At 54.6% G+C, this 230,686-nt stretch carries 206 protein-coding genes, 2 pseudogenes and 3 riboswitches (2 of these 211 running past the window's edge); of the genes and pseudogenes, 120 read left to right on the top strand and 88 right to left on the bottom strand.

Annotated elements, in window-relative coordinates; genetic code table 11:
• Nucleotides 1-1,256 carry the 3' portion of a 4-aminobutyrate--2-oxoglutarate transaminase gene (gene gabT / locus Q4501_RS06425; protein ID WP_303595187.1) on the top strand. 22 nt of this gene lie to the left of the window's left edge, so the window shows 1,256 of its 1,278 coding nt (coding positions 23-1,278); its start codon lies off the left edge, out of view; it ends in the stop codon at nucleotides 1,254-1,256.
• Between the two features lie 99 nt (nucleotides 1,257-1,355).
• Complete coding sequence (locus Q4501_RS06420; RefSeq protein WP_303595185.1) at nucleotides 1,356-2,093, top strand: VC0807 family protein; 738 nt, start codon at nucleotides 1,356-1,358, stop codon at nucleotides 2,091-2,093.
• Nucleotides 2,094-2,213: 120 nt separating this feature from the next.
• Here Q4501_RS06420 and gyrB read toward each other — a convergent pair whose 3' ends face one another.
• The 5 genes from gyrB to dnaA all read right to left on the bottom strand — a co-directional run bounded on the left by gyrB (nucleotide 2,214) and on the right by dnaA (nucleotide 9,824).
• Nucleotides 2,214-4,628: a DNA topoisomerase (ATP-hydrolyzing) subunit B gene (gene gyrB / locus Q4501_RS06415; protein WP_303595183.1), complete on the bottom strand. Its 2,415-nt coding sequence runs from the start codon at nucleotides 4,626-4,628 to the stop codon at nucleotides 2,214-2,216.
• Nucleotides 4,629-4,676: 48 nt separating this feature from the next.
• The gene (recF, locus tag Q4501_RS06410) at nucleotides 4,677-5,810 is read right to left on the bottom strand and encodes a DNA replication/repair protein RecF (protein WP_303595181.1); all 1,134 of its coding nucleotides are present in this window, start codon (nucleotides 5,808-5,810) and stop codon (nucleotides 4,677-4,679) included.
• Nucleotides 5,811-5,931: 121 nt separating this feature from the next.
• Entirely contained in the window at nucleotides 5,932-7,203 is a 1,272-nt protein-coding gene (locus Q4501_RS06405; protein ID WP_303595179.1) for an AarF/ABC1/UbiB kinase family protein, read from the bottom strand.
• Between the two features lie 10 nt (nucleotides 7,204-7,213).
• The gene (gene dnaN, locus Q4501_RS06400) at nucleotides 7,214-8,317 is read right to left on the bottom strand and encodes a DNA polymerase III subunit beta (protein ID WP_303595177.1); all 1,104 of its coding nucleotides are present in this window, start codon (nucleotides 8,315-8,317) and stop codon (nucleotides 7,214-7,216) included.
• Nucleotides 8,318-8,357: 40 nt separating this feature from the next.
• Nucleotides 8,358-9,824 carry a chromosomal replication initiator protein DnaA gene (dnaA, locus tag Q4501_RS06395; RefSeq protein ID WP_303595176.1) on the bottom strand — a complete coding sequence of 489 codons (1,467 nt, stop codon included), beginning with the start codon at nucleotides 9,822-9,824 and terminating at the stop codon, nucleotides 8,358-8,360.
• Nucleotides 9,825-10,501: 677 nt separating this feature from the next.
• On the opposite strand from dnaA, the gene rpmH reads away from it, so the two are divergent.
• From rpmH to Q4501_RS06345, 10 genes are all read left to right on the top strand, one after another.
• Nucleotides 10,502-10,636 carry a 50S ribosomal protein L34 gene (rpmH, locus tag Q4501_RS06390; protein ID WP_008172542.1) on the top strand — a complete coding sequence of 45 codons (135 nt, stop codon included), beginning with the start codon at nucleotides 10,502-10,504 and terminating at the stop codon, nucleotides 10,634-10,636.
• Nucleotides 10,637-10,651: 15 nt separating this feature from the next.
• Entirely contained in the window at nucleotides 10,652-11,059 is a 408-nt protein-coding gene (gene rnpA, locus Q4501_RS06385; protein WP_303595174.1) for a ribonuclease P protein component, read from the top strand.
• Entirely contained in the window at nucleotides 11,059-11,352 is a 294-nt protein-coding gene (gene yidD, locus Q4501_RS06380; RefSeq protein WP_303595173.1) for a membrane protein insertion efficiency factor YidD, read from the top strand. The genes rnpA and yidD overlap by 1 nt, the downstream gene beginning before the upstream one ends.
• A 4-nt stretch (nucleotides 11,353-11,356) precedes the next feature.
• Nucleotides 11,357-13,084, top strand: coding sequence for a membrane protein insertase YidC (yidC, locus tag Q4501_RS06375; protein ID WP_303595171.1), 1,728 nt, complete (start codon nucleotides 11,357-11,359; stop codon nucleotides 13,082-13,084).
• Between the two features lie 119 nt (nucleotides 13,085-13,203).
• Nucleotides 13,204-14,574: a tRNA uridine-5-carboxymethylaminomethyl(34) synthesis GTPase MnmE gene (gene mnmE, locus Q4501_RS06370; protein ID WP_303595486.1), complete on the top strand. Its 1,371-nt coding sequence runs from the start codon at nucleotides 13,204-13,206 to the stop codon at nucleotides 14,572-14,574.
• Between the two features lie 272 nt (nucleotides 14,575-14,846).
• Nucleotides 14,847-15,389, top strand: a complete 543-nt coding sequence (locus Q4501_RS06365; protein ID WP_303595169.1) for a type 1 glutamine amidotransferase domain-containing protein — start codon at nucleotides 14,847-14,849, stop codon at nucleotides 15,387-15,389.
• Between the two features lie 121 nt (nucleotides 15,390-15,510).
• A complete protein-coding gene (locus Q4501_RS06360; protein ID WP_303595168.1) occupies nucleotides 15,511-16,389 on the top strand; it encodes an SDR family oxidoreductase in 879 nt (292 codons plus the stop codon).
• Between the two features lie 68 nt (nucleotides 16,390-16,457).
• Nucleotides 16,458-16,883, top strand: coding sequence for an EF-hand domain-containing protein (locus Q4501_RS06355; RefSeq protein WP_303595167.1), 426 nt, complete (start codon nucleotides 16,458-16,460; stop codon nucleotides 16,881-16,883).
• 150 nt (nucleotides 16,884-17,033) lie between these two features.
• Nucleotides 17,034-17,534 carry a superoxide dismutase [Cu-Zn] SodC gene (sodC, locus tag Q4501_RS06350; RefSeq protein ID WP_303595485.1) on the top strand — a complete coding sequence of 167 codons (501 nt, stop codon included), beginning with the start codon at nucleotides 17,034-17,036 and terminating at the stop codon, nucleotides 17,532-17,534.
• Nucleotides 17,535-17,558: 24 nt separating this feature from the next.
• Nucleotides 17,559-18,137 carry a superoxide dismutase family protein gene (locus tag Q4501_RS06345; protein WP_303595165.1) on the top strand — a complete coding sequence of 193 codons (579 nt, stop codon included), beginning with the start codon at nucleotides 17,559-17,561 and terminating at the stop codon, nucleotides 18,135-18,137.
• A 13-nt stretch (nucleotides 18,138-18,150) separates the two neighbouring features.
• On the opposite strand, the pseudogene Q4501_RS06340 reads toward Q4501_RS06345, so the two are convergent.
• Nucleotides 18,151-18,216: pseudogene (locus Q4501_RS06340) on the bottom strand (SEC-C metal-binding domain-containing protein); the annotation flags it as partial.
• Between the two features lie 33 nt (nucleotides 18,217-18,249).
• A pseudogene (locus tag Q4501_RS06335) lies at nucleotides 18,250-18,609 on the bottom strand (YchJ family protein); the annotation flags it as partial.
• Between the two features lie 79 nt (nucleotides 18,610-18,688).
• Here Q4501_RS06335 and Q4501_RS06330 point away from each other — a divergent pair.
• The 5 genes from Q4501_RS06330 (at nucleotide 18,689) to Q4501_RS06310 (ending at nucleotide 24,784) form a co-directional block, all read left to right on the top strand.
• The gene (locus Q4501_RS06330; protein WP_303595164.1) at nucleotides 18,689-19,366 is read left to right on the top strand and encodes a DUF2959 domain-containing protein; all 678 of its coding nucleotides are present in this window, start codon (nucleotides 18,689-18,691) and stop codon (nucleotides 19,364-19,366) included.
• Nucleotides 19,367-19,507: 141 nt separating this feature from the next.
• On the top strand, nucleotides 19,508-21,616 hold the full coding sequence (locus tag Q4501_RS06325; protein ID WP_303595162.1) for a TonB-dependent receptor: 2,109 nt from the start codon (nucleotides 19,508-19,510) through the stop codon (nucleotides 21,614-21,616).
• 210 nt (nucleotides 21,617-21,826) lie between these two features.
• Nucleotides 21,827-22,819: a cytochrome-c peroxidase gene (locus Q4501_RS06320; RefSeq protein WP_303595483.1), complete on the top strand. Its 993-nt coding sequence runs from the start codon at nucleotides 21,827-21,829 to the stop codon at nucleotides 22,817-22,819.
• 245 nt (nucleotides 22,820-23,064) lie between these two features.
• On the top strand, nucleotides 23,065-23,811 hold the full coding sequence (locus Q4501_RS06315) for an ABC transporter substrate-binding protein (RefSeq protein ID WP_303595161.1): 747 nt from the start codon (nucleotides 23,065-23,067) through the stop codon (nucleotides 23,809-23,811).
• A 220-nt stretch (nucleotides 23,812-24,031) separates the two neighbouring features.
• On the top strand, nucleotides 24,032-24,784 hold the full coding sequence (locus tag Q4501_RS06310) for an ABC transporter substrate-binding protein (protein ID WP_303595160.1): 753 nt from the start codon (nucleotides 24,032-24,034) through the stop codon (nucleotides 24,782-24,784).
• A 53-nt stretch (nucleotides 24,785-24,837) separates the two neighbouring features.
• Here the strand turns inward: Q4501_RS06310 and Q4501_RS06305 are convergent, their stop codons facing one another.
• Nucleotides 24,838-26,655: an acyl-CoA dehydrogenase C-terminal domain-containing protein gene (locus tag Q4501_RS06305; protein WP_303595159.1), complete on the bottom strand. Its 1,818-nt coding sequence runs from the start codon at nucleotides 26,653-26,655 to the stop codon at nucleotides 24,838-24,840.
• 289 nt (nucleotides 26,656-26,944) lie between these two features.
• On the opposite strand from Q4501_RS06305, the gene Q4501_RS06300 reads away from it, so the two are divergent.
• From Q4501_RS06300 to Q4501_RS06290, 3 genes are read left to right on the top strand one after another with little or no spacing between them, the layout of a single operon-like run.
• The gene (locus Q4501_RS06300) at nucleotides 26,945-27,493 is read left to right on the top strand and encodes a DUF3833 domain-containing protein (protein ID WP_303595481.1); all 549 of its coding nucleotides are present in this window, start codon (nucleotides 26,945-26,947) and stop codon (nucleotides 27,491-27,493) included.
• Nucleotides 27,494-27,529: 36 nt separating this feature from the next.
• Nucleotides 27,530-28,624, top strand: a complete 1,095-nt coding sequence (locus tag Q4501_RS06295; RefSeq protein ID WP_303595158.1) for an efflux RND transporter periplasmic adaptor subunit — start codon at nucleotides 27,530-27,532, stop codon at nucleotides 28,622-28,624.
• A gap of 2 nt (nucleotides 28,625-28,626) precedes the next feature.
• On the top strand, nucleotides 28,627-31,773 hold the full coding sequence (locus tag Q4501_RS06290; protein WP_303595157.1) for an efflux RND transporter permease subunit: 3,147 nt from the start codon (nucleotides 28,627-28,629) through the stop codon (nucleotides 31,771-31,773).
• A 14-nt stretch (nucleotides 31,774-31,787) separates the two neighbouring features.
• Here Q4501_RS06290 and Q4501_RS06285 read toward each other — a convergent pair whose 3' ends face one another.
• Nucleotides 31,788-33,062, bottom strand: a complete 1,275-nt coding sequence (locus Q4501_RS06285; RefSeq protein ID WP_303595155.1) for an EAL domain-containing protein — start codon at nucleotides 33,060-33,062, stop codon at nucleotides 31,788-31,790.
• A gap of 212 nt (nucleotides 33,063-33,274) precedes the next feature.
• On the opposite strand from Q4501_RS06285, the gene Q4501_RS06280 reads away from it, so the two are divergent.
• The 16 genes from Q4501_RS06280 to glmS all read left to right on the top strand — a co-directional run bounded on the left by Q4501_RS06280 (nucleotide 33,275) and on the right by glmS (nucleotide 49,909).
• Nucleotides 33,275-34,573 (top strand): MFS transporter, encoded by a 1,299-nt coding sequence (locus Q4501_RS06280; RefSeq protein ID WP_303595153.1) that lies wholly within the window; start codon nucleotides 33,275-33,277, stop codon nucleotides 34,571-34,573.
• 341 nt (nucleotides 34,574-34,914) lie between these two features.
• A complete protein-coding gene (mnmG, locus tag Q4501_RS06275; protein WP_303595151.1) occupies nucleotides 34,915-36,801 on the top strand; it encodes a tRNA uridine-5-carboxymethylaminomethyl(34) synthesis enzyme MnmG in 1,887 nt (628 codons plus the stop codon).
• Between the two features lie 8 nt (nucleotides 36,802-36,809).
• On the top strand, nucleotides 36,810-37,448 hold the full coding sequence (gene rsmG / locus Q4501_RS06270) for a 16S rRNA (guanine(527)-N(7))-methyltransferase RsmG (RefSeq protein ID WP_303595149.1): 639 nt from the start codon (nucleotides 36,810-36,812) through the stop codon (nucleotides 37,446-37,448).
• A 27-nt stretch (nucleotides 37,449-37,475) separates the two neighbouring features.
• Nucleotides 37,476-38,270 (top strand): ParA family protein, encoded by a 795-nt coding sequence (locus Q4501_RS06265; RefSeq protein ID WP_303595147.1) that lies wholly within the window; start codon nucleotides 37,476-37,478, stop codon nucleotides 38,268-38,270.
• A 63-nt stretch (nucleotides 38,271-38,333) separates the two neighbouring features.
• Nucleotides 38,334-39,212: a ParB/RepB/Spo0J family partition protein gene (locus tag Q4501_RS06260; RefSeq protein ID WP_303595479.1), complete on the top strand. Its 879-nt coding sequence runs from the start codon at nucleotides 38,334-38,336 to the stop codon at nucleotides 39,210-39,212.
• Nucleotides 39,213-39,418: 206 nt separating this feature from the next.
• Nucleotides 39,419-39,811 carry an ATP synthase subunit I gene (locus tag Q4501_RS06255; RefSeq protein WP_303595146.1) on the top strand — a complete coding sequence of 131 codons (393 nt, stop codon included), beginning with the start codon at nucleotides 39,419-39,421 and terminating at the stop codon, nucleotides 39,809-39,811.
• Between the two features lie 15 nt (nucleotides 39,812-39,826).
• Complete coding sequence (gene atpB / locus Q4501_RS06250) at nucleotides 39,827-40,678, top strand: F0F1 ATP synthase subunit A (RefSeq protein WP_303595145.1); 852 nt, start codon at nucleotides 39,827-39,829, stop codon at nucleotides 40,676-40,678.
• 53 nt (nucleotides 40,679-40,731) lie between these two features.
• Nucleotides 40,732-40,959: a F0F1 ATP synthase subunit C gene (gene atpE, locus Q4501_RS06245; protein ID WP_014873137.1), complete on the top strand. Its 228-nt coding sequence runs from the start codon at nucleotides 40,732-40,734 to the stop codon at nucleotides 40,957-40,959.
• 97 nt (nucleotides 40,960-41,056) lie between these two features.
• Nucleotides 41,057-41,527: a F0F1 ATP synthase subunit B gene (locus Q4501_RS06240; RefSeq protein WP_303595142.1), complete on the top strand. Its 471-nt coding sequence runs from the start codon at nucleotides 41,057-41,059 to the stop codon at nucleotides 41,525-41,527.
• A gap of 11 nt (nucleotides 41,528-41,538) precedes the next feature.
• A complete protein-coding gene (locus Q4501_RS06235; RefSeq protein ID WP_303595140.1) occupies nucleotides 41,539-42,075 on the top strand; it encodes a F0F1 ATP synthase subunit delta in 537 nt (178 codons plus the stop codon).
• 28 nt (nucleotides 42,076-42,103) lie between these two features.
• Nucleotides 42,104-43,648 carry a F0F1 ATP synthase subunit alpha gene (atpA, locus tag Q4501_RS06230; RefSeq protein ID WP_303595138.1) on the top strand — a complete coding sequence of 515 codons (1,545 nt, stop codon included), beginning with the start codon at nucleotides 42,104-42,106 and terminating at the stop codon, nucleotides 43,646-43,648.
• Nucleotides 43,649-43,715: 67 nt separating this feature from the next.
• Entirely contained in the window at nucleotides 43,716-44,576 is an 861-nt protein-coding gene (gene atpG / locus Q4501_RS06225) for a F0F1 ATP synthase subunit gamma (RefSeq protein WP_303595136.1), read from the top strand.
• Between the two features lie 54 nt (nucleotides 44,577-44,630).
• On the top strand, nucleotides 44,631-46,025 hold the full coding sequence (atpD, locus tag Q4501_RS06220) for a F0F1 ATP synthase subunit beta (protein WP_303595134.1): 1,395 nt from the start codon (nucleotides 44,631-44,633) through the stop codon (nucleotides 46,023-46,025).
• Nucleotides 46,026-46,061: 36 nt separating this feature from the next.
• Nucleotides 46,062-46,484 (top strand): F0F1 ATP synthase subunit epsilon, encoded by a 423-nt coding sequence (locus Q4501_RS06215; protein ID WP_303595132.1) that lies wholly within the window; start codon nucleotides 46,062-46,064, stop codon nucleotides 46,482-46,484.
• A gap of 171 nt (nucleotides 46,485-46,655) precedes the next feature.
• A complete protein-coding gene (glmU, locus tag Q4501_RS06210) occupies nucleotides 46,656-48,020 on the top strand; it encodes a bifunctional UDP-N-acetylglucosamine diphosphorylase/glucosamine-1-phosphate N-acetyltransferase GlmU (protein WP_303595130.1) in 1,365 nt (454 codons plus the stop codon).
• 56 nt (nucleotides 48,021-48,076) lie between these two features.
• Nucleotides 48,077-49,909, top strand: a complete 1,833-nt coding sequence (gene glmS, locus Q4501_RS06205) for a glutamine--fructose-6-phosphate transaminase (isomerizing) (protein ID WP_303595128.1) — start codon at nucleotides 48,077-48,079, stop codon at nucleotides 49,907-49,909.
• A gap of 267 nt (nucleotides 49,910-50,176) precedes the next feature.
• Here glmS and cynS read toward each other — a convergent pair whose 3' ends face one another.
• From cynS to Q4501_RS06155, 10 genes are all read right to left on the bottom strand, one after another.
• The gene (gene cynS, locus Q4501_RS06200; RefSeq protein WP_303595127.1) at nucleotides 50,177-50,626 is read right to left on the bottom strand and encodes a cyanase; all 450 of its coding nucleotides are present in this window, start codon (nucleotides 50,624-50,626) and stop codon (nucleotides 50,177-50,179) included.
• A gap of 61 nt (nucleotides 50,627-50,687) precedes the next feature.
• Nucleotides 50,688-52,043, bottom strand: a complete 1,356-nt coding sequence (locus Q4501_RS06195; protein ID WP_303595126.1) for an FAD-dependent oxidoreductase — start codon at nucleotides 52,041-52,043, stop codon at nucleotides 50,688-50,690.
• A complete protein-coding gene (locus Q4501_RS06190; RefSeq protein ID WP_303595124.1) occupies nucleotides 52,040-53,176 on the bottom strand; it encodes an acyl-CoA dehydrogenase family protein in 1,137 nt (378 codons plus the stop codon). Before Q4501_RS06190 ends, Q4501_RS06195 begins: the two co-directional genes overlap by 4 nt.
• A gap of 30 nt (nucleotides 53,177-53,206) precedes the next feature.
• Nucleotides 53,207-53,755 (bottom strand): OsmC family protein, encoded by a 549-nt coding sequence (locus tag Q4501_RS06185; protein ID WP_303595123.1) that lies wholly within the window; start codon nucleotides 53,753-53,755, stop codon nucleotides 53,207-53,209.
• Nucleotides 53,756-53,942: 187 nt separating this feature from the next.
• Nucleotides 53,943-55,616, bottom strand: a complete 1,674-nt coding sequence (locus Q4501_RS06180) for a sigma 54-interacting transcriptional regulator (RefSeq protein ID WP_303595122.1) — start codon at nucleotides 55,614-55,616, stop codon at nucleotides 53,943-53,945.
• A 95-nt stretch (nucleotides 55,617-55,711) separates the two neighbouring features.
• Nucleotides 55,712-56,539 carry an ABC transporter permease gene (locus Q4501_RS06175; RefSeq protein ID WP_303595120.1) on the bottom strand — a complete coding sequence of 276 codons (828 nt, stop codon included), beginning with the start codon at nucleotides 56,537-56,539 and terminating at the stop codon, nucleotides 55,712-55,714.
• Nucleotides 56,536-57,798 (bottom strand): ABC transporter substrate-binding protein, encoded by a 1,263-nt coding sequence (locus Q4501_RS06170; RefSeq protein WP_303595118.1) that lies wholly within the window; start codon nucleotides 57,796-57,798, stop codon nucleotides 56,536-56,538. Before Q4501_RS06170 ends, Q4501_RS06175 begins: the two co-directional genes overlap by 4 nt.
• A gap of 33 nt (nucleotides 57,799-57,831) precedes the next feature.
• Nucleotides 57,832-58,635: an ABC transporter ATP-binding protein gene (locus Q4501_RS06165; protein ID WP_303595117.1), complete on the bottom strand. Its 804-nt coding sequence runs from the start codon at nucleotides 58,633-58,635 to the stop codon at nucleotides 57,832-57,834.
• A 198-nt stretch (nucleotides 58,636-58,833) separates the two neighbouring features.
• Nucleotides 58,834-60,045: an alginate export family protein gene (locus tag Q4501_RS06160; RefSeq protein ID WP_303595115.1), complete on the bottom strand. Its 1,212-nt coding sequence runs from the start codon at nucleotides 60,043-60,045 to the stop codon at nucleotides 58,834-58,836.
• A gap of 250 nt (nucleotides 60,046-60,295) precedes the next feature.
• Nucleotides 60,296-60,931, bottom strand: coding sequence for a DUF1826 domain-containing protein (locus Q4501_RS06155; RefSeq protein ID WP_303595113.1), 636 nt, complete (start codon nucleotides 60,929-60,931; stop codon nucleotides 60,296-60,298).
• A 137-nt stretch (nucleotides 60,932-61,068) separates the two neighbouring features.
• On the opposite strand from Q4501_RS06155, the gene zigA reads away from it, so the two are divergent.
• Nucleotides 61,069-62,271: a zinc metallochaperone GTPase ZigA gene (zigA, locus tag Q4501_RS06150; RefSeq protein ID WP_303595477.1), complete on the top strand. Its 1,203-nt coding sequence runs from the start codon at nucleotides 61,069-61,071 to the stop codon at nucleotides 62,269-62,271.
• A gap of 61 nt (nucleotides 62,272-62,332) precedes the next feature.
• Here zigA and nrtS read toward each other — a convergent pair whose 3' ends face one another.
• Nucleotides 62,333-62,638, bottom strand: coding sequence for a nitrate/nitrite transporter NrtS (gene nrtS / locus Q4501_RS06145; RefSeq protein ID WP_303595111.1), 306 nt, complete (start codon nucleotides 62,636-62,638; stop codon nucleotides 62,333-62,335).
• A 155-nt stretch (nucleotides 62,639-62,793) separates the two neighbouring features.
• On the opposite strand from nrtS, the gene Q4501_RS06140 reads away from it, so the two are divergent.
• From Q4501_RS06140 to Q4501_RS06095, 10 genes are all read left to right on the top strand, one after another.
• Nucleotides 62,794-63,192: a hypothetical protein gene (locus Q4501_RS06140; protein ID WP_303595109.1), complete on the top strand. Its 399-nt coding sequence runs from the start codon at nucleotides 62,794-62,796 to the stop codon at nucleotides 63,190-63,192.
• A 278-nt stretch (nucleotides 63,193-63,470) separates the two neighbouring features.
• On the top strand, nucleotides 63,471-64,787 hold the full coding sequence (locus tag Q4501_RS06135; protein ID WP_303595107.1) for a hypothetical protein: 1,317 nt from the start codon (nucleotides 63,471-63,473) through the stop codon (nucleotides 64,785-64,787).
• 68 nt (nucleotides 64,788-64,855) lie between these two features.
• The gene (locus Q4501_RS06130) at nucleotides 64,856-65,968 is read left to right on the top strand and encodes a hypothetical protein (RefSeq protein ID WP_303595105.1); all 1,113 of its coding nucleotides are present in this window, start codon (nucleotides 64,856-64,858) and stop codon (nucleotides 65,966-65,968) included.
• Between the two features lies 1 nt (nucleotide 65,969).
• On the top strand, nucleotides 65,970-66,893 hold the full coding sequence (locus Q4501_RS06125) for a metal ABC transporter solute-binding protein, Zn/Mn family (protein WP_303595103.1): 924 nt from the start codon (nucleotides 65,970-65,972) through the stop codon (nucleotides 66,891-66,893).
• Nucleotides 66,880-67,641, top strand: a complete 762-nt coding sequence (locus Q4501_RS06120) for a metal ABC transporter permease (protein WP_303595101.1) — start codon at nucleotides 66,880-66,882, stop codon at nucleotides 67,639-67,641. Before Q4501_RS06125 ends, Q4501_RS06120 begins: the two co-directional genes overlap by 14 nt.
• Nucleotides 67,642-67,723: 82 nt before the next feature.
• Nucleotides 67,724-69,091, top strand: a complete 1,368-nt coding sequence (locus Q4501_RS06115; protein WP_303595099.1) for an amidase — start codon at nucleotides 67,724-67,726, stop codon at nucleotides 69,089-69,091.
• Nucleotides 69,088-69,801 carry an allophanate hydrolase subunit 1 gene (locus Q4501_RS06110; protein ID WP_303595097.1) on the top strand — a complete coding sequence of 238 codons (714 nt, stop codon included), beginning with the start codon at nucleotides 69,088-69,090 and terminating at the stop codon, nucleotides 69,799-69,801. The genes Q4501_RS06115 and Q4501_RS06110 overlap by 4 nt, the downstream gene beginning before the upstream one ends.
• A complete protein-coding gene (locus Q4501_RS06105; protein WP_303595095.1) occupies nucleotides 69,798-70,760 on the top strand; it encodes a biotin-dependent carboxyltransferase family protein in 963 nt (320 codons plus the stop codon). The genes Q4501_RS06110 and Q4501_RS06105 overlap by 4 nt, the downstream gene beginning before the upstream one ends.
• Before the next feature lie 149 nt (nucleotides 70,761-70,909).
• On the top strand, nucleotides 70,910-72,415 hold the full coding sequence (nhaB, locus tag Q4501_RS06100) for a sodium/proton antiporter NhaB (protein ID WP_303595093.1): 1,506 nt from the start codon (nucleotides 70,910-70,912) through the stop codon (nucleotides 72,413-72,415).
• A gap of 102 nt (nucleotides 72,416-72,517) precedes the next feature.
• Nucleotides 72,518-73,345, top strand: a complete 828-nt coding sequence (locus Q4501_RS06095; protein ID WP_303595092.1) for an ABC transporter substrate-binding protein — start codon at nucleotides 72,518-72,520, stop codon at nucleotides 73,343-73,345.
• A 15-nt stretch (nucleotides 73,346-73,360) separates the two neighbouring features.
• Here the strand turns inward: Q4501_RS06095 and Q4501_RS06090 are convergent, their stop codons facing one another.
• Entirely contained in the window at nucleotides 73,361-74,098 is a 738-nt protein-coding gene (locus tag Q4501_RS06090) for a DUF3047 domain-containing protein (RefSeq protein WP_303595090.1), read from the bottom strand.
• Between the two features lie 81 nt (nucleotides 74,099-74,179).
• Nucleotides 74,180-74,376: riboswitch (cobalamin riboswitch) on the top strand.
• Between the two features lie 138 nt (nucleotides 74,377-74,514).
• Between Q4501_RS06090 and Q4501_RS06085 the strand changes: the two genes are divergently transcribed.
• Both Q4501_RS06085 and Q4501_RS06080 read left to right on the top strand, forming a co-directional pair.
• Complete coding sequence (locus Q4501_RS06085) at nucleotides 74,515-77,283, top strand: ribonucleoside-diphosphate reductase subunit alpha (protein ID WP_303595088.1); 2,769 nt, start codon at nucleotides 74,515-74,517, stop codon at nucleotides 77,281-77,283.
• Nucleotides 77,284-77,311: 28 nt separating this feature from the next.
• Nucleotides 77,312-78,370: a ribonucleotide-diphosphate reductase subunit beta gene (locus Q4501_RS06080; RefSeq protein WP_303595086.1), complete on the top strand. Its 1,059-nt coding sequence runs from the start codon at nucleotides 77,312-77,314 to the stop codon at nucleotides 78,368-78,370.
• A gap of 40 nt (nucleotides 78,371-78,410) precedes the next feature.
• Here Q4501_RS06080 and Q4501_RS06075 read toward each other — a convergent pair whose 3' ends face one another.
• Complete coding sequence (locus tag Q4501_RS06075) at nucleotides 78,411-79,013, bottom strand: cysteine hydrolase family protein (RefSeq protein WP_303595084.1); 603 nt, start codon at nucleotides 79,011-79,013, stop codon at nucleotides 78,411-78,413.
• Between the two features lie 205 nt (nucleotides 79,014-79,218).
• Nucleotides 79,219-79,410, bottom strand: a complete 192-nt coding sequence (locus tag Q4501_RS06070; protein WP_303595082.1) for a phage integrase N-terminal SAM-like domain-containing protein — start codon at nucleotides 79,408-79,410, stop codon at nucleotides 79,219-79,221.
• Between the two features lie 589 nt (nucleotides 79,411-79,999).
• Between Q4501_RS06070 and Q4501_RS06065 the strand changes: the two genes are divergently transcribed.
• From Q4501_RS06065 to Q4501_RS06015, 11 genes are all read left to right on the top strand, one after another.
• Nucleotides 80,000-80,665, top strand: coding sequence for an FMN-binding negative transcriptional regulator (locus tag Q4501_RS06065; protein ID WP_303595080.1), 666 nt, complete (start codon nucleotides 80,000-80,002; stop codon nucleotides 80,663-80,665).
• Nucleotides 80,666-80,758: 93 nt separating this feature from the next.
• Entirely contained in the window at nucleotides 80,759-81,625 is an 867-nt protein-coding gene (locus Q4501_RS06060) for a hypothetical protein (protein WP_303595078.1), read from the top strand.
• A 30-nt stretch (nucleotides 81,626-81,655) separates the two neighbouring features.
• Nucleotides 81,656-82,108, top strand: a complete 453-nt coding sequence (locus tag Q4501_RS06055) for a hypothetical protein (protein WP_303595076.1) — start codon at nucleotides 81,656-81,658, stop codon at nucleotides 82,106-82,108.
• A 108-nt stretch (nucleotides 82,109-82,216) separates the two neighbouring features.
• Complete coding sequence (locus tag Q4501_RS06050; RefSeq protein WP_303595075.1) at nucleotides 82,217-82,639, top strand: hypothetical protein; 423 nt, start codon at nucleotides 82,217-82,219, stop codon at nucleotides 82,637-82,639.
• A 41-nt stretch (nucleotides 82,640-82,680) separates the two neighbouring features.
• Complete coding sequence (locus Q4501_RS06045) at nucleotides 82,681-83,304, top strand: hypothetical protein (RefSeq protein ID WP_303595073.1); 624 nt, start codon at nucleotides 82,681-82,683, stop codon at nucleotides 83,302-83,304.
• A 90-nt stretch (nucleotides 83,305-83,394) separates the two neighbouring features.
• On the top strand, nucleotides 83,395-83,859 hold the full coding sequence (locus tag Q4501_RS06040; RefSeq protein WP_303595071.1) for an Imm26 family immunity protein: 465 nt from the start codon (nucleotides 83,395-83,397) through the stop codon (nucleotides 83,857-83,859).
• A gap of 3 nt (nucleotides 83,860-83,862) precedes the next feature.
• Entirely contained in the window at nucleotides 83,863-84,348 is a 486-nt protein-coding gene (locus tag Q4501_RS06035) for a nuclear transport factor 2 family protein (protein WP_303595069.1), read from the top strand.
• A 98-nt stretch (nucleotides 84,349-84,446) separates the two neighbouring features.
• Complete coding sequence (locus tag Q4501_RS06030; protein WP_303595067.1) at nucleotides 84,447-84,923, top strand: DUF6882 domain-containing protein; 477 nt, start codon at nucleotides 84,447-84,449, stop codon at nucleotides 84,921-84,923.
• Nucleotides 84,924-85,117: 194 nt separating this feature from the next.
• Entirely contained in the window at nucleotides 85,118-85,531 is a 414-nt protein-coding gene (locus tag Q4501_RS06025) for an SRPBCC family protein (protein ID WP_303595066.1), read from the top strand.
• Between the two features lie 72 nt (nucleotides 85,532-85,603).
• Nucleotides 85,604-86,020 carry a GFA family protein gene (locus Q4501_RS06020; protein WP_368497304.1) on the top strand — a complete coding sequence of 139 codons (417 nt, stop codon included), beginning with the start codon at nucleotides 85,604-85,606 and terminating at the stop codon, nucleotides 86,018-86,020.
• A 565-nt stretch (nucleotides 86,021-86,585) separates the two neighbouring features.
• Complete coding sequence (locus tag Q4501_RS06015; protein WP_303595064.1) at nucleotides 86,586-86,810, top strand: DUF6434 domain-containing protein; 225 nt, start codon at nucleotides 86,586-86,588, stop codon at nucleotides 86,808-86,810.
• 295 nt (nucleotides 86,811-87,105) lie between these two features.
• Here the strand turns inward: Q4501_RS06015 and Q4501_RS06010 are convergent, their stop codons facing one another.
• On the bottom strand, nucleotides 87,106-87,963 hold the full coding sequence (locus Q4501_RS06010; protein ID WP_303595062.1) for an alpha/beta fold hydrolase: 858 nt from the start codon (nucleotides 87,961-87,963) through the stop codon (nucleotides 87,106-87,108).
• A gap of 314 nt (nucleotides 87,964-88,277) precedes the next feature.
• Here Q4501_RS06010 and Q4501_RS06005 point away from each other — a divergent pair, with 314 nt between their 5' ends.
• Nucleotides 88,278-88,892 (top strand): TetR/AcrR family transcriptional regulator, encoded by a 615-nt coding sequence (locus Q4501_RS06005; RefSeq protein WP_303595060.1) that lies wholly within the window; start codon nucleotides 88,278-88,280, stop codon nucleotides 88,890-88,892.
• Nucleotides 88,893-89,147: 255 nt separating this feature from the next.
• The gene (locus Q4501_RS06000; protein ID WP_303595475.1) at nucleotides 89,148-89,384 is read left to right on the top strand and encodes a hypothetical protein; all 237 of its coding nucleotides are present in this window, start codon (nucleotides 89,148-89,150) and stop codon (nucleotides 89,382-89,384) included.
• A 7-nt stretch (nucleotides 89,385-89,391) separates the two neighbouring features.
• Here Q4501_RS06000 and Q4501_RS05995 read toward each other — a convergent pair whose 3' ends face one another.
• Nucleotides 89,392-90,432 (bottom strand): AraC family transcriptional regulator, encoded by a 1,041-nt coding sequence (locus tag Q4501_RS05995; RefSeq protein WP_303595058.1) that lies wholly within the window; start codon nucleotides 90,430-90,432, stop codon nucleotides 89,392-89,394.
• Nucleotides 90,433-90,520: 88 nt separating this feature from the next.
• Here Q4501_RS05995 and Q4501_RS05990 point away from each other — a divergent pair, with 88 nt between their 5' ends.
• A complete protein-coding gene (locus Q4501_RS05990) occupies nucleotides 90,521-92,134 on the top strand; it encodes an FAD-dependent oxidoreductase (protein WP_303595056.1) in 1,614 nt (537 codons plus the stop codon).
• Nucleotides 92,135-92,192: 58 nt separating this feature from the next.
• Nucleotides 92,193-93,851, top strand: a complete 1,659-nt coding sequence (locus Q4501_RS05985) for an acetolactate synthase large subunit (RefSeq protein ID WP_303595054.1) — start codon at nucleotides 92,193-92,195, stop codon at nucleotides 93,849-93,851.
• Between the two features lie 60 nt (nucleotides 93,852-93,911).
• Here the strand turns inward: Q4501_RS05985 and Q4501_RS05980 are convergent, their stop codons facing one another.
• From Q4501_RS05980 to rlmF, 3 genes are all read right to left on the bottom strand, one after another.
• Nucleotides 93,912-94,454: a hypothetical protein gene (locus Q4501_RS05980; RefSeq protein WP_303595052.1), complete on the bottom strand. Its 543-nt coding sequence runs from the start codon at nucleotides 94,452-94,454 to the stop codon at nucleotides 93,912-93,914.
• A gap of 13 nt (nucleotides 94,455-94,467) precedes the next feature.
• Nucleotides 94,468-95,619, bottom strand: a complete 1,152-nt coding sequence (locus tag Q4501_RS05975) for a hypothetical protein (protein ID WP_303595050.1) — start codon at nucleotides 95,617-95,619, stop codon at nucleotides 94,468-94,470.
• A gap of 124 nt (nucleotides 95,620-95,743) precedes the next feature.
• Nucleotides 95,744-96,718, bottom strand: a complete 975-nt coding sequence (gene rlmF, locus Q4501_RS05970; protein ID WP_303595048.1) for a 23S rRNA (adenine(1618)-N(6))-methyltransferase RlmF — start codon at nucleotides 96,716-96,718, stop codon at nucleotides 95,744-95,746.
• A gap of 93 nt (nucleotides 96,719-96,811) precedes the next feature.
• On the opposite strand from rlmF, the gene Q4501_RS05965 reads away from it, so the two are divergent.
• The 3 genes from Q4501_RS05965 to Q4501_RS05955 all read left to right on the top strand — a co-directional run bounded on the left by Q4501_RS05965 (nucleotide 96,812) and on the right by Q4501_RS05955 (nucleotide 98,814).
• Complete coding sequence (locus Q4501_RS05965) at nucleotides 96,812-97,522, top strand: pseudouridine synthase (protein WP_303595047.1); 711 nt, start codon at nucleotides 96,812-96,814, stop codon at nucleotides 97,520-97,522.
• Nucleotides 97,509-97,865 (top strand): YkgJ family cysteine cluster protein, encoded by a 357-nt coding sequence (locus Q4501_RS05960; RefSeq protein WP_303595046.1) that lies wholly within the window; start codon nucleotides 97,509-97,511, stop codon nucleotides 97,863-97,865. The genes Q4501_RS05965 and Q4501_RS05960 overlap by 14 nt, the downstream gene beginning before the upstream one ends.
• An 82-nt stretch (nucleotides 97,866-97,947) precedes the next feature.
• Entirely contained in the window at nucleotides 97,948-98,814 is an 867-nt protein-coding gene (locus Q4501_RS05955; RefSeq protein WP_303595045.1) for a phytanoyl-CoA dioxygenase family protein, read from the top strand.
• A gap of 297 nt (nucleotides 98,815-99,111) precedes the next feature.
• Here the strand turns inward: Q4501_RS05955 and Q4501_RS05950 are convergent, their stop codons facing one another.
• The gene (locus Q4501_RS05950; protein WP_303595043.1) at nucleotides 99,112-100,551 is read right to left on the bottom strand and encodes a sodium:solute symporter; all 1,440 of its coding nucleotides are present in this window, start codon (nucleotides 100,549-100,551) and stop codon (nucleotides 99,112-99,114) included.
• A gap of 98 nt (nucleotides 100,552-100,649) precedes the next feature.
• Nucleotides 100,650-100,757: riboswitch (TPP riboswitch) on the bottom strand.
• Between the two features lie 80 nt (nucleotides 100,758-100,837).
• Nucleotides 100,838-100,933: riboswitch (TPP riboswitch) on the top strand.
• Between the two features lie 58 nt (nucleotides 100,934-100,991).
• Here Q4501_RS05950 and Q4501_RS05945 point away from each other — a divergent pair.
• The 3 genes from Q4501_RS05945 (at nucleotide 100,992) to Q4501_RS05935 (ending at nucleotide 104,068) form a co-directional block, all read left to right on the top strand.
• Entirely contained in the window at nucleotides 100,992-101,765 is a 774-nt protein-coding gene (locus Q4501_RS05945) for a 3-oxoacyl-ACP reductase (RefSeq protein WP_303595042.1), read from the top strand.
• Entirely contained in the window at nucleotides 101,765-103,078 is a 1,314-nt protein-coding gene (locus Q4501_RS05940; protein ID WP_303595041.1) for an LLM class flavin-dependent oxidoreductase, read from the top strand. The genes Q4501_RS05945 and Q4501_RS05940 overlap by 1 nt, the downstream gene beginning before the upstream one ends.
• Before the next feature lie 69 nt (nucleotides 103,079-103,147).
• Complete coding sequence (locus Q4501_RS05935; protein ID WP_303595040.1) at nucleotides 103,148-104,068, top strand: lysophospholipid acyltransferase family protein; 921 nt, start codon at nucleotides 103,148-103,150, stop codon at nucleotides 104,066-104,068.
• A gap of 4 nt (nucleotides 104,069-104,072) precedes the next feature.
• Here Q4501_RS05935 and mltF read toward each other — a convergent pair whose 3' ends face one another.
• Nucleotides 104,073-105,461 (bottom strand): membrane-bound lytic murein transglycosylase MltF, encoded by a 1,389-nt coding sequence (gene mltF, locus Q4501_RS05930; RefSeq protein ID WP_303595038.1) that lies wholly within the window; start codon nucleotides 105,459-105,461, stop codon nucleotides 104,073-104,075.
• 189 nt (nucleotides 105,462-105,650) lie between these two features.
• On the opposite strand from mltF, the gene Q4501_RS05925 reads away from it, so the two are divergent.
• Entirely contained in the window at nucleotides 105,651-107,525 is a 1,875-nt protein-coding gene (locus Q4501_RS05925) for a hypothetical protein (RefSeq protein WP_303595036.1), read from the top strand.
• A gap of 6 nt (nucleotides 107,526-107,531) precedes the next feature.
• Here Q4501_RS05925 and Q4501_RS05920 read toward each other — a convergent pair whose 3' ends face one another.
• Together Q4501_RS05920 and Q4501_RS05915 are read right to left on the bottom strand one after the other, a co-directional pair.
• Nucleotides 107,532-107,987, bottom strand: a complete 456-nt coding sequence (locus Q4501_RS05920) for an MgtC/SapB family protein (RefSeq protein ID WP_303595035.1) — start codon at nucleotides 107,985-107,987, stop codon at nucleotides 107,532-107,534.
• A 40-nt stretch (nucleotides 107,988-108,027) separates the two neighbouring features.
• Entirely contained in the window at nucleotides 108,028-109,194 is a 1,167-nt protein-coding gene (locus Q4501_RS05915; protein ID WP_303595033.1) for an AI-2E family transporter, read from the bottom strand.
• A 238-nt stretch (nucleotides 109,195-109,432) separates the two neighbouring features.
• Here Q4501_RS05915 and Q4501_RS05910 point away from each other — a divergent pair, with 238 nt between their 5' ends.
• The 4 genes from Q4501_RS05910 (at nucleotide 109,433) to ahpC (ending at nucleotide 113,058) form a co-directional block, all read left to right on the top strand.
• Entirely contained in the window at nucleotides 109,433-110,443 is a 1,011-nt protein-coding gene (locus Q4501_RS05910; RefSeq protein WP_303595032.1) for a DctP family TRAP transporter solute-binding subunit, read from the top strand.
• Nucleotides 110,444-110,503: 60 nt separating this feature from the next.
• Entirely contained in the window at nucleotides 110,504-110,998 is a 495-nt protein-coding gene (locus Q4501_RS05905) for a TRAP transporter small permease (protein ID WP_303595031.1), read from the top strand.
• The gene (locus Q4501_RS05900; protein WP_303595029.1) at nucleotides 110,988-112,292 is read left to right on the top strand and encodes a TRAP transporter large permease; all 1,305 of its coding nucleotides are present in this window, start codon (nucleotides 110,988-110,990) and stop codon (nucleotides 112,290-112,292) included. The genes Q4501_RS05905 and Q4501_RS05900 overlap by 11 nt, the downstream gene beginning before the upstream one ends.
• 202 nt (nucleotides 112,293-112,494) lie before the next feature.
• Complete coding sequence (gene ahpC / locus Q4501_RS05895) at nucleotides 112,495-113,058, top strand: alkyl hydroperoxide reductase subunit C (RefSeq protein ID WP_303595028.1); 564 nt, start codon at nucleotides 112,495-112,497, stop codon at nucleotides 113,056-113,058.
• Nucleotides 113,059-113,164: 106 nt separating this feature from the next.
• On the opposite strand, the gene Q4501_RS05890 is transcribed toward ahpC, so the two are convergent.
• Both Q4501_RS05890 and Q4501_RS05885 read right to left on the bottom strand, forming a co-directional pair.
• Nucleotides 113,165-116,008 (bottom strand): cation-translocating P-type ATPase, encoded by a 2,844-nt coding sequence (locus Q4501_RS05890; protein ID WP_303595026.1) that lies wholly within the window; start codon nucleotides 116,006-116,008, stop codon nucleotides 113,165-113,167.
• Between the two features lie 76 nt (nucleotides 116,009-116,084).
• Nucleotides 116,085-116,816: a DUF3581 domain-containing protein gene (locus Q4501_RS05885; protein ID WP_303595025.1), complete on the bottom strand. Its 732-nt coding sequence runs from the start codon at nucleotides 116,814-116,816 to the stop codon at nucleotides 116,085-116,087.
• A gap of 255 nt (nucleotides 116,817-117,071) precedes the next feature.
• On the opposite strand from Q4501_RS05885, the gene ahpF reads away from it, so the two are divergent.
• Nucleotides 117,072-118,637 (top strand): alkyl hydroperoxide reductase subunit F, encoded by a 1,566-nt coding sequence (gene ahpF, locus Q4501_RS05880; protein WP_303595024.1) that lies wholly within the window; start codon nucleotides 117,072-117,074, stop codon nucleotides 118,635-118,637.
• Between the two features lie 91 nt (nucleotides 118,638-118,728).
• Here the strand turns inward: ahpF and Q4501_RS05875 are convergent, their stop codons facing one another.
• The 3 genes from Q4501_RS05875 to Q4501_RS05865 form a co-directional block, all read right to left on the bottom strand.
• Nucleotides 118,729-119,397: a transglutaminase family protein gene (locus Q4501_RS05875; protein ID WP_303595023.1), complete on the bottom strand. Its 669-nt coding sequence runs from the start codon at nucleotides 119,395-119,397 to the stop codon at nucleotides 118,729-118,731.
• Between the two features lie 109 nt (nucleotides 119,398-119,506).
• Nucleotides 119,507-120,241 (bottom strand): RNA methyltransferase, encoded by a 735-nt coding sequence (locus tag Q4501_RS05870; RefSeq protein ID WP_303595022.1) that lies wholly within the window; start codon nucleotides 120,239-120,241, stop codon nucleotides 119,507-119,509.
• Nucleotides 120,238-121,875, bottom strand: a complete 1,638-nt coding sequence (locus Q4501_RS05865) for an NAD(P)/FAD-dependent oxidoreductase (RefSeq protein ID WP_303595020.1) — start codon at nucleotides 121,873-121,875, stop codon at nucleotides 120,238-120,240. Before Q4501_RS05865 ends, Q4501_RS05870 begins: the two co-directional genes overlap by 4 nt.
• Nucleotides 121,876-122,046: 171 nt before the next feature.
• Here Q4501_RS05865 and rlmE point away from each other — a divergent pair, with 171 nt between their 5' ends.
• Nucleotides 122,047-122,667, top strand: a complete 621-nt coding sequence (gene rlmE, locus Q4501_RS05860; RefSeq protein ID WP_303595019.1) for a 23S rRNA (uridine(2552)-2'-O)-methyltransferase RlmE — start codon at nucleotides 122,047-122,049, stop codon at nucleotides 122,665-122,667.
• Nucleotides 122,668-122,744: 77 nt separating this feature from the next.
• On the opposite strand, the gene Q4501_RS05855 is transcribed toward rlmE, so the two are convergent.
• The 3 genes from Q4501_RS05855 to Q4501_RS05845 form a co-directional block, all read right to left on the bottom strand.
• Entirely contained in the window at nucleotides 122,745-123,902 is a 1,158-nt protein-coding gene (locus Q4501_RS05855) for an iron-containing alcohol dehydrogenase (RefSeq protein WP_303595018.1), read from the bottom strand.
• Between the two features lie 104 nt (nucleotides 123,903-124,006).
• A complete protein-coding gene (locus tag Q4501_RS05850; RefSeq protein WP_303595016.1) occupies nucleotides 124,007-124,588 on the bottom strand; it encodes a TetR/AcrR family transcriptional regulator in 582 nt (193 codons plus the stop codon).
• Nucleotides 124,589-124,643: 55 nt separating this feature from the next.
• Entirely contained in the window at nucleotides 124,644-125,675 is a 1,032-nt protein-coding gene (locus Q4501_RS05845) for a histone deacetylase family protein (protein ID WP_303595014.1), read from the bottom strand.
• A 170-nt stretch (nucleotides 125,676-125,845) separates the two neighbouring features.
• On the opposite strand from Q4501_RS05845, the gene Q4501_RS05840 reads away from it, so the two are divergent.
• From Q4501_RS05840 to mrtJ, 7 genes are all read left to right on the top strand, one after another.
• Nucleotides 125,846-126,136 carry a ferritin-like domain-containing protein gene (locus Q4501_RS05840; protein WP_303595012.1) on the top strand — a complete coding sequence of 97 codons (291 nt, stop codon included), beginning with the start codon at nucleotides 125,846-125,848 and terminating at the stop codon, nucleotides 126,134-126,136.
• 15 nt (nucleotides 126,137-126,151) lie between these two features.
• Nucleotides 126,152-126,853, top strand: a complete 702-nt coding sequence (locus Q4501_RS05835) for an SGNH/GDSL hydrolase family protein (RefSeq protein WP_303595011.1) — start codon at nucleotides 126,152-126,154, stop codon at nucleotides 126,851-126,853.
• 109 nt (nucleotides 126,854-126,962) lie between these two features.
• Nucleotides 126,963-128,489 (top strand): NAD(P)/FAD-dependent oxidoreductase, encoded by a 1,527-nt coding sequence (locus tag Q4501_RS05830; protein WP_303595009.1) that lies wholly within the window; start codon nucleotides 126,963-126,965, stop codon nucleotides 128,487-128,489.
• 80 nt (nucleotides 128,490-128,569) lie between these two features.
• Nucleotides 128,570-129,025: a DUF302 domain-containing protein gene (locus Q4501_RS05825; RefSeq protein WP_303595007.1), complete on the top strand. Its 456-nt coding sequence runs from the start codon at nucleotides 128,570-128,572 to the stop codon at nucleotides 129,023-129,025.
• A 104-nt stretch (nucleotides 129,026-129,129) separates the two neighbouring features.
• The gene (locus Q4501_RS05820) at nucleotides 129,130-130,434 is read left to right on the top strand and encodes a hypothetical protein (RefSeq protein WP_303595005.1); all 1,305 of its coding nucleotides are present in this window, start codon (nucleotides 129,130-129,132) and stop codon (nucleotides 130,432-130,434) included.
• A 248-nt stretch (nucleotides 130,435-130,682) separates the two neighbouring features.
• On the top strand, nucleotides 130,683-132,014 hold the full coding sequence (locus Q4501_RS05815; RefSeq protein WP_303595003.1) for a DEAD/DEAH box helicase: 1,332 nt from the start codon (nucleotides 130,683-130,685) through the stop codon (nucleotides 132,012-132,014).
• A 217-nt stretch (nucleotides 132,015-132,231) separates the two neighbouring features.
• Nucleotides 132,232-132,630 (top strand): JDVT-CTERM system glutamic-type intramembrane protease, encoded by a 399-nt coding sequence (gene mrtJ / locus Q4501_RS05810; RefSeq protein WP_303595001.1) that lies wholly within the window; start codon nucleotides 132,232-132,234, stop codon nucleotides 132,628-132,630.
• A gap of 60 nt (nucleotides 132,631-132,690) precedes the next feature.
• Here mrtJ and Q4501_RS05805 read toward each other — a convergent pair whose 3' ends face one another.
• Complete coding sequence (locus tag Q4501_RS05805) at nucleotides 132,691-134,889, bottom strand: choice-of-anchor O protein (RefSeq protein ID WP_303594999.1); 2,199 nt, start codon at nucleotides 134,887-134,889, stop codon at nucleotides 132,691-132,693.
• A 195-nt stretch (nucleotides 134,890-135,084) separates the two neighbouring features.
• Here Q4501_RS05805 and Q4501_RS05800 point away from each other — a divergent pair, with 195 nt between their 5' ends.
• A complete protein-coding gene (locus Q4501_RS05800) occupies nucleotides 135,085-137,013 on the top strand; it encodes a hypothetical protein (RefSeq protein WP_303594997.1) in 1,929 nt (642 codons plus the stop codon).
• Nucleotides 137,014-137,168: 155 nt separating this feature from the next.
• On the opposite strand, the gene Q4501_RS05795 is transcribed toward Q4501_RS05800, so the two are convergent.
• Nucleotides 137,169-137,894 (bottom strand): OmpW family protein, encoded by a 726-nt coding sequence (locus Q4501_RS05795; RefSeq protein WP_303594995.1) that lies wholly within the window; start codon nucleotides 137,892-137,894, stop codon nucleotides 137,169-137,171.
• 157 nt (nucleotides 137,895-138,051) lie between these two features.
• Entirely contained in the window at nucleotides 138,052-138,522 is a 471-nt protein-coding gene (locus Q4501_RS05790) for a helix-turn-helix domain-containing protein (RefSeq protein WP_303594993.1), read from the bottom strand.
• A 132-nt stretch (nucleotides 138,523-138,654) separates the two neighbouring features.
• Here Q4501_RS05790 and Q4501_RS05785 point away from each other — a divergent pair, with 132 nt between their 5' ends.
• Entirely contained in the window at nucleotides 138,655-139,767 is a 1,113-nt protein-coding gene (locus Q4501_RS05785; RefSeq protein ID WP_303594991.1) for an NADH:flavin oxidoreductase, read from the top strand.
• Nucleotides 139,768-139,882: 115 nt separating this feature from the next.
• On the opposite strand, the gene pntB is transcribed toward Q4501_RS05785, so the two are convergent.
• Both pntB and Q4501_RS05775 read right to left on the bottom strand, forming a co-directional pair.
• Nucleotides 139,883-141,280, bottom strand: a complete 1,398-nt coding sequence (gene pntB / locus Q4501_RS05780; protein ID WP_303594990.1) for a Re/Si-specific NAD(P)(+) transhydrogenase subunit beta — start codon at nucleotides 141,278-141,280, stop codon at nucleotides 139,883-139,885.
• Nucleotides 141,281-141,292: 12 nt separating this feature from the next.
• The gene (locus Q4501_RS05775; protein WP_303594988.1) at nucleotides 141,293-142,870 is read right to left on the bottom strand and encodes a Re/Si-specific NAD(P)(+) transhydrogenase subunit alpha; all 1,578 of its coding nucleotides are present in this window, start codon (nucleotides 142,868-142,870) and stop codon (nucleotides 141,293-141,295) included.
• A gap of 229 nt (nucleotides 142,871-143,099) precedes the next feature.
• On the opposite strand from Q4501_RS05775, the gene Q4501_RS05770 reads away from it, so the two are divergent.
• The 7 genes from Q4501_RS05770 (at nucleotide 143,100) to Q4501_RS05740 (ending at nucleotide 154,269) form a co-directional block, all read left to right on the top strand.
• On the top strand, nucleotides 143,100-144,161 hold the full coding sequence (locus Q4501_RS05770) for a putative zinc-binding metallopeptidase (protein ID WP_303594986.1): 1,062 nt from the start codon (nucleotides 143,100-143,102) through the stop codon (nucleotides 144,159-144,161).
• 56 nt (nucleotides 144,162-144,217) lie between these two features.
• Nucleotides 144,218-145,678 carry a circularly permuted type 2 ATP-grasp protein gene (locus tag Q4501_RS05765; protein WP_303594984.1) on the top strand — a complete coding sequence of 487 codons (1,461 nt, stop codon included), beginning with the start codon at nucleotides 144,218-144,220 and terminating at the stop codon, nucleotides 145,676-145,678.
• 1 nt (nucleotide 145,679) lies between these two features.
• Nucleotides 145,680-146,618 carry an alpha-E domain-containing protein gene (locus tag Q4501_RS05760; protein ID WP_303594982.1) on the top strand — a complete coding sequence of 313 codons (939 nt, stop codon included), beginning with the start codon at nucleotides 145,680-145,682 and terminating at the stop codon, nucleotides 146,616-146,618.
• 35 nt (nucleotides 146,619-146,653) lie between these two features.
• A complete protein-coding gene (locus Q4501_RS05755) occupies nucleotides 146,654-149,983 on the top strand; it encodes a DUF2126 domain-containing protein (RefSeq protein ID WP_303594980.1) in 3,330 nt (1,109 codons plus the stop codon).
• Between the two features lie 74 nt (nucleotides 149,984-150,057).
• A complete protein-coding gene (locus tag Q4501_RS05750; protein WP_303594978.1) occupies nucleotides 150,058-152,562 on the top strand; it encodes a circularly permuted type 2 ATP-grasp protein in 2,505 nt (834 codons plus the stop codon).
• 10 nt (nucleotides 152,563-152,572) lie between these two features.
• Nucleotides 152,573-153,526, top strand: coding sequence for a transglutaminase family protein (locus tag Q4501_RS05745; RefSeq protein WP_303594977.1), 954 nt, complete (start codon nucleotides 152,573-152,575; stop codon nucleotides 153,524-153,526).
• A 119-nt stretch (nucleotides 153,527-153,645) separates the two neighbouring features.
• A complete protein-coding gene (locus tag Q4501_RS05740) occupies nucleotides 153,646-154,269 on the top strand; it encodes a MarC family protein (protein ID WP_303594976.1) in 624 nt (207 codons plus the stop codon).
• 21 nt (nucleotides 154,270-154,290) lie between these two features.
• On the opposite strand, the gene Q4501_RS05735 is transcribed toward Q4501_RS05740, so the two are convergent.
• Nucleotides 154,291-155,802, bottom strand: coding sequence for an acetyl-CoA hydrolase/transferase family protein (locus Q4501_RS05735; protein ID WP_303594975.1), 1,512 nt, complete (start codon nucleotides 155,800-155,802; stop codon nucleotides 154,291-154,293).
• Nucleotides 155,803-155,977: 175 nt separating this feature from the next.
• On the opposite strand from Q4501_RS05735, the gene Q4501_RS05730 reads away from it, so the two are divergent.
• From Q4501_RS05730 to Q4501_RS05705, 6 genes are all read left to right on the top strand, one after another.
• The gene (locus tag Q4501_RS05730; protein WP_303594973.1) at nucleotides 155,978-156,541 is read left to right on the top strand and encodes a gamma-glutamylcyclotransferase; all 564 of its coding nucleotides are present in this window, start codon (nucleotides 155,978-155,980) and stop codon (nucleotides 156,539-156,541) included.
• A 713-nt stretch (nucleotides 156,542-157,254) separates the two neighbouring features.
• Entirely contained in the window at nucleotides 157,255-158,127 is an 873-nt protein-coding gene (locus tag Q4501_RS05725) for an ankyrin repeat domain-containing protein (protein WP_303594972.1), read from the top strand.
• Nucleotides 158,128-158,480: 353 nt separating this feature from the next.
• Complete coding sequence (locus tag Q4501_RS05720; protein WP_303594970.1) at nucleotides 158,481-158,615, top strand: hypothetical protein; 135 nt, start codon at nucleotides 158,481-158,483, stop codon at nucleotides 158,613-158,615.
• Between the two features lie 234 nt (nucleotides 158,616-158,849).
• Entirely contained in the window at nucleotides 158,850-159,107 is a 258-nt protein-coding gene (locus Q4501_RS05715; RefSeq protein WP_303594968.1) for a type II toxin-antitoxin system Phd/YefM family antitoxin, read from the top strand.
• Entirely contained in the window at nucleotides 159,095-159,397 is a 303-nt protein-coding gene (locus Q4501_RS05710) for a type II toxin-antitoxin system RelE/ParE family toxin (protein WP_303594966.1), read from the top strand. Before Q4501_RS05715 ends, Q4501_RS05710 begins: the two co-directional genes overlap by 13 nt.
• A 99-nt stretch (nucleotides 159,398-159,496) precedes the next feature.
• Entirely contained in the window at nucleotides 159,497-160,201 is a 705-nt protein-coding gene (locus tag Q4501_RS05705; protein ID WP_303594964.1) for a hypothetical protein, read from the top strand.
• Between the two features lie 55 nt (nucleotides 160,202-160,256).
• Here Q4501_RS05705 and Q4501_RS05700 read toward each other — a convergent pair whose 3' ends face one another.
• Nucleotides 160,257-161,147, bottom strand: a complete 891-nt coding sequence (locus Q4501_RS05700) for a DMT family transporter (protein WP_303594962.1) — start codon at nucleotides 161,145-161,147, stop codon at nucleotides 160,257-160,259.
• A gap of 124 nt (nucleotides 161,148-161,271) precedes the next feature.
• On the opposite strand from Q4501_RS05700, the gene Q4501_RS05695 reads away from it, so the two are divergent.
• Nucleotides 161,272-162,219, top strand: coding sequence for a LysR family transcriptional regulator (locus tag Q4501_RS05695; RefSeq protein WP_303594959.1), 948 nt, complete (start codon nucleotides 161,272-161,274; stop codon nucleotides 162,217-162,219).
• Nucleotides 162,220-162,241: 22 nt separating this feature from the next.
• Here the strand turns inward: Q4501_RS05695 and Q4501_RS05690 are convergent, their stop codons facing one another.
• Both Q4501_RS05690 and Q4501_RS05685 read right to left on the bottom strand, forming a co-directional pair.
• Nucleotides 162,242-164,743, bottom strand: a complete 2,502-nt coding sequence (locus Q4501_RS05690; RefSeq protein ID WP_303594957.1) for an acyl-CoA dehydrogenase — start codon at nucleotides 164,741-164,743, stop codon at nucleotides 162,242-162,244.
• Between the two features lie 127 nt (nucleotides 164,744-164,870).
• Complete coding sequence (locus Q4501_RS05685; protein ID WP_303594955.1) at nucleotides 164,871-165,761, bottom strand: prenyltransferase; 891 nt, start codon at nucleotides 165,759-165,761, stop codon at nucleotides 164,871-164,873.
• Between the two features lie 181 nt (nucleotides 165,762-165,942).
• On the opposite strand from Q4501_RS05685, the gene ppk2 reads away from it, so the two are divergent.
• Complete coding sequence (ppk2, locus tag Q4501_RS05680; protein ID WP_303594954.1) at nucleotides 165,943-166,974, top strand: polyphosphate kinase 2; 1,032 nt, start codon at nucleotides 165,943-165,945, stop codon at nucleotides 166,972-166,974.
• 4 nt (nucleotides 166,975-166,978) lie between these two features.
• Here the strand turns inward: ppk2 and Q4501_RS05675 are convergent, their stop codons facing one another.
• Nucleotides 166,979-167,866 carry an AEC family transporter gene (locus tag Q4501_RS05675; RefSeq protein WP_303594952.1) on the bottom strand — a complete coding sequence of 296 codons (888 nt, stop codon included), beginning with the start codon at nucleotides 167,864-167,866 and terminating at the stop codon, nucleotides 166,979-166,981.
• Between the two features lie 209 nt (nucleotides 167,867-168,075).
• Here Q4501_RS05675 and Q4501_RS05670 point away from each other — a divergent pair, with 209 nt between their 5' ends.
• Nucleotides 168,076-169,278, top strand: a complete 1,203-nt coding sequence (locus Q4501_RS05670) for a MalY/PatB family protein (protein ID WP_303594950.1) — start codon at nucleotides 168,076-168,078, stop codon at nucleotides 169,276-169,278.
• Here Q4501_RS05670 and Q4501_RS05665 read toward each other — a convergent pair.
• Genes Q4501_RS05665 through Q4501_RS05655 form a run of 3 tightly spaced genes read right to left on the bottom strand, consistent with a single transcriptional unit; the run spans nucleotide 169,262 to nucleotide 172,061 of the window.
• Entirely contained in the window at nucleotides 169,262-169,612 is a 351-nt protein-coding gene (locus Q4501_RS05665; protein WP_303594949.1) for a hypothetical protein, read from the bottom strand. The two genes, Q4501_RS05670 and Q4501_RS05665, sit on opposite strands and share 17 nt — an antisense overlap.
• A 28-nt stretch (nucleotides 169,613-169,640) precedes the next feature.
• Nucleotides 169,641-170,579 carry a DMT family transporter gene (locus Q4501_RS05660; protein WP_303594948.1) on the bottom strand — a complete coding sequence of 313 codons (939 nt, stop codon included), beginning with the start codon at nucleotides 170,577-170,579 and terminating at the stop codon, nucleotides 169,641-169,643.
• 45 nt (nucleotides 170,580-170,624) lie between these two features.
• Complete coding sequence (locus Q4501_RS05655; RefSeq protein WP_303594946.1) at nucleotides 170,625-172,061, bottom strand: succinylglutamate desuccinylase/aspartoacylase family protein; 1,437 nt, start codon at nucleotides 172,059-172,061, stop codon at nucleotides 170,625-170,627.
• A 202-nt stretch (nucleotides 172,062-172,263) separates the two neighbouring features.
• Here Q4501_RS05655 and Q4501_RS05650 point away from each other — a divergent pair, with 202 nt between their 5' ends.
• Nucleotides 172,264-172,422 (top strand): YqaE/Pmp3 family membrane protein, encoded by a 159-nt coding sequence (locus Q4501_RS05650; protein ID WP_303594944.1) that lies wholly within the window; start codon nucleotides 172,264-172,266, stop codon nucleotides 172,420-172,422.
• A gap of 36 nt (nucleotides 172,423-172,458) precedes the next feature.
• On the opposite strand, the gene Q4501_RS05645 is transcribed toward Q4501_RS05650, so the two are convergent.
• Nucleotides 172,459-174,096, bottom strand: coding sequence for an MBL fold metallo-hydrolase (locus Q4501_RS05645; RefSeq protein ID WP_303595473.1), 1,638 nt, complete (start codon nucleotides 174,094-174,096; stop codon nucleotides 172,459-172,461).
• Between the two features lie 210 nt (nucleotides 174,097-174,306).
• Here Q4501_RS05645 and Q4501_RS05640 point away from each other — a divergent pair, with 210 nt between their 5' ends.
• Entirely contained in the window at nucleotides 174,307-174,732 is a 426-nt protein-coding gene (locus Q4501_RS05640) for a thioesterase family protein (RefSeq protein ID WP_303594942.1), read from the top strand.
• A 5-nt stretch (nucleotides 174,733-174,737) separates the two neighbouring features.
• On the opposite strand, the gene Q4501_RS05635 is transcribed toward Q4501_RS05640, so the two are convergent.
• From Q4501_RS05635 to Q4501_RS05620, 4 genes are all read right to left on the bottom strand, one after another.
• Nucleotides 174,738-176,009 carry an MATE family efflux transporter gene (locus tag Q4501_RS05635; protein ID WP_303595471.1) on the bottom strand — a complete coding sequence of 424 codons (1,272 nt, stop codon included), beginning with the start codon at nucleotides 176,007-176,009 and terminating at the stop codon, nucleotides 174,738-174,740.
• 311 nt (nucleotides 176,010-176,320) lie between these two features.
• Entirely contained in the window at nucleotides 176,321-176,818 is a 498-nt protein-coding gene (gene tpx, locus Q4501_RS05630) for a thiol peroxidase (protein WP_303594940.1), read from the bottom strand.
• An 85-nt stretch (nucleotides 176,819-176,903) separates the two neighbouring features.
• Entirely contained in the window at nucleotides 176,904-178,115 is a 1,212-nt protein-coding gene (locus tag Q4501_RS05625) for a Bcr/CflA family multidrug efflux MFS transporter (RefSeq protein ID WP_303594938.1), read from the bottom strand.
• 227 nt (nucleotides 178,116-178,342) lie between these two features.
• Nucleotides 178,343-179,254 (bottom strand): LysR family transcriptional regulator, encoded by a 912-nt coding sequence (locus Q4501_RS05620; protein WP_303594936.1) that lies wholly within the window; start codon nucleotides 179,252-179,254, stop codon nucleotides 178,343-178,345.
• Nucleotides 179,255-179,380: 126 nt separating this feature from the next.
• On the opposite strand from Q4501_RS05620, the gene Q4501_RS05615 reads away from it, so the two are divergent.
• On the top strand, nucleotides 179,381-180,274 hold the full coding sequence (locus Q4501_RS05615) for an acyltransferase (protein ID WP_303594935.1): 894 nt from the start codon (nucleotides 179,381-179,383) through the stop codon (nucleotides 180,272-180,274).
• A 30-nt stretch (nucleotides 180,275-180,304) separates the two neighbouring features.
• On the opposite strand, the gene Q4501_RS05610 is transcribed toward Q4501_RS05615, so the two are convergent.
• From Q4501_RS05610 to folE, 11 genes are all read right to left on the bottom strand, one after another.
• A complete protein-coding gene (locus Q4501_RS05610) occupies nucleotides 180,305-180,526 on the bottom strand; it encodes a hypothetical protein (RefSeq protein WP_303594934.1) in 222 nt (73 codons plus the stop codon).
• Between the two features lie 72 nt (nucleotides 180,527-180,598).
• A complete protein-coding gene (locus tag Q4501_RS05605) occupies nucleotides 180,599-182,575 on the bottom strand; it encodes a ribonuclease R family protein (RefSeq protein ID WP_303594933.1) in 1,977 nt (658 codons plus the stop codon).
• A gap of 70 nt (nucleotides 182,576-182,645) precedes the next feature.
• A complete protein-coding gene (locus tag Q4501_RS05600; protein WP_303594931.1) occupies nucleotides 182,646-184,364 on the bottom strand; it encodes a diguanylate cyclase in 1,719 nt (572 codons plus the stop codon).
• 177 nt (nucleotides 184,365-184,541) lie between these two features.
• The gene (locus Q4501_RS05595; protein WP_303594929.1) at nucleotides 184,542-184,991 is read right to left on the bottom strand and encodes a DUF411 domain-containing protein; all 450 of its coding nucleotides are present in this window, start codon (nucleotides 184,989-184,991) and stop codon (nucleotides 184,542-184,544) included.
• Between the two features lie 140 nt (nucleotides 184,992-185,131).
• The gene (locus Q4501_RS05590; protein ID WP_303594927.1) at nucleotides 185,132-187,747 is read right to left on the bottom strand and encodes a heavy metal translocating P-type ATPase; all 2,616 of its coding nucleotides are present in this window, start codon (nucleotides 187,745-187,747) and stop codon (nucleotides 185,132-185,134) included.
• A gap of 6 nt (nucleotides 187,748-187,753) precedes the next feature.
• A complete protein-coding gene (locus tag Q4501_RS05585) occupies nucleotides 187,754-188,185 on the bottom strand; it encodes a MerR family transcriptional regulator (protein WP_303594925.1) in 432 nt (143 codons plus the stop codon).
• A gap of 224 nt (nucleotides 188,186-188,409) precedes the next feature.
• The gene (locus Q4501_RS05580; protein WP_303594923.1) at nucleotides 188,410-188,730 is read right to left on the bottom strand and encodes a hypothetical protein; all 321 of its coding nucleotides are present in this window, start codon (nucleotides 188,728-188,730) and stop codon (nucleotides 188,410-188,412) included.
• Between the two features lie 71 nt (nucleotides 188,731-188,801).
• Entirely contained in the window at nucleotides 188,802-191,048 is a 2,247-nt protein-coding gene (locus Q4501_RS05575; RefSeq protein WP_303594921.1) for an EAL domain-containing protein, read from the bottom strand.
• 102 nt (nucleotides 191,049-191,150) lie between these two features.
• Entirely contained in the window at nucleotides 191,151-191,588 is a 438-nt protein-coding gene (locus Q4501_RS05570; protein ID WP_303594919.1) for a CoA-binding protein, read from the bottom strand.
• Nucleotides 191,589-191,612: 24 nt separating this feature from the next.
• A complete protein-coding gene (folX, locus tag Q4501_RS05565; RefSeq protein WP_303594917.1) occupies nucleotides 191,613-191,987 on the bottom strand; it encodes a dihydroneopterin triphosphate 2'-epimerase in 375 nt (124 codons plus the stop codon).
• A gap of 25 nt (nucleotides 191,988-192,012) precedes the next feature.
• Nucleotides 192,013-192,582 (bottom strand): GTP cyclohydrolase I FolE, encoded by a 570-nt coding sequence (folE, locus tag Q4501_RS05560; protein WP_303594915.1) that lies wholly within the window; start codon nucleotides 192,580-192,582, stop codon nucleotides 192,013-192,015.
• Nucleotides 192,583-192,816: 234 nt separating this feature from the next.
• On the opposite strand from folE, the gene Q4501_RS05555 reads away from it, so the two are divergent.
• Nucleotides 192,817-193,731, top strand: a complete 915-nt coding sequence (locus Q4501_RS05555; protein ID WP_303594914.1) for an alpha/beta fold hydrolase — start codon at nucleotides 192,817-192,819, stop codon at nucleotides 193,729-193,731.
• 119 nt (nucleotides 193,732-193,850) lie between these two features.
• Nucleotides 193,851-194,933 carry a patatin-like phospholipase family protein gene (locus Q4501_RS05550; RefSeq protein ID WP_303594913.1) on the top strand — a complete coding sequence of 361 codons (1,083 nt, stop codon included), beginning with the start codon at nucleotides 193,851-193,853 and terminating at the stop codon, nucleotides 194,931-194,933.
• Nucleotides 194,934-194,988: 55 nt separating this feature from the next.
• Here Q4501_RS05550 and Q4501_RS05545 read toward each other — a convergent pair whose 3' ends face one another.
• The 11 genes from Q4501_RS05545 to pilG all read right to left on the bottom strand — a co-directional run bounded on the left by Q4501_RS05545 (nucleotide 194,989) and on the right by pilG (nucleotide 210,667).
• A complete protein-coding gene (locus Q4501_RS05545) occupies nucleotides 194,989-195,813 on the bottom strand; it encodes a metal ABC transporter permease (protein ID WP_303594912.1) in 825 nt (274 codons plus the stop codon).
• Entirely contained in the window at nucleotides 195,800-196,600 is an 801-nt protein-coding gene (gene znuC, locus Q4501_RS05540; RefSeq protein WP_303594911.1) for a zinc ABC transporter ATP-binding protein ZnuC, read from the bottom strand. Before znuC ends, Q4501_RS05545 begins: the two co-directional genes overlap by 14 nt.
• The gene (locus tag Q4501_RS05535; protein WP_303594909.1) at nucleotides 196,597-197,085 is read right to left on the bottom strand and encodes a Fur family transcriptional regulator; all 489 of its coding nucleotides are present in this window, start codon (nucleotides 197,083-197,085) and stop codon (nucleotides 196,597-196,599) included. The genes znuC and Q4501_RS05535 overlap by 4 nt, the downstream gene beginning before the upstream one ends.
• 116 nt (nucleotides 197,086-197,201) lie before the next feature.
• On the bottom strand, nucleotides 197,202-197,660 hold the full coding sequence (locus Q4501_RS05530) for a chemotaxis protein CheW (protein WP_303594907.1): 459 nt from the start codon (nucleotides 197,658-197,660) through the stop codon (nucleotides 197,202-197,204).
• An 11-nt stretch (nucleotides 197,661-197,671) separates the two neighbouring features.
• A complete protein-coding gene (locus Q4501_RS05525; RefSeq protein ID WP_303594905.1) occupies nucleotides 197,672-198,724 on the bottom strand; it encodes a chemotaxis protein CheB in 1,053 nt (350 codons plus the stop codon).
• Nucleotides 198,724-206,208 carry an Hpt domain-containing protein gene (locus Q4501_RS05520; protein ID WP_303594903.1) on the bottom strand — a complete coding sequence of 2,495 codons (7,485 nt, stop codon included), beginning with the start codon at nucleotides 206,206-206,208 and terminating at the stop codon, nucleotides 198,724-198,726. The genes Q4501_RS05525 and Q4501_RS05520 overlap by 1 nt, the downstream gene beginning before the upstream one ends.
• 11 nt (nucleotides 206,209-206,219) lie before the next feature.
• Nucleotides 206,220-207,119 carry a protein-glutamate O-methyltransferase CheR gene (locus tag Q4501_RS05515; RefSeq protein ID WP_303594901.1) on the bottom strand — a complete coding sequence of 300 codons (900 nt, stop codon included), beginning with the start codon at nucleotides 207,117-207,119 and terminating at the stop codon, nucleotides 206,220-206,222.
• Nucleotides 207,120-207,146: 27 nt separating this feature from the next.
• Complete coding sequence (locus tag Q4501_RS05510; protein ID WP_303594899.1) at nucleotides 207,147-209,222, bottom strand: methyl-accepting chemotaxis protein; 2,076 nt, start codon at nucleotides 209,220-209,222, stop codon at nucleotides 207,147-207,149.
• A gap of 91 nt (nucleotides 209,223-209,313) precedes the next feature.
• A complete protein-coding gene (locus Q4501_RS05505) occupies nucleotides 209,314-209,859 on the bottom strand; it encodes a chemotaxis protein CheW (protein WP_303594898.1) in 546 nt (181 codons plus the stop codon).
• Between the two features lie 20 nt (nucleotides 209,860-209,879).
• Complete coding sequence (gene pilH, locus Q4501_RS05500) at nucleotides 209,880-210,242, bottom strand: twitching motility response regulator PilH (RefSeq protein ID WP_072795640.1); 363 nt, start codon at nucleotides 210,240-210,242, stop codon at nucleotides 209,880-209,882.
• A gap of 38 nt (nucleotides 210,243-210,280) precedes the next feature.
• Complete coding sequence (gene pilG, locus Q4501_RS05495) at nucleotides 210,281-210,667, bottom strand: twitching motility response regulator PilG (RefSeq protein WP_303594897.1); 387 nt, start codon at nucleotides 210,665-210,667, stop codon at nucleotides 210,281-210,283.
• Nucleotides 210,668-210,968: 301 nt separating this feature from the next.
• On the opposite strand from pilG, the gene gshB reads away from it, so the two are divergent.
• The 8 genes from gshB (at nucleotide 210,969) to Q4501_RS05455 (ending at nucleotide 217,963) form a co-directional block, all read left to right on the top strand.
• Nucleotides 210,969-211,928 (top strand): glutathione synthase, encoded by a 960-nt coding sequence (gshB, locus tag Q4501_RS05490; protein ID WP_303594896.1) that lies wholly within the window; start codon nucleotides 210,969-210,971, stop codon nucleotides 211,926-211,928.
• A gap of 45 nt (nucleotides 211,929-211,973) precedes the next feature.
• Entirely contained in the window at nucleotides 211,974-212,840 is an 867-nt protein-coding gene (locus Q4501_RS05485) for an energy transducer TonB (protein WP_303594893.1), read from the top strand.
• Nucleotides 212,837-213,403: a YqgE/AlgH family protein gene (locus tag Q4501_RS05480; protein ID WP_303594891.1), complete on the top strand. Its 567-nt coding sequence runs from the start codon at nucleotides 212,837-212,839 to the stop codon at nucleotides 213,401-213,403. The genes Q4501_RS05485 and Q4501_RS05480 overlap by 4 nt, the downstream gene beginning before the upstream one ends.
• Nucleotides 213,396-213,827 (top strand): Holliday junction resolvase RuvX, encoded by a 432-nt coding sequence (gene ruvX, locus Q4501_RS05475; RefSeq protein WP_303594889.1) that lies wholly within the window; start codon nucleotides 213,396-213,398, stop codon nucleotides 213,825-213,827. The genes Q4501_RS05480 and ruvX overlap by 8 nt, the downstream gene beginning before the upstream one ends.
• A gap of 15 nt (nucleotides 213,828-213,842) precedes the next feature.
• On the top strand, nucleotides 213,843-214,352 hold the full coding sequence (gene pyrR, locus Q4501_RS05470; RefSeq protein WP_303594887.1) for a bifunctional pyr operon transcriptional regulator/uracil phosphoribosyltransferase PyrR: 510 nt from the start codon (nucleotides 213,843-213,845) through the stop codon (nucleotides 214,350-214,352).
• 27 nt (nucleotides 214,353-214,379) lie between these two features.
• Complete coding sequence (locus tag Q4501_RS05465; protein WP_303594885.1) at nucleotides 214,380-215,402, top strand: aspartate carbamoyltransferase catalytic subunit; 1,023 nt, start codon at nucleotides 214,380-214,382, stop codon at nucleotides 215,400-215,402.
• Nucleotides 215,399-216,700, top strand: coding sequence for a dihydroorotase family protein (locus Q4501_RS05460; RefSeq protein WP_303594884.1), 1,302 nt, complete (start codon nucleotides 215,399-215,401; stop codon nucleotides 216,698-216,700). Before Q4501_RS05465 ends, Q4501_RS05460 begins: the two co-directional genes overlap by 4 nt.
• A gap of 213 nt (nucleotides 216,701-216,913) precedes the next feature.
• Nucleotides 216,914-217,963: a putative solute-binding protein gene (locus tag Q4501_RS05455; RefSeq protein ID WP_303594883.1), complete on the top strand. Its 1,050-nt coding sequence runs from the start codon at nucleotides 216,914-216,916 to the stop codon at nucleotides 217,961-217,963.
• A gap of 51 nt (nucleotides 217,964-218,014) precedes the next feature.
• Here the strand turns inward: Q4501_RS05455 and Q4501_RS05450 are convergent, their stop codons facing one another.
• Nucleotides 218,015-218,287 carry an HU family DNA-binding protein gene (locus Q4501_RS05450; protein ID WP_303594881.1) on the bottom strand — a complete coding sequence of 91 codons (273 nt, stop codon included), beginning with the start codon at nucleotides 218,285-218,287 and terminating at the stop codon, nucleotides 218,015-218,017.
• 308 nt (nucleotides 218,288-218,595) lie between these two features.
• On the opposite strand from Q4501_RS05450, the gene Q4501_RS05445 reads away from it, so the two are divergent.
• Together Q4501_RS05445 and Q4501_RS05440 are read left to right on the top strand one after the other, a co-directional pair.
• Nucleotides 218,596-219,705, top strand: a complete 1,110-nt coding sequence (locus Q4501_RS05445) for a hypothetical protein (protein WP_368497197.1) — start codon at nucleotides 218,596-218,598, stop codon at nucleotides 219,703-219,705.
• A gap of 39 nt (nucleotides 219,706-219,744) precedes the next feature.
• Nucleotides 219,745-221,808, top strand: a complete 2,064-nt coding sequence (locus Q4501_RS05440) for a TRAP transporter large permease subunit (RefSeq protein ID WP_303594880.1) — start codon at nucleotides 219,745-219,747, stop codon at nucleotides 221,806-221,808.
• Nucleotides 221,809-221,890: 82 nt separating this feature from the next.
• Here the strand turns inward: Q4501_RS05440 and Q4501_RS05435 are convergent, their stop codons facing one another.
• From Q4501_RS05435 to mutM, 6 genes are all read right to left on the bottom strand, one after another.
• On the bottom strand, nucleotides 221,891-223,423 hold the full coding sequence (locus Q4501_RS05435) for a phosphoenolpyruvate carboxykinase (protein ID WP_303594879.1): 1,533 nt from the start codon (nucleotides 223,421-223,423) through the stop codon (nucleotides 221,891-221,893).
• A gap of 173 nt (nucleotides 223,424-223,596) precedes the next feature.
• The gene (gene hslO, locus Q4501_RS05430; RefSeq protein WP_303594878.1) at nucleotides 223,597-224,451 is read right to left on the bottom strand and encodes an Hsp33 family molecular chaperone HslO; all 855 of its coding nucleotides are present in this window, start codon (nucleotides 224,449-224,451) and stop codon (nucleotides 223,597-223,599) included.
• Nucleotides 224,452-224,508: 57 nt separating this feature from the next.
• A complete protein-coding gene (gene hslR / locus Q4501_RS05425; protein WP_303594876.1) occupies nucleotides 224,509-224,916 on the bottom strand; it encodes a ribosome-associated heat shock protein Hsp15 in 408 nt (135 codons plus the stop codon).
• A gap of 41 nt (nucleotides 224,917-224,957) precedes the next feature.
• Entirely contained in the window at nucleotides 224,958-225,647 is a 690-nt protein-coding gene (gene yrfG / locus Q4501_RS05420) for a GMP/IMP nucleotidase (protein WP_303594875.1), read from the bottom strand.
• 105 nt (nucleotides 225,648-225,752) lie between these two features.
• Complete coding sequence (locus Q4501_RS05415) at nucleotides 225,753-226,085, bottom strand: hypothetical protein (RefSeq protein ID WP_303594874.1); 333 nt, start codon at nucleotides 226,083-226,085, stop codon at nucleotides 225,753-225,755.
• Nucleotides 226,086-226,288: 203 nt separating this feature from the next.
• Nucleotides 226,289-227,101 (bottom strand): bifunctional DNA-formamidopyrimidine glycosylase/DNA-(apurinic or apyrimidinic site) lyase, encoded by an 813-nt coding sequence (mutM, locus tag Q4501_RS05410; RefSeq protein WP_303594872.1) that lies wholly within the window; start codon nucleotides 227,099-227,101, stop codon nucleotides 226,289-226,291.
• Between the two features lie 158 nt (nucleotides 227,102-227,259).
• Here mutM and Q4501_RS05405 point away from each other — a divergent pair, with 158 nt between their 5' ends.
• The gene (locus Q4501_RS05405; protein WP_303594871.1) at nucleotides 227,260-228,438 is read left to right on the top strand and encodes a fatty acid desaturase; all 1,179 of its coding nucleotides are present in this window, start codon (nucleotides 227,260-227,262) and stop codon (nucleotides 228,436-228,438) included.
• Here Q4501_RS05405 and rsmD read toward each other — a convergent pair.
• Nucleotides 228,414-229,073 carry a 16S rRNA (guanine(966)-N(2))-methyltransferase RsmD gene (gene rsmD / locus Q4501_RS05400; protein WP_303594869.1) on the bottom strand — a complete coding sequence of 220 codons (660 nt, stop codon included), beginning with the start codon at nucleotides 229,071-229,073 and terminating at the stop codon, nucleotides 228,414-228,416. The two genes, Q4501_RS05405 and rsmD, sit on opposite strands and share 25 nt — an antisense overlap.
• A 181-nt stretch (nucleotides 229,074-229,254) precedes the next feature.
• Here rsmD and ftsY point away from each other — a divergent pair, with 181 nt between their 5' ends.
• The gene (ftsY, locus tag Q4501_RS05395) at nucleotides 229,255-230,466 is read left to right on the top strand and encodes a signal recognition particle-docking protein FtsY (protein ID WP_303594868.1); all 1,212 of its coding nucleotides are present in this window, start codon (nucleotides 229,255-229,257) and stop codon (nucleotides 230,464-230,466) included.
• A gap of 51 nt (nucleotides 230,467-230,517) precedes the next feature.
• On the top strand, nucleotides 230,518-230,686 hold the 5' end (the start) of the coding sequence (gene ftsE / locus Q4501_RS05390) for a cell division ATP-binding protein FtsE (protein WP_303594867.1). 521 nt of this gene lie beyond the right edge of the window; the window shows 169 of its 690 coding nt (coding positions 1-169); its start codon is at nucleotides 230,518-230,520; its stop codon lies off the right edge, out of view.

Raw genomic sequence — 230,686 nt, 5'->3', positions numbered from 1 at the left:
CACTGAAAGAACGCTATGTTGCAGCCGGTGTGGCAAGCCCAAATGAGCAATTTGCCGACCACGCAACCAACGCAGAACTGTGGGACGCAGACGGCAAGCGCATGATCGACTTCGCTGGCGGTATCGGTGTGCTCAACATCGGCCACAGGCATCCGAAAGTCGTTGAGGCGGTAAAAGCCCAGCTGGATAAGTTGATGCATACCTGTCAGACGGTTATGCCCTATGAGGGCTATGTGCGGCTGGCTCAAAAATTGAGTGAGGTTGCCCCGGTAAAAGGCCATGCCAAGGTTATGCTGGCTAACTCCGGTGCCGAAGCTCTTGAAAATGCGATCAAAATCGCCCGCGCCGCGACTGGCCGTAACAACATTATCTGCTTCGACGGTGGGTATCATGGTCGTACGTTTATGACCATGGCGATGAATGGTAAGGCGGCACCCTATCAGACAGATTTTGGCGTAATGCCGGGCACTGTTTACCGTGCACCCTATCCTGTGCCTTATCACGGCGTCAGCGAGGAAGAGGCCCTGCGTGGTCTGCGCATGACCATGAAAGCCGATTCTCCGGCTAACCAGACGGCTGCTATTGTGCTGGAGCCGGTACTGGGTGAGGGCGGCTTCTATGCGGCGCCGACCAGCTTCCTGGAGGAGATCCGCAAGATCTGTGACGAAAACGGCATCATGATGATTGTCGACGAAGTCCAGAGTGGTTTTGGTCGTACTGGCAAAATGTTCGCCATTGAACACAGCGGTGTTAAGCCGGACATTATGACCATGGCCAAGAGTATGGCGGATGGCATGCCGATTTCAGCTATTGTTGGTACAGATAAGTACATGGACTCGTCAGGCCCCAACTCTCTGGGCGGCACCTACACCGGTAGCCCGACAGCCTGCGCAGCCGCACTGGCGGTGTTCGATGTATTTGAAGAGGAAGACATTCTGGCCAAAAGCCAGCGCCTGGGTGAGAAGTTGAACAAACGCTTTACCCAGTGGCAGGAACAGTTCACCCATGTGGACAACGTTCGAGGCCTTGGCCCCATGGCCGCGTTTGAACTGGTTGAGAGCGCTGACAACCGCAAGCCCATGCCGGAACTGGCCGCAGCCATTACCCAAAAGGCCAAAGAAAAAGGCCTGATTCTGCTGAGCTGTGGATTGTACGGAAACACGCTTCGTTTCCTGATGCCGGTCACCATCGAGGACAATATCCTTGAGGAAGGCTTGGCAATTGTTGAAGAAAGCCTTAAAGAAGCAGGCGCATGATATAAGTGTTGTCCGTCGAAAAACCGAGCCTCCGGGTTCGGTTTTTTTATAGCGTTCGTCGTATACTGCCCCTAGCCGTTTCACCAACCAGGCAGAACTATGAACTCATCGAATACCCACTCTGCACCTGACCACAAACCCAGACCCTGGGTCGATCTTCTGGTCAGTATCATTATTCCATCCGTTATTCTGATGAAATTCAGCGGCGACGAGTATCTTGGCAGTGTTAACGCCTTGATACTGGGCTTGGCCTTCCCCTTGGGCTGGGGGCTGTTCGAGTTGGTCCGTTACCATAAGAAGAACTTTATCGCGCTACTGGGCCTCATCAGTGTCGGGCTAACGGGCGGTATTGGTTTACTTGAACTGGATGCCGGTTGGCTGGCCGTAAAAGAGGCAGCCATTCCCGCAATTATCGGTCTGGCGGTACTGGTGTCTACCCGCACCAAATATCCTCTGGTCCGTACGCTTCTCTATAACCCGAATGTACTCGATGTGGAAAAAATCCACCGCTCTCTGGAAGAGAAAAACTGTGTCGGGCAGTTTGAAGCACGTTTACTGAAAGCCAGCTACTTTTTTGCCGGTACCTTTCTGTTCTCCTCCATCATGAACTACGTTCTCGCACGTTGGATCGTGGTCAGCCCTTCCGGCACCCAAGCGTTTAATGAAGAACTCGGCAGAATGACGCTCGTGAGTTATCCCATGATTGCGATCCCCTCCATGGTGATGATGATGCTTATCTTCTATTACCTGTGGAGAACCATACGCCGTCTGACGGGGTACACTCTGGAGGAAGTAATGGCACCGCATCTTGCGGAGAAAGAGAAGGCAAGATCTTAAATAACACGCCTTGATTCAAATAACGTACATACAGAAACGCTAACCTACTGATTTTCTGATGCAAAAAAGGCGGCCAAAGTAATTTGGCCGCCTTTTTTAATCGTCAAATACCAAGACTTATCAGATATCCAGGTTGTGCACTTCCAGTGCGTTGGTCTGGATAAAGTCACGACGAGGTTCAACGTCGTCACCCATCAGTGTCGTAAAGATCTGGTCAGCCGCTATAGCGTCATCAATCTTCACTTTCATCATCCGACGGGTTTCAGGGTCCATGGTGGTTTCCCACAACTGGTCCGGATTCATTTCACCAAGACCTTTGTAACGCTGAATATTCAAACCCCGCTGGGCTTCCTTCATCAACCAACTCAGTGCCCCTTCAAACGACAATACGGCCTGCTTGCGTTCACCGCGTTGTACGTAGGCTCCTTCCTCAATAAGCCCGTTCAGCGTCTCACCCAGGCGAGCAATGGCGCCGTAAGATGGCGACTCGAAAAAGTCATGGCTGAAAACGTGTTCATGGGGAATACCGTGTACGTAGATGGTGACCTTGGGCAGGTACAGGCCACGCTCGGAATCTTTTGAAACCGAGAAGGTATACTTGGTGCCGGTACGTGTATCCACGTTCAAGCCTTCGCCGAGGCGGGATGACCATGCAGAAACTGTTTGCTCGTCCTTCAGAGACTCAGGCTTCAGAGTTTCGTTTTGAAGCATCCGTTCGAGCACTTTAGCAGGGTAAGCACGGGACAGCCGGTCAATCATTGCCATTACGGCCTGATAATCCTTCACCATCGTCTCAAGGGCAGAGTCCTTGAGCGGAGGAGCTTCCGGATTAACGTATAGCTGCGCGCCTTCCAGTGAAGTCTGGGTCAGGAAGGCTTCCTTTGCCTTCTCATCCTTCAGGTACTGCTCCTGCTTGCCACGCTTGACCTTATAGAGGGGTGGCATGGCGATAAATACGTGGCCGCGCTCAATAATTTCCCGCATCTGGCGGAACAGGAACGTCAGCAGCAAGGTGCGGATGTGAGAACCATCCACGTCAGCATCCGTCATGATAATGATGGAGTGATACCTGAGCTTATCCGGATTGAATTCTTCCCGGCCAATACCACAGCCCAGAGCTGTAATCAGAGTGCCAACTTCGGCAGAGGAAAGCATTTTGTCAAAGCGTGCCTTCTCTACGTTCAGGATCTTACCTTTCAGCGGCAGAATAGCCTGAGTCTTGCGATCCCGGCCTTGTTTTGCGCTACCACCGGCCGAATCACCCTCCACTATGAACAGTTCGGAAAGCGCGGGATCTTTTTCCTGACAGTCCGCGAGCTTGCCTGGCAAGCCTGCAATGTCCAGTGCGCCTTTACGACGGGTCATATCCCGCGCTTTACGGGCAGCTTCACGAGCTCGCGCTGCTTCAATCATTTTATTGACGATCAGTTTGGCTTCGTTTGGCTGCTCTTGAAGATACTCAGCAAAGCTCTGATAAAGCTCCTGCTCGACCGCTGTTTTCACTTCCGAAGACACCAGTTTGTCTTTGGTCTGTGAAGAAAACTTGGGGTCTGGCACTTTAACGCTGATGATCGCTGTCAGTCCCTCACGAGCGTCGTCACCCGAGGTGCTTACTTTGGACTTTTTCCCCAGCCCCTCAAGCTCAATGTAATTGTTCAGGGAGCGGGTGAGGGCGGCTCGGAAGCCTGCCAGATGAGTACCGCCATCGCGCTGCGGTATGTTGTTGGTGAAGCAGTAGATATTTTCCTGGAAGGCATCGTTCCACTGCATGGAAACTTCTACAGAAATCCCGTCTTCACGCTCGCGAACGAAGTGGAAAACACGATTTATTGGTGTTTTATTGGCATTGAGATGCTCAACAAACGCCTTCAAGCCTCCTTCGTACTGGAAGACTTCCTCTTTACCACTACGCTCGTCCGTCAGTCGAATACGGACACCACTGTTCAGGAACGCAAGTTCCCTTATACGTTTGGCGAGGATATCGTAATGGAATTCGATGTGGCTGAAGGTTTCTGGAGACGGGATAAAGTGAACCCTGGTTCCCGAAGCGTCTGTATCACCTACCGGGCTCAAAGGCGCATTGGGTACACCATGGGTGTAAACCTGCTCATACACCTTGCCATCACGGCGGATGGTCAAGGTGAGCGTTGAGGAGAGGGCGTTTACAACGGAAACCCCCACACCGTGGAGACCACCGGAAACCTTATAGGAGTTGTCATCAAACTTACCCCCGGCGTGAAGTACTGTCATGATGACTTCAGCCGCAGAGACGCCTTCTTCTTCATGGATATCGACAGGAATTCCACGGCCATTATCCTGAACACTCACCGACTCATCCGGGTGTATGATAATGCCGATTTCGGAACAGTGCCCTGCGAGAGCTTCATCGATGGAGTTATCCACCAACTCAAAGACCATGTGGTGCAGACCTGTGCCGTCGTCTGTATCACCAATGTACATCCCAGGCCGTTTGCGCACCGCGTCCAGACCTTTCAGGACTTTGATACTGGCGGAATTGTAGCTCGATTCACTCATTAAAAAACTCCTGAAGCGTAAGGGCCGGCACTGTCTTTCTAGCCGGTTTTATTCTTCCTTCAATTTGCCATGTTCCACGTGGAACATTCGATAATCAGGTATCTGGCTACCCTGCCACAGCACCTCCGGATCCGGACGTTCAATGGCTGTAATGAATACCTGGCAACGTAAATCCTGTAACTTTCGAGCCAACATTATTCTATGGCCCTCATCCAGCTCGGCATTAATATCATCTAACAGGAAACTGACCTGTTTCCCGAGATCGTTCAACACCATGCACTGGGCAATCTTCATCAGGATAACGAGGGTTTTCTGTTGGCCGCGTGAAAACGTTTCGGCAACAGGTCGACCCTGAAATCTTATCCGGATATCCGCACGGTTGGGCCCATAAAGAGTGTGCCCCATACGAATTTCCTGTTCCCTGTGGGATACAAGCACATCTACCAAAGATTGACTCGTATCCCACCCGGGATAAAACTCGAGTTTCAGACCCTTTGTCCAACTCACATCCACTTCGTGAACCAGATCATCGAACGCACTTTTAAATTGATCAAAAGTAGCTTTTCGGACCTCACTTATTCTTTCACTCAGCGCCGCGTACTGGGCATCCCAGACACGCAACATGGCTTCGTCCAGTCTACCATTTCTCAGCGTTTTATTCCGCTGTGATGTGACTCTCTGGCACTGCTGCCAGCTGGATGCGAAAGAAGGTTCCACGTGGAACACCGCCCAATCAAGAAACTGCCGACGCTTTCCCGGACCACCGGCAACGATATCAAAAACACCCGGATCGATGACGGAAACCGGTAAATGCTTTGCTAGCGAAGACAGACTGCGCACGCCTTCGCCATCTACGCGGAGCGTTGTTTCCTTTTGGGCAACATCACGAGATATGCCTAAACGATGAGCCAGCACACCCGACGATTCTTCATTCCGCTTATCGTCAAATCCATAGTCCAGACCACCAAAGACTGTGAACCTGCTTTGACCGTGTTGAACAACAGCCTGATGGCGATTTACACGAAAGGAGCGCCCAAGGCCAAGGTACCCGATAGCCTCAAGTACACTGGTCTTCCCGCTGCCGTTGGCTCCATAAAGCAGATTGAACGAAGGTGAGAACGAAACAGGTTCAGCCGGAGAAAGGTTGCGAAAAAACTCGGTATGAAGCTTTACCAGCGCCATAGAAAGGACAGCTCATCACGGCAACAAGGGGAATGGACGTATCCACGAAAAAAGCAGCATATCACCGTCTCGTGAAATGCTGCGCCAGTGTACAAAACACAGCTAATGAAGGCGACCCGCCTCAGTGAAGCATGTTAAGACGCTCGTCCATGAACACATCCATCTCCGGCGCAAGGATGTGTACGTAGCGATCGAAATACAGAAACTGTTTCAGCAACAAGGCAAACTCCCGGGGAAAGTGCAGACCGTGACTTTCGCCAACTTTCACCATGTCCATTAAAATGCTGTTTACATCGTCTTCCGCCTGGTCCGCCTGATAGGGTACGTGATCAGGAACCATTTTATCCATCTGCTGATATAGCTTGCGCAGATCCGCTGCAAGATCCGATGCCTTAACAGTCTGATTGGTAATCCCGATACGGATCATGGCCTCTGCCATACCATCGAAGTTACCTACCATCACCGACGAAATGAAATCACTGACTGCCTGCCAGGTGTCTGGCCGAATCCGTCCGACGATCCCGAAGTCAATAAAGCCTACACGGCCATCCTCTAATACCATCAGGTTGCCCGCATGCACATCCGCATGGAAAAACTCGCACTGCGTAAGACTAGCGAACCAGGTATTCATAGCAGTAATCAATGTCCGCTCTGGATCCTTTGCATAACCCCGGATACTTTCGAGATCTGTCAAAGGCACGCCGTGGAAACGTTCCATGGCGAGAATCCTACGGGTACTGCAGTGTTCGTAGACCAAGGGAACCGTTGCATCTTCATTGTGCGTATCTTGGAGAAATTTGCGAAACACCTTGAGGTTATTGGCCTCCTTGATGAAATCGCATTCCTCCATCATGGTGCGCTGAATTTCTTCAACGATACCGGAGAGTGATGTCCAGGAGAGTTTCGGCGCCAGGGTTTCCAGGATCCGTGCTGAGAGGTACAGAAAGTTAAGATCCGTCAGCAGGATATTTTCTACACCGGGCTTTTGAACTTTGATCACAACATCTTCACCGGTTACCAGCCGGGCTGCGTGCACCTGCGCGATTGAGGCAGAAGCCAGAGCCACCGGGTCGATTTCCGCGAACACCTGATCAATTGGCAGATCGAGTTCATCGCGGATGATGCGTTTGATTACACCAAAAGGGAGATTGGGCGTTCGGTCCAGACAATACTGAAACTCTTCAACGTATTCTTTCGGGAAGAAAGTTGGTGAGCTTGCGATGAACTGTCCCAACTTGATATAGGTTGCACCCAGGGACTCAAATGTCTGGCGCAGCAATCGTGGAGCAGGGGGACGCTCGCCCCCGACCCATTTGACACCTGTCCGGCCCAATACAGAAAGGGTTTGCCCGATCCTGAAGGCGCCTTTGATTCCGTTGACTAGGGTGCCCATCAATCTTCTCCTAAAGCCTCATTGGCATAACAACATACAGGCAGCGATTATCGTTCTGGGATTCGATCAGTGCGCTACTATTCGGATTAGAAAGCGTCAACTTCACCTGGTCTTCATCCAACGCATTCATGACATCCACCAGATAGCCGACGTTAAAACCGATCTGCAAGGATTCACCCTGATAGTCGACCGACAGTGCATCTTCGGCCTGTTCCTGATCGGGGTTGTTGGCAAACACCTGGAGTTCGTTCGTCGCGAGATTCAGGCGAACACCGCGGATGTTTTCATGGGAGAGGATGCCGGCGCGCTGAAGCGTATTCTTCAGAGTGGCGCGGTCCGCCAGAACTATCTTGTCGCCGCCCCGGGGAATGACCCGGTTGTAGTCCGGAAACTTACCTTCAATCAGCTTGGACGTGAAGGTGTAGGAACCAACGGTTGCGCGCAGATGGTTATCACCGATTACCAATGTTACCGGTGTTTCCACATCATCAAGCAGCCGTGAAAGTTCCAGTACGCCTTTACGGGGAACAATCACCTGGCGGGGTTCAGCACAACCCGTGTCCAGCTCAACATGCGCCATTGCAAGGCGGTGACCATCGGTTGCCACTGTACGTATGTGGCTACTATCCACCTCCAGCAGCAACCCGTTAAGATAATAACGGACATCCTGCTGTGCCATGGCGAAGGCTGTGGCATCGAACATGCGCCTGAGTTCTTTTTGGGGCAGTTCAAGCCGGAAGCTTTCGGGTTCATCTTCTACGTTCGGAAAATGCTCCGCAGGTAGAGTGGAAAGCGTGAAATGGCTTGCGCCACACCGCACATGCAGCCGATCACCTTCAAGCACCAGTTCTATCGGTGCTTCGTCACCCAGGGCCCGGCAAATGTCTGAAAGTTTACGGGCCGGGACAGTAATTCGCCCGGGCTGGTCAACATGAACGGGTGTAACCCGCCCCACCAGCTCCACTTCCATGTTCGTCCCGGTCAGGATCAGTGAATTGTCTTCGGCTACCAGCAGCACATTGGACAGCACCGGCATGGTCTGCTTTTTTTCAACGACACCGGCAATGCTTTGCAACGGTGTGAGCAGGGATTCACGGCTGATCGTCAGTTTCATGTCACTCAGCTTTCTGTTGTTGGAAGGATGAATGTGGTCTTCATGTGGTCAGCAATCTCATAAAGTTCTGATAGTCTTCGCGGATGCCCGGGTCTGTTTCCTGCAATTCCACAATCTTTTTGCAGGCGTGCAAAACCGTTGTGTGGTCGCGCCCACCGAACGCATCTCCGATTTCCGGCAAGCTGTGATTGGTCAGCTCTTTGGAAAGCGCCATGGCCACTTGTCGGGGCCTGGTCACTACGCGGGTCCGTCTCTTCGAATGAAGATCCGCAACCTTTATTTTATAGTACTCAGCTACCGTTCGCTGGATGTTATCAATACTCACCTGCTTTTCGTGCAAGGCAAGCAAATCCTTCAGACTCTCCCGGATAAACGGCGGCGTAATTTCAGACCCTGTGAAGTGAGCATTCGCTATCACCAAACGAAGCGCACCTTCTAGCTCCCTTACGTTCGAGCGAATCTTTTGGGCAATAAAAAATGCAGCCTCGCTACTGAGTTTTACGTTAACCTGGTCTGCCTTTTTCATCAGGATCGCAACGCGTGTTTCCAGCTCAGGCGGCTCTACCATAACGGTCAGCCCCCAACCAAAACGCGATTTAAGGCGCTCCTCCATATCCACAATTTCTTTGGGGAACCTGTCACAGGTTACAATCACCTGTTGCCCGCCTTCCAACAACGCATTGAAGGTGTGAAAAAACTCTTCCTGCGAACGCTCTTTACGAGCGAAAAACTGAATATCATCGATCAGCAACGCATCGACAGATCGATAGTAGCGTTTGAATTCATTGATCGCATTCAGTTGCAGCGCCTTGACCATATCAGCAACAAACCGCTCCGAACGCAGATAAGCTACCTTGGCGTTGGGATTACGACGGACAATATCATTCCCGATAGCATGCATCAGGTGGGTTTTACCCAGACCAACCCCTCCATATAAAAACAACGGGTTGTAGGCTCCGCCCGGGTTTTCCGCGACCTGCATCGATGCTGCCCGGGCCAATTGGTTGGACTTGCCCTCGACAAAGGTATCGAACGTAAAGCCTTCATTCAGAAAGCTCTGATGTTTGATATCACCCTCTACCTGGACAGGCCGACGCCCGCCATTTGATCTGTATTCATTAAGATGTGCCTGGGGCTGGCCGCCTGAGGTTGCCGCGACACCTTTTTCTTCCTCGGTAACCCTGCCACCTGCCTCATCCTGTGCTTTGGCAGGTGAGGTTTTTTTAGCCAGTTCCGAGCGCATAACCGGTTCGCTTTCCCGGGGAGCCGATCCGACTTTCATACCGACTCTCGGGGCCTGACCATTATTCAATTCTTTGAGCACTTCCTCTATACGCCGGAGATACTTCTCATTCACCCAGTCCATAACAAAACGATTAGGTGCAAACAGCATCAGCTGCCCCTCTCGATGATCGGACTGGAGGGGCCTGAGCCAGGTATTGAACTGTTGTGCGGGAAACTCATCCCGGAGTACTTCAAGACATTGATGCCACATGCTGTTAGGCACGACCGTCTGCTCCCGAAAACGCATAGATTTCTGAAACCGGACAAGGGTCGTCCGATTCCGAAAGATGACCAAGGATTCTAACCTGCCGGCTCCCTCAGTGAAAGAGTAAACACCTCGCTATAAACAGCCTGTGGAAATATATATTCTTTGTTATCAATTTGTTAAGAGTTTACACACAACCTTGTGTACAGAAAATTCTTTAATACGGAGTTACCCACACACCTTTGTGCACAACAGGCCGCCAACTCTGTGAACAATCATGGAGGTTCCGGTGGATAACTGGAGAAATTCGTGCAGGCGCTACTTGTCCACAATCCGTTATGCTCTTATGCACAAGGCTCAAGCGCACTTCTACTCAGCTTTGTCAATGATCCAAGGTATTGATCTTTCTTTAATAAATACGCTTTTCCACAGAAATGGAGCTGCGTAATAACAGTAATAATAGAATCTTTAAAAGAATTATAAAAAAGCCTATAACTACTGTTATTCATGGAACCAGCGGATATTCCTCTGCCATTTTGGAACCCTCTGGATGAGCCCCTCGCACATCGGCACAAGCGCGTACCAATAAACATTGAACCCAGGATAAAATTTGCATAGAATGCCGCTCCTGTTTTGGTTATTAATTTTTCAACCAACTCTTCAATGTTCAACACACGAATTGTGAGATAGTCACCATGAAAAGAACGTTTCAACCAAGCGTCCTGAAGCGTAAGCGCGTTCACGGTTTCCGTGCCCGTATGGCAACTGCCAACGGCCGCAAGGTAATTTCCCGTCGTCGTGCCAAAGGCCGTGCCCGTCTGTCTGCGTAACCTGTCGCTCGCCTTATGAAGGCTTTGAATTTCCCGAAATCGCATCGTCTTTTACGACCCGCCGATTACGGCAAAGTCTTCAACGACGTGCAGTTGAAGGTTCCGCATAGGAATTTTCTGATCCTGGCAACTCCGAATAACCTCGGACATGCCAGGGTCGGTCTTGTTTTTGCAAAAAAGAATCTGAAGTTATCGGTACAGCGAAACCGGATTAAACGCCAGGTGCGGGAAACCTTTCGTCACCAGCCTGAACTCCCCGGAATGGATATTATTGTACTTGGTCGTCAGGGGCTTGCGTCTCTCGATAACCAGACAGTTAGCAAATCCCTTAACGGTCTCTGGCAACGGTTAACGAAAAAGTATCATCAGCTCCCCACATCACAGCCTGCAGGATCTTCATCCTCCGGTGAGGGAAAGGATTAATGCGTAACTTGCTGCTTCTTCCTATCCGTTTCTATCAGTACGCTGTCAGCCCTTTGATGGCAAGCCACTGCCGCCATTACCCCACTTGCTCGCAATACGCTGTAGAAGCTATTTCTCATCACGGTTCACTAAAAGGTTTATATCTTTCCGTAAAACGCCTTTTGAGATGCCATCCATGGGCCGAAGGTGGATATGATCCGGTTCCTGGAACTTTACAATCCGGGCCAGAAGACGTGATCAAGTGCTGCTCGCAGGCTGACCATTCCTCAATAACAACCCAGACCAGACAGTAACTCTATGGATATTCAACGCATCGTATTATTCGCCGGCCTGGCAGTTGTCAGTTATCTGATGGTGCTGGCATGGAATGAGGATTATCACCAGCCAGTGCCCACTGAGCAGGTGGCAGAATCATCGCGTATACAGACAGATAACAGTTCTGTTGGGTCTGATTCCATGGTGCTTCCAGGCGAGACAGCCCAGCAAACAACGGCTACGAATCGCGCAGATGAAGAGTTCGCAACTCCTGAGGGTCAACAATCGGTTGCCAGTATGGCAAGCAACAAAGCCAATGTGACCGACCAGTACATCACCATCAAAACCGATGTATTTGATCTCGTTATCGATCGTGTAAGCGGTAATCTTGTCAAAAGCTCTTTGCTTGACTACGACAAGACACTAAATGGTGATGAGTCACTAACTCTCTTGAACAACACAGAAAACCGCTTTTACGTGTTGGAAAGTGGCCTTATCGGCCAAAATGGCCCAGACAGTGCAAAAAATGGTCAAGCGCCTGTCTACGATACCGATGCGACCAACTATGAACTTGCCGAAGGCGAAAATGAGCTAACCGTTAATCTTGTTCACACCATGGACAACGGCGTTAGCATCACTAAACGTTATAAGTTCGAACGTGACAGCTATGAAATTGATGTTCGTTATCTGATTGACAACGGTTCCAGCGAGAACTGGCAGGCTAACTTTACCGGTAAGATTGTTCGCGATCAGGCGCCTGATCCCACATCTGGGCCAAGCATGGGAATCAAGGCTTTTCTTGGCCTGGTAACCAGTTCTCCGGAAGATCCTTATGAAAAGTATGATTTTGACGATCTGGAAGAGAACCGTATCAATCAAACCGTCACTAACGGCTGGATGGCGTTCTTACAACATTATTTTCTTGCTGCCTGGGTACCGGAAAGAGATCAGCCGGCTCAGTTTCAGACGACTCGTCGCGGTCCTTTGCATGTAATGGGCTTTGTTTACCCCGCTACAACCGTTGCGCCGGGTGAAACAACAGAAATCGGTGCCCGTGCCTATGTCGGCCCTAAAATTATCGATCGTCTGGAGGCCGTTGCACCAAGTCTCGATCGTACGGTGGATTTCGGTTGGCTGTTCTTCATATCGCTTCCTCTGTTTATCATCATGGAATGGTTTCACAGCATTGTCGGCAACTGGGGCGTAGCGATTATCCTTCTGACAGTGTTGGTTAAAGGCGTGTTCTTCAAATTGTCCGCCACCAGCTATCGTTCCATGGGTCGTATGCGTGCAGTTGCCCCGCAACTCACCCGTCTGAAAGAACTGTATGGCGATGATCGCCAGCGCATGTCCCAGGAAATGATGGCGCTGTACAAGAAGGAGAAAATCAATCCTCTGGGTGGCTGTCTTCCGATTCTGGTGCAGATGCCTGTGTTCATTTCCCTGTACTGGGTGCTGTTCGAAAGTGTGCAGTTACGCCATGCACCATTCATGCTCTGGATTCACGATCTTTCAGTGATGGACCCTTACTTCATCCTGCCAATCCTTATGGGTGCCAGCATGATGTTGCAAATGAGTCTGAACCCGACTCCGCCAGACCCGATGCAGGCCAAGATCATGAAGCTGATGCCAGTGGTCTTTACCGTCTTCTTCCTCTGGTTCCCGGCTGGTCTGGTACTTTACTGGTTGGTGAACAACATTCTGTCGATCAGTCAGCAGTGGTACATTACTCGCAAGATCGAAGCAGAAATGGCCGAGAAGAAACACTGATCAATTGGCTTATTGATCGCTCAGTAAAGGCTCCGTAAGGGGCCTTTACTGTTTCAGGAACGGGTAAAACTCTTGTGTAAGAGGCAGGTATCATGAACGTCAGCTCAACAACACCGGATATTTCCTATGGCAGCGACACCATTGTTGCCATAGCTACAGCTCCTGGTCAGGCCGGGGTTGGTATAGTTCGCGTGTCCGGGCCGCAGGCAAAGACTATCGCTGCCACTATGTTGGGCTACACACCTAAACCAAGATACGCTCATTATGGGCCTTTTTTTGATCAAAACCGTGAACTGATTGATGAAGGAATCGGCCTGTTTTTCCCTAACCCGAACTCGTTCACCGGTGAAGATGTTTTCGAGTTACAGGGCCATGGTGGCACCGTTATTCTGGACTTGTTGCTGCGCGAGGTGCGTAGTCTTGGCGCACGTCTGGCGCGCCCTGGAGAGTTTTCTGAGCGGGCTTTTCTTAATGACAAGCTGGATCTGGCCCAGGCTGAAGCCATTGCAGATCTGATCGAGAGCAGCTCAGAACAGGCAGCTCGCTGCGCTGTGCGCTCCATGCAAGGTGTGTTTTCACGGCGTATTGAAACTCTGGTGGAGTCGGTAACTCATCTGCGTATCTATGTGGAAGCAGCTATCGACTTTCCGGAAGAGGAAATCGACTTCCTGGCGGACGGTAAGGTTGCTTTGGACCTGCAAGCCTTGTTGGAACAGCTTCAGGGCATTATGAGCGAAGCCGAGCAGGGAACAATCCTGCGCGATGGTATGAAAGTGGTGATAGCCGGCAGACCCAATGCAGGCAAGTCCAGTCTGCTTAATGCCCTCGCAGGCAGAGAAGCGGCGATCGTGACGGCTATAGAAGGTACAACACGGGATGTTTTGCGGGAACATATCCATATCGATGGCATGCCACTGCATATTATTGATACCGCAGGTTTGCGAGACAGCCCGGATGAAGTGGAACAGATCGGCATTGCCCGGGCCTGGGACGAAATTCGCCAGGCCGACCGCATTCTGCTCATGGTGGATGCCACCACTACGGATAAAACCACTCCCCACGAAATATGGCCGGATTTTATTGATCAGTTACCTGCTTCAGCTCCGGTCACGGTGATCCGCAACAAGGTGGATTTGAGTGGAGAGAGCGTGGGTATCTCAGAGTTACCTGGAGACCACGCACCGGTAATTCGTCTTGCGGCGAAATCCACCGATGGCCTGGAAGTACTGCGTGATCACCTCAAACAATGCATGGGCTTTGCCAGTACTACGGAAGGCGGCTTTCTGGCCAGGCGCAGACATCTGGATGCTTTGCAGCGGGCGTTGGATGCTCTGGTCCAGGGTCAGGCGCAGCTGGAAGGCTATGGCGCTGGCGAGTTGCTCGCTGAGGATCTGCGAGCTGCTCAGGATGCCTTGGGAGAAATCACCGGTCAGATTACGCCCGATGAGCTTTTGGGGAAGATTTTCGGTTCCTTCTGCATCGGGAAGTAAAACAGCCATGGTCCTTTCGCTTTGCAACAAGCCGGTTAAAACCCGGTAACCTCTCCCGACAATTACAGAATTATATCTTCTTGGAATTCAATGAATTTCGGATTCTTCACGCGCCGGGCACTACAGCTGTCTGTATGAAAACTCTGTAGGGTAGCGCGCCAGAGTTCGAATAGTAGCCGGCTTTTGGATAGGCTGGCCAGGGCAGATATCCGAAATCCAATACAATTGGGAATTCAGAATCCTGGTATTTCAAAGTCAGAGGAGCAATTGTTATGAACGCACCACTGAACGAAAAAACCATCGCATTTCTGGCCACAGACGGTGTCGAACAAATCGAACTTACCCGTCCCTGGAAAGATCTTCAGGGAGCAGGAGCAAACCTTCACCTTGTTACTCTGGAAAAGGGTGAAATTACTGCCTATCACCATCTCGATGAAGCACACAGTTTCGAATCAGACAAGGTTGTTAACGAGGTAACCGCAAATGACTATGACGCCCTCGTTTTACCAGGCGGTGTTGCCAACCCAGATGCCTTGAGGATGAATGAAGATGCCGTTTCGTTTGTGAAGCACTTTTTCAACAGCCAAAAACCGGTGGCCGCTATCTGCCACGCGCCCTGGTTGCTTATAGAAGCAGGTGTATTGAAAGGTAAAACGCTCACTTCGTTTCCCAGCTTGCAAACCGATATACGTAATGCAGGAGGTACCTGGGTAGATAAGGCAGTTTCCGACGATGATGGTTTGATTACCAGCCGCAGCCCCGATGATCTGGATGCATTTTGCGCGCGCATTATTGAGGTGTTGTCGCCGGTTTAGTGCTGGACGTTCGCTGCAGGCACAAGCAACTGCGTGATTACCCGGTACTTGGAAACTATAGAGGTCCGATCGCCCCAAGACAGTTTTTGCTGTCTGGAGCAATTTATATAGGAGACCTACGATGAGCCAGTTACAGGATCCGCGATACAGATACCCGACCCCGGATTTTCCGGAACAGCAACAAAGCATTCCCGGTCGCGAAGGGCAAATGCGCCCCCGCGCCGATCATGGCGAAACCACCTATCAGGGTAGCGATAAACTTAAGGGGCGTGTCGCACTTATTACAGGTGCAGATAGTGGCATCGGCCGCGCCGTAGCGCTCGCCTACGCGAGAGAGGGCGCCGATGTTGCGTTTAGCTACCTTGAAGAAGAGGCTGATGCCGAAGAAACCGCCGAGCTGATTCGTAAGGCGGGCAGGAAAGTACTGGCAGTAAAAATGGATCAGACCCGGAGTTCGGAATGTGACGAACTGGTAGAACGAGTGCTCCGTGATTTCGGCCAACTCGATATTCTGATCAACAACGCCGGGTTCCAGCAAACGTACAGCAGCCTGGAGGAAGTACCTGACTCCGAACTCCGCCATACCATCAGCACCAATATTGAAGGCATGATCTATCTATGCCGGGCGGCGCTCCGGAAGCTCCCGCCGGGTGGATGCATTATTAATACAACGTCAATTCAGGCATTCAAGCCGAGCAACAATCTTGCTCCCTATGCGGCCACCAAAGCAGCGATTGTCAACTTCACACTGTCCCTTGCAGCGGAAGCCATCAATCACGGTGTAAGAGTGAACGGCGTGGCGCCTGGCCCTGTATGGACACCCTTGATACCCACCACTTTCCCGCCTGATAAAGTCCCCGAGTTCGGCGCCAACAGCTTACTTGGCCGGCCGGCGCAACCCGCTGAACTTGCGCCTGTGTATGTGTTTCTGGCCTCCCCGGAATCCAGTTATATAACTGGAGAAATATACGGCGTAACCGGTGGCAGCAAGCAGCTTTAGTCAGTCGAGAAGAGAGAAGGCAGCCTGCGAAAAACACAGTAACCACGAACATGAAATGGAGAATAGCCATGTTTGGAAAATTGATACTTTCGATTATATCCCTGACCCTTTTGGTTCCGGGTCTTGCTTTTGCCCAGGAGACACGTACCACCAGCCCTGATACTCCGAATGCGACCGCCCAACAGATGGGCGGGCCCAATGATGCAGGCGGGCATGCCAGTTCGCATGAAGCTGGCGACGATTCTGAAAAACCGGGAAAAGACCAGGACGGTAACAGCTCAACAAGCCTGAGGTTTGATGAGCTGGATGCTAATAAGGATGGCAAGCTGGAGGCGAAAGAACTGAATAAGTATCGGAAAGCATCCCAGGCAGGGGAGAGCGAAAACCCAAAGAAGCAAGGTGAGCGATTGATTGAGCTTTACGATCATGACGGCGATGGCACTATCTCTCGCAAGGAACTGAACGGAGGCATGATTGAATCCGAACGGAACTAAGCTTTATCGCAATCCTGCGGACCCTCTGTTTCCCATTAGCGATTGACTTAATTTTATACACCCGGTTTTCCAGAGACCGGGTGTAGTGACGCGGAGTTGGAGGAAATCATGATCAAACGGACGCTCTTGATATTAGGGCTTGCGAGCTTAATGAGCGTGCCTGCCTGGGCGGTAACCGCCAAAGCAAACCAGATTGAGGCAAAGGTACACCGGGTTACCACGGACGGCATCGGTGAACCGATCGGAACCATTCAGATCCGGAGCAATGAACATGGTGTTCTTTTCGAGCCCGATCTGAGCGGGCTGGAGCCGGGTCGCCACGGTTTTCATTTACATGAAAATGGCTCCTGCGAGCTCGCTGAAAAAAAGGGTGAAAAAATTCCGGCCGGGGCAGCAGGCGGCCATTATAACCCTGGCTCGGGGGAGCACCGAGGCCCATTTGAAGAGGGGCATAAAGGCGATCTTCCAGCTTTGTATGTTAATGACGACGGTAAAGCGACCGTGCCTGTGCTTGCCCCAGCGTTAAAGTTCGCGGATCTGCTTGATCGCTCCTTGGTTATCCACTCAGGTGGAGATAACTATGACAACTCCCCGGATCCACTGGGAGGTGGCGGCGATCGGGTAGCCTGCGTGGTGGTAACGGGTGAATAGAGAATGTTCCACTAGGAGACTGTTATGAAGTTCATTCTTTGCAGCGTTGCATTGGCCGGTTTTTGCTTGTCAGTAGAAGTTCATTCTGGCGAAAAAACCGAATCAGCCATAGGTGACGCAGGAAACAGATCTAAAACCGTAACCATGAAACACGCAACGGCCAGCGGGCCCTCTGAGGTTAGCGGTACCATACGTATTGTTGAGAACGACAAAGGCATTGTTCTCACTCCAAATTTAAAGGGCCTCAGCCCTGGTTTGCATGGATTTCACTTGCACGAAAACGGTAATTGCGGACCAACCGAGGAAGAAGCAGAAATTGGGACGTCTCTGGATGCGGTAGCGGGCGGCAAAGCCGGTGAACACTACGACCCGGGACTGACAGAGACACATTCAGGCCCATATGGCGACGGGCATCTTGGAGATCTGCCAAACCTCTACTTTAACGACAAGGAGCTTGCTACTCATCCGGTTTACGCCCCTCGTCTAACGCTGAGAGATCTTCCGAACCGAGCTCTGGTTATTCATGCGAATCCTGATAATTATTCTGATGACCCCAAGAACGGAGGGAGTGGCCGCATTGTCGCGTGTGGAGTTGTGGACTGATGCGCGGCGCCTCTCAAAGGCAACAGGCCTTGAACTTCTTGCCGCTACCACATGGGCATGGGTCATTTCGCCCCGGCTTTAAAACGCCTTCTTGGGGCTCGCCGCTCAAGTAATACCAGCGACCTTTTTCCCGCACAAACTGTGAGTGTTCTTCCAGGTAACCCCAGCCAGGATTCAGCCGGTAGATCGCCTGGAAGTGAACATCACCGCTGTCTCCATTTTTCTCGCTTTTCAGGATATGCAGCGACGCCCAGTCCGGAGAATTATCCAGAACAAGCTCTGCAGGTCGTGTGCTGGGGTGCCAGCTGGCGCGCAGATAATCTTCAAGCTTCAGCACAAACGCCGTAAAGCGCGAGCGCATCAATGCCTCGGGCGTGTCGGCGATGGCCCCTTGGTGATAGCGCTGGCAGCAGTCTGCATAGCTGCTCTGGCTGCCGCAGGGGCAGTATGGGATAGTAGATTTCTCAGACATTGACGTGTGGCGTTTGCTTCAGGGGTTGAAGCCTGCAGTATAACAACCGCTTTCAAACACAAAAGGATTGATTCAAACCATGTCCACACCACCCAGCACAGTTTCTGTTGTCACCCGGCTAACCGGTTTGCTATGCCTACTGCTCGTATTAAGCGGTTGCAGTTCTATGTATTACAGCACCATGGAAAAATTGGGTATCGAAAAGCGCGATATTCTGGTGGATCGGGTGGGTGAAGCCCGTGATGCTCAGGACGATGCCCGTGAAACATTCCGGTCATCGCTAGAGCGGTTTCAGAGTGTGGTGGATACTCCGGAAACCGGGTTGCAGGAAAAATACGACCTGATCAGCAAGGCATATGACGACAGTCTTGAATCGGCGGATGCGGTTCGGGATCGTATTGAGGCCGTTGAGGACGTATCCGGTGCCTTGTTTGATGAATGGGAAGACGAACTGGATCTCTACGAAAGTGCGTCATTGCGGAAGACCAGCAAACTCAGGCTTGATGAAACCCGAGAGCTATACGCCAGTCTGATAGCGCGTATGCACCAGGTTGAGAAGCGTATGGATCCAGTCCTGGAAGCATTTGAAGATCAGGTTCTGTTTCTGAAACACAATCTCAATGCTCAGGCGATCGGTTCTCTGCAAGACGAGCTAGGGCAGATTCGCCAGGATGTGGACAGCCTGATAAATGAGATGGAAGCTTCCATTGCAGAATCCGAGGCATTTATACAGCAGTTCCGTGAGGGGTCTGTTTAACCGAAGAAATGGTCAAGCTTTCGGTTGGTTTAAAACCTGAAGCTGTCTTTTCTCAAATGACATAAATTCTTATTTGCGCATTAAATAGATAATCATTATCATTCACACCTTTATAACGTCGGTCTATAAGGGAAGGATGATATGTTGTTTAACCGGATTGCTATTGGCGCGGCTTGTAGTGCCCTTGTTTTTAACTCGTCGGTACAGGCCCAACCCGCGGAGCTTGGGGAGCTGGTCGTAACAGCCTCGGGTTTTGAGCAGAGCCAGACAGCCGCGCCTGCCAGTATTACGGTTATTACCGGCGAAGAGATCCGCAATAAACAAGCGTTCAGTCTGACGGAAATACTGGATGATGTAGAAGGTGTAGATGTCGGAGGTTCTGCGGGCAAAACCGGCGGCTTTGATATACGCATGCGCGGTATGCCTGCTGAATACACATTGATTCTTATTGACGGTCGCCGGCAGAACACCGCTGGCAGCGTAACCCCCAATGGTTTCGGTGAGACTGCCACCAGTTTCATGCCACCGCCATCTGCTATTGAACGCATTGAAGTTGTACGCGGCCCCATGTCGACCCTTTACGGATCCGATGCCATGGGTGGTGTTATTAACATTATCACCCGCAAAGTCAGCCCTGAATGGGCATCTTCACTCACCGCAGAAACCACTCTCAATCAGGATAGTGATTTTGGTGACAGTCGGGCCTATAGCGCCTATACCAGCGGCCCCCTGGTGGATAACCTGATCGGCCTGCAGCTACGTGGACGCTGGTTTGAACGGGATGAATCCGAACTGGAATTTCTCGACCTGAATGGCGATCCGATCGAAGTGAGCACCCGCGGTCCCAGCCCGGTGGAGTCTGAACAGTACACGGTTGGTGGGCGCGTTACCGTCACGCCTAGTGAGTCAAACGATTTATGGCTGGATATTGAAAGCAGCAGGCAGGACTACGATAACTCTGAGGGTCAATTGGGTACTTTGGGGGTGCGTGGTTACGGGCCGGAGCAGGAATTTGATCGTGACCAGTTCGCTGTTGGCCACACTGGCCGGTTTTCAATTGGTAACCTCGAAACCAGTATCATGAGGAACGTTACCGAAACCACTGGCCGGGTTATTCCTGAAGGTGTTCCCGGGAAAACGCCAGGATCTGACCGGGAGTTGAAAACTGAGAACCGTGTTATCGACAGTAAACTGGTTATGCCCCTCGCCAATCATGTGGTCACTGTAGGTGGTCAGTGGTTTGATGCGCGTATGATCGATGGCGTTGCCGTTGAAGAATTCAAGCAAAAAACCCAGGCACTGTTTGTTGAAGACGAGTGGTTCCTGGCCGACGACCTGGCGCTTACTCTTGGCGGGCGATATGACCACCACGACGCCTTCGGTGGGCAGTTCAGCCCGCGGGCCTATCTGGTTTGGAGTACCACGCCGGAGCTGACCATCAAGGGTGGCGTAAGCCGCGGCTATAAAACACCTGGGCTTGAGCAACTCGCATCTGGCGTTATTGGTTTCACCGGGCAGGGCACGATTCCCTTGTTTGGTAATCCGGATCTGGAACCTGAGAAATCAACCTCTACCGAACTGGCAGTGATCTACGAAAAGCCGGCTGGCTATAGCGTAGGCGCAACGGTCTTTTACAACGAATTCACCGACAAGATAGCTGAAGGGCCAGACCTGTTGAACTGCAGTTATGCACAGGACCCTAATCGCCCGGGTTGTGTTGACCGGGGCGACTGGCCCTTGGCAGATGTATTTGGCCAGGATGTGAATATTGATGAAGCTGTCACCCAAGGGGTGGAGTTGCATGGTTCCGTACCTTTCGCTCAGGACTGGCGCCTGGCGGCGAACTACACCTATACCGACAGCGAGCAGAAAACCGGGCCTAACAAAGGTGAGCCTCTCACTGATACGCCCGAACACATGGCCAACGTTTCACTGCGCTGGGTTCCTTCTGCACGTTGGTCAGCCTTTGTAAAAGCGCAATATGAAAGCGAGCGCTATCGTGCGCGGGAACGTAGTCGCGGCGCGCCTTCCTATGCGGACCTTGGTGATTTCAAGGCAGTCACTCTGGTTAGCCTTGGTGGCCAGTACCAGGTTTCAGAGAACCTGGGGTTCAGTGCCACTATCTACAATCTGATGGATGAAGACTTCATTGAATACCGTTCGTACGACAATGGCGCAGAGTATGGAAACCTGTACGCAAACTCGGAAGAAGGTCGACGTTTATGGCTTGCAGCGACCTATTCTTTTTAACCCTGCTTTGCGTGTGACAGGATATATTTGACTGTCGTCAATTTTGCTACCGGTAATTGCGCCGGTAGCTCTTTGTTCATTTAAAAACATGAACGTTCTGTTAGCTTTATATCAGAGCGTCATTTTAAATGAACAGGGAGACGAAAAATGAAACGGCAAGCATTGAATTTGGCTGTCGCTGTTAGCTTGGGTTTGTCCGCAGGGGCGGTAATGGCTACGGATTTGCAGGACAGAGCCGGAACCATGTTTTCGGCGGTTCCGCAATATCCACCCGTCATTGATGGAAACGAGCTCACAGAAGCCAAACTGGATCTTGGCAAGATGTTGTTTTTTGAGCCGCGTTTGTCATCAAGCCATCTGATCAGCTGTAACACCTGCCACAACGTAGGTATGGGCGGGCATGACTACCTTCCCGTCTCAATTGGTCACGGCTGGCAAAAAGGGCCGCGCAACTCGCCAACGGTTTTCAATGCGGTGTTTAACGCCGCTCAGTTCTGGGATGGCCGGGCTGCTGACCTGGCTGAACAGGCTAAGGGACCCGTTCAGGCGGGCGTTGAAATGAGCAGCACTCCTGAGCGTGTGGTTGAGACTCTGAAGAGTATGCCGCTTTATGTTGAAAAGTTTGGCAAAGCATTCCCGGGCCAGGAAGACCCTGTGACTTTCGACAACATGGCCGTTGCGATTGAAGCGTTTGAAGCAACATTGATTACACCGGATGCCGATTTTGACAGGTTCCTGCGTGGTGATGCTGCGGCTCTGAACGAGCAGGAAAAAGAAGGCCTGGCGTTGTTCATGGACAAAGGCTGTGTAGCCTGCCATTCCGGCACCAACCTGGGTGGTCAAGGTTACTACCCGTTTGGTCTGGTGATGAAGCCTGGCGCCGAGGTTCTGCCGGTGGGCGACAAGGGTCGTTTCGAGGTGACTTCTACCGCCTCCGATGAGTACGTATTCCGGGCTGCGCCTTTGCGTAACATTGAGCTGACTGCCCCTTATTTCCACTCTGGTGTAGTCTGGAGTCTGGAAGAAGCTGTAGCGGTTATGAGTACATCACAGCTGGGTGCTGATCTGAAAGATGACGAAGTGAAGTCAATTACCGCGTTTCTGAAAACGCTGACAGGCAAAATTCCGGAAATCCGGTACCCGGAATTACCACCCAGCACTGACGATACCCCAAGGCCGGTATCGATGGTTCTGCCTGAATAATACGCACAGGCCGTATATAAAGGTAATTTCAAACCTGTAGTTTGAATATCCCGGGTAGATATTACCCGGGATATGATGACTCAAATATCGTGTTTGCTCATCCTTTCAAGTTTCTGAACTCAAGCAACACCCTTCTCAGGGTAAGTCTTCATTTACCTCCCTCCGCTAAGCGGCACAAAAATTTGGCCTGATTTATGCTGGCTTAAAGTTCTCTATTCGGGTTGTCTTATCAAGGAGACCTTTCCATGCGTTTAATATCGTTGTCTGTTCTGGCATTGCTGCTGCCTCTCGGTGCATCACAGGCTGGTGCGGCGGAAACACTGTATATGTATACCGAAAATTTTCCGCCCTATAACATGAGTATTAACGGGCGCGCGTTTGAACATAGTGCTGACAAGATTGATGGTATTTGCATGGAAAGAGTGCAGGCTGCACTGAATCAGTCAGGGTATGACTACCGAATAAAGCTGCGCAACTGGAACTACGGTTATAACCGAGCTCTGAGTAAAGCCAATCACGGTATATTCTGTACCACCTATACAGAAGATAGGGCCCCCATGTTCAAGTGGGTGGGGCCGCTGGCACAGAACCTGTGGACTATTTTTGCGCCGGCGGGGAGTACCTTCAAAATGAACCGACTGGAAGATGCCAAGGGCAAAACCATAGGAGGTTATCGCAACGATGTCAGAAGCGAATACCTCTTGAAGCGCGGTTACAAGGTGTCCGTGATCGATAGTGATGACCTCAACCCGAAGCGTTTGGCCCTGGGCCAGATTGATCTGTGGATTGCAGAGCGGCTTGGAGGACCATACATGGCTTCCCAGCAGGAGATTGAAGGACTGGTACCTGTGTATTCGTTCAACGACGTTGATCTGTACTTGGCGATGAGTCCGGATACCCCCGACCAGGTTGTTGAAGATCTGAATAATGCCCTGGAAACGATCAGGGAAAACGGTACTTATGATGCGATTGGGACCAAGTACGGTCTTTGATCATCCGCGCCATCTTTAGATAATTCCAATGACCGGCTGGGCTTACCTGGCCGGTAAACTCTATGTTCGCCCCTACCCCCTACCCAGCCTTACGAAAACAAACAGTTTTTTTGTAATACAAAGGCATGCAATTCGGTAAGCTCCCGTCGCTTAAAATCCTAAATTCGTTCGATATTTTGATAGAACGATGAACGTTTATCCGTGATAAAGGAGACTATCTGTGTTCAAGCTTGGTCGTTTGCTAGGGCTTATGGTTGCGCTTTCGTTTGGGGGGATCGCATCTGTATCCGCCTCTGAAAAGTTGTATTTCTATACCGAGAACTTCCCACCCTACAACATGAGCGCGTCTGGTCGAGCGTTTGAGCATCAAGGGGAAGATATTGATGGCATTTGCACTGAAATGGTAAAAGCCATTCTGCAAGCGACGGACCTGGATTATGTGATCAAATTGCGTAACTGGGACTATGGCTATAGTCGAGCCTTGAATAAGGCCAATCACGGTGTTTTTTGCACGACTTATACCGAAGCTCGTGCACCAAACTTTAAATGGGTTGGGCCTTTAACCAAGAACCTGTGGACCATTTTTGCTGCCAGTGGATCCAACCTGAACATTGAAAAGTTGGAAGATATGAAAGGCATGACGTTTGGAGGTTACCGTAACGATGTCATGACCGAGTATTTGCTTGAGCGTGGCTATAAGGTATCCGCTATCGAAAGTGACGACCTGAACCCCAAACGTCTCGAGCTTGGCCAGGTTGATGTGTGGATTGCTGACCGTCTGGCAGGGCCTTATTTCGCTTCTCAGCAGGACGTAGAAGGGCTGGAGCCGGTTTATTCGTTCAACGATACTGAGCTTTATCTTGCGATGAATCCTGATACTTCTGAAGACATCATACAGAAACTCAACGAAGGTCTTCAGAAGATCAAGAGCAGCGGAATGTATGAAGCTATAGAGACAAAATACGGTCTCTAAATTCCAGAGAATTACCAAAACTATCCCGGGGAGTTCCCGGGATAGTTCCGCAATTAGATGAAAATCATAGCGTCTGCTCTCAGCTGCATCAGGTTTTTGCTGGGGCTCAGCATACTGCTGGCGTGAGCCTGAGCTCTTGGCAACAGGCGCTCGTAATAAAATTCCGCAGTGGCCAGCTTGGCTTCATAGAACTCCTCGGATTCATCGCCGCCTTTGTCCAGACGATCTGCCGCGACCGCCGCTTGCCTTGCCCAGATATATGCCATGGTCACGTAGCCGCTGTACATCAGGAAATCGTAAGACGCAGAGCTGACAATATCGCGATCCTTGCGGGCTGCAAGCATGATTCGCACCGTAAGCAGGTTCCATTGTGCTGTGAGCTTGAGCAGATCCAGGGCAAGCGGGCGCAAACGGCTGTCTGTCAGTTTTTTGCGGGCAAAGTTGGCGATTCGGGCGGTGAAGTCACGAACAGCTCCACCTTTGGTACTCAAAAGAACCTTACGGCCAAGTAAATCCAGCGCCTGAATACCGGTGGTGCCTTCATAAAGTGTGGCAATTCGGGTATCGCGCGCGATCTGTTCCATGCCGTGTTCGCGGATATAACCGTGGCCACCAAAGACCTGCATTCCAAGGTTGGCAGCTTCATTCCCCAACTCAGTGAGGAAGCCTTTCAGAATTGGTGTCAGGAAACCCAGCTTGTCATTGTATCTGGCTGCTTTTTTTGCATCTCCGGCGGCGTGGCCTTCAACCATATGGTCAGCCAGACGGGCGGCGTCATAGAGCATGGCTCGGCCACCTTCCGCGATGGCTTTCTGGGTCAGCAGCATGCGGCGTACATCGGCGTGGTGAAGCAGGCTATCCGCCACCTGCTCAGGTTCCTTCTTGCCGGAGAGGGCGCGCATGGAACGGCGCTCCCTGGCGTATTCCAGGGCCCATTGGTAGGAAAGCTCCGCGGGCCCGACCCCCTGAATGGCGGTACCGATACGCGCTGTGTTCATAAAGGTGAACATGCATTCCAGGCCTTCATTTTCAGGACCGATCAGGAAGCCGACTGCTTCGTCAAAGTTCAAAACGCAGGTCGCGGAAGCCTTGATCCCCATTTTCTTTTCCAGGCTGCCACACACCACCGTGTTGCGCTTCCCTGAATCGCCGTCTGCACCTGGCAGGAACTTTGGTACGATGAACAGACTTATGCCCCGGGTGCCTTTGGGCGCATCCGGCAGGCGCGCCAGAACAATATGGACAATATTCTCGGTAAGATCGTGGTCACCGGAGGATATAAAGATTTTGGTGCCGGTCACCTTATAGCTGCCATCAGCCTGGGGTTCGGCTCTGGTTTTTATTTGCCCCAGGTCGGTGCCGCATTGGGGTTCGGTCAGGCACATGGTGCCGGCCCAGCGGCCTTCTGTCATGGGTAGCAGATAGGTGTCTTTCTGATCGTCGGAACCGTGGAGGTAGATGGTATTCATTGCACCCATGGACAAGCCTGGGTACATGGAAAACGACCAGTTTGCCGTGCCCATCATTTCCTGTTTCAGAAGTCCCATGGAAGTGGGCAGACCTTGTCCACCATATTCTTCCGGTGCTGAAAGGCCCTGCCAGCCACCTATCACGTACTGGTTGTAAGCTTCTTTGTAGCCCTTCGGGGTGGTTACCACACCGTCTGTCAATGAGCAGCCTTCCTCATCGCCAGACTGGTAGAGTGGGCTTAGCTGCTCTTCGCAGAAGCGGCCGCATTCGGTAAGAATGGCGTCAACGATATCCGGCGTTGCGTTTTCACCGCTGGCCAGCGAGGCATAATGCTTCGGGTAATCAAACACATCGTTGAGCAAAAATTTCATGTCCCGCAGGGGTGCCTTGTATGCCGGCATAGGTGTTCCTCTGTACCTGCCTGGAAATCTGTTTCCGGGCATTGTCTATCGTAAAGTTGCCTGGAGTTTTACGGCATTTCACGTCCGGTTCCATTGACGAAAAGCGCTAAAGGCCCTGTCAGTAAAGACAGTCTTCGGGATACACCGGAGGTGGGCGTTGATCGAAGATCACGTTTCTGGCGTATTGAAGTCGTCAGATTTTTTTGTGAACAGTGGTCGCCCGCCTCTTTCGAGAAGGGCTGTGGAGAAGCCGATGAACAGTGTAAAAAATATGCAAAACCTGCGCTCTATGATTTCCAAAGCCAACCGGCGCTCTATACTCTTGCTGATAGCAACCTTTGCTTTGTTGGGTGGCTGTTCGTCGCCAGCCCTGACAGACTACGCAGAGCGCGGCCCCAAGCTGGTTCCGGAGCAGTTCTTTAACGGTGAACTTTCCGCCCGCGGTGTGGTCAAGGATATTTCCGGGAAAGTAATCCGTACCTTTGATGCGGATATTACTGCGTCCTGGGACAGCGCGGGTGTGGGCACTCTGGACGAGGTATTCCGTTTTGATGATGGCGAAGTGCAGACCCGCGTCTGGACACTGACGCCATCGGAATCCGCTGACAGTTATCATGCCGGTGCTGGCGATGTGGTTGAACCGGGAACCATGCGCTGGAGTGGTAATGCTATTCATATGAATTATGTGCTCCAGGTGGCTTATGGTGACGGAACCCTGGATGTACGGATGGATGATTGGATGTATCTGGTGACACCTGACACCCTGATCAATCAGACCACCATGAGTAAATGGGGGGTTGATGTCGGTGAAATTGTTCTGGTGATTCAGAAAAACTAACGCCGGCGCTAGCTGGTTTGTCTGTTGGAAAATTCTATGTGGAAACAATGGCTGATCGGTGTCGTACTGGTCATATTCGCAGTTGGCGGCGCTGTGGCTTATCGTACTCTCAGCGCTCCATCTCAGGTGGACTCATCTGACGAGCGGCCAGCCAGCGTGGTTAACACTGCGCTCCCCGTAACTGAAACGGTTCGCGATCAGGTTGGAGCAGTTGGGAGCCTGAAAGCCGCGAACGCCGTTGAACTGACCACAGAAACCAGCGGCCGCGTGGTGATGATAGAGCTGCGTTCTGGCCGTCACGTAAAGCAGGGTGACTTACTGCTGCAACTTGATGACCGGCAGGCGAGAGCAGATCTGGGCGTTGTTGAAGCACAGTTGGCCGATGCCCGGCGAAAGTATGAACGGGCCCGTAGTCTGAGGGACAAGAACAGTATCTCCCAGTCGCTTGTTGATGAACTTCGAACCGCTGTTGAAGTGTCTGAGGCGCAGCGAACTGCTGCGCAGGTCCGGCTTGAAAACCATCGTATCAAGGCGCCTTTCTCTGGGGTGATTGGCCTCAGTGACATTGATATCGGTGCCTATATTACCGCAGGAACCACCGTAACAACGCTGGATGTGGTTTCCCGCATGGAACTGAACTTCTCCATTCCGGAGCGGTTTCTTGGCGAGATCAGTCCGGGCCAGAGGGTGCAGGGAAAATCTCCTGCCTATCCCGAACAGGTTTTTGGTGGCGAACTGGTGGAGCTGGGCTCGCGCATTGATCAGCTCAGTCGCTCATTACCCGTTCGTGCACTGATTGATAACGCCGAGGGCAGGTTACGTCCTGGGCAGTTCATGTCAGTCAGCCTGACATTACGTGAACGACAAGCGTTGGTGATTCCAGAGCAGGCTGTCATGCTGCGCGGTGCTGAACAGTACGTTTTTGTGGCAGAAGATGGTGTGGCCCGGAGAGTGTCTGTCACTCTGGGAACGCGTATGCCCGGTCACGTAGAAGTTACGCAAGGCCTGACCAAAGATGACCCTGTCGTGGTGACCGGTCAGGACCGGCTCAGCAGTGGCGATCCAATCCGGGTGATTGATGATGAGAACGCCATTCCGGATAATCGCTTTGCCCAGTCAGTGGGTTCCTGACTGTGATCCTTTCAGATATCTCCATAAAGCGCCCCGTTTTCGCAACGGTACTCAGCCTGCTGATTGTTGTGTTTGGCCTGGCGGCTCTGATGGGGCTGCCGGTGCGGGAATACCCTGATATTGATCCACCTGTGGTGTCGATTTCTACCGATTACACAGGCGCCGCTGCGGAAGTGGTGGACACCCAGATCACCCAGGTGGTTGAGGGTGCTATCAGCGGAATCGAAGGTATCCGTTCTATTGAGTCGTCGACCGAGCAGGGCGAATCACGAACCAGTATCGAGTTCTCCACGTCCCGGGATGTGGATATTGCAGCCAACGATGTTCGCGATGCTGTGTCCCGGGTTGCAAACCAGTTGCCTGATGAAGCGGATCCACCTGTTGTTCGCAAGGCGGACTCTGACGCCCGTCCAATGATGTGGGTGACGCTGCGCAGCGATGTATGGGACAGCGCTGAGCTTAGCGATTTCGCAGACCGTGTTCTTGCTGACCGCTTGTCTGTGCTGGATGGTGTCGCCGATGTACGTATTGGCGGTGAACGCCGTTATGCGATCCGGGTCTGGCTCGACAGGGAGAGACTGGCGGCGAGAAATATCACGGTGGCGGAGGTGGAAAGTGCTCTGCGCGCCAACAACGTGGAACTGCCTGCCGGCTCGGTGGATTCGTCCACCCGGACATTTACCATCCGGACCGAAGGTCGGTTATCCACAGTAGAACAGTTTCGCGAGCTGGTTATCCGCAGAAACGACAACGAATTGCTGCGCCTTGGAAGTGTTGCCAATGTGCAAATGGGTGTCGAATCGGACATCAGCCGTCTTCGGGCCAATGGCCAGACCGCCATTGGCATGGGGATAATCCGGCAGTCCAAAGCCAATACCGTTGCAGTATCCGACGCCGTTCAGGCAGAACTGGAAAAAATCCGGGAAACCCTGCCGCCGGAAGTCAGCATTGCTGAAAGCTACGACGAATCCATCTTTATACGTGCCTCGATCAAGGAAGTGATGACCACGCTTGCGATAGCCGTAAGCCTGGTAATCCTGGTGATCTTTCTCTTCCTTCGTTCCTGGCGAGCAACCCTGATTCCTGCGATAACCATTCCGGTTGCGGTAATTGGCGCATTTATCGGTCTGGGCTTTCTCGGTTTTTCTATCAACGTATTGACGTTATTGGCAGTGATTCTTGCCATCGGCCTGGTTGTGGACGACGCAATTGTCATGCTGGAAAACATCCAGCGCCGGATTGATGAAGGGGAACCACCTTTGCTGGCGGCATACCGTGGCGCTAAACAGGTCGCTTTCGCAGTAATAGCCACCACACTGACCCTGGTGGCCGTGTTCGTACCCATTTCGTTTATGGGTGGCAATATTGGTCGACTGTTTGCCGAATTCGGTTTCACGCTTGCGGCTGCCGTGGTGGTGTCCAGCCTGGTGGCGCTGACGCTGGCGCCCATGCTGTGTTCGAAATGGCTCAGGCACAGCCCGGAATCGGTTGAGGGGCACGGATTCTGGTCAGCCAGTGAAAAAGTTCTGAACGGTCTGACCCGTGGCTACGAACGGCTGTTGGGCTTTTCTCTCCGGCAGCCCGGGTTGTTGCTTGGCCTGGGGGTGGTTTCTCTGATCATTACCGCCGTCATTTACCCGAAACTGCCGCAGGAACTGGCACCGACAGAAGATCGCGGTGTGATCATCATGCCGGTCAGCGCTCCCCGGGGCTCAACGGTTGAGTTTACCGATCACTACGTACGTAAAGCAGAAGAGCAGCTTATACCTTACCTGGAATCCGGCGAAGCCAGCCGCCTGCTTTCAATCGTCGGTTTTCGTGAGGAAGAAGATAGCGCGTTCATGATCATGGGACTGGCACCCTGGGACGAGCGGGAGACCAAACAGCAGCAGATTACCAGTGAGCTCCGGGAAAAATTAAGCCAGGTTACCGGCACCCGAATTGTAGCGGTAAACCCGCCGGGATTGGGCCAGCGGGGATTTAACCAGCCTGTGGAGTTTGTTGTTGCCGGCCCGGATTATGAATCTGTGCAGGAATGGAGTGATGAAATTGTTGCCCGGGCAAAAGAGAACCCGAATCTGCTGAACCTGGAAACGGACTTTGAACTGACCCGACCGGAACTTCGCCTGACGATTGATCGTGAGCGCGCTGCCGATCTGGATATCACCGTTGCTGATGTGGGCCTCACCCTACAAACCATGCTGGCATCCCGGCAGGTGACCACGTATCTGGATCGCGGCCGTGAGTATGATGTCATAGTGCAGGCGGGTGATGCAGATAGAGCAACGCCGGATGATCTGGGGCAGATTTTTCTGCGACCGAGAGAAGGCGGCACACTAATACCGCTCCAGGCGCTGGTGTCGGTTGAAGAACTTGGTGCCAACCCGGATTTGCGGCGAATCGACCGACTGCCAGCGGTGGTTATCAGTGCCTCACTGGCGGATGGTTATGACCTGGGCTCGGCGCTGACCTACCTGAACAACCTGGCTATGGATAACCTGCCGCCGGAAGCGAGGCTAAGCTACAAGGGTTTGTCCCGGGAATTCGAGGAATCCTCAGCTGCAATCTACGTGACCTTCGCCCTGGCATTCGTGATTGTTTTTCTGGTTCTGGCAGCCCAGTTTGAAAGCTGGATTCACCCCTTGATCATCATGCTACCGGTACCTCTGGCTGTAACCGGCGCATTGCTGTCTCTCTGGTGGAGCGGCATCAGTCTTAACATATACAGCCAGATAGGCATCATCATGCTGCTGGGCCTGATGGCAAAGAACGGTATATTGATTGTTGAGTTTGCCAATCAGCTCAGGGATAAGGGATACGAAGTAAAGGATGCCATTCTGCAAGGCGCCAGTCTGCGATTCCGGCCGGTATTGATGACCACGATTTCCACAGTTTTCGGGGCCGTGCCGCTGGTCATCGCAACGGGAGCTGGCGCAGAAAGCCGTGCAGCTATCGGTATGGTGATCCTTGGTGGACTGATTTTCGCCACCACCCTGACGCTGTTTATTATTCCCGTGCTTTACAATCTCCTGGCACGATTTGCCAAATCGGCTAACAGCGTAGAGCTGGAGCTGGAACGCCAGGCAACAGGAACAGCCGGGGGGGCAGGGAGGGCCGCCGCGCCAAGCAAACGGGCCGACGATTTCTGATTGGCGCGCTTGGGTCAGATTGTGGCGGGGAAGTAGAGTTGCCCGTTAAACACTTCGTCCGGGTGCACATCCACACAGAAAACCTGTTGACCGGATTCCGTCGGCAGAGCTGTGGACAAAGTAACGGTGCGCCGGGCGTCAGGCAGAGCGACATAGGGTCGCGAGCTGTTGATATGTTGTGGCCGTTCCTGTGCGTTACGGAAATATTCCCGGTGGCCCCAGCTGGCACCTGCAGAACGGTATAGAGGGTTGAACCCACCAGGTGTGGTGTCCTGGCCGGCATGTGCGAGATTGCCTTGCTGGATGCCGTTGCTGTCGAGCAAAAAGCAGCGTTTGACACCGTCCATTTCCAGAAGGATTCTACAGGTTTCGTTGAACGGCTGGTTGCGCACGATCCGGTGACATGCGTCCATGATTTCGAAGTGCAGTAACCTCAGGTAACTCTCTTGATCCTTACTATCCTGTATCCACCATTCTCGTGAGTCAGTCACTACAGAGGCTAGCCTTGATTCCGATCGCTCCACGGTTTTTTTGGTGATGGCTCCGGGCCGGGCAAACAGAAACCCTTGCAGCAGATCCGCTTCGGTATCCAAAGCGATTCTGGCCTGAGCGCCATTTTCAATGCCTTCCAACAACACCAGACTGCCGCTTTCGCGGATCATCCGAACAAGGCTTTCCAGGAGCAGGCGGGCCCTATTATTGTGTTCCGCATTCACCAACAAACTGCGATCCAGTTTTACGATCAGAGGATTGATCCGCCACAGGCGTTCGAAGTTGGAGTCGCCCATACCGAAGTCATCAATGGCAATCTGGAAGCCAAGCCCTTTGGCTTTGTGAATAAACTCCATCAAGGCCCCCGGGTTATCCGAGGCCGTTTCAACCAGTTCCAGAACGACTTTTTCAGGACGTGTACCCATGCGCTCGCATTGCTGAGCGAGCCGTTCCAATGAAGCTTCCGGGTCAGTGCAGGTATGGGGGTTGATGTTCAGGAACAGCCATACCGGATTGTCGCCTGCGGAGAAACCGGACAGGTGCAAATTCAACAGGTAACGGTCAAGCTCCGGGATCTGATCGAGGTTCGCTGCCTGTTCAAAAAGGTCTATAGGAGAGACAGGATGTTTGTTTCGGCTTACCCGGACCAGAGCCTCGTAACCAACCAGTTTTTGATGGGTAGGGCTGAGTATCGGCTGGTACACCGATTTGAAATCATGGGTGTGGATAATTGCGGGTTCTGGCGCGTGCTTGCCGCTGGTATGGTTCATGCGGGCAAGTTGGACTACTTTGCTCATGATCAGGAATCTCTGATTCTGTTAGAGCCGTCCTGGCCAGGAAATAAAATGGTTGAACAGATTTTACTAGCGAACCTCATGCCAAACATTTGCAAATAGCTGATAATATTGGCATTAAACAGCCACTTTTGCGGGCACCATAAACGCCCGGCACAAATTCAGTGCATGTTCGGCAGGGGTTGCTGAAACAACGCACCAAAACAGGGTGACTCATGGCTATACACAGTCAGTTCCGTTTGCTGGGGCAGCGGCGCTTTTTGCCGTTCTATCTCACCCAGTTTTCCGGTGCGTTTAACGACAATCTCTATAAAAATGCTCTGCTGCTGCTGGTTACCTATCAGACCACGGGTTTGCTCGGGCTTTCAGTGAACACGGTGGTCAATTTGGCTGCTTTCCTGTTTATCCTGCCTTTTTTTCTGTTCTCCGGTATTGCCGGGCAGATGGCCGACCGCTATGAGAAAGCTGCGATTATCCGCAAGGTGAAGCTGGCTGAGATAGGCATCATGACCCTTGCCGCACTGGCGCTCTGGTTTGGCTGGTATGAAGGGCTTCTTGTGCTGTTGTTCCTGATGGGTACCCAGTCGACGTTTTTCGGGCCGGTAAAATACGCCATTTTGCCCCAGGTACTTGGGGATGATGAGCTGGTGGGAGGCAATGGCCTGGTCAGCATGGGCACTTTTGTGGCCATTTTGCTCGGCACTATTGCGGCGGGTTTGCTGATGGGCCTGGAGGCTGCGGCAAAACTCACTGCCCTGGGCGTGTTGTTGATGTCTATTCTGGGCTATCTGGCTGCACGACAGATACCGGCAACCGGCACCGGTAGTAACGGGCAGTTGGTACGTTTGCGTCCGGTTCTGGAAACCTGGCGCCTGATGGGGGTAGCGGCTGAACGCAAGCCGGTGCTATGGGCAATTTTGGCCATATCCTGGTTCTGGTTTCTTGGCGCCGCCTACCTTACCCAGTTTCCCAACTTTGCCCACAGCAACCTTCAGGGTGATGAAACCGTGGTCACATTGTTGCTGTCCATGTTTATTGTGGGCATCTCTATCGGCTCGGTAATGTGTGAACGCCTGACCCGGCATCGCATCACCCTGGCGCCGGTGCCCTGGGGGGCTCTTGGCCTGAGCCTGTTGGGTGTGGATCTGTTTTTCGCAGTGCCGGCGAGCCTGGAGCCATCTACCTGGTGGACGTTGGTGACCGACCCGGCGTACATCCGGGTATTGCTCGATCTGGTGGGCATTGGGGTTTGCGGTGGTCTGTTTATTGTTCCCCTCTACGCTTTTATCCAGCATGAAACCCCGGAACACAAACGGGCGCGAATCATTGCAGCACTGAATGTGATTAATGCACTGTTCATGGTGGTGAGTGCGCTGGCGGGCATTCTTGTGCTCGGAGTTCTTGGTGTGGGTATTCCGGGGTTTTTCCTGCTGCTGTCTTTGGCCAACGGGTTCGTGTTGATTGCCGTATGGCGTCTAAGGGCAAGAACCGGCGCAGGATCTGTGGATAATTAGTTGAATAAGCTGCGTATAAGCTTTGGATTGATTTTTTAAAAATTAATTAAATCAATAATTTGATTCGCTCCAGGGCCTCCCCGATCAGACCCTGTTAATGTGGATAACTTTATTGATAGTTTTTATGAGAAGAGCCGGCCAAGCTAATGAAAAACCGGTAAATTCGGTTTTCAATACAGAGGAAGTCGGTACACAGAAGGAGAGGTGCAGGGTGGCAACACACCCTGCGGCTTTTATCTGAAGGCACTTCTGGTTAAAATTTGCACATCCAGACTGCATTTTCCCGGGTGAAACGTTATACTCGCCGCCCTGTTTTTATCCCCCGAATTCCGAGGTGAACTGTGGATTTTCCAACGCGTTTCGATGTCATTGTCATTGGTGGCGGCCATGCTGGTACCGAAGCTGCACTTGCGGCTGCGCGCATGGGCTCGCAAACCCTGCTGCTGACCCACAACATCGAGACCCTCGGCCAGATGTCCTGTAATCCGGCTATCGGGGGTATTGGTAAAAGCCACCTGGTAAAGGAAATTGACGCTCTTGGTGGCGCCATGGCGCAGGCGACCGATAAAGCCGGTATTCAGTTTCGCGTATTGAACAGTCGCAAAGGTCCGGCGGTGCGTGCCACCCGTGCACAGGCCGACCGGGTTCTTTACAAGGCGGCTATTCGCCATACGTTGGAAAACCAGCCCAACCTTACCCTGTTTCAGCAGGCCGCAGACGATCTGATTGTGGAAAACGACCAGGTTACAGGCGTTGTGTCCCAGACGGGTATCCGGTTCAATGCCAAAACTGTGGTACTGACCACCGGAACCTTCCTTGGTGGTGTTATCCATATTGGTATGCAACATCACGCGGGCGGCCGGGCCGGCGATGCGCCAGCCAACGCGCTGGCTCAGCGTTTGCGGGAGCTGCCATTTAACGTGGGTCGGCTAAAAACCGGTACACCGCCGCGCATTGATGCCCGCAGTGTCGACTTTTCCGTGATGCAGGAGCAGTGGGGTGATAGTCCCACGCCGGTGATGTCCTTTATCGGCAGCCGGGATCAGCATCCCGAACAAGTCTGCTGTTACGTTACCCGCACCACTGCTCAGACCCACGATATCATTCGCAGTGGCTTTGACCGTTCGCCCATGTTCGGCGGCAACATTGAAGGTGTGGGTCCGCGCTACTGTCCGTCAATAGAAGACAAGGTCAACCGCTTTTCCGACAAGGATTCGCACCAGATCTTTGTGGAACCTGAGGGCCTGACCACCCATGAGCTATACCCCAACGGCATTTCTACCAGCCTGCCGTTTGATATCCAGTTAGCGGCCGTCCGCACGATTCCGGGTTTTGAAAACGCCCATATTACGCGCCCTGGGTACGCCATCGAATACGATTACCTGAACCCGCAGGATCTGCGCCATACTCTGGAAACCAAGTTCATTCAGGGTCTTTATTTTGCTGGCCAGATCAACGGCACGACCGGTTATGAAGAAGCCGGAGCCCAGGGTCTGCTTGCGGGCATTAACGCCGCCCTGCGCTCACAGGAAAAGAGTGAATGGTATCCACGCCGGGATGAGGCTTATCTTGGTGTGCTGGTGGACGATCTGATCACCATGGGCACCAGCGAACCTTACCGCATGTTTACCAGCCGCGCCGAGTACCGCCTGATTCTGCGTGAAGACAACGCTGATCTACGATTGACCGAAACCGGCCGCAAACTTGGCCTGGTGGATGATGAGCGCTGGCAGAAATTTAATGACAAGTTCGAGGCTATAGGTGCTGAGCGTAAACGCCTGGAATCCACCCGTATTCATCCTGCAACCGAAGCGGGCGAGCGCGCCAATGGCTTTCTCAAGCAACCGATGACGCGTGATCATACCCTGGCAGAGCTACTGCGGCGCCCAGAGGTTGTGTACGGCCATATTGCCGAGATTGGTGCTGCCCAGGCGGATGATCCTGTTGTGGCGGAGCAGGTGGAAATCGAGATCAAATACGAAGGCTACATTTCACGCCAGACTGAAGAGATTGAGCGCCTGCGTCGGAACGAGAACACCGAGCTACCCATAGATCTGGATTACGATGTGATTGGCGGCCTGTCCAATGAGATAAAACAGAAGCTGAAAGAGGTGCGCCCCGAAACGGTGGCCCAGGCCTCGCGGATTCAAGGGGTTACGCCAGCTGCGATCTCGCAGGTTCTGGTGCATCTGAAAAAGCGCGAGCTTCTGCGCAAACAAAGCGCCTGAACATAGCCATGACTCAAGCACTCTGGCAACGCCAGCTCCGGGAAGGGCTGGAGGCGATGCAGGTTTCCCTAAGCGACGAGCAGCAACACCGGCTGCTCGCATTTCTGGCCCTGCTCAATAAGTGGAACAAGGCGTACAACCTTACGGCTGTGCGCAACGAAGGGGAGATGGTCTCCCGACAGTTGCTCGACAGCCTCAGCATTCTGCCTTGGGTAACTACAGAGCACTTGCTCGACGTGGGTGCCGGCGGAGGCTTGCCGGGTATTCCTCTGGCTATTGTTCTGCCAGAAATGCGCTTCACCCTGCTGGACAGCAATGGTAAGAAAACCCGCTTCCTGAATCAGTGTGTGCTGGAGCTGGGACTGAACAACGTGGACGTGATCCATGGCCGGGCCGAAGACTGCAAGCCGAAACAACCCTTCAGCCAGATAAGCAGTCGAGCGTTTACCGCGTTGGATAACCTGGTGGGTTGGTGTGGCGATCTGTTGGCAAACGGAGGCAGTTTCCTTGCCATGAAAGGTCAGTATCCGGATGATGAGGTAGCTGCCCTTCCTGCCGGCTGGCGGGTATCATCCAGTCATTCCCTTGAAGTTCCAGGCGCCGGCGGTGAGAGACACCTGCTGGTCGTGACCCGAGCAGAGCAGTAACTGTATTCAATAATAAGGAGGCAAGAGATGGCGCGCGTGATTGCAGTGACCAATCAGAAGGGTGGTGTTGGCAAAACCACCACTTGCGTCAACCTTGCCGCCTCATTGGCCGCCACCAAACGCCGCGTTCTGCTGGTGGACATGGATCCTCAGGGCAACGCCACCATGGGCAGTGGTGTGGAAAAAAGCGGGCTCGAACTATCAGGGTACGACCTGCTCACCAAACGTGCGAGCGCGGCCGAAGTAATTATCCATGCGGAAGCTTCCGGCTTCGACATCGTGCCCTCAAATGGCGACCTGACAGCTGCAGAAGTGGCGCTGATGAACGAAATCGGGCGTGAGCACCGGTTAAGGCTGGCCATCAACAGCGTCCGCGATAATTACGACTACGTTTTGATCGACTGCCCACCCTCACTTAGCCTGTTAACCGTGAATGCGCTTTCTGCCGCTGACTCGGTGCTTATCCCCATGCAGTGTGAGTATTACGCACTGGAAGGTCTGGCAGCATTGATGAATACCGTCGAGCAGATCAAGGAAACGGTCAATCCGGACCTGGAAATTGAAGGCATTCTCAGAACCATGTATGACCCCCGGAACAGTCTTACTCTGGATGTGTCCGGCCAGCTTACCGAGTATTTCGGGGCCAAGGTCTACCGTGCTGTAATTCCCCGCAACGTGCGCCTGGCCGAAGCACCCAGTTATGGGATGCCGGCCCTGAAATACGATAAGGCCTCCAAGGGGGCGATTGCATACCTGGCCCTGGCCGGAGAAATGGTGCGCCGCCACAGGGCAGAAAAGACATCCGCTGAGGTTGCGGTGTAACATGGCGGCCTGTCTCTCTGAAAAGATGCACAACGACTATCAACGGGAAGAATGACTGATACCATGGCGGCGAAGAAACGAGGATTGGGCGAGCGTGGGCTTGGAGCCTTGCTGGCCGGATCCAGGGTTAACCTGGATCAGGAACTGAAAGACCACGACGGTGAGTTGCGACAGGTTCCCATCGATCTGATCCAGCGTGGCCGCTATCAACCGCGCCGTGATATGGATCCGAATGCATTGCAGGAACTGGCGGACTCCATTCGGCAACAAGGTGTCATGCAACCGGTCGTCGTGCGCCCCATTGCTGAAGGTCGTTATGAGCTGATAGCCGGTGAGCGTCGCTGGCGTGCCACCCAGATGGCCGAGCTCGATAGCATCCCTGCCATCATCCGCGATGTTCCCGATGAAGCTGCCATAGCTATGGCGCTTATTGAGAACATTCAGCGAGAAAACCTGAACCCCATTGAAGAAGCCTTCGCCCTTCAGCGCCTGCAGGAAGAGTTCGGCCTGACTCAGGCCCAGGTGGCTGAATCTGTGGGTAAATCGCGCACGACGATTACTAATCTGTTGCGCCTGATTGGTCTGACTGAAGATGTGCGTCTCATGCTGGAGCATGGTGACCTTGAAATGGGGCACGGCCGGGCTATGCTGACACTTTCACCGGAACAACAGATGCAGGTGGCCAAGCAGGTTGTTGCCAAGTCGTTGTCGGTGCGCCAGACAGAAGCCCTTGTGCGTCGGTTTCAACAAGAAACAGCAACGGGAAAATCAGCCAAGCCGGAAACCAGAATCGACCCGAATGTTCGTGCATTGCAAGATGACCTGGCTGAACGCCTGGGCGCGAAAGTATCGATCGCCCAGGGGCCGCGGGGCAAAGGAAAACTGGTGATTGAGTACAGTTCATTGGATGAATTGGACGGTATTCTGGGCCATATCCGGTAAACGAAGAATAAAAAGAGCATCTTGTCCTAAAGGATAACAAACACCAGATGTCGTGACGGGAATGATTGTTAGCCACAAATTGTGTGATAAATGATGGTTTACAACCCTTTCCTGATTCCATCCAGGCCAGGTTTCGCTCGGGGGCCAGTTGAACAACAGGTGCTTAAAACATATAATTTCGCGCGGTTGTAATGATGGCGGGTGATATGAAATCTCGGCAACACCGAATCACCCAGGTTCCTTTGGCTCGTTGGTTAGCCATAGAGTTTTCAGGCCTGCTTGTTATCAGCCTGTTGTGGTCGTTGCACAGTCCATTGGCCGGTTATTCCGCATTCATCGGCGGTCTTATTTTTATAGTGCCAAATGCCTGGTTTGTGCATCAGGTCTATCGTTATCAGGGCGCCCGTCACGCGCGCCTTATGGTGGGAAATTTATTCCGGGCGGAATCCACCAAAATCGCCCTTACCGCTGTCTTTTTCGCGGCTGTTTTCACTTTAATGGAGCCGGTACATGTGCCGGCTCTGTTATTCACTTTTGCTGTGATGGTTGTAGCAGGCGGCGTATTGCGCTGGCTGATACGACCGCAAACACGGCGATGACTGGACGAGAGCAGAATGGCTGATACCCCAGTAGAGTATATAAAGCACCACCTTCAGAATCTGACATACGGCAAGCTGGATGCAGGTTATGAGCGGTTTGATGGCAGTGTCATGAGCGAGTCAGGCTGGACCTTCGCGCGTACCGCGCAAGAAGCGTCTGATATGGGCTTTATGGCTATCCACGTAGACACTTTGGGCTGGTCAATCGCCATGGGCGTGTTGTTCCTTGGCCTGTTTCGATTTGTCGCCACCCGCGTCACCACCGGCGTGCCGGGCGCGCTGCAGAACCTGGTAGAAGTGACCGTTGAGTTCATTGAAAATCTGGTAAAAGACGGCTTTCACGCCCGTAACCCCCTGATTGCACCTCTGGCGCTGACCATCTTCGTATGGATCCTGCTGATGAATGTGCTCAAGCTGATTCCGGTGGACTACATTCCATCCATAGCGCATGCCATGGGGCTTGAGTACTTCAAGATCGTACCTACAACAGATCCCAATGCCACCTTCGGCATGTCCATTGGTGTATTCCTGCTGATTATTTTCTACAGCCTGAAGGTCAAAGGCGTTACCGGCTTCGCCAAAGAACTGGGCATGCAGCCGTTTAACCACTGGGCGCTCATTCCGGTGAACCTGGTACTGGAGATTCTGGTACTGATTGTGAAGCCTATCAGCTTGGCATTGCGTCTGTTCGGCAACATGTATGCTGGTGAGGTTGTGTTTATCCTGATCGCGCTGTTGCCCTTGTGGGCGCAGTGGACACTGAACGTGCCCTGGGCCATTTTCCATATTCTGGTAATACCGCTGCAGGCCTTTATTTTCACAATGCTGACAATAGTTTATCTTGCGTCGGCACACGAAGAACACTGATTTACCCGTTAAAAAGCAAACCCTTAACTATCTGAAAAACTGAGGAGTTCTCAATGGAAATGGTATTTATTGCAGCAGCAATCATCATCGGTATGGGCGCACTGGCCACCGGCATCGGCTTTGGTATTCTGGGCGGCAAACTGCTCGAAGCTACTGCTCGTCAGCCTGAAATGGCCAACCAGCTGCAGGTTAAAACCTTCATCATGGCGGGTCTGTTGGATGCTGTTCCAATGATCGGTGTTGGTATCGCGATGTACCTGATCTTCGTTGTTGCTGGCTAATACAGCCTGAAGATGCGGGCGCAGTTCTGAAGATCAGAGCCAGGCGCCCCGTTTTTCTGGTTTCCAGCACGCAACGAATAGCAAGAGGTATATAGCCGTGAATATAAACCTTACGTTGATAGGGCAATCGATTGCCTTCGCTATTTTCGTCTGGTTCTGCGTGAAATATGTTTGGCCGCCGATTACGGCTGCCATGGAAGCGCGTCAGAAGAAAATTGCCGAAGGTCTTTCTGCTGCTGACCGGGCCTCACTGGATCTTGAGCTTGCTCAGGAAAAAGCTGCCCAGCAACTGCATCAAGCCAAAGAAGAATCTGCTTCTCTTATCGATCAGGCCAACAAGCGCGCTGCACAGATAGTTGAAGCATCAAAAGACGATGCCCGCAAGGAAGGCGAAAAGCTCATTGAGCAAGCCCGTGCGGAAATTCAACAGGAGCGTATTCAGGCTCGCGACGCACTCAGAACAGAAGTGGCATTGCTTGCCATTGCGGGTGCCGAGAAGATTCTGGAAACCTCTGTCGATGCCAAAGCTCACAGCGAGATGCTGGACAAGCTGGCTGCAGAACTCTAAGCGAGGGTCCCATGGCAGAACTGACTACGTTAGCCCGGCCCTACGCAAAAGCTGCTTTTGATGCCGCGAAAGAGCGAGACGCCGTTGATTCCTGGGATCAGGCGCTTGGTTTTGTAGGTCTGTTGGCGGCTGATAAAGCTGTGAAGAATATTCTGGCCAATCCTGGCCTGTCTGAGCAACGCAAGGCAGAACTGTTTTTCGATACCGCTGAAGAACAGCTGCCAGAAGCACTCAGAAACTTCCTGTTGATTCTTGCTGAAAGCAAGCGCCTGGCGTTGCTTCCGGAAATTTCTACCCTGTTCACCTTCTACCGCGCAGAACTTGAGCGCACAGTTAATATGAAGGTCAGCACGGCGTATGAAATGACCGCCGAAGAGCAGCAAAAGCTGGCAGAAGCATTGTCCAGGAAACTGGAGCGTAAAGTCGCCCTTGAAGCCGCTGTGGATCGTTCTTTGATCGGTGGCGTTGTGGTAAATACCGGCGATCTGGTTATTGACGCTTCAGTCCGTGGCAAGCTGGCAAAAATGGCCAAAGCACTGGGCTCCTGATTTCAGCAAAAGGTTTGAGGACAAAGGCATGCAGCAACTGAATCCATCCGAGATCAGTGACATCATCAAAAAGAGAATCGAGAAACTCGATATCTCTTCTGAAGCAAAAAATGAAGGCACCATACTGTCTGTAGCAGACGGCATTGTGTTGATTCATGGCCTCGCCGACGTAATGTCCGGCGAAATGATCGAATTCGCCAACGGCGCATTCGGTATGGCTCTGAACCTTGAGCGCGACTCTGTCGGCGCGGTTGTACTGGGCGACTACGAAGATCTGGCCGAAGGTCAGAAAGTACGTTGCACCGGTCGTATCCTCGAAGTTCCGGTTGGTCCGGAACTGATGGGTCGTGTTGTTGACGGTCTGGGTAATCCGATCGACGGCAAAGGCGAGCTGGGCACCAGCCAGACCGAGCCAGTTGAGAAGGTAGCGCCGGGTGTTATCGAACGTCAGTCCGTTGACGAGCCGGTACAGACAGGCCTGAAAGCCATCGATACCATGGTTCCGATCGGTCGCGGTCAGCGTGAGTTGATCATCGGTGACCGTCAGATCGGTAAGACCGCTGTCGCCATCGACGCGATCATCAACCAGAAGAATACCGGCATCAAGTGTATCTACGTTGCGGTTGGTCAGAAGCAGTCTTCCATCGCTGCGGTTGTACGCAAGCTGGAAGAGCACGGCGCAATGGACCACACCATCGTCGTGGCCGCTGGTGCTTCCGATCCGGCAGCCATGCAGTTCCTGGCACCGTATTCCGGTACTACCATGGGTGAATACTTCCGTGACCGTGGTGAAGACGCTCTGATCGTATACGATGACCTGTCAAAGCAGGCTGTTGCTTACCGTCAGATTTCTCTTCTGCTGCGTCGTCCACCGGGCCGTGAAGCCTACCCGGGTGACGTTTTCTACCTGCACTCCCGTCTTCTGGAGCGTGCATCCCGTGTAAACGCGGACTACGTTGAGAAGTTCACCAACGGTGAAGTGAAAGGCAAGACCGGCTCTTTGACCGCGCTGCCAATCATCGAGACTCAGGCCGGTGACGTATCTGCATTCGTACCGACCAACGTAATCTCCATCACCGATGGTCAGATCTTCCTCGAGACCAACCTGTTCAACTCCGGCATCCGCCCGGCGATGAACGCTGGTGTTTCTGTCTCAAGGGTAGGTGGCTCGGCCCAAACCAAGATCATGAAGAAACTGGGCGGTAACATCCGTCTGGCTCTGGCTCAGTATCGTGAGTTGGCAGCTTTTGCTCAGTTCGCATCGGATCTGGACGAAGCCACACGTAAGCAGCTCGAGCATGGTCAGCGCGTTACCGAACTGATGAAGCAGAACCAGTACAGCCCTATGTCTGTGGCTGAAATGGGTACTGTTCTGTTTGCCGCCAACGAAGGCTTCCTTGATGACGTAGATGTCACCAAAGTGGTCAAGTTTGAAGCCCAGTTGCTGGACTGGATGCGGGCAGAGCAAAAAGAACTGCTTGAGAAAATCGGTCCCGAAGGCACGTTCAACGACGACGTTGCCGCTGGTCTGAAAGCTGCGCTGGAGAAATTCAAGACCACTCAAACCTGGTGATATCAGCGGCCCGCCAAGGCGGGCCTGTTGGTCCAAATGAGTGTCTAACTTGAAAGGGCAGTGACCTATGGCCATCGGAAAAGAAATACGTAACCAGATCGGCAGCATCAAGAGCACGCAGAAAATTACCAGCGCCATGGAAATGGTGGCAGCCAGTAAGATGCGTAAAGCTCAGGAGCGTATGCAGGCGACTCGCCCTTACGCGGAAAAGATGCGGCAGGTAATTGGACACATTGCCAAGTCCAATAAGGATTATCGCCATCCGTTTATGGTTGAGCGTGAGGTGAAGCGTGTTGGCTACATCGTTATCTCCTCTGATCGCGGTCTGTGCGGTGGTTTGAACGGCAACGTGTTCAAGCTGCTGGTGCGCGAAATGCGCGACTGGAAAGAAAAAGGTGTTGGGACCGATCTCTGTGCAATCGGGCAGAAAGGCGCATCATTTTTCCGCAATTATGGCGGCAATGTGATCGCTGCGCTGACGCATCTGGGCGACGACCCCAGTGCGGAAACGCTGATCGGCAACGTCAAGGTAATGCTTGATGCCTTCCAGGACGGCAAGATTGATCGCCTGTACCTGGTGAGCAACGAGTTTGTAAACACCATGACGCAACAGCCGAAAGCTGAGCAGCTGCTGCCGCTGCCGGAAGGTGCGGAAGATGATATCGGTCACCAGTGGGATTACATCTACGAGCCGGATTCGCGTCCGATTCTGGACGGGCTACTGCCACGTTATATCGAGTCCCAGGTGTATCAGGGTGTGGTAGAAAATCTGGCCTGCGAACAGGCTGCCCGGATGATTGCCATGAAGAGTGCTACCGATAACGCCGGTGACATTATTAACGAGCTGCAGTTGGTCTACAACAAAGCTCGTCAGGCAGCCATTACGCAAGAGATTTCGGAAATTGTGAGCGGCGCGGCATCGGTCTGATCCGCCACGATCCTACTGGTTTTATTGACTATAGAAGATAACGAGGAACCGAGCATGAGTAGCGGACACATCGTTCAGATCATTGGCGCGGTTATCGACGTGGAATTTCCACGTGATGCCGTGCCAGGCATTTACGACGCACTGCTGCTTGAAGGTGGCGATACAACTCTGGAAGTCCAGCAGCAGCTGGGTGACGGCGTTGTTCGTACCATCGCGATGGGCAGCACTGAAGGCCTGAAGCGTGGCCTGAAAGCAGAAAATACACACAAGCCGATTTCGGTACCCGTGGGCACCAAGACCCTGGGCCGCATCATGGATGTTCTGGGTCGTCCTATCGACGAAGCAGGGCCGATCGGCGAAGAAGAGCGTTGGGCTATCCACCGCAAAGCACCAAGCTATGCAGACCAGGCTGCTTCTGCCGACCTGCTGGAAACAGGCATCAAGGTTATCGACCTGATTTGCCCGTTCGCCAAGGGTGGTAAAGTTGGCTTGTTCGGCGGCGCCGGTGTGGGCAAGACCGTTAACATGATGGAACTGATCAACAACATCGCGAAAGAGCACTCCGGTCTCTCCGTATTCGCAGGTGTTGGTGAGCGGACTCGTGAAGGTAACGACTTTTACTACGAAATGAAGGACTCCAACGTTCTTGATAAAGTAGCGATGGTTTACGGCCAGATGAACGAGCCCCCAGGAAACCGTCTGCGTGTGGCCCTGACCGGTCTCACCATGGCTGAAAAGTTCCGTGACGAAGGTCGTGACGTACTCTTGTTCGTTGACAACATCTATCGTTACACCCTCGCGGGTACAGAAGTATCAGCACTGCTGGGCCGTATGCCTTCAGCGGTAGGTTATCAGCCTACTCTGGCCCAGGAAATGGGTGAACTGCAGGAGCGTATTACCTCTACGAAAAATGGTTCTATCACGTCCATCCAGGCGGTCTATGTACCTGCGGATGACTTGACTGACCCATCTCCGGCCACCACTTTCTCGCACCTTGACGCCACCGTGGTTCTGAGCCGTGACATCGCTTCCAAGGGTATCTACCCGGCGATCGATCCGCTTGACTCTACTTCGCGTCAGCTGGATCCGCTGATCATCGGCGAGCAGCATTATGAGGTTGCCCGTGGTGTGCAGAACGTTCTGCAGCGCTATAAGGAACTGAAAGACATTATTGCCATTCTAGGCATGGACGAGCTGTCTGAAGAAGACAAGCAGACCGTTTCCCGTGCTCGTAAGATTGAGCGGTTCTTGTCTCAGCCGTTCCACGTTGCTGAAGTATTTACCGGTTCGCCGGGCAAGTACGTGTCTCTGAAAGAGACCATCAGCAGCTTCGAGGGCATCCTGAACGGCGACTACGATGATATGCCTGAGCAGGCATTCTACATGGTCGGCGGTATGGAAGAAGCCATCGAAAAAGCGAAGGCCATGAAAGCGAAAGAAGCTAAGTAATCTTCTTTCAATTTCTGACCCAAGAGGCTTAGAGATATGGCTATGACTGTACATTGTGACGTCGTGAGCGCTGAGAAGAAGATTTACTCCGGCCTGGTAGAGATGCTTATCGCTACCGGCACCGAGGGTGAGTTGGGCATTCAGTTAGGCCATGCTCCGTTGCTGTCCGCACTCAAACCGGGGGCAGTCCGGATCATCAAGCAGGGTGGTGAGGAAGAGATTCTGTACGTTTCCGGGGGCTACCTGGAAGTGCAGCCAAACCTTGTGACCCTGATGGCCGACACGGCGGTGCGTGCGAAGGACGTTGATGAGGCTGCAGCATTGCAGGCTCAGAAAGACGCCGAAGCAGCACTGGCGAATAAAACGGGCGAGTTCGAGTATTCTCGGGCTGCTGCCGAGTTGGCCGAAGCGGCCGCTCAGCTGCGTACTTTGCAGAAGCTGCGCAAAAACGTTCGCTAGAACGGTTTGCAAAAGCTCGCCCAGAAAAGCCGCATCCAGCATGGGTAGCGGGTGTTGTGTCACCGTACAAGGTGATTCCAATACCGGTTTCCAGTAGCAGGGATGCGGCTTTTTTTATTGTTTTAACGGTTTATTGAAATCACCCCGTCCACCTAAGGGAGCTGTGTCCCCATGTCACCGTTGCACGTTGTTATCCTGGCCGCCGGCCAGGGCTCAAGGATGAAATCATCGTTGCCGAAGGTACTGCACAAAGTCGCAGGCCGGCCCATGCTGCACCATGTGATCGATACGGCACTGACCCTGGGCGCTGAAAAAATACACGGGGTGATCGGGCACGGCGCAGATCAGGTCAAGGCCGCGACCAAGGCGCACAGCGTAAGCTGGGTAATGCAGGAGCAGCAGTTGGGTACCGGGCACGCCGTTGCGCAGACGTTGCCAGAGTTGCCTGATGATGCGCGGGTGCTGGTTCTATATGGTGATGTTCCACTGACTACGGCAGATACGTTGAAGGGGCTGGTTCAGGATCTGGACGAGCGAACTCTGGGATTGTTGACCGTTACACTCGACAATCCACAGGGTTACGGCCGTATCCTGCGCAACGAGGCGGGAAAGGTCACGGAGATTGTCGAGCAAAAAGATGCAAACGCCGAGCAGTTGGCTATCCCCGAAGTGAACACGGGTATTCTCGCTGTTAGCGCGCGACACCTGAAAACATGGTTGCCACAGTTGTCCAGCAGCAATGCTCAGGGCGAGTACTACCTTACCGATATCATTGCGATGGCGGTGCAGGAAGGGATGTCGGTGAATGTGGCTCAGCCGGGTAATCCGTATGAAGTGCAGGGTGTGAACAACCGTCTGCAACTGGCTGAACTTGAGCGCTGGTACCAAAGCCGGGAAGCCGAGAGGCTGATGACGGAGGGCGCCACGCTTGCGGATCCGGCGCGCGTGGATGTGCGCGGCGAACTCACCATAGGCAACGACGTACTGATTGATGTAAACGTGGTGTTTAATGGCAAGGTGACGCTGGGTAGCAATGTATCTGTTGGTCCGGGCTGTGTCATCACAGATGCCGATATAGCTGATGGTGCTCAGATTCATGCACACAGTGTAATCGAGCAAGCCAGTGTAGGGCCCAATGCTCAGGTCGGGCCATTTGCCCGCCTGCGTCCCGGCACACAATTGGCGGCGAACACCAAGGTTGGTAATTTTGTGGAAACCAAAAAAACCGTTGTCGGTGAAGGAAGCAAAATTAACCACCTCAGCTACGTTGGTGATGCTACGCTGGGAGCCAATGTAAACGTGGGTGCAGGTACCATTACCTGCAACTATGATGGTGTAAACAAATATCAGACCCAGCTTGGTGATGGGGTGTTTGTTGGCTCCAATAGCTCTCTGGTTGCACCGGTTACCGTCGCGGCTGGCGCCACGGTTGGTGCGGGGTCCACCATCACCAAGGATGTGCCTGAGGAGCAACTGGCCGTAGCCAGGGGCCGGCAGCGCAACATCTCCGGTTGGCAGAAGCCGGAAAAACACTGAATAGGGTTTCCTGCCAGAATTTTACCATTGGTTATATTACGAACAGGACAAGCAGCATGTGTGGCATTGTAGGTGCGGTTTCAGAACGGGATGTTCAGAATATTCTTCTTGAGGGCCTGCGCCGCCTTGAGTATCGGGGATACGACTCTGCCGGTATGGCGGTTCTGGATGGCAAGAGCGCGGTACAGCGCGCCCGGGAAGTCGGTAAGGTAGCCTCGCTGGCTGCTGCGGTCGAAACCAATCCGCTCTCCGGCCACCTTGGTATTGCCCATACCCGTTGGGCAACTCATGGTGAGCCGTCACAGCTCAATGCCCACCCTCATATGTCCGGTGATCGCCTTGCGATTGTTCATAACGGAATCATCGAGAACTATCAGGAGTTGCGTGAAGAGCTGAAGGCCGACGGCTTTGAGTTTACCTCCCAGACCGATACCGAAGTGGTTGTTCACCTGATCCAGAAGAACTACCGCGAACTGGGCAAGCTTTACGATGCGGTAAAGGCTTCAATCGCTCGCCTGCGTGGAGCTTATGCTCTTGCTGTCGTACATGCTGATGAGCCGGATCATGTTGTGGTATGCCGCGAGGGCAGCCCGTTGGTGGTTGGCGTTGGTATTGGTGAGAACTTCATTGCGTCGGACCAGCTTGCACTCTTGCCGGTAACCGACAGATTCATGTTTCTCGAAGAGGGTGATGTTGCTGACATTCACCGGGACCGCATCGAAATTCATGATCGTGATGGTGCACCGGTTGAGCGTAGCATAAGCCGTTTCGAGCACAGCGCAGATTCCGCAGACAAAGGCGAATACCGGCACTTCATGCTCAAGGAAATCAACGAGCAGCCAAGAGTTATCAAAGCCACCATGGAAGGCCGTGTGACTGAATCACGGGTTCTGGAGCAGGCGCTTGGCACCTCGGCCGGCGATCTTTTGAAAGATGTCCGGCACGTGCAGATCATTGCCTGTGGTACCAGCTACCACGCAGGCATGGTTGCCCGTTACTGGATCGAAGAACTGGCCGGTATCCCTTGCTCCGTGGAAGTAGCCTCCGAGTTCCGCTACCGCAAACACGTTATCCAGAAAGACACGCTGTTTCTCTGTATTTCCCAGTCTGGCGAAACCGCAGATACGCTGGCCGCCCTGCGCCAGGCCAAAAAGGCCGGCTTCCGCGCTGCGCTGGCAATCTGCAACGTACCGGGCAGCTCACTGGTCCGCGAATCCGATCTGGTCATTATGACCCAGGCCGGGCCGGAAATTGGCGTTGCTTCGACCAAAGCCTTTACCACCCAGCTAACAGCGCTGTTGATCTTCACCCTGGCATTGGCTCGACAAAATGGTCTGGGCGAAGAGCAGGAAGCCGAAATCGTCAAGGCACTGCATCTGGTGCCAGGCCAAGTCAGCGATGTACTCGCACTGGATGGCGAAATTGCAGAGATGTCCAAGCGGTTTATGGATAAAAACCACTCTCTGTTCCTGGGGCGGGGGTCGCAGTTCCCGGTAGCCATGGAAGGAGCTCTGAAGCTCAAAGAAATTTCCTATATCCATGCAGAGGCATACCCGGCCGGCGAGCTGAAACACGGGCCTCTAGCGTTGGTTGATAGTGAAATGCCTGTGATCACGGTGGCGCCCAACAACGGCATGGCCGAGAAGCTTAAATCCAATATGGAAGAAGTCCGGGCCCGGGGCGGTGAACTGTTTGTGTTCGCTGATCGCGCAGCGGACATAAAACCGGAAGAGAACATCCATGTAGTGCAACTTCCGGAAGTGCACGAAATCACGGCTCCGATTGTATATACCGTGCCTCTGCAACTGTTGTCCTACCATGTTGCAGTACTCAAGGGCACAGACGTGGATCAGCCCCGAAACCTGGCGAAAAGCGTAACGGTGGAGTAACCAGCCGGGAGTGCTAAGCAGGATGAGACTGCCGTGGGTTTTGACGCTACGCCAAAAATGTCTCCGGGGTGTTTGGGTTGTGGTTGTATTGGTAATGAGTGGTCTTAAGATTCTCTACCCACAGCAGCTTCCGTACTCCGGAATGCGATAGCAGGTTTCAACGACCAGCTCAGCGAGCGACTGGCTATTATGAAGTATGCTGCCAGTCGCTCGGAACTGTTCACTGCTGAAGCACCGTCACCCCTGAAGTCGAAGAGTTGATTCTCTTCAATAGGCTTTGTATGGGAGAAACTTGCCAGACAAAACAACATTTACGCGATCACCTTTGGGATCATCTTCGCGCTGAATATCCATCGAAAAATCGATGGCGCTCATTATGCCATCGCCGAACTCTTCATGAATCAACTCTTTGATCGTGCCGCCGTATACGCTGACAATTTCGTACCAGCGATAGATCAGCGGGTCGGCAGGAATAGCGGTGGGAAGCGAGCCTTTGTAGGGGGTCACCTGAAGCCAGGCAACTGCTTCGTCACTGAGTTCGAACAGTTCGCCGACTTTTTCAGCCTGCTCCTTGTTCATCGCCATCTGGCCAAGGCATGCAGAGGTGGTCCATTCTTTGGATAGACCAACGGTATCTGCAACGGTGCTCCACTTGATGCCCTTGAGCACTTTGGAGGACATAATCATCTGGGTTACTTCATCGCGGCTATTAATCATAATGGCTTCCTTCAGTTTGTATGGTTAATCGGATGTATCGGGTTCAGCATCGCCCTGATGCTCAGGCAGCCTGGCTTTGTGTCGAGGTGCCTATTTTCAGTTGTGAGACCATCTGACCACCCAGGTATTGCTCCATAATGAGTTCGTTGGCATCTTGCGAAATGGTCTTCCAGGTCCCTTCGGCCAAAGGCCGACCATGCAAAACCACGGGCATAGAGCGGGTTTTGAGCCGTATTACCGGAGGCGTATGTGTGTACGTCACTGTGTCCATGCCGAATATGGCGTGAGCGATTGCTTGAGCCTGATGCTTTACGGGCTCAATAAAGCGACAGGGTGTTCCGTCAATGCTGATGCAATCGCCAAGTGCATATATATTGGGGTCACTGGTGCACAGCGTTTGGGGGTCCACTGCGAGCCCGGATTCAAAACGCAGATGTGCCTGGAGAGCCAGCCTGTTATCAGTGACTAACCCCGTGGCTGCGACAATGTGATCGACTTCAATAGAGGGATTGGCTTCGAGCTCGACAACTCGTTTGCCGCTTTCAAGCTCTGTAATACCGGCAACATCAACACCACCGTAGTAAGTGACGCCGAGGTTGGTCAGGCTGTTGACCAGTCGAGATGAGGCCTCTTCAGGCAACAGGCCGGCGAGCGGCGAGGTGTTGCGATCAAGAAGCGTGACCTTGTGACCTGCGTGAGCAAAATCTTCAGCCAGCTCGCACCCGATCATACCGGCTCCGACAATGGCCACCGACTGTTTACCTCCGGCAAGCGCCTGCTGCAGGCCAGACCAGCCCTCCAGCTCGTTGACGCGCCAACACAAAGAGGGGGGGAGCTGGGGCGGAAGGACCGGCTTGGCACCTTGAGCCAAAACCAGGTGGGTGTAGTTCAGAGTCCCCCGAGTAGTGCGTAGCTGTCGAAGTGCCGGGCTTAAACCCACCGCGAAAGTGCCTGGCATCAGCTGCACACCGAGGCGGCGGGCTGCATCGGGTCCGGTCTCGCGGATGAGCGCTGATTTATCGGCACCGCGGCTAATTGCGACAGATAGCTCAGGCTTGTGATACAGGTCACCCCCGCAAGCGCTGACCAGTGTAATGGGAACATCCGGATTCAACGTGCGTAGTGCTTCCACCGTGGACCATCCAGCAATGCCAGCGCCTACAACAACAACCCCGGGTTCGCGGTTGAACTGTATGGGCTGCTCGGAGACGGTGATTTCCTGTCGTTCAAACAGCTCGAAATCTGTTTTGGTGACGCCACACAAAGGGCACTCCCAATCGTCAGGAATATCCTCAAAACGGGTGCCTGGTGCGAGTCCGCTATCCGGATCCCCCAGTTCTTCGTCGTATATCAGTCCACATGCGAGGCAAATGTACTGCCTCCAGGGCATGGTTTTGTCGAGGGGTTGCTGGTTCATGCCGGTACCTCTTCACGCATTTGTTTTGCCATTTCCCATCTCAGGTGCTTGAGGGCAGGTGTGACGATGGCGACGAAATGTGCCTCGCGTATTCGGCGTTGCGGCGATGAGTTCATCAGGTAACCCCGCGCACCCTGGTGCAGAAGTGCGGATTGAGATGCCTTGAGTGCAAGTTCCGAGCCCCATGCTCGTAAATCAAGCACATCAAGGAGGAATTCTTTGGAGCCATCGAACGGGGTCTGGCATAGCCTCGATGTCACTTCTGTCATTTCATCGAGCTCGGCCTGCAGCTCATCGGGTCGGTCATGCAGATACTGATTCACATGGCCAAGTGAGGGTTCGACCTCGCGGGCAGAGTCAATAGAACCCTGAATAACACCGGTGGCCATCCCAGCCTGCAACAAAATAAATGCGGCGCGAACGCGCTGGATAAAGGGCCGGGCAGGATCGGCAATTATCTGATCTTGGCTGACAAAATAATCGACCAGCGGTATGGCCCAGGTGCTGGTACCTTCCATTCCGGAAAACTCGGGGCATTTTCTCAGTGTCACGCGCTCGTCCAGATCCAGCAGGAACATAATCTCATGGGAGCGGGTTCCATCATCCCGGTCGACGGAGGCGATCACACCACAGTATTGCCCCGGGGCAATATGGCTGACCCAGGGCAAAGTACCACTGACGCTATAACCGCCAGGAACCTTCCTGGCTTTCAATGCCATCTTTTCGATGCCAGTGAATGCTTTCATCGGGTTTGATAGACCCGTTCCACCGAAGGTACGCCCGGCGGTATGATCGGGTAGTCGGGCAAGCAGTGCCGGGTTACCCGATTGCTCCATGTAGAGCCCGCAAACATCATGGCACCAGGTCATGAAACCGGTGGACCCGCAGTGCCGGCTGATTTCCTGCATGGAGGCCACCGCCAGGCCATAGCGAGCGCCATATTGGTCAAGATGACCGGCGAACGCGCCGGCTTGGCCGAGGTTTGCCATGATATCCAGCGGGTAGTAACCCTCATGGTCGATTCGGTAGGCTGCCGGGGCGAGCTGTTCGCGCCCGACCATGCTGACATCAGCGAGAACCTGTGAATCGTCAGCCCAAAGGGCCTGGTTTGAAGAGACTGCGACGCTGTTCATGGCATTCCTCCCTAGTTAGTTGAAAAGTAATTAGTCCATCATGCTGATGCTGAACGGGATGGGGTTGCGCATGCTGTTTGCGACGGGGGAGAAGTAGTTGGCTTTCTCTACAATCTCGTTCAGTTCCTCACGGGTTGCATCGCCTTCGATGAGGACCTTGACGCGGATGTCCTGAAAACCCATCTCTTCCGGTGTACGATCGGCACCACCGGCACCCCAGGCTGCGCTATTGCCAATGTCAGCCTCCAGAAAGACTTCCAGACGGCTCAGTTTGACCTGCCTCCAGGTGGCGACAGCGGTGATGCCAACGCAAAGGCAGCCACCTAAACCAGACAGCACGATTTCGCCTGGTGCCGGAGCGGTATCTTCTCCGAACAAATGCAGCGGTTCGTCCACCACAACTTCGTGTTGGTTAACGTGGCTGACGGTGCGGTATTGGCCATCGGTAATGGTGTGGACTTTGTTGGTGCCACGATTCTCAGGGTTTTTTCTGCCTTTTTCGGCGAACGCTGATAAGCCGTCGCGGTCGATTGGGCGCAGGTAAGTTGAAACAGTCTTCGGTGCGGTTGCTGTGCTCATGGCTTTACTCTCCAGTTAAATTGGCAAACCCGAGCGCATTGTTACTTCTGCGCCCAGCTTTGCTTTAAAGAACTGCATGGAGTGTGCCAGAACAAATAAATCTATAATAAACAATGAGTTGTTGTTATTTTTCTGATAAATACATCAGCATTGGAATGCTTTGGCAATAAATGTAAGCCTGACAATGTCAGACATTTGAGTGGACGCCCAGTTTTTCCATCCTGTAGCGAAATTGCCTGGGGGTCATATTCAAAAGGGCCGCCGCTCGGGTTTTATTACCCCCTGTTTTTTCCAGTGCCTCTTCAATAGCTCTGGATTCGTCTTCACGCACCCAGCTGTAGGGGCGCCCTTGTGCTAATGCCGTGGGAGCTTCCTGAGCCGGGGCGCCCGGTACAGACGCTGGTGGGGATGTGTGCGTTGTTTCGAGCGGGTTGTTGATAGCAGACTCCTGGAGCAGGATTATTTCGATATCCCGGATACTGATTGCGCCATTCAAAGCTGTGAGAACGGATCGTTTGATCACATTTTCCAGCTGACGAATGTTTCCTGGCCAGTTGTAACTCTCCAGTCGTTCCATCACCCCCTGTCCGAAAACGGTGTAGCGACTGTAATCCCGGTTCGCCGACATCAGGAAATGGCGCGCGAGTAACTGCACGTCACCCGCCCGCTTCCGCAGAGGTGGAAGGTGAATGGGAAACACGTTGAGTCGATAGAAGAGGTCCAGGCGGAACGTGCCTCTATTGACCGCCTCTTGAAGGTTTTTATGTGTGGCAGTGATGATACGCACATCGACAGGAATATCCCGGACTCCGCCAACACGCTGTATGACCTGGCCTTCAAGCACACGCAGCAGCTTGGATTGGAGTTCCAGATTCAGATCACCGATTTCATCCAGGAAAAGTGTGCCGCCATTTGCCAGTTCAATCTTGCCCTGCTTCGCAGATGTTGCACCTGTAAAGGCGCCACGCTCATGCCCGAACAACTCGGATTCGAGCAGTTGTTCCGGGATAGCGGCACAGTTAATGGCAAGGAACGGGCTGTCTTTACGAGCGCTATTCAGGTGCAAAGCCTGTGAAAAGCGCTCTTTTCCGGTTCCCGATTCGCCGGTGATCAGCACTGTTACCGGAGTGTTGGCAACACGGGCTATCTGGTCGAGTGCGTTATGAATGGCAGGGCTTTCGCCAAGAATGCCGTGATTAGCGTACTTATTCTGCAGGGCATCTTTCAGCTCGCGGTTCTCTTCCTGCAGATAACTGGTCCGCTCATCAATCAGGTTATTGATCTTGATGATCTGAGCGATAAAGGTGGCCAGAATACGAAGGATGACCAGATCTGCATCAACCGGACGAGGCCGCATGCGCAAGCGGTGGGCCGCCAGAACCCCGATGGGAGTATCGCCATCCATGATGGGAACTGCAATATAGGCGACCATGTTGTCAGGTAGTGTGGTTCGCTCAACGGCTCGGAAAAGGTAGCCGGTATCGTCGTCGATATTCTGTACCACCGCCAGCTTCCCGGTTTTCATTACCTTTCCTGTAATACCTTCACCGTATCTGTAGCGGCCCTTATGGCGTTCCGCGCTTGTGAGGCCATAGCTGTAACGGATCTGCAGGTCGGAGTTGGTGGAGGAGGGCAGCAAGACTCTGCCTCTATTCAAGCCGAGCATCTGGGACATCAGTCTCAGAGTGCTGGTGATCGCTATTTCAGGTGTGGCTGAATGCCCGATCAGTTTAGCGGCTTCATGCAGGACTGAGAGGTCGGAGCCGGCGGTGTCTGCGCTGGAGTGGGTATTGTTCGTTAGCTCGTTGTCGCCCATGTCGTTCATCATATTGTCTGCCAATGTTGGAATAGGCTCATGCAAATTGTGCACCGATGTTCGACATTGTCAGGTTTGGCGGAACAACCAGCTGGCCCCGGCGGTAGGCTCGGGGCGTGAAACATTGCTGGCTATCAGGTTCACTCGACATGCCAGTTGAAGCGTTTGATCAAAAGGTTGCACACGCTGTCCAGTCCATAGCCAATAATGCCAATGACAAGGACGACAGCCGCAAGATAGTCATAGGAAAGGGTATCTCGAGCATCGTTAATGGCGTAGCCCAGCCCGCTGGTGACCCCGAGGTATTCGGCTGGCACCAGAACCACCCAGGCCACACCTACGGCCAGGCGAATGCCGGCCATGACATCCGTCATGATGGCCGGCAGGATAATGCGTCGTAGCATTTGTGGACCGGAAGCCCCAAGGTTGCGAGCAACCTTGAACCAGTTTGGGTCAATTCTGCGCACTCCGTGAGCTGTTGAAAAGATAATGGGCCAGACTGTGGCCATTACGAGCAGGAATATAATGGCGGAGTCCCAGGTTTCAAAAGCCATGACGGCAATCGGCATCCAGGCCAGTGGGCTGATCATACGCAGGAACTGGAAAGGAACGTTGGCGACCTTGAGAGCGACACCGATATAACCGATGGTGACGCCTACAGGTACACCGATGGCGATACCCCAAGTCATCCCGACAAGGATTCGATAGAGGCTTGATGTGATCGGTGCCCAGATCTCACCACTCGTTACCAGATCATAGAGCGCCTGGAAGGCCGGCGCGGGTGCGAAAGCCGAGAATGCACTCAGGTTTTCATTATTCTGAATGAGTAAACCGCCAATCCACCAGAGGAAAAGCAACCCTGTGATTCCCATGGCGGGGTATTGCAGGTTACTGAGTAGGCGAACGAGCTTCGTGGGAGCGAAGAGCGAGACGGCACTACTCGTTGATGTTGTGGTGCCGGCACTCATAACTTGATGACCTCTTCACGCGAAAACGGGTCAGCTGCGTCGAAACCGGGTGCGTCCTGCCATCCGGGATAGGCTTCCATCGCAGCTTTAACGAAGCGATAGTCAACCAGATCGTCAGCGACAAAGTCTGCATCAAGATCCTTCAGGAACGAGATGTCGCCCCCCACCAGAGTCCGCTTCAGCTCATTGACGATCAGTTTAGTGGCGGACGGAAACGGCCAGGGTTGGAAATCAATGCGTCCACTGCCCCACTCGGGATGCTGGATTGCGTCGGGCTTGCCGTAGCTCGCGTCATCGTAGTCTGTCATCGCTTTCTCAACGACATTGGCCTTCATGGGAAGGTAGCGTTTGCCGTCCCGGGACATCATTGCGGCGACTTCCTTTTTGTTTTGCTGGGCGTAAGCTTGAGCTTTCACGATGGCGTTCATAACCTTCTGAGTCCATTCAGGGTTGGCATTGACCTGTTGCTCATTCATGCAAACTACGCAGCAAGGGTGGTTACGCCAGATGTCTCCGGTAAAGCGCAGCATCTTGGCACCGGCCAGCAGCTCGCCGGCGGCGTTGAACGGCTCAGCGACGATGTAACCGTCAATTTTTCTTGCTGCCAGGGCAGGCGGCATATCCGGTGGAGGCATGATCTGAAGGTTTACCTCGTTGGCGGCAAGCGGCTCACCCTGCGCCTTGATGACTGGGGTCAGACCAGCGTGTCGCAAGCCCATTTGCAAAACGATGTTGTGCATGGAATACCAGTAGGGCACGGCGATCTGTTTACCGCCAAGGTCTGAGAATTTCTCTGCTCCCACATCCTTGCCGACGACCAGCCCGGAGCCGTTCAGGTGAGCCCAGGACATGATCTTGACCGGAAAGCCGTTGTTGTAACGCATCCAGATCGGGATTGGCTTGAGGAAGTGGACCAGATTGAATTTGCCTGCGGCAAAGCCTTCAACCAATGGTGACCACCCTCTTATCAGAGTAGGGGGCTCTGATTTCAGCCCTTGTTCCTTGAAAAATCCCATTTCGTGAGCCACCAGCAGCACTGTTGCATCAGTGATTGGCAGATAGCCGATGCGCACAACTTCGTCTGCGGGAGGTTGGATGCTGGCCCATGCCGGGTTGCTCGCGGCGAGCCCGAAACCGGCTGCCAAACCACCGAGAGCCAGGGTGTCGAGCAGGAAATCTCTTCGGCCCATCTCATGCTTTTGCAGGTAGTCCGCTTCAGACTGGGTTAAGGGACTGTCGTCGCTTTGGCGATTTTTCATGTCAGGTTCCTTTTTCGTAGCGCTGCTAAGTAGTTAAGCTGCTGATTCAGATTGATCGGTGGCGGTATGCTGCTGGCGGCCCTGAAGGCCGTTATCCGTGCCTTTGAAGCGGTTCATAAGCTCTTCCCGGCGGGTTTGAAAACCGTTATCCATATGGCGCCGTGGCCATGGCAGGTCTACTTCGAGCTCTTCGACGATGCGCCCCGGATTCTGCGACATGATAAGAACGCGGTCGGCCATGGCTACGGCCTCATCTATGTCGTGGGTCACAATGATCATGGTTATGCCCCGCTCCCGGCAGATGGCCGGTACCTCTTCCTGCAAAGCGGTGCGGGTAAAGGCATCAAGCGCAGAAAAAGGCTCATCAAGCAGGAGAATATCCGGGTCGGTTGCCAGGGATCTGGCCAGCGCAACTCGCTGCTGCTGGCCGCCGGACAGGCTTTGAACGTTCACATCTTTTTTATCGTGAAGACCAAGCATATCTAACAGGGGGTCGACTTTTTCCACCGCCTCAGCTTTTGACAGGCCTGCAAACATGAGCCCAAGGGCCGCATTTTCTTTAACGCTCATCCAGGGATAGAGAGAGGCTTTCTGAAACATCATGTTCCATTTAGCGCTTGGCTTGCTGATCTGGCGGGAGTTAATGCGGATGCAACCTTGGGAGGGAATCAAAAGCCCGGCCATCATGTGCAACAACGTGGATTTACCACAGCCACTGCGGCCTATAAGCGCGACCATTTCGCCCGGTTCGATCCGGGTATCGATATCTTTCAGTGTTGGTGCGGCTGAAGGTGAGAACTGATGGGTAACGTAGTCAATAGATAGTGATGCGCCCATGTCTTTACTCCGGTTCATACGAATATGGGTATGGTTCGAAGCAGCATGTGTGCCACCAATGTGAAGTATTTATTAATCAATGAGTTGAGCGAATTCAGGCGAAAATCTGAGCGGTTTTCGTGGGTTGCCAATGTCGGACAATGGCAACTGTCACTTGCCATTGCCCGGCTCTGGGGCAGAATCGTTTAGGATAAAAGGTCAGAGCGCAGCGCTGAGCGTCAGCCAGAGCTTGTTTGTGTCCACTTTGCCTGCCGCGCTGTCTCCGGCAGAGTACATTGCGTACTTGATACCTGCCGTATAATGCTTGGCGAAACTGCGGGTGTAGCTCACACCGAATTCGTCGCCGAGATCGTTTACGCCGGGGGTGGATTCGTCAGCGCTGAAGTCGTGATACTCGATGGCCCATTTACCCCCTGCCAGGCCGCCTGCAACCGTCAGTGAGATGTCTTCCAGGCCATTCGCGGGCGTCGCCAGAAACTGGTCAGACCAACCGTTGAATACATGCAGTGTGGCCAGAGGCGTGGCGAAGCCATAGTTACCATCATCAGATCCGAGTACTTCATAGGCCATGGCGATGGTGATGCCGCTAACGCCAAGGCCTGCCTTGAGGCTGTAATAGTCGGTATCAAACTTACTGGAGCCCGTCTCCGCTTCCTGAGTGGCGTATTCGGCTGCGTAGACAAACTTCATTGATTCCATTTTGTAATCGCCCGCGTAGCGCAAGCCCATGGTATCCAGACCGTTGTCCGTGCCGTCATCAATTTCTAAAAGATACGCGTAGGCCGAAAGTTTGCCGAAGCCGGTCTGATAGCCCAGATTCAGCAAATGATCGTTTGAAGGCAGGTCGCCGGCTTCGGCGAAGATGCGGTTGCGTTGGTTAATGAAGGCATAGTCCAGGCTCAGTGCGGTGCTTGGTGTATAGGTCAGGCGCACAGCATCGAACGTCTGTCGATCCTGGCGCCAGCCGACATGACCGACGTGGCGTTGGTTGTCATAGGTGATGACCTGCCGCCCGCCGCGCGCCCTGAGGTTGTAGCCGCTGTACTGTAGGTAAGCCTGGTCGACTTCCGTGGTTTCCGGGTCGGGGATGATCGAATAATTCGGATTTTTACCCAGGGTATTGTTGTAATCGTCCACCCCCAATACATTTCGGGAATCTTCAAATTCCAGAACACCGGTAATGCCCTTGTAGTTACCGGTGGTATAGCCCAAACGGGTGCGGACGGTCAGAGCGTCAGCGTCTTCAAGCGTGTTGTCCTGATCCACCGACTCGTACCGCAGGCGTACGTTCCCTGATACTTCACCCTGGGACAGTGCGGCGTAGAGTGTTTGATCTTCTGCCAGGGCAGGTGTAGCAATAATCAGTGCGCCGAGCATACCGGCTGAGATCCATATCGATCGTTCTTTCATGGTTAACTCCATAGTTTTGATGAGGTTTTCTGGGCAGGGCTATCGATATGGTTCAGAGCAGTATGTGTGCCATCAGAAATTAATGGATATAAAACAATCAGCTGGGGGGTTGTGGCGAGGTTTGTGGCAGCATTCAGATGTGGTCAATGTCGTACAATGTCAGCTGTGAGTCTGCCATTAGCTAACTCAGACGAGGGTATGAGGTTGCGTGCGGGTGGAGTATCGGGTTTTGCGTGCTGGCTTTCGGGTATCAGGAAAGCCAATCAAGACCCAATACAAGGCGGGGGTGGGCACCCGGTTCCGGGGAGCGATGGACAAGGCCCTGGCCTTCATTGCCTATCCAGGACTCCCCCTTGAGAAGGGATACTGCACCGGTTGGCATAACCTGGATATCCTCAGCGCTGACTGCCTGATCGGGGAGGGGGCCAGACGGATTTCCCCGTTTTACCTGATTCTCGGGCAACCACTCAGTCCCCCTGCCGGCATAGGTCACCAATAAACGTACCGGCACCTTGTCGGTGTGGAAACGGGGGCACATGGTATCCGGGAGCACGTGCAACCGGACGCCAATAGCGGCAGGCTCGAACAGGCAGCCGAACATCTCCACCATCTCATTTACATCTGCCAACCAGGCTTTGGCGCCCGCCAATTCCTGGGCCCAGGCAGGCAGGATCTGCTCCAGGTGGTCGCCTGCGTTAATACCGACAAAACGCTCGAAAGTGCCGGCTTCTCTTGAAAAGTGATGAGCAAAGCTGATGCTTTCACCGGAGAGCGGGCGCTCCCAAACAGCGAGATTAACCTCGTCTCTGAATATTTCAGTCAGGCACTCGGGCTTACCGCCGTGTACCGCTATCGGTAGGGAAAGGCCCTTGTTTTCTCCAGACATCGTTGAGTGCTCCTGAGGCTCACGTCTCGCAAAATGCGTATCACTTTTCACCAGCAAATGTTATGTTATAACATATCTACTGTAAAGCAATGTGCAGACACCGAACCTAACTACCAGGGAGATTGTGCATGGATCATCTGGATACCCGCCTTCCCGTGACCGTACTGTCCGGATTTTTAGGCGCGGGCAAAACCACGGTGCTGAACCATATCCTTAATAATCGGGAGGGAAAGCGGGTTGCTGTGATCGTCAACGACATGAGCGAAGTCAACATCGATGCCGCTCAGGTTCAACAGGAAGTCACCTTGAACCGGTCAGAAGAAAAACTCGTTGAGATGAGTAATGGCTGTATCTGCTGCACCCTGAGAGAAGACTTGTTGATCGAAGTGCGCAAACTCGCTGCAGAGGGTCGTTTCGACTGCCTGGTCATCGAATCTACCGGCATCTCGGAACCTTTACCGGTAGCAGAAACCTTTACTTTCGCTGATGAAGACGGCGTGAGCCTGTCTGATATTGCCAGGCTCGACACCATGGTTACTGTGGTGGACGCAGTTAATTTCCTGAAGGATTTTGACGAAGCACAATCTTTGCAGGAAACCGGAGAAAGCCTGGGCGAAGAAGATGAGCGCAGCGTGGCAGACCTGCTTGTCGATCAGATTGAATTCAGCGACATCCTGCTGGTCAGCAAAACAGACCTGGTCTCCCAAAGCGACCTCGATCGGCTCAAGGGCGTGCTCCGCAGCCTCAATTCAGAAGCAGAAATACTTCCCATAGAAAAAGGCGCCGTACCACTTGATAAGGTGCTGAATACCAACAGATTCAGTTTTGAACGCGCTCAGCAGGCGCCAGGCTGGCTGAAAGAAATGCGCGGCGAACACATTCCGGAAACCGAGGAGTACGGCATTTCCAGCTTTGTGTACCGCGCCCGCCGCCCCTTTCACCCTGCAAAGTTCTATGAGTTCCTGCACCAGCCGGTTTCCGGTGGCAAGCTCATTCGTTCCAAAGGCTATTTCTGGCTGGCCACGCGTCCGGAGTTTGCGGGTCATTGGAGCCAGGCCGGTGGTATTGCCCGGCACGGGTTCGCCGGGATGTTCTGGAAAGCCGTGCCAGAGAAGTCCTGGCCCGAGGATCCAGAGTATCGCGAGTCAATCATGGAAACCTGGGTAGAGCCTTTCGGCGATATGCGTCAGGAGTTAGTCTTCATTGGCCAGAATCTGGATCAGGCCACGATCACCGGTCAGTTGGATGAGTGTCTTCTGGATGAAGAGCAGCTTTTGGCCGGCAAATCGTTCTGGCAGACGCTGAATGATCCTTTCCCGGCCTGGGAACAGCCAGTATGACATGCAGCAGAGAGCTGATAACCCCTGCCGCACATAGCCGGATTGAGAGATAACTCGTGCCTTATTGCCCTCGGATCTTCTGGGCTTCATGATGAGCCGTCAGTTCGGCGGCTTCCGTTTCCCCAAGCAGGTATAGATCCTTGCTAACGCTGGTGTAGGTTGACACCAGATAGGGCACGCAATAGGTCAGCAATACTTTTAACCAGTCTATGGGCACTGGACCGGTTACCGCTCCCCATTGATTAATCAGCACCAGAAGCGTACCCACCACGGCTGCCAACTTTGCAGCGCGCCAGGGCGTGCCGTGGCTCATTGCCAGCTCGCAGGCTTTACGGTAACGGCGAGTAAAAATGACTTCCGTGGACACTGCACACTCCTGTCGTGGCGATCTGAATAAGTTATTGCCTCAAAACACCTGCATCACTCCGTTTGTTACAGCGCTCTGTAGTGTTCATTCCGGAACTATTATGAAGACTTTGTGTCATTTGAGCGATCGTTCAAAAACCAAAGAAGGAAAAACGAATGCCCAAACAGTTACCCCTTGCTCTACTGTTGCTAAGACTCGGTATATTTACCGTGTTCCTGTTCTGGACTCTAGAAAAACTCATTCATCCTGAAAATGCTGCCAAGGTCTTTGGGGCGTTCTATGGTCTCGAAGGCCTTGGTGAGATTGTCTTTTACATTATCGGAGTGGCCCAGCTCATACTGATCCTTGCGTTTTTGGCGGGCCTACTGAAAACCTGGACTTATGGCATTATTCTGGCCTTCCATTCGGTCTCCACTTTGTCAGCCTTCGGTAAGTACCTCCAGCCTTTTGATAACCTTCTGTTCTTTGCGGCCTGGCCGATGCTGGCGGCCTGCATCGCCCTGTTTCTGCTGCGGGATTACGATACGCTGACGCTCTCCAGATCCGCGCGTTGATCGATATTGAGATTTGTTGATAAAAGCCTCCTGCAACGCCCAATAAAGCAGGAGGCTTTTTCGCATCAGCTTCCGCAATATCCTTTTTCTCAAACATGAAATGCGGCCAGAACCTGTGCCCAAGGCCCAGGTTGGAGAATGCAGTTGACGTATGTCTCTGGTTTACAATTACAATGTTATAACATAACATTTATTGAAATTAGCTGGGCCTTGACCTCTGGATTGTATTTTTCAGGGCTTTAAATGAAATGTTATAACATCAACTGGAGAGCCTCATAGTGCACGTTAAAAAACTTGCCCCTTTCTCAATAACGCCGCTTAAAACGTCGGTTTTGTTAGCCTCAGCCATGTTTTTGTCGGCCTGCGGAGGCAGCAGTAGCAGCTCGGATGACGCACACACCGATACGGATATCGATACCGCTGGCCGGTTGGCGCTGTTCGACACGGGCGAGCCGTCGGCACTGAAGATATTGGACCTTGATAGCGGCGACGTGTTGTCGTCCTTTGAGATGACCGGTGAGGTTCCTGCGTTGTACGCCTCTCCCGGAAATCGCTACGTGGTGGCCACCCAGAGAGGCGATGACCTGGTGTCCTTCGTTGACAGTGGGCTTTATACCGAAGATCACGGCGATCACATGCACGACTATGCAGAGACCCCGAGCCTGTTGTCGCTAACGCTGAATGATCACAAACCCACGCACTATACGGTTGGTGATTCTTACGGTGTTGTTTTCTTCGACGGCGGTGAAGCCTCCAGCTCCAAAGTGACGGTTTTTTCTGACGAAACTCTGGGAAGCAACAGTACCCTCACCAGCCTGGACCTGGAAACCAACATGCACGGCGTTGCCATGATGGCCGACGGCCATTTGTTTGTGACCTACCGGGACAGTTCTATTACGGGCACCACGCTGCCGACCATGGTTGAGCGCTACCACCTGGATGGCGGCAGCTTCGAGTTCGAAGAGCGTTACAGCGAGACTTGCCCCGCTCTCCATGGCGCTGCAGTAGGCGCACACAGCCTCGGGTTTGGGTGCAGTGATGGTGTGCTGGTAATCGACCTGCATGAGGCGGGCTACCCGACCATCAAACTGGCGAACCCTGCAAGCCTTGTTGAGGGTGAGCGTATCGGAACCCTGCTGGGCAACCACGATGTTGAAGAACTGGTTGGCCTTGCCGGTGATCAGATGTTCGTGATCGACCCGGAATCGGAATCACAGGTGTACCTGGAGCTGGAACTTGGTGACGGAGTTGGGCCGCTGGTTCAAGGCTTCACTACCCATGGGGAAGTGTTCTACGTGCTGGGTGATGACGGTGGCTTGCAATTGTTTGCTCCATCCAATGATTGGGCGTTGATCGGCAGGGTTCAGGTGATGGATGCTCCGGGAGAAGATGATGGTTCACCCTCTATCGCACTCTCATCCGCTCAGGATCGCATGTTTGTACTGACGCCTGATGGTCAGTCCGTTATTGAGATTGATACTGATCACGGCGAAACCGTCCGGACTATCGATCTTGGTTTCAACGCTTCGGGTATCGCCTGGGTGGGTCTGGCAGAAGCCGGCCACGACCACGACGACGAAGAACACTCTCACTAATCCTTTCTTTCCGGCAGTACCGGCCAGTGTTTGCTGGTCTGTACTGCTGTTTTAATGCTGGAGTTCCCATGTTTAACCGTGTTGTACCTTTTGCTGCGATTCCTTTGATTGTGCTGGCGAGCGGCGCCGCTGCAAATGAATTAAACCCCGATGTGAGCGTGACCCTGGACGGGTATTACAAACAGAACGATACGGCGCTCTCGCACCGCGAGAAAGGCTTTGGCCTGGGCCATACGGAACTTTCCCTGTCTGCGCCGATTGACGACATGTTCTCTGGCCGATTAACGACCGTCTTTGAAGAGCACGATGGCGAAGGTGAAATACTGATAGAGGAAGCGTATCTGCAGACCAACGGCCTGCCTGCCGGGCTGGGTGTCCGTGGTGGTCGCTTCCTGTCCCAGGTGGGGTATCTGAACAGTCGGCACATGCATGAAGATGACTTTGTAGAGCGCCCCGCTGTTTACCGGGCTCTTCTGGGAAGCCATTATTACGACACAGGTTTGCGCGTGAACGCCCTTTTGCCAACGCCTTTCTTCTGGCAGGTGGGTGCGGAGGCTTTCGAAGGCGATCAACTGTCAGAAGGTGACGAAAGCATCGGCGTTTATACGCTGAATACGCGTGTTGGCGGAGACCTGTCGGTGTCTCAGAGTTGGCAGATGGGGTTGTCTTATCTGAACAACCGCAATATTGGAGCCGGTGAAACTGAAGAAGAGCACGAGCACGGCGAAGAAGACGATCATGACCATAGCCATGGTGCGTCATACACTGGAGAGAACCTATACATCGCTGATGCGGTCTGGAAATGGTCGCCGAATGGCAACGCCAGGGAACAGCAGATCACCCTTAGCGGCGAATACCTCTACGCCGATGATTTGAACGAATACGCCACCTCTGACGACTACCACGAAGGCTGGTATGTTTCAGGTGTTTATCAGTTTGCACCGCAGTGGTCAGCCGGTGTTCGCTACGGTGAAGTGGATCTCCGTGCCCCCCACGGCGATCATTTCCACAGCCAGAGCCTGCAGGAAACCGATGTGATGCTGGCCTGGTCACGGTCGCATTTTTCTACACTCCGGCTGCAATACACCCATCAGTCTGAAACCGGCTTCAGCGAAGCGGATAACACCATTGTGGTGCAGTACGTGATGTCGCTGGGTGCTCACGGCGCACATGGGTTCTGATATGAGTTATACCCGATGGTTCGTTATTACCCTCCTGCTTGGCCTGGTGTCTTTGCCAGCCCGGGCAGACTTTCAGGTGTTTGCGTGTGAGCCCGAATGGGCATCTCTGGTAAGGGAATTCTTGCCGGATGCAAGGATAACAACGGCCACCAGCTATTTGCAGGATCCTCACTACATTGAGGCCAGGCCAAGCCTGATCGCCGCCATGCGACGTGCCGATATTGCGGTTTGTACCGGCGCTTCGCTTGAGGCAGGGTGGCTGCCTACGCTTCTGCAGCGGGCATCAAATTCCGCAGTTCAGCCAGGGCGCCCGGGTTTGTTCTATGCGGCGGAGCATGCACAACTGCACGCGCCCCACGACCATGTGGATCGCAGCATGGGTGATGTGCATCCGGAGGGTAACCCTCATGTGCATCTGTCGCCGGATCAGCTTCCGGCTATTGCAGATGCGCTCGCGCACCGCCTTGGGCAGCTAAGGCCGGAAGCCTCAGGAGATATTCTCGCACGGTACATACGATGGCGCGGCCGCTGGAGCCAGCATCGTGCCGAGTGGCGGCAGAAAGCGGAGGCGTTGCAGGGGCATTCTATTGTTATTCAGCACACCAGCTTTACTTACCTCCTGAATTGGCTGGGTATGGATTCAAGGTTTGAGCTGGAGCCCAAACCCGGGTTGCCGCCCAGTGCGAGCCACCTGAGCCAGCTGCTGGCAGAGCCGGGGCTGAAAGATGTGGATGGGATCCTGATCGCCAGTCATCAAGACCCTCAGCCCGCTAACTGGTTGGCAAGCCAGATTCAAAAGCCGGTTCTTGTGGTGCCGGGCACCGTGACCGACTCTGGCGAAACGCAGACTCTGGCCGAGCTGATTTCAATGATCGTGGATACACTCGAGGAGACGGTGCAGGAGGCTTCTGGTGGCCGCCTATGAGTGGATGCTATTGCCCACCTTAGGCAGCGTACTGCTATGCTTTTTGTTGGTGCCATTGGGGTATCAGGTGATTGCGCGAGGTGTGATCTTTGCAGATCTTGCTATCGCGCAATGGGCATCGCTGGGAACCCTTGCAGGAGCGACAGGGACTTATTTCGTGCTGAGCCAAGATCTGGCGGGCGCGTCTGTCACAAGCCTGGCGTTTGCGTTGCTGGCGGCCCTTACAGTACAGCTTATTCTCCGCCATCTTGGTGAAGCAAAAGAGGCAGGGATAGGCATCCTCTATGTCTTGGGCGCCAGCCTGGCGGTATTACTGGTCAGCAACGATCCCCATGGGGCCCAGGTTTTGCAGCGTGCGGCTTCCGGGGATTTGTTGTGGGCGAACCAGGAGCTGGTGATCGCGACAGCGGTTATGGCGTTGCTGGTCTGGGCTCTTGGATACTGGGCCCCCGGCTGGCTTTCTGGCGCAGCGTTCATACCCGTTTTCGCCATTGCTGTAACCTACGCGGTGGCTTTGGCGGGCATTTACGTGGTGTTTGCGACTCTCATTATCACCCCGCTTATTGTAGGAACTCTCCACAAAAAGACGCCGGTTGTGGCTTCTTTGTGTGCGATCGTCGGCCATCTGCTGGCAATTGCCTGTTCGGTGATCTGGGATGTGCCGGTAGGGCCGGCTATCGTTGTAGCAACGCTTTTGGTAGCGTGCCTATGGCCTGTTGTTTCAGGTAATAGGCGCTATACTCAATAACCCGGCTATATCCAGTCGGGTTATTGTTTAATAAGCTGAAAAACCAAGAGTTTTGTCCTACTACGACGTTATCGGTGGTGAAATGAGTCAGACGCTTGGCGTGGATACGGTGGATCTGTCAAAGGCGACATTGTCGTCGTTGCTTGATGGAATACATCAGAACAAGTGGTCTTCCGGCCAGCTACTCGAATTGTGTCTGGACAACATTAGCCAGCGTGATGACCCTGCCAATCAGGTCTATACGGCCCGCTTCGACCGCACAGCAAAAGCCGAAGCCGCCGCCATTGATGCCTTGCAGCAAGGCGGGGTTCCTATGGGGGATCTTGCCGGGCTGCCCATAGCACTCAAAGTGCTGCTCGATGTTGCTGGAGAGGTAACGCACTCGGGGTCAAAATGGTGGGTTCAGCGGGCGCAGAGTGATGCCCTGGTTGTTTCCCGTCTGCGGCGCGCCGGGGCGGTTATTACCGGCCATACCAACATGACCGAGTTTGCTTACTCCGGGCTTGGGCTAAACCCTCACTATGGCACCCCCGACAACCCGCTGGCGCCGGGCCGGATCTGCGGCGGTTCTTCATCCGGGGCTGCTGCTGCAGTGGCCCAGGGCATGGCCGTTGCGGCGATTGGTAGTGATACCGGAGGGTCCGTTCGCATACCGGCCGCGTTCTGCGGCCTTGTCGGCTTCAAGCCCTCCCAGCAGCGCATACCCCGAGAGGGTGTTTTCCGTTTGTCCCAGAGTCTCGATTCGATTGGCCCCATTGCTCGCAGCGTTGACTGTTGTGATCGCCTGGATGCGGTTATGGCCGGTGAGCGTTGGCAAAAGCGGGTGCCGGTCGATTTGCGCGGTCGCAGCTTTGTGGTTCCGGCCAATTACATGCTGGACGAACTGTCTCCGGGGGTTGCCGAAGCGTTTGCCCGAAGCCTCGGCAAGTTGCGTGAGTGCGGTGCCAGGATTGTGGAAGCGCCAGTGCCGGTGCTGGATACCTTGCCTGAGCTCTTGCAGGGTGGAGGGCTTACAGCGGTTGAAAGCTATCACGTTCACCGACACTGGCTGCAGCAACACGGAGAGGATTACGACCCCCAGATACGCCGGCGAATGGAGCGGGGCGCCGGCTTCAGCGCGGCTGATTATCTGGACTTACAACAGGTGCGGGCTGAGCGAAAAGCGCAGGCAGAAGAGTGGCTTGGCGCCTACGACGGGCTACTTGCACCGACCGTAGCCATTGAGCCACCGTTGTTGGCGGAGCTGGAAGACGACGCGGACTATGCGCGGCTGAACCTGCTTGTTCTGCGCAACACCACCGTGGCGAACCTGCTCGATTTGTGCGCGATTACCCTCCCGAATTATCAGCACGGTGACCTACCCACTGGCCTCATGCTGGTCGGTCGAAATGGTTCAGACAGAAGTGTGCTGGGTATCGCCCAGGCAATGGAGAAGGCGCTTACACCATGAATCAGAAGCCGGTGCTCGAATCTGCCGGCCTCGATGGCTGGATCATAAGACTCTTCGACACGATCGACGAGCACAACCTGCCCTGGTTGTCTGCGCTGTCGCGCCGGTGTGAGCAGGCGTTCGGTGATGCGCTGATTGATCTGGTGCCGTCCTACACCACCCTTCTGGTTGTGTTTGACCCCTTGATGGTATCGCCCTGTGAGGCCCGGGCAACGATTTACCGGATACTCGCGGATCTGGAACCTGAGGACAGCCGCCATGCCGGGGAGATACACGAACTTCCGACCTGGTACGACACGAGTGTAGGCCCTGAATTAACGAGGGTAGCGGAGCAGGCGGGTATAGCGGTCAACGATGTAATCGATGCCCACAGCCAGCAGGTATATCGGGTTTTTGCCCTGGGATTTGCCCCAGGATTTGCTTTTATGGGGTTAACCGATCCGCGACTTGAATGCGCCAGGCTTGGTACACCTCGCAAGAAGGTGCCGCCAGGCAGTGTCGCTATGGCTGGTCGCCAGACCGCTGCGTACCCCACGGCAACACCGGGGGGCTGGAATTTGCTGGGGCGTACCAGTGCCAGTTTATTTGACCGTAACCGCGAGGGCTTTAGCCTTTTGCGTGTGGGCGATCAGGTACGGTTTGTGCCGGTAAGTCGTGAAGCATTCGAGCGTGAGGGTGGGGATACCACGCCCATGGAGCCGCTGGCATGAGCACTCCAGGCAACTCTGAACCCTGCATTAAAGTATTGCGTGCCGGGCCCCTTGCTTTGCTACAGGACAGCGGGAGGTTTGGTGTCCGGCATCTTGGCGTCACACAGGGTGGCCCGGCGGACCTTTATTCCTGGGCCTGGGCCAACCACCTTACCGGCAACCCCTGGGGTACGGCCAACCTGGAGATTACCTTCGGGGGCCTGCAACTGGTGGCCGGGCGAGATCTGGAAATTACTATTACAGGCGCCGATCTGGGCGCAACTCTGGATCAGAAACCTGTCCCGCTCTGGCAACGGATAAGCTGGAAAGAAGGCGAGACCCTGGCCTTTGCAGCCCCGATAAGCGGACTTCGGGCGTACCTTGCAGTATATGGGGGCTTTGTAGCAGAACCGGTATTGGGGAGTGTGGCTTCGGTAACCCGGGAAGAACTTGGTGGCTTCTGCGGCAAGGGCACCAAACTTGCGGCGGGCGATCAGTTGTCCGTATACAGCCGGGGCTTGCAGGCTGGCGAAGGCCCGGTGCAGGTTCCTTGCGACGCCATACCGGATTTCAGCCAGCCAGCGGTACTGGATCTCTTGCCGGGCGCGCAGATTGCGCACTTCACCGGCCGCAGTCTGTTCGACGCATTCAACACCTGGTGGCAGGTTGATGACCGCGCCGACCGCATGGGTGTGCGCCTTACAGGCCCCAGGTTGAATTGCAAAATCAGTACCCTGGTTTCCGAAGGCATTAATCTCGGTGGTGTGCAGGTGCCGCCTGATGGCCAGCCGATTGTGCTGCTCAATGATCGCCAGACCATCGGTGGTTACCCCCGGCTTGGTTCACTTTCACCGCTTTCTGCAGCGCGACTGGCTCAGTGTTTACCGAGAGAGCGCGTAAGGCTGGTAGCTAAAGGGAGTGGGGCTGCGCTTGAACAATATCGGTCGTTCAGAGCCCTTTTTAACACGGCTCCCCGTTGATAAGTGGTGTTAACCCCCTTCTTTCTGACAGTACTAAAGAACCGGTCTATCCTGTATCTTTGTCGGATTAACTGACACAGAAATATCAAGGAAGATACTGCTGTGTTATCACATACTGTTTTCGCTCGCTAACCCAGAAGAAACCCGCAATGCCAACGACACTGTTTTCTGCCTTTACCAGCAACTTTCTTGGCAAGGCTCCCGTCTGGTACAAGCAGATTATTGTGCTTTTCCTGATCGCCAATCCCATCGTGATGTATGTGTTGGGGCCGGTTACCGCAGGCTGGCTTCTGATAGCCGAGTTCATTTTTACTCTAGCGATGGCTTTGAAGTGTTACCCGCTTCTGCCCGGCGGTTTGCTGGCCATTGAGGCCTTGCTTATTGGGCTGACGACGCCGGATGCTGTGTATCTGGAAGTGCTGACCAATTTCCCGGTTATCCTGTTGCTGATGTTCATGGTGGCGGGTATCTATTTCATGCAGGATTTGCTGCTGCTTGCCTTCACCCAGATTCTTGTGGGCGTGCGCTCGAAATCCGCTCTGTCGCTCTTGTTCTGCAGTGCCGCTGCGGTGCTTTCAGCGTTTCTTGATGCGCTTACGGTAACCGCCGTTATCATCAGCGTTGCTGTTGGTTTTTTCTCCGTTTACCACAAGGTTGCTTCGGGCAAGGGTTATCAGAGCAGCGATCATAATGCAGACAGTGACGACGATGTTGTTGAACTGCACCGGGAGGATCTGGAAAACTTCCGCGCGTTTTTGCGCAGCCTGCTGATGCACGGCGCCATAGGTACCGCTCTCGGTGGTGTTGCGACCATGGTCGGCGAACCTCAGAACCTGCTTATCGCGAAGGTGGTTGGCTGGGACTTTGTCGGCTTTTTCCTGCATATGGCGCCCGTGAGCCTGCCGGTGCTGGCCGCCGGGTTGGTAACCTGTTGGGTGCTCGAAAAAATGCGCTGGTTTGGTTATGGCGGCAGGCTGCCCAGGCCGGTCCGGCGAGTACTTGAGGAATTTGCCAACAATGAGCGCGCCAAGCGCACCAAGGCAGACGAGGCTGCGCTTTGGGTGCAAGCGTTTGCGGCGATGATATTAGTGGTGGGTCTGGCCCTGCATCTTGCCGAAGTGGGCCTCATTGGCCTGCTGGTCATCATTCTGATCACATCGTTTACCGGCGTTACCGGCGAACACCAGATAGGTAAAGCCTTTCAGGAGTCGCTGCCTTTTACTTCCCTGTTGGTGGTGTTTTTTGCTGTGGTGGCGGTGATTCACGAACAGCACCTGTTCAAGCCTGTTATCGACTATGTGTTATCACTTCCGGAAAGCCAGCAACCGGGCATGTTTTTTATTGCCAATGGCCTCTTATCAATGATCAGCGACAACGTATTTGTAGCCACGGTGTATATCAGCGAGGTTAAACAGGCACTGGACGCTGGCAGTATCAGCTTTGAGCATTTCCAGTCTCTGGCCGTTGCCATAAACACCGGAACCAACCTGCCCAGCGTAGCAACGCCTAATGGGCAAGCGGCCTTCCTGTTTCTGCTGACCTCCGCCATCGCACCGCTGGTGCGGCTGTCCTATGGCAGGATGGTAGTCATGGCCTTCCCGTATACTCTGGTAATGGGCGGCGTGGGTTTGTATATGGTCAGCTTTCACATTTGATCGCATTCGTTGTTTTGATGAGTGCGCCGTAGCCTTTCCGGTTGAGTCTGCTACGCTCTGCGTAAGCATTACAATAAATCGTATCTTAAGCATGCCGGTGTTATGAGCAGATTCTGGAACCTGATTTTCCCTCCTGCCTCGGTAGCGGTCGCGCCAGCCAGGTTGGCCATTATGTTTATATGCCTGGCCATTGCCGTTACGGCAAGCCCTGTGTGGGCCGATACGGCCTCAAACAGGCTCCGTATTGCCTACACAGAATTTCCTCCCATTGAATACCAGAATGATCAGGGTGAGCCGGCAGGTTATTTTATCGAGCTCACCCGGAAAGTTGTTGAGGAAGCCGGTTACGAGGCCGATTTTATCTATCTCCCGGTCAGCCGGATCTACCTGTATCTGAAAAGGGGGCTGGTGGATCTCTGGCCTGGTCTCTCCAATATCCCGGGCGTTCAGGGAGAAGTTCTTGAAAGCTGGGTCAATGTCTATCCGGTGCAATTGAACGCCTGGTACCTTGAGGGTTCAGAGCCGTTAACGCATTTTGACCAGCTTGAAGGAAAGACCCTTATCGTGATCGGTGGCTACACCTATGGCGGTCTGATTTCATGGCTCGAAAGGTCTGAGCGAATACAGCTTTCCGAAGCTCCGAACAATCGCGCTGCCCTCGAAATGCTCAAGCTCAAACGCGGCGATTACGTGTTGGATTACCGGGAGCCGGTGCAGGAAATTCTTACCCACCCTGAAGACAGCATGATCCGGGGGGTGGAACTTCGATCACGCTATGCGGCCTGGCTCTATTCTCTGGTAAGTCCCAGAGCAGCGGTCCTCCGGGACGAGCTCGATGATGCCTATTTGCGGCTCGTCAGCCGTGGTGAGGCGCCGTCCTATCAGGATTTCTACTCCGATTATGTTATTCCCGGTTTTCCGGAGTTATAACGCCATAAAAACGCGTCAGTTCCCGTTGGCCGGGGCGAGCACGATATCGCCGTACCAGGCTGTGGCCAGCTCACCCGTATTGTCGGAATCCGACATAATAGCGATGCCCCGAATTGGCGGCGGGTTCTCCCCGAAGGCCTCGCGGTAGTCCGCAACAATATCCCGCTCGATGCTTACCCACTCACCCGCCTGCTCGCTGCCGGAACTGACAGCCACCATCACGGTTTTGTCGGTATAGGAGTTGGGAATAAATTCGCCCTCAGGCAGCGTGTTTGCCCAAATATAATTCAGGGCATTGCCGGGTAGTTCCTCGCCAAACAGCACCTCGACGGTCTTCCGTTTTGCCCGTTCGAAAAAGCCCGCTTTGCCAGGCTGGAATTCGAAGGCGACGTAAATACGGGCAGGGTAGTCGTCGCCGGACTTCTCCCGGGCATCGCCTTTATCAAACACATTGGACACTTTCCAGCGCCAGCTTAGTTTCAGGGAGCCCTCGGCGTTTAAATTGAGCCGCGTGATCAGCCCGGACGCACCGCCTGAGGTTTGCGCTTTAACCACTAGGGTGTCGCCATCACTGACCAGTTCATAGGTGGAGTGTTGCTCTATGTTGGGAAATTCCAGCGGTTCCCAGCCATCAGCCAGTGATGTCATTTTCGAGAATGCCGGTAGTAAAGGTTCCTGTGCCAGCAGGTGCGAAGAAAACAGGCCGGCCACCGCCAGAAGGAGCCAGAGTGCAGAGCGGGGAGTGTTGCCCATGGGGATGTCTCGGGTTGCAATGTGTTGGTGAGAGACCGGCGAATTGAAAAAAAGTGCCTTGTAGCCGGTGCTTATACTGTATATAGTGCCCAAATCCTTGGCTTGATACCAGATATGGTATCGGGAATCCGGTGAGAATCCGGAACTGACGCGCAGCGGTATTGGGGAACGAGCGTGGCATAAAGACACTGGCGAAAGCCGGGAAGTCGTCACGCAAGGCAGAACCAGCAGGTTCATGCCCCTGAGTCCGAAGACCTGCCAGGGAAGACTGTACCTTCGCGACTCAGGCGCCTGCATCTGGCCCTATAAGGTGAGCAGCAACGAACACGGCACTCTTGCAGCCATTCCTGGCTGGTGCTGGTTTGTCCTGCGTACGCGAAGGTTTCGGAACTTACGCGTATTCAGGAGAAAATCGCATGTCTGCGACAGCTTTCGCCGAAGCCCGGCCCGCATCCTCATCTGACACAGAAACCCTGCAGGTTATCAAACGCAACGGCAACCTGGTCAGCTTTACCCCCTCCAAAATCAGTGTAGCCGTTACTAAGGCCTTTCTTGCTGTTGAAGGCGACCAGGCAGCGGGCTCAGCCCGGATTAACGATGCTGTTCACCGGGTAACCGAGCAGGTTGTGCAGGCCATTAGCCGTCGCCTGAAAGCCGGTGGCAGAGTGCACATTGAAGACATACAGGACCAGGTAGAGCTGGCCCTGATGCGTGCTGAAGAACAAAAAGTCGCCCGTGCCTACGTTCTGTACCGGGAAGAACACGCCCGCGAACGCGCCCTGCATGAGCCGGTAGAAGCTCACCCTACGCTCACCGTAAAACAGGCGGATGGCCGCACTGTAGCGCTGGATATGGGCCTGATGAAACAGCAGGTAGAGAACGCCGCGTTCGGGCTTGACGGCATTGATGGCGAATCCCTGGTGGAAGATGCCATTCGTAACCTTTACAACGGCATTGACGAGGCTGAAGTCCTGACCGCACTGGTGATGACTGCCCGTGGCCGCATTGAACGAGAGCCGGACTACAGCGCCGTTACCGCACGCCTGCTGCTGGAACAGCTTCGCCTTGAAAGCGTCACCGCGCTGAAGCTCGACACCAGCCTCACCCTGGCAGAAGTGTATCCACAGGCGCTAAGCACCTTCATCAGTGCCGGTATTCGCTACGAACTGCTTGATGAGGCTATGGCCGCTTACGATATGGAGCGACTGGGCGCTGCTCTGAAGCCTGAGCGTGATCAGCAGTTCGGCTTCCTCGGCCTGCAAACCCTCTATGACCGTTACTTCCTGCACTGGAAAAAAGATCGCCTGGAGTTGCCGCAGGTATTTTTCATGCGAGTGGCCATGGGCCTGGCGCTGCGCGAAGATGACCCCAATGGTCGCGCCATTGAATTCTATAACCTGTTGTCGTCCTTCGATTACATGGCCTCTACGCCTACGCTGTTCAACAGCGGTACCCGCCATTCCCAGCTGTCATCCTGCTACCTGACGACCGTGGGTGACGACCTGGAAGGCATCTATGGCTCCATACGTGACAACGCTTTGCTGTCCAAATGGGCTGGCGGATTGGGCAACGACTGGACGCCCGTGCGTGCACTGGGCTCCCGCATCAAAGGTACCAACGGCCAGAGCCAGGGCGTAGTGCCATTTTTAAAAGTGGTAAACGATACCGCCGTAGCCGTGAACCAGGGTGGCAAGCGCAAAGGCGCGGTGTGTGCCTATCTGGAAAGCTGGCACCTGGACATCGAAGAATTCCTGGAGCTGCGCAAAAACACCGGTGATGAACGCCGCCGTACCCACGATATGAACACCGCCAACTGGGTGCCGGACTTGTTGATTGAACGCATGCGCCAGGATCGGGAGTGGACCCTGTTCAGCCCCAGCGACGTGCCGGATCTGCATGATCTCTACGGCAACGCATTCCGCGAGCGCTACGAACACTACGAAGCGCTGGCTGCTGAAGGCAAGATCGAGCTGTTCAAAACCATTCCGGCCAAACAGCTGTGGCGCAAAATGCTGACCGTTCTGTTTGAAACCGGCCACCCCTGGATCACCTTCAAAGACCCCTGCAACCTGCGCTCGCCGCAGCAGCACAAAGGCGTGGTACACAGCTCTAACCTGTGTACCGAGATCACCCTGAACACTAGCGCAGAAGAAATTGCCGTGTGCAATCTGGGTTCTGTAAACCTGGCGGCTCACATCACCAACGGTGAACTGGATGTGCAGCGCCTGGAGCGCACCGTAAACACCGCCGTGCGCATGCTCGATAACGTTATCGACATTAACTTCTACGCCGTACCCCAGGCGCGTAACTCCAACCTCAAACACCGCCCGGTTGGCCTGGGCCTGATGGGCTTCCAGGATGCGCTTTACGAGCTGCGATTGCCGTACACCAGCCCGCAGGCCGTGGAGTTTGCAGACGTGGCCATGGAACAGCTGAGCTACTTCGCGATCCGTGCCTCCGCCCAACTGGCGGCCGAACGCGGCGCTTACGAAAGTTATGAAGGTTCGTTGTGGAGCCAGGGCGTACTGCCCATCGATTCCATTGAACTGTTGAAAAATGCCCGCCGGGAAGGCGATATCAGCGTAAACACCGAAAGCCGCCTCGACTGGGCTCCGGTGCGGGATCTCATCGCCAAGCACGGCATGCGCAACAGCAACGTGATGGCCATTGCGCCCACCGCCACCATTTCCAACATTGTGGGTGTGTCCCAATCCATTGAGCCGGCGTATCAGAATCTGTTCGTGAAATCGAACCTGTCTGGCGAGTTTACCGTGGTGAACCCTTCACTGGTGCGTGACCTCAAGGCCGAAGGCCTGTGGGACAACGTGATGGTGAACGACCTGAAATACTTCGACGGCAGCGTACAGCAAATCGAGCGCATACCCACCGAACTAAAAGCGCGATACGCCACGGCATTCGAAATTGACGCCCGCTGGCTGGTTGAAGCCGCCTCCCGCCGCCAGAAATGGCTGGATCAGGCCCAGAGTTTGAACCTCTACATGGCCGAGCCCAGTGGTAAAAAACTGGATGAGCTCTACCAGTTGGCGTGGGAGCGTGGCCTGAAAACCACCTACTACCTGCGCTCGCTGGGTGCCACCGGAGTGAACGAACAGTCTGCCCCTGTTGCCGCCCCGCAACCCCAGGTATGCAGCATTGATGAACCCGACTGCGAAGCATGTCAGTAACCACTTACTCATCTTGGGAGGCAAAATAATGCTGAATTGGGACGACGAAACCAAACCACAAAGCCGGCCCGCTGCGAACAGCAGCGTGGCGCCGGTAAACGTTGATGATAAGCGCGTGATCAACGGCGAAACCGACGTAAACCAGCTGGCCCCCTTCAAGTACCCCTGGGCCTGGGAGTTCTTCATGAACGCCAACAAAAACCACTGGACCCCGCTGGACGTGAACATGGCGCAGGACGTCCACGACTACCACCACCGCCTGAGCCCGGCGGAAAAGCATGTATTCGAAAACGTGGTGGCCTACCTGACCACCTCCGACATACTGGCCATGCGTAACATCGGCCTGGCGGTAATGGAGAAAATGACGGCGCCAGAACTACAGATTTACCAGGCACGCCAGGTATACGAGGAAGCGCTGCATACCTGGACCTACCAGCACTGCATTGAAACCCTCAACCTGGACCAGAGCGAAATCTATAACCGCTACCGCGTGGTGCCGCAAATCAACGCAAAAATCCAGATGGCCAACCGCCGGCTGGACGCCGCCATGCGCTCCGACCTGAACCTGCGCAACAAGGACGACCTGCAGGAATTCATCATGTCTTACCTGTTTTTTGCAGCGGTGTTTGAAGGCTGCTGGTTCTACAACGGCTTCAGCCCCATCTTCGCTCTGCAACGCCGAGGCCTGATGCGCGGCACCGGTGAACAGTTTCAGTACATCCTCCGCGACGAAGCCATGCACTTCTCTTTCGGCCTGAAAGTAGTGAACCAGATTCTGGAAGAGGAAAACATCAGCTTCGACCCCAAAGCCGTACGCGACATGTGGGACGAATCCGAAGCTGCCGAAAGCGACTACGCCAACTACATCCTGCGTGATCCCATTCTGGGTTACTCGGCGGAATACCACATAGAACAGTTCCGTTTCGTGGCTAACCGAAGAGCCCGTACCGTAGGCCTGGAAGAACCCTTCCCGGGTGCGAAAAACGTCTCACCCTGGCTGGACGAACAAGCCACCATGCGGAAGGAAAAGAACTTTTTTGAGACACGGGTAATCGAGTACCAGACCGGGGCGCAGCTGGAGTGGTGAGACTGCACCGCCGGCCAGTTTACCCGCCGGAATAATCCAGTTAGTCAGGAACATCTGCCGGGGAAGGAACCACGGCAGATGGCAAGTCCGACAGTGCTGCCAGGGCGGCTTCCTGTACCTGTTCCGATGGCACGGTTTTACCGGAGGCTCTCGATGGCAAAGAGCGAGTGGCCGTGGCGGAGGCAACAACTGTCGGGTTGTAGCCTAGTGTGAAAGCACCACGCGCAGTGGAATTCACACACATGTGAGACATGAACCCGACCAGAATAAGGTTTTTGATACCGGCTAGCTTCAGCTGAGCATCCAGATCTGTCTGAGCAAAGGAATTGGGGTAGTTCTTGGTGATAACCGGCTCGCCTGCCTCCGGGGCCACCACATCGGCAATCTGGCCGACAGGGGCATTCAGATCATAGGGTGAGCCCGCGCCTGCATCATGTTGAATATGAAAAACCGGACGCCCGGCGGCGCGAAAGCGCTCCAGCAACGCTTTGCATTCCTCCAGCGCAGGCTCCACGCCATCAAGCTTCATCAGGCCTTCACGATAGGTATTCTGGGCATCGATAATGACCAGAGCAGAATCACTGATCGGGCTGGCGGCATTGCCCAGGCCTACGATGTCCCGCAGAGTTGTCAGATCACTCATGATGTATCCTTCACAGTTGGCAACCAACCAAACCCTCAGGGTAATGGGGTTGCTATGAATAACGGACTCCAGGAGCCCAGCCAAAGAGGCCTGGATACATGTACGTTACCGGGCCGTTGGTCGCAAACGAATCGACATAACGGGTGAATTGCCTGCAACTCGGGTATCAGTACTTAAGTTCTGGATCCAGTGAAGTTTGAAACCATTAACCCAGCTGCCTGCGCACCACAGACAAACCCTTTGGTCCCATATCCTTGGGATGCTTCATCTGATGAAAGCGGATATAAAAACAGATCCAGTACCAATAGGATTTTTCCGTACGAATGCTGTAGCGATTAACCCGAATGACTGCGCGAACCTGATCCCGAAGGCGCGGTTGAGGTTGTATGCCGTCCATGTTGGCGAACCTTTGTTAGTGTTCTTAAATACTGTTTATTTGTACAGTATTATTGGTTTCACGAAAACGAGAAGTCAAGCGATTACGTGGTGGGGCAGCCGAAACTGGGCTAACCTGTTGTTAAAATTGAGACTAGAGGCGTGGCGTGGATATGAAAAAGTGGCATTATCGAGAACGCACTTTTTTGCAATATCGCGGAACGCGGTCTAGTTGCTGTTATGCATAGGAACCCATGACCAAGTTTCTGCGAAGAGTATTTCAGGATTCGATACGATCAGGTGCAATCTGGAAAGCCACATTGTTGAAAAACCTGTTCACTGTCATGGCAATATCAGTCAGCGTGATTTGGTTGTTCGTTTGGGGTATCGATCAATTCTTTGCCAATACCACCTGGCCATACGTCAAAATAGCGACGGTGGTAATTGGTTATGGGGTGCCGTTAACTAATATGTATTACGATCACCGCAGACTACAAAGGCGAGTTCGTTTTCACCGATTCCTTCGCGAATCGAGGCGACAAGTTCAAAATGCATAACAAGTGGCTGTTGCCGGACGCCCCTGCGCTGGCGCTTCGGTGCGCCGCAAAGCCATGGCGTTAGCTGTATCGAAATCTGCCAAGCGAGATTTAAAAATGCTAGTTCCTAGTAGTTTTAGAGAAGACAACCAAGAAAAGCTTCAGCAGTATATTAAAGACTATAGTTTCGGTGTACTGGTGATCGCTGACAGTGATGGCATCGACGCAAACCACCTCCCATTCCATTTCAGTACTAGCGAAAAATATCCGCTTGGCACACTGAGGTGCCATGTGGCACGTGTAAATCCTGTTTGGCAACGGATTGAAAACGGCGCTTCGGTTCTTGCGATTTTTCAGGGGCCGGATGCTTACGTGTCACCGTCTTGGTATGAAACGAAAGCCGAGACAGGGCGGGTTGTTCCAACATGGAACTATCTTGCGGTTCACGCGCAGGGCAAAGGTTCAATTTTTCAGGATTACGTTTGGCTGAAAGAACACCTTCAGCAGTTAACAGATCTTCACGAGTCCGGCAGAGAGAATCCATGGGCGGTAGATGATGCTCCCTCCGAGTTCACCAGTCGCTTGGTAAAAGCTATTGTCGGTATTGAAATTCGAATCGAAAATCTCACCGGACAAGTGAAAGCAAGCCAAAATCACCCGGAACGAAATCGAACTGGCGTAAAAACAGGCCTTGCGGGTGGTTCTGCGAGTGAAGCGGCAATGTCTGCATTTATCAGCTAACAAGGCGCGGCACTCGGATGCCTTTGTCTCCGCTTCGCTGCGTCAAAGTCGCCGGTGCGCTTCGGCGTTAAGAGTTTAGGAGAAATATTATTGATGGAGTTCATAAAGAGAAACTGGGTTGGAATCCTAGGGCTTCTTGTAGGTGTGCTGGGTATATTCCTATCTTACTATTTCTACACTTTATCTCAGCAGTCTCGAGAACCATATTTCATTGAAGAAAGTAACTTCCCCATATTCTTCTCACAAAAAGAGCTAGTTTCTCAAGGTTTTGTTCTAGTAAGAAAGAGTGATGGACGAGAAATCAGCAAAAAGGTTTATGTAAACGAGATTGCCTTTTGGAATAAAGGAAGTTTGTCGATTAGACGGAGCAATATTCTGAAAGACATTTCCTTGAAGTATCCAGAGAATGTGGAAGTGATTGATGCATTTGTATCATCTGTAACAAGGAAAGATATTGTAAACACTGATAAACCAAAAATTAAAGAAGGAAGCGAGGTCTTACTTGGATTTGGAATATTGGAGAAAAATGACGGATTTAAGGTTCAAATAACCTATTTAGGTGATGAAAAAAGCTCTCCAAGAATAGTTGGAAACATAGAAGGAGTTAATAATTTCGGTGATAGAGAAATTTTGACGAAAGAAAATTTATTTTTTGGTGTTGGCAAGGTAGCTATATATATATTTGGCTTTCTTGCAATAATGTTTATATTTGCATTTCTGACAGAGGGAATGCAGTGGTTTAAGAAAAAATTCATATCAGGAAGGTTTGAAAAGTTTTCAAAAGTGCTTGGCTACATCATTCCTGTTACATTATCTCTGATCATAATTTTAGTCTTTGGTATTATCGCTATTGAGAAAGCCAAGAGCTTTGCTGAAGAAGAAGGGAAGGCTTCTGTGCCAGTCATGGAGTCCACCCTTAACAATGCAATCCAGCCGACCGCTAAAGCGGCGGCTGATTGAGGCGTTGTACCCACAAAGGAAGGGAAGTAGATGACGGAGCATGAGAGAGCCTACAAAGATGAGTTGAGCCGAGCATTGGAAAAATGCCAGTTCATCGAAGAAACTTTGAAGGGGTGTCTCTTGTCAGCAATTGAAATAGCTCGTATTCAGGTGTCGCAGCACTTCCCAATTAAGTACAAGTCTAGCGACATAAGCAAACTTCCGCTCGGCCCTCTCGTCAAAGCATTTGAAAAGATCAATGAAGATTCCCTGCTGCATCAACAGTTGCGGGAGATCACAAAGGAACGAAACAAGGTTGCTCACCAGTCGCTACTATTCACGATTGGTGAATTGGAGAACGAGACTCAGATGGCGGACGCAACTCTTGAGATGAAGCGCATCGCCGATCGCGCTACTGAGATTCACCATCAGGTTCTTGACGTCCGATACCAATTTATTCGGGCCGTAAACGCGGTTAAACGCAACCAGAGTAAGGAAAATTAGCGCTGGGCCTAGGACTCCGCCTATTCAAAGGTACAACAAAACGCGTAAGCCGGACGTCCCTGACGGGCCGCCGCTTCGCTCAGCGTTAAACGTCACAAGGAAGTATTCGTGGAATTTCTGTTAATACTGCTCATCCCACTTGGATTTATTGGAGTTTTCCTTGCGGCTCCCTTTTGGATCTCTCGGGTCACGAAAGCCGAGCATGAAGAGGTACTTACTGAAGCCCAAAACTATGAGGGAAAGGAGAGAGACGAGTTCATAGAAGCACAGCGAAAAGACAAACGCCTTGGCGAATACAGCAAGAGCCTCTCTGGAGGAGCGGTACTTATCTTCATAGCCGGATTTGCTCTGCTGTCAGGGGAGCTTTCGATTCGCGGAGGCGACCCAATAGTAAGCCAAGCTAATGGCGATGATCGATTCTTTGCTTTTGTAGGGATTATTTTGGTTTTGGGTGTTTTGCTTGCTGGATACGGGTTGATAGGGAAGTGGAAAAATGGAACGTTTAACAAGTCACGGAAGACGGACGCGTAGGACGCGCCGCTTCGTTCAACGTTAGCAGTATAGGGATATGAATGACTCTCATCGAATTAAATGACAGGTTGATCTATCTCGACCGCGAGTATATTTCTTCATACTTTGAGGCCGCCACTGGGGCATCACCTGAAACGCTGATAACTCGTACCGAGGGGCTTAATGCAGGCATTAAAGTCCCGCTTCTAAACGCCGGCGCAAGCTCGGCGGAGAGTAAGTCGTATTCAATATCAACGCTCAAAATGCTTTTTGAAGTCATCCAGAAGTTGGATCAGATCAAGCCATTTCAGCAGGACTCTCATCAGATTGGTGCCAGATCGTCAGTGTGTTGGGTGGATGGCTTATTGACGATAGGTAGCGTCAAGGTTAAAAGGCGCACTCACCATTTTAAATTTGGCTCTGATGGCTCTCCGCCACCAGAATCACAGGAGGAGTTTGTCGCTGAAGAGAAGTTCTTCCTGGTTAAAAGTGGCGAATCGAAATTTGCACTGATCACGTCGCCCGATTATTTCACGACTGGTTTAGATGCTTTTCCTGAACTTCAGGGGTCGGTGGTTAATCAAGTAAATATCCCTGTTCGTGCTTTGCTCAGAGTTTTTTCTGCAAAAAGTTCTTTTGAAGAATGGGTGTCATCGCCGTTAGTAATTCTTGAGAAAGACTGCTAACCAGTGCAGGCACGGCGACGCCTACTACATTGCGCCTTCGGCTCCATTCCGTAGGCGCGCATGCTGCAAGCGTTATGCCCAAGGAAGACTATGCCTCGTCGAAAAAAATGGAAATCGGGAAATGTTGTTGAAATTGAGCTTGATGACGGTTCATTTTCATATGGCGTAGTTATCGAGGAGCCTTTAGTTGCATTTACTGAGGCTACATTTACGGAACGTCCTGAAATAACGCCAAAATTATTTAGCGAGGTGGCTTTTCAGCTTTGGGTAATGAATTCAGCGATTGGCAAGAACGGTTGGCCTGTTATCGGAGATGTGCCGCTCAAAGAGCTATCAATACCTGACGCCAAGTTCTACCGACACGATATTATCTCGAAGAAGTTTTATCACTACGTAGACTGTACCAACGATATACCCTCCACGAGAGAGGAATGTGTCGGTCTGGAGTGCGCTGCAGTTTGGCGAAAAGATCATGTCGAAGACAGACTGAAAGCACATAAGGAAGGTGCAGTATGTCAGTGGGAAGAATCATTAAGAGCAGAGAACAAGGCCTAACCATTGGGTGAAGCCGACCGTTACTACGCTGCGCTCCGCACCGGCGGTTTACCCAGGGCGTTAGGTGCAACGAGGCAACTTCAAGCAACTCTTGATGGAGGCACGATGCCGCAGAACTTATCGGCGAATAAGCAAAACGCAGTCAACTTCTATCGCACTGCCTATCTAGGAGACCCGGCTGCGGCGGTTGAGATGTACGTCGGCGATGAATATATCCAGCACAACCCGCTGGTGGGTAATGGCAAACATGCGTTTGTTGAGTATTTCACCGAAATGGCGGTGAGGTACCCCGACAAGAGAATCGAGTTCGTGCGTGCTGTCGCGGAAGATAATCTAGTGGCACTCCACACCCATCAGGTTTGGCCAGGAAACGAAGAATACGTAACGATGGATTTCTTCAGGTTCGATGAAAATGGCAAGATTGTTGAGCATTGGGATTCGATTCAAGAAGTCCCAGATGAAACGAAGAACGGCAATGCGATGTATTGAACACGCACCTAACAAGGCGCTCCAGCCGACGTTTTTGAGCTGCGCTCAAAAATTCCCTACGGGCCTGCGGCCCTCCGGCGCGTCTGAACTTGGGCGTCATGTCTGATGCCAACGCAGATGATCGATGGGTTGCTCAAGTTACGGAAGCGCATAATTTTCTGTCCGAACGACAAAATGTTTTGATGGAAGATTATAAGCTAGGTGGGCATGAGAGATTTGATTGGGACCAAGAAACGAGTTCACTTGTGTTTTCGAACGCTGGCGTCCCCGCTGTAGTGGCCCAAGTTCAATTCGTAGGGTCAATATCGACCATATCGAATACTTGGTTATGGTCGTGGGCCAATTCCTCAATTGTAGATGAAGCGAAAGATCAAATTCATCGAGTAAAAAGCTTTGGCGAAAAGTATGGCTACGACGCACTCACCATTGATAAATGGGAAGGTGATGAGGTGGATGGGTGGGAAATGACCTCAATAGCGGCTTTGGTGCTAAACGCCAAAGGGGCATATCGAACCGGTTCCGATAATGGGTTCACCTACATGGTCATAACAGATATTGAGTGGGTGCAGAACTAGACATAACCAGGTGCTGCAGCGGACCGCTTTTCCAGCGCGGTGCGATTCCAAATCGGCCGCTGAGCCAGGCCTTAGTTGCACACGTTTGCGAAAATATTTCATCGTATTGTCGATTTTAGGTTGATCTAATCGACTAACTTTTGAGACCACAATGTGGTCAAGACTGTTTTGTTTGATCAACCGATGGGACGAATATGAAAATAGTTATTGAAACAGAAGTTCAAGCGCCACTAGCCACTGTTTGGGATGCTTGGGTCACACCCAAAGATATAACAAAATGGAACTTTGCCCTAGACGAGTGGTGTTGTCCAAGAGCAGAGGTAAATCTGGAAGCAGGTGGTAATTTCAATTACCGGATGGAAGCAAAAGACGGCTCAGTGGGGTTCGACTTTGAAGGCATATTTACCAAAATTGAGTCAAACGAATCGGTTTATTTTGAACTTGGTGATAACCGTGTTGTGACAGTTGAGTTCATAGAAACGGTTAATGGCGTTAAGGTTTTAGAAACGTTTGATGCAGAAGATGAGAATTCCGCTGAGCAGCAAAAACAAGGCTGGCAAAGTATTCTTAACAATTTCAAAAAGCACGTTGAAAGTAAAGGCAACTAACAAGGCAAGACAGGCTGACGCCGAAAAGCGGCGCGGGTGCTTGCGGCGTTATGTGTATTTCATCCACAGGCCATGGAAGAGGTTCTGATGTCTGATCATTTCGGTTCTTGCCTGTGTGGCACTGTGAGCTTTGAGGTAAAAGGTGACTTCGATAGCTTTTACCTGTGTCATTGTCAGCATTGCCAAAAAGATACGGGTTCGGGTCATGCGGCAAACCTATTCTCGCAGTCAGCTAAATTGGTCTGGCTGTCGGGTGCAGGTGCTGTGACTTCCTTTACGCTTCCGGGCAGTCGTCACACCAAAAGCTTTTGTAAGCTGTGTGGCTCAGCATTGCCAAACACTCAGATCCCAGGCTTGCTCGTCGTTCCCGCAGGATGCTTGGACACTGAAATATCTATGGAGCCAACAGCGCATATCTTTTCATCCAGCAAAGCTGTTTGGGATGGGGAGTTAGGGGAAGTGCCAGAGTTCGAGGGGCTACCAGATTGAGCTACCATCGCATACACCTGTTTCAGCTCGAAGGGCCGGAATACGATAACGAGTATCATGATGACAATCATATGCGGACCATTTGGGCATTTCGGTGGTTGCTGAGTGCATTGGCTGAACGTGGACCTATGGTGTGATTGCTATCAAGTCACAGCCCTCGGACGTGGGGCGCCGGTGAGCTCAGGCGTTATGTGTTCCGATCGTTAGCCCTCAATACCAGAAAGATGTGGGTAATACCTCTAGCCTGTATTTTGTCCTATGGATGCAGTAGTAAAGCCGTATACGACAACATCCAACGCACCAATCGCCAAGAATGCAACGATGCTCCGCCTGCTCAATATGAGGAGTGTATGGAGCGCTCCAATAAGTCCTACGAAGACTATGAAAGAGAGCGTAAAACCGTGGTTGGAGAAGGTTGACTGGCTATCCTTGGTTTCTAGGCCTGTCACGTATCCGAGTCAGGGGATTTGGCATAACCAGTGCAGGCACGGCTACGCATACTGCATTGAGGCTTCGGCGTCATTTTTAGGCGCGCATGCTGCAAGGCGTTATGAGGTACCAATAGATGGAAAAACAAGTGGGTGGTTTTGACTGGCACAGTGATCAGATTACTAAAGCCACGCCGGTGACTAGCTCGTACCGTAACACGCAAAACGTACGTCGATTTTTACAGCAACATTGCGGACCTGATTTCAAATTTGACCGGGAATTCATGGCTTGGGTGAAAAATGGACAGGCTAAAACAATGGGCGAAGTGGCAATGGAATGGAAGCGACGAAAGAAAAGGTAGTGGTAAAAATGAGATCGATTACCTGGTTGACCGCTTCCGTTACAGGGCCGGGTGGCTCGGTATCCGCCTCTGCGTCTGAAACCGATACTTCTTACGGCATTGGTGCGGGTTTTGATATTAGAAGCAATATCCGGATGAATTCTGAGTACATGAGTTATATTGATAAAGAGGTTGGATTTACCCCGGTCCACTAGCCACTCCACGCCTATGATTTGACCATAGGAGGAATGGCCATGAGCAGCCAGTGTTATCCCCCGGAATTCAAAGATGAAGCGGTGGAGTGGAGCTATCAGGTTCAGCCGTTGCACTCCAGGCCATCCAGAATCTGCGGCCAACAGGCTTTGCAGCGGCTGCGCAGCAGGTCGCTGTGGCCGATTTCTTTCAGGCCAAAGCTGGCTGGGTCCAGAAAATGTTTTTCTATTCTGGCGTTCGGCAGCAGGCGCAGAAAGTCTTCCACGTTTGCCGGCACTGCGATGTGGTCATCTGTGGCGGTCAACGCCAGCACAGGTGCTTTGATCTCCGCATAGTGATGCTGCTGTATTTCCTTGCCGAAACTGTTCTCTACATAGCCGGGTGAACTGCACCACTGTCGCCACTGCCTGGCGACGCCGGCGGGCAGGTCCTCACCAAAACCGATAAATTTCGTGGGCCAGTAGCCTTTCACCGCAACGGAAACCGGCTGCCAGCCATGGAACATCAGCTTGGCTGCCAGCCGGGTTTTCGGTTTCAGGTTATCAAAATGGCCCGACGATGCGGCAATCAATACATAGCGGTCAATCCGGGCGAAATTGGGCATCAAACCGATCAGCTGGGCACCGGCACTGTGGCCCACCAGGGTCACCGGCAGGTTCGGGGCCAGGGCGATCAGCTGGTCCAGTGCCGCCGGTAAATCCAGGGTACCCCAGTCCACCAGGTCGGCAGAGAGTTCTGCCAGGGGGATATCGTTGCGGGAGTCCCCGATGCCCCTGTTGGAAAAGGTCAGTACGGCAAAGCCCTGTTCGCTCAGCCAGGTGGCAAAACCGAAATAGACCTGGTGCCGGAATCCCGTGGCCGGGGAGACGAGGACAGCACCTCGAGGTGACTCTGTGGCTGGCCTGAAAAAGTGCCCGATGAGCCTATGGCCGTCTTCACAAGTTATTACGGTTTTTTCCATTATCGATCCAATTAATCTTCGGAATGCCAGGGTAGTGCAGCAGGTGTGCCAAAAAGGCTGCCGGACCAGTGAATTAGTTCAATGCCCGGAAACAAGAAATATCAGTCCATTGCAGCAGCTTCCCAGTTAACAGTCTCCGTATTGGCAAGGGTGAGTAAGAAAGTTTTTGCCTGGAGCTCTCCATGTGGACAAAGGTGTGGCTTGAAAACAAAACAGAATAATATTCTGCAAAAGAAGAGTATTCTGTTTATGCCGAAGCTGTCAAACGGTAGAATACAAAGCATGGCAAGTTCAAATAGGCGAATACCCATTTAATGAACAAATACAACATCCTAGAGAACAGGTTTCCGGGCCGCAGAGCTGCGCTGAAAAGAGAGATTCTGGAACAGGCGCTGTATTGCTTTAATGAGCTGGGGGTGGAAGCCACCACCATCGATGCCATCAAAGCCCGCTGCGACACCAGTGTGGGGGCGATTTACCATCACTTCGGGAACAAAGAGGGTATTCTGAGTGCGCTCTTTTTTGCCGCCCTGGATGATCAGCGACAGCATCTGGAGCAGGAGCTGGCCGGGGCGAACAGTCTGCGGGAGGCTGTGTTTTGCATTATCGGGAGCTATCTGGACTGGGTTGTGGCCAACCCGGAGTGGGCCAGGTTCCTTTATCAGGCGCGTTCCCCAGTCGCCAAGGGGCCGTTTCAGGAGGAGCTGAAGGACCGAAATATCCAGAATTATCGGAAACTGAAAGACCAGTTGCTTGGTTTCAGCAAGGGCGATGTCAAAATTGTTCAGCCCTTCGAGATTCTCTTCTCTCTCATCATAGGCCCGTCAGAAAACTATTGCAGAGCCTGGCTGTCTGGCCGGGTCAAGGGATCACCTCAGGAGTATCGCGGAGAATTTGCTGAATCAGCATGGCGCTCGCTGCAGTGGTAATCTACCTGGCCATAGCTACCAAGAATTGTTGGGGGACAATTTTTTCACCGCCTCATGGACTTCGTCAATTTTGAGTGAGTTGCTGAAGGGGCCCTGGAGTATTAGCCGAAGAATATTCGTCCCTGGAATGCTGTATCTGAAATCGGGTAGAGGGTATAACGAAAGGCTTTAACAATTCGGGCTGACAGCCTGGCTGCGCTCGTGCGTAGCGGTCAGCTACGATATCACTGTCCAATGTTTGACTCCGAGAAGATGATGCCTGATTCAGACCACCGCCGTGCGCTCCTTGAAGTTATCCCCGACGTTCGCGACGGTCTTACCCGCACCGAGCGCACTATCCTTTATGTACTGCATGAGACCCAGCGGGAGCTGAACGGCCGTAACGTTCCGACTGCCATGTTGTACGGCAGGGTGCTTGAATACGTGGATATGAGCGAGGCAGAGCTCCACCTTTATCTGGACCGGTTGGGCGTGAAAGGAGATGGCAGGTAACGGTGGATCAACTGAAGGATTCTGGCTCAGTTGGTCGCAATAGCGGTTGCCCCTGTTTGCGCCATCGCACTGGCGGCATGCCTGTCCACCGCCGGAAGGCCCGGTAGAAGGGGCTTACCTCGGCAAAGCCCAGCGCCTCGGCGATTTCTGGCAGCGCGATGGTGGAATCGGAAACTGCCTGCAGAGCTTTCTCTCTCCGTACGTCATCCAATAACCCATCAAAGGTTTTACCTTGTTCGCCAAGCCGGCGGGCGAGGGTGCGTTCGCTTATGCCCAGGGCGTCGGCCGCCTCGGCCCGGCGGGGCAGGACAGGCCCCAAGCGAGCGGCCAGCCACTGCCGTATTTCCGGAACTGAGGCACTGTTGATGGAGAGCGCGGCCAGGCGGGCGGTGGTGTAGCGCTCGTGCACTTGCGCAAGCTGCGGATCTGCCTGGGGCAGGGGTTGGTCCAGAACGGTGTTGTTTACCAATATGCCACTGAAGGCCTGCTCGAACTCTACCGGGCAATTAAACACGGTCTGGTATCCCGCCAGCGGCCCCAGCCGGGGTTGGCTGAATTGCACACGCGCCGGTTGCATCCGGGTCCCCGTAACCCAGCTTCCGAATCCTACCACCGAGGCCAGCACCGCCTCGATCTGATGCGGGCTGAATGCCAGCCGGCCCTGCCGTGGATGGTACACCAGCCAGGTGGCAGCGTTACCGGCGACAACCTGGAAACGCCCGCCATCGGAGATCAGCCGCTGAAAGCGCTGAACCATCACGATGGCTTCCCGCAGCGTGGCGGCAGACTGCAGAGCAAAACCGACGCCGCTGATACTCATCGGAGAGAACTCCGCGCCCACTTTCAGGCCGAAGCCGGGGTCACCGGTGCAACGTTCGGCGGCGTGCCAGAGGCGGGTGATATCGTCGATCGGCCACCGTTCCAGTTCGCAGGCAGCGTGCGGAATACCGGCGGCTACCAGCAGTTGGTCGGCGGACACAGACAGTCGCTCTGCGGCACCGATCACGGTGTTAATCCAGCCAATGGAAACGGTGGCCTCTAACGTCAATTTTATTGGCCTCTTAAGTCAATTTTAAAGCCATGGTACCGGTATATCTTTGAAACTGACAACTCATTGCAATCAGATCGGATGCGATATGGCCAAGGTAATTACTTCAGATATCCTGGTGGTCGGCGGCGGGCTGGCTGGTATTGTCGCGGCTCTAGAAGCCCTGCGCGCCGGCAAGTCTGTTGTCCTGGCCGACCGGGATACGGAAGAACGCATGGGCGGCCTGGCATTGTGGGCTTTTGGTGGCATGCTGCTGGTGGACACGCCATTGCAGAAGCGCATGAAAATTGCCGACACGCCGGAGATTGCTCTGGCCGACTGGCTCAGCTTTGGCGAGTTGGCGTCCGACGAAGACTTGCCCCTCCAGTGGGCCCGTTACTACGTGGAGAATTCACGCTCTGAGGTCTACGACTGGCTCAGCAACGAGGGCATTAAATTCCTGCCGGCTGTGAACTGGGTTGAGCGCGGTCGTTTTGGCGATGGCAACCGCCTGCCCCGGTACCATGTGATCTGGGGCACCGCCCGGGAACTGGTCCGCTGCCTGGTGACCGCTCTGCACCGGGAGAACACCAGCGGCAAACTCACCCTCCTGCACCAGCACCGCATTACGGAACTGGACCACGAAGCAGGAAAAGTGAGCGGCGCCCTGGCCATCGACGAGGCCACTGGTGAGGAGGTCCGCTTCGCCGCTTCCGCCGTGGTTCTGGCTACCGGTGGTATCAATGGCAGTCACAAGGAATGCCGCGCTAACTGGCCCGTGGATCGCCCTCAACCTGCCCGTATGCTGAACGGTGCTCATCCTTACGCCGATGGCCGCATGCATCACTGGGTGGCCGACACCCTTGGTGGCAAGATTACCCATGCCGGCGAAATGTGGAATTACGCCGCCGGCTTTGCACATCCGTACCCTCATTTTCCTGGCCACGGCCTTTCCACCATTCCCTGTAAATCAGCCCTCTGGCTCAACCATCGGGGCGAACGGATTGGCCCGGAACCTCTGGTGACGGGTTTTGATACCCACTGGTTATGTCAGCGGGTGGCGGAACAGGAAAAACCCTGGACCTGGCACCTGCTGAACTGGCGCATCGCTGCCAAGGAATTTGCCATCTCAGGCGCCGAGCACAATGCCCGCATCCGTGAAAAACAGTTCCCCCTGTTTGTGAAAGAACTGTTGCTGGGCAACCACGCTTTGGTGCGGCAGATGCAACATGAAAGCCGGGATTTCCTGGTGGCAGATAGCCTGACTGAACTGTCCGCAAAGATGAATGCGCTGACCTGCTCCCACGACGTCGACGCGGCAACGCTGCAGGCGACGGCAGATACTTTCGATGCCAACTTTGCTGCTGGCACCAGCCTGCATGATGATCCCCAGATCCGACTGATCCAGCATGCGAGGGAATGGAAGCCCGACCGTTTACGCACGTGCAAACCCGAGCCTCTCCAGAAGCCCGGCGCCGGGCCCTACATTGCTATTCGCATGCAACTGATTACCCGCAAGAGCCTGGGTGGCCTGCAAACCGACTTGCAAAGCCGCATTCTGGACGCTCAGGGCCAGCCGGTGCCGGGCCTTTATTGTGTGGGAGAGGCAGCTGGGTTTGGGGGCGGCGGCGCCAATGGCAAGCGTTCCCTGGAAGGCACCTTTCTGCCCGGGTGTATCATGACGGCGCGGTCAGCGGTGCGCTCCATTTTGGCGGGAAACTGATCGCTATGGGCAAAACACTTTACCGAACATTCGAACACTCAGAAGCTGGAGAACAATAATGACAAACGGCGCACAAGCCCTGATGAAAACCCTGGTGGATGCCGGTGTTGAGGTTTGCTTCAGCAACCCTGGTACCAGTGAAATGCATTTTGTTGCTGCTCTGGATGCCGAGCCCGGAATGCGCGCCGTCCTTGCTCTTTTCGAGGGCGTCGCCACCGGTGCTGCTGACGGCTACGCCCGCATGGCGGATAAGCCGGCCGCCACTCTGTTGCACCTGGGTTGCGGCTTGGGTAACGGGCTGGCTAACCTGCACAATGCCCGCAAAGGCAAGGTGCCAGTGGTGAATATTGTTGGCGACCACGCCACCTATCACGTGAAATACGATGCTCAGTTGCAATCGGACATCGAAACCGTCGCCCGCAACGTTTCTCCCGGTTTTGTCCGTACGGCCAAGAGTACAGAAACGCTTTGCCAGGATGCTGCTGAGGCCATTGCCGCCGCCCGTTCAGCGCCAGGCCAAGTGGCTACACTGATACTGCCTGCGGATGTTTCCTGGGGCGAGGGTGGTATCCCTGGCGCACCACTGGCGCCGCCGACACCGCAGCCGGCAGAAGATGCCATCGTAGAGGCCATTGCCGCGGCCATCCGCTCGGGCAAGAAAACCGCACTGCTGATGGGCGGCCATTCCCTGCGCGAACCCAGTATTCTGGCGGCGGCTAAACTGGCCGCACACAGCGGCGTTACCTTGCTGGCAGAAACCTTCCCAACTCGCCTGGAGCGCGGTGCCGGCCTGCCTTACATTGAACGCCTGGCCTACCTGGCCGAACTGGCCGCGGTGCAGCTTACCGATGTGGAACAACTGATTCTGGTGGATGCCAAGGCGCCCGTTTCCTTCTTCGCTTACCCCGGAAAGCAGAGCTACCTGGTACCGGATACCTGTGAGGTACATACTCTGGTCGCCCCGGACCAGGCTATCCTCGCCAGCCTGAACAAACTTAACGATGCCGTTGGTGCCAGCCAGACAGAACCGGAACTGCAACCCGCTAAGCGGCCGGGCCGGCCGAGAGGTAAACTGACGGCAGAGAAAGTCTGCAAAGCCCTTGGTCATCTGATGCCGGAGAACGCCATTATTGTGGATGAGGGCATCACCTCCAGCCTGATGCTGTCAGCAATGACCGCCGGTGCTCCTCGCCACGATATGATTACCCTCACTGGCGGCGCCATCGGCCAGGGCTTGCCGAATGCGGTGGGTGCAGCGGTGGCCTGCCCGGATCGGCCAGTGTTCGCGCTGATTGGTGATGGCACAGCCATGTACACCATTCAGGCCCTCTGGACTATGGCCCGGGAGCGGCTTAACGTAACTTCCATCATCTTCAACAATGCCTCTTACTCCGTGCTTAACATAGAGTTGGAGCGCGTAGGCGCGGAAGAGGCGGGAGAAAAAGCCAAATCCCAGTTGGACCTTAGAGGCCCAGTGATCAACTTTGCGGAAATGGCCAATGGCATGGGTGTGCATGGCGTACGGGTGCACACCGCCGAGGAAATGGCGAGAGCGCTGGAGTATGCCGGGAGAATGCCGGGGCCGCACCTGATTGAAGCCGTGATACCGGAATCTCTGAGCGGAGTGAAGCGCCGGATCCTGCCGTGGATGCTTCGCTCCTTGCCCAGCCTTCCGCTATCGGTTTCCAGGGCATTGAAGCGCAAGCTGGCGCCGTGAGGCGGTATGAAAGTGCCACCTCTCGTCTGACGCAGTGGGGCCTTTCCCTGAAGCAAAAACCTACAGGAAGTGGTCTTCTTCAAGGGCATTGATAATTCTGCTGCTCATGGCGGGAGTGGACTGGTCTACATAGTCCTTGTGCTCTTTCGCCAAGTTCCCGAAGTAAAAGGGATGAGTCACTACCTTGCTGCTGCCGTCGAAAAAGTACTCTTTTGCCGGGTTGCCATATTCATGTGTCTCGACACGGACATGGTATTCCGTTGTCGTGGTAATCGGCAGGATGAAAAAGGACGCAAGGGGAAGGATGATGGACGCCATGTCCGCGCCGTTTTGCTCCAATCGGCACTCTGACTCCAGAAGGAGCGCCAGATCAGCACTGCCTTTGGTGTCTGCCTGGGTGTAATCCAGGGACTCAAAGCGCTTTTTCAGTTCTTCAATTAGCGTGCCGTCATGACAAGAGGGGTCGCTGGTGTTGGTGCTGGCGATGTAGATACTCTGCTTTGCGGTTGTCGCTTGTGTATTGATGCCTTCGTCACTGGGAGGGAAGGCGACGGCGCACCCGAGTAATGAATGTGCCAGAGCCAGGAGTAGCAGATATTTCATCAGGTGTGCCCTTTTACTGTTTGTATTCACAAGTGTGGGTTATTTGAACCACACAGCGGTATTCCTGGTTGCGGTTTTCTACGCATTCTTTTTTTGCCATGTTCGGGTCGTCGAGAGTTGTAATTGTGCCCCTGTAATTCTCCCGGCACTGCTGTCTGGCCTGGGTGTCGGCATTCGTGGTGGCCAGGTCCAGGGCTTGAGCATAAGCAAAGTGCATGTCAGTGGTGCCGCGGGCCTGGATTTCCGCTGTCACCGTCTTCGCGGCCGGTTTCTCTGCTTTGGGTGCGGGCTGTTGTTGCAGGCGACTCTGTGTCGGCCTTCCGGAAGCTGAGCCCTGTGGTTGAGTGGTCGCAGCCTGTGGAAGCTTCTGGGGTGAAGGGTAACTCTTGTTATAGGATGGCGTGCTGTAGGTTGTTTTCAGTGGATCATAGCTGGTGGCCGACATGTTATCTGCGGCTTTAGCCGCCGCTGAAATAGTGCTGCTCCAGTCGGTTTCGGCGGCGGTTTCAACGGCGACACCAATAGGCATTACGATGGTATAAAGCGTTCCGGTGACAACTCTCATAACAATGGCGCCGCCCTCAATATCCTTGTCGTTTTTCACTTTTTCCAGATCCTGGGTGACATCCAGGCCATTGGCTTCTTTCACCAGAAGATCAAATATGCGGATACTTCTGGAGATGGCGTCCGTGGCAATGGCTGTTTTCGTTCCGCAATCGATCGCATTTTTTATATCAGACATGCGCGAGGCTTCGTGATGGCCTTTTGTCTCAATATCCACATCGAACAATGTTCGGGGGTGTCGTTCCAGGGTCGCGAGGATGTAATTGGTAGAGAGGGTGCCCTCGGTCGTGTAACTGAGGTTGGTTTCTTTACATTCGATGCCGCTTTCCGCGACCGAGGTGTTGATTTTCAGTGTGTATAAATGGGAGTCGGAGCCACTGAAAAGGTTTCGGTTTGCCTGGAATTTCTCTTTGGCGGTTTCCTGTAATGCAGTGAGAATGTCGCCATCGTTAGAAATTCCGTAAATAGAGACGCGTGCCAGAGTACCGTCATATGCTGACTGTTCGAGGTCTTCGCCCTCGAACTGGATGCTCTTGTTGCTGCAGCCGCCAATTGTCAGGGCCACAGCCAGCAAAAAGATAACTTGCTTAAAATAAGTCATGTTCTGCTTTTTATATAAAGGAAAATTAAGTATTACATGAAAGGTGACGCGGCTCAGTCTGTTTTGGGTAACAAAAAGTGTTCATAGCTGAATAGGTAAAAGATATTCAGTGGCAGGTTGTCAGCTAATCCGGAGTTTTAATGAACGTCCAGGCCAGTACTCTCGTAATTTTATTTCCTTGCTTCATTTCTATTTCTCGTATGTCCGTGGCACCCAGTTTATGAATCAGTTTTTTTGCGGGCTTTATGTTGTCACTCTTCGAAACCAGGCTGGTAAACCAGCGGCATTGAGCTGAGTATATCTGGCTTTCTTTGATCAGTTTTTTCAGAAACATGCGCTCGCCACCCTTGCACCAGAGCTCTGCGTCCAGGCCTCCAAAATTGAGGGTGGGAGAGTTTGAGGGTGTTGACGGGGCGGCACCGCGATTGTGCGCAAGGTTGTTGGTTTTGCGCTGGCTGCCTTTGCGAGCGTCCTCTTGCGAAGCATGAAAGGGCGGGTTGCATACGCTGACATCAAAGAATTCGCCCGCTTGAATGATGCCTTCAAAAATACGGTTTCTATCTTGCTGCCTGCGGAGTGTGAAGCGGTTTGCCAGTTTGGGGTTTTTGGCAATTATCGACGCGACATTATCAAGTGACCGTGCACTGATATCTGTACCAACACACTGCCAACCATATATTGAGCAGGCCAGTATCGGGTATATCCCGTTGGCACCGGTTCCTATATCAAGCATCGCGATTCCAGGCAGGGCCCCGGAAGACTTTTGGGCGGGCTCTCTCACTCCGAGTAACTCGGCGATGTAGTGGATGTAGTCAACTCTGCCCGGGATGGGTGGGCAAAGGGCACCTTCCGGAATATCCCAATCGATAATGTTGTAGTATCGCTTGAGTAGCGCGGCATTCAGGGCTTTAACTGCCAGTGGGTTGGCAAAGTCTATGGAGAGATTACCGTGCGCGTTTGCTTTTACATGTGGGGCTAACGGCGGGTAACTTTTTGTGAGAGACGGAAAGTCATAGCCCTGATTGTGTATGTTTCTGGGGTGAAGGCGTTTTTGGGCCGGTTTGGTCTGGTTCTTTTTACCTCGATGGAGTGTACTCAATGGGATGGGCCCGAGGGTTAGCTTCAAATGAAATGGGGGGATTGATCCTGCCCTGAATTGTAACCGCAATAGAATGGCTGTTGAAGATAAACCATGAAGTCCAGGACCAGTCGGCTCGATCGTTTTATTAGTCAGAACAGTAATTTTTCAATGGCGGATACCCGCCTTCTGATTGCTCAGAAACGTATTCTTCTAGATGGGAGCCTGGCGCATTCCATTCAGCAATTGGTGACGGAATTTACTCAGGTTGTTCTGGATGGTCGCTGCCTGAAAGACAACCAGCCTGTCTATATCATGCTGAACAAACCCCGAGGAGTAGTCAGTGCGACGAGAGACACCAGGCACACTACAGTGCTGGATCTTGTTCAGCACCCCCGGAAGAGCGAGCTGCATATTGTTGGGCGCCTGGATCTGAATACCACCGGGCTGGTTCTTTTAACCAATAACGGCGCCTGGTCGCGCAATATAAGCCTGCCTGAAACGAAGCTTGAAAAGACGTATGAAGTGACGTTATCCAAGCCATTAACCGACGAGTACGCTGCTGTTTTCAGGGACGGTATCTATTTTGGCTACGAGGGTATTACGACCAAGCCGGCACGCCTGGAGATTCTGTCTGATTACACCGCAAGGCTTTCACTGACTGAGGGCAAGTATCACCAGGTTAAACGGATGTTCGGGTTTTTTCAGAATGAGGTGCTGTCGCTTCATCGCGTCTCTGTTGGACGCATTTCCCTCGAAGGACTTGATGAGGGCTTCTGCAGAGAACTTACGGCTAAGGAGATTGCAGTAAATGAAAACCGGTAACCAGAAAATCATCGCGCGACTGCGGGAGCACATTCCTTCTTTTGAGTGTGTTCCGGGTTGCCACGATTGTTGCGGGCCAGTGACGACGTCTCCGGAAGAAATGTCGCGCTTACCGGTAAAGAGTGATGCCGAACACGAGGCAGCATTAGAAGATTTTAATTGCGTACATCTCGGCCCGGAAGGGTGCCGGGTCTATGAAGAGCGTCCGCTTATTTGCCGGTTGTTCGGCACGACACAGAATATGCCCTGCCCGAATGGTCGCCGGCCGGAACGAATGACTGACGCCGATATTGAGCGACAGGTCCATGGTTATATAGCCAATACACGGCAGGTGTTGGTGTAACTGCTTTAAGATAGGATTCAATATAGCGGGCTGGAAATTGGTAGTTGCAGCCCGTGCGTGACCACTTTTGAGAGCCGTCTCTATGCCTGATAAGAAAAAAATAGAATCTGTTCTGGAGCTAACTGAAGATCTTGCCGCCACGCACAAATCGTTCCGGTCGGATGAAAGCAGTTCTGAAGCTCTCAAAAACCAGATCGCCCAGGATTTTGAGACCGTTATGAGAAACGGCTATGTGATCATCGAGAAGCTTCTTTCGGTTTCGCAACTCGATTTGATTCGCGATGCTACCCTGCCATTGCTCGGAAAGGCTGGTCGCAACACGTTTGAAGGCGTAAAGACGCAGCGGCTGTATAACGTGCTCGAAAAAACCCGGGTGATTGATCTACTCGCAACACATCCCCGCATCACGGGGCTGTTGGATCGTCTTTTTCAGCCGAATTACCTGCTCAGTCAGGCTCAGATTATCAATATTCTGTCTGGCGAATCGGCACAGCCGCTGCACTACGATGATGGCTTTTACCCGGTTCCACGTCCGCGTCCACCCTTTGGTGCGGCCACTGTTTGGGCGATTGACGAGTTTACGGAAGACAACGGCGCTACGGTGGTTATTCCTGAAAGCCACAACCTGGGCAAGGAAGTAATCACTGACCGCTCACAGGCAATACCCGCCGTGATGCCTGCGGGTTCAGTCGTGTTCTTTTTGGGGACGCTCTGGCATGGAGGGGGTGCTAACCGCTCGGATGCGGACCGTCTTGCGGTAACCTGCCAGTACTGCGAGCCCTGGTTAAGGCCGCAAGAGAACTTTTTTCTTGAGCTTAGCCAGAGCACACTTTCCCAAATTCCTGAGCAGCTGCTGAGCATGGTGGGTTACTCAATTCATCCGCCGTTCATGGGCATGGTTGATGGCATGCATCCCAAGCGAACCTTGCAGCCAATCAAGCCTGAATAACGTCAGGCGATTGCACGAGGGGCGTTTTTTCGCTCCTGATGCTTTTCTTAGTTTCCTAGAACGTTCGTTTCATTCTTCTTTGATTTCTTGGCCGCTTTCTTTTCCTTTGCGGTTAAAAGCGGTTGTTTTTTGGTGTCCTTTTTTTTGTCCTGTCCTTTGCTCATTACATGTACTCCTGTTAGTGCGTGCTTTGGCATCAATAAAGAATACGATGCTGATCACGCAGAACAATCAGTATGGCCCCAATCACAAACAACGGGAAGGACTTGTTGTTTTGTACGAAAGCCCCGCAGCTTTTTACCCTTCCAGATTCCGAACCCGCTGCGCCAGTATGGAAAAATCGAAGAGCTTTCCTTTGGGTAGAAGCAAGAGCAGTAGCGATACGGCTATAGGCACCAACGATGCCAGCAGGAACGATTCCAGTAAGTAGGTAGTGGGAGCCCCCGGCGCAGGAAATACTGAAAGCCCGGCAACAAGACCGGCCAAAGTACTGAGGGCAGCGTTGTAGTTCTGGTAGCGGGCGTTGTAGAACCCGAAAAAGACCGGGAAGGCGGCGGCGCAGCAGAGCAAGTCTGCCAGCAAAAACAGGTAGAGCACGCTGTAGCCCTGGGCCGCGACGAACAGCACCGGTCCCGACAGCAGGATAATCAGCCAGCGCGACAGCGAAAGCAGGCTATGGTTGCTCAGTCTGGGCAGTAATCGGCGCAGGTCGACCACCATAATGCTGGTCAGCCCGCTGATGGTGGAGTCGGCGCTGCTCATAATCAGCGCCAGCCCGAAGGGTAACAGACCAACCGCAAACCAGAGTGGTACATCTGACAACAGCACGCTGAAGAGCGCCACCGAACCGTCCCCGGGCAAGTCCAGCCCCACGAACGCCAGCCCGAATAAACCCATGATGAAGATAATGGGAAAGCTCAGCAGACCACTCATGATAAATCCGTTCCGAATGACCTTGTTATCGCGGGCGGCGAAGATGCGTTGCCAGGTTCCCTGATAAAACAGCCCGGTAAGCACCACGGCAATAAAGAATGTGAGCCCGGATTTCAGGCCGTTGATGTCCAGCGGGTCCAGCAGGTGCGGCGCTTTTGCCTGCAAGCCATGCAGCGCTGGAGCAAGGCCGCCAGTGGCTTGCCAACCGAAGGCGACCAGTAGAACCAGAAAGGGCAGGATTACCAGCATCTGCACCCGGTCAGTAAAGATGGTTACTCGTAGGCCGCCATAAAGGGTATAGAGCAGGGTGGCTGCCATCACTATGCTGGCGGTAAGCCACAAGGGTACCGGTGCCAGTAGGGCGACCATTTTTGCGATGGCGGTCAGACCTGCTGTCAGGCTGATAAACAAGTAGAAGATCATGATGATCAGCACGAAACCGTACATCACCCGGCCATAGCGACCGAGTACAAATTCGGTGAGAGTATGGCCTTCTGGCATGAGTGTGCGAATGCGGTTGCCCAGAGGAATCATGATCAGGCGCGGTGCCAGTGCGCCCAGAGCGTAGCCGGTAACCGCGCCAATGCCGCCCCAGGTTGCGGCCTGCGCCGGCCCGAACAGAATCCAGGTGCCCAGGGTGGTGGCCAGCAGTGTCAGCAGCGTGGCGGAGCTGCTCTGGCTGTTTCGGGCGACCAGAAAATCGTCGAGTTGGTCCTGTTTTCGGCGGGCGTATATCAGGCCAGGTATGGCGAACAGAGCGGCAAATAAAACCAGCCACACAAGTGCAGTCGAGGAGCTGAGCATCCGTTATCTTCCTTGCCTTTGAGGCGTGTAGCGCAATCGCCAAAAGTTGCTTGTTTGCGTGGCAGGCGTACAGGAAGGAGGGGCACACAGGCTTGTGTGCAGCAGGCACTTTCCTTCCCTTCGCCGGCATTACCCGAATCAGGTTCGAAGGGTTACCGCATAGCATGCGGAGTCTCAGCCGTTAACCGGCTCCCCCAGGAGTGTCGACAGAGTAGGAAGTCTGTGGGTACTTGTCAATTGCAGCTATCCTGGCCTACATACCGGTGCATTTGATGTGCTATGGTTTCGACTCGACACGGGGTGTCCTGCACGCAGGGCTGAGATAACACCCGTTGAACCTGATCCAGTTCACACTGGCGAAGGGATGTCAGCCGCAGGCGCAGCCGGGATGCTGTGCCGCATCTGCCTATTCATACCTTCGCCTCTCTTTTGAGGTGTCTATGCAAAATTCTTTAGGTCTTGATCAACAACTCGTGCTGGTAACAGGCGGTGCCCGTGGCCTGGGTGAGCACCTGGTGCGCGCTTTCCTGCGTGAGGGTGCCAGAGTGGTGATCAACTATCGCAACAGTGCCGAAGCAGCGAAAAAGCTGGCCAGCGAAGTGCCGGAAAGGGCGCTGGCGGTGCAGGCAGACGTTACTGACAGCAAAGCGGTAAAGGCGATGTTTGCGTCTGCTCAGCAGCATTTTGGTATGCCGGTGACTACCGTGATCAATAACGCCCTGCCGGACTTTTCCTTCAATGGCGATGCCCGCGCCAACGCCGAGCAATTGACCTGGGAGCACCTTAACCAGCAGTTTTCCGGCGTGGTAGGCGGTGCTCTGAATACCACCCAGGCGGCGCTGGAAGGTATGCGAGAATCGGGGTTCGGGCGCATAGTGAACGTCGGCACCAACCTGTTCCAGAACCCGGTTGTGCCTTATCACGATTACACCGCCGGTAAAGCGGCGTTGCTGTCACTCACCCGTACTCTGTCGCAGGATCTCGGGCCGGACAATATCACTGTGAATATGGTGTCTGGCGGTCTGCTGCGCACCACCGATGCCTCGGCCGCTACTCCGGAGGCCGTGTTCGATTTCATTGCTGCCAGTACGCCGTTACGGCGGGTAACCACGCCGGCCGAGTTTGCCGATGCCACACTGTTTTTTGCCTCGCCCTGGTCGCGATCCGTTACCGGGCAGAATCTGGTGGTTGATGGCGGTCTGGTGAAAAACTGATGGCGGCCTCTTCTTCTTGCCAACGCATGATGCACATCAACCTGTTCCTGATGGGCTGCGGCCACCACCGGGCGGCCTGGCGCCACCCGGACTCGGCGGTAGAGCAACTGGGCGATATACGTTACTACGAGCGCCTGGCGCAAACCGCTGAACGTGGCAAACTGGACGCTGTGTTTTTCGCCGACAGCAACACGGTGGGCAATGTCTCCGATGGCAGTTGGTGGTTTCTGGAGCCTCTTACTGCCATTGCTGCCATGAGCCGTGCCACCGAATACATCGGTTTTATCAGTACGGTTTCCAGCACGTTTTATACGCCGTTTCACGCAGCCCGCCTGGTGGCCTCGCTGGATCATATTTCCGGCGGGCGTATCGGCTGGAATGTTGTCACCTCCATGTTTGATGTGGAGGCGCGTAATCACGGCTATGAATCCATGCCGGGCCATGCCGAACGCTATCGCCGGGCCGATGAGTTTGTGCAGGCCGTGTTGGGGTTGTGGGATTCCTGGGCCGATGACGCTCTGACCTTTGATCGCCAGGGGCATTACGCCGACCCGGCCAAGGTAAAGCCGATTAACCACCAGGGTGAGTTCTTTCGCGTGGACGGGCCGCTGAACGTACCACGTCCGGTACAGGGCCACCCGGTGTTGTTCCAGGCGGGCGCCTCGGAGCAGGGGCGTGAGCTGGCGGCCAGATGTGCAGAGGCAATTTATGCGGTGGCCTACGATTTGCCAGCCGCGCAGAGTTACTACCGAGACATAAAACAGCGCGTCAAAGCCTCGGGGCGGGACGCGACGGTGCCTGTTCTGCCGGGCCTGGTCACTTACGTGGCGCCCACCGAAGCGGAGGCGCTGGCGAAGCAGCGTGAGCTCGACGAGTTGTTGCCTGCCGATGCCTCTTTGCGCCAGCTGGCCATGTTCATTGATCAGGACTGTTCGGGCTGGGAGCTGGACGCGCCGGTTCCACCTTTGCCTCCGTTGGAGGAATTCAGTGGGCCGCAGGGGCGTTACAGCACCATATTGCGCATTATTCAGACTGAACAGCCCACGTTGCGTCAGTTGTTGGGCCGGCTTGCGGCGGGTGGCGGCCATTGCACCATGGTAGGCACGCCGGAGCAGATAGCCGATAAGATGGAGTTCTGGTTCAACAATGAAGGCGCGGATGGCTTCAACCTCATGCCGCCGTCTTTACCCTCCGGTATTGAAGACTTTATTGAGCAAGTGGTGCCGGAACTCCAACGGCGCGGTCTTTTCCGCAAGGAATACCAGGGCCGTACCTTGCGAAGCCATCTGGGGCTGACCAGGCCTCATGTTTGATAAACAGAACTACCCTTTCGACCGTAATTGTGTCAGGTTCACGGTCTCTGTTTAAGCGGGTTTTGACCTATGCGTAGATCTTCCAAAAAGAATAAACAGCCGCTTTGGCACCCGCGTTTATGGCCCTCGTGGGCGCTGGTATTCATGCTGTATCTGCTGTCGTTTCTGCCTATGTCTTCCAAGCAAAAACTGGGAAGAAAGCTGGGCTGTTTTCTTGGTGGCAAACTGAAATCCCGCGCTCGCGTGGCTAGCCGTAACCTGGCTATCTGCTTTCCCGGTCTAAACGAGGACGCCCGAAAAAAACTGGTGCAGGATAATTTTATCGCTTGCACACGCGGTTTTCTGGAGAGCACCCATGCCTGGTGGCGGGATATGTCGCCTTATTACGAAGCTACCGAGGTGCAGGGGCTGGAGCACCTCGAAGAGGCGCGGAGCAAGGGCAGAGGCGTACTATTGGTTGGCGGTCATTACAGCATTTTTGATTTCGCGTTACCGTTGATTGCCTGCCACCTGAAAAACCCGGGGTACGTCTATCGACCCAATAACAATCCGGTTATTGACCGTATGATTGAAAATGGCCGGCGCCGTCATTTCAGTATCCGACCCTTCACCAAGCGTGAGCTTCGGCCCATGGTGTCATTTCTGAAAAAGGGCGGTGAGGTCTGGTTCGCTTGTGATCAGGATTTTGGCCGCAAAACCGAGTTGTTCGTGCCCTTTTTCGGTGTCGAAACCGGATGTATTACTTCCCCAAGCTATATAGCAAAAGTATCCGGAGCCGCAGTGGTGTGCGTAAGCCACCTGCGCATGCCCGACGGGGGCTATCGAGTAGTGTTCTCTCCGGTGCAGGCGAATTTTGGAGCCGATAAACACAAGGATACGGAGGTCTGGAATCGCTACATTGAAGACGCGATTCGTGAACAGCCTGATCAATACCTGTGGCTGCACAAGCGCTTTAAGACCCGCCCCGAAGGAGCAGAAAAGGTCTATTGAATGGCTAGTCGAATGCCGAGCTGATGACGTCGCGATAGTTACGGATACGCTGCACGTAGTGCACCGGCTCGTAACCGCGAGCGTAGCCGTAGCGGGTATTCGGGTAATACCGTTTGTCGGCTTTCAGTGGCAGTACTTCTTTCATGTCGTCCCAGGAATCCGGGTTTTTACCCAGGTCCCTCGCCAGCTGTCGGGCGTCCAGCAGATGGCCACGACCAATGTTGTAGCTCGCCAGTGCCAAAAAGGTACGATCCGGCTCGGGAATGGTATCCGGCAGCCTGCGGTGGCGGTCTGCCAGGTAGCGGGCGCCCCCATCAATGGCGGCTACAGGGTCGAGTCGGTTCATCACGCCCAGGGATTCCGCGGTGCGCCGGGTCAGCATCATTATGCCGCGAACACCTGTGGGGGAGATGGCCGATGGGTCCCAGTGGGATTCCTGGTAAGCCAGTGCTGCCAGTAAATCTGCTGGCATGCCTGTGGCTGCTTCCGCCGCCGAGAAGCGGCTAATAAAGCCGGGAAGGCGTTCGTCGATGCGGCGGTTGAGCGCCCGTAGGTCGACGAAGTCGAACTCGCCAATGTAGGCGTAGTAGTGGCTTTCTACATCAGCTATGGCTTCGTCGCCCTCGGTGCTGTTCATCCATTCGTGCGCAACTCCCGCCAATTCATCGGAGTTTGCCGGCAGGTACCAGCCCAGATTGTTGCCCTTGGTCAGGGTCATGGCTACTTCGAGATGAGGGAAGTGGCGCCGCATGACCTGGACAATATTGGAGTCTGCCACAGTACAGTCGATGGTCTGCTGGGCCACTTCTGACAGCAGTACTTCGGTTGTTTTACTGCTATCTTCGGTAAAGATGATGCCTTCGTGATCCTTGGCAAGTTTGTTCAGTGTTTCCACGTAACTGGATGCGGCTGTTACCGTAATGCCTACGCCGGGTATGTTTTCGGGCACCCGGGGCATGGGGCGCATCTCACGGTGGCATACCAGTTGTTCCGTAATTTCTGTGTGTGCGGGGCCGCGGGTAAATTTCTCGGTGCGCGAAGGCAGGTGCGTCAGCCCGGCAGCGGCCATGTGGGTGTTGCCGGATTCCAGTGCGTTTAACACAGCGGCGGTTGAATCGTACATGGTCCAGTTGATGGTCCAGCCTTGGCTGGCAGCAAATTCCGACGCCAGGCTATATTCCGGCCCAGTCGGATTTTCATGGCGATCAAGATAATAGGTGGTGGAGCCATTGCGTGTGGCTATTTCCAGCACGCCTGTTTGCTCCGGAGGTGCCAACTTTTCTGCCGGCTTGGCACTGACGTCAGGACCAGAGTTGCCCTGGCTACAGCCAGTCGTAATAATGAACGCCAGCGGAATAAATACTCCGCTCAACATGCGCAGCTTGTGAGCCATGAAAGACCTCGGCGTTTGCTCTCTTACTGTCATAAGTATTTTTACGTGTCTTAAGGAACAACATATCACATTGATTTCACGAGGCGTAGGCAGTGGGCTTCTGCAACTGATACATGCCTATTGCTAGCACCAGAGTTCTTGCGTTCCGTAGTTAACCCCCAATGCCAACCAGGTAAAAGATTCGACCCAATGGATTTGTTCTCGAAAGTCAGCACCAAACCACATTACGAGTCTTATACCTGGGGCAAACACCGCAGCATTTTTGCATCCGTCACTTATTGGCTGATTTTCGTTCTCAGGGTTCTTTCTCCCCTGCAGTGGATAAAGTTCATATTCCGGAAACGGCAAGCGGCCAATAACGATGAGAAAGAGCGCGTGGATTTCCATGCCATGCACTCAGAGCTCTATCTGCTGGTGGTGTTATGCCTGTCGCTGGCGTTCTACTTCGCCCCGCCTTTCGTTCCAGCTTTGCCTGGTATCCCTGAGGCAGTCGCTACCGGATTGAGTCTGCTGGTGAAAGCCATTGCTGCGCTGCTGCTGTTTGAATCGGTAATGTGGCTGTTTTACTACATGTTGCTGCGGATTCTGATCGAAAAGCATCTGACCATATTCAACGAGGCGGAGTACTTTATTGCTCTACCTTTTGTGCTCGCAACGCAGTTTTTCCTGTTGGCAGGACTAATGGGTGTCAGCGTGTCCGAGGTGCTGGCGCTGGCATTGAGCCTGGATTTTGAGGGGTATCGGAGCAGTCAGACTGCCCAGCTGGCCATTGGCACCTTCGGATACATCTACACCGCACTTATCATTGCCAACATCATTAACCTGATCCCTCCAATTCCCGTTGGCAGGCGCCCGAATATTACGATCATTGGTGCGGGCGATGTGGTTCGGGAGCGTATGCTGCCTGCGCTGATCGGGGAAAAACTCTACTTGCCCGGCCAGATCGCCATCATCAGCGATTGTATTGATGAGAGCTTTCAGAATCAGCTCAGGAAAGAAGGCGTGGCTTTTCAATTACTGAAGAGTAGTGCGAACAGTGAAGAAAAAGTGCAGGAGGTGGTCAAGTTCATTAAAAAACGATCGTCTTATGCCATTGTTGCAACGCCTACTGCGAGTCACCTCGCTTATGTGTCCGCTCTGGCAAAGGAAGGCATTGTTTTCGGTGTTGAAAAGCCGTTGGTGGGGACCGCCGCAGAGTTGGCGGTTCTTCGGCAGTGTCAGGACCAGCTGATGGAACGGGGATTTTTGTTCAGTTACTACTGGCTGGAAAAAGCGCTGCCCCTTAACTATTTCCTTACGTTGAATCCTCAATACCAACGATTTCTTGAGATCAATGTGAAAGGCAGGCCGTCAGGTCGCCCTGTGGGGGCCGATGCGCTTGCTTATCTGCGACTGCAACTGGGCAAGCTTGTTGGCGTTGATATCACCTTTTTTGAAGGTGAGGATCCCCGCGAGTGGAGCCTGGCAAAGGAAACCGGAGGCCTGTTCTTCGAGACCCTGATACACCCCATAACACTTCTGAGCCACGTGCTGGAAGAGCCTTTGCAGCTGGCAGATTTGCAGGCTGAGTGGCACCTACTCGAAAATTTGCCTGACCGGCTGGGCAGCAAAGCGCTTTCCTTGAGTGATTATGGCGCCAGTTACGTGTCATTGCGTTCGAGGCCCGGTGCTACCAGTGCAATCAATGTGCGTACAGGTAAGTTTATGGGGGCTAAAGAGCGATCGATGGTGATGCGGTGTGCAAACGGCCTTATCCATATGGATCTTGATGCCCGGCAGTGTTCAATCAGCTGCCCCCAGGCAGGATCACTGGCGGAACTGACCATTCAGGCTCGTGGAGACGTACCGGACGGGGAAGGGGCCCCAAAATACGATATTCAGATGACGCTCTTCGACAGTTTTGTTCACAATCAGGGGTACTGGAGTGCTCAGCGTTATGACGATTACCCCAACCAGATTGATGTACTGTCTGCAATGACAGACTGGTTGAAAACTGATCTTGGGGAATCCCACTTTTACCGGCCAATAGCCCTGAGTGAAACGGAATACAGAAAGCTGGGGTAACGCTTTTCAGTTGTCCTTGATAACCTCATGCTCGAACCGACCCAGCACCGCCATAATAATCAGTGCCATCAAGGTAACCATGCCCGCGAGGGCGAAGATGCCAAGGCCACAGGCCACGCCGATGGCTCCCGCCATCCAGATTGAAGCCCCGGTGGTAATACCCTGAACGCTGCCGCGACTCTGTATTATGCTGCCGGCCCCGAGAAACCCGATGCCTCCGATGACACCTTCAACAATACGGGTCGGGTCGATGCGGGCTGAGGGATCGCCTTCTGCAGTGGCGAACAGGATGTGCATGCCCATGATGATAAAAGCGGACGCGCCCAGAGAAACCAGCATGTGTGAGCGCAAGCCCGCCGCCTTGCCCCTTAGCTCTCGCTCCAGGCCCAGAAGCAACGCCAGGCCGGCCGCCGCAAGAAGCCGGATAAGCATATCCAGTACAGGGATTTCAGTATCGAACATGGCGTGTCTCCCGATTTTTGTTTAGCTATCTGCTCTTGTCCTATTTGCCCAGTAACTCGCCAACCGGGCGAAGATTTACAATATGATCACACAGAGATTTTATGATCATCAGAAGCGGTGTTGCTATGATCAGCCCCACCGGCCCCCAGAGCCAGCCCCAGAACAGAAGCCCGACAAAAATCGCCACGGCATTGAGGCTTGAAACCTGACTGGTTAGCCATGGGGTCAGCAGATACCCCTGAATGCTGGTAACCACCAGTGATGTGGCGGCGACAATGATCGCCATATTCAAGTCACCAAACTGGATGAACGCCGCAACACCAGTGCCAACCAGCACCAGAAATGGCCCAAGATAGGGAATTGCACTGGCTACACCCGCTACCACGCCCCATAGCATCGCCTGCTCCACTCCCAGGGCGAGGAATGCCAGCCAAGTCAGAACCCCTACAAACAGGGCACCAACAAACATCACGAACAGAAAGCGCCGGACCTGATGGTGGAACTCGTTCATGATTCTGGCGGCTTTGCGCATTCGCCCGAATGACGGGCCGGAGATTTTCACAACCTTGCGCTTGTACAGCGACCCGGCCGCCAGTATGAAATACACCAGTAGCAATACTGAGAAAAGCTGGGATACAAGCACGATTGCGGCAGGCGAGCCTTTCAAAACGTATTGCTGAACATCCATCGGTTTATCCACCACACGAACAGGCGTTACACCCTCGTGCGCCGGGTGCCTGTTGCTCTGGTCCTGATCAGCAGATTCCTCGATTTTCTTTGCTGCAGCCTGGGCCTTTTCCATAAGGCCTTCTTCTGTATCGGGAGCCCTGGCCTCCTTGCGCTGGAACTCGCTGATCGCCACAGGAACCTTGTCCAGCATAGCCATGGCTTCAGATTGCAAAGGGATACTGGCGGCAGCGATCGACCCCAGCATCAGAACCATTACGATGGCCGCGCTCAATGGCCGGGGGATTCTGAATCGATCAAGTGTTGATGCCAGGGGGTCCAGCGCATAGCTGATCATTACCGCGACCACCAGAGGCAGTAGCACGGCTTGGGCCCAGTCTATGAAAAAGAGGGTGGCGATGCTGGTGAGAATAACCAGCGAAAGGCTGCGTATGTTAACGGCTTCAAGTAGTGCCTTATCAGGCTGGGCAATGCTATTTACTTGACTGCTTCCGGGTTCACTATGCTCGTTGCTTTCCATGGCTGCCACTGTGCTTTGAGGATTTCATATCCAGCATAGTGTAGACGCCTATGGTTACGAGAACATAAAAACAACGGATATGTAATGAGGTGGCAGTTCTGGCACGTCAGGAAATAGATCACCAGCCCCTGTTGTTTTGTTTTGCGTCTCAGCAACACCCCCTCCTATAATTGCCCATTGCTGCGATGTGTCCGGTGCTTCGTCGCACGCTCCCTTGCCAACAAAAAAGGAAAATAAAATGCTGAAATCCCGTTCCTTGATCGCTGTTGCTGCGGCGACTCTGCTGCTCAGCTCTGCGGCGAACGCTCAATACAAAGATGAATACACGGTTTCTACCGTACTGCCGTCGGCGTTTCCCTGGGGCCAGGCTGCGGATAAATGGGTCGAGTTGGTGAAAGAACGCTCGGAAGGGCGCATTAACATGAAGATCTACAGCAATTCACAACTGGTTTCGGGGGATCAGACCAAAGAGTTCTCCGCCATGCGTTCAGGGCTGATCGATATGGCCGTGGGCTCCACCATCAACTGGTCGCCTCAGGTTCCGGAACTGAACCTGTTCTCCTTGCCATTCCTGATGCCTGACAACGCGGCCATCGATGCCATCACCCAGGGCGATGCAGGTAAAGCCGTATTTGAAGCGATCGAAAAGCGCGGCGTAACTCCGCTGGCGTGGGGCGAGAACGGCTTCCGCGAGTTGTCGAATTCCAAGCTCGCTATCAGTGAACCAGCCGACCTGGAAGGCCTGAAAATCCGGGTTGTAGGTTCGCCATTGTTTCAGGACACATTCTCCGAACTGGGCGCGAACCCGACCCAGATGAGCTGGGCGGATGCCAAGCCCGCACTGACCACCGGTGCAGTCGATGGCCAGGAAAACCCGCTGTCTGTTTTTGACGTGGCACGTATTGATCAGGTTGGGCAGGAGCATCTCACGTTGTGGCACTACATGGCCGATCCGCTGGTATTTGCGGTCAGCAACCGTGTTTGGGGCCAGTTCAATGCCGAAGATCAGGCACTTTTGAAGCAGGCGGCAATTGATGCCGGCAAGTGGGAAATCGAAAAATCCCGCGCCGAGCTTGAGGACACCTTACAAGCCATCAAGGACCGCGGTGTAACCGTTACGGAACTGACCCAGGCGCAGCACGATGCATTTGTAGAAGCAACCAGTGCAGTCTATGAAAAGTGGACACCGCGCATCGGGGAAGACCTGGTGAAGCAGGCCCAGTCTGCCGTCGCCAACCGCAAGCAGTAACTCGCTGTTGTACAGGCACCTGCCGGTTCCGGTGGGTGCTTATTCTGAAACGGAGTATTCATGCCCTCCCGTCCCCCGAAGTTCCGGCCGGAAGCCTGGCTGGCATCCCTGGCCTTGATCGCAATCTGTGTCATCAGCCTGGGCAACGTGATTGTCCGCTACACCACAGATGCCTCTTTTGCCTTCACCGAAGAGTTTTCGGTGTTTCTTCTGGTGCTGCTTACGTTCGCTGGCGCAGCCGTGGCCGCTCGCAACAATCAGCACATCCGTATTGAGCTGATTGAGCATTATTTGCCGTCCGCTGTGCTGAAGGGCCTGTTTGTCGTGCAATGGCTGGTGGGTGTGTCGGTTATGGGGGTAACCACCTGGTATGGCGCTATCTTTGCGATGCAGGAATACGACTGGGAGTCTCTGTCCCCCGGGTTAGGACTGCCAAACTGGATTTACGTGATCTGGCTGCCGCTGATGTCGGCGGCGATTATTATCCGGATGACCCAGAACTTCATCGACCGCCTGCGTGGCAAGAAAGACGCGGAGGTTATCCATGAGTCCTGATCTGTTGATGATCGGCAGCTTTCTTCTGGCCTTGCTGTTGGGCGTTCCCGTTGCCATTGCGCTGGGTTTTGGTGGGCTGGTGGGGATCGTCTCCGGTTTGTCACCCGACATGCTCGCCACCTTTGGCACCAATACCTACAACAGCGTGTCGAAGTATCCGCTTATCGCGATACCACTTTTCATTCTTACCGGTCTTATTTTCGAGCGTGCCGGTGTCGCGGCCAGCCTGGTGCGCTTTGCCCAGGCCATCATCGGCCCCCGCCACGGTAGCCTTACCGTTGTTGCGGTGCTGGTGTGTCTGATCATGGGTGGAATGAGCGGCTCAGGGCCGGCAGATGCGGCCGCAGTGGCCATGGTGATGCTGCCCAGTATGCGCAAGGCTGGTTATCCGCAGCCCTTTTCTGCTGCGCTGATTGCGGCTTCGTCGTCTACGGCTATTCTGATTCCGCCCTCGATTGCGTTGATTCTCTATTCCATTGTGGTGCCTGGCGTTGATTTGCGAGCGTTGTTTGCCGCCGGGTTGTTCCCCGGGATTCTTGCCGGCCTTTCACTGCTGGTGCCGGCGCTTTACCTTGCTCGCAAGTTCGGCTGGGAGAACCCGGAAACCTCCGAGCGACCGCCCTTGTGGCCCAGTTTCAAGGCCGCACTGCCTGCATTGTTTGCCCCGATTATCATCCTGGGTGGGCTTAGGTCCGGCCTGTTCACGCCTACGGAAGCTGCCGTTGTTGCGGTGGCCTACGGCATCATTGTGGGCTGTGTGGTATACCGGAATCTGAGTTTACGCAGCCTGTTTGATCTGATGACAGACGCGGCGGTGACCTCTGGCGTAGTCATGCTGATTATTGCTCTGGCGGGTATTTTTGCCTGGGCAGGAACCACTCTGGGTACCTTCCAGCATCTGGCAGATGCCTTGCTGTCTCTTTCAGATAACGGCTGGGTGTTGCTGGGCCTGGTAATGTTGCTGGTGCTGATTGCCGGCATGTTGCTGGATGCGGTATCGATTTACCTGATTCTCATCCCCATCGTGCTCCCCTTGATGAACCACTTTGGCTGGAACCCGGTATGGTTCGGTATCTTGCTGGCGATGAACATTGCTATAGGGCAGTTTACGCCGCCAGTGGCAGTGAACCTGATGGTTACAACACGTATTGCAAATATTCGCCTGGAGCATACAGTTGGGTGGGCGTTGGTGTTTATTGCCGCTATGAGCATAAGCCTGCTTCTGGTAGCGCTGATTCCGGGCATTGCGCTGTGGCTACCTGAGCAGCTAGGCTATGTGGTTGGCCCCTGGTAAGCCAGGCGCAAAAGCTGGCATCAGGTTGCCTTGTAGTCAGATTTTGCTGAATTGACGGTAGCAAAGGTGAAACGTGTTCGTGATAATTATTGATAGCCTGCAGCTATAGAATGATTGGGTATTACCAATTTTCTTTAAGTGTTCAGGGTCGTTACAGTAAGCACCATAAATTAACCAATAGGCAAACCAAGGAGTTTATTTGATGGGCATTATCAACTCTGAAATCAAACCGTTTAACGCAACCGCCTTCAAACAGGGCGAGTTCGTAGAAATTTCCGAAGCAGACGTTAAAGGTAAGTGGGGGATCTTTTTCTTCTACCCAGCTGATTTCACCTTCGTTTGCCCCACTGAGCTGGGCGACGTAGCGGATCACTACGAAGAGCTGCAGAAGATGGGCGTTGAAGTATTCTCTGTATCCACAGACACTCACTTCACCCACAAAGCATGGCACGACAGCTCCGAGACCATCGGCAAGATTCAGTACTACATGGTGGGCGACCAGACCGGCACCATCTCCAATAACTTTGGTGTGATGCGTGAAGGCCAGGGTCTTGCAGACCGTGCTACCTTCCTGATCGATCCGGATGGCGTTATCCAGGCGATGGAAATCACTGCGGAAGGCATTGGCCGTGATGCAGACGATCTGATGCGTAAAGTGAAAGCCGCTCAGTATGTACGCAACCATCCTGGCGAAGTTTGCCCGGCCAAGTGGAAGGAAGGCGAAGCTACCCTGTCTCCTTCACTGGATCTGGTTGGCAAGATCTAAGGTTCTCTTAAACAGGGAATCAATCGGAACAGGCTCGTTACACGGGCCTGCTTCTGCCAGAAAACCCCGGGCTACCGGGTTTTTTTGCGTTCAGGGTCATGGCAAATTAGCGGCTGCCCGCTGCGGTTGGGCCAATCTCTTTTTCTTGCAGGCGGATAACCATTTTGCTTAGTTCCCGAAGCCATAAGACCGAACTGGCGACCGCTGCACAAAACAGCCAGTCCTCAAGGCTCAGACTGACGGTGGAAAAAGGCTTTTGCAGGAAAGGCAGGTAGACCACCGCCATTTGCAACAACAGTGATCCGCCCACAGCAGCCCAAAGCCAGAGATTGGAGAACAGACCGCTAAAAGCGCTTTGTTCGTCAGATCGCGAAATGAACACGGTAAACATCGAGAATAAAACCAGGGTAGTAAAGGCCATGGTCTGGCCATAGGCAAGGGTGCCTGTACCAGCTATCAGGCCACCAGGCATGGAAGCATCAAGTACGAGAAGCGTGCCGGTTGCGGTAATAATACCGACGAAAACAATGCCGGCCCACATATCACGCGTCAGTATGCCTTCTCCCCTGGGCCTTGGTGGCTTGGTCATTGCCGCCCCATCGCCTGGATCCAGCCCGAGCGCCAGAGCCGGCGCGCCATCGCTGACCATGTTGATCCAGAGGATCTGGGTTGCCAACAGTGGCAGAGCCAGGCCAGCACCGTTTGCGGTCAGCCCGATTACATCGGCCAGAAGCACACCAAAGAACATGGTTAGTACTTCGCCGATGTTGGACGACAACAGGTAGCGCAGGAACTTTCGGATGTTGGCGAAGATTGTCCGGCCTTCCTCCACGGCAGCAACAATGGTGGCAAAGTTGTCGTCTGCCAGAATAATGTCCGAGGCCTTGCGGGAAACATCTGTGCCGTTAATACCCATGGCTATACCAATGTCTGCCGTTCTCAGGGCGGGAGCATCGTTCACTCCGTCGCCGGTCATGGCGACTATGTTCTTATCATTTTGCAGGGCTTTGACGATGCGTAGCTTATGCTCCGGGTTAACCCGGGCGTAAACGGAGACGTCCTGCACGGCCTGATACAAAGCTTCGTCCGTCATGCCGTCAATTTCTGCCCCGGTGATGGCTCGGCCATCTGTGCAGATGCCCAGCTCCGCCCCGATAACAGCGGCTGTAACCGGGTGATCGCCGGTAATCATGACGGGCCGGATACCAGCGCTTCGGGCCTGGGCAACAGCCTGTTTGGCTTCTTCACGGGGCGGATCAATCATGCCAATCAGGCCGACGAATATCAGATCCTGCTCGAGATCGTCGTCGATATTATCGGCTTCGAAGCCATCCTCCGGCAGGTAGCGGGCGGCAACACCGAGTGTACGCAGTGCTTCGCCGGCCAGTTGTTCGTTGGCTTGCAGGATCTCAGAACGACGTTCCTCGGTTAACGGGCGGCTAGTGTCTCCCAAGCGCTCCCGGTCACAGCGGCCCAGAAGAACATCCGGCGCGCCCTTGGTAAATACCTGAATATGCCCTTTGTGTTGGCTGTCGGTATGAAGCGTGGACATCATTTTCCGTTCGGATGAGAAAGGTACCTCACCAACCCGCTCATATCGGGCATCCAGGATCGCCTCCGTCAGTCCGATTTTTCTGGCAGCAACCAGAAGAGCGCCTTCGGTGGGGTCACCTTGTACGGTCCACTGGCCGTCGTCTTTTTGCAAAACCGCGTTGGTGGCGCGGTCGCCGACGGTGAGCGCCCGTTCCAGCTCCATTCGCAAAGGCTCGCTGATATCAACTGAACCGCTACTGGCCGATGCCGTGTGCACGGTAACGTCGCCTGTTGGCTCGTATCCTGTGCCGCCCAGGGTAACCCGACCACTGGCCGTAACAATCGCTTTCACGGTCATCTCGTTGCGGGTCAGGGTGCCAGTCTTGTCGGAGGCGATCACATTGGCTGCGCCAAGAGTCTCTACGGCTGCCAGGTGGCGCACAATGGCGTTACGGCGTGCCATGCGCTGGACCCCGAGGGCCAGGACAGCGGTGACTATAGCTGGCAGGCCTTCGGGTACAGCAGCCACTGCCAGGGCGACGCCAAGAATCAGAACATCGAACAGGGCGGAAAAGCCGGTGACGTGATCCACCAGAATAATGGTGAGGATTATCACCACCGCAATCATGATGACCACCAGCCCCAGCATTCTGCCAACTCGGGCAAGATCCTGCTGCAGTGGCGTGGTCTCTGGAGGTGCCTGCTCCAGCATACCGGCAATCTGGCCTATCTGAGACTGCATGCCGGTTGCGGTTACTATCGCCGTTCCGCGGCCATAGGTAACCGTAGTGCCGCTGAAAATCATGTTCTGGCGATCACCTATAGGGGCGTCGTCGATGATGGTTTCAGGGTCTTTGGATTCAGGAAGGCTTTCGCCGGTCAGTGTTGCTTCTGAGGTTTGCAGAGACACAGAGTGAATGAGCCGGCTGTCGGCGGGAATCGTATCGCCTTCTTCTACCAGGATAATATCACCGGCTACAAGCCTGGCTGCCGGGATACTCTGCTGTTGCCCGTCCCGTATGACCCGGGCCTGAGCGGCTGACATCTGCTGTAATTCTGCAACTGCCTGTTCCGCACGCGCCTGCTGGCTATAACCCATAGCAGCGTTAAAAAGCACAATGGCCAGAATCGCAATGGCTTCGTAGGGTAGAGGTGAGTCCTGCTCTATCAGCCACAGTGCCGAGGAGATGGCTGCGGCGAGCAGGAGCAGAATAACCAGCGTGTCGGAGAATTGGGCGAGCAGCTTGCGCCAGCCGGGGACTGGTCTGGAAGCGCTAAGCTCGTTCGGACCATCACGCTTCAGGCGTTGATCGGCTTCATCACCATCAAGGCCGGTTTGTCCGTTGCTGCCCAAAGCCGAGATGACGGCATCGGAAGAAAGTCTATAAGGCGCTAACGGCGATTGTTCGCTGGTCATGGCTATTCGTCCTTGTGACTGCGAAGTTCATAAGGATCATTGTAGCCATGAACCAGCTCTGAAAAGACGATCTGTATCAGGAACTGGCTGTATCGACACCGTACCGGGAGCCGCGTGCCTTAAGGCGATAGAATTCTTCGATCACCTCTGCCATGGCATCCGGGCAGTAGGGTCGCAGTCCGCCCAGTACCAGATGTTTCGTCACTTCGCCCACGGGTTTGCCATCAGAGATCAACCGGTAATCAAGGGTGACATTGCCACGCTTGCCATTTGCTTCCAGGTCGGCATTGTGCAGTTCCAACTCCGGTGACGCTGCGTCCAGGCTGTCCAGAGTGAGACTCATGCTGGCGTACATCACCATGGGGCGATCCGGGTTGAACATCACATTCTTTGATTCCATAAGTGGCTTCAGAGTGTGTGGGAAGTTCTTGCCGGAGGCCGCCACATAGCAGCGAATAAACTCTTCGATCACTTGTCTGTCCCGGGTTACCTCGCCGCTACGGGTTACTTCCAGGTAGACCTTGCCGTTCTGATCGCACACTTCGATGGTTTCGTCATCGCTTTCCCGGAACTCCAGAGGGACGCCGTCACCCAGCAGTGCACGGAACTGGAAGGTCATGTGTCGTGAAAGCCCGAAGCGTGCGACGACCACGGCAAAAAGAAGGTCTCCGGGAACGCAGAAACGGCGTGCGTCCGGATCGTGAATCGGGTTGAAATCCCCGGCCACTTCTTTTGCGAACAGACTGGCCTGAGATGCGGAAATGTGTACGCATCCGTTCTGGGTTGAGTGATAACGATCTGGAAACATGTGCTGCTTATCCTGAGTGCAAAGGGTGACGTTGCGACGCCTGGTAACATGGTACCGGGGTAAGGCTTGGATGGGTATTCGCTATTCGTAACCGCATCAAAGTAATAATAGCAACTGCCTATCAATTGGTTTGCATCAATTAATTTGAGCTTTTTTAAGCCACTCCGTATCTTTGGAATATATCTTAATCACAGATCACTATGATTTTACGGATTCTGGCGGTCAGCCTAAAGAACTCAAGAGGGGAATCGTTACATGTTGGATGCCAATATCAAGCAACAATTGAAGGCTTATATGGAAAAGCTGCAGCAGCCGATTGAGCTGGTGGCAGCCTATGATGATAGCGATAAGTCCCAGGAGCTGAAGCAGCTTCTGGAAGAAATCGAGCCGATGTCCGAGAAAATCAGCTTGCGCACGGAAGCTTCGAACGATGTGCGTCGCCCTTCCTTCGCGATAAACCGCATTGGCAGCGATATGGGCGTTCGCTTCGCCGGCATTCCGATGGGGCACGAGTTTACTTCTCTGGTTCTCGCGTTGCTGCAAGTCGGTGGGCACCCTTCCAAGGCGTCGCAGGAAGTGATCGAACAAATCCAGCAATTGGACGGTGACTTCGAGTTTGAGACCTATTTTTCCCTGTCGTGTCAGAATTGCCCGGATGTGGTTCAGGCGCTGAACCTGATGAGTGTTTTGAACCCGGGTGTGCGTCACACGGCCATTGATGGTGCTTTGTTCCAGGATGAAGTGGAAAAGCGCGAAGTTATGGCCGTACCGAGCGTTTACCTGAATGGAGAACCCTGGGGCCAGGGCCGCATGACGCTGGAAGAAATCGTTTCCAGGCTGGACACCAAGTCTGAGGAAAAAGAAGCAGAGAAGATCAACCAGAAAGACACCTTCGAGGTTCTGGTGATTGGTGGCGGGCCGGCTGGCTCAGCAGCAGCAATCTACGCAGCGCGTAAAGGTATCTCTACCGGTATTGCCGCCGATCGTTTCGGTGGACAGGTAGCCGACACCATGGGTATCGAGAACCTGATTTCCGTGCCTTATACCGAAGGCCCGAAACTGGTTGCCGCCATGGAGCAGCACGTTAAAGAATATGACGTCGATATCATGAACATGCAGCATGCCGAGAAGCTGATTCCGGCTGCCAAGCGTGGAATGCCACACGAGGTCCGTCTGGCTAATGGTGCGTCGCTCAAGGCCCGCACGATTGTGCTGTCCACCGGTGCTCGCTGGCGCCCGCTGGGTGTTCCGGGAGAGGATGAATACCGTAACAAAGGTGTTGCCTATTGCCCTCACTGTGACGGCCCGCTGTTCAAGGGTAAACACGTTGCGGTGATCGGTGGTGGTAACTCCGGTGTGGAAGCTGCCATCGACCTGGCCGGTATCGTTGGTCATGTCACATTGATTGAGTTTGGTGCTGAAATGCGCGCAGACGATGTGCTGCAGAAAAAGCTGCGCAGTCTCAACAATGTGGACATTATTACCTCTGGTCAGACCACGGAAGTGGTTGGCGAGAACGGCAGAGTGAGCGGCCTGAACTACACGGACCGCAACACCGGTGAAAACCACCATGTGGCTTTGGAAGGCGTGTTCGTCCAGATCGGCCTGGTACCCAACACCGAGTGGCTGAAAGGCGATATCGAGTTGAGCCAGCATGGAGAGATCATCATTAACGATCGTAACGAGACATCCATTCCTGGTGTCTTTGCGGCCGGTGATGCGACAACCGTGCCCTACAAGCAGATTGTGATTTCGATGGGGGAGGGCTCGAAAGCTGCGTTGAGTGCTTTTGACTTCCTGATTCGCAATTCTGTGGAATAAGGTAATTGGCAGGAGGGGTGGGAGCCCGATCAGGTTCCCGGCTCTGGTTCGTAAACGGCACTCCCACAGCAGGCGAGTGCCGTTTTGCGTTTCAGCGCCCGGATATATCTTGCGCCAGACTTCCATCGACTATTTCTGGTGCACCTTCTTCTGAAAACAGGTGACCGTAAGCCTCTTTTATTCCGGACAAAATGAAGTTGTGGGGAACGTCGTCGAAAAGACCGTGATCGTTCACGTATTCCATATGTGCTTCACCGGCCTCGGTATATTCCTGAAAAATGGAGTCGTTGACGCCATCAAACTCCAGGGGCTCTACGTTCATCAATTCGCAAAGCTGTTTGTTAAACGCCGGCGTTGCTTTCACCCAGCGACCGTTGAGATATAGCTCGATAAACCCGTGCATGCGGAAGATGTCTGAACGCAGCCATTCGATCAGTTTCGGGCTTGAGAGATGATTGCGCACATCGGCAAGGCCCAGGCGGCTGGGTATGCCGATGGACCTTGCTGCTGCGCCCAGCAATACCGCCTTGGGAATGCAGTAGCTTTCGCCGGTTTTGAGAGCATAGCTGGCGCTGAAGGTTTCGGGTTCGGGGCGGAAAATGTAGGGGTTGTAGCTCACGCTGTCCCGGGCTGCCAGATACAGGGCCTTTGCCTGTTCTACCTTATCTTCAGGTACGCCCTCCAGTCGGGCCGCAATCCAGGCCTTCAGTTCAGGCTGGTTGTAGTCAAAAAACTCAGTGGGCTGGAGGTATCGATCCATAATCAGGCATCCGGTTCAAGGCATCAGGCTTTGATAGTCGCCAATTAGCAAGCTACAGGCAATGGCGATAACGGCCAGGATGATTGCCAATATAGACCACCGCTACCGGTCAGCTGTCCCGGGCAAGCTCATAGGCACACATGTTGACTGCGGAAGCCAGATTCAGGGATTCGATTTCGCCTTTGCCTGAAATGGTGTAGGGCGTTGCTGCCAACTGAGCCAGTACTTCCTGTGGTACACCTCGGGCTTCATTCCCAAATAGATAGCAATCGTGCGTGCTGAAGGGCTCCGATGTCAGTTTGTCGCCGTTCAGATCGAGGCAGGCGATAGAATGGTAGCGGTTGCTCAGGCTATCCAGGGGGACGTCAGTTTCCACCGGTACGTGGAATATGGCACCCATGCTGGCGCGCACTACTTTCGGATTATAGGGGTCGACGCTGCCGGGGCTCAGAAGGCAGCGAAATCCGCCAAACCAGGCCAAAGTGCGTAAAATTGTCCCCAGGTTTCCAGGATCCTGGACTTCGTGCAGGTAAACCGCTTTTTCGCCGGGCTCCGCTGCAGGCTCGAGGCCTTTCTCCGGCATGGGCACCACGGCAAGAATCCCTTGAGGCGTGCGGGTATCGGCAAGCTGGGCCATCTGGCGATCATTAACCTGGTGGGTTTTGAATGGACTTGCCCAATGTTCAAACGCGCCGGTGACATAAAGCTCGGAAGCGTTCAGCCGGGGCTGGCGGGCTGCTGCTTTCTGGAGTTCCAGCACCAGATGCTCGCCTTCGACCAGATAGTGGCCCAGTGCCTGACGGTATTTTTTCTGATGCAGTTTTTTTATGTCATCCAGCTTCACGATTCGCTTCCGCTGTTGGTGGCCAGATCTTCCAGCATGGCCAGAGCCAGAGCTTCGGCAACCTTGATGCCGTCCACACCGGCCGAAAGAATACCGCCCGCGTAACCTGCGCCTTCTCCTGCCGGGTATAGCCCCCGGGTATTCAGGCTCTGCAGGCTGGTTCGATCCCGGGTGATGCGCACCGGTGAAGAGGTGCGGGTTTCAATGCCGGTCAGAATGGCATCTTTCCGGTCGAAGCCCCGGATCTGCTTGCCGAAAGCCGGCAGGGCCTCGCGGATGGCGTCGATGGCGTAGGGCGGCAGCGAAGGTGCAAGATCGCCCAGTTTGATACCCGGCTTGTAAGAAGGCTCTACCTCACCCAGTTCGCTGGAGGGTTTGCGTTTGATGAAATCGCCCACCAGCTGCGCGGGCGCGCAATAATCACTGCCGCCAAGCGTATAGGCCTTTGACTCCAGAGCTTCCTGCATATCCACGCCGGCCAGAGGGCCTCCGGGAAAGTCTTCTTCCGGATGAATAGCCACCACAATGCCGGCATTGGCGTTGCGCTCATTGCGGGAATACTGGCTCATACCGTTGGTGACGACCCGGCCGGGTTCCGAGGTTGCAGCGACTACGGTTCCCCCAGGACACATGCAAAAACTGTAAACCGCGCGCCCGTTGCTGGCGTGATACACCAGTTTATAGTCCGCAGCTCCCAGCGCGGGATGACCGGCGTATTTGCCCAGGCGAGCGTTGTCGATGAGCGATTGCGGATGCTCGATGCGAAAGCCGATGGCAAAGGGCTTGGCTTCAATAAACACGTCATTGCGTTGCAGCATTCGAAAGACATCGCGCGCGCTGTGACCGACAGACAAAATCACATATCGGCTGTGCAGTTGTTCTCCGGTGTCCAGCTCTACGCCCTCAATGCGGCCGTTGTCGATGAGCAAGTCAGTGACTTTGCTTTCAAAACGAATCTCGCCGCCCAGGCGAATAATTTCCTCGCGCATGGTGGACACCACACCCGTCAGCCGGAAGGTTCCTATGTGGGGCTTGCTGACGTACAGGATCTCTTCCGGTGCACCGGCCCGGATAAACTCGTGCATCACCTTGCGACCAAAGAATTTCGGATCCTTGATCTGGCTGTACAGCTTGCCGTCCGAGAACAGGCCAGCACCGCCTTCACCAAACTGGACGTTGGATTCCGGTGAAAGCTGCTTTTTCCGCCACAGGGCCCAGGTGTCTTTGGTACGGCTGCGCACGTTCTTGCCGCGCTCCAGTACAATCGGGCGGAACCCCATCTGGGCCAGAATCAGGGCTGCAAACAACCCGCAGGGGCCGAAGCCGATCACGATCGGGCGCTCGGTGAGGCCGGCGGGCGCCTGTGCAACGGGATAATAGGCGGTATCCGGCGCCAGCCGCACGTGCTGGTCTTTTTCAAAGCGGGCTAGAATGGCCTCTTCATTCCGGGCGTTAAGATCAACAATGTAAACGAACTTGATCTCGGAATTTTTCTTGCGGGCGTCGTAACTGCGCTTGAAGACGGTGAAATCTGCCAGATCGGCGTCGTCGATGCCCAGCCGTTCGAGGATTGCGGCTCGCAGGGCGCTTTCGGGGTGGTCCAGTGGCAGCGCCAGTTCGGTAAGGCGGATCATAGTAGGTCCTGCCCGGATCTCGCCGTCGGTGACGGGTTAATAGCCGGTGATAAAAGAATCGGAAAATGTTGCGGCAATTGTACGTGCGCCCGGCCCGGATGTCAGGATTTTGCCGCAGGCGGATGGGACACGTAGAATGGTGCGTCCGCTTTCCCCTTTTGATGAGTCCCTATGGCCCGATCCAAAAGCAGTAACCGCTGGCTTGAAGAGCACGTGAACGACCCCTTCGTAAAACAGGCGCAGGTGGACGGCTATCGCTCGCGGGCCAGTTACAAGCTTCTTGAAATCAACAAGAAGGATCGGCTGATTGCTCCCAATATGGTGGTGATGGATCTTGGCTCCGCGCCGGGTGGCTGGTCGCAAGTGGCCGTCAATCTGGTCGGCCACAAGGGCAGGCTGCTGGCCTCTGACATATTGCCTATGGACGCCATTGCCGGGGTGGAATTCATTCAGGGCGACTTCACTGAAGACTCGGTATTTGAAGAGATCATGACCAAACTGGGAGACAGCCCGGTGGATGTGGTGATTTCGGATATGGCGCCGAACATAAGCGGGGTAACGGTGGCCGACCAGGCATCTTCCATGTATCTGGTGGAGTTGGCATTGGATATGGCCTGTCAGGTGCTCAAGCCCAAAGGCAGTTTCGTCGCCAAGGTGTTTCAGGGTGAAGGCTATGAAGAATTCCTGAAAGCCGCCAGGGCGGTGTTCGATAAGGTGGTGGTGCGCAAGCCGGATTCGTCCCGCGCCCGCTCCCGGGAAGTCTATGTGGTTGGCAAGGGCTTCAAGGGCTGACCCCCCCTCCCCATCGGATATGCAAAAAAAGGGGCACCTGCAATCACAGCAGGGCCCCGCAAAAGGACTCGTTTATCTTACAGGCTTGCCTGAAGTACTCGGCGACATACATCAGGCGTGATATCACCGTGTTCACCAAGTGCGACCATGCCGTGGCTTTCCAGGCTTTCAATTAGTGACTCAATGTCGCTTTCGCCCAGATCGTAATCGCTGAGGCGGGTTTTCACACCGAGTGATTCAAAGAAGTTACGGGTTTTGGCAATGGCGGCTTCTGCCCTCTCTTCGGGAGTGCCATCCCGGATATCCCAGACGCGTTCACCGTACTGGACCAGTTTGTCGAGCTTCTCAGCCTTGCGTTCACGTAGCATTGATGGCAATACAATCGCCAGTGTCTGGGCGTGATCAAGATTGTGCAGGGCGGTCAGCTCATGCCCCAGCATGTGGGTGGACCAGTCCTGCGGGACGCCGCTGCCGATCAGGCCGTTCAAGGCCAGCGTCGCTGTCCACATCAGACTGGCACGGATCTCGTAGTTCTCGGGGTCAGCCAGTGCCTGTTTGCCGATTTCGGTCAATGTCAGTAGCAGCCCTTCTGCGAAGCGATCCTGAACCGGAGCCTGGGCTGGATAGGTCAGGTATTGCTCCACCACATGGACGAAGGCATCGACAACCCCATTACCTACCTGGCGTAACGGCAGAGTGTAGGTTTTAGTAGGGTCGAGTACTGAGAACTGCGGGAACACCAGGTCACTGTGGAACGGCAGCTTTGCTTTCAGTGACTTGCGAGTGACTACTGCGCCTTTGTTCATCTCGGAACCGGTGGCCGGCAAAGTGAGTACAGAGCCGAAGGGCAGAGCGCGTTTAATGTTGTTACCGCCTTGCAGCAGAATATCCCACTCGTCGCCCTCGAAAACGGCCGCCGCGGCCACAAATTTGGTGCCGTCGATAACGGATCCGCCGCCTACAGCAAGCAGAAAGTCGACGTTTTGCTCTCGCACCTGGGCAACTGCTTTCATCAGGGTTTCGAAGCTCGGGTTTGGTTCAATGCCGCCAAACTCTGAAACCTGGCGGTTGCCAAGGGATGATTTCACTTCAGCCAGGGTGCCGGTACGGCGGGCGCTCTCTCCGCCGAAGAGCACCAGCACTTTGGCGTCTTGGGGCACGAGCTTATCAAGCTCGGCAATTTTACCTTCTCCAAAAGCGATGCGGGTCGGGTTGTAAAAATCAAAGTTGTTCATTCTCAATCCTCATAGTGGGTCTGGGATACGAAAGGAATAGACCGGTCGACTAGTTTCGATGTAAAAAAATAAGGCCTGTTGGCCATTTGCTTGTAGAGGCTTTCCTAGCCTGAAAGTAATTCCTGAGTTAAGACCATCGCATACGTCATGTGCTGATTGTCTCGATGGAGCTTGGTCAGCAGGCTGGCGCCTAACCATAGCTGGTAGAGACTGGCGGCCAGTTGTCGGGAATCCTGGTCGGGCAACGACCCCTCGGCTATTGCGACATCAATGCACTCGGCGATATTGCTGATGATGTTGCCGGTGCCATCCCGCAGTGTGAGGCGCATAGCCTCAGATAGATCGGCGACTTCGGCACTGAGTTTGACCACCAGGCAATCCTTGAGTCCTTCTGGGCCGCAGTATTGGTGTTGCCAATCAACCCAATAACTCATAAGTCGATCCAGCGCCGGTTCGGGGCCGTCGTTGAAACGCACCGCAAGGTTTTGCATATAACCGTCGAAATAATCTTCCAGCACTGCCTGGCCGAAGCTTTCTTTCGACTTGAAGTAGTGATAGAAGGAACCTTTCGGCACACCTGCCTGTTGAAGAATAGTACTCAATCCAACCGAACTGAAACCCCGTGCAGCAAGGATTTCGCGGCCGGTGTCCAGCAGGTGTTGGCAGGTATTGTGGTGTTTATCCATGGCAGAAGGATAAAGCCTACTAGACCGGTCGTCTAGTAGTTGTTAACCCCTATGTTCATTTCCAGTTCTCGAAGCCTTGCATCACGTTCACTGCATTAACGCCGATGGCGTCCACGTCGTAACCGCCTTCCATGGTGAATACGGTGGGTAGCCCTAACTGCTCAATGCGCTTGCCCAGCGACAGGTAATCCGCCGATTTCAGTTTAAAGAATGAGATCGGGTCGTCTTCAAACGTATCTACCCCCAGGGCAATAACCAGAGTGTCCGGCTTGAATGCTGCAATGCGTTCGCAGGCGGTTTCCAGACCCTTGCTCCAGGCGCCATAGGGCGTTCCCGGAGGGTAAACGATATTCAGGTTATAGCCTTCACCTTCTCCCTCACCGGCTTCATCCTCGAAACCGAGGAAGTGGGGGAATACCAGGTCCGGATCGCCGTGCAGGCTGATTGTCAGCACATCGCTGCGGCCATAGAAGATGGCCTGGGTACCGTTGCCATGGTGGAAGTCCACATCGAGAATGGCAACACGTTCGCAACCCTGATCCCGAAAGGCCTGGGCTGTAATGGCTGCGTTGTTGAAGAAACAGTAGCCACCGAACAGGTCGGCATGGGCGTGGTGGCCAGGCGGTCGGCACAGGGCGAAAACGGCCCGCTCACCATTGGCAACCAGCTTCTGAGCCGTCAGTGCGACGTTGGCAGAAGCGCGGGCCGCTTCCCATGTACCGTCGGAAATGGAGGTCTCGGCGGCAAAGCTGTAGTAGCCGAGACGGCCGTCAATGTCTTTGGGTACCCGTGGCCGCATGCCCCGGCCACACCAGACGGCGGGGATGGCTTCTCCCGGTTTGCCTTCCGCTACCCAGTCCGTCCAGCAGTGCTCAAGAAATTCCACGTAATCCGCTGTGTGCACGCGTTTGACCGGCTCGAGGCCAAACTCTTCCGGCCCTAGTACGTCACCGAGCATTTGCGCTTTTACGCGTGCAAGGATGGTCTCTGCCCGGGACGGTTTTTCGTGGGGTTGAATCAATATGCCGCCATCCAGTTCAGTTTTGACTGAGCGGAGGCTATGCAGTGGTGAGAAGACGGTTTTCATCAAGAATTTATCCCGGTCAGCTTGTCTTAAGACTTTGCCACAGCCCTTGATACGGCTCAAATGAAACCATGGTGTTTAAGCGCTGGATTTTCGGCTATTGTCAGACAGTGTTGTTGTGTTAAAAAATGTCTTGTGCACCTGTATAAAACCAAATGTAGAGGGACCAGATTATGTCGAGCGATAGTTATCACGAGCCAGTTGGTGAACTGACGGATGAAACCCGCGAAATGCACCGCGCCGTGGTTTCCCTGATGGAGGAGTTTGAGGCGGTTGATTGGTACAACCAGCGGGTGGATGCCTGCAAGGATGCCGAGTTGAAAGCGATTCTTGAGCACAACCGTGACGAGGAAAAAGAACATGCGGCTATGGTGCTCGAGTGGATCCGTCGTAAGGATCCGGTGATGGACAAGCACTTGCGGGAGTTTCTGTTTACAGAAGGGCCGATTGGCCACCACGACTGACCGGGTACATACGTCATGCTTTACCCTTTGTCGACGCTCGCGCTGGCGCCGGTTCTTATTGGCCAGGGGCGGCATGTACGCAGAGTAACGCCGCGCTTGCCAGAGCCTGAGGGCGAGCGCCAGGGCGTTGCTGGTAAAGGGCCGGAGCTTCGGCTGCTTATCCTTGGGGATTCAGCTGCCGCCGGTGTGGGCGTGAGCAACCAACAGGACGCACTGGTGGGGCAGTTGGTCAGAAACCTGGCCAGTGATCATCGCGTGATCTGGAGTGTGCTGGCGGAAACAGGTCGTAAAGCAGTCGATGTTCTGGAGGCAGTCAAAGCTTCAGCGGAAGATCGCTACGATGTAGTGCTCGTCTCGGTTGGTGTAAACGACGTTACCGGCCGCACCAGCACACAGCAGTGGCTTTCGGCTCTGAACGAGCTTTCGGACTGCCTGCTACACGATCTGGGTGCCACCCGAGTTCTGTTCACCGCTATTCCTCCCATGCATCTGTTCCCGTCCTTACCTCAGCCCTTACGCTGGTATCTGGGTATGCGGGCCAGGCAGTTGAACGGACTGATGGAAAGTATCTGCAGCCGTCGCAGTAACCTTGAATACCTTTGTGTTTCCTTTCCTTTCGAGCCCGGGTTTATGGCTTCGGATGGCTTCCACCCTGGCCTGGATGCTTACCGGCTATGGGCAGAGCATTCTGCCACTAGTATCCGAAAACTGGCCTAAACCGCAGCAACCTGCGACCGTGCGGGCCAATTTTTCATGGTACTCCGTTGCGTTATCTTGATTTCCAGTGCGTTGCCAGAATAACGACAATGGAATCGAGAGGCCGGTTATGAGCGAACAGCATTTTGATGTATTGATTATTGGTGCCGGGGTGTCCGGTATCGGTATGGCCTGCCATCTGAAGCGGGAATGCCCGGGCAAGTCCTTCGCCATTCTGGAACGGCGCCAGACGCTCGGCGGGACCTGGGACCTCTTCCGCTATCCGGGCATACGTTCAGATTCCGACATGTTCACATTTGGCTACAACTTCCGCCCCTGGACCGGCGGCAAGGTGCTGGCGGATGGCGCTTCCATTAAACAGTATGTGGCTGAAACAGCCAAAGAGTATGACGTTGAGCGGCACATCCGGTATGGCCGGGCGGTGCAAACTGCAGATTGGTCCAGTGTGGATAAATGCTGGAAACTGATTGCTTTGAATGAAGCGAGCGGCAAGCCTGAAACCTACACCGCCAGCTTTCTGATTGGATGTACCGGCTACTATAACTATGATCAGGGTTATAAGCCGGATTTCCCCGGAGAGGCGGATTTTACAGGCGTTATTGTGCACCCTCAGCACTGGCCGGAAGGCCTGAATTACGAGGGCAAAAAAGTCGTGGTTATTGGCAGTGGGGCGACGGCGATTACCCTGGTGCCCACTCTGGCCGAAGAAGCCGGCCACGTGACCATGCTGCAGCGCTCACCGACCTACCTGGTGCCCATGCCGTCCACAGATAAGATAACGCTCGCGTTGCAAAGGGTGCTGTCTCCCAAGGCCGCCTACCGACTGACCCGGGCCCGAAACATCTCCATGTCCCGTTTTTTATATCAACGCTCCCGTAAAAGCCCGGCAACTATGCGCCGCCTGTTTCTGGGCATTATCAAGCGGCAGGTTGGCGATAAAGCCGATATGCGCCACTTCACGCCAGACTACAACCCCTGGGATCAGCGCTTATGCGTGGTGAAAGACGGCGACCTGTTCAAGGCGTTGAAAACGGGCAGGGCGTCTATCGCAACCGATCACATCCAGCGCTTCACTAAAAATGGCATTCAACTGGAATCCGGCGCGCACCTGGACGCAGACATCATTATTCCGGCCACGGGCCTGGATATTCAGATGCTTGGGGGCGTAAAGCCACGGGTGGACGGCCAGGAAGTGATTCTGAAAGATAAAGTTGTCTACAAGAATGTGATGGTAGAAGGGGTGCCCAATGCGGGTATGATTTTCGGGTACACCAATATTTCCTGGACCCTGAAAGCGGATATCGCGAGTGAATATCTTTGCCGCCTGATTAACCACATGGACCGGCGAGGCAGGCGTGTGGCACTTGCCAGAGATACCGGCAACAGTCTCGGTAAAGACACCGTGTTGGGCTCTCTGGATGCAGGCTACATAAAGCGGGCTCAGGATCGGCTTCCACGCCAGGGCACTCACGGCCCCTGGAAGTCTTCCCAGAACTATCTGGCAGATGTAAAAATCCTGCGGTTTGAACCCATTGAAGACGGATATATCGAGTTTGATGGCGAGAAGACCAGAGCCCAGGAGTACAAGCCTCGAGGTTTTCTGCGACCCTTGCGCTCGGCGCTGTTTGGCAGCTAGGTAAAATCATTTGCCCGGCTTCTTGGAGAGGCATGAATGGTCTAGTATGGGCCTTGTCATTCATAAAGAGGAAGCGCTTGATGAATATGTTCAGGATCGTCGTATTACCCCTACTTTTAGTACTGTGTGCGAGTGCAGCCCATGCTGCAGACGGCCTGATTGTGGTCAAAAGCAATCACAGCGTAGCGGCCACCGCTGACAAACTTGAAGCGGCTCTGAGCGAAAATGGTATGAAAATCATGAACCGGATCAATCATGCCGCTGGTGCCGAGTCTGTGGGTTTGGAGTTGCGACCGACTGAGGTGGTGATTTTTGGCAACCCGAAAGTGGGTTCACCACTCATGCAGTGCGCCCAGAGTGTGGCAGTCGATTTGCCCCAGAAAGCGTTAATATGGGAAGACGAGAGTGGGCAAGTCTGGCTCGGTTATAACGACCCCGAGTACCTGAAAGCCAGGCACGCTATTGAGGGCTGCGACGCAGTGCTGGAAAAAGTGAGTGGCGCTCTGTCGAATTTTGCCGGCGCCGCAACCCGCTGAGAGCTAAAGCCATAAGGAAGCTAAGGGTATCCCCATAATTGCGGATACCCGATAAGGCACCGGGCCCCTAAAATGCCCGGCTTTGACGCTCGGGACATGCACTCTTGCTGCTGATACGCTCTGCTCTTGCTTATATTGCCCTTGTGGCTGCTGTTTTCGTACTGTTTCCCGGTATGGCGGGCCTGGGTGCCGGAGCAGTCAGCCTTGCGGTGATTCTGGGGTGGCGGGACATGCGAAGGGTGCCCAGGGCTGTTTTCCTGGTGGCAGTGCTGGCACTGGTGTTTGCGTTAGGGCGTGACCCGGGCCTGATTGGCGCTGCGGCGGGGAATATGAGCCGCTTGGCGGGGCTCGTACTGGCGGTGATGCTCTTGTCGTCCGTACTTGGTCGTACCCGTGATTTACAGCAGATTTCCTCCAGCCTGTTTGGAGGTAATTCATCCGTTCGCTACCTGAGCCTGTCGTTCGGTACCTCTCTTGTTTCCGTACCTCTGAATTTTGGATCTGTGGCCGTCGTCGGTAGCCTGGTGGGTGAGCGTGTGCGCAGCAGTGGTGATTCGCCAGCTACCCGTAACGCAACCCGTGCGGTGTTACGAGGCTTTGGTGTCTCGCCTACGTTTTCTCCGCTATCGATCTCTGTTGTACTCACGCTCACGCTGTTGCCGGGGCTGGGCAGTCTTGATCTGTTGTTGTTCACCGTCCCGTTTTCTGCCGCTATCGTTTTATGTGGTCTGATCTGGCGCGAGCCGGAAAGCGCGCAACAAATGGATGCCCCTACGGGCAAGGCTGGTCTGGCGCCGTGGTTACGATTCGGGGCGCTCATTTTGGCCATCTGTGCGGGTGTGTTCCTGCTTAGCCAGCGTTATCAACTCAGCTATGCCCATGCGGTGACCCTCAGTTGTTTAGCCGCGGTTCTTGGCGCAAGGATTCTGGCCTGGAGTCGCAACACGAACCCGCCGCTGGTCAATATGTCTAACGTCAGTAACGAGCTGGCGATTGTGGGTGGGTCTGCATTTATTGGCTCGGTGATCAGCGGTGCTGTGCTGGGGCAGATAAGTGGTGACCCGAATGTGCCGGCCTGGCTTTGGCCTGTCATAGCAGCCTGCGTTCCCTGGGTGTTCTTTGCGGCCGGTCTGGCCGGTATTAATCCGATTGTGATAGGCACCCTCGCGGGCGGTATTCTAGGCGCTATCTGGCCTGGCGATGCACTGATCGGCCTGGGTATTGGCATGGTAACAGGCTGGGGGATAACCGCCTTTGGAACCCCCTTTGCTGCCAATGCTCTTATTATGGAGCGCCTGACAGGCTATAGAGCCATGGATGCTTCATTCCGCTGGAACCTCCGCTTGTCTCTTGTGGGGCTGACGGCTGCGAGCCTTCTTGCTGCGGTTGTTACTGTCGTTAGGGTGTAGGCAGTGATAATCCCCTATGGCTAATTCTACAGGCCTCTGTTAAGGTTCTCCGCATCCTGCCTCTAGGGATTCCGCACTTTCGGGCTTTAAGCCTTCTTGCGAACTATCCATACGACCTGTCAGAGGACGTCACCCCGATTGCCGGCGCGTGACTGTAGTCGTCTTTTATTCCATGAATCTTCATGGCATCTGCCCGCATTCGCCGAAACGGTGTTCGTGGAGGCAGAACAATCAAGAGTTAATCTTATATGAGTTTTTCTTCACTCGGTCTTTCCGAGCAACTGGTTCGTGCAACGGCTGACCAGGGCTATGAAACCCCATCCCCCATTCAGCTTCAGGCTATTCCCGCCGTACTTTCCGGTAAGGATGTTATGGCTGCAGCCCAGACGGGAACAGGTAAAACAGCTGGTTTTACATTGCCACTACTGCAGCGCCTGGCTGAGAAGCCCCGCACGGGCAAGGGGCCTCGCGTGCTTATTCTGGCGCCCACACGGGAGCTGGCTGCGCAGGTTCACGACAGCGTAAATCTTTACAGCAAGTATGTTCCCACCAAGGCCGCAGTGGTTTTTGGTGGCGTAAAAATCAACCCGCAGATGATGAAGCTGCGCAAAGGCCTGGACGTACTGGTTGCAACTCCTGGTCGCCTGATGGACCTGTATCAGCAGAATGCTGTGAAGTTCAACGAAGTGGAAATCCTGGTGCTGGACGAAGCCGATCGCATGCTGGACATGGGCTTTATCCGCGACATTAAAAAGATCCTGGCACTGCTGCCGGCCAAGCGTCAGAACCTTTTGTTCTCAGCGACTTTCTCTGGCGAAATTCGCGCTTTGGCACAAGGCCTTCTGAACAACCCGGTACAAATCGATGTGGCGGTAAGGAACACCACTGCCGAGACGGTAAAGCAGTCGGTTTACGCAGTGGATCAGAGCCAGAAAACCGCTCTGCTAAGCAAGCTGGTGCGTGATAACAGCTGGGAACAGGTGCTGGTATTTACCCGCACTAAACACGGTGCTAACCGCCTGACCCAGAAGCTGGAAAAAGACGGCATTACTGCAGCAGCCATTCATGGCAACAAGTCTCAAGGGGCGCGTACCCGTGCTTTGGCTAACTTTAAAGCTGGAGAAGTGCGTGTGCTGGTGGCCACCGATATCGCAGCCCGTGGGCTTGATATCAAGCAGTTGCCGCAAGTAGTTAACTTTGAATTGCCCAACGTGCCGGAAGACTACGTACACCGCATTGGTCGGACCGGACGGGCAGGTGAAAGTGGCCACGCGTTGTCGTTGGTTAGTGCTGATGAACTGAAGATGTTGGTTGGCATTGAAAAGCTGATCAAGAAGCAGTTGCCCCGCAAGGAAATGGAAGGTTTCGAGCCGAAGAATCACGTGGCCATGAAACCCAAGGCCAAGGCGGATCCGAGCAAGGCGCGCAATCGAAGCGGCGGTAATGGCGGTGGAAACGGTCGCCCTGGTGGCAAGCCGCGCAGCTTCGGTGACAAGCCTGGCGGTCGTAGTGGGGGCCGCAGCCAGAGTGGCAATGGCCAGCGTGGGCGTTCAGGTCAACGCCAGACTCAGGGTGCCTGAAGCCTTCTGGCTATGCAGGTAACTGATTAAACAATGCGGAGCTTCGGCTCCGCATTGTTGTTTGTGGTGTCTGACTTTCTTGCTGCAGATGCACTAGTATCCAGAATTCAGCTCTTTGCGGGACAAGGCTTTTCCACTCATGCACCAAAGCGTTTCTTTAAAACAACAGCTGGGTTTAACACGCCCGACAAAGCTGTGTGAAGACAGGCACTTTGTGGTGGCGTTAATTGCCGGCTGCAGCCTGAGTGTCGCTATTGGCGCCTTGGCGGGCAGAGGCGCCGAGCTTGATACAAGCTGGATGGCATTGGTTTCTCTGGTTTTGTGGGCTCCGGTGGTCGAGGAGTTTGCCTTTCGCGGTGTTGTACAGGGCTACCTGGGTGACACTGCGTTTGGCAAACGTTGTCTGGCTGGGCTTTCTTTCGCTAATCTGATTGCAGCGCTTCTGTTTACGGTCTGGCACCTGGTCTACAGAACCGATCTTCTGGCTTGGCTGGTGTTTTTTCCGGCGCTGGCGTTCGGCTACTTCCGGGATCGTCACGGGTCACTGGTGCCTTGTGTGATTCTTCACGGCGCCTGGAACGCTGCTCTGTTACCTGGCTGGTATCTGTTTTCCTGAGCCCCACAAAAAACCCGGCGCTGATTTCAGCGCCGGGTTTTTTAGTATTGCCGACCCGTTTTAAGAGCGGGCTTTCAAGCTACGTACTGTCAGGCCGCCGATAGCAAGCGCCGTCAGAAGAAGCAGGGTTGGATCAAACGGTGCACCCGGACTATAGCTGCAGCCGACAAGCGTGCCGTCACCTTCGTCGGTTTCTACAACCTCATCTGGCAGGTCGACCACGGTTGACTCACGGTACATCGCAACAGTGTTGTCGCCTTGAACTTCGTTCCATACCGCAAACAACCGGTTCCCGGCCGGGGTCATCCGAATCTGAGACTCATAGTCCTCCACACCTTCTGCTTCGCCGGCGAACGTAACAACCGGTGTTACGTAATCCCCATTGTTTTCGACGCGGGCAGCGTAGAGATCCAGTTCACTGGTCTCATCGTTGCTCCAGGCTGAAACGTTGGTCTGCTTGCCCCAAGCCAGGTAGAAAACGCCCTTGTCCTGACACTCTTCTGGGTCAGTTGAGCACTTGTCGGTTGAGCCGGGCGTTCCAACCAGACGGGGTTCGCGAACGTTGACGGTGGTATCGGTTTCGTTGCTCAGGTTTTCCGGTGCAGACCAGGTCTGGTTAACACCGTCGTAGTGGCGCAGGTAGAAGTTATAGTTTTGGGTGTTGGTGTAGAGCAGTTCCGCCAGCACCGGTGTGTAGGTATAACCGATGTACAGGTCATCGCCCCGCAGCAAGCCGCGGTGTGCGTTGGCACTCTCTTCAACTTTCAGATTGGTGTCATCAGAAAGCGTGGAGTTTGCAATGTCCGCATCCGCCGTAATCTGGGCGTCTTCTGCCCGGCTGCTCATATTAAGGGCTGGCTCGTTGTTCAGAGCAATGGCTGTAGCCAAGTCTGAAACGGCACAGTTAGCGTCAACCGCCGGTACCATTTCGGCAGGGGAGAAGCCATTGCCACCCGTCACACCGTTTGCGTTCACGATACCTTTACGCAGCATGATGTCCGAAGGGCCGCCCTGGGTGAATTCACCTTCCTTCCAGAAAATGCCCAAACGCATGCCGCTGGCCGCTCCGGGTTCTTTCTGGGGTACGAAGCGAACACGGCGGGCGTTCAGTGCAGGGTTACTGATGATACATCCAGCCTCATCCAAGTCCTGGTTGTTCCAATCAAAGGTGTGGTAGCGAACATATTTGCCCTCATCCAACCCGTCGGAGCCTTTGGTCTCTTCGTAGGCAAGAATAACCTGTGGAACTGAATCCAGGCTACCAAGCTGCAGCGCCAGGTTGGCACGAGAGGCGCCTGCTCGCCCGCCTTCGACGCTGTCGGAAACATCATTGCCGGCGGCATCCCTGACGACATCGAAGTTACCGGAAGCGGTCTGAGTATCATCATAGTTGTCGGTTACCCGCACCGGCGTTGTCCAGATACCTTTTTCCTGGGTAGTCCAGTTTTCGAGTGCATGGCTAATCCAGATATCACTGCCGTGGCTGGTATTGGAGCCGGAGGCACCATCACCCGGGCCTTCCGCTTCGCCTCGTTGCAGGCCGCGGGGATCTTCCTGCCAGGTGAATGCCCACTGTCCTGTTCCAAGACCACGGCTTACGTCTTGTTTGGCATCCCGCTCGCCGGTAGAAAGCTGCTGGGGCTCCGACCAGGTAACGCCGTTATCTACGCTGGTTGCTGCATAGGCGCAGCTGAAGGGAACTTCGCGGTTTTCCAGTGACCGATAGCTGACCATGCGCTGGGCAGTTGGTTGGCCTTCCTCGCCCTCACAGAATTTATCTACCCAGGTAACTACAACACGGGAGCCCGCATTGAAAATGTTAGGTTTGTCTGAATCGCCCGGGAAAGGTTTAGCCTCTCTGGTAGTACTTACAATTTCACCGTCTGCATCAAGAGTATTGGTGTAACCATCCCAGTCTGTTTCGATGGAGTGCTTAGAGGCGGTATTCGAAATATTAACTTTTGCTGTCCAGTTTTCAGCCTGGTCGCAATCGGCCGCACAAGTCCGCACGAAAAGATCCCTGGCAGGGCGCTCCCCCTGGGCCTTTACGTCATAAATGGTGTAGCTATCCGGGTCGAGATAGTCGCCGTACACAGAAACCAATCGACCATTGGCCATCCGTACAATTTTGGTTTTATTGGCACCGCCGTTGCTGTCCAACCGGACGGAATCACTAAAACTGAGGCCATTAGCAGCGATGGCCGCTCCCGGTAAGGCAAAAGTAGCTGCGATTGCAGCGAGAAGAGCGTGTTTCTTCATGTGTCACCTTCCATCTCAATTGGAATGAACTTTTCATTTATAAGTTTTCAGCCTATCGATATAATTTAAACATGACGCTTTTGTCATGTTTTGTCCATGTGCTTGATCATGAAATTAGCAAACACTGACCTGAAACAAGAACGAATTGGTCAAGCTGCGACGATTCGCCGCTGCTGCAACACTTGGAGACGTCCCATGAGGAATTTTCACCACGGAAATCCAGTCATTGCCGCGCTGGTTGTTCTGAGTTTGTTGCTCGGCGCATGCAGTGACAGTAATAACGGCGCGGTCGGTGATCATGGTTCGGTTGATGAACCAATAAATCCAGGCCATGGAGACGATGATGTTGATGAGACGGCCAACCCTGGCCCGGATCATGATGTTGAGTTGCCGTCGCTGAGCACACAGATTGAGCATTGGGAAAGGACCGGTGTTTTCCTGGCGGCGGCGGATTGTGGTCAGTGCCATACGGCCAGCCAGCCTGGAGATAGCCCGGTGGTGATGCGTGCGCCAGATAGCAATCTATCTGCAAACCAGCCATCACCGGACGGTGATAACATCAGCCCTTTCGATGATTGGAAAAGCACCGTGATGGCCAATGCGTTTACAGACCCCTACTTCCGGGCAACCATGAAACATGAGACCGAAGTATTCCCTCATTTGGCCGGCTTTATCGAAGACACCTGCCTGACTTGTCACACTCCCATGGCGCGCGCCCACGCTCACCAGACCGGTGCAAGTAGGTTGCAGAGTGACGCTTGCGGTCTTCCGGATGGTTGTTACCGGGCTGATCAGGCCATGTCAGACCCCCACGCCCGCGAGGGTATAAGCTGTACGGCCTGCCATCAGATCACTGATTCCGTGTTCGACGGCCATGTGGACTCAGGGAACTATGAAATCGTCGGTGCTTCTCATCCCGATGCCTTAACTATTTACGGCCCCTATCAGAACCCCCAGGGTCAGGCGATGCAGGGGAGCGTTGGTTATACCCCGGAATTCGGCCTGCATATGTCAGACGCGCGGCATTGTGCGAGTTGCCATGAGCTTTATACACCGACCCTGGACATGGTCACAAACCAGCCGAATGGCGAGGTTTTTCCGGAGCAGACGCCTTATACCGAATGGGCAAACAGTGATTTCGGGCCATTTGGTAGCAACACGAAATCCTGCCAGCAGTGTCATATGGCCAGGGTGGATATTTCTGAAAACTATAAGACGCGAATTGCTGTGCGGCCCAATGGGTCGGTTAATCAGGCTTGGCCAGAGCGGAGCCCTTATTTTCCGCACGTTATGATTGGCGGCAACACCTGGCTGTTGGACACTCTGGAGATTTTCAGAGACGAACTGGGAAGGGCTGCGATCAACGAAGCGGGAGAGTTTGCCGAAACGGTCAGGCTGACTCGTGAATTCCTGAAAACAGCGGCAGATCTTGAACCAACCGGTCTGGCATTATCCGCGAATGAATTGAGCTTTGATCTCACCATCCGCAACAATACCGGGCATAAACTGCCCACCAGCTTCCCGTCTCGCCGTATGTGGGTAGCAACCCGGGTGACCGATAGCACCGGGGCGACGGTTTTCGAGAGCGGCTTCCCGGATGAGAACTACCATCTGACAACGGACGCGGCCTATACGAGCGACAGTTGCATGGCTATTAAAAAGGCCGAGGGTTTCGATTCAACTGCCTGTTATCAGCGCCACGTTAACATGGTGCGTTCGCCACAAGACATACCCGTTTACGAGGTCGTCTTGGGTTCAACAACAAACAGCATCACTCATGTGCTGCTTTATGCATCAGATGCTCTGAAAGATAACCGTATCCCGCCCCGTGGTTTTAACAGCTTGACGGTACCCGATCCGGTGAAGCCTGCCGGCGTTGACGGAGATGCAGATTTCAACCTGGGTAATGGGGGGCAGGATACTATCGGATACGCGTTGCCGGTATCCGATACAGCGGTTGCACCTTTCACAGTTGAATCCACGCTTTATTACCAGAACATTCGGCCGACCTTTGTCGAGGCGGTTCACGGGGAGCATCCATGGATTGCTGAATTTGCGGGTGTTGTCAGCCAGAACCCGCCGCGTGCGGAAGTGCTGGCGTCGGTGAGCTTCCAGGTGCAATAAGCTGATCAAAGGGTCACTGTACCCGGAACGCAGAAAGGGGTCATCGGGGTCAGGGACGAGCCTTCAGACAAAAAAATGCGGAGCCATGAGGCTCCGCACAAGAAACGTACGACTCGGCAGCCAACAGACCATGGCAGCTGCCGGGGGTACGAATATCAGAACTTGTAGGTGAAACCTACCATGTAGACCATTGGGTCGATTTCGACTTCGAACTCGTCGGTCTGGGCTACGTAGCCGCCGTTGGCATCGTAAACCTTAATGGTTGCGTCGGTGTTGATATCCGCCCACCAGACAGCAGCGTTCAAGCCGAAGTTTTCGCTCAGCATATAGTCAATGCCTGCCTCAAAGGCAACGCCGACGCTGTCGTCCAGATTCAGTTTGGTGGTCGCTCCGGGAAGGCCGACTGTCGCAGCAACTGCACCGTTGAGTGTGTCTGTAGTCTTTTCTTCAAAGAAGGTTGTGTAGTTCACGCCCACGCCGACGTACGGTTGCAGTGCGGAGCTGCTGTGCATCGGGTAGTACTGAAGGGTAACTGTTGGCGGCAGGTGCTTGGTTTCGGCCAGCTTGCCGGCGCCCTCAAGATCCCCTGCACCACTGATATTGTGCTTGAAAGGAGTAGCACCCAGCACGCCTACGCCCAGATTGTTTGTAAACATATAGGTTGCACGAATGCCGAGCTGTGCATTGGCGTCCACCGCAACGCGCGCGTCAGACCCGAAAATGGGGTCGCCAGCTACAGTGATAACTTCACTTGAATCGTCTGGCGCCACTTCCACAACACCAGCACGCAGAATGAAATCGCCTGCTTCAAAAGCCTGGGCTGCTGGTGCAACGGCCATTACAGCGGCTGCGATCACGCTGAGCTTGAATGTATGGGACATATCTATCTCCTTAACCTGAATCGTTGATGCGCCAAGAATAAAGGCCTCAGAGATAGGAAAGTTGATATAGCGCAATAATCAGGCCTGGACGATTTGCGTTAGTACTGCAGATTGATGCAACTCAAGAAAAGGGCTGGGAACTTTATTTTGCTGGTTGTCAGACTGAGTCTTTTTTGCTGCCGGGGGAGCTTGCGTCAGGCACGAAAACGTCCCTCACGGTGATGGGTTCGCCATCGGCATTTCGTACCTGGATTGTCTGAACAGGCTGCCCTGTGGCCCGGTCGCGCAGATCCAGTGGTGCTTCATCCGGTGCCGGGTTCCATTTGTCCCCCCACTGGCGCAGGGCAATGACCACCGGGAACAGATCCCGTCCTTTCTCGGTAAGCCGGTATTCGAAGCGCGAGCCATGTTCACCCACTTCAACTTTCTTGAGCACTCCGTTATCCACGAGGCGGGCAAGGCGGTCGCACAGGATATTCTTGGCAATTCCCAGCTCCTGCTGGAAATCCACAAAACGTCGGGTCCCGTACATGGCGTGCAGCACAATAAGCAGCGACCACCAGTCCCCGACCTGATTCAGGGCGCGGGCGACGGAGCAATTGGAATCATCAAAACGTTTTCTTGCCATGGATCCGAGTGTACATAATTGGGTTGCATCTTAAAACCAGATTAAATAGAGTTGCGTTAAGAGACCAAATTAGTGAGGTAGCTAATAGGCTGCTTTGCGGGTTAGTCATCACTTTTAAGGGAGTAGTCACTCATGGCCATGAATCTGGGCCCGATGTTCGAATCATTCGATATTCACAACCTTACCCTACGCAACCGGGTTGCCATGGCGCCCATGACCCGGAATTTCTCGCCCAAAGGTGTTCCGGGTGAAAACGTGGTCGCTTACTATCGGCGCCGCGCCGAGGCAGGTGTGGGACTTATCATTACTGAAGGCACTACGGTGAATCATCCAGGTGCCAACGGTTATCCCAATGTTCCGGCCTTTCATGGCGACGAAGCGCTTGCAGGGTGGAAGAAAGTGGTTGATGCGGTGCATGAAGCTGGCGGCGCTATTTTCCCCCAGCTCTGGCACGTGGGTGCGGTGCGCAAGGAAGGCACAGATCCTGATCCTTCGGTTCCCGGTTACAGCCCGTCTGGCCTGTTTGCACCCGGCAAGCCCAACGGTAAGGCGATGAGCAAAGAAGACATCGAAGATGTGATTACTGCGTTCGCCGATGCCGCGCAGGACGCCAAAGCCCTGGGTTTTGACGGCGTCGAGATTCATGGTGCCCACGGCTATCTGCTTGATCAGTTCCTGTGGGAAGGCACCAACCAGCGTGAAGACGAGTACGGCGGCAGCATGGAAAACCGCCTGCGCTTTGTCGTGGAGATTGTAGAGGCCGTTCGCCATCGTGTGGGCCCCGAGTTTCCCATCATGTTGCGCTTCTCCCAGTGGAAACAGCAGGATTACGAAGCCAAACTGGTTAACAGCCCGGACGAGCTTGAAAAGTTCCTCAAGCCTTTGGTTGAAGCCGGTGTGGATATTTTCCATGCTTCAACCCGTCGTTTCTGGGAGCCGGAGTTTGAAGGTTCCAACCTCAACCTTGCGGGCTGGACGCAGAAGCTGTCTGGCAAGCCGGCCATGTCTGTTGGCAGCGTTGGTCTTACTGAAGACTTCATCAGCGGTACTATGGCCAGCAAGCAAGAGTCCGTGGAACAGTCCGGTATCGACGAACTGGTAGAGCGCATGAATAACCACGAGTTTGAACTGATCGCTGTGGGCCGCGCGCTTCTGCAAGATCCGGAATGGCTGACCAAAGTGAAGGAAGGACGGCTAGGTGAGGTAGACGATTTCGCCCGTAAGTCCCTCACCAAGCTTTACTGAGCCCGGACGGAAGACTTCCTCTCTGCAAGGGAGATCCCGCCATTGGCGAGGTATCTTATGCGGTATCCCGGAGACCGGATACCGCATGTATCACGACTCGCTTGGCTAAATTGGCTTAACCTCTCAGTCCGCTCACCAGTTTGTCGATGCTGTCTTTGGCATCGCCGAACAGCATCCGGGCGTTATCTTTGAAGAACAGCGGGTTTTCCACTCCGGAATAACCGGTTGCCATACCCCGTTTCAGTACCACCACTTGGCGAGCCTTCCACACCTCGAGCACCGGCATTCCGGCGATGGGGCTGCCCGGGTCTTCTGCCGCTGCCGGGTTCACCGTATCGTTGGCGCCGATAACGAGTACCACATCGGTTTCGGGGAAATCCGCGTTGATCTCGTCCATCTCCAGCACTATGTCATAAGGCACATGGGCCTCTGCCAGCAGCACGTTCATATGTCCGGGCAGGCGGCCGGCAACCGGGTGAATTCCGAAGCGTACATTTACGCCACGCTCCCTCAGCAGTTTGGTCATGTCGCTGACCCCGCTCTGGGCCTGTGCCACGGCCATACCGTAGCCGGGAACGATAATCACTGAATCGGCGTTGCGCAGCTCCTCGCACACTTCGTCGGCGCTGATCTCTACAGCCGTCTGGTCTTCCGAGCCTGCTGCGGCAGAGCTGCTGCTGGTCTGGCCGAAACCGCCGAGGATGACGCTGATAAACGACCGGTTCATGGCCTTGCACATGATGTAACTGAGAATAGCACCGCTGCTGCCCACCAGTGCGCCGGTCACGATCAGCAGGTCGTTGCCCAGCATGAAGCCGATAGACGCTGCGGCCCAGCCGGAATAACTGTTGAGCATGGACACCACCACCGGCATATCTGCACCACCAATGGCCATGATGAGATGAACCCCAAGAACAGCGGCTATTACAGTCATCAGCACCAGGGCAAGTATGCCCAGCGCCATGCTCTCTGTGCTCAGGAACCAGGCGCCCAGTAACACCGTTACGGCTATGGCCGCCAGGTTCATCAGGTGCCGGCCGGGCAGGGTGAGGGCTTTGCTGTCGATACGGCCATCCAGCTTGCCGCAGGCCACCAGTGAGCCGGTGAAGGTGACGGCGCCGATAAAGATACCCACAAACACTTCCACCAGCTTAATGGTGTGTTCGGCACCGGTTGTGTGAATCAGCGGCTCGATGTAGCCGGAAAAACCCACCAGTACCGCGGCCATACCCACAAAGCTGTGCAGCAGCGCCACAAGTTGTGGCATCTGTGTCATTTCTACCTTGTTGGCGATGGCGATGCCAATACCGGCCCCCGCAAGCACTGCGATTACAATGGCGACGAGCCCGTTGTCACTGACACTGGCTATGGTCGCGACCAGCGCAATGAGAATGCCGGCTACCCCGTAAAGGTTGCCCCTGCGTGCCGATTCCTGATGGCTCAAGCCTCCCAGGCTAAGAATAAACAATACACTGGCGACCACGTAGGCCACACTGACGAGTCCTGTACTCATGGCGGTCGCCTCCTACTTGCGGAACATTTTGAGCATGCGATGGGTAACCCGGAAGCCCCCACCCACGTTGATGCTGGCAATCAGCACCGCCACAAACGCCATGATCCCGACCACGACGTTTTCCGCCTGGGCCAGGTGCAACATGGCGCCAATCACGATAATGCCGCTGATGGCGTTGGTGACACTCATCAGAGGCGTATGAAGAGAGGCTGTCACGTTCCAGACCACCTGCCAGCCAATAAAGCAGGCCAGCACAAATACCGTGAAGTGACGCAGGAAGCTTTCGGGCGCGTGAGCGCCAACGCCGTAAAGTGCAGCAAGGGTGATCACCAGCAAGGCGCCCTTACCAATCAGGCTGCGGCGCCGGGACTCTTTGTGTGCAGCCGCCTTCTGTTCTGCCGAGGGTTCCTCTGTGCCCGGGGCGGGCTTGGGGCTGGTTGGTGTCTGTGGCTGAGGAGGTGGCCAGGTGACGTCCTGATCCAGTACCACCGTCAGGCCACGAATCACGTCGTCGTCCATATTTACCTGCGGCTTGCCGTCTTTCTCTGGCGTCAGCTCGGTTAGCAGGTGGAACAGGTTGGTGGCGTAGAGGTCACTGGCGACTTTGGCCATGCGGCTGGGCAGATCCGTGTAGCCGATCAGTGTGACTTCGTGCTGCTCTATGATTTTTCCAGGCTCGGTGAGTTCGCAGTTGCCACCGCGTTCCGATGCCAGATCGACAATCACACTGCCGGGTTTCATGGATTTTACCATCTCCGCAGTGATCAGTTTGGGGGCCGGCTTGCCAGGAATCAGGGCGGTGGTGATGATGATGTCCACCTCTTTGGCCTGTTCCGAAAACAGTGCCATTTCCGCTTTGATGAACTCGTCGCTCATCTGTTTGGCGTAACCGCCGGTACCACTGCCTTCTTCTTCACCGAAATCCAGCTGAAGAAACTCGGCACCCATGCTTTCTATCTGCTCTTTCACTTCCAGACGGGTATCGAATGCCCGCACAATTGCACCCAGGCTATTGGCCGCGCCCACTGCCGAAAGGCCCGCGACGCCAGCCCCTATCACCATAACTTTAGCCGGCGGCACCTTGCCCGCAGCTGTTACCTGACCAGTGAAAAAACGCCCGAAATTGTTGGCCGCCTCGATTACCGCGCGATAGCCGGCTATGTTGGCCATGGCGCTGAGGGCATCCATTTTCTGCGCGCGACTGATGCGGGGCAAGCTGTCGATGGCAAAGGTGGTGATTTTTCGGGCAGCCAGTTTCTCCAGCAGTTCCGGATTTTGCGCCGGCCAGATATAGCTGACCAGAAAAGCCCCCGCTTTCATCAGATCGGCTTCGTGCTTGCCCAGGGCGCCGTTCTCCATGGGAGCGCGCACTTTCAGGATGAAATCTGCTTCCCGCCACAGGGATGTGGGGTCAGCCGCTATCTCCGCGCCGACCTTTTCATAGGCCGCATCAGAGTAGTTGGCGGCTTCTCCGGCGCCGCTTTCAACAGCCACCTCATAGCCAAGGCTGATGAGTTTGTGAACAGAAGGTGGTGTGGCTGCTACTCGCCTTTCATCATTAAAAATTTCCCTGGGGATTCCGATTTTCATCTTTGAGACGCCCTCCGGATTGTCCGATGAACCAGATGCCTGGATACCTACATACTAGTTCAAGTTATCGGATCTACCCGGCGATTGAGATGTTTACCCATTGACCAAATTGGCGCCCAGGTTTTTCGGGATGCTTCCAGAGATTTCGGGGGCCTGCATATTGCGTTTTTGCCGGTATCGCCAATACTGAGAACACGGTCTTGCCGATATCGGCCAAGGATGTCCCCTGATGAAAATGTTTCACTGTGGCCAATGTGCCAGCCTGCTTTACTTTGAAAACAGCTGTTGTACCTCGTGTGGCACAAGCCTGGGTTTTGCCCCGGATGTTATGGATCTGTTGGCAATTAACTCGAAGGACGCTGACACCTGGGAAGATGTCAGCAATGGTAACCAGTACAAACTCTGTGGCAATTACCGCAACCAGGGCGCCTGTAACTGGCTCCTACCCGTTTCCGACACTCACACGTTCTGTATCGCCTGTCGCCTGAACCGCACAATTCCCGACCTCAGCGTGGCGCGGAATCACGATCTGTGGGTGCGGCTGGAGAGAGAGAAGCGGCGCCTGGTTTATTCTCTGCTGCGTCTGGGCCTGCCTTGTGAGCCCCGGCAGGAGGATCAATATGGCCTGGCTTTTGATTTTCTCGCGGATCAACCAGCGATGTTCGACGAGCGGGCAAAGGTGATAACCGGCCATTCACACGGCGTTATCACTCTGAATATTGCCGAGGCGGACCCGGTGGAGCGGGAACGTATGCGAAGCCAGATGGCAGAGCCCTACCGCACCGTTTTGGGGCACTTTCGTCACGAATCCGGTCATTATTACTGGGATCATCTGGTCCGGCCCGGCCCCTGGCTGGGCCGGGTTCGCGAAGTATTTGGTGATGATACGAGAGACTACAAACTGGCTCTGGACCAGCATTATCAGTGTGGTCCACCGGCCAACTGGCAAAACAGTTACATCAGTGCCTACGCCAGCAGCCACCCATGGGAAGACTGGGCTGAGACTTGGGCACACTACCTGCATATGGTGGATACACTGGAGACGGCCTGGCAGCTCGGATTACGTGTAAACGCTAAACGGGGATCGGAGATGAATAGCGGGCCGGGCGAGGCGTTTGACCCCTACAGGACCGACGATTTTGATGGGCTGGTCAAACTTTGGTTGCCGCTGACACTTGCGCTTAACAGCCTGAATCGAAGCATGGGGCATGAGCATGCCTACCCCTTCGTGCTGGCGGACCCGGTGGTGGAAAAACTCCGGTTGGTACACCGGATAGTGAATAGCGGTTAACTCAGGTCGCTGAAGAGACGCACCGGTTCGTGCAGTCAGCAATGAAAGGATCCAAGATGAAAAAGAACAAGGTCATTGACTGGAAAAATTACGATCCAACCGAGTTCTTTGACGAGCTTATTGCCGCCAAGGGGCAGCCCCGCGCAGCTGCGACTGCTATTACCGATTACCTCGGAAATCTCGGCTCTGATGAAATACAAGCTCGTCAGCAGGCCGCCGAGCTGGCGATACTGGAGATGGGAATCAGCTTTACGGTCTACAGTGAAGGGGAAAACATAGACCGTGCCTGGCCCTTTGACATCATCCCACGGGTGATTTCCCTGCGGGAGTGGAAAACGATTGAGCAGGGGCTCGCACAACGCCTGACTGCGCTCAATATGTTTATCAACGACATCTATAACGATCAGAATATCGTCAAAGACAAGGTGATACCCAAGAGTGTGTTCGCCAACTCCAAGAATTTTCGCGAGCAATGCCGTGGTTTTACACCACCTCTGGGGGTTTGGGCCCATATTTGCGGATCTGACCTGGTTCGGGATAAAGACGGTACTGTGTATGTGCTGGAGGACAACCTGCGGGTACCTTCCGGCGTCTCCTACATGCTCGAGAACCGGCATCTGACCAAACGGGTGTTCCCGGAGCTTTTTGATAACACGAATATTCTTCCAGTCGATGACTACACCAATCAGCTATTCGACATGCTGGCATCCATATCGCCTCGCCCACAGGATCATCCGAAAATTGCGGTGTTGACTCCCGGTATCTTCAATTCAGCCTATTTTGAACACTCTTTTCTCGCCCAGCGCATGGGTGCTGAGCTGGTGGAGGGCGCGGACCTGGTGGTCGGTGAGGACGATTGCGTCTACATGCGAACCGTTGAGGGGCTGGAACGAGTGGATGTTATCTACCGTCGTATTGACGATGATTTTCTCGACCCGGAAGTATTCCGGCCGGATTCTACCCTGGGCGTGCCCGGCCTGATGCGGGCCTGGCGCAATGGCAAGGTGGGCCTGGTTAATGCGCCAGGGGCCGGTGTTGCCGACGATAAGGTTATTTACGCGTACGTGCCGGACATGATCCGTTATTACCTGGATGAGGAGCCCATCATCCCCAATGTGCCTACCTGGATGTGTGTCAACAAACAGGATCGTGAGTATGTGCTGGAACACCTTGAGGAGGTGGTTGTTAAACCGGCGAACGAATCCGGGGGCTACGGCATGCTGGTAGGACCGCATTCAACCAAGAAGCAGCGCACCGAGTTCGCTGCTCTGATCAAGAAAAATCCGCGTAATTACGTGGCCCAGCCCACGTTGAGTCTGTCCGTGGCACCGACTTTGTGTGATGAGGGGCTGGCGGCCCGTCATCTGGACCTCAGGCCCTTTGTTTTGCAGGGCGTCAGGACCTATGTCACGTCAGGAGGATTGACCCGGGTGGCGATGCGCAAGGGCTCCCTGGTGGTGAACTCCTCCCAGGGCGGTGGAAGCAAAGATACCTGGATCGTGGACGAGGAGAATTAATGTGCTGTCACGTGTAGCCGAACGACTGTACTGGATGGCCAGGTATCTTGAGCGGGCCGAAAACAACGCCCGGATGATCATGGCCTTTAACTCCCTGGCGTTGGATATGCCCAGGGAAACGCGCCTGTCCTGGAAGGGGCTGGTGGCGGTCACGGGTATGGAAGAGCTCTTTGATCAACATTATCAGCGGGAAGATGAGCGCAACTGCGTGAAATTTCTGATGGCGGATAACTACAACCCTAGCTCGATAGCATCCTGCATCAAGGCTGCGCGGGAAAACGTGCGTACCACTCGTGATCAGGTTCCCACGGATGCCTGGGAAGTCATCAACGAGCTCTACCGGTATACCCTGGAGAACCTGGACCAGGGGATAGGCAAGCGGGCCAGGTACGAGTTTCTAAGCGAGATCGTTGGCCGCTGCCAGATGGTGAACGGGCTTCTTGCCGGATGTATGAGCCATGATACCGGGTACGACTTTATCCGGGTGGGCCGTAATCTGGAGCGGGCCGATATGGGCACACGCCAGATTGAGGTAGGTGCACTGCAGTTTCTGGACGGTTGGGACGGCACTGAAGCCTATGGAGGTCTGCTTTGGACCAGCGTTCTGCGTTATCAGAGTGCGTTCCAGATGTACCGGCAGAACGTTCGGCGCCGGGTTAATGGCCCTTCGGTTATTCGCTTTTTGCTTCAGAACGAGCCTTTTCCACGGTCTGTTCTGCACAGCCTTGCCGAGGTTGCCGGCGCGCTCGACCGGCTGCCAGTAAACGAGATTCCTCTGCGAACTGCGTTGCAGGCAGTTCGTCATGCTCGCGAGGGCGATGTTGACACGTTGATCCGGAAAGAAGAGGTCATACTCTTTCTGGAGAACCTGCAGCTGGAAATTGGTGAGCTTCACAACGATATTGCTGAGACCTGGTTTCCTGTCTACGAGACAGCCTGAGGTCACCTTTTTCTTTTGAATGTGAGATAGGTTCCATGTCAATTCATGTTGCCCTGAGCCATACCACCCATTACCGATACGATCGCCCCATTACTCTGGGGCCTCAGGTGGTTCGGTTACGCCCCTGTCCGCACGCGCGGACCCGGATCCTGAGTTATTCCCTGAAGATCGAGCCAGAAGACCATTTCATCAACTGGCAGCAGGATCCACAGGCCAATTACCTGGCCCGCCTGGTGTTCCCTGAGAAAACCGCGGAATTCAAGATTGTTGTTGATCTGGTGGCGGAGATGGCGGTGATCAACCCGTTTGATTTCTTCCTTGAGCCGCGGGCGGAAACCATCCCGTTTACTTATGAAGACTGGCAGACAGTTGAACTGGAACCTTACCTCCATAAGCTGCCCGAAACCCCGAAGTTCCGGGACTGGATGGACTCGATTGATCGCACGGAAGCACCCAGCGTGGATTTTCTCGTTGGGGTGAATCAACGCCTTTCCGAGCGGGTCGATTATCTGATCCGGATGGAGCCCGGCGTGCAGACCCCTGAGCAGACCCTGAGTAACGGCTCCGGATCCTGTCGGGATTCTGCGTGGTTGCTGGTTCAGACCCTTCGGTATCTGGGCCTGGCTTCGAGGTTTGTTTCGGGTTACCTCATACAGCTCACAGCAGACCAGAAGGCCCTGGATGGCCCCTCGGGACCGGAAGTCGACTTTACCGATCTGCATGCCTGGTGCGAGGTCTTTCTCCCTGGTGCTGGCTGGGTTGGCCTGGACCCGACCTCCGGCCTGTTCGCTGGCGAAGGGCACATTCCTCTGGCCTGCAGTCCGGACCCGTCTTCGGCCGCTCCGGTGACCGGCATGGCCGAAGAGAGTGACGTTGAATTCGATCACCAGATGAGCGTTACCCGCATCTGGGAGGCCCCACGGGTTACCAAACCCTATACCGATGTTCAGTGGGAGAAGATCGTCGGGCTTGGCCATGAGGTTGATGAGCGTCTGACCGAGTTGGACGTGCGCCTGACCCAGGGTGGTGAACCCACGTTTGTGGCAAACCATGACCGTGACGAGCCCGAGTGGAACACGGAGGCGATGGGCCCCGCCAAACGGTTAAAAGCGATCGAGCTTTACCATCGCATGAAAGATCGGTACGGAGCCGGAGGGCTGGTTCATTTCGGCCAGGGCAAATGGTATCCGGGCGAACCTCTTCCCCGATGGTCTTTGAGTTGTTTCTGGCGCAAGGATGGAGAACCTGTCTGGCGCGATGAGCGTTGGGTAGCGGATGAACGAACGGAGGGCAAGGCCACGCCGGAAGCTGCGCTGCGTTTTCTCAAGGGGCTGGCGGAGCGGTTGGGCGTTGATGCCGGCCAGCTCTTCCCAGCTTATGAAGATGCTTTTTACTACCTTTGGAGAGAGCGTCGCCTTCCGGTCAACGTCGATCCGTTTGATGCCAAACTCGACAATCCGCTGGAGCGTCAGCAGCTGCAGCAGATATTCAGCCGGGGGCTGGATGAGCCCGTGGGCTATGTGCTGCCGCTACGTGTGACGGAAGAAGAGCACGAATGGCAAAGCGGTCCCTGGTTTTTGCGCAGCCAGCGTTGTTACCTGATTCCGGGTGGCTCTCCCATGGGCCACCGGTTGCCCCTCGATAGCCAGCCGTGGGTAGAGGAGGCCGACTACCCCTGGATACACGAGCAGGACCCCTTTGCTCCGCGCAGCGAGCTGCCCGCTAATGAGGAGGTCCGGCAATGGAACAGTCGAGGGCCAACCGGTTCCCTGTCTGCAGACCCCGAGGTGCCAAAGCGGGCGCCCCGCAAAGGCGAGTCCGCGACAGATATCGTCAGGACAGCACTGTGTGTCGAGCCCAGGGACGGGATCCTGCGCATATTCATGCCACCCCTGGCCGAGCTTGAACCTTACCTTGAGTTGGTTACAGCCATTGAACTAACCGCAGCCGAGCTTAAACAACCCGTGTTGCTAGAAGGTTATGAGCCACCCTCCGACCCCCGGATGAACCAGTTCCGGGTTACGCCGGACCCGGGTGTCATTGAGGTGAATGTCCAGCCAGTGAACACCTGGGGTGAACTGGTTGAGCAAACGGAATCCCTCTATGCCGACGCTTACGAATGCCATTTGACGTCCGAGAAATTCATGATGGATGGTCGCCACACGGGCACCGGTGGTGGAAACCATTTTGTGCTCGGCTCCCATAAAGCGGAGGATTCGCCATTTTTGCGGCGGCCGGATCTGTTGCGCAGCCTTATCAGCTACTGGCATAACCACCCCAGCCTGTCGTACCTGTTTTCGGGCCTTTTTATTGGCCCCAGTTCGCAGGCACCACGCATTGATGAGGCCCGCAACGACCACGTATTCGAGATGGAGCTGGCCTTCCGTGAGATGGAGCGGCTATGCCCGATTGGCAAGAAAGTCGCACCCTGGGTGGTGGACCGGCTGCTCCGGGATCTGTTGACGGACGTAACCGGTAATACTCATCGCGCCGAATTCTGTGTCGACAAACTCTATTCTCCGGATGGCCCTACCGGCCGGCTTGGGTTACTGGAACTGCGGGCTTTTGAAATGCCGCCCCATGCGCGGATGAGCCTGACCCAGCAGCTTCTGTTGAGGGCTCTGGTGGCGCGTTTCTGGGAGCAGCCTTACGCTCCGACCAGGCTGGTGCGTTGGGGCACGGAGCTACACGGCCGATTCCTGTTACCGCATTTTGTGTGGCAGGATTTTGAAGATGTGATTGACGATATGAAGGCGCTTGGTTACCCATTGGAAAGTGAATGGTTTGCGCCTCATTTCGAATTCCGCTTCCCGCGAATCGGCGACTACAAGGTTAAAGGCATCACCCTTGAGTTGCGTTCGGCTCTTGAGCCCTGGCACGTGACGGGTGAGCACGGTGCTATTGGAGGCACGGCGCGGTATGTGGACTCTTCACTGGAGCGCTTGCAGGTGAAAGTTCGTGGCGCCACGTCGGATCGTTACCAGATCACTTGCAACGAGGTCCCTTTGCCATTACAGCCCACGGGAACGGTAGGTGAATTTGTCGCTGGGGTGCGTTATCGCGCCTGGCAGCCATCACAGTGCATGCACCCGACGATTGGTGTGGATGGTCCGCTGGTTTTCGATGTTGTGGATACGTGGAATGAGCGCAGCCTGGGTGGCTGTGAATATCATGTGACTCACCCGGGTGGTCGCAATTTTGAAACCCTGCCGGTCAATTCGTTTGAGGCAGAAGGCCGGCGTATGGCTCGTTTTTCCCGGATTGGGCACAGTTCGGGGCGGCAGCCCCTGCGCCCGGTACCGGAACGACGGGAGTTTCCGTTTACTCTGGACCTGCGATATCACAATCAGGATAACGAGACTTGAACTCTGATGCTGGCTCCCGAACCCCCAATACGGCTATGCTTCCAGCTCACTGATTCATGGGAGCCAGAAAACAGGTGGCGAAGCAGCACGCAGTAAAGAACATTCTCCGCCAATACCACCCGGTGCCGGACCGGTTTGATGAGCTTGGCTCCAAGGGTTCCGGGCCGGAATCCCACTGGGGTCCTTTGCTGCAACAGCTCAATCTCGAATCAGTTGAAGGTCTGAACCTGAGAGCTCAGACCGTTGCCAATGCCATTGCCGAAGATGGCGTTACCTACAACGTTTACGAAGACCCTCGTGGCGACGCCCGGCCCTGGGAGGTAGACCTTCTGCCTCTGGTGCTCGGCGCCGACGAATGGAAGTGGCTTTCCAGTGCCGTAGCCCAGCGGGCAGAGCTGCTGGACCGGGTTTTGGCAGACCTTTATGGCGGCCAAACCCTGCTCAAAGAGGGGCTTATGCCCCCCGCGCTGGTATACGGCCAAGCTGGCTTTCAGTGGCCTTGTCAGGGAATCCAACCGGCCGGTGGACGATTTTTGCATTTGTACGCATTGGATCTGGCGCGGGCGCCGGACGGTGGTTGGTGGGTGATGGCGGATCGTACTCAAGCGCCATCAGGAGCTGGTTACGCTCTGCAGAATCGGCTGGTGATTTCCCGTGCTTTTCCGGCCCCGTTCCAGAATCTGCCGGTGACCAACCTGTCCGATTTTTTTCAGGGGTTTCAGAGCAGTCTGGCCAGTATGTCTCCTGCCGGGTCGGAGTCGCCCTTGTGTGTTCTGCTGACGCCGGGCCGATTCAATGAGACCTATTTTGAACATGTCTTCCTGGCCCGTTACCTCGGATTACCCTTGGTGGAAGGGCAGGACCTGACCGTACGTGACGATACGGTTTACCTGAAAACACTTCAGGGCCTGCGTCGGGTTCATGCCATTTATCGTCGGCTCGATGATGGTTTCTGTGATCCTTTGGAGCTTCGCGCAGATTCCGTTCTTGGGGTGCCGGGCCTTCTGGGTGCTGTGCGGGCAGGTAAGGTGCTGATGGCGAATGCGCTGGGCTCTGGGGTACTGGAGAGTGCTGCGTTGTTCGGCTTCTTGCCCGAGATCTCGAAAAAGTTACTGGGGTCATCCCTGGCAATGCCGTCGGTGGCTTCCTGGTGGTGTGGAGAAAAGCCGGCCCTTGATTACGTTATCGAACATCTGGATGAGCTGGTTATCAAGCCGGCTTTTGCGAGCATGCGCATGGAGCCGGTGTTTGGCTACCAGGTGAAGGGCGCGGAGCGCGAAGCCCTGATCCGGAAAATGCACGCCCACCCTCATGCATTCGTAGGGCAGGAGCTGGTGCACCTTTCTCAGGCGCCGGTCTGGAAGGGCGATCACGACCAGCCTCTGGCAACACGCTCTATCGGTTTGCGTCTGTTTGCCGCAGCCACGCCTTCCGGCTGGCAAGTGATGCCAGGAGGGCTCACCCGTGTGGCGGTCGATGAAGGTGTCGAAGTGATCTCCATGCAACGGGGAGGGCTTTCCAAAGATACCTGGGTGAAAGGCCCATACACAGCCCCCTCAACATCCCTGATCAAGAAGCGACTGCAGGTCTCGGATTTGCTCGACGGTGAGCGGGATACGCCGTCTCGTGTTGGTGAAAACCTTTTCTGGATGGGGCGCCACTCTGAACGAGCAGAGGCCACAGCCCGGCTTTTGCGCGCGGCCTTCAACCGCTTGTCAGGCCATGACCAGGTCGATGAAGAAGCGTTGCGTGGCTTGCAGCTGGCAGGACTGAGGTTTGGCATCTTTCCTGAAGCCGAAGAAGACGATGTACCCGAGCCTCTTCCCGAAACCTTGCTGAGAGCGGTCAGCGACCCGAAGCTACCAGGCTCAATAGCCTCCATCCTTCAGGCCGTGCTTTTAAATGCCAGCCAGGTCAGAGACCGCCTGTCTTCAGACAACTGGCATACACTCAACCGTCTGGGTAAACCCCTTGCGCCGCCCCCGACCACTGCGGACCAATCCATCCGGGCGTTAAACCTGGTGCTTCTGGATTGCATCTCACTGGCCGGATTTGCCATGGATGACATCACCCGCGACACCAGCTGGGTGTTTCTGGTGATCGGGCGTCGCCTGGAGCGCCTCGCTAATCTTTGTACCCTGATCTGTGTGCCGCTGTTCAGTGACCGGTTCAGCCGTAATGCCATGCTTGAGTGGCTATTGGAAGTCGCGAACTCGGAAGTCACCTACCGAACCCGGTATCGTCGAACACCTGAGCTACTGGGCGTTCTCCATACTCTGGTGATGGACGCCAGCAACCCGCACTCTGTGATGTTTCAGGTTCGTCAGTTGCAGAAGGATTTACCGGAGATGGGGCGGAAAACCGGGCAGCTGTTTCCCCCGGATCTCGGGGAATGCTTGAAAAAGCTGCAGGCGGTGGACCTGCACCCCTTTGAGCACAAGCACATGGACGAAGCCTGTGAGGCCATGGGTGAACTCTTGTGTGAGATGCGCACGGAAATCTATCGTGTTTCTGATGAAATTCAGCGACAGTGCTTTATTCACACCCGGTTTTCAAACCGTTCCGTGAAACCGGATTGAGGCGGCTGCGATGAAATTTGTTCGTTATCATGTGCGTCATGAGACTCTGTACGAATACGATCAGGTGGTCGGTGAATCCCACCACCTGCTCCGACTTACCCCTCGTGCCTTGCCGTGGCAGAGAAACCTTGAACACCACCTGGCCATTGACCCTGAACCCTCGGTGCGACGTACGTTTCTGGACAGTTTCGGAAACCGGATCACCGCGATTCATTTTACCGCCGACCACGATTTTCTGAAGATAACCAGCGAGTTCTGGGTTGAGTTGCGTGATCGGCCAAAACCCTCTTCAAACAGTGTAAAAGTGGCCTGGGAGAGGGTGCGTGACAGTCTCCGCTACCGCGCAGACCGTAAATTCTCGCCGGAACATCTGGAGGCCTCAGCCTTCCGCTTTGTTTCCCCCAATGTTCCCATAGATTCCCGCTACGCGGCCTATGCCCGCGAGGCATTCCAACCGGGGAGGTCTCTGGTAGAGGCGGCCGATGCGCTAATGAAAAAGATCCATAGCGATTTCAGCTTCGACGCATCGGCAACGGAAACATTCACACCGGTGGAAGAGGCATTTCGGGCCCGCCGGGGCGTGTGTCAGGATTTCACTCACATCATGATTGCTTGCCTGAGATCTATAGGGCTGGCAGCGCGTTACATGAGCGGGTATATACTCACCCATCCGCCGGAGGGCAAAGCCCGTCTGGTTGGCGCCGATGCCACCCATGCCTGGGTCGCCGTTTTCGTGCCGGATTTCGGCTGGCTTGAGCTGGACCCCACAAATGCCATCTGGCCAGACCTGGAGCATATTACCCTGGGGTGGGGGCGGGACTTTTCAGACATCACACCCATGCGGGGCGTCTTGCTTGGTGGTGGTGAGCACGAACCGGAGATTGCCGTTACTGTTGTTCCTGAGGAAGAGTTCAGGGCGCTATACGCAGATGGCGAAACCTACCTGGAAGAGCCTTCTCAGTAACCGCCCTGGAAGTGCCAGATCGGGATTTCACGAACACTTCATACGTTCACTTCCTTACGGCGGAGAGTGTTGCAGAAAGCTATGCTGGGCAGCTTTCTTTGGCCGTTGGAATTCCCGCAATGCTTGAAACGTTTTTCTCTACCTACATCAGCAGCACGATTCGTTTTCTGTTTCTACTGGCGCCCTTCTTTGCAGTGTCCATGTTTATTGCCTTGACCCGTGGGCTGCCCGCTGCTGAAAAAACTGCGGTTATCCGCCGGGCCTGTATCGCGGCATCTGTTATGGGCGTATTGCTGTTTTTTGGTGGCCCTGTGCTGTTCAGCGCCATTGGTATTACTCTGGATTCTTTCCGTATTGGTGCCGGAACCCTGCTTTTCCTGACGGCCATCAGCCTGGTTACCAGCGGTACCCGTAATCACGCCACTGGCCTGCCAGAAGAGGATCGTGACGACATCGCTGTGGTGCCACTGGCGGTTCCGGTGATGATTGGCCCCGCTACCATAGGTGCCATTCTGGTTTACGGCGCTGAACTCAAGAAGGTGCCGGAAGTGGCCGGCGGCCTGCTGGGATTGCTTTCCGGCTTGCTGATTCTGGGTGTTCTGCTGCACTTGTCTGGCTATCTGGAAAAGGCGCTGGGCAAAACCGGGCTGAATATCCTCTCAAAAATCAGCGGCCTGGTGCTCTCGGCCATGGCCGCCGAAATCGTTCTTACGGGCATTACGGGCTTTATTGCGAGCGTCTGATTTCAGGCGACTTGCCGGACATTACATCCGCCCGGTTTCCTCATAACGCTCATGCCAGCTTAGTGCTTCGCCCAGCAGGTGCGGGGTGTGCATGCCGCGACCGCTGGCGCAGGCGCGTTCAAAATAGTCGCGCAGTTGTGGGCGGAAATCGGGGTGAGCGCATTTTTCAATAATGTTGAGTGCGCGCTGGCGGGGTGGCAGGCCGCGTAGATCTGCCAGGCCTTGTTCGGTGACGACAATCTGTACATCGTGCTCGGTATGATCCACATGGGAAACCATGGGTACGATGGTGGAAATAGCGCCATTTTTAGCCGTGGACGGGGTCATGAAGATGGACAGGTAGCCATTGCGGGCAAAATCTCCCGAGCCGCCAATACCATTCATGATCCGGGTACCCATTACATGGGTGGAATTCACGTTGCCGTAGATGTCTGCTTCGATCATGCCGTTCATGGCAATAATGCCAAGGCGGCGGATTATTTCCGGGTGGTTGCTGATTTCCTGGGTGCGCAACACGATACGTTCCCGGTAGAAGTCGATGTTGTCAGCCAGTTCCTTGTTTGCTTCCGGGCTGAGCGAGAAGGCTGTCGCGGAGGCCTTGGCCAGTTTGCCGGATTTCAGCATAGCCAGCATGCCGTCCTGAAGCACTTCTGTGTAGGCGGTCAGGTTGTTGAATGGCCCTTCGTTCAGCCCTGCCATCACCGCATTCGCGATGTTGCCTACACCTGACTGCAGTGGTAGCAGATTGGCGGGCAGGCGCTTGTTTTCAACTTCGCTGGTGAAAAACTCAAGCAGGTGGTCGGCTATCCGGCGTGAGCTTTCATCGGGATCGCTGAACCGGGAGTTACGGTCCGGAGCATTGGTTTCCACCACTGCAATGATTTTATCCGGTGAACACATGAGGTATTTTGCGCCGAAGTGCTCATCCGGTCGGGTGATGGGAATGGGCTTGCGGCGTGGCGGCAGGGCAGTGCCGTAGTAGACATCGTGCATGCCTTCCAGGCCGGCGCTCTGGCCGTGATTCACTTCCAGAATCACTTTGTCGGCCTGGTCGATCCAGGTTTTGTTGTTGCCAATAGAAGAGGAGGGAATCAAACGGCCATCCTCGGTAATGCCGACAACCTCGATAATGGCAATATTGAGTTTGCCAAAGAAACCGGACCACGCGTGTTGCGCAACGTGGGACAGGTGGATATCAATATATTCCATCTTGCCGTCATTGATTTTCTGGCGGCAGACCGGGTCACTTTGATAGGGCAGGCGTAGTTCGATGCCGTCGACCTCAGCCAGGGCACCGTCAAGCTCCGGGGCTGTTGAGGCACCCGTCCAAACACTGATGCGATAATTCTCACCCTGTGCTTTGCGCTCCCGAATATGCTCTGCCAGGGCTTGGGGAACCTCTTTCGGGTAGCCAGCGCCGGTAAAGCCACTCATGCCGACGTTCACGCCGGATGGAATCAGCGCGGCGGCATCCTTTGCACTCATTATTCGTTTGCGCAGGGCAGGGCAGAGTATTCTGGATGCTGTCGTCATGCTGGCTCCGGTGGGTAGAAGGGTGTGCGATGCAAAAAATGCGGAATATTCTACTATAATATTTAGTATTTATGATTAACATCTATAGTGATATTTCCAGATAAATTCTGTTGCGTACCTATGTTGTTGAAATCCGAAGGCTTGCTCTGGATTTTCATGTTTGAGGAGAGGATTTGTGTCAACCGATACCACAGAACACAACCGCAACCGACAGGATTTCTCCGGCGTTGAATCAATCTGGTTGTTTGGTTATGGCTCGCTGATCTACAAAGTGGACTTCCCGTTCCTGGAGCAACGCCCTGCGTCTATTCAGGGTTGGGCCCGCAGGTTCTGGCAGGCCTCCCATGACCATCGCGGTACCCCGGACGCGCCGGGCAGGGTGGTGACTCTTATTGAGCAACCCGGAGCCGAATGCAAAGGCATGGCGTTTCGGGTTTCACCCAAGGTGTTTGAGTATCTGGACGTGCGGGAAAAGAACGGCTATTTACGGTTTTCTACAACTTTGTCGTTTGAAGATGGTGACCCTGCGGAAGGGTTGGTTTACATCGCTACCGAAGATAACGAAGCCTTCCTTGGTCATGCTCCTGAAGCTGATATTGCCCGGCAGATTGCTGCAGCCTCTGGGCCAAGTGGCCCCAACTCCGAATATCTTCTCAGGCTGGCAGAGTCATTGCGGGCACTGGGCGATGACTGTTCACACACGTTTTCTATAGAAGCTTTTTTAAAAGCTGGCTCCTGAGTGGGCGACGTAACTTTCAAGCTTCGGAATTTCAAAAAGGAAAAAGTAGTCTACATTGCCCCCGGTACCCAGATAGTCAGTGCAGGTAATAAACGCTGATGTAGGCTCCCAGAAAAAGAGCGGCGGTCAGCCAATGAAACCATTTCGCGATTGCGCCGTAGCTCTCGGCCGTGTTTTTAATGCTCATAAAATTTACCTTGGTTGACAATCACTCTGGCCCTTTGAATAAGCCGCCGTTGGGATCGCCGCGAAAGAAAATCAAAGCCCAATCGGAATTCTTGCATGTAAGGTACCAACGCGGGGGTTAATGCAGAGTTAAGACCGGAGGAATTAGTTCAGCTGAGATGGGAGGCAAACATTTCTTCGATTGCATGCACGCCAGCCTGCACTTCCAACAGCTAGTCGCTTTCTAGTCTGATGCCATGATCAAACTCACTGGTCTAAAATGTTTCCTTTTAAACAAAAGCGAACATTCGCACCGCCCAAGATCCAGCAGACTGCTTGGCACTCCAGGAGCACCTCGCTACGTATGAACGGCCGGAGACTTAATTATTGGCGTCACTAAGACAGGGATGTTTACACTGGAGCGGTCAGAAACTTCTACAGTGCTTTTGATATCTTGCAACCAATGATATTACTGGCGCCCTCCCGGATTTATGGCCCAAGTATTTCAGTAGGGCCAGCGGGCCTTCATGGAATAAAGGCGATGGCTGATGGCATGTAAACAAATTATTGAGTTGTTGAAAGTTGTTCTGCTGTTTGTCGTGGTTAACGGGATCCTTGGCTGTGCAAATGAATCGGGAGGTATCAACTGGAAGGCTCTTGAGAAAGCGGAGGCCGACAGACTTGAGCGGTTTAAACAGATGACGCTTTCTGAAATGCCGATTGAGGCGGTATATCCCGATCAAGGCTTGCGGGAACTTGCCAGGGCAGCAAAGTCTGGCCAGATCGACCGTGTCGAATACTTGGTCCGGGAGGGTCAGTCAGTTGATGCTACCGGTACATATGGAGTGGGAGCGTTGTGGTGGCCGCTAACGAAGAATATGTACTGGAACGATCGAGAGCGGGAACTCGAAGGTTTTACGAAACTATTGGACCTTGGCGCAGATCCCAATCGGGTTTTCGATGGAACCTCGGTGATTCACTTTGCAGCATCACTCGGGGAAATTGAATTTCTCAAGGTTTTGTTTCAATACGGTGCTAACCCCAATCTCAGAGCAGGTCCCAATCAAGAGACGCCCTTATTCTCAGCTCAAAGGGCGGATCAAATTAGTGGAATTAAGGCGATTGATCTGTTGCTGAGCGAGGGAGCCGATATTGATGCCCAGGCTTTTGCGAAAGATCCGACCAGATCACTTGTCAGTGGTCGCACTGTTGTCATGGTGGCAGTAGCGAGGATTCAATACGAAGTGGCGCTTCACTTGCTCAGACGAGGAGCTGACTTCAGGATTGAGGACGACAGTGGTGATACGCTTCTCGATATTTTGAGGCGTCAGAAAGAGAGGTTGCCTGATCATAATGAGGACAAGGGCCTCGAAAGTGTCATTGATTGGTTGGCTTCGCGAGGCGTCTATCTACCGAAGTGACCTTCTGCTGCGCGAAGTGGGATTAAATGGATCTCAGTCTAGCAGCCGTGGCAGTGACACTAGAATCATCAAGCCGCTGGGCAAAATTACCACCCACAGATCGGGTTCTACCCTATTACGGCGGACGTTCCTAAAAAGAGGCTGGATTTCTTCAAGGAGAAGTGTTGGTCTGTCCGCCTGAATGTCCGCTTTGCGACCATTCCGGGCTCCCCGAATTCCTAACCAAAAGCGAACATTCGCCGCATCCCAAACTCCTGGCTTTTATGGCCCTTGGATGGGGAAGAAATAGCCGCTCAAGAACTTGGCAAGCGATCAAAAGGGCTGAAGGTTCCAGCACGTCGATCGCCAGTGATATGCGTGTAGATTTCGGTCGTTCGAATGTTGCTATGCCCGAGAATTTCCTGAACCGTCACACGCTTGGTGATTCCCGTGGCCAGAACGGCCTGCCCCAGCCCAATACGTTCTACCTCAAGATATTGATGTCATGAGAGAACTGCTTGAGGCGCCCGAATTAGACGTTAAGGATATATTGACGAGGTATTCCTATTATTGGGACACCATCGATTATTCCTCCAGAGAAGCTGACGTCCGGGAGTATTGGGGGAAGTCCACGCCAACTACGCTGCGCTCCGCTGGCGCCCATTACCACAGGCGTTAGCTGTTATTGTGTCGCCGCATAGTGATACTATAGTGTCACTATCAGTCTGATTCAGGGTGAGTCCATGAAGGTTGAGCTTGTTACGAACCTCAAGCGCCAAGCCACAAAGATTTTGGCAGAGCTGCACTTGTCCAAAGAGCCGATACTGATCACTGAGCACGGTCAGCCATCCGCATACCTTGTTGATGTGCAAGATTACGAGTTTATGCAGCGCCGACTTGAGCTGCTTGAGGGGCTCTCGCGGGGAGAGCGTGCTGTACTTGAGGGAAGAACGTACAGCCAAAGTGAGGCCAGGGAGAAAATGAGTAAATGGCTGAAGTAATCTGGACAGAGCCCGCCCTTCAAGAATTGGATGCCATTGCTGAGTACATTGCTCTGGATAATCCTGCTGCAGCAAGTCATCTGGTCCAAAAAATTTTCGATAAGACCGGGCGTTTGGAGAATTTTCCCCAATCTGGGCGGATTCCTCCCGAGCTCCCTAATTCGGTATACAGGGAGTTAGTGGTTCAACCGTGTCGCATTTTCTATCGTGAGGATGGGAAGCGTGTTCTCGTCCTCTATGTCATGCGAGAGGAGCGGCAGCTCAGGGCTTACATGCTTGGAAACAGCTAACCAGGCGCGTCACTCGGATGCCTTTGCCTCCGCTTCGCTAAATCAAAGTCACCGGTGCGCTTCGGCGTTAGCTCGATGTTCGGCCCAAAGAGTCATTTCATGACGGATTATTATTCAGACAATCTTGATTGGGATACCGTTTATCGGGCGTTTCATGATCCCGCGAGGGTTGCCGAAAATATTACGTCACTATTGGGAAATATTGATGATCCTGTCGTTTTCTGCGGATTTCCAGAGGTGGCAGCAGAACTTTCGCGAAGTTTCGAAATTGTGCATGTCGATAACTCTCCGACAGTTATAGCCAACAGTCAGGCGCGTTACCCAGGTGTCGCTCGTATAGTTCTTTCTGAAATTAGTGATTTTCTGCGATCAAGTAACGCCAAGCATGTCGTGATCTCTGGACGTCTGTCGGCATTTTGGAAAACATCGGAAAATCTGAGGACGATTGCTGATGCAATTTTGGCTTTCCCACGCGAGTCCGTCTTAATCGATTTCTTTGACGAGAGTCAGGTATTTCCCGGCCAGGTTGTGAATTTTTCTTCGTCGCAAGGCTGCGGTGCTTGGGAGTGTTTGGATGTTGAGCCATCGACGACTCAGGAACCAATGATTACGACTGTTGCGCTAAAAATTGACTATTCGTTGGGCGCAACAAATGCATCTTATGTGGCAAAACGATCATACTTTGATTCATCGTCTCTTAGGCGCTGGACGGAAGAAGCATTTAGCGAATACGAAATGAGCCTGCTTGAGGGGGTAGTGCCAAACGACCCCAGTTTTTCTATTAAGATGGTTCCCCGACGCTGATCGTCCTGCCAGATAGTAGCAGGTCATTCTTTGGCATCTCCATGCGCCGAGAGTATCAACCATTCAGCGGTTGAGCCCGTAATACTCGGTGGCTCCGCTGACGGGAACGCATCCCCACCATAATAAGCGGCACCACGATCATCGCACTGCCTACAGCGAACCAAAGGTCGGGCATCTCGTTGAAACCTATCCAGCCAATCAATACCGCCCAGATCAGGCCGGTATATTCGGCGCTGGTGACCTGATTGGCATCGACTTGGCGGTAGGCCAGCAGCACAGTGATGTTGTAGCCCAGAATGAAAAAAGCAGACGCGGCTGCGGTGAACAGGATTTCCGGGTGCCAGGACGCGCCTTGCTGCCACTCCCATATTGCAAGCAGTCCGGATGCCGGAATCACCAGCAAGTAGTTGAGAAACAGCTTGTGCACCGTGGTCTGGCCTTTGGGTAGTTTGCGCACCATCACCGCGTTGATGGCCAGTGTGATCGCCGATCCGAACGCAGCCACAGCCGCCCAGTTGAACTCCACCGGACGCAGGATAACGATAATGCCGGCGAAACCACTGAACACCGCAAATACGTTCAGGGGTGACAGGACTTCCCGGAAGAAAAACGCCGAGAACACCATCACCAGAATCGGGGCTGCATAGAATACGGCGTTAGCGGTGGCGAGTGGCAGGTTACCCAGGGCCACGATCATGCACAGTATGCCGATCAGGTGCACGTGGGCACGTATAGCGTGTACCTTGATGCCGGCGAACAGGTTGGTCCGGTCGATTTTGCGGGCCAGTGGTATCAGAAACATGAGTGTGATGAGGCAGCGCAAAAACGCAAACTGAAGAATCGGCGCTCCTGGCTCCAGAAGCTTGATGAACACGTCGGAGATCAGTGCCAAGGCGTTGCCGATCACTAGCAGCAGGATGGCGCTGTTGACGGTTTTTCCTGACATGTCCTGTTTCCTGATAAATGGCGGTGAATAAGAGGGTGAACTCAAGTAGTGGAAGAATCAGTCTATTTGCGTTTTAATATCCGATAAAATGATGTTTATTGGATGGGTATTAGAAAAATAGATAATGAAATTACCTCCCCTCAAAGCCTTGCCGGTATTCGAAGCGGTGGGCCGCCTCAACAGCTTCTCTATGGCGGCTCAGGAGTTGTCCGTCAGCCAGAGCGCGGTGAGCCATCAGATCAAACAGCTGGAAACCTATCTGGGTGAAAAGTTGTTCTGGCGTAGCGGGCGTACGCTCGCTTTAACCGACGAGGGCCGCCTGTACCTCGATGCCATCAGTAGTTCCCTGCTGCAAATAGAACGGGCCAGTGATCAACTGCTTGGGCACGAGGAGTCCCGTCTCAGATTATCGGTGTTCAGTTCTTTTGCCGTGCGCTGGTTGGTGCCAAGGCTGCCCGATTTGCAGCGGCTGCATCCGCAAGTGGAGCTGGCGCTGGAAATGAGCAGTGAAAACCCGGTGCTGTCCGACCGGGTAGCGGATTGCTTTATTACCATCCATCGGGACTCACCGGCGTATAGTTACGAGCTTTTGTACGTGGAACGACTTTTCCCTGTGTGCAGTCAGGACTATTGGCAGCGAATCCGTCGGGAGTTGGGCTGGGAGACAGAAGTGACGGGGCGCGACAAGCCCGTTATGACCCCGGACGAGATAGCCCGCTTTCCCCTATTATCCACACACAGTATTTACGACAAAGCCGCCGGCGACTGGGAGGCCTGGTATCAGGCAGAGGGTGAGGTTATCCCCACTGGCGCTCGGGTTCAGCATTTCAGCCATATGCTGTTGGCTCTCGAGGCCACACGCTTTCATCAGGGTATTGCCCTGACCAACGACTACATGCTGAGTACCCGAAAAGATTCTGAGGAGTTTGTTCGCTTACCCAGTCATTCAGTGGTTACTGGAGATACTTTTTATTTTGCCTGGAAAACCAGCCGTAGGCAGGAGCGCGGCATTCAGATACTGCGCCGCTGGTTGGTTGATGAAGCGATTATGGGAGGGTTGCGCGGGGCCTGAGATAGCCCCGCGCACTATAGCGCTACTCTTTGGCAGGCCTTTCAACAACTTTACGTTTTCCCTTGGCGCATCGAGACAAGGCTTTCAACCCTTCCTCGTCAAAGGCATCTACCCGGATAACGTCGTACAAGGCGGTTAGTGCTTCCTGAAGCTTGTCGCACTCATCTGCCTTTACAACGCCTTCGGCACAGGCCCAATCCACCAGTTCTTTACGCTGGTGGCCCATTAGCAGAGCGATGCCGTCGAGTTCGTCCTCATCACGATTACGAATGGCATCATGTAGGCGACTGCGCATATCAGCGGTTTCATTGGCCAGTTTGTAGGCATTCAGAACCCTGCCCAGCGGATCGTCCGGGTCCATAGTCGTATAGGCGCCACGGCTAACGCGCTGGCGCAGCGGAGTGTCTTCAACAATGCTGGCGGCCACGCGGGTACCCAATTTGTCATCCGGCCCGTTCAGGCCGGTTGCACCCAGTGGGAATACCAGCAGGCGCAATGGCCAGCGCAGGGCGGGTACCGGGAAGTTGATGATTGCCTCGCGCATGGAGCGCTGCAGGTCCCGCAGGCAGGATTGCAGACACCAGTCCACAAGGGGGCGCTGTTCCTCCGGGTAACCTTCTTCATGCCACTGTTTGATCACCGCCGAGGCGTAATACAGCTGGACGAGACAGTCTGCCATCCGGCCAGACAGTCGTTGCCGGGCTTTCAGACCGCCGCCCACGGAGAGCAGGGTTACATCGGTCATCAGCGCAAAGGCTGCGGAAAACCTGGCAAGCTGGCGGTAAGAGGACTTGATATCCCCCTGTCTGGGAACTGTTTCCAAAAGGCCTCCCGTCAGCCCCAGAACCAGCGCTCTCAGTGCGTTACGCGTGGTGTGTGCCAGGTGCCGGTAGAAGATGCCATCGAATTTTTTCGCCGCCTGGTCTTCGTCTTCCATGCCTGCAGCGGCAATTTCTTCAACAATAAACGGGTGGCAGCGAATGGCGCCCTGGCCGAACACCATCAGGCTGCGGGTCAGAATGTTGGCGCCCTCTACCGTAATGCCAATGGGTACGGCGTTGTAAGCGCGGGCCATAAAGTTACGGGGGCCGGTAATGACACCGCGGCCGGCGACCACATCCATGGCATGATTGATCACCACGCGCATCAGGTCGGTGTTGCGGTATTTCAGTAGTGCTGAAGGTACGGCAGGCCGAACGCCTCTGTCGAGCATGCCGGAGGTCAGGAGGCGTGCGGCATCCATCATGTAGGTATAGCCGGCAATGGGTTCCAGGGCTTCCTGTACACCTTCAAACTGGCTGATGGAGCGGCCGAACTGTTCGCGGGTATAGGCGTAGGAACCGGTCGCCAGGCTGGCAACCTTGCCGGCACCGGTACCCAGTGCGGGCAGGGAAATGGAGCGGCCGATGGAGAGGCACTCCAACAACATGGTCCAGCCTTTGCCGAGCATGTCCTGACCACCGATAACCTGATCCATGGGTATAAACACTTCGGTGCCCCAGGTGGGCCCATTCATGAAGACGGTGTTCATGGGCAGGTGTCGAGCGCCTGAGTGGACACCTTCGGTTTCGCGAGGAACCATAACGCAAGTTACGCCTATGTCGGCGTTATCGCCCAGCAGCTTTTCCGGATCGTATACTTTGATGGCCAGGCCAATCAGCGTCGCAACCGGGGCCAGGGTGATATAGCGCTTGTTCCAGGTTACTTTCAGGCCCAGTACTTCTTTTCCGTCCCATTCGCCCTTGCACACAATGCCTTTATCCGGAATAGCACCGGCATCGGAGCCCGCGATGGGAGAAGTCAGGGCAAAACAGGGAATTTCTTCGCCGCCGGCCAGTCGGGGCAGGTAGTGCTGTTTCTGTTCATCGGTGCCGTAATGCATCAGCAACTCACCCGGGCCGAGGGAGTTGGGTACCATTACGGTGACAGCCGCGGATACGCTGCGGGTGGAAATCTTCATCACGATTTCCGAATGGGCAGTGTTGGAAAAGCCCATGCCGCCATCTTCTTTCGGGATTACCAGGCCGAAAAATCCGTTCTCACGGATAAACTTCCAGGCTTTATCCGGCAGGTCGTAGTGTTCGTGGGTGATCTTCCAGTCATCCAGCATGGCGCAGAGTTTTTCCACCGGGCCATCCAGAAATGCCTGCTCTTCACTGGTCAGGTGCGCAGGCCTGGCATCCAGCAGATTCGACCATTGCGGCTTGCCGGAGAAGAGTTCGCCATCCCAGTCTACAGAGCCGGACTTCAAGGCTTCTTCTTCGGTGTCAGAGAGTTTGGGTAGGCGGCTGCGAACCCAGCCCAGCAGTGGTCGGCTGAACTTATCGAGACGCAATTCGCTGGGAATAACCAGAATCAGAGCTAGTGCGAGAAAAAGACCGCCAAAAAGAACACTGGCCAGGTGCCATTCATCCTGGAAAACGCCGACCAGGGTTGCGATAGACATCACCAGAGCCGCGGTGGTGCCGCCAACTCCCAGATAGATCAGAATCAGGGCACTGATGAGCAGTAGAAGTACACTCATGGGCAGACCTCCGTATCGTGAATGAAATCAGAGAATGTCAGTAATAACCTTCGGCTAAAGCTCTCACACATGCAAGGACAATACATGGGTGTCTTGTTGCTGTTGCGCTCATTGTTCGAGGCCGGGATTACAGGCTCAGACCAACAATCAGCAGCGCAAGCGTGGCCAGTAAAGTGGCGACGTTGGTGCCCAGTAACACGTTAAGTGCGTCTGGTTGATCAATGGCGCCCGGCAGTTTCCAGGCAAGCCAGAGAGCGAAGGGTGCTGTTGCCAGAGACAGTATAGACGCCAATGGTAACCAGCCGGCGAATATGCCCGTTACCAGAACAGCGTAGCCGGAAATAAACATGGCAGACACCAGGCGGGCGGCGGCGCGGGTGCCGAGAGTGATGACCAGGTGACGGCGACCGATTTTGCGATCCGCTTCCGCATCCGGTATCTGGTTGATCAGTAACAGCTCGCTCACCAGTATGAGGCTGATAACGGAGACGGTGAGCGCAGTGGCATCAAGTCTGGCGCCGAGTGCTACCAGTGTGCCCAGAACCATTACCGGACCGAAGCCGATGCCGGGAGCAAACAGACACAGTATGGGAGAGCGGGTAATCCAACGCGTGTAGGTGAGTATCAGCACCACACCCGCTGCCCCCAGCACCAGCATGGGCAATCCTCTCTGCCAGAGGAAATAAAGGCCGATCAGTATAACGAGAGCCAGAGTGCCAATAGCCGCTGCCAGCACCCGCTTTGCTGCGCCGGGGACTTCCGGAAGAGCCCCGCTGCCACCGGAAAAAGGGGTGCGGGTGGTGATCAGGTCCAGTCCGGATGCAAAATCTTCGTATTCATTAAACAGATTCACCGCAGCGTGGGCCAACAAGGCACCAATAAAGACCAGCAGTGTATCCAGCAATGCCGGTGGCTCACCTTGTTGCCAGGCCACTGCAACTCCCAGCCCGACACACAGGGGAGCAAGAACCAGAAAGTTGGGGCGGGAGGCGCGAACCACCGCAATGGATTCGGACATAGACGTTTTCCTCGACAAAACAGTGCTGGCGGGCCATAGCAATGAAAGACATACCCTAGCCCGTGATTATAACCACAACCTCGCTCACTGACGTGGGTCAATGCAAGCTTGGTTAAGACACTGGAGAAGCACTTTTGGGCGTAAACTGGTAGCTATACCAGCAATCAAGAGAGGAGCCCCCATGGCTAATACCCAAGACTCAGTAACTGCCAGTAAAACCGAGCCCAAAACCACGCCCAAGCCAAAAACCAAGCCCAAAACCAAAAACTCCGTGGAGGGTTCGGCTCCTGCTAACGCTACCAAATCTGAACCGAAACCCAACGTTGGTGCTCAGCTACATGCAATTGCAGAACACCGCCATGATCCGGAATACATCGCAGAAGCTTTCCGGAGCGGAGAGTATCCATACAAGACAAAGATCAGCCGCAAGGCCTATGAAAGCCACAAACAGCAGCTCCAGATAGAACTGCTTAAGGCCCAGAAATGGATCAAGGAAACCGGACAGAAAGTTGTCATCATCTTTGAAGGCCGGGATGCCGCCGGGAAAGGTGGCACCATCAAGCGCTTTATGGAACACCTCAACCCCCGGGGCGCTCGCGTTGTGGCACTTGAAAAGCCTAACGAGGAAGAGAAAGGCCAGTGGTATTTCCAGCGCTATATCAAACACCTGCCCACGGGTGGCGAAATAGTGCTGTTCGACCGCTCCTGGTACAACCGTGCGGGTGTAGAACGCGTGATGGGTTTCTGTGAACCCAACGAGTACCTGGAATTCATGCGCCAGACGCCGGAACTGGAGCGTATGCTGGTGCGCAGTGATATTCATCTATTCAAATACTGGTTTTCGGTGAGCGAGAAGGAACAGACCGCCAGATTCAATAAACGGAAAATGGACCCTTTAAAACAGTGGAAGCTTAGCCCGATCGACCAGCTCGCACAGGAAAAATGGGCGGACTACACCGAGGCCAAGGAAGCCATGTTTTTCTACACGGATACCGCAGACGCACCCTGGATGGTGGTCAAGTCTGATGACAAGAAACGTGCGCGGCTTGACTGCATGCAGCATTTTCTCAGTAAACTGAATTACCCGGATAAGGACCGCCATGTTGTGCGCGGCCCCAACCCGCTGATTGTAGGCAGTGCTTCCACCGTGATAGAGGAAGACAACCACATACTGGGTAAGAGTTTGCATCCGGACGTTAAGCGTACTGACTAGCTGCTCAGACGTAGCCAGCAGCAAACACCAGCCCGAGTACAACAGGCATGACAACGAGGCTTCCCAGGTTACTTAATAGTACGAGGGAAGCCACTTTATGAGGTTCCTGCTGATACTGCTCCGCCACCATATAGTTAAGCACTGCCGGTGGCAGGGCGGCGAATACCCAGAGCGCAGCAACCTGAAGGCCGGGCAGGTCCAGCAGGTAGATCATGGGCCACGCTAACAGCAAGCCACTGAGCGGGCAGGCAATGGCGCCAAGCATGCCCAGCTTCCAATCGCTGAAGTCTATGTCCAGCATTCTTACGCCCAGGGTAAACAGCATAAGAGGGATGCAGACTTCACCCAGCATGTTCAGAGACTCAAGCAGCCAGCCCGGTAGCGGCACACCCCCAAAGTTTACGGCCAGCCCGGCGATGCTGGCAAACACAATGGGAAGCCGCAGGCGCTGAAGTATGGAAGTGTGAGGGTCAAGCATGTACAGGCCCACGGAAAAGTGCAGCAGCATTTCCACGATAAACAAAACGATGGCCGCGGGCAGGGCGGCCTCGCCAAAGGCGAGAACCAACAGCGGAATGCCCATGTTGCCCGAGTTGTTGAACATCATGGGTGGCAAAAAGGTTTTCAGGTTCAGGTTGAGAACCCGGGCCAGCGGATACAGAACAATCCCGGAGCCCAGAACAACAACCGTTGCGGCCAGCGCAAGCCCGGCATATTCCTGCAGCGGGGCGTGCTGATCTGCCAGCACACTGAATACCAGCATGGGAACAAAAAGTTCCATGTTCAGAACGTTCAGACCCTGAATGTCTGGTGTGCGGAACCGTCCGTAAAGGGCGCCACATCCGGCGATGAGAAACACCGGTAACAGTGTGGACAGGATTTGACCGATCATTCAAAGCTCCAGCAGGCGCCGGGGAAGAAGCTTGGCGCGGGTAAACCGTTAGGTTCGCAAGTATTTGGGTGATTCGGCAAGTAATATTACATTCCATACGACCAAAGCAAAATGCCAGTGCTCTGAGGGAGCCGGTTGCGAACATGGCGGTACCCACCCAGAATACTCAACAGTGTTTCCCGATTGTCGGCCGATAGTGGAGTGCGCTTGTGAAAGAATTGTTTGATCTGCCCCTTGACCGTGAAAATACCTGCGCAGTTAAGTTTGATGCCCGCAGAGCGGTGTTCGGACGGGAGGATGTGATTCCTGTTTGGGTGGCAGACATGGATTTTGCTGCACCAGAAGCTGTCACCCGGGCTCTTGCAGAGCGTGCCGCGCACCCGGTCTACGGCTATACGCTGTTTCCCGAAAGTCTGTACCAGTCAATAATTGACTGGTTTCGCGAGCGTCATGGCTGGGACATTCAACGGGACTGGATACTGATGGCGCCCGGAGTCGTGCCCTCCCTGCACGCTGCCTGTATGGCCTATGCGGCGCCAGGCGAAGGCGTGATTGTGCAACCGCCGGTGTATCCACCGTTTTTCAGCTCTGTTCGGCTCAGCGGTCGGGAGGTTATTGAAAATCCCCTGATTTACGACGATGAAACCGGGCACTACCGGATGGATCTGGAGCACCTGGAGGTCTGCGCCGCACGCCCTGATGCCCGGCTTCTGATGTTGTGCTCACCGCACAACCCGGTAGGACGTATCTGGTCAGAACAGGAGCTCACAGCTGTGCTGGCTATCGCTCGCCGGCATGAATTGACGGTGATTTCCGACGAAATTCACTGCGACCTTACCTTCACAGACAAGCCTCGGCACCGGATGTTGGCCGCTCTCGCGGGTCCGGACGATGCCCTGGTAACCGCGGTTGCTCCGAGCAAGAGCTTCAATATGCCCGGGTTGGGGTTGTCTGCTCTGGTCATCCCGGACCGGGACCGGCGCAATGCCATGAAAGCAGTGTTTGATTCCATGCATTTGCCGCAGTGCAACCCGTTCAGTGTTGCGGGGTTTGAAGCCGGCTACCGGTATGGGGCGCCCTGGCTGGATGATTTGATGGCGTATTTACAGCAGAACCGCGATTTTGTAATGGAGACAGTCAACGCACGCTTGCCTGGAATTCAGACCCGGGCACCGGAAGGAACCTATTTGATGTGGCTCGATTGCCGAAGCCTGGGAATGAATGATGCCGCCCTGAAACGGTTTTTTGTGGAAGACGCCGGAGTAGGCATGAACCCTGGTATTTCATTTGGTGAACAGGGCAGTGGTTTCATGCGGCTCAACATCGGCTGCCCGAAGGCGGTGCTGGTCGATGTGTTACAGCGTATCGAAGCGGCATTACCGGGCAACCCTCAGGCTACTGATCAACCATAAAGCAGTGATCGTCTATGAGTTTCCAGCGTGATGGCTCGTTCTTCCCGGGCATATCGCCACTGGTTTTTTCAATGGCTTTCCATACTTTGCCGCCGTGGAAGCTCATATCACCTTCTTCATAAGTCTCGGCCCAAAGCCACTGTTCCGGACGCTCGCAAAGGCCAGAGTTTTCACCGGGTGTGCTGGTTGAGGTTGTAACCGGGTCCGGTGTTTCAGCCTGCGTGGTCGCATTGCTCTGGGCGTTCGCGGCAGAACCGAGTGCTGAAATCATCAGCACCAGCAGCAGGGACCCCAGTGTGTGATGAATGGGTCTGAGCGTGAGCTTCTTAAGCATGGTGGGCTCCTTGTGAATTTAGAGTTTATCAGGACAACTTGCTGTAGTCCGGCACCTTTTGACCCGCTCGGGTAGCCAGTAATAGTCCGGCTAGGATGAACGCGCCGCCAATTATATGGAAGAGCCCCAACGACTCTCCAAGGAAAATACTGGCCAGAATTGAAGCAAAAACCGGTGTCAGGTATATGAAAATGGCTGCCCGGGACGGCCCTATACTGTGCACGGCGTAGTTCCAGAAGCCGTAGGCGAGAATCCCCGGGAAGATTGCGAAATAGGCGAGTGGCAGAGCGGTTTGTCGGGTTAGCTCAAAGCCACCAGAGAAAAACAGCAGGTCACCCAGATAAAACGGAAGGATAACCAGGGTGCCAAGCAGAATCTGGGTGCTGAGGAAGGTAAACCCGGGTAGAGGAACTGCCTGGCGTCTGAGTAACACGGAAAACAGACCCCAGCTGAACACGGCGGCGACCATTATCAGGTCGCCTGGTTGTGACTTCAGGCCGGTGAGAACCGATAGGTCCCCTCGTGCTACTACCGTGAGAATGCCAAATATTGCGAGCACAATCCCCAGTGCCTGAATCGGCCGGGTGCGATCGCCCAGAATAATCCATGCCAGCAGCGAAACAAAAATCGGAATGGTGGCATTGATCAGGGCAATGTTGGTCGCTGTTGTGGTGACAGCAGCAACGTATAACAGTGAGTTGAAAGCACCGACGCTGAATGTGGCGAGTACCACCATGGAACCCAGATGCTGGCGGATCAAGGCCCGGTGTCGCCAGATACCGGGCAGAGCAAAGGGCAGCAGAATGGCGAGTGCTATGACCCAGCGCCAGAAAGCCATGGAAATGGGCGGTATGCTGTCGACGGTGCCCCGGGCAACAACGGCATTGCCAGCCCAGAACAAAGGTGTCAGAACCAGGCCTGCGTAGGTTAGAGACGCAGATCTGGCTGGACTGTTTTCTGAAGGCACATCAACTCCTGTCAGTCATTCGCGAGAGCGTACAACGATAGGATACTATTCTCCTGGCACTTTTGCCTTGGTGCCAATGTGGTAGGCTGCGAAACCCGCCATAACCACCTGATCAACGGCCATGCCGATGATGCGCCCATCACTGCTGGAGGCAATAGGGTATTGGGCGTTAGTGATCGGATCTGCGATATAGCCAAGAACCTCACCTTTGGAAACCTTGGCGCCCAGTTCGACCTTGCTGAACAGAATGCCGCCGTGGTTTGCCCGTACCCAGGCCGAATCATAGTACACAGGCTCCGGATCACCCCACACAAACATTCGCGAAATCATTTTCTGCTTTTCCATCAGGCTGGCCAGGCTGTTTACGCCGGCATCAATCTGATGTTCCTGAATGCGGTGGGATTCGCCAGCTTCCAGTGTGACGGCACGAATGCCGGCATTCACCGCTGCGGTGCGGAGCATCCCGGGGGATCCGGTGCTGTGCACAACGGCCATTCGATCAAAGCCCCGGGTAAATTCGGCAACCGCGGGGTTGTTCATATCGGCACGGAGCTGGGGCAGGTTGGTGCGCTTCAGTGAGCCGGTATGGATATCCACCAGCATATCGCAGTATTGAATAACCTTCTCGAACAGGGAGTTGGCAATCCTATCCGCCAGGCTGCCATTCTTGCTGCCGGGGAAATGTCGGTTCAGATCACGGCGATCCGGCAGATAACGGCTACCTTGCTGGAAACCGGGCAGGTTTACGATGGGAATACCCACTACGGCGCCGCTCAGCTTTTCCGGATCAAGGTCGTACATGGTCTGGCGAATAATCTCGATGCCGTTCAGTTCGTCTCCGTGAATTGTACTTGTGAGGCACAGGGTTGGGCCTGCGTTGGCGCCATTCACTACCAGTACAGGCGTGGGCTGTGACAGGCCGGCAATCTGAATGCCTGCTGACCAACCCAGGCGCGTGGATGTGCCCGGCAGAACTTCACTTTCAAGCAGAACCAGATTTTTGGCGCTCTGTGGTTTTTCATCCGCCGGTTCCGGTGTTTCCTGTTCCTGTGTCGCGGGCATAGAGCTAGGCGCACCATCTTCCTGAGCCTTGCTGACATCCGCTTCTTCGCTGCCAGGTGCGTCTTGAGCATCCGGATCCGCGGGTGGCTCCGGAGCTGGTGCCGGTGCAACGTCTTTGAGATCAATATTAGGCGCCACTTTCTTTGGCTTCAGGACCGGTTCTGGCTTTGGTGCCGGGCTTTCTGGTGCCGCCTCATTGGCCGGAACCTGCACATCGCCGGTTGGGTGTCGCGGCTTTGAATGTTCCACATCCTCAACGCTTTCGTCTTCCGCCAGTTCTGCCAGCAGAATCTCCCGGGCTGGCCCCACTTGTTTTTTGTCAGTGGGTGGATCTGCCATGGCTACGGCAGGTATCGTCAGCATCAGAAGGCAAAAAACGGGTTTAATATGGGTCAGTGTTCGCAGCCTGGAAAACAGCATGATTCCTCACGGGTCATCAACAAGGGCCCAAGGGTAAAGGTCGAGTGGTGCTTATGGAAATGGCAATAACAAAGGTTTAATGCCATTTTCATAGTGTTGCCATGAACTTCACGCGAATTAGCGTAAAATTACCGGCTTGGCCAGACTGCGGGGTTTATCGTTGCAGTCAGGTCAGTTATAACCGACGGATGGAGTAAACAATATGGATCTTTTGCGAATTCTTATAGCAATTTTGTTACCGCCGCTGGGCGTGTTCCTGCAGGTTGGTATCGGGAAGCACTTCTGGATCAACATAATACTGACCCTTCTGGGCTATATCCCTGGCATAGTGCACGCGGTGTACATCATTGCAAAAAAATAGATACGGGCAGGTGTAGCACCTGCACGTACCCGCGACTCAGGTTGTGGGTATAGTCCGCCAGAGCCCTTCTTGCTGAAGGGCTCTGCCATCGGCTTCCAGCTTGAGCAGATGAGCCAGCGCGGAGCGGGCGGCGACTCCGTGAATTGCTGCTGGCACGTCGTCGTAGGCTTTGCTGGTCAGATCTTTCAGCCCCACGGGCGAAAGATCTTCAAGAGCTCTTGCTACCTTGTGTTCCCGAGATAGCCTATGGGTGATCAGGTAGTCGATGATCGCTTCAGGGTGCCCCATTAAAAAGCCATGAGCAGGAGCGATGTAACGTACTGGCTCCGCTAGCAGATCGTAGAGCGTTTCCAGATAGGCTTTCATGTCGCCATCGGGCGGGTTTATGACCACGGTTGAGCCCTGCATGATGTGATCCCCCGAAAACAGCAGTTCCTGATCCCTCAGTAGAAAACAAAGGTGATTGGAGGCATGTCCCGGTGTATGCAGTACCTTGAGCGTGCCCGCATCGGTCTCGATCAGGTCGCCATGCTCAGGCTGCTCATCTGGTGCGAACTTCTGATCCTGTGATGCCCCGGCGGGTGCAGACCGACCATAAACCCGGCATCCTGTTTTTTCTTTCAGGGTGCGGGTGCCAGGGGAGTGGTCAAGGTGGGTGTGAGTAACGATTACAGATTCAATCTCCCCTCCAGTGAACGCAAGAATCTGCTCCATGTGTCCCGCATGATCGGGGCCAGGGTCCAGCACGGTAAAACGCTTGTGGCCAAGGATGTAGGTATTGGTGCCGGGCCCGGTCATCACGCCCGGGTTTGGCGCCGTGAGGCGAACCACACCGGCTGCAATCTCAACCGGCTCGCCGGGTACAATCTCCGATTTCGTGGTGCCTGCCGCTTCGGGATCCAGCTTGGCGGCTTCATCATAGGCTGGTGCGCCGGGTTCCAGAAGTACTGGTTTACCGCGCCGGGTGGCTGGCCATGGCTTGCTCGGGAAGGGTTCAGGTGGGTTTGCCCAGGCGTAGCGCATCAGGTTTTCGACGGTCTCGAAGTCCCTCAGTACCCGCAGGGTTCTGACAGTTGGCAAGGTCATTAATCGTTGGCCAGCACGATGTTCTTCCAGTGCCTGTGCCGGGCTGATCCAGACGTGGCTGATGGTTTCCTCCCCATCATGGCTCACACGCTGGTTCTCTGGCGCTGGGGTCACGAAAAAGCGGGTATCAAAGCGCCTGGGTGGGCCCGGCGGGGTAATCCAGTGGCTCAGGTAGGCCAGCCTGTCGAGCGGGATGGTCAGTGTGTGCCGCTGGCACAGTTCAGCGAGGGACAGTTCGCCCCTGAATACAGCCCCGCGATCTCCATGAGCCGCATGATCTCCACCGATTGTACGTCGGTCTGCATCCACCGCCATCAACACGCCGGCTTCTTCAAAACACTCACGAACAGCGGCCAGCATATAATCTGTACCGCCGTCACTCAGGCTCATGGTGTGGCTGATTTCGGTGTCTTCCATGCCAGCAGTATGCTTTCGTCCCCAGGATTCCTGCTGATCGACCGCGCCACCCGGGAAAACGTAATAACCGGGTAAAAATACGGCGTCCCAGGTGCGCTGCAATAACAGTATTTCAATTCCGTCAGGAGTGTCCCGTACTAAGGCCAGAGTGGCCGCAGGGCGAATGTCCATAGAGTTTTCATTATTCAAGGCCGTAACCTCCACTTGCCGTTACATTCAGCGCGCAATCCAAGCCTGATATGCAAAGGCTCAATTCAGCACTAAAAGATCAAAAATGACGATACCCGATTTTTGCGACAAGATCTTGAGATGAAGGCCTCGGCGTAACAGAGTATTATCCGATTTCTTGCCCGACACTTTGCCAGACAGGTAACTTCCACAGTGGCCCGAATCGCACTTTCTTTCCCTGACGATGTATTCTATTTCGAAACGCTTATGCAGGTCCGAACGACTGACATCAACGGCGCCAACCATCTGGGCAACGATGCTCTGGTATCGATGCTTTCTGAGGCGCGAGCCCAGTTTCTGATAAATTTTGGCATTCCTGAGAGCGATAGCGGCGGTGAGGGCATTATCGTGACCGACCTCGCCACCATGTATCAGTCGGAATCGTTTTTTCCCGAAATGCTGCGTTTTGAAGTTGGAGTTATGGATTTCAATAAATACGGCGGCGACTTCGTGTTCCGGGTGACCAAGGCTGAGAGTGGCCAGGCCGTTGCCCTGGCAAAATACGGGTTTGTATTTTTTGACTACCCGCAGAAGAAAGTGGTGTCCATACCGGAGAGTTTCCGGTCACGTTTCGCCTGAAATCGTCAGGTTTTGCGCAGCGACTTCATGCCGGTACGATAGAAACTGTATGCCATGATGCCTGCGAACAGGTTGCCCACCAACGCCCCGCTCATCAGCCCATGGATGCCGTTAAGCTGGCTTCCGAGCCACAGCAGTGGCAAAAAGCACAGAAACAACCGCAATGTTGAAACCAGCAGCGCCCTCATGGCAAGGCCAAGGGCGTTGCACACGGATACCATGAGCATGCACACGCCCAGGCCGCTGTAACTGAGTGGCACCCGCACCAGGTAGGCCCCAAGGATTTCCTGCACCTGTTGATCGCTGCTGAACAGCTCTGAGACAAAGCCCGAGGCGGCCAGCCAGATAATGCCGATAGCAAGCTGCCAGCCCACCACAAAGCGCACCGCAATCCGCACCAGCTTCCGGATTTGTTCGATATCGCCGGCGCCCAGCATGCGACCGACCATGGGTGGCATGGACATGGTCAGCGCGAGTACGACAACAATAGAGAAAAACTCAAGGCGCGTTCCCAACCCCCAGGCGGCAACTGCGGCCGAACCGAAGCCGGCGACGAGGGCGGTTGCCAGCATCGCTGACGCCGGCGGCATGAGTTGGCTGACCATGGCGGGGGCCATGATGTTATTGAGTTGTTTCAGGGCACTGCCCAGAGCGAGTTCGCGCAGATCGAAACGGGCCAGGCCCCGTTTGAGAAGCTTCGGATAGATAAACAGACAACCGATGCCGAAAGAGGTAACGGTGGCCCAGGCAGCACCTGGCAGTCCCCAATCAAATACAAAGATATAGAGCGGGTCCAGAGCAATGTTGGCGAGGCTTGTGGCTACCATCATGTAGCCTGGCAATTTTGTATTGCCGTGGGCGCGACAAATACTGTAGCCGAAGTACAGAAATGCGCCTATCCAGGCGGAGAAAAGCCAGGGTACCCAATAGCTGCGTATCAGGGGCAGAAGGGCGTCTTCGGCCCCGAGTGCGGTCATGATCGGGCTTTGCAGAAGCCATAAGCCGACACAGAGTAAAAGAACCAGCGTACTGCCGACGGTGATAACCAGTCCGCCCAGGCGAACTGCCCGGAGTTCGTCGCCCACACCGAGAGTCCGTGAAATGATGGCAGTCGTGGCGATGCCCAGGCCCACCTGTAGCCCGATGATGAGTTGCTGCATGGGCAGTGTGAAGCCCAGGGCGGCGAGTGGGTCGCGGCCAAGCTGGCCGATGAAGGCGCTGTCGGCGAGCTGGAAGGTCATCAGGGAGAGCACGCCAAACAGCATTGGCCAGGTCATGGTGTAGAGCTGGCGGGAGAGGCTGACGTTATGGGAGGTAGTGCTCACGGGTTTGGGCTGATGCCTTTGGTCTTGGATTGGGTGCTGGAGTCTAACAGGTTTGTTTTTTAGTTTCGGAGTTAGTCTTCCGGGCGACAGCGCCTTTGCAGACACGCCGTGAACCCATCCGTGGGGACTGTGCATTGCCATCCTTGGCAATGCACAGTCTGCAAAGGCGCTGTCGCCCGGAAGACCTCATGCTCTGATAATGCCTACAGAACACAATTCTCTGACCCACTCAGGTAATCTTTAGCCTGGATGAAGGCTCGGGATCAAAGAACCTTCAGCGCCGCATCGTAGTCGGGCTCTTCTTTGATTTCATCGACAAGCTGGCTGTGAATAACTTTGTTGTCTTCATCAAGGACCACCACAGCGCGGGCGCAAAGGCCGGCCAGCGGACCGGTCTGGATGCCGACTCCGTAGTCCTGCTGGAAGCTGTAGTTCCGGAAGGACGAGAGTGTGATGACGTTTTCAAGGCCTTCTGCACCACAAAAACGGGCTGCAGCAAATGGCAGGTCAGCGGAGACCACCAGTACAACGGTGTTATCCAGAGCGCCGGCCTTTTCGTTGAACTTGCGAGTGGAGGCTGCGCATACGCCGGTGTCTATGCTGGGGATGATGTTCAGGATTTTGCGTTTTCCCGCCCAGTTGTCGAGCTTTACGTCTTCCAGGCCACTGTTGGTCAATGTGAAAGGCGGGACTGTATCGCCGACCTGTGGAAACTTGCCGCTCAGTTCAATGGGGTTGCCGTCGAGAGTTACTGTGCTCATGGGTTGCTCCTATCGTTGCTCGGACATAGCTATCCGGAAATATTCAGAGACAGCTTACTCTGTTTAGACCATTTTGGATGAGTTTTCATCCTGTCTGTGGTTCGAATCCAGAAGCGGGGTGGCGCTGAACCAGCAAAAGGTAACTGCCGAGTGAAGCCACGGCACAGATAGCAATGATGGTTGCCATCACCAGCGAAGTACCGTCGTGCAGGTAGCCCACGAGCATGCCGGCGAGGGCTGCGATGGACATCTGGGCGAAACCGAACAGTGCTGAGGCGGAGCCCGCCATGCGTGGAAAGTTAGCCATGGCTCCCGCCATTGTTTGGGGCATCACCATGCCTGTTCCGGCCATAAACAGTGCCTGAGGTAGTATGACGGCCCATACGCTGAACACCTCTGCGAGTGCCAGCGATACCATAAGGCCGCCGGCTGCCACGGCAACAAAAAGTCCGCGCAACAGAATCTGATCCGGAGTCAGGCGGCTGCCAAGACGGATAGCTGTGAGGTTACCGGTTATATAGCCCACCACGATGCCGGCAAAGTACAGGCCAAACTGTTGCGGTGGCACTTCTAGAAAATCGATCAGTACGAACGACGAACCGGAGAGAAAGGCAAACAGTCCGGAGAAAATCAGCGCATTGGTCAGGGTATAGCCGAGAAAACTGATGTCTGTGCCTATGGCGCGATAGTTTCGTAGCAGGCTGCAGAGTTTTAGTGGCTGACGGTATTCGGGCCGCATGGGCTCGGGGATTCCGAACGCCACCACTACAGCCATGATCAGGGCATAGCCGCCCAGCGCCAGGAAGATGGAGTGCCAGCCCAGGCCGGCAACCATGACACCGCCCAGTGTGGGTGCGATAGCTGGAGCAAGCGCCATGATGCTGGCAAGAAGCGCCATGATTTTTGCGGCTTCGCGGGGTGTGTAGATGTCCCTGATTGCAGCACGCCCGAGAACTGGCCCGGCTGATCCGCCCAGCGCCTGTAAAAAGCGGCACAGAATCAGGGTTTCAATATTGCTGGCAAGCGCACAGCCAATGCTGGCGATGGCGAACAGCACAAAGCCGCCAATCATGATCGGTTTGCGTCCAAACCGGTCAGCCAGTGGGCCACACACCAGTTGCGCTATGGCAAAGCCCGCCATGTAGAGGCTCAGGGTTAGCTGAACCTGGCTGGTACCCGTGCCGAAATCACTGCCAATCTGCGGCAGTGCCGGCAGATACATGTCAGTGGCCAGCGGCCCCAGTGCGACGGCGGCGGCTAGCAGTATGGTTGTCCATATACTTGTGAGTGCGAGCATTTATTGTCCAAGCTTACATTGGGGGATAGCAGGTGTGGGATGGGCTTTCCAAAACACGCTCCTTGCGGCACATCCATGTGGCGCTTGGGCTCCGCCATCCATGGCTCCGCACAGTTTTGGAAAGCCCATCCCACACCTGCACTCGACATTGGAGTGGATTCTAGGGGCTGATTTGCAAAAAAATAACAGGGGCGCTGCTCATAGGATATATGAACAAAATTGATGAATTACTCGTTGAGGCCGTTCATGGTGGCTGCGACTGCGTTCACCTGGTTTCTCAACCAGCGGTGAGCCGGGTCATTCTGGTTGCGGCGGTGCCAGAGCATCAGCAATGTAAAAGGCTTGTAGCTGAAGGGTAGGGGTGCCCAGGCAAAGTCTCGGAGTAAGTGTTTGCTCATGCGCTCAGGCGCGGTTGCCAGCATGTCGCTGCCCCGGAGAAATTCCGGCAGGCCGGAGAAATTGGAAACGGTAATGACGTTACGGCGGGTCAGCCCCCGGGCTGAAAGGCCGGCCTCCAGGGCGGGTTTCTCACCAGTGCCGAACACCAATGCTATGTGATCGGCTTTCACATAGTCGGTCACTGTCTCCGGCGCTTCACGCTGGCTCGGGTCGAAGAAGACGACCATCCGATCCCCCATCAAGCCTCTTTGCATTATGTCAGTGGCTTCCGGCGCGTGCGGTGAAATGATCAGATCACAAATATCCTTGCGCAGCATGTCTGCATTGGGAATGCCGGAGGCAATCACTTGCAGCATGATGCCCGGAGCCTGTTGCCGCAGACGCTGCATCAACGGTGGGAGAAGCAGGTCCCGCTCGTAATCGTTGGCGGCAACGGTAAAGGTGAATTCGGTGGTTTCTGGTGTAAAGGGGGGGCCGGAGGCCAGTGAGTGCAGATCATCGAGAATCTGGCGAATGTGCGGGCCTGCCTGCACTGCATAGCGAGTGGGCGTTATACCGCGTCCGGATTTGACGAACAGGGGGTCGCCGAGGGCAGTGCGTAGCCGGTCCAGTGTATGGCTAACGGCTGACTGACTGACCCCAAGCTTGATGGCCGCACGGGAAACGCTTCCTTCGTCCAGAACGGCAACAAAGGTTTGCAGTGCTCGAATATCAAGATTGAATGTATCAATTAGGTTCATGGATAGCAGTGTAATCGAGAACGGTCATTCCCGCTTGCTAGTCTGGTCACAATCAGCCACTGCCCATAGCCCGTGGTGATTGGTATGATTGCCCATCTCTGTCCAAATAATCAAAACAGGCATCGCATGCTCAGCTTTCTACCTGCTCCCGTTATCGGCGTACTCAATTCCATTTTGTTGGCAGTCAACACTCTTTTCTGGTGCCTGTTACTTTATATACCGGCGCTGCTGAAACTTGTTATCCCGCACAAGGGCTTTCGGGTTCTTTGCACCCGGGTCATCATCTGGATCTCGGAATCCTGGGTGGCTTGTAATACCGGTTGGATGAAGCTGACCCACGGCACGCAGTGGCAGGTCACTGGTGCGGAAAATTTGCGTCGTGAAAGCTGGTATCTTGTGTTGAGTAATCACCAGAGCTGGGTGGATATCTTTGCCATGCAGCGGGTGTTTAATCGTCGCGCGCCTTTCCTGAAGTTTTTTCTGAAACAGCAGCTTATCTGGGTACCTGTTATCGGGCTTGCATGGTGGGGTCTGGATTTCCCCTTCATGAAACGATATTCGCGGGAGTATTTGCTCAAGCACCCTGAGAAGCGTGGGGAAGACCTGAAAGCCACTCGCCGTGCCTGTGAAAAGTTCCGTTATACGCCAGTGAGCGTAATGAACTTTGTGGAAGGTACGCGGTTTACCCAGGCCAAGCACGACAAACAAAAGTCACGCTATACCCATCTTTTGACACCAAAAGCCGGCGGTGCGGCCTTTGTTCTGGATACCATGGGTGACTCGATAGAAACGCTTGTTGACGTAACCATTGCCTATCCTGGCGGCGCACCCACCTTCTGGGATTTTATTTGTGGCCGGTCGCGGGAGGTGAAAATGGACATTCAAACGGTTGCCATTCCCGAGCACCTGAAAGGTCGGGATTACTCAACCGATGCGGAACACCGGCGTAATGTGAAAAACTGGCTGGCAGAAAAGTGGCAGGCCAAGGATGCACGCCTGGAAGAAATGCTTCGCCCATAGCTTCACCACCCTCGCCAGACCCGAGCGACTTCAGCCTTTGCTGTTGTCGCTTTCTTTCTCTTCTGGCTCTACCTCACCGGGGTGCTCTCGCTTGTATCTTTCCCAGTCTTCCCAGTCGTGTGGCGTACCTGCATGGGGCCGGCGCAGGTGCTTTGCGTGTTCTATCGCGTTGTGCTGTAGGCTGTGATCAGGACTGTCCTCTTCCTTGTCGAAACCGTGTTTTTTCAGGAATTCATCCGGACTGATGGGCATGGCGCACCTCGTTGACGTATCTGTGTGATGTTATCGGTACGATGCACCTGCCCTTATGGTTTTTCAACCGGCTCAGGAGCCGGTAGTGACAGGGATTTCTTCAGCCTCCACCAGCTTGAAGTTGATTTGCCGGCGCTCCTCCTCTACTCCTGAGAAGCTGACTTTTACTGCCTGATTAAGCTGGAATACGCGGCCATTCTTGTTGTGTATCAGGCGCAGAGTCACTGGGTCAAAGCTGTATTTGCCATTGAGATCCCTGCAACTCACAAACCCTTCCAGCCCATTGGCTTCCAGGCGCACGAAGAAGCCCGCAGGGATTGTGCGGCTGATGACGCCGTCCATGGGTTCGTCGCCCAAAGTTTTGGCAAAATCGCTCTTGAGCCATGTTTCCAGGCTATTGGCCGCCTGTCGGGCTTTGAACTGGGCGTTCTGAAGCGCCATCAGTTGTTCGCTGCTCAGCATCTGCATTGGCGTATCCCAGAGCGCTGCTTTGATGAGCCGGTGCACATAGAGATCGGAGTATTTGCGCAGGGGAGATGTGAAAGTGGTGTAGGCATTGAGCCCCATGCCCTGGTGTGGGGCCGCCGTAAACGACAGCTCTGCCCGGGCCAGTTGGCGCGAAACGATGGCCTTTACTGGCACTTCCGCTTCCAGTTCTGAAGTCTGTTTCATCAATGCCAGGAAACCAGCCGGCGTTGTGGCATCGATATCGGCGAACTGTGGCGCGTAGCCTTCGATCAGAGCGCGAATGTTGGCTGCACGGTCATTACGCAAACCAGGGTGTTGAATAAACAGGCCTGATGGTCGGCTGGCCAGAAAATCCGCAGCGCAGCGGTTGGCGGCAACCATGCATTCTTCAACAAGACGGTGCGCTTCGTTTTGCACCGACGGCTCAATAGCGCGAATGCGTCGGTTTTCGTCCAGCCTGAGACGGAATTCCGGGCGGTCGCCGCTTAGCAGTGCATGTTCGCTGCGCCATTTCCGCAATGCGGTTGCGACCTGGTGCAGCTGGTCGAGACTGTTGGCGACTGCGTCCGGCAGAGCTTTGATGTCTTCGTCTTCACGACCTTCAATCAGATTCGCGACCAGATCGTAACTGAGCTTGCCCCGGGAACGGATAACAGCCTGATGGAAACTGTAGTCACCCAGGCTCCCATCGTTATTGACTTGCAGGTCGCACACCAGAGCCAGTCGATTAACGTCTGGCATCAGCGAGCACAGTCGGGTGCTGATAGTGTCGGGCAGCATGGGCAAGGGCTCGCCCGGGAAATAAATAGCAGTAGCCCGGTTGAAGGCTTCGAGTTCAGCCGCGCTTTCAGTACCAATGACCGACGACGGGTCTGCAATGGCAATGGATAAAGCCCAGCCTGTGGCGTTTGGCTCTGCCAGCAGAGCGTCATCCATGTCTTGAGTGGCGGGGCTATCGATAGTGACATAGGCGCGACCAGTGCGATCTTCCCGGCCGGGCGCCAGCGCTTCGATGGCTGCCTCGTCGAGCTTTTCGGCCTGCTGTACCACCGGTTCGGGCCAGGCGTCTGCCAGATCAAAGGTGGCCAGCGTAAGGGCGCGCTCGATACCGGGCTCACCGGCTTTACCAATAACCCGAAGCACCTTGGCCTGACCTTTGCCGTCATGAAACGGGTGCTTGTGTATGCAGCAGTAAAGATAGTCGTCCGGTTGCGCGTTCATCCGCTCTTTCGGAGGAATGAAAATCCAGCGATTGATGCCTGGCGTTTCCGGCACCACAAAATGCCCTTTCCCCTTGACCAGATAGCGTCCGACAAATGTGCTCAGCCGGCTTTCGAGAAGCTCGTCTACCACACCCTGGATTTTCCCTTTATCGACTTCCTGCTCGGTCACATTGACTCGGTCACCAGGAAGCACCTTCTGCATTTCTTCGGGAGGCAGGAATACATCCCGCCCTTCATCCAATGCGACGAATCCGAAGCGGCCGTTGGTGGCTTTTACCGTTCCGGGGAAAACGACTTTGCTTTGCTCAATGTCAGACTTTAGCTGGCGCAACTGGTTGAGAGCGTCGGCGTTGAACATGGATTAACCTGGCTGAAAAAATGAATGATGGAGCGGAGTATAACGGTTATGGCGATATGAGTCAGACCCGTTACACGGGGTTAATTCCGGTTTTATCCGAAGGGGTGATGCAGACGCGGTTGCGGCCACCATTCTTGGCGCGATAAAGCGCACTGTCAGCATTGCGCAGCACAGTATCGATGTTGTCCCCGGGTTCTGAGAAATAGCCGCCTACGCTGACCGTTACCGGTGTTCCGGTTTTTCGGCTTTCCTGCTCAACATTTTCGCATATGCGCCGGGCAATACGTTCCAGGGTTGCCGGATCACAGGGCGAGAGCAGAATAACAAATTCATCGCCGCCCCAGCGCCCCGGGTGATCGTAGGGGCGGACACCGGCTTTTAGCCACAAAGCGACGCGGCAGAGAATCTCATCGCCCGCCTGATGGCCGAGCTGATCGTTGATTGATTTAAAGTGATCGATGTCCAGCCAGATCAAACCAAAACCACTGCCCAGCCGCTCTGCGCGCTGAATTTCTTCTTCCAGAATTTCGTCCAGCCCACGGCGGTTTTTAAGGTTGGTGAGTGGATCGATACGAGCCAGGCGGGCAAGCTCGTCGGTACGCAGGGAAACCTTGTTTTCCAGCTCCCGGGTAGAATCGCGCAGGCTATCCGTCATTTTTTCAAAGTGGTCGACGAGCCGACCTATCTCGTTATCCGGTTTGTCCAGGCGAGGTAGCGTAAAGCTGCCCCTGCGAACCTTATCCACAGCTTCTTCCAGCCCCACGATCGGCTTCAGGATGCGTGATTGGATGATGAGGTGGAACACGATCAGAGTGATGAGGAGGCTTGCAATAAATACAGCCACCAGAGGCCACAGGTAGCTCTTTGGTAGCAGTGTGTTCAGGTCAAGCAGGGTTATTTCAAACCAGCCAATTGCTGGCAAAAAAGCCACTCCGGCCAAGTGTTCGCGACCCTCGACGGTAACAAACCCGCTTTCTACGTGACCTGCTGAACCGGAGCTTTTCTTCAGCAATTGCAGCATGCCGAGAATCTGCTGTTTGTCTTCGGGGGCGTCAAACAGCAAGTCGACTGTGTTTTTCTGACCTTCTGGTTTGATAACGCTCGCGAAATCGATGTAGTTGCGATCCCGGTAGAGTTGTATGGCACCGTTATAATCGACAAACAGCGTCGTAATGCCTTCCTGGTTGATATCGACGATATCCTGCAGAAAAGTGTCGAGGTTCATGCCAGTGCCGACCATGCCCACTACTTGATTTGCGGAGTTGCGCATCAGCACATCGATCCAGAGCTTGGTAACGCCCAGCTCCGCATCGGGGTTTACATTCAGGTGGAAATCACGGCCTTCTTCGATTAGCTGGTAAAACCAGGCGTCATTGGGTTCATCGGGGTCCAGCACGTATCGAAACTGTTTGCCGGCAAACTCATTTTGCTCGTTATTGAAGTAATAGTGACCACTCTCCCTGAGCGCGACAAAATAGCTGTTATCGCGAAAGTTGGCGCGAAAGCTCTCCATCTCGCGGATGGCCGTATCTTCGAGAGCCTGGTTGCCGGGGGCGGCAGCCCAGTTGAGGAGCGCGGAGGAGTCTGCCATCTGTCTGGCGAGGCCGATTTCGCGCTCGAGGGATTGCAGAAGTCGGGCGCTGTCGTAGCGTACCTGTATCTCAGCGACCTGACGCCCCCAACGCTCGATCAGGTCTGCTGAGAGCTCCCGGTAGGCAAGCCAGGAGGCACATGCAGATATAACAATCAGGCCTGCTGCAAGGCTGAGAAACCGGGTCTTGAGGCTCAAGAACTGCTGACTCCGTTTATAGGGATGGAAGCAATGATAGAGCAGAGGTTGGCGGGAGTGTAGAAAAGAATGTCATAAATGCATTAGAACCTGTTGCAGGTCAGCTCCGGTGCTTTGTTGCGCCGATACTAATCTGCAGCAGGCCGACATGACTCTGTTCTGACCCCTGTTCGTGGGTTAGTTGTGCTCGGAAAACACTTTGGTTTGGCCTTGCGCATTGAACATCAGCACCTGGTAGTGCTCTTTTCGATCGCCCATTTCCATACCCGGAGAACCAACCGGCATGCCAGGGACGGCCAGGCCTCTGACTTTTGGAGCGTCGGCGATCAATCGATGAATGTCGTTAGCGGGCACGTGCCCCTCGATCACATAGTCACCCACGAAAGCGGTGTGGCAGCTGGCCAAATTGGGGCTAAGACCTGCTTCTATTTTGACGCGGTTCATGTTGTGGGTGTCGGTGACTTCCACATCAAAACCGTTGCTTTCCAGGTGATCAACCCAGTTGGTGCAACAGCCGCACGTGGGCGACTTGTAGACATGAATGCTCTGAGCGGCGTCCGCTGCCAACATTGGTGTGCTGAACCCGAAGGTGGCACTCAGGGCGAACCCCAAAATCTGTTTCTTCATGGTTTTGCTCTTTTTGTGTCGTTTTTAGTGATGGCTTTTATCCGGTTCGGAGGCATTGCTATCGGTTGGAGAAAGCCAGAACCACCAGACAATAGCGGCCATGAGCATAAGTCCTCCGGTATTGACCAGTAATGTTTCCATCAGTTTCGCTCCTCTTCCGGTTGTCGGCTTTGTTTTGGCTCTCGCACTGGTTTGTGACTGGTTTTGAACAGCCGCAGGCGGTTGGCGTTGGTGACCACCGTAACTGAGGACAGGGACATGGCCGCGCCGGCGAGAATCGGGCTCATCAATATGCCCCAGACTGGATACAGCAGGCCTGCGGCAATGGGAATCCCGAGGCTGTTGTACACAAAGGCCCCAAAAAGGTTCTGGTGAATGTTCTTCACTGTGGCCCGGGAAATTTCGATAGCATCCGGTACGCCGTGCAGGGAGCCGCGCATCAGGGTAATGGCGGCGCTTTCGATGGCGACGTCTGTGCCTGTGCCTATGGCAAAACCTACATCCGCAGCGGCCAGAGCAGGGGCGTCGTTGATGCCGTCACCCACCATGGCAACCGTGTAGCCTTTGCCGCGCATTTCGTTTATTACGTCGGCTTTGTCTTCTGGCAGGACTTCGGCGCGGTAGTCGTCGATACCGGTTTTCGTGGCAATGGCTCTGGCCGTGGCGTCGATGTCACCGGTGACCATCATGACGCGGATGCCTGCATCGTGTAGACGCTGAATAGCCGCTTCCGAATCCGCTTTGATGGCGTCCGCAACGCCCATAACGCCCAGCAGCTCAGTGCCTCTGGCGAGAAACAAAGGCGTGCCGGCCTGCTCGGTAATGGCTTTTTCCGCATCGGCCAGGCCTGCCAGAGAAATACCTTCAGCCTCCAGCCAGCGGCGGTTACCCAAGCGGATTATGTCACCCTCAAACCGTCCCGCGACACCTTTGCCATTCAGCGCTTCAAAGTCAGTGACCTTGAGTGGCTCCGCGCTTTGCTCTTTGGCTTTGTTACCGATGGCTTCCGCAAGTGGGTGTTCGGAATGCTGTTCAAGACCGGCTGCCAATGCCAGCAACGTCTGTTCATCGCCACTCATCGCGTGCAGGCTGGTAACTGCCGGATGGCCTTCGGTAATAGTGCCGGTTTTGTCGAGAATCACCAGATCCAGTTTGCCTGCAGTTTGCAGGGCGTCCCCCTGACGAATCAGGGCGCCGTATTCCGCCGCTTTACCGACACCCACCATCACCGACATAGGCGTGGCCAGGCCAAGGGCGCAGGGGCAGGCAATGATCAGGACGGTGGTTGCAGCGACCATCATATGCACAACCGCGGGCTCCGGCCCGACGTTGTACCAGACCAGCGCGGCGGCCACCGCAATCAGCATGACGCTGGGTACGAACACCGACGATATTTTGTCTGCCAGCCGTCCAATGGCCGGTTTTGAACCCTGGGCTTTTTTCACCAGATGGATAATCTGGGCCAGGGCAGTTTCGCTGCCCACCCGGGTTGCTTCGTAAACAATGCTGCCGTGGGTGTTGAGCGTACCGGCAGAAACCTCGTCATCCACCGCTTTACTTACCGGCATGGGTTCGCCGGTAAGCATGCTTTCGTCGATACGGGTACTGCCTTCAACAACACGACCGTCTACCGGCAGGTTCTCACCGGGGCGAACGCGAATATGATCACCCTTGCGAACATCTTCCACAGGAAGGTCTTGTTCCTGCCCTTCACGGATAACCCGTGCTGTTTTCGCCCGCAAGTCCAGCAACCGGCGAACCGCCTCCGATGTTTTGCCTTTAGCGCGAAGTTCCAGTGCCTGACCCAGATTGATCAGGCCAATGATCATCGCCGAGGCTTCAAAATACACATGCCGCGCCATCTCCGGTAAGGCGTCGGGAGTGCTCACCACCGTTATGGAATACAGCCATGCGGTACCCGTACCCAGTGCAATCAGCGTATCCATATTGGCGTTGTGATGCCGGAACGCCTTCCAGGCACCAGTGTAGAAATGCCCACCTGTACCCGCCATAACGGCTAGAGTGATCAAGCCAAGAACGAGCCAGGTGCCCTGGTTTGTCTCGGTTACCGACATGGAACCGAACCCCATGCCCCAGATCATCAAGCCAACACCCAGGCCCAAACTGATGGCCATTTTTACCAGAAGGGTTTTGTACCGCTTTTTGTCTTCTTCCTGCTTCTTATCGTCTGCGGCGTCTGCATCTTCAATCACACTGGCGCCGTAACCGGAGTTTTCTACCGCCTTAATCAGAGCTTGCGGGTCGTTCGCCCCGGTTGCCGTAGCCGTATTGTCCGCAAGATTCATATGGGCGTGAGTCACGCCCGGCACCGACTTCAATGCTTTCTCAATGGTATTCACACAGGAAGCACAGGTAGCACCGGTCACGGCCAGGTGCACCTGATTATCGCCTTGAATAGCCGCTGCCTGTCTTTCCGGTTTGCCCTCGCTCGACGTTTCTTCCACTGTTTTGTCAGCTGTGGCTTCTACTTTCCCGGGCTTGAACGCGGAGCAACTGGCGAGTTGCTCCGCCTCTTTCACTGGTTCCGCCGGGTAACCCGTTTCGGTCACAATTCTGGCGGCTTCCGAGGCATCGATACCTTCTGGCAAAGCAACCGTCTGATCTTCCAGGTTAATCTCCACCAGGCCTGCATCGCCGGTCAGCGGCTCCAGCGCATTGCGAATCTTCCTGGCGCACCCCTGGCAGGTGGCACCGGAAATGCTGAGAGTCGTCTGTAATACTGGTGCATTGCTCATGGTGGTTTACTCCTCAACCTGCTTCCCGGGTTTGCTGTCATCCCAGTGCTCAATCAGTTGGCAGATGGTATGGCCATCCGGCGTCCCGTCCGGCATATCCTGCCAGGCGGCCAGCGCTGTTTTCATGCGCTTTCGGAGCTGTAGCAACTCATCGATCTCCCGCTCTACCTCGGCCAGCCGTTGCTGGAATACATCCCGAACCATAGGGCAGGGTGAGTGATGGTCGTCTGCCTGATCCAGAATCTCTCGAACCTCCGGTAGTGAAAAACCCAACTGTCGGGCCTTACGTGCAAAGCGCAGACGCCGAAGATCCTCAGCATCGTAATGCTGGTAGTTGTTGTCCGGATTTCGAGTGGGTTTTAGCAGTCCTTCCCGTGTATAAAAGCGCACGGTATCGGGGTTTACCCCGGCAGAAGTAGCAAGCTCTTTAACTTTCATAATCCAGCAGCATCACCAAAGGTTAATGAGCGGCGGTTTGGGTTGTGTGCCCGAAAATGCTCGGAGCCATGGAAGGCGGAGAGCAAGCGTACATGGACGTATTCACAGCGGTTTTCGGGCACACAACCCACACCGGCGCGGCTATCGCAAAAGCACGATAGCCGAGAGTATTTGAAACTTAAGAGTAGCCTAAAACCTGTGACCTACTCACAGGTCAAAGGTTTTCAGGAAGAGGAGCTTTTAGCCCGAAGGAAGGTGCCACAATTTTTGCACTGATCCGGCGCCATCAATTTGGCCTGCCAGCCAATCTTATGGCCACAGGCAGGGCATGCGAGGCGCAGTTGCAGAACAATGATCGGAGCAATCAGAGCCGCAAGCAGAAAGCCCAGGGATCCCCAATCGTCACCACTGGAAAGCCCCAGCTGGCTACTGAACACCAGCACAATCACCAGAGCCACGAATGCAAAAATGAAATAATTCCGGTTCCAGCGCTCCCATCGACGAAGCTTGGTGTCCTGTTCCGGCGTCAAATAACCCGTGGGCATAAAATTTCACCTGAAAAATTCAACAACAATTCTGGGGCTGATCTACGGTGATTACAAACCGGAAACAGCCATTACACCTGCTCAAAAGCGCCATTGGACAGGGCTTTTTCCAGCTCCACCGCTGGAACGGGGCGACTGATCAGATAGCCCTGCGCCATATTACAGCCCTGGCTCCTTAGCAAATCCAGCTGCGCCCGTGTTTCCACGCCTTCAGCAACCACCTGTAAGCCCAGGTTGTGCGCCAGATTGATGACCGCCCGGGTAATCACAGCATCATCATGGCGCTCTGTCACTTCTGTTATGAATGAGCGGTCGATTTTCAGAAGGTCCACCGGGAAATTTCTCAGGTATGCCAGGGAGGAATAGCCGACGCCGAAATCGTCGATCGCAAGATGCACGCCAAGATCGTGCAGACGCCTCAGCTGGCCAAGGTTGTGCTCTATATTCTGAATGAAGATTTCTTCGGTGAGTTCCACTTCAAGCCGATCAGCGGGGACTCCCTCGGCCGCCAGAGTGTTTCTTACCCGTTCAACCAGGCTGTCATCATCCAGCTCCCGCCCGGACAGGTTCACGGCTACCCTCAGGTGTTCAAAGCGGGTTCCTCTCCAGGCCGCCAGCTGTTGGCAGGCCGCCATCACTACCCAGTGCCCGATCTCGGTTATCCTGCCGCTTTCTTCTGCCAGTGGAATGAATTCTCCTGGGGCAAGTAGACCTCTGCGGGGGTGTTGCCAGCGGATGAGCGCCTCGACACTGTTAATTTCACCGCTGTCCAGATTCAGCTGAGGCTGATAATGCAGTACAAACTCGTTTTTGACCAAGGCCTGGCTGAGGTCCTTTTCCAGCTCCAGGCGCATGACCTCCCGTTCCTGCATACCTTCGGTATAAAATTGATAGGTATTGCGGCCCTGCTCTTTTGCGCGATAAAGGGCTATGTCAGCGTTGCGCAGCAGGGTGTCCGCGTCCAGGCCACTTTGGGGGTAAACGGCAACCCCAAGGGTTGCTGTTATTTTGTGAGCTTCACCCTGAACATTGAATGGCGTTTCAAAACACTGCTTGATCCGGCCGAGCAGATGAAGAACATCGTCTATATCCTCCACATGCTGAAGACAAATCATGAACTCGTCGCCACCGGAATAGGCGACCGTGACCCGCTCGTTGCTGAGCTGGTTGAGACAACCCGCGACCTGAACCAGAAGGGCATCACCAAACTGGTGTCCAAGCGAGTCGTTCAACATCTGAAAGCGGTCGAGGTCCAGCATCACCAGTGCTACCTGGTACGACTGACGATTCGCGATATTCAGCGTATGAGCAAGATCTTCCATAAAGAAGCGACGGTTCGCCAGGCCGGTAAGGGTATCGGTGGATTCCAGTCGCACAAGATCCTGCTGAATGGTTTCGCGCTGCGCGATTTCTTCATCGAGCTTCCGCCTGGCTGTTAACAGAGCCTCATTGCGTTTGAGGATAAGCTGCAGGAAAAGGGTCGCGAGGCTGGTCAGCAAGCCCATAAAAAGAAGGGTAATAAACGTCCACCGGGGCCAGGGACTGGTCTGTTTTTCAAACCACTCCGGCGAAGGCTCGAGATTCAATTGCCAGTTCAGTGTGGGAAGTTTGATTGGCACAGTATAGGAGGCGGTGGCATCTGAACGCTCGAAATCACTCAGCGTATAAACCGTCGCACCGCGACTACGGATCTCAATCCGGAACATTCCCGGCTCCCGTGTGGCCATAAGCTGTCGCGCCAGGGTTTCCATCTTGAATACACCCGCAACAAAACCATTGTTATTGGGGCCGGTGCCGACCGGAGCGTAAATAACAATGCCTTTGCCCCCCTGGCGTAGTTCGATCACCCCGGAAATGTCATAGTTTCCAGTTCGTATCGCAGCCTCGAGAGCGCTGCGGCGCTGCTGATTAAACGCAGAGTTGAAGCCAACGACACCTTCGTTGGAGGCCAAAGGTTCCAGCCAGCGAATAATGAAGTCGCGGTCTATCCACTCAATGGCCTGATAGATACGGAAGTCGTTAAGATAGTTGCGTGCGTCTTCACGCCATTCGCTTTCCGGCTTTTGCGGGTCTTTTGCCAGGCGACTTGCCATGCGCCGAATAGCATCAGCGTGAACCATGAACTCCCGTTCGAGGGTGTTGGCCATGCTCCGGGTTTCATTTTCGAGGTTGGACTGTATCTGGCCTGTGTACTGCCCGATGAGGCCGTAGCGGAAACCTGCCGCCAGACCGAAAAATACTATGAAGATCACCACCGGAAAGGCAGGGTGTAGCAGTCTCTTCGGAAAAAGCCCGCCATTCAAAGGTGAGTATGCCAAGAAGTGCTCCGTTTACCAAAGACCGACGAACCAGTGTAACGCCTGCATGTCGGTAATAATAAGCCATTCTTTGCCGAACGGCTTCTTGCGGTTCGTGGAGCTTCAGTCTCTGAAGTTGATTTTTGGCAAACCCTGGCGCGGAATTTCCTGCTTCGGGCAACGATCCATAACAACGGTGAGCCCCGCAGCTTCGGCCCGGGCAGCGCCTTCGTCATTGATAACACCAATCTGCAACCAGATCACCGGAACCTTCAGTTCGATGGCCTGATCAATTAGCGCATCTGTGCGCTCAGGTGCCAGAAACACCTCAACCATGTCAACGGGTTCGGGCAGGGAGGCTATGTCGGGGTATACGGTCTCTCCAAGCACTGTCTTGCCTGCGAGGCGGGGATTCACTGGAATAACCCGATACCCATGTGCCTGCATAAACTCCATGACTTCGTGGGAGGGTCGATTGGTTTTCTCGCTGGCACCTACGAGAGCAATGGTGCGGACTTGCTCAAGAATGGCGCGCATCTGATCAGGTTGATTGCTTGGCATGGTTTCGGGCCACCTGGGTTTGGACTAACGATGTGCTTCAAGACAGACAGACACGGACTCTGCATAGCGTAGCGCGTGAGGCTTGTCGATTTCTACCTGCGCCCACTTTACGGCCCCATGTTCCATCACGATGTTGAGTACTTCGTGCGTCAGGCGCTCAAGTAGGGCGAAGCGGTTTCCATCCACATGGCCGATAATCTGCTTGGTAATGGTGCGATAATTGAGCGCTGCCGTTATCTCATTCCGGTTAATCGCTTCCGTCGCATCGTACGTGAGGCACACGTTGATCTTGATGTCCTGCTGGTTATTGATCTCTTCGTCCTTGATGCCAATGTAGGCACGCAACAGCAGATCCTTGATCTGTATTCTTGCCTGGTGGTTGCAGATAACGTCTGTCATACCGCCTCCATTCAAATGGCTGCAATCAGCGATTGTTGCTGATCAGGTTGAGAAACTCTGCGCGCGTTGCCTGGGATTTTCGAAACTGCCCAAGCATCATGGACGTTTTCATCTTGGAGTTCTGCTTCTCCACGCCCCGCATCATCATGCACATATGCTGGGCTTCGATGACTACTGCAACTCCTTTCGCGCCGGTGACACTCTCAACTGCTTCCGCAATCTGGCGGGTGAGGTTTTCCTGAATCTGCAGGCGCCGTGCATACATGTCCACGATACGTGCAAACTTGGACAGGCCCAGAACACGACCCTGGGGCAGGTAGGCGATGTGGCACTTGCCTATAAAAGGCAGCACGTGATGCTCGCACATGCTGTACAGCTCAATATCCTGCACTACAACCATCTCATCCATCGCGGATTCAAAAACCGCATTGTTGACGAGATCGCCCAGGTCCTGCTTATAGCCGTGGGTCAGGAATTGCATGGCTTTGGCGGCACGCATCGGAGTGTCTTGCAGACCTTCACGGTTGGTATCTTCACCCAGCCCGTTGATGATGGCGCGGTAGTGGCCCGCGAGGTCGTCAAGGAGTTTGGTCATAGTCGCTTCCGGTTCTCTTTATGGTAAAGGTTATGTTTCAGGTTAGGGTAAGGGGTATGGTACGAGGGCCAAAGCTTAAGTGAATTTGACCGGTATCTCTACGGTTTACGATGTCACTGCCGGAAAAGACCAGTTCCCGTTTTCAGTTTGCGAAGCGCAATTGCCAGGTCTCTGGCGGGAGGGCCGGGTTTATCTTAAAGTCGCTTACTAAGAAAGATCTATCGGAGACAACGCATGGAACGGCAGATACCGGATATCGGGGGTGAAAAGGCAGCCGGGTCCGGAGAGGCGACGCTTGAGGTATGGCAGCAGGGCGGAAAATGGTTCAGCTATGACGGCCACGCGATATTCAGCCGGATGGCAGGCCAGGGCGAGCCACTGGTGCTCCTGCACGGTTTTCCGACATCCAGTTGGGACTGGAACCGTATCTGGCCCATGCTGCTTAGGAGCAATAATGTGCTGGCTGTGGACATGCTGGGGTTCGGCTTTTCTGACAAGCCCAGAGAGCATGAGTACAGCATTGATGATCAGGCAGACCTGATGCAGGGTCTGTTGGAAGGTCTTGGCCTGAAGTCTGTGCATATTTTAGCCCATGACTATGGGTGCAGTGTTGCCCAGGAACTCCTGGCCAGGGAGCAGGAGGGGGCGCTGCCTTTCCAGATTGCCAGTGTCTGTTTCCTGAACGGAGCCCTGTTTCCGGAAGTGCACAACCCTTTGTTGATTCAGCGCTTGTTGGGCGGACCGTTAGGCGGACTAATCAGCCGGGGCCTGACTCGGCGCAGCTTTGAGCGAAGTTTTATGAAGCTGTTCGGCAGTAGAAGTACTCCGGGCCGGCAGGAATTGGACGACTTCTGGCAACTCATCACTTACAACAACGGTCGCGGCATTCTTCACCATTTGATCCAGTTTATGGAAGACCGACGGTGCCACCGTCATCGCTGGGTGTCCGCCTTGCAGAACGCGAGTCAGCCCATGCGCCTCATTTCGGGAATCGCAGACCCGGTATCAGGAACTGTCATGGTGCACCGCTATAAGGAGATGATTCATGATGCCGATGTCGTGCAACTGAGGAATGTGGGTCATTACCCGCACTTTGAAAGCCCCTGGGAGGTATTCAGCGCCTACAGGGAGTTCCGAAAACGGTTCTGAAGTGCGGGGCTGGCTACTATTACTTTTGTTCAGTTGGCCCGCGAAGTTCGCTTCGTTAAAATTTGCTGACTCTGCGATCTGACCATCGTTCTTGAAGAAACGCCGACGGGAAACCTGATATGACTGCCATCCACACCCGCGCCTCCGCTTTAACCATAAGGGCGGGCCGGCGAACCATGGAACGCCTGCGGGAAAAACCGCTGACCCCGGATGATGTTCACGTTTTACCCGGAGCGGCCGGTGGTCCCAAGGCGCTTGGGCTCAGTGGTCTGGACAAGGCCATTTTCGGGGACTGGCTGCCGCAGGCTGAGCAGGAGCGCTCCCTGATTGGTTCTTCCATTGGCAGTTGGCGGTTTGCGGCGATTGCCTCTTCGGATAATCCGCGGGCTCAACTTACACGACTGGCTGAGCTGTATACCTCGCAGCGGTTCTCAAAAGGTGTCACTGCTGCTGAAGTTACGCGTCAAAGTGTTCTGTTTCTCGAAGAACTGATCGGGGGGCGGGAAGATTATATTCTTCAGCACCCGTGGTATCGCCTGAACGTGGTTGTTGTTCGCACCTTTGGAATGCTCGAACCCGAGTCCAGAGCACGCCTTGGTTTCGGCCTGATGGGGGCCATAAGCGCAAATATCGTTGGCCGACGACACCTTGGACGCTTTATGGAGCGGGGTATCATCCACGATGCCCGGCTGAAAGCGCCTCTGTCACCGCTGATAGACTTTCGAAGTCATGAAATCCCTCTAAGCCGCGAGAATCTCCTGCCCGCTCTGCTCGCCTCGGCATCTATACCCATGGTTATGTCCGGAGTCCGGGATATTCCTGGTGCGCCAACGGGGCTATACCGTGATGGAGGGCTCTTGGATTACCATCTCGATCTCCCCTATGAACAGCCAGGCGTGGTTTTGTACCCGCATTTCACGGATCGCGTGGTGCCCGGTTGGTTCGACAAGACGCTACCCTGGCGGCGTGGAGATGCGACCCGTTTGCAGGATGTCTTGCTGGTAGCTCCTTCCGCGGATTATCTGGAACATCTGCCAGACGGCAAGCTTCCGGACCGTAAGGATTTTGAAAGCTATGCAGGGGATGACATTGGCCGGGAGCGCTCGTGGCGCAAAGCCATTGCCGAGAGTGAACGAATGGGTGACGAGTTCCTTGAGCTGCTGGCAACCGATCGCCTGATGGATGTTCTCCAGCCTTTGTGATTGCAGGCTGGAGAGATTCTGAAGAAGTGCTTGCTGGAGCCAGGCTGCCTCTGGCTTACCTTGAGCCCTGTGCCGAAAACCGGCCAACGACACCATAGACAACGAGGAATGTGACAAAGGCTGTCACCACGACCGAAGGACCGGCTGGTGTATCCAGGTGCCAGGACATGCCGAGCCCACCAGCTACCGCAGTAAATCCGAACACCACAGCCAGAGCTGCCATCTGTTCCGGGGTGCTGGCCAATCTGCGTGCTGTAGCTGCGGGAATGATCAGCAGCGCGGTAATCAGCAGAACGCCCACCATCTTCATAGCGACCGCAATTACCAAAGCGAACATCAACATTAGCAGAAGGCGCAGGCGGGCAACCGGTACGCCTTCGACACGCGCCAACTCCTCATGGATAGTACTCATCAACAGGCCGCGCCAAAGCACCGCCAGAAGCGCAAGAATTACTATCGCACCGCCATAGATCCACAGCAGATCGTTTCGGTTCATGGCCAGCAGGTCACCGAAGAGCAAACCGGTCAGGTCAACTCTGACCTCCGGCATGAAGCTGAGAGCCACCAGGCCAATTGCCAGGGCGCTGTGGGCAAGAATGCCCAGTAGCGTATCCGTAGCGAGTGTTTTGTTGTGGGAAAACAGCATCAGTGCCATCGCCAGAGTGACGCTGGTGATGATAACCCCGAGATTCAGTGGGACACTGATCAGAAAGCTGAGTGCTATGCCCAACAGTGCGGAGTGAGCCAGAGTGTCGCCGAAATAGGCCATCCTGCGCCACACCACGAAACAGCCCAGAGGGCCGGCGATCAGGGCCACGCCAAGGCCGCCAACGAGTGCGCGCCAAAAGAAGTCATTCAGTATGGTGTCAATGATGGTCATGTTGGCACCCCTCATGACAATCTCCAGTCCCCGAGCCCAGGCTTGCATGGTCGCGATCAATCACATTCCCGTGCAGGTCGTGGCTGTGGTTGTGGTGGTGGTGATACACCGCCAGAGATTCCGCTACCGGGCGCCCGAAGGTTTCAATAAAAGCCGGATCGTGAGAGACATCCGCAGGGTGCCCGCTACAGCATACGTGTTGGTTCAGACAGATAACCTTGTCGGTTGCGGCCATGACCAGATGCAGGTCGTGGGAAATCATGATGACCCCGCAGTTCAGCTCGTCCCGTAACTGGCGAATCAGATCGTAAAGCGCGGCTTGACCGTTGATATCAACGCCCTGTGCTGGCTCATCCAGCACCAGAAGATCCGGTTTTCGGGCCAGCGCCCGAGCTAGCAGAAGGCGCTGCTGCTCGCCGCCGGACAGGTGGTGCACAGAGGCGTTAAGCAGATGGCTGACCCCCGTTCTTGCCAGCGAGGACTCGCAATCTGCCAGCGATCGGCCGCTAAGCAACATGAAGCGTTTAACGCTCAGTGGCAGGGTTGATTCCAGGCTCAGATGCTGGGGTACGTACCCGATAACCAGGTTGCGGGCGCGCTTTATACGTCCGCTGGTGGCGGCCTGAATGCCCAGAATCGCCTTGATCAGAGTCGTTTTGCCGGCACCGTTGGGCCCTATGATGGTAATGATGTCGCCACGGTGCAGGGACAGGTTTACCCGGTCAACAACCGGTCGTTCGTCAAACCGGACGGTGAGATTTTCGATGGCGACCAGTTCCTCACTCATACTGCTTTTTCTGCCTGACATCCGGGGCACAAACCGGCCACTTCGAGGGTCACTGTTTCGGCTCTGAACGCTTCGGCGTTTGCGGCATTCTGTATTGCTGTGGATACCGATGCGTCTGTTAGCTCAAGAACATTGCCGCAGGCACGGCAGATAAGAAACATGCCCGTGTGATGTTCGCCTGCATGAGTGCAGCCAGTAAAGGCATTAAGCGATGCTATACGGTGAACCAGCCCTTGCTGCTGCAGAAAGTCCAGGGCCCGGTATACGGTCGGTGGTGCAGCGTTGTGGCCTTCGGAGGTCAGTTTCGCGAGTACATCGTAGGCGCCGAGGGGCTTGTGGGATTGCCAGATCAGCTCCAGAACCCGCTCACGGGTGGGCGTCAGGCGAACATTCTGCTGCTGACAGATTGACCTGGCATCAGCCAGCGCCTGGGTGACGCAGGCTTGATGGTTGTGAGGGCGATACGGAAGCGCATGGGCAGACATGGCCGGGATCCTGCGTTTGCAAAAAGTGCAATATTATAACATTTGCACGGATCCTCATGCCATGGCTATCAGAGTAACCCGGGTGTCAGCCGACTCCGTGGTTTCCGAAGTCAGGCTCAGGCCAATGCTTCGCTGGCGAGAGATTCCAGGTAGTCCAGATCGGGAATCCAGGCTATTTCACCATCAACATCAACCTGCATAATATCAGCGGGGCCGTTTTCACCATCCACCTGTTTGAGCTGGTCTTCCGTAATACGAACCTGGCTGGGGATACCTTGGGTAATCAGCGCCATGAAACGCAGTTTTTTATTGGCACTGATGGTATTGAGCACGACAATCCGGCCTCTGTTTTCGCCGGGCACTGACAGAGTGCCGCCGTTAGCTGCGTCGTAAGAGATAACTGGCAGGTTCAATCCGCGCCACTCCAGCTGCCCCGCAAGCCAGTCCGGGGCGCCGATACCTGAGTCGGTGCTGGCGTAGTCCACCACTTCGGCAATGGATACGTTGGGCAGAATAAGCTGCCGCCTGCTTACGGGGATCATAACGCAGGAGAGGGTTTGGCTGTTGTCTTTCATTGCTTGTGTCCTCAGGCGGTAGTCCGCTTCTGCCGGCCTTTAAGCAGGCATGATTCTTCAATAGTTTTAACCAGTTCCCGGGCCAGTTGTTCGGGCGTACCGCAAAAACTGGAGCAGCCGGTAGCGGCTACGGAATCAGGCATCGAGCTGTTACCACAACTTGCGCTTTCCTGAACCCATATCCGGCTACCATAAGCCTTGAGCAAAGGCGCTGCCGTCGCCCCGTCGTCCCCCATGCCGGAAAACAGGATGGCGTGGCAGCGTGCGCCATAATGATCCGCTGTATTCAGCAGAACCTGATCGATTGAGGGGCCATAAGGCCCGGGCCAGGGCGTATCCAGTTCGGTCAGCACGCCGGTACTTTCAAACTTCCATTCGTGCTCAACCGGCATCAGCACCACGTCGCCGTTTTTTACCCGGTAGTTTTCTTCCGCATGCCGCAATTGGTAATGCGCGTGACGCCCTAGCACGCGGGTCAGCACCTCGGCAAAATGACCATCAATGTGCTGGGCGTAGATAAAACCCACCGGCAAGCCTGGTGGCAGGCTGTCCAGGAATGCCTTTACTGCTGCCGGCCCACCCAGAGAGGCGCATAATACCCATACATCTTCCGCTACCGATCCGGGTGCTGCAGTTGTCAGCCACTGGGGAGGCTCCGATGCGGTCTCGCTCTCCGGAGCCTGTTCAGCAAGCTCTTCCAGACTTGATCTGGAATCCAGCTTTAGCAGTTCTCCCAGCTGCTGCTCCAGCTTGCCCTGGAGCCTGCGCTCCCAGCGAATATACTCCATACTGCTGGATGCAGGAGCCTGGTCCAGACCGAAAAGAACCGGTGCTTCGGTATTCTCCAGCAAGTAATCGAACAGTGCAGGGTGATCCGCCTCATCTTCCAGAGTCACCAGCCATAAACCAGCCTCCGGGAAACCAGGTTGGCCCTGAAGCCTTTCAGGGTCTCCGGAGAAGCAGACCTCAAGGCCGAATTTCGCAGTTGCTGATTGCAGGCGATGTCTCTGCAAAACAACATCCGAAACAATTCCGACCTGAGCCCGACCGTTTTGGCCGGTCATCACTGCTTACCGGTCAGCCGTTCGATCGTTGTCAGCAATTCAGTCTCCTGGAACGGTTTGCCGAGGTATTCGTTTACGCCAATCGCCAGAGCCCGCTCCCGGTGTTTCTCACCGGTTCGTGATGTGATCATGCAGATAGGCATATCACGCAGATTGTCGTCGTGCCGCACGAAGCTGGCCACCTCAAAACCATCCATACGCGGCATTTCGATATCCAGCAGCATGATGTCCGGCTTGTGATCCTGCAACTGGGCAACCGCGTCCAGGCCGTCTTTAGCGGTGATGACCTCCATGCCGTTGCGCTCGAGCAGACGAGACGTAACCTTTCGGACGGTTACTGAATCATCCACGACCATCACAACGGTAGCGCGCTCTTCGTAGCGGACAGACTCCCGCGCATTTGCCAGGTCGGCCAGGCGCTGGCGTTCAGACAGTATGTCGGAACGGATCATTGCCGGCAGGTCGAGAATCACAACTACGTTACCATCCCCCAGGATGGTGGCACCGGATACGCCGCGCACAGTGCCGAACTGCGGCCCAAGGGATTTAACAACGATTTCCCGGCTACCCATCAGGTTGTCTACCTGCAGCGCCATGGGCTGCTCTGCACCGCGAACCAGAATTACCGGCAATGGCAGAGCCTGGCCCTGGAGCTTGGGCTGATGATCACTGTTCAGCAGGCTGCCGAGATACTGCAGGCGATACTCCTGACCCGCGTACTCGTACATAGGCGCGTCCGGCTTGTAGTATTCCTCCAGCTCGTAGGTGCTGACCCGGACAATACCTTCAATGGTATTGAGCGGGATTGCGTAGAAGTCTTCACCCGTGGACACCATCAAGGCACGGTTTACCGAGACGGTAAACGGCAGGCGCACGGTGAATACGGCACCCTGGCCGAACTGCGACTCGATATCGAGACTGCCGCCGAGCTGTTTGATTTCGCTGGCCACCACATCCATGCCAACGCCGCGGCCGGAAATCTGGGTTACCTTCTGCGCGGTCGAGAAGCCTGGTTGCAGAATAAACTGAAGAATTTCCCGTTCCGAGAGGTCTTCGTCTGCTCGCAAGAGGCCCTGACGTATAGCTTTATCCCGGATGACCTCAGATGGAATGCCGGCGCCATCGTCTATCATGCGAAGCACCACATCGCCGCCTTCGCGGACCAGTGAGAGGGTAACCTGCCCTGTTTCGGATTTACCGTTTTTCTGGCGCTCGTCCGGGCTCTCAATACCGTGGTCGATGGCGTTGCGCAACATGTGCTCCAGCGGCGCGATCATGCGCTCCAGGATGTTGCGGTCCATTTCGCCTTCAGCATTGCGTACATCAAATTCAACTTTCTTGCCCAGCTCGCCACTGATCTGACGAACAATCCTGCGTAAACGCGGCACCATGGAAGAAAACGGAATCATTCGGGTCTTCATCAGACCTTCCTGCAGTTCCGTATTGATGCGGGACTGCTGGACCAGCAGGGTTTCAGTGTCCCTGACCCGATCAGATAGTGTCTCGCGCAAATCTGCCAGATCCGATGATGACTCGGTCAAAGCCCGGGACAATTGCTGAATGGACGAGTAGCGGTCCATTTCCAGCGGATCGAAGTCATCGCCGTAATCCGGGCCATGCTCTTTTTCAGCACTGAAGAGAATCTGGGCCTCTGTTTCAATGTCCATCCGGCGCAACTGTTCGCGTAAGCGCTCAATAGTTGCGGCCATCTCATCCAGTGTGTGGCCGAAATCACTGCTTTGCTGCTCCAGTCGGCCACGGGTAATACTGGTTTCGCCTGCCAGGTTGACCAGATCATCCAGCAGAGGTGCAGATACCCGGATAGTTTCCTGCGCAGCGGTGCGTTGTGCATCTGCAGCCTTTTTCCGGTTCTTTGCCGGTGCTTTTGCCAGTACGGGCTTGGGCGCAGGCTCTGCCGGAGTGACGGTTGTGTCCTGATCTGCTGATACTTCCGGTTGCGTCTGAACCTCGGTTGCCGCGGTAGCTTCGCTCAGCTGCTTTTGTGTCGCTGCGCCAGATTCGAAACGTTCACGTACACTCGCCACCAACGCGATGATGCCGTCATGGTGTTCGGTAATGGCCTGCCACTGGCTTTCATCTGGCGCTTTGCCATCCAGTTCTATCAGACTGGTTTCAAAGTTGTGTGCGCTATCACCCAGCACAGATATCTGGGATAAACGGGCGCCACCTTTGAGTGTGTGCAGAGCGCGCTGCGCTTCGTGATTGAAATGATTGCTGGAGGGCTCTTTACGCCAGTCATCAAGGATCTGTTCAAGCTGATCCATGATTTCAACGGCCTCTTCCAGGAAGATTTCCAGTATTTCCGGATCAACCGTTTCCTGATCTGCTGCAGCAGTCTGCTCCTCTGAAAGGTCGCCGCTGGCCTCATCAGGGTTTTGGATGCTGTTGAAGATGGCAAGAAGCTCGAGATCGGCAGCCGGCTCTGTACCTTGTTCGAGCGCGGCGAGCATGGACGTCAGGTCAGCCAGGCCACGGTCGCTGAGCGCTAAAAGAAGCTTCTGGTTGCCGGGGCTGGAGATCAGCGAATCCAATGCGTCCAGCCAGCCATCCGCCAGTTCGGCAATGGGGTCCAAATCGGATAGCCGCGCCCCGCCTTTGAGTGTGTGCAACTCCTGCTGAAGCTGAGCGACGCCGTCCATTGCGAGCGGGTCTTCGCGCCACTGGTCGAGACATTCGCTGATAGCAGCGTGGATCTCGTTACCTTCATCGAGGAAGATATTGGTGAGTTCTTCGTCGCTGTCTTCCGCAGGCACTTCAGCGTGAGTGATTTCGGGTAGTGGCTCGGCATCGCTTCTGTCAGCAGCATCCTCGGGCACGGATTCACCGCGGAGAATGGTTTCAACCTGGTCTACCAGTTCATTGGCTGGTGGGCAGGGCTTTTGAGTCGCTACCTGCTCAACCATCTGCGCCAGCCTGTCGTGGCAGGCGAACAGCAGATCGGTCATGGCATTGCTGGATTCAAGCTGCCCCTCCGCCACTTTCTCGAAGAGATCTTCAAGTACGTGCGTCAGATCACCAATAGCGTCCACGCCGGCCATACGCGCACCACCCTTGAGGGTGTGCACGTCCCGCTGGAGTTCTGCGGCTACGGAACGGTTCGACGGATCTTCACTCCAGGTGTGCAGCGCACTGCCTGTGGAGTTGATCAGGTCGTAAGCTTCTTCCAGGAAAATGCCGGTAAGCTCCGGATCCATGTGCGAGAGGTAGGTTTCATCCTCGCTACCGGCGGCCTCTTCAACTTCTTCAGTTTGAGGTTCAGGAAGTACTGCTTCCTCGGCTTCGGGTTCAATGAGCCCGGCGTCTGAAACAGCAACATCGGTAACCGGACGCGAGCCGCTTGTATTGTCCATATAGACGCGGATTTCGCTGATCAGATCCGGGGCCGGTCGTGGAAGCTCTTTCGCCTCCATACTTTCTACCATGCCAGCCAGGCGATCATGGCAGCGGAAAAGCAGATCCGACAGTTCGTCGTTGACCGACAGCCGCTGTTCGGTGAGACCTTCAAAGAGGTTTTCAAGCTCGTGGGACAAGTCACCGACCGATGGAATGTCGGCCAGACGTGCGCCCCCTTTCAGGGTGTGCAGGTCGCGTTGAAGGAGGCGCAGAATATCCTGATTACCGGTAGATTCGCTCCAGCTCTGCAGTGCATCGGCTGTACTGTCGATGAGGTCACGGGCTTCATCGAGGAATATTTCGGCAAGCTCTTCGTCCAGTTCGCTCTCGGACGTTTCCGGCAAAGGCAGGTCGGACGGTGGTTGCTGGTCTGCGTCGGTCGTTTCAGCTTCGAGGGCTCCCAGTTCCTCCATGTCAAAGCTGAGATCGATTTCTTCCAGGTCTTCGGTGAATTCCTGGTCGAAGGCGCTGGTGTCTTGTCCAGACAATGATCGGGCGAGGGCTTCCAGCTCGGAAACCAGTTCGTCCCCCGACTCAACTGCCAGGCCGGCTGCGGCCTGATCCATCATATTGATCAGATGTTCATGGGCATTGCGAAGCGTCGGGAAGAAATATTCCTCCGGTGTTGCATTCCGGATGATGGTCGCTTCGTATACTTCCTGCAATGCTTCAGACAGAGCGGCAACATCGGGCAGGCCGGCATCGGTCGCTGCATCGGTAAGTTGCGCCAGTTCGGCGTTGAGACGGGTGAGCGGTTGGGTATCCTGTGGATTATCCGCCAGCTGATCAAGAATAAGGTCAGCATCGAGAACAACGTCCAGGCCTTCATTAAGGAACAGCTGCAAGAGCTGTGAGGGTGCCGGCTGCTCTCCGTCAGGCCTCGGTTCCTCGTTGTATGTGCGGAGCCTTTCGTTGGAGACCTGTTCCAGTTTTTCCAGGAACGCTTCGGTGCCATCCAGTGAAGCCTGTGGATCTCTGCGAATCTGGGCCAATCCCTTTGTCAGGAAATCGCAGGCACTTTCTATCAGCGATAGTACATCGCGATCGGCGCGCAAGTTCTGGGCACGGGATTCCTTGATGAAGCCTTCGAGCGGAGCAATAATCGCTGCAATTGGGGCGATCCCCGCTGTATGGGCACTGCCCTTGAGAGTATGTAGAGCCCGAGAAAGGCTGTCAGTGTAGGAGACGCTGACCTTGTCGCCGGCTGAGTCCAAAAACTCATTCAGTGTTTGCAGGTGGGTTTCGGTTTCACTCTGGAAAATATCGAGTAGTACCGGGTCAACGCCACTCTCATCTGCATCGTAGGCTGGTTCGGCCGTCTCCACTGCACTGCTACCGGCCACGCCTTCGGTTTCAGCCGTTGGCATGGCGCTGGCATCGGGAATTTCTCCATTGGCCAGTGCCGTGGCGCGCTCCTGCAGGCCAGCGCTATCAATTGAAGGAGGCTGATGGTTCTCGAAATCACTTACCAGGGCTGGAAGAACGCTGGTGGCCTCGTCCAGCAGGTTAGCAATATCGTCGTTCATGAAAATGCTGCCGTCGATGACGCGGTTCAGCATGTTTTCTACAGACCAGGCCAGCTCGCCGACCACCAGGGCACCGACCATGCGGCCACTACCCTTCAGGGTATGGAACGCACGGCGCACTTCGGAAAGGGCGCTCCGGTCATCGTGCTGGCGAAGAAGCATGGGCAGGTATTCGCGGATGGTATCCAGAACCTCGCCGGCTTCCTCGATGAAGATTTCGAGGATTTCATCGTCAATCAGATCGTCTTGCTGGTCGTTGCTGACCGCCTCTTCCAGCTCCGGGATTTCCTCGTGCGCTGGTTCTTCCGCCCGTTCGTCAGGTGCAAAGGTGGGTTCACTGTCGCTGCGGCGAGTTGTGGTCATTGACTCCGCACGCCCGGTCAGCCCGGCTACATCACCTGTTACAAGGCCCTCACGGAACTCTTGAATCAATGACGGGATACGCGCGATGACCTCGTCCAGCAAAGTGAACAGGTCGTCATTCGGTTTGATGCTCTGGTCAATGACCCGGTTAAGCAGGTCTTCTACCGACCACGCAAGCTCTGCAAGGCTGCTTGCGCCAACCAGACGACCACTGCCTTTGAGTGTATGGAAGGCGCGGCGAACTTCTGTCAGTGCCGGGCGATCGTCGTGGTTTTGCCGCAGACGGGGATAAAATTCGTGGATGGTCTGCAGGACTTCCTCGGCTTCTTCAACAAAGATTCCGAGAATCTCTTCATCGAGAAGGTCCCCATCCGCTGCCTTGGCTTCAGTTTGCTCAGCAGGCACGACGCTATCTTCGGCCGCTTCTTTAACGGGCGCGTCGTCATGGGTGAGTTGTTCGTTGCCCCAGGTCGGTTCTTCCCCTATCGGGAAGCCAAGGCGCGTGAGACTTTCTTCAGCGATTCTCAGGACGTCTTCGTTATCGCTGATGCCTTCAGCAAGGCGTTCCAGATAGTACTCGATACTGGTGACCGCGTCGGCGAGCGTATCCAACTGCTTCCAGTCGGGGACGTGTTTGTCGCTGAGCAGAACATCTGAAATATAGCGCTCGGCAGAGGCGAGCATGCTGGCCACGCGTTCCAGGGGAACAAGGCTCAGGCCGCCGCGAATGCTGTGGAGCAGACCGGGGACGTGCTCAATTTCACGGGTATCCCACTGGGAGGCAATAAAGTTAATGACAGCAGATTTGACCTGCTCCAAGGTATTACGGGATTCCCGCAGGAGGGCGCTGCTGGCCTCTCCAAGTTCAAGGGAACCTTTGTTGGAGGGCAGATTGTCGCCGCTGTTTTCTGAAAGCTCTGGCTGTCGATCGCTGTCCAGGCTGGCGAGGCTGGCTTCCACGTAGAGCAGAGCGCCGGCGATGTCCATCAAGGTGCCATCGTCAACCGGTTCGCTTTGGGCGCTGAGTTTCTCAACCAGCTCCATCTGCTCGGTAATAACTTTCCGCGGAATTCCCAGGCCCAGTACCGCAAGTGTGTTACCTACCTGCACCAAACCGGGTAAAAGGTCCTCCAACTCACTGTTCTGGCGCTCGTCTGAGCGAACAAACAGGTCCAGCTGATCTTTCAGCTTGGCAAGCTCTTCATTGAGCGCGCTGACCACAGAGTGAATGGCTTCACGTCCAGGGCCAGAAACGCGGCTCCTGGCTGCATCTACGTCATCCTCAGAGGGCAGGGCATTCTCGAGTTGATAGCGTTTGCGCAGATCACGAACTTTTTCGGAGTCCAGGTCACGAGCCCGGGCAACGTAATAAAGCAGGTGTTTGAGCAGTGCGTCGGGTGCCGGCTGTGCAAGGATGTCGGTATGTTCGTCTATGAGACTACGGATCTCACTGTCGAGGTTTCGCAGCAGGGATTTAACCGCAGCGTTGACCGGGTTTGCTCTGGCCTGGAGCGTTTCTACAAACGCTGCGGCCGCTTTCCAGAGTTCGCCGCGAGGGGTCTGCTGGCATAGACGAACAAGACGATGAATCACTTTTTGCAGGTAGGCAAACTGTGCGTTCAGGTCTTCTTCGCGAATAACTCCGGCAAGCGCAAACTGGTACATCTGGCGCAGCTTGCGGATGTGACCAAGTACTGTCGGGTCCTGCAGGCGCTGGGAAACATTGCCTGCCACGGACATGCGCGATGCAGTCAGGTCGGGCTTGAACAGAGACGTGTCAGAGAGCAGGGGTTCGCCACGGGCTGCGCGGAGGTCGTTCAGCAAAGGTAGCAGCACCATCGGGAAATCATCCTGGCTACTGCCCAGATGTTCCAGATACTGCGGGAGCTGAAGAATAGACTGCATCAGGACATTAACGGCTTCGTCCACACTAGTGACGCTGTTATTCAGTACCGCCTGAGTAAGCTTTTCCATTTCCTCGGTCAGCAGGGCTGCACCGTAAAGCTCGACCATCTTCAGAGTGCCATGCACCTGATGGAGATAATTCAGGCAGAAGCGCAGGCGAGCGGTGTCGTCACGATTCTCGACATACGCTTCCAGCGCGTGCTGACCCTGAGTCAGCGTATCCTGTATCTCGCCCCGAACCCAGTCGAGGGCGATGCTGTCATGGTGGTTGCCCATAACCTCTCCGGTTATTCTTCGTCAGTCTGGCGCTTTATCCACGCCAGTACATGTTCCGAGGGTACTCTTTGCAGGCCTGGGGGCTGCCAATCGGTCAGCTCTCCCTGGCCCAGAACCAGTAGTCCCCCGGGCGCCAGCCGCTCTGCAAGTCGCCTGACAATGTCCCGCCGGCGCCAGCGACGGAAATAAATCAGCAGATTCTGGCAGAAAATAATGTTCATCCCGTGCATGGGTGCCTTATCCAGATCCAACACATTCAGTCTGGTAAAGCAGACCCTCTCCCGGATGCTCTTAATAATTTCAACGGTATTGCGCTCGGCCGGGCGAAAATACCGGGTCTTCATGTGCTCTTCCATGCCCAGAAGCTTGCGGGCATTAAACTGGCCAGTCCGGGCCTTCTCAATTACCGGCGAACTGATATCCGAGCCGGTTACGCCGTACAGCGGCTGCAGTGCCAGCTGGCTCATACACTCGTTCAGAACCATCGCAAGAGTGTAGGGTTCTTCACCGGTGGAGCATCCGACACTCCAGGCTTCAAGCGCTTGCTTCCGTAACTGCTCTCTGGGCCGCGTAAGAATATAGTCGGCGACCAGCCGGAAGGCGTCGGGATCACGGAAAAAACGGGTTTCCTGAACCGTTAGCCGGTCAACCAGTGTCGACCACTCCCGTATGGCATCTGGCCCTCGAACGATCGCTTCGTAGTAAGCCTGATAACTGCTGTAGCCTATTTCGCGCATCCGGATGGCCAGGTTGGTCTCCAGAAATGAGCGACGCTCTGAAGGCAGCGTCATGCCCGTGCGATGCTCCAGCAGTTTCTGCCACTGGTTGAACTGCGCCTCGTCCATGTCAGGAAGACGGCGCAGAAACCAGGTACTTTCGGCAGCTGACGGATTGTTGTGAAGCTCAGACATAAACCGCCATTAGCCTCAGGCTGTGTATCAGCTCACCACCGGAACGTTGCTGTCTTCCTCTTCCTCGTGGTCTACCAGGTCTTCTTCAGGCAGCGTAAAGCCGGCAACGGAAGACCGCAGCTCGGACGCCATTTCTGCCAGATTCCCGATAGATTTCGCAGTCGCGTTGGTGCCGGACGACGTCTGGGAAGTGATTTCCTGGATAACGTTCATCGTGTTGGAGATGTGCGCTGCAGAGGACGACTGCTGACGTGCGGCGTTGGAGATGTTCTGAATCAGCTCCGCAAGACTCATGGATACGTTCTCGATTTCCTCGAGGGCGATACCCGCGTCTTGTGCCAGCCGTGCACCACGAACTACCTCGGCAGTGGTGTGTTCCATCGAAATAACGGCTTCGTTGGTGTCAGACTGGATCGTCTTAACCAGCGCTTCAATCTGCTTGGTTGCCGCAGAGGAACGTTCCGCAAGGCGCTGAACTTCGTCAGCAACAACCGCGAAGCCTCGACCCGCGTCACCGGCCATGGAGGCCTGGATTGCAGCGTTCAGAGACAGAATGTTGGTTTGGTCGGCAATGTCGTTGATCAGAGATACGATATCACCGATCTCCTGGGAAGATTCACCCAGACGTTTGATCCGTTTGGATGTTTCCTGGATCTGCTCACGGATGTTATCCATGCCGCGGATGGTGTTCTGTACCACTTCAGCGCCTTTCTTGGCGATGGCAACCGAGCGCTCCGCAACCGCAGAGGATTCGGCGGCGTTGGACGAAACCTGGTCGATGGATACGGCCATTTCGTTAACCGCCGCAGAAGCACCGGCAATTTCCTGGGCCTGATGCTCAGAAGCATCTGCAAGGTGCATCGCCGTAGACTGGGTTTCCTGGGCCGCTGAGGCCACACGAACTGCCGTGCCACGAATCGCCTGAACCAGTCCCCGCATCTGATCGATCGCGTAGTTAATGGAGTCAGCGATCGCACCGGTGAAGTCCTCGGTTACCGTTGCTTCCGCGGTAAGGTCACCATCAGCCAGGTCAGCCAGTTCGTCCAGAAGACGCAAGATAGCATTCTGGTTCTGCTCGTTCTGTTCCTGAGTCGTTGCCAGACGCGCTTGAGCTTCGCGGTAGAGGGCCAGACCGATAAATACAACCATGGCGACCATGGCTGCCAGAATGATAAAGGCGAGCGTCGGGCTTACAACACGCGAGCCGCTTTCGCCACGGAAGTTTTCTGCCAGAGTCGATAGCTCAGAGAGCAGGATCTCGGAATTCTGGAAGATATCGCTGGCTGCCGTACGCACCTTGAAGAGGTCGGGAGAAGCTTCAAGGATAGCGTCTACGTTCTGGGATACGAATTCAAACAACTCATCAACGGCTTCAAGGCCATAGATGGCGTCTTCGTCATCTACCTGAGAAATGCCCATGGCAGGGTTGCCATTAAGCTGGCCCATAAGTACGCGGCCAAACAGACTGGCGTCGCGACCAAAACGGTCGGCGGCGATTACGGCATCTTCGTCACCAGAAAGAACGTTGTTTACCGAGCGAACGATCCGTTCCGCAAGCAGGGACTGGCGTTGTGCCAGCGCGATTTGTTCTGCGGGTGCATCGCTGTCCAGCAGGATTTGTACGATGTCGTCGTACTCAACCTGAAGCTGGGGGATGGTTTCGTTCAGGGTACGCGCTACTTCGTGTAGGCCGAGCACGGCGTCCTGAGTTGTCAGGATGCTGTCGGCATTCTCGCGCACCGAATTCCAGTGCTGCTGAACACCACTGTCGCGGGCCAGTTCGCTGGGAGGCAGGCCGGTTGCCGGGTTGCCTTCGGTCACGTTGGCCCAGAGCTGCTGGAATTCATCGCGGGAGCGACGCAACTGGTCGAATGCCTCGGCGGTACCGCCGGCGGCCTCAGTGGCGTTTTTCGCGATTTCCTGTGAAAGCACCCTGAGCTCAGCGGTGTTGGCGATGTATTCCTGATCGTTCTGGCTGTCCCTGTTAATGATAAACAGGACCACAACGAGCAGGACGGTGAGTGCGATCAGCGAGGCGATCAGGGCGGCAACGAGTTTGTTGCCTCCCTGTCCCATACCGATTCTTCCGGCTCTGTTTTTCATTTTCTGGCTCCCGGCCTCTTCAAGTATTTTGGCAGTTGTTTTATTCAGGATTCAGGCAGTCAGGGCGTTTGTCCTGCCACGATCAGCGCCCTTACCACTGTGCGACGTCTAAAAAGCGTTCGTCTTCGAGCAGGTCGACGGCGGAAAACACTCTCCAGACTTCTTCATTTCGTTCATAGCCGCCTGCGACAAACGGCTGAACGTTTTCAGGCACGCCAGCGGGCGCTGCCTTGAAACTGTCGGTTGCAAAGTACTGCATGCCCAAAACGGTATCGACGACCAGTCCGCTGAAAATGTCGCCCTGCTCAATCACAAGCACCCGCCGTTCCCGCTGGCTGCGGGAGGAACGGGGAATGTCAAAGAATCCGGCAAGATCTACCAGGGGAAGAAGGCGCCCTCGAACGTTGGCAGCACCCATTAAAAACGGCCGTACTCCCGGAATGTGCGTAAACCGGGGAACATGCAAAATTTCTGTGACCTCACCCATGGGAGCCACATAGCGTTCACCTGCTAGAACAAAACCGATGCCGTTCCACAGTTCTACGGCTTCCTGTTGTTCCGGCAGGCCAGCGGCCATGGACCGGCTGCGCTGGGCGATATCCGTCAGAACGGCAAAGGGGGCGGCCTGGGCGGACATGCTTACTCCACGGTTGGGGATCAGGCAATCAGACTGTTGATTGTTTTGATCAGGTCGTCTTCGTTAACCGGCTTCACCAGGTATCCTTTTGCGCCCTGGCGAGTGCCCCACACGCGATCGGTTTCCTGATCTTTGGTTGTGACAATAATCACAGGGATGGACGCCGTTTCCGGGGCCCTGGTCAGCTGACGGGTTGCCTGGAAGCCGTTGAGGCCAGGCATGACCACATCCATGAGCACCAGGTCCGGGGTCTCGGCGCGAGCCTTGGCAACACCATCGGCGCCATTATCCGCCGTAAGCACGTCGTGTTTGTGCTTTTCCAGAATGGTGGAGATTTTCTTAACCTCGGTAGGAGAGTCATCAACAATCAAAATTCGGGCCATGGGGTCCTCGATGGTTCTATGTGTCAGCAGGTTTACTGTTACGTCACGGGTAAATAGTGACGGATAGTGTTGAGCAGCTCATCCTTGCTGAACGGTTTCGTCAGGTACTGGTCCGAGCCAACGATGCGGCCTTTCGCTTTGTCGAAAAGTCCGTCTTTGCTGGACAGCATGATGACCGGCGTCTTTTTGAAAGAGGAATTATTCTTGATGAGCGCGCAGGTCTGATAACCGTCCAGGCGAGGCATCATGATATCCACGAAAATGATGTCCGGCTGTGAGTCGGCAATCTTGGCCAGAGCATCAAAACCGTCTGTCGCGGTAATAACCTCACAGCCAACCTTTTTCAGGAGAGTTTCTGCGGTGCGACGGATGGTTTTACTGTCGTCGATCACCATGATCTTCAAGTTCTCGAAGTTGTCATCCATTATCCAGGTGCCTTGCGCTCAGCGACTGTCATTGTTTTCAAACGAGGGTTTTTTTAGCACAAACCTTAAGGTTGTTCTATAAACCCCGCTCATTTATAGATTATCGATGGCTCGATAAAAAGTAATACTTTGTGACCAAATGTACTTCTGCCTGAAACATCACGTAATTCATCAAGGATTTCTCCGGATGCATTCATGGCTCGGGTACAATACCATCTGATTTCGAAGCATAGCACTTATTGCCCGGTACACTCTGCAGACCGGTTCGTGTTTTTAACCTCTAGGGAGCTCAGGACGCACTATGACAGTTCGACTCGGGATCGTGATGGATCCGATTGAGGATATCCATTTCAAAAAAGACAGTTCTCTGGCTATGTTGCTGGCAGCTCAAAACCGGGGCTGGGAAATTGAATACATGGAGTTGCCCGACCTGTATATGGATGGTGGCAAAGCCATGGCCCACACCCGCAGTCTCACGGTGCACATGGACCCCGAGAACTGGTTCAGCTTTGGCCCGACCAGGGATCGTGCTCTGGGCGATCTGGATGTGATTCTCATGCGCAAGGATCCACCCGTGGATCGCGAGTTCCTGATTGCCACCTATATTCTTGAATCAGCAGAACAGCAGGGCGCCTTGGTGGTAAACCCGGCAGCGACCCTTCGAGACTGTAACGAAAAGCTGTTTGCGACCCAGTTTGAGGACCTTACGCCGCCCCTGCTGGTAAGTCGGTCGGCGAAGCGCTTCCGGGACTTTTATGCAGAGCACGGTGACGTCATCATGAAGCCGGTGGACGGAATGGGCGGCCATTCCATCTTCCGTATCAAGGAAAATGACTTCAACCTGGGAGTAATTATTGAAACTCTGACCAACTACGGTTCGCATCAGGCCATGGCCCAGAAGTTCATCCCCGAAATCAGCGACGGCGACAAGCGTATTCTGATGATTGAGGGTGAACCTGTACCTTACTCACTTGCGCGGATTCCTTCGCAGGGCGAGAATCGCGGCAATCTGGCGGCCGGTGGCAAGGGTGAGGGGCGTGAGCTTACAGCACGGGATCGTGAGATTTGTGCGCGGGTTGCGCCGGTCATCAAGGAAAAGGGCCTGATGTTTGTCGGGCTGGATGTTATCGGTGATTATCTCACAGAGATCAACGTGACCAGCCCGACGTGTATCCGCGAGCTGGATGACACTTTTGGAACGGACATCGGTGGAATGTTGATGGATGCCGTCGAGAAACGTCTCAAGCAGAGCCGGAGCTGACGGGAACATCATGGATCAGGGCCAACGACAGGAACGGGCGTAGTAATGGCAGTGCAGGTCAGCGATTTCGACAGGTTTTCCTTCACGCTGTTTATGGCGTTGGTGGTACATGCGGTGGTGGTTCTGGGTATTACCTTTGCACCAGAGGCTCCGCGCTCTTCTGCTCAGACCATGGAAATCACCCTGTCGCAGTTTGACGACGAGCAGGCGCCAGATGAGGCCGATTTTCTGGCCCAGACCAGCCAGCAGGGCAGTGGCACCGAGGAAGAAGTCCGGGAGATGACCACAACGCAGCCGGCCGAAGTCCAGCAGTCGGAAGTGGCGCAGGTACAACCGGAGCCGCAGGCGCAAACAGAGCCAGTTCGGCGCCAGGAGCAAACCGTGGTGCAGACAGAAAGCCAGTCGAGCCGTCAGGTTCAGGAGCCGGAACAGCGCACCAGGCCAGAAGAAGAGCCTTTGCCCGTAAAAGAGAAGAAGAGCTTGATGGAACGGAGCCTGGAGATCGCCAGTCTTGAGGCTCGTTTCGATGCTCAGCAGCAGGCTTACGCACGTAAGCCCAGAGTGATGCGGGTAACGGCTGCCTCCACCCTCAAGTCCAGTAACGCCTGGTACGTGCAGAATTGGGTGAGCAAGGTAACCCGGGTTGGCAATATCAACTATCCCACCGAAGCTCGCCGGGCGGGAGTTTATGGCACGCTGCGCATGCTGGTTTCCATGCAAAAAGATGGCACAATCAAAGAGGTCGCCATACTGCAATCGTCCGGGAGCACTCTGCTAGATGACGCTGCAATTCGCATTGTCCGGATGGCCGCGCCGTTCGCCCCTTTCCCGGATGAAATGCGCGAAAATGTGGATGAACTGGAAATCATACGTACCTGGTCCTTCCAGCAACGGGGGCTGACATCCGGATGACGGCATCAAAGCACTCTCCTCACAGTTTGCGGCATCATTTTCTGGTGGCCTCGCCCTACCTTGCAGATCCACGCTTCCACGGTGCCGTTATCTATCTGTGTGAACATTCCGACGATGGTGCCCTCGGGCTGATGATCAACCAGCCTCTGGACATTCATCTGGGAGAAATTCTGGAGCAGCTCGACCTTCAGGGTGGAGAGCTCGACCTGCCAGTATTCAGCGGTGGGCCGGTCGAGACCGAACGGGGGTTTGTCCTGCATGCGCCCGGCGCAAGCTGGCAAAACACCGCGCGAGTTACGGACGAGGTTATGTTAACGACCTCCCGAGACATACTTGCTGGCATTGGCCGAAACGAGGGCCCGGAAGAGTTTTTGATGGCTCTGGGCTATTCCGGTTGGGGTGAGGGGCAGTTGGAGGAGGAGCTGGGAAGTAATGCCTGGCTGACTTGCCCGGCAACGACGGAGATACTGTTTCGAACGCCTTGGGCGGATCGTTACAGTGCCGTTCTCAAACTGATAGGGATTGACCTGAACCAGCTAAGCGAGACGGTTGGGCATGCCTGAAGTCGGCCGTCGCAGCCTTGTGGCATTCGATTTTGGTCTGCGCCGTATTGGCGTTGCTACTGGCCAGGAGATGCTTGGTACGGGGCAGCCCCTGGCGATGATCCCCGCCGACAACGGAACACCGGATTGGGGGCAGCTGGAAAAACTGCTTGAAGAATGGCGCCCGGACGTGGTGCTGGTGGGCTTGCCCCTGAACATGGACGACAGCGAAAACGACATGTGTGGTCGCGCTCGTAAATTCGGCAAACGCTTGCATGGGCGCTTTCATGTTCCGGTGGAAATGGTCGATGAGCGCCTCACCAGTTACGAAGCGAAGGGCGACGTTATAGCGGCAGGGGGTAGCCGGGACTTTGGTCGGCACGGAGTGGACGATCGTGCAGCGGTGCTGATACTGGAATCCTGGTGTCGGCTGCAGACAGGTTAAAAAAGCGAGAACCTAATGAGCGCATTGCTTGATATAGACCAGTTAATGGATAAGCTGGAAGCAGGGTTACGTCGCCTGCTAAAAGAACGGAATATTGAGTCGCCGGTGCTTGTCGGGATTCGCACCGGTGGCGTCTGGGTGGCGGATATCCTCGGTAAGCGCCTTGGGATTGAAGAACCGTTCGGGGAGCTGGACATCTCGTTCTATCGGGATGATTTCAGCCGTATTGGCCTGAACCCGAAGGTCACACCTTCGAGTCTGCCGTTTGATACGGAAGGCAGGGATATCATACTGGTCGACGATGTCATCATGAGTGGCCGCACCATTCGTGCTGCCATGAATGAATTGTTCGATTATGGCCGGCCGGCCAGTATCATACTCGCTTCGCTTATTGATCTTGGTGCACGGGAACTGCCGATTCAGCCTGATGTATCAGGGCAGGCACTGGAGCTTGCGGCGCAGCAGCGCGTGAAACTTCGCGGACCGGATCCACTCAGGATCGAACTCCAGGAAACCGCACAATAACCCCCCGAACCCGATAGCAGGCAAACCATGATCGCGAACGCAACTTCCCCCAACCATTTGCAGCTAACCCGGGACGGGCAGTTGCGGCATTTCCTGACTCTGGACGGTCTGGGCCGGGAACTGCTAACGGACATTCTCGACACCGCAGATTCGTTCATCGAGGTGGGTGAGCGACGCATCAAGAAGGTCCCTCTGCTGCGGGGGCGAACGGTAGTTAATCTGTTTTTCGAGTCCAGTACCCGCACCCGCAGCACCTTCGAGCTTGCCGCCAAACGTCTTTCTGCGGATGTACTCAACCTTGATATCAACACCTCTGCGACGTCCAAGGGCGAATCCCTCTCCGACACCCTTTTGAACCTCGAAGCCATGGCCAGCGATATGTTTGTGGTGCGCCATGCCCAGAGCGGCGCACCACACTTCATTGCGGAAAGTGTTACCCCGGGAGTAGCGATCATCAACGCCGGTGATGGCCGCCACGCCCACCCCACCCAGGCCATGTTGGACATGCTCACTATTCGTCAGCATAAGGGGACATTTGAGGGCCTCAAAGTTGCCATAGTAGGGGATGTTCTGCACTCCCGGGTCGCGCGTTCCCAGATCCGTGCACTGAATGAGCTGGGTGCCGAACAGATCCGTGTTATTGCGCCGGGCACACTGTTGCCGAGCGACGTCGAGAGTCTCGGTTGCACGGTTGAATACGACATGGCCAGGGGCATGAAAGACCTGGATGTGGTGATTATGCTGCGCCTGCAAAAAGAGCGCATGGAGGGTGCGTTACTGCCGAGCGAGCGCGAATTCTACCGGCTTTACGGGTTGAGTCAGGAAAAGCTCGCATTGGCGCATCCGGAGTGCATTGTCATGCACCCGGGACCAATCAACCGTGGCGTGGAAATCGAGTCGGCTGTCGCGGATGGCCCGCAATCGGTCATCCTGAACCAGGTGACCAATGGTATTGCAATTCGCATGGCTGTCATGTCCATGGCGATGGGCGGGCAGGTAGCTGAGCGCCAGCAGAAATTGACTGAACTGACAGAGCGGGGCCTGGCATGAGTGGTTTCAAGCAATCTTCCGGCGCCAGCCTGAAAATTATCGGTGGCCGGCTTTTGGATGGCCATGAAAGTGAAACGTCAAACAGCGCCCTTCTGGTGCGCAACGGGCGCATTGCAGCCACAGGTGATGAGGCGTTAAAAGCCGAAGCCGATCAGACACTTGATGCTGACGGCTGTGTGATTACGCCGGGTTTCGTGGATTTGTGTTGTAACCTGCGGGAGCCGGGCAATGGCCAGAAAGGCAACATCGCCTCGGAAACCCGCGCTGCTGCAAGGGGCGGCTACACGACTGTGTGCGCCTCTCCGGAAACCTCCCCGGTTAACGATTCCCGGGCCGTTACTCATCTTATTCTGGACGGTGCGGCTACCAGTTCACCCATCCGTGTGTTGCCCGTGGGGGCAGTAACCCGGGGGCTGGAAGGGGAGATGCTAAGTGATATGGCGGGCCTTGCTGCAGCTGGCTGTGTTGCCGTTGGAAACGGATCCCGTGGCGTACGCAGTGCGCGCATACTCCGCCGTTGCATGGCCTATGCTCAAACCTTTGGCTTGACCGTGATGTTCCGCCCGGAAAACCAGTCGCTGGCGGCGGACGGCTACGCTCATGATGGGCTGGTTACCGCCCGCCTTGGCCTTCTGGGTATACCGGAGGTGGCGGAGACCGCATCGGTAATGGAAATGCTTTTGCTGGCGGAAGAGACCGGCGTACGGCTACACCTGAGCCAGCTTTCCTGCGGGCGCAGTGTTGAAATGATTGCCGATGCGCGCCGCCGGGGAATTGCGGTGACAGCGGACGTGGCCATGCACCAGCTTGTTTTTACAGAAGACGCGCTTGCAGGTTTTGACAGTCGCTTTCATCTGCGCCCGCCGCTGCGCTCTGAAGCGGATCGCAAGGCTCTGCTTGCAGGTGTTCGCGAGGGAGTGATCGATGCGATCGTTAGCCAGCATTTGCCCCATGACAGCGCTGCCAAACAGGCACCTTTGCCGGCTACCGAGCCTGGCCTTTCCAGTGTAGAGAGCGTTCTTTCACTGGGCCTGCTGCTGGTTAAACGTGGTGAGCTGAAGCTCACGGAACTGGTGCGTGGCCTTACTTCTGGACCGGCATCGGTGATCGGTCGCACTGCAACGATCAGCCATGATGAAATTGCGGACCTTTGTGTGTTTGATCCCGAGGCCTGCTGGACCCCGGATTGCCAATCTTTGATCTCTGCAGGCCTCCACGCACCGATACTGGACCAAGCGTTGACCGGGACGGTAAGGCTCACTCTGGTAGATGGGCAGGAGGCCTGGGCGAGCTCATGAGGCTCTGATACCGGCAGAAAGTGCGGCAGAGGTGGTTCAACCTCTGTCGACGCCATCACATAATCCCATTTGTTGCCGAAAAACTCTTGAAACAGGGCGCATGTGCCAACGTATTCTTATGCCTGCCGGCGTACCGTTGGTGCAACGAAACGTGACAAGGCCGACGAGCCTATGCGCGCTGCGACCAGACAATAATAATTCAGGAGTCATCCCGTGAAACCAGTAACCTTCTCACATCGGGTGGCCTTGGCGGCTACTTTCTGCGTCTGCCTTGGCTTGCCTTCACTCGGGCACGCACAGGCGAGTGCGGATGCCAGCACCGACATTCTGGAGCGAAGCTTTTGTGTCTTTGATCCGGTAGGAGCCAGCGGGCCACTGTTTGCGATCACTAAGACGTTTCAGCCAGTTGCACTTAAAAATGGCATCAAACTCAACCTGAGCGCCTACACCGATGAAAAAGTTGCCGCCGAAGACTTCAAGGCTGGCCAGTGTGACGCCGTCTTGCTTACCGGTACTCGCGCCCGCGAATTCAACAGGTTTACCGGTAGTCTGGAAGCCATGGGCGCTGTACCTGGTGAAGACGAAATGCGCTTGCTTTACAACACCCTTAGCCAGCCTAAAGCCCGTCCACTGCTGATTGATGGCCCATACGAAGTGGCTGGCGTATTCCCGGGTGGCGCAATTTATCTGCATACCCGCGATCGCAGCATCGATTCTGTTGAAAAGCTGCAGGGCAAGCGCATCGCAACACTCGATTACGACCAGGCCTCTGTGCGAATGGTGCGCCACGTGGGCGCATCAGTGGTTGGATCCAACTCTGCCAACTTTGCCGGCAAGTTTAATAACGGCAGCGTTGATCTCGCCTACGCGCCGGCCGTTGCCTATACGCCGCTGGAGCTCTACAAGGGCGTTCAGCCTGATGGTGCCGTTGTGAAGTACGCGCTCGGCTACATGAATTTCCAGGTAATTATTCACCGCGATCGTTTTCCGGAATCTGCGGGCCAGATGGTGCGTGATGAATCCATCAAGCGTCTCGACGAAGCCTACGAAATTATCGCCCAGGCAGAAGCTGAGATACCCGAAACCGTGTGGATGAATTTGCCGCAGGAAGATACGGCCGAGTACGACAAGATGCTACGCAAGGTACGCTTGTCATTGTTGGACGACGGGATCTACGACGAACGAGCGATCAAACTTATGAAAGCTATTCGCTGCCGTGTTGATGCAACTCGTTCCGAGTGCGCTTCTGTGGCCGGCGGCTGATACCCGGTGATACCGAACTCCCCCACCCGTAAGACCGGGTGGGGGAGGTTCTCAGCGAAACGAGTCTTTGAATGCCTTGCCGGCTTTAAAGCCTACTGTCTTGCTGGCCGGAATGCGAATAGACGCTCCGGTTTGAGGGTTTCGGCCATCCCGCGCCTCTCGTGCGCGAATGCTGAAAGTGCCAAAGCCTATCAGGGTAGTGTCCTCACCCCTGGCAGCGGCCGCTGAGATCTGATCTGTAAAGGCGTTGATCACCTCGCTGGCTTTTTCTCGCGTAAGGCCAGTGTGGTCGGCGATAGACGCCGCAAGTTCAGGTTTTCGCATCGGTATTCCTTTTTGTTTTTGTCTGTGGGTGCTGCAGCCGGAATGGCGTGCGGCTGCATGAATCTATACTGGTTTGCAGCATTTTGTGCAAACCCTGGAGAGGTTAAAAACTGTGCATACAGGCGTCATTTGCGGTGTCTGTCTCAAAAAGCGCGGGCTCTGTAGGCCATAATGCCGCTCTGGTTACAGTCTGTAACAAATTGAGCTTCGAGCTAGAAACGCACAGATATAAATCCAGAGCCGAGAATACAGGCGCGACAACAGCGCTGACAGAACAACAATACAAATCGTCAAAAGGTGTAAAAACCATGATGCCTTACGTGAAATCACTTCCGGAGTATTCACTCCGGGATCACCGCCGCTCGCAGTCTATAGTGCCAGGGTTTTTGCGACGGGTATTCCCGCTCAGGCGCTTTATTTTCGCTCTTGCCCTCGGCTCGTTTTTATCCGGGTGTGGCGCAGTCAACAACATGCTCTATGAAACCACCGGTGATGTCATGCAGGGGTTTTCTCGTGAACACACCATACCTTACCTGATGGCCAGTGGTGATCTGGACATGGGTTGTGCCATGAGTGAGGCGACTGCGCCGCTACTCATGTCCTTTGGCCGTGTAACCAGCGAGCCGGACCAGCTTGCCGTAATGCTTTATCTATCTGCCGGCGGGTGTGCCGAGCAGCAAGGGCGTGAGTATGAGCTGGCGGCCCTGGCAGCCATGTATGAAAGAAACGGCAATGCGGCTGAAGATGCCATGATCCGCCAGAAGCGTGCCTACGCCCAGGCATCCAGGCGCTACCTGAAATCCTGGCAGCATCACAACGCTTTTTACGGCGAGCCAGGCACCGGTGAGTGCCCGGGTTTTGATGATGATATGGACGAGTTCGTTTACCTGGCTGGCCTGCTCGCAGGCCTGCAGGCGCTCAATTCAGAAATTCAGTCTACCTCGGCTATCGGCGTTCCCAAGGATGTGGGATCAATCGTGGCGCGAGCCACAAACTGCCTGGAAAACGAAAAGTGGTGGGGGGCGCCTATGGCCCTCAAAGCAACGGTATGGTCAATGATGCCGGGAGCACTGCCCGAGGGTGAAAATGCCTTTGAGCGGCTGGCTATGGCCGACCAACAAGGCGAAGAGGCGGGCGTGCGTCTTAGTCATGTCTTTCATGCCATTGCAGCGACCAATAAAGGCGATGAAGAAAGAGTGAAGGCGGTTATCCGCCAGCACGCGGAGTCCCTTGATGCGCAACCGGTAAACGAAGACTGGGCCTTCGTAGATGCGATGGCGACCGACATGGTCGTTGCTCTCTCTGATCGCCTGTGGGTAGAAAACACCGGCCACCGAACACCTTTTGGGCAGCTTGGAACTTTCTGGGATGACCAACAGCAAGCAATCGAAACCATGGATCTGGACGACCTGCTTTAACGCGCCAGGGTTTCAGAGCAATAAATAGAGTATCCAGTTATGTTCAAGGGTGGTTTGCGTCGTAGCGGTCTGGAGTGGTTTTCATCGCTGCCGGTCTGTCTGTTGTTGTTATCTGTGGTTCTTTTCTCCACTAGCAGTGATATCCATAACCAGATGCTCCGGGGCGGAGAGCAGCTCTGGAGCGGTTATTACAAGCTTCGTATGGACCCGGTTGTACCAACCTGTAATCCAGAACGGGATATTGAGGCTGCTGTGGCGCAGGAGCTTGCCCAAGAGACTGTTGAAGACGACCCGATGGCGGCGCTGCTCGGTGTTCAGGAAAGAGATCCCGCCGATGTACGGCTGGCCATTGAGCGCTCGGTAGCCGACTGCAAAACCGCCCACCAAAGTTATGACAATCAGAGAGAGCAGCTTACGCCGGGAGTTAAAGCTTATCGCGCAGTGGAGCTTTTCATTGCCGATCTGATTGCTTTTGGCCTCGAGTCCCAGCGCTATATCTTGGTGCTTCTGGTGATGCTGTGCGCCGGAACAGCAACCCTTACCCGCCACCATATTGCCATGCGAGCCATGGAGACTCGTCTGGATTACACCGTTTCCCACCTGCTGCAGACCATTGCCAATGCAATGTTGTTGGGTTCCAGCCTGATTTTCCGGCAGTCCAGTCTGGGGGCTGAAACAGCCGTTTCCTCGGAAGAGCTCCTGCTTCACAACTTCTGGGTGATCGGTTTTGCCTGCCTCACGCTGGCCAGTCTCTATCGTCTGATTCGTGCGCCCTCAGATCTGATTCCCGGTGGAAGCCTCAATAAAGCGTTTCTGGCAGTGCCGTTATATACAGTGATGTGTCTGATTTCCGGAAGCTATTTTGCGCTGATTGGCCATGCCTCAGGTATTGGCATTTACTTGGGCAAGATGATGGAGTTGGCGGACATGTTTCTGAACGTGGCCCTGTATGTATGGGTTGGCATGATGTTGAAACAGACCCGGCTGGCGACACTTGTATTTAATCTTTTCCGGCCCTGGCGTATGCCACCGGAAATGCTGGCTGTGGTGGCGGTGCTGGTCGCAGCAATTCCGACAGCCTATACCGGAGCTTCAGGGATTTTTGTGATTGCTGCGGGGGCTGTTATCTATAGCGAATTGCGGGCTGCGGGAGCACGCCGGCAACTGGCACTTGCGGCCACTGCCATGTCCGGCTCGCTCGGCGTGGTGTTGCGCCCGTGCTTGTTGGTTGTCGTTATTGCCTACCTCAACCGGGAAGTCACCACCGACGATCTCTTCGCGTGGGGTATCTGGGTGTTCGTATTGACGGCTGTTATGTTTACCCTGGTTGCGCTCACCGTAAACCGCCAGAGTCAGTTTGACCTGGCGCCGGTACCCCAGGCGTTACCGGCCATGCTTCGGGCCTTCAGGCCCTTGATTCCCTATATATTGGTAATCGCTGGCGTTGTGCTTCTCTACCGATATGCGCTGGATGTGAGCATGGATGAGTTCTCGGCACCTCGGTTGTTGCCGGTCATTATGTTGGCCATTTTGGTGTATGAGCACGTAAGCCTGAGAAACCGCAAAGGCAGGGTCTCCGATGAGGTTAACCATCAAGGGCTGGAGCCCAGCTTGCGTGGAGCTACCAATGACACCACGGCGGAGATTGGTGCCCTGCTATTGCTACTCGGTTTGTCTGTGAGCATTGGTGGCGTGATTGAGCGCTCCGATATCATGCAGAGCTTCCCCCAGTCGTTCGACAGCGCTTGGTCTGCCATGCTCCTGATGGTGGTCATTCTGGTGATTCTGGGGATGATCATGGATGCTTTTGGCGCCGTTATTCTGGTTACAGCGACAGTGGCAACGATTGCGTATTCCAGCGGCATTCACCCTATCCATTTCTGGATGGTAACCCTGGTGGCCTTTGAGTTGGGCTACCTGAGTCCACCTGTCGCCCTGAATCACCTTCTGACAAGGCAGGTAGTAGGGGAAGCTGAAGTGCTGGCGGCACAACAGGAAACGGGTACCTTCTATCAGCGCCATGAGCGCATCATCATGCCGCTGATTGCCATGGGTATTTCGCTGATTCTTGTGGCATTTGTGCCGCTGTTGTTCTACGCCTGAGGACATTTAATGCGCAAGCGCGGCTTGGGGCTACAAAAAAAGCGCCGTGCTTTCGCAGGGCGCTTTTTCATGTGAAGCAAAATCAGAGCTTGGGTCCGGCCTCTACGATTGCATCGGAAACATCAAATTTCTTGAAGTTTTCTACAAACTGGCTGATCAACTCCTGAGCCTTGCCATCGTAGTAGTCCGTGCTGGTCCAGGTGTTACGCGGATTCAGCAGGCCTGAATCGACACCCGGTACATGCTTGGGTACATCTACGTTCAGTGTAGGCAGATGTTCAGTTTCCACATCGTCCAGATCGCCGTTCTGGATCGCGCTGATGATGGCGCGGGTCGTCGGAATGCTGAAACGGGTACCTTCACCGTGGGGGCCGCCAGTCCAACCGGTGTTGACCAGGAAGACTTTGCTGCCGTACTCATCGATACGCTTCATGAGCAGTTCAGCGTATACGCCTGCAGGACGTGGGAAGAAGGGCGCGCCAAAGCATGTAGAGAAGGTAGACTTCAGTTTGGACGATGAGCCCATCTCTGTGGAGCCAACCAGCGCCGTGTAGCCGCTCAGGAAGTGATAGGCAGCACCTTCACGGCTTAAAATGGAAACAGGCGGCAGTACGCCGGTCATGTCACAGGTCAGGAACACGATGTGTGATGGCTCGCCTGCGCGGTTTTCAAGAACGCGTTTTTCCACGTGCTCAAGCGGGTAAGCGCAACGGGAATTTTCGGTCAGGGAAACATCATTGTAGTCCGGCTCGCGGGTTTCCGGATCAATGGTAACGTTCTCAACAATCGCGCCGAAACGGATAGCGTCCCAGATGATCGGCTCGTTTTTCTTGCTCAGGTCGATGCATTTGGCGTAGCAGCCGCCTTCAATGTTGAAAACGGTGCCAGGGCCCCAACCGTGCTCGTCGTCACCAATCAGGAAACGGTGAGGGTCGGCAGAGAGAGTGGTCTTGCCGGTGCCGGAAAGGCCGAAGAACAGGCAGGTTTCGCCATCTTCACCCACGTTGGCAGAACAATGCATTGGTAGCACGTCTTTTTCCGGCAGCAGGAAGTTCTGTACGGAGAACATGGCTTTTTTCATTTCACCGGCGTACAGCATTCCGGCCAACAGTACCTTTCGACGGGCAAAGTTAATAATCACGCAGCCATCGCTGTTGGTGCCGTCGCGTGAAGGAACGCACTCGAAGTTAGCAGCATTGAGAACCTGCCACTCTTGCTTATCGGCCTGGTTGTAATTTTCCGGGCGGATGAAAAGGTTGCGGCCAAACAAGTTCTGCCAGGCAGTCTCAGTGGTCATTTTGACAGGCAGATAGTGCTCGGGGTCGGAGCCAACGTGAACCAGGGAAACAAAACTGTCTTTTTCAGCAATGTAAGCTTCAACGCGATCCCACAGGGCGTCGAACTTGTCGGCGTCAAACGGGCGGTTGATCGGCCCCCAGTGGATATCGTCGGAGGTGCTCGGCTCTTCAACGATATAGCGATCCATAGGGGATCGTCCGGTACGTTCACCGGTTTTTACAACCAGTGAACCGTTGGCAGCCAGCTGGCCTTCGTTACGCGCCAGTGCTTGTTCGACCAGCTGTGCTGTACTCAGATCATTATAAGTGTTGCTCACTTCGACCTCGCCCTCGGGATGTCTTAGTGACTGCTCAGGCCGCCCCCGGGAATTGGCGGAAAACTGAACAATCGGGTCAGTTCAGGCGCGCTATTATGCCAGAGGCGCCGGTAAAAAACGAATGCTCCAGAAGCCGCGCATTTGCTGGCCCCGACGCAAATCTGTAACCATGTTTAGTGTAGCGTATGACCAGAGAAAAGATGGTCAATATCATTCCTATCGAAGCGATAGTGTGCGTGGCAGAACTGGCAATCCATCTCTATGGCTCCCTGTTCTTCCAGTATGCTGTAACACTCTTCTTTGCCGATGGCTTCAAGCGCGCTGAGCGTTCTTTCTGTGGAACAACTGCAGTGAAACGCCACGTTTTCAGCGTCAAAAAGCCGCACTGTTTCTTCATTGAACAGGCGATGCAGAAGGGTTTCGCTGTCCAGTTCCAGTAGTTCATCGGCTTCGACTGTGCGTGCCAGGTGGTTCACACGGTCCCAGAGATCGTTGTCCTCGTCCGTAGCTCCGGGCAGGCGCTGGAGCATCAGGCCGGCGGCGCCATTTTCATTGGAGAAAAGGAACAGGGTGGTGGGGATCTGCTCGGAACGCTCGAAGTATTCCTCAAGACAGGCTGCGAGGCTGTCCCGTTCCCGGGGAACCACGCCCTGGTAGCGATTGCCTTGATTTGGAGTGATGGTGATGGCCATGCGGCCGTCGCCCAGCAGATTATGAAAGCTTTCCTCGCTTATCGCATGCTCATCGAATCGCGCCAGGCCACGGATTTTGCGGTCGTGACTGCATTCTGCCATCAGCGTCCGTAACGGGCCCTCTCCCTGGGCCTGAATCGATAGGGTGCCCTCAAATTTCAGGCTGCTACTCATCACAATGCTGGCGACAAGGGCTTCTCCAAGCAGCCCGCGAATGGACTCCGGGTAGGGTGCCTGGCTGGTGACTTCACGAAAGCTCTCGTTGAGCTGCACCCAGGCTCCGCGCACCTGGCTGTGTTCAAATATAAAACGCTGGAACTGATCGCGGGATGCCATGCTGGTTCTCCTGAAAACTGGGTGCTTGTATCGATGGTGGCGGCTGAGCGGTCTTGGTCAGATACCGTTGTGGTCGCGGAATCGTTGAATGTCTCGACGATCTTTTTTGGAAGGTCGTCTGGCTGGTGGTAACTGGGCGGCCTGCATGGTCTTGCGCTGCCACGAGAGGTCTTCCCGCTTTTTTACGCTGTCTTCGGTTTCGTGGTAAAGCTTCTGAGCCTCAGGCGCACCGCGTCTGCGTTCACTTACATCGTCTACAATCACGACCTTTTCCATAAACCCAAGGCGCAAGGTCAGCGTTGCGCCTGGCTCTACCAGTCGGCCAGGTTTGCAGCGCTGGCTGTTGTAGTGGACTTTGCCGCCCTCAACCGCTTCTTTCGCAAGTGAACGGGTTTTGTAGAAGCGGGCAGCCCATAGCCATTTGTCGAGCCTTACCCTTTGATCGTTTGACGTAGATGCCGCCATGTCTCCTCACCTGATGGGCACATGTCTGAATTATAGCGCTCTCAGCCGATAGATGGCAGGGGCCGTTGCTGGTGAATAGCTGTCAGGATTTCATCGAAGTGGTGGACGCAGGGTATCTCGGGATGTGTTTCCCGGGCAGCTTGCTTGCTGTCCGGAGTGAGAATGCCAAGGCATTGTGCAATTCCGGCAGAGCGGGCACTTTCCAACACCGGGAAGCTGTCATCCACCATTAGAGTGGTTGCGCTGCTGTAGGGCGCCAGTCGCTGTAGATCCTTCCAGAAAGCGATGTCTTCCTTGGGCCTGCCCAGTTGATGGCTGGAAACAATGCCATCTACGAATTTCTCCAGGCCGGTACGCTGAAGCTTCAGCTCCAGTGGGTCCGGGTGGCAGTTGGTTACGATCACAGACCGTAGACCGGTTTTTTTCAGGGCCTGGAGAAAATTTGCTACGTGGGGTCTGTAACCTATGCGGTCGCCGACCTCGGATTTGAGGTAGGTGATGTCCATATCGAGCCGCTCACTCCAGTAGTCGGTGCAATACCAGTTGAGCGTGCCCCTTTCGGCCATGATCATGCTGATCAGCTGGTCTTTTGCTTCGCCCGGGTGCAAGTCGTATTGCTCGGCATAGCGCTTGGGCAGATGCTCAAGCCAGAAGTGATTGTCGAAATGCAGGTCAAGCAGTGTTCCGTCCATGTCCAGGAACACGGTCTCGAGGGAGGTCCAGTTGATCATAAACAAAAACAGCCTGAAGAATTTTCGTCAGGCTGCCGCAGATTCCGGCCTGAGGCAAGCCGGAATGGTACTGATGTCATGCAAAGGCGGTGTTGCAGGGGTAAATCAGTTACCAGTCTGTTCTACTGGTTCTGCTTTCCGACCCGAACTAGTGCAGCCCAGGCAACGTACGAACGTGGCTTTCGCCGGGCCGACGACCAGTACGTCACCTGCTTCTTCAGCATTGCCGCCGAGCAGCGAGAAAGGCAGCGATACAAGGTACACGGCACTTCCTACGATGGTTGTTGCCAGCAGCACCGGGCGAACAAACACAGCATCGCCAGCCATGGCCAATGCCGACGGGCTTTCGTCGATAGAGCGCGCGTGGCCTACGGATGAAAAAGCCAGCAGGCAGACGGCCACAGTGGCCACCAGGGTGCGTGAAATATTGCGGATCATTAGTCTGTCTCCTGAACTTTTGGGCCCCGTTAATGCTGGATTGTTTTTACCCAACACCGGATTCGAATCGGATAGATCGAACCTTATTGTAACTCCCGGGGATTAATCCTCTGTTAACTATGAATCATATTTGCGTATTTTCAAACGAATTTTCGTTGCGAATTGTGCAACTCCATGCCGTTAGAGCAGAAGGTCGCAAGGATCTACCGCTGACACCTGGTGCAGTAAACCGTAGACCGCCCGCTCATGCGCACTTCCTTTAGCGGTTTCTCGCATTCGGTACACGGCTCCCCGGTTCGACCATATACCAGAAGTGACTGGGCGAAGTAGCCAGGTTTTCCGTCGCTGTTGACGAAGTCCCGCAGAGTTGTGCCGCCCATCAGAATGGCGGCGCTCAGGGTTTCTTTGATGGCCTCCGCAAGCCGAAGGTAACGGTCGAGACTGATTCGGCCAGCCTTGCGCCCAGGGTGAATCCCGGCTTTGAACAGAGCTTCATTGGCATAGATGTTTCCCACACCTACAACCACGTGGCTGTCCATGATGAAGGATTTGACCGGCGTATTTTTACTTCGTGATAACTGGAACAGCATTCGGCCGCTGAAGTCTGGCGACAGTGGTTCGGGCCCCAGGCTGGCGATCAGCGGATGCGACGCTGCAGAATCGGCCCATAGCCAGCAGCCAAACCGGCGCGGATCGTTAAAGCGCAGAATAACGCCGGAACCCAGTGTGAGGTCGATATGGTCGTGCTTCAGTGCAGGTGTGTCGCCGGTGATGACACGAAGGCTTCCGGACATGCCCAGATGGATGATGGCTGTCCCATGGTCCAAATTAAGAAAAAGGTATTTGGCGCGGCGATCCACAGTCCGGATTGTCTGGCCTTCCATCTGTGCCGCAAGATCTTCCGGTACCAGCCATCTCAGCCTGCCATTTCGCACATTTACGTGAGTGACGGCCTGGCCTTCGCAGTAAGGCGCGATACCGCGTCGTGTGGTTTCAACTTCAGGTAATTCGGGCACGCAGCCGTTCTCCGGATCGGGTGTTTGGGGTCGTGTTGCTCAAGTGTGAACGGTAACAAAATTGCCATCAAAGTCTGTTGTTCTGGCTAACACCTGTACGCTAAAGTACGGCCATTGGCGCTTTTCTGCGGCCTTGGATTTTGATTTGAGGATTAACTATGTGGTTTAACGGTCTTCTTGACCTGTCGGTGACGCAACTGATTCTGGTTTTTCTGGGCATGACCCATGTCACGATTATCAGTGTGACACTCTACCTGCACCGTCATTCGGCTCATAACTCACTGGATTTGCACCCTGTACTCAAGCACTTCTTTCGCTTCTGGTTATGGCTGACCACAGCTCAGAATACCAAAGAATGGACCGCGATCCACCGCAAGCATCACGCCAAGTGCGAGACGGAAGAAGATCCGCATAGCCCGGTGGTACTGGGTATAAAGAAAGTGCTTCTCGAGGGCGCCGAGCTCTATGCTTCAGCAGCAACGCCGGAGAACCTTGAGCGATACGGTCAGCGTACTCCGGAAGATTGGATTGAGCGCAACCTGTACAGCCGCTACAGAATGGCGGGCATTACACTGATGGCATTGATCGATCTGGCACTCTTTGGTGTTCATGGTATCTGGATATGGGCTTTGCAGATGGCCTGGATCCCCATCTGGGCCGCCGGTGTTGTGAATGGAATTGGTCACTGGATGGGCTATCGTAATTTTGAGTGTGCTGATAACGCCCGCAATATTTCTCCTCTGGGGCTGCTTATTGGCGGTGAAGAGCTGCACAACAACCATCATACCTATCCGAATTCATCCAAGCTTTCGCGTCGCTGGTACGAAGTGGATATTGGCTGGGGTTATATTCGCCTGTTTCAACTATTCGGCCTTGCCAAGCCAAAAGGCTATCGCCCGATTGCCCACTATGTGCCCGGCAAGCAGGAGGTGGATGTGGAAACAGTGCAGGCCATTGCCAACAACCGCTTTGATATTATGCGTCAATACCGTAAGCGGGTGACGGAGCCTGTTTTGCGCCAGCAGAAGAGTCTTATGGATGATGAGATCCGCCCCCGGTATCGCAAGCTCAAGCAGCTTTTGTCGCGGGAAGTAACGTTGATAAAGCCCCGGGAAAAAGAAACGCTGGAGTCGCTTCTGGAGAGCAATGCTGTTTTGCGCCAGATCTACGAGAAGAGCCATGAGTTACAGGCCCTCTGGCGCCAGCGTGGGCTCAAGCCCCAGGATAAATTGCAGGCATTGATGGAATGGTGCAAAGAGGCAGAAACCAGCGGTATCCGGTATCTGGAAGATTTTGCAGCCCATTTGCGGGCCTACTCGCTGCGCCCTGCAGCCTGAGCCACCCTGTATAGGCAGTAGGTGACTTGCCCGGCGGTCTTCTGTCGGTGTAGTTGCCAGCTGGCGGGAGCCGTCGGGGCCGGGAGGTCGCTTTCGTGCTCCACGTAAACCCAACCACCGGGTTTAACCCAGCCCTGAGCGTCCAGCATTGGGAGCAGGGTTGCCAGCCAGCCTTGCCGGAAGGGTGGGTCCATGAAAATGATATCGAACGGCGGCCTTGTGCGCTGGCTCAGGTAAGTGTCCACGTTGGCGCATATTACAGTGCCGGAATCAGATCCGAGTAGCCTGAGATTGCTCCGCAGGGCGGTTGACAGAGCAGCGTTATTGTCAACAAGTGTGGCATGGGCGGCGCCTCTGGAGAGTGCTTCCAGGCCAAGCGCGCCGGAACCGGAAAACAGATCCAGACAGTCACTTCCCGCCAGATGAAATGAAAGCCAGTTGAACAGGGTTTCTCGTGTGCGTGCCGGAGTAGGGCGCACCCCTCCCGCATCCGGGAAGCGGAGTTTTCGGCTACGCCAGTCTCCACCAATGATGCGCAGCTCACCTGCTGCATTCTGCTTCTGGCTTTGTCTCGCGGTAGCTTCCTTTTTGTGCTTGTTTGGAGGGAGCGGGCCTCCGGGTTTTCTGCGCGTCATGGTGTTAGCTCCGGAAGCTGATCATAGTCATTGCATAGCCACTGCATAGCCACTGTATGTCGCGTATCTTAGCGGAAACCGGACCTTTGGTGATAATTCACGCGATCCTCACTTCCCGCAGACACTCTGCTAGAATGTGCGCTCTATTCGTCCCGCCCATTCAGAATGATGGTATGACTTTATGATGGCAGAGTGGATTTCAATCGGCCTTCTGGCCCTTCTAGTACTCCTGTTTGTTCTGGATATCGCCAGCAATCGCGGCCGTGTCCCGCGACCGAAACCTGTTCCTCAGCGCAAGCCTGAGGCCGTAAAAGGTCCAGAGCCTGCAGCTCCGCCCGAGAAGGCAACGACAGAGGTAGCCCCGGAGCCTGTATCTGAGGAAGTCAGTGAAACACCGGTAACCGCGGAACCTGAGGTGGCGCCAGAGCCTGCGCCCGAGCCGGTAAAAACTCCGGAACCTGAGCCCGAGCCACAGGTCAGTGTTTTTGAGCGTATCAAGCAGGGTCTGGGAAAAACCCGTGCAAGCCTGACCGGCGGTATGGCGGATCTGTTCTCCGTCGGCAAGAAAATCGATGAAGAGTTGCTGGAAGAGATTGAAACCACACTGCTGATGGCGGATGTGGGCGTGACCGCCACGTCAGAAATTATTGAGTCCCTTACTGACAAGCTCCAGCGTAACCAGCTCAAGGATGGTGAAGCTCTGCGTAAAGCCCTGCGTGACGAACTGCATGGCCTTCTCAAGGGTGTCACCAAGCCACTGGTGATTGACTCGGGCACAACGCCTTACGTGATCCTGATGGTTGGCGTAAACGGCGTCGGCAAAACCACGACCATTGGCAAACTCACCAAAAAGCTTCAGAGCGAAGGCAAGTCAGTCATGCTGGCGGCCGGTGATACCTTCCGTGCTGCTGCGGTCGAGCAGCTTCAGGTCTGGGGTGAGCGCAATGATGTTCCGGTTGTAGCTCAGCACACCGGAGCCGACAGCGCTTCGGTGATCTTCGATGCCATTCAGTCCGGTAAATCCCGCGGCGTGGACGTAGTGATTGCCGACACCGCAGGCCGATTGCAAAACAAGGACAACCTGATGGGCGAGCTGGAAAAGGTCGTCCGGGTGATGAAAAAGCTGGATGACTCTGCGCCCCATGAAGTGATGTTGGTGCTGGATGCCGGCACGGGGCAGAACGCTCTTAGCCAGGCCCAGGTCTTCCAGAAAGCCGTTGGCGTAAGTGGTATTACCTTAACGAAGCTGGACGGCACAGCCAAAGGCGGTATCGTATTTGCCATTGCCCGTCAGTTGCAGCTTCCCATCCGCTTCATCGGCGTTGGCGAGCAGGTTGATGACTTGCGCAGCTTTGATGCCGAGACGTTTGTGGATGCCTTGTTTGCTGAATAAACGACTGAACAGTTTATCGCATGATCCGGTTTTTTGGAGCAGTAGCCCACCATGATCGAATTCCGCCAGGTTACCAAACGGTATGACAGTGACCATACGGCGCTGCGCCAGGTAAATTTCCATATGGGCCGTGGTGAACTGGCGTTTTTGACCGGGCACTCAGGTGCGGGAAAAAGCACGCTGCTGAAACTGCTCATGGTGATGGAGCGGCCAAGTGCCG

This window comes from Marinobacter sp. 2_MG-2023 (assembly GCF_030546935.1).
Lineage (GTDB): Bacteria > Pseudomonadota > Gammaproteobacteria > Pseudomonadales > Oleiphilaceae > Marinobacter.
This window is presented reverse-complemented; position numbering and strand designations above follow the sequence as displayed.

Excerpts from the sequence above, each read along its gene's own strand:
- Q4501_RS05795 (WP_303594995.1), bottom strand. The coding sequence starts at position 137,894 with ATGTCCCATACATTCAAGCTCAGCGTGATCGCAGCCGCTGTAATGGCC.
- Q4501_RS06295 (WP_303595158.1), top strand. The coding sequence starts at position 27,530 with ATGTGGAAACAATGGCTGATCGGTGTCGTACTGGTCATATTCGCAGTT.
- Q4501_RS05800 (WP_303594997.1), top strand. The coding sequence starts at position 135,085 with ATGAGGAATTTTCACCACGGAAATCCAGTCATTGCCGCGCTGGTTGTT.
- Q4501_RS05925 (WP_303595036.1), top strand. The coding sequence starts at position 105,651 with ATGGATTTGTTCTCGAAAGTCAGCACCAAACCACATTACGAGTCTTAT.
- atpG (WP_303595136.1), top strand. The coding sequence starts at position 43,716 with ATGGCCATCGGAAAAGAAATACGTAACCAGATCGGCAGCATCAAGAGC.
- Q4501_RS05840 (WP_303595012.1), top strand. The coding sequence starts at position 125,846 with ATGTCGAGCGATAGTTATCACGAGCCAGTTGGTGAACTGACGGATGAA.
- Q4501_RS05545 (WP_303594912.1), bottom strand. The coding sequence starts at position 195,813 with ATGACCATCATTGACACCATACTGAATGACTTCTTTTGGCGCGCACTC.
- Q4501_RS05775 (WP_303594988.1), bottom strand. The coding sequence starts at position 142,870 with ATGAAAATCGGAATCCCCAGGGAAATTTTTAATGATGAAAGGCGAGTA.
- Q4501_RS06000 (WP_303595475.1), top strand. The coding sequence starts at position 89,148 with ATGCCTGATTCAGACCACCGCCGTGCGCTCCTTGAAGTTATCCCCGAC.
- Q4501_RS05570 (WP_303594919.1), bottom strand. The coding sequence starts at position 191,588 with ATGCCAAGCAATCAACCTGATCAGATGCGCGCCATTCTTGAGCAAGTC.
- Q4501_RS05635 (WP_303595471.1), bottom strand. The coding sequence starts at position 176,009 with ATGACCTGGCCAATGCTGTTTGGCGTGCTCTCCCTGATGACCTTCCAG.
- rsmG (WP_303595149.1), top strand. The coding sequence starts at position 36,810 with ATGACTCAAGCACTCTGGCAACGCCAGCTCCGGGAAGGGCTGGAGGCG.
- Q4501_RS05485 (WP_303594893.1), top strand. The coding sequence starts at position 211,974 with ATGGCAGTGCAGGTCAGCGATTTCGACAGGTTTTCCTTCACGCTGTTT.
- Q4501_RS06235 (WP_303595140.1), top strand. The coding sequence starts at position 41,539 with ATGGCAGAACTGACTACGTTAGCCCGGCCCTACGCAAAAGCTGCTTTT.
- Q4501_RS05850 (WP_303595016.1), bottom strand. The coding sequence starts at position 124,588 with ATGGATAAACACCACAATACCTGCCAACACCTGCTGGACACCGGCCGC.
- atpB (WP_303595145.1), top strand. The coding sequence starts at position 39,827 with ATGGCTGATACCCCAGTAGAGTATATAAAGCACCACCTTCAGAATCTG.
- gyrB (WP_303595183.1), bottom strand. The coding sequence starts at position 4,628 with ATGAGTGAATCGAGCTACAATTCCGCCAGTATCAAAGTCCTGAAAGGT.
- Q4501_RS06055 (WP_303595076.1), top strand. The coding sequence starts at position 81,656 with ATGACGGAGCATGAGAGAGCCTACAAAGATGAGTTGAGCCGAGCATTG.
- Q4501_RS05695 (WP_303594959.1), top strand. The coding sequence starts at position 161,272 with ATGAAATTACCTCCCCTCAAAGCCTTGCCGGTATTCGAAGCGGTGGGC.
- Q4501_RS05825 (WP_303595007.1), top strand. The coding sequence starts at position 128,570 with ATGAATATGTTCAGGATCGTCGTATTACCCCTACTTTTAGTACTGTGT.
- Q4501_RS05960 (WP_303595046.1), top strand. The coding sequence starts at position 97,509 with ATGAAAACCGGTAACCAGAAAATCATCGCGCGACTGCGGGAGCACATT.
- Q4501_RS06300 (WP_303595481.1), top strand. The coding sequence starts at position 26,945 with ATGATTTCCAAAGCCAACCGGCGCTCTATACTCTTGCTGATAGCAACC.
- Q4501_RS05655 (WP_303594946.1), bottom strand. The coding sequence starts at position 172,061 with ATGCTGTTTTCCAGGCTGCGAACACTGACCCATATTAAACCCGTTTTT.
- Q4501_RS05785 (WP_303594991.1), top strand. The coding sequence starts at position 138,655 with ATGGCCATGAATCTGGGCCCGATGTTCGAATCATTCGATATTCACAAC.
- Q4501_RS05615 (WP_303594935.1), top strand. The coding sequence starts at position 179,381 with ATGCTCAGCTTTCTACCTGCTCCCGTTATCGGCGTACTCAATTCCATT.
- hslR (WP_303594876.1), bottom strand. The coding sequence starts at position 224,916 with ATGGCGGCATCTACGTCAAACGATCAAAGGGTAAGGCTCGACAAATGG.
- Q4501_RS06010 (WP_303595062.1), bottom strand. The coding sequence starts at position 87,963 with ATGGAAAAAACCGTAATAACTTGTGAAGACGGCCATAGGCTCATCGGG.
- Q4501_RS06115 (WP_303595099.1), top strand. The coding sequence starts at position 67,724 with ATGAGTCAGACGCTTGGCGTGGATACGGTGGATCTGTCAAAGGCGACA.
- Q4501_RS05445 (WP_368497197.1), top strand. The coding sequence starts at position 218,596 with ATGATGCCTTACGTGAAATCACTTCCGGAGTATTCACTCCGGGATCAC.
- Q4501_RS05505 (WP_303594898.1), bottom strand. The coding sequence starts at position 209,859 with ATGTCCGCCCAGGCCGCCCCCTTTGCCGTTCTGACGGATATCGCCCAG.
- Q4501_RS05815 (WP_303595003.1), top strand. The coding sequence starts at position 130,683 with ATGAGTTTTTCTTCACTCGGTCTTTCCGAGCAACTGGTTCGTGCAACG.
- nhaB (WP_303595093.1), top strand. The coding sequence starts at position 70,910 with ATGCCAACGACACTGTTTTCTGCCTTTACCAGCAACTTTCTTGGCAAG.
- Q4501_RS06265 (WP_303595147.1), top strand. The coding sequence starts at position 37,476 with ATGGCGCGCGTGATTGCAGTGACCAATCAGAAGGGTGGTGTTGGCAAA.
- Q4501_RS05885 (WP_303595025.1), bottom strand. The coding sequence starts at position 116,816 with ATGTTTCCAGATCGTTATCACTCAACCCAGAACGGATGCGTACACATT.
- Q4501_RS05910 (WP_303595032.1), top strand. The coding sequence starts at position 109,433 with ATGCTGAAATCCCGTTCCTTGATCGCTGTTGCTGCGGCGACTCTGCTG.
- Q4501_RS05690 (WP_303594957.1), bottom strand. The coding sequence starts at position 164,743 with ATGAGTGTACTTCTACTGCTCATCAGTGCCCTGATTCTGATCTATCTG.
- Q4501_RS06075 (WP_303595084.1), bottom strand. The coding sequence starts at position 79,013 with ATGAGTGATCTGACAACTCTGCGGGACATCGTAGGCCTGGGCAATGCC.
- glmU (WP_303595130.1), top strand. The coding sequence starts at position 46,656 with ATGTCACCGTTGCACGTTGTTATCCTGGCCGCCGGCCAGGGCTCAAGG.
- Q4501_RS05900 (WP_303595029.1), top strand. The coding sequence starts at position 110,988 with ATGAGTCCTGATCTGTTGATGATCGGCAGCTTTCTTCTGGCCTTGCTG.
- Q4501_RS05945 (WP_303595042.1), top strand. The coding sequence starts at position 100,992 with ATGCAAAATTCTTTAGGTCTTGATCAACAACTCGTGCTGGTAACAGGC.
- Q4501_RS06355 (WP_303595167.1), top strand. The coding sequence starts at position 16,458 with ATGTTTGGAAAATTGATACTTTCGATTATATCCCTGACCCTTTTGGTT.
- Q4501_RS06260 (WP_303595479.1), top strand. The coding sequence starts at position 38,334 with ATGGCGGCGAAGAAACGAGGATTGGGCGAGCGTGGGCTTGGAGCCTTG.
- Q4501_RS06015 (WP_303595064.1), top strand. The coding sequence starts at position 86,586 with ATGGAAAAACAAGTGGGTGGTTTTGACTGGCACAGTGATCAGATTACT.
- Q4501_RS06345 (WP_303595165.1), top strand. The coding sequence starts at position 17,559 with ATGAAGTTCATTCTTTGCAGCGTTGCATTGGCCGGTTTTTGCTTGTCA.
- Q4501_RS05965 (WP_303595047.1), top strand. The coding sequence starts at position 96,812 with ATGAAGTCCAGGACCAGTCGGCTCGATCGTTTTATTAGTCAGAACAGT.
- Q4501_RS05530 (WP_303594907.1), bottom strand. The coding sequence starts at position 197,660 with ATGAAAGACAACAGCCAAACCCTCTCCTGCGTTATGATCCCCGTAAGC.
- Q4501_RS05790 (WP_303594993.1), bottom strand. The coding sequence starts at position 138,522 with ATGGCAAGAAAACGTTTTGATGATTCCAATTGCTCCGTCGCCCGCGCC.
- Q4501_RS05830 (WP_303595009.1), top strand. The coding sequence starts at position 126,963 with ATGAGCGAACAGCATTTTGATGTATTGATTATTGGTGCCGGGGTGTCC.
- Q4501_RS05645 (WP_303595473.1), bottom strand. The coding sequence starts at position 174,096 with ATGGACATTCGCCCTGCGGCCACTCTGGCCTTAGTACGGGACACTCCT.
- folE (WP_303594915.1), bottom strand. The coding sequence starts at position 192,582 with ATGACCAAACTCCTTGACGACCTCGCGGGCCACTACCGCGCCATCATC.
- Q4501_RS06195 (WP_303595126.1), bottom strand. The coding sequence starts at position 52,043 with ATGAACCAGCAACCCCTCGACAAAACCATGCCCTGGAGGCAGTACATT.
- Q4501_RS06045 (WP_303595073.1), top strand. The coding sequence starts at position 82,681 with ATGACTCTCATCGAATTAAATGACAGGTTGATCTATCTCGACCGCGAG.
- Q4501_RS05460 (WP_303594884.1), top strand. The coding sequence starts at position 215,399 with ATGAGTGGTTTCAAGCAATCTTCCGGCGCCAGCCTGAAAATTATCGGT.
- Q4501_RS05520 (WP_303594903.1), bottom strand. The coding sequence starts at position 206,208 with ATGGGCAACCACCATGACAGCATCGCCCTCGACTGGGTTCGGGGCGAG.
- Q4501_RS05700 (WP_303594962.1), bottom strand. The coding sequence starts at position 161,147 with ATGTCAGGAAAAACCGTCAACAGCGCCATCCTGCTGCTAGTGATCGGC.
- Q4501_RS05920 (WP_303595035.1), bottom strand. The coding sequence starts at position 107,987 with ATGTTCGATACTGAAATCCCTGTACTGGATATGCTTATCCGGCTTCTT.
- Q4501_RS06085 (WP_303595088.1), top strand. The coding sequence starts at position 74,515 with ATGTCTGCGACAGCTTTCGCCGAAGCCCGGCCCGCATCCTCATCTGAC.
- Q4501_RS05515 (WP_303594901.1), bottom strand. The coding sequence starts at position 207,119 with ATGTCTGAGCTTCACAACAATCCGTCAGCTGCCGAAAGTACCTGGTTT.
- Q4501_RS05685 (WP_303594955.1), bottom strand. The coding sequence starts at position 165,761 with ATGTCCGAATCCATTGCGGTGGTTCGCGCCTCCCGCCCCAACTTTCTG.
- Q4501_RS06105 (WP_303595095.1), top strand. The coding sequence starts at position 69,798 with ATGAGCACTCCAGGCAACTCTGAACCCTGCATTAAAGTATTGCGTGCC.
- Q4501_RS06255 (WP_303595146.1), top strand. The coding sequence starts at position 39,419 with ATGAAATCTCGGCAACACCGAATCACCCAGGTTCCTTTGGCTCGTTGG.
- hslO (WP_303594878.1), bottom strand. The coding sequence starts at position 224,451 with ATGGCATCCCGCGATCAGTTCCAGCGTTTTATATTTGAACACAGCCAG.
- pyrR (WP_303594887.1), top strand. The coding sequence starts at position 213,843 with ATGAGCGCATTGCTTGATATAGACCAGTTAATGGATAAGCTGGAAGCA.
- Q4501_RS06005 (WP_303595060.1), top strand. The coding sequence starts at position 88,278 with ATGAACAAATACAACATCCTAGAGAACAGGTTTCCGGGCCGCAGAGCT.
- mltF (WP_303595038.1), bottom strand. The coding sequence starts at position 105,461 with ATGGCTCACAAGCTGCGCATGTTGAGCGGAGTATTTATTCCGCTGGCG.
- atpA (WP_303595138.1), top strand. The coding sequence starts at position 42,104 with ATGCAGCAACTGAATCCATCCGAGATCAGTGACATCATCAAAAAGAGA.
- Q4501_RS05525 (WP_303594905.1), bottom strand. The coding sequence starts at position 198,724 with ATGACCGGCCAAAACGGTCGGGCTCAGGTCGGAATTGTTTCGGATGTT.
- gshB (WP_303594896.1), top strand. The coding sequence starts at position 210,969 with ATGACAGTTCGACTCGGGATCGTGATGGATCCGATTGAGGATATCCAT.
- Q4501_RS06140 (WP_303595109.1), top strand. The coding sequence starts at position 62,794 with ATGCCCAAACAGTTACCCCTTGCTCTACTGTTGCTAAGACTCGGTATA.
- Q4501_RS05980 (WP_303595052.1), bottom strand. The coding sequence starts at position 94,454 with ATGAAATATCTGCTACTCCTGGCTCTGGCACATTCATTACTCGGGTGC.
- Q4501_RS06090 (WP_303595090.1), bottom strand. The coding sequence starts at position 74,098 with ATGGGCAACACTCCCCGCTCTGCACTCTGGCTCCTTCTGGCGGTGGCC.
- folX (WP_303594917.1), bottom strand. The coding sequence starts at position 191,987 with ATGACAGACGTTATCTGCAACCACCAGGCAAGAATACAGATCAAGGAT.
- Q4501_RS05480 (WP_303594891.1), top strand. The coding sequence starts at position 212,837 with ATGACGGCATCAAAGCACTCTCCTCACAGTTTGCGGCATCATTTTCTG.
- Q4501_RS05950 (WP_303595043.1), bottom strand. The coding sequence starts at position 100,551 with ATGCTCAGCTCCTCGACTGCACTTGTGTGGCTGGTTTTATTTGCCGCT.
- Q4501_RS06405 (WP_303595179.1), bottom strand. The coding sequence starts at position 7,203 with ATGGGCACCCTAGTCAACGGAATCAAAGGCGCCTTCAGGATCGGGCAA.
- Q4501_RS05985 (WP_303595054.1), top strand. The coding sequence starts at position 92,193 with ATGACAAACGGCGCACAAGCCCTGATGAAAACCCTGGTGGATGCCGGT.
- ahpF (WP_303595024.1), top strand. The coding sequence starts at position 117,072 with ATGTTGGATGCCAATATCAAGCAACAATTGAAGGCTTATATGGAAAAG.
- Q4501_RS06020 (WP_368497304.1), top strand. The coding sequence starts at position 85,604 with ATGGAAGAGGTTCTGATGTCTGATCATTTCGGTTCTTGCCTGTGTGGC.
- yidD (WP_303595173.1), top strand. The coding sequence starts at position 11,059 with ATGCGTAACTTGCTGCTTCTTCCTATCCGTTTCTATCAGTACGCTGTC.
- Q4501_RS05745 (WP_303594977.1), top strand. The coding sequence starts at position 152,573 with ATGAAATTTGTTCGTTATCATGTGCGTCATGAGACTCTGTACGAATAC.
- Q4501_RS05620 (WP_303594936.1), bottom strand. The coding sequence starts at position 179,254 with ATGAACCTAATTGATACATTCAATCTTGATATTCGAGCACTGCAAACC.
- Q4501_RS05450 (WP_303594881.1), bottom strand. The coding sequence starts at position 218,287 with ATGCGAAAACCTGAACTTGCGGCGTCTATCGCCGACCACACTGGCCTT.
- Q4501_RS06095 (WP_303595092.1), top strand. The coding sequence starts at position 72,518 with ATGAGCAGATTCTGGAACCTGATTTTCCCTCCTGCCTCGGTAGCGGTC.
- dnaN (WP_303595177.1), bottom strand. The coding sequence starts at position 8,317 with ATGAAACTGACGATCAGCCGTGAATCCCTGCTCACACCGTTGCAAAGC.
- Q4501_RS05625 (WP_303594938.1), bottom strand. The coding sequence starts at position 178,115 with ATGCTCGCACTCACAAGTATATGGACAACCATACTGCTAGCCGCCGCC.
- Q4501_RS05665 (WP_303594949.1), bottom strand. The coding sequence starts at position 169,612 with ATGCTTAAGAAGCTCACGCTCAGACCCATTCATCACACACTGGGGTCC.
- rsmD (WP_303594869.1), bottom strand. The coding sequence starts at position 229,073 with ATGACGCGCAGAAAACCCGGAGGCCCGCTCCCTCCAAACAAGCACAAA.
- Q4501_RS05440 (WP_303594880.1), top strand. The coding sequence starts at position 219,745 with ATGTTCAAGGGTGGTTTGCGTCGTAGCGGTCTGGAGTGGTTTTCATCG.
- Q4501_RS05705 (WP_303594964.1), top strand. The coding sequence starts at position 159,497 with ATGACGGATTATTATTCAGACAATCTTGATTGGGATACCGTTTATCGG.
- Q4501_RS05765 (WP_303594984.1), top strand. The coding sequence starts at position 144,218 with ATGAAAAAGAACAAGGTCATTGACTGGAAAAATTACGATCCAACCGAG.
- Q4501_RS05725 (WP_303594972.1), top strand. The coding sequence starts at position 157,255 with ATGGCATGTAAACAAATTATTGAGTTGTTGAAAGTTGTTCTGCTGTTT.
- Q4501_RS06065 (WP_303595080.1), top strand. The coding sequence starts at position 80,000 with ATGGCGTTAGCTGTATCGAAATCTGCCAAGCGAGATTTAAAAATGCTA.
- Q4501_RS05975 (WP_303595050.1), bottom strand. The coding sequence starts at position 95,619 with ATGACTTATTTTAAGCAAGTTATCTTTTTGCTGGCTGTGGCCCTGACA.
- Q4501_RS05405 (WP_303594871.1), top strand. The coding sequence starts at position 227,260 with ATGTGGTTTAACGGTCTTCTTGACCTGTCGGTGACGCAACTGATTCTG.
- Q4501_RS05740 (WP_303594976.1), top strand. The coding sequence starts at position 153,646 with ATGCTTGAAACGTTTTTCTCTACCTACATCAGCAGCACGATTCGTTTT.
- yrfG (WP_303594875.1), bottom strand. The coding sequence starts at position 225,647 with ATGATCAACTGGACCTCCCTCGAGACCGTGTTCCTGGACATGGACGGA.
- Q4501_RS06365 (WP_303595169.1), top strand. The coding sequence starts at position 14,847 with ATGAACGCACCACTGAACGAAAAAACCATCGCATTTCTGGCCACAGAC.
- rlmE (WP_303595019.1), top strand. The coding sequence starts at position 122,047 with ATGGCCCGATCCAAAAGCAGTAACCGCTGGCTTGAAGAGCACGTGAAC.
- Q4501_RS06320 (WP_303595483.1), top strand. The coding sequence starts at position 21,827 with ATGGCTACGGATTTGCAGGACAGAGCCGGAACCATGTTTTCGGCGGTT.
- Q4501_RS05890 (WP_303595026.1), bottom strand. The coding sequence starts at position 116,008 with ATGACCAGCGAACAATCGCCGTTAGCGCCTTATAGACTTTCTTCCGAT.
- glmS (WP_303595128.1), top strand. The coding sequence starts at position 48,077 with ATGTGTGGCATTGTAGGTGCGGTTTCAGAACGGGATGTTCAGAATATT.
- Q4501_RS06070 (WP_303595082.1), bottom strand. The coding sequence starts at position 79,410 with ATGGACGGCATACAACCTCAACCGCGCCTTCGGGATCAGGTTCGCGCA.
- Q4501_RS06330 (WP_303595164.1), top strand. The coding sequence starts at position 18,689 with ATGTCCACACCACCCAGCACAGTTTCTGTTGTCACCCGGCTAACCGGT.
- Q4501_RS06175 (WP_303595120.1), bottom strand. The coding sequence starts at position 56,539 with ATGAGTGCCGGCACCACAACATCAACGAGTAGTGCCGTCTCGCTCTTC.
- Q4501_RS05955 (WP_303595045.1), top strand. The coding sequence starts at position 97,948 with ATGCCTGATAAGAAAAAAATAGAATCTGTTCTGGAGCTAACTGAAGAT.
- Q4501_RS05610 (WP_303594934.1), bottom strand. The coding sequence starts at position 180,526 with ATGCCCATCAGTCCGGATGAATTCCTGAAAAAACACGGTTTCGACAAG.
- Q4501_RS06315 (WP_303595161.1), top strand. The coding sequence starts at position 23,065 with ATGCGTTTAATATCGTTGTCTGTTCTGGCATTGCTGCTGCCTCTCGGT.
- rnpA (WP_303595174.1), top strand. The coding sequence starts at position 10,652 with ATGAAGGCTTTGAATTTCCCGAAATCGCATCGTCTTTTACGACCCGCC.
- Q4501_RS05585 (WP_303594925.1), bottom strand. The coding sequence starts at position 188,185 with ATGAAAGTTAAAGAGCTTGCTACTTCTGCCGGGGTAAACCCCGATACC.
- Q4501_RS06110 (WP_303595097.1), top strand. The coding sequence starts at position 69,088 with ATGAATCAGAAGCCGGTGCTCGAATCTGCCGGCCTCGATGGCTGGATC.
- Q4501_RS05805 (WP_303594999.1), bottom strand. The coding sequence starts at position 134,889 with ATGAAGAAACACGCTCTTCTCGCTGCAATCGCAGCTACTTTTGCCTTA.
- Q4501_RS06130 (WP_303595105.1), top strand. The coding sequence starts at position 64,856 with ATGTTTAACCGTGTTGTACCTTTTGCTGCGATTCCTTTGATTGTGCTG.
- Q4501_RS06420 (WP_303595185.1), top strand. The coding sequence starts at position 1,356 with ATGAACTCATCGAATACCCACTCTGCACCTGACCACAAACCCAGACCC.
- rpmH (WP_008172542.1), top strand. The coding sequence starts at position 10,502 with ATGAAAAGAACGTTTCAACCAAGCGTCCTGAAGCGTAAGCGCGTTCAC.
- Q4501_RS06360 (WP_303595168.1), top strand. The coding sequence starts at position 15,511 with ATGAGCCAGTTACAGGATCCGCGATACAGATACCCGACCCCGGATTTT.
- Q4501_RS05935 (WP_303595040.1), top strand. The coding sequence starts at position 103,148 with ATGCGTAGATCTTCCAAAAAGAATAAACAGCCGCTTTGGCACCCGCGT.
- Q4501_RS05715 (WP_303594968.1), top strand. The coding sequence starts at position 158,850 with ATGAAGGTTGAGCTTGTTACGAACCTCAAGCGCCAAGCCACAAAGATT.
- Q4501_RS06160 (WP_303595115.1), bottom strand. The coding sequence starts at position 60,045 with ATGAAAGAACGATCGATATGGATCTCAGCCGGTATGCTCGGCGCACTG.
- yidC (WP_303595171.1), top strand. The coding sequence starts at position 11,357 with ATGGATATTCAACGCATCGTATTATTCGCCGGCCTGGCAGTTGTCAGT.
- Q4501_RS06170 (WP_303595118.1), bottom strand. The coding sequence starts at position 57,798 with ATGAAAAATCGCCAAAGCGACGACAGTCCCTTAACCCAGTCTGAAGCG.
- Q4501_RS06285 (WP_303595155.1), bottom strand. The coding sequence starts at position 33,062 with ATGAGCAAAGTAGTCCAACTTGCCCGCATGAACCATACCAGCGGCAAG.
- tpx (WP_303594940.1), bottom strand. The coding sequence starts at position 176,818 with ATGAGCACAGTAACTCTCGACGGCAACCCCATTGAACTGAGCGGCAAG.
- Q4501_RS06060 (WP_303595078.1), top strand. The coding sequence starts at position 80,759 with ATGGAGTTCATAAAGAGAAACTGGGTTGGAATCCTAGGGCTTCTTGTA.
- Q4501_RS05720 (WP_303594970.1), top strand. The coding sequence starts at position 158,481 with ATGCGTGTAGATTTCGGTCGTTCGAATGTTGCTATGCCCGAGAATTTC.
- Q4501_RS05605 (WP_303594933.1), bottom strand. The coding sequence starts at position 182,575 with ATGTTCAACGCCGACGCTCTCAACCAGTTGCGCCAGCTAAAGTCTGAC.
- Q4501_RS05555 (WP_303594914.1), top strand. The coding sequence starts at position 192,817 with ATGGAACGGCAGATACCGGATATCGGGGGTGAAAAGGCAGCCGGGTCC.
- Q4501_RS05675 (WP_303594952.1), bottom strand. The coding sequence starts at position 167,866 with ATGATCGGTCAAATCCTGTCCACACTGTTACCGGTGTTTCTCATCGCC.
- ruvX (WP_303594889.1), top strand. The coding sequence starts at position 213,396 with ATGCCTGAAGTCGGCCGTCGCAGCCTTGTGGCATTCGATTTTGGTCTG.
- znuC (WP_303594911.1), bottom strand. The coding sequence starts at position 196,600 with ATGAGTGAGGAACTGGTCGCCATCGAAAATCTCACCGTCCGGTTTGAC.
- Q4501_RS06325 (WP_303595162.1), top strand. The coding sequence starts at position 19,508 with ATGTTGTTTAACCGGATTGCTATTGGCGCGGCTTGTAGTGCCCTTGTT.
- Q4501_RS06165 (WP_303595117.1), bottom strand. The coding sequence starts at position 58,635 with ATGGGCGCATCACTATCTATTGACTACGTTACCCATCAGTTCTCACCT.
- Q4501_RS06215 (WP_303595132.1), top strand. The coding sequence starts at position 46,062 with ATGGCTATGACTGTACATTGTGACGTCGTGAGCGCTGAGAAGAAGATT.
- Q4501_RS06080 (WP_303595086.1), top strand. The coding sequence starts at position 77,312 with ATGCTGAATTGGGACGACGAAACCAAACCACAAAGCCGGCCCGCTGCG.
- pilH (WP_072795640.1), bottom strand. The coding sequence starts at position 210,242 with ATGGCCCGAATTTTGATTGTTGATGACTCTCCTACCGAGGTTAAGAAA.
- Q4501_RS05875 (WP_303595023.1), bottom strand. The coding sequence starts at position 119,397 with ATGGATCGATACCTCCAGCCCACTGAGTTTTTTGACTACAACCAGCCT.
- Q4501_RS06040 (WP_303595071.1), top strand. The coding sequence starts at position 83,395 with ATGCCTCGTCGAAAAAAATGGAAATCGGGAAATGTTGTTGAAATTGAG.
- Q4501_RS05510 (WP_303594899.1), bottom strand. The coding sequence starts at position 209,222 with ATGAAAAACAGAGCCGGAAGAATCGGTATGGGACAGGGAGGCAACAAA.
- sodC (WP_303595485.1), top strand. The coding sequence starts at position 17,034 with ATGAGCGTGCCTGCCTGGGCGGTAACCGCCAAAGCAAACCAGATTGAG.
- Q4501_RS05550 (WP_303594913.1), top strand. The coding sequence starts at position 193,851 with ATGACTGCCATCCACACCCGCGCCTCCGCTTTAACCATAAGGGCGGGC.
- Q4501_RS06190 (WP_303595124.1), bottom strand. The coding sequence starts at position 53,176 with ATGAACAGCGTCGCAGTCTCTTCAAACCAGGCCCTTTGGGCTGACGAT.
- Q4501_RS05865 (WP_303595020.1), bottom strand. The coding sequence starts at position 121,875 with ATGATCCGCCTTACCGAACTGGCGCTGCCACTGGACCACCCCGAAAGC.
- Q4501_RS05415 (WP_303594874.1), bottom strand. The coding sequence starts at position 226,085 with ATGATCCGCAATATTTCACGCACCCTGGTGGCCACTGTGGCCGTCTGC.
- Q4501_RS06185 (WP_303595123.1), bottom strand. The coding sequence starts at position 53,755 with ATGAGCACAGCAACCGCACCGAAGACTGTTTCAACTTACCTGCGCCCA.
- ppk2 (WP_303594954.1), top strand. The coding sequence starts at position 165,943 with ATGGCTAATACCCAAGACTCAGTAACTGCCAGTAAAACCGAGCCCAAA.
- Q4501_RS06025 (WP_303595066.1), top strand. The coding sequence starts at position 85,118 with ATGAAAATAGTTATTGAAACAGAAGTTCAAGCGCCACTAGCCACTGTT.
- Q4501_RS05905 (WP_303595031.1), top strand. The coding sequence starts at position 110,504 with ATGCCCTCCCGTCCCCCGAAGTTCCGGCCGGAAGCCTGGCTGGCATCC.
- Q4501_RS06280 (WP_303595153.1), top strand. The coding sequence starts at position 33,275 with ATGGCTATACACAGTCAGTTCCGTTTGCTGGGGCAGCGGCGCTTTTTG.
- Q4501_RS05735 (WP_303594975.1), bottom strand. The coding sequence starts at position 155,802 with ATGACGACAGCATCCAGAATACTCTGCCCTGCCCTGCGCAAACGAATA.
- Q4501_RS05770 (WP_303594986.1), top strand. The coding sequence starts at position 143,100 with ATGAAAATGTTTCACTGTGGCCAATGTGCCAGCCTGCTTTACTTTGAA.
- Q4501_RS05595 (WP_303594929.1), bottom strand. The coding sequence starts at position 184,991 with ATGAAGAAACAGATTTTGGGGTTCGCCCTGAGTGCCACCTTCGGGTTC.
- cynS (WP_303595127.1), bottom strand. The coding sequence starts at position 50,626 with ATGATTAATAGCCGCGATGAAGTAACCCAGATGATTATGTCCTCCAAA.
- Q4501_RS05710 (WP_303594966.1), top strand. The coding sequence starts at position 159,095 with ATGGCTGAAGTAATCTGGACAGAGCCCGCCCTTCAAGAATTGGATGCC.
- pntB (WP_303594990.1), bottom strand. The coding sequence starts at position 141,280 with ATGAGTACAGGACTCGTCAGTGTGGCCTACGTGGTCGCCAGTGTATTG.
- atpD (WP_303595134.1), top strand. The coding sequence starts at position 44,631 with ATGAGTAGCGGACACATCGTTCAGATCATTGGCGCGGTTATCGACGTG.
- ahpC (WP_303595028.1), top strand. The coding sequence starts at position 112,495 with ATGGGCATTATCAACTCTGAAATCAAACCGTTTAACGCAACCGCCTTC.
- Q4501_RS05940 (WP_303595041.1), top strand. The coding sequence starts at position 101,765 with ATGGCGGCCTCTTCTTCTTGCCAACGCATGATGCACATCAACCTGTTC.
- atpE (WP_014873137.1), top strand. The coding sequence starts at position 40,732 with ATGGAAATGGTATTTATTGCAGCAGCAATCATCATCGGTATGGGCGCA.
- Q4501_RS05755 (WP_303594980.1), top strand. The coding sequence starts at position 146,654 with ATGTCAATTCATGTTGCCCTGAGCCATACCACCCATTACCGATACGAT.
- ftsY (WP_303594868.1), top strand. The coding sequence starts at position 229,255 with ATGATGGCAGAGTGGATTTCAATCGGCCTTCTGGCCCTTCTAGTACTC.
- Q4501_RS05990 (WP_303595056.1), top strand. The coding sequence starts at position 90,521 with ATGGCCAAGGTAATTACTTCAGATATCCTGGTGGTCGGCGGCGGGCTG.
- Q4501_RS05465 (WP_303594885.1), top strand. The coding sequence starts at position 214,380 with ATGATCGCGAACGCAACTTCCCCCAACCATTTGCAGCTAACCCGGGAC.
- Q4501_RS05845 (WP_303595014.1), bottom strand. The coding sequence starts at position 125,675 with ATGAAAACCGTCTTCTCACCACTGCATAGCCTCCGCTCAGTCAAAACT.
- Q4501_RS05835 (WP_303595011.1), top strand. The coding sequence starts at position 126,152 with ATGCTTTACCCTTTGTCGACGCTCGCGCTGGCGCCGGTTCTTATTGGC.
- Q4501_RS05650 (WP_303594944.1), top strand. The coding sequence starts at position 172,264 with ATGGATCTTTTGCGAATTCTTATAGCAATTTTGTTACCGCCGCTGGGC.
- Q4501_RS05535 (WP_303594909.1), bottom strand. The coding sequence starts at position 197,085 with ATGTCTGCCCATGCGCTTCCGTATCGCCCTCACAACCATCAAGCCTGC.
- Q4501_RS05915 (WP_303595033.1), bottom strand. The coding sequence starts at position 109,194 with ATGGAAAGCAACGAGCATAGTGAACCCGGAAGCAGTCAAGTAAATAGC.
- recF (WP_303595181.1), bottom strand. The coding sequence starts at position 5,810 with ATGGCGCTGGTAAAGCTTCATACCGAGTTTTTTCGCAACCTTTCTCCG.
- Q4501_RS06305 (WP_303595159.1), bottom strand. The coding sequence starts at position 26,655 with ATGCCGGCATACAAGGCACCCCTGCGGGACATGAAATTTTTGCTCAAC.
- Q4501_RS06030 (WP_303595067.1), top strand. The coding sequence starts at position 84,447 with ATGTCTGATGCCAACGCAGATGATCGATGGGTTGCTCAAGTTACGGAA.
- Q4501_RS06155 (WP_303595113.1), bottom strand. The coding sequence starts at position 60,931 with ATGTCTGGAGAAAACAAGGGCCTTTCCCTACCGATAGCGGTACACGGC.
- Q4501_RS05580 (WP_303594923.1), bottom strand. The coding sequence starts at position 188,730 with ATGCCCACGGGTTATTTGACGCCGGAACAGGACACCAAGCTTCGTCGA.
- Q4501_RS05590 (WP_303594927.1), bottom strand. The coding sequence starts at position 187,747 with ATGAGCAATGCACCAGTATTACAGACGACTCTCAGCATTTCCGGTGCC.
- pilG (WP_303594897.1), bottom strand. The coding sequence starts at position 210,667 with ATGGATGACAACTTCGAGAACTTGAAGATCATGGTGATCGACGACAGT.
- Q4501_RS06125 (WP_303595103.1), top strand. The coding sequence starts at position 65,970 with ATGAGTTATACCCGATGGTTCGTTATTACCCTCCTGCTTGGCCTGGTG.
- Q4501_RS05855 (WP_303595018.1), bottom strand. The coding sequence starts at position 123,902 with ATGAACAACTTTGATTTTTACAACCCGACCCGCATCGCTTTTGGAGAA.